The following is a 230,686-nucleotide window of genomic DNA, read 5'->3' on the forward strand; positions in this document are numbered from 1 at the left end:
GCCGTGGTTTGCTCGAAGAAAGTTTGAATTTTATGGATAAGGAACGTGGTGGTGTAAGTTATTATGTAAACGCTCAGGGAAAAGGTGTGCAAACAAGCAACGCAACCGGTCCTAATGGCGAGAAAGTACACAATGATGGTATCCTGGTTGATGGTGTTACTTCAGATGGTCAAAAAAATACCAATGTTATTTCACAGGCGTATTATTATTGGAATACTTACAACTGGGGTGGTCCTCAATACAGCTATTCAAGATATGAACTGTATATTCAGAAGAACTCTTACATTAAATTAAGAGAGGTATCACTTAGCTACACATTGCCAGAGAAAGCTGCAAAATTTGTTGGTGCAAGAAAAGTTCAACTTTCTGCATTTGGCCGCAACCTGTTCTATCTCTACAGAACATTAAAGGATATGGATGCTGAACAAACAACAGCAGGTTCAAGATGGTTCCAAACATTGAACAATGCCGGTACAAACCCATCAACAAGAAGTTATGGTGTAATGATCAGGGCAAATTTCTAATTCTGATTAACGACTAAAAAAGTAATTATGAAAAAAATAATATTGATGTGTGTAACAGCATTATCGCTGGCAATGACCTCCTGTAAAAAGCAGGACTTTGCAGATAATTATGCTGATCCATCGAAAATCTCAAACACATCTGTTGAGAAACAGTTTGCAGGATTCTTATCTTCCAACAGAGAGTATGTACTGCCTGCTTATTGGAATTATTTTGTAGTACTGCGTACAACGGTTAACAGGTATGCACAGGCAGTTGGCTGGGTTAATTCAACAGGCCAATATATTCCGGGCGCTGCCAGTATAAATGATCGTTGGAATAACTATTATAATTTCCTGGCACAGTACAGAGAATTAGAGAAAGTTTATACTGCAATGAGTACATCCGATCAGCAACTGCGCAGGATTTATATGATCGCAGCAACTATTTATTTGTATGATCATACACAAAAAGTAGTTGACCTGCATGGTGATATTCCATGGTCAGAAGCCGGTAAGTTGAGTGCAAACGGTGGTGACTATTCTGTTTCGTTACCTAAATATGATAAAGCAGAAGACATCTACACTAAAATGCTCGATGATCTGAAAGCATTTGCAGATGAGTTAAACTCTATTACAGTGACTAATGCAATTCAAACGGGTTTCAAAAACCAGGATATTGTAAACAAGGGGAATATGGCAATGTGGAAAAAATATTGCAATTCACTTCGTTTGCGTATGTTGGGAAGAGTATCAGGTGTATCTGCTTTTCAAACAAGAGCAGCTACAGAAACTGCTGCAATATTAGGTGCTCCTGCTACTTATCCAATTGTAGAAACAAATGCTGATAATGTACAGATCAAAGTACATGATCTGAATACTCCGCTTAACTCAAGCGGTTTCAGAACAGGTTTAGAGGATTGGGACGGTAATCTTGCAGGAAAAGTAATGATTGATCACATGAATACCAATGTGGATCCAAGAAGAAGAGCAATGTTTGAACCTGGACCAAGCGCACCAGGCGGCGCATACATAGGTCTTGATCCAATGGCTACTTCAGCAACACAAACCACGTTGGTTGCAGGTGGTACACTTGCCCGTTACAATCGTTCAACTATCAGCCGTAACCAATTTTTTCCGGGCGTATTGGTAAATGCAGCCGAAGTAAGCTTCCTGATTGCAGAAGCGTACCTGAAAGCCGGAAACAATACAGCAGCTAAAACCGCTTATAATGCGGGTATTGCTAAGTCAATTGAAAACTATTACTTATACAGAACTGTAAGTAATGATAACACAGCTGGTGCACTTGCTCCTTTAGTTCCGGCAGAAGTTACTGCTTACCAGGCTATGGCAGGAGTAAACTGGGATTTAGCTGCTACCACTGCTGATAAACTGAAATTGATCGCTACTCAAAAATGGATCGACTTCAGTGTTATTCAGCCTTTGGATAGCTGGGCAGAAGTACGTCGTTTGAACAGTCCTGTTTTCAACTTTGAAGTTGATAATTCTAATGCACAACAACTTCCTCCAACACGGTGGTTGTATGCTACATCAGAACCAACTTACAATGCTGCGAATTACAGCCTGGTAAAACCAAAGGATAATCTCACAACAAAAATTTTCTGGGATATTAACTAAAATGTGATCAGCAGTTTTTGGTTAAAAGAAACAGGGTCTCTTAAGTGAGGCCCTGTTATCATAAAACAAACTGTCTGTTCATTATTGATGAAATAAAGGTTTGTTTCTAGGAATGAGTTCGTTTTATTTCAAAGCCTTTTTAACGAAAATGGATATGAACAAAAAAATGTTGAAGCTGGGATTTGTAGTGTTGCTGGTTTTATCAACAAATGTGCATCAATTAACCGCACAGCATAAAGAATACTATCCGGATCCTGATACGGCTATTCAGCGCAGGTTAGAAGAATGGAAGGATCTGAAGTTTGGATTACTGATGCATTGGGGAACTTACAGCCAATGGGGAATTGTTGAAAGCTGGAGTATTTGTCCCGAAGATCTTGGCTGGGCAACCGGTGCAAGGAAAAAAGGTGTTGCAGATAATTATGTTGACTATGTAAAGGCGTACGAAAAACTGCAAACAACATTTAATCCTGTAAAGTTTAATCCCGAAAAATGGGCGGCAGCTGCTAAAAATGCAGGTATGAAGTACATGGTGTTTACAACAAAACATCATGATGGGTTTACAATGTTCGATTCGAAGTTTACAGATTACAAGATCACGGATAAAGCAACGCCGTTTTCGAGTAATCCAAGAAGTAATATTACAAAAGAAGTGTTCAACGCATTTCGTAAAGAGAATATGTGGATCGGAGCTTATTTTTCAAAGCCCGATTGGCATACCGATTATTATTGGTGGAAACAATTTCCGCAAAGCGATCGTAACCCAAGTTATTCTGTTCAGAAATATCCTGAACAATGGAAAAAATTTATAGACTTTACGCATAACCAGATCAACGAACTGGTAAGCGATTATGGTAAAGTTGATATTCTCTGGCTTGATGGTGGTTGGGTGCGTAAAAAAACAGAGGAAGAAATAAAGACAGAAATGTTTGAAGTGTATGAAGGAAGCAGATGGGCACGCAATCCACAAAGTCAGGATATTAATATGCCTGAGCTTGTAAAAAAAGTTAGGGCAAAGCAGCCTAAACTTATTGTTGTTGACAGAGCAGTACCCGGTGAACAGCAGAATTATCTTACACCTGAGCAACATATTCCTGAAAAAGGGCTGCCATATCCCTGGGAAACATGTATGACCATGGCAAACAGCTGGAGTTATGTTCCAAACGATCAATACAAATCAACAAATGAATTAATTGAAAAACTGGTTGACATTGTAAGTAAAGGTGGAAATTATCTGTTGAACATCGGACCAAGTCCCGAAGGTGAGTTTGATCCTGTTGCATACGACCGCTTAAAAGAAATAGGTGTGTGGATGAAGCTGAATGGTCAGGCAATTTATGGTACACGTAATTACAAATTGTTTGGCGAAGGCGATAACATTCGTTTTACACAAAGTAAGGATGGAAAAACATTGAATATTTTCCTGTTCAACTATCCGCAAGGGAATGTACGTATCAAGAATGTTTCATTCAATGCAAATTCAACTGTAAAATTGATTGGTAGTAATCAAAAATTAAAATGGAAAGCCGGTGGTGAAGGTGTTGATATTTCATTGCCTGCTTCGTTGAAAGCTGTAACAGATCATGTGTGGGTGTTGCAGGTGCAGTTATAAATGATGCAGTACTTAGTGTGCATGTAAAAATATTCCTATGAACTAGTCAATTTTCTCATAATCAGTAGTTTTAGCATACAAAACTATACGGCCGGCCATTCCTGGCTGGCCTCTTTTTTAAAACCGGATGTGGTTAATTGTTTTTTATGAACAAAGAATTCCTCTTTTCGCTGCTGCTTTGTTTTATCTCCGCTACTGCAAGTGCACAAGCAACTGTTCAGAAAATACTATTGCATCAAAACTGGCAATTCAGCCAGCACAACCAAGGCAAATGGTATGCTGCTAAAGTTCCCGGCACAGTGCATACCGATCTGCTGAACAACAAACTTATTCCCGATCCTTACTACAGAGACAATGAAAAAAAACTGCAATGGATCGGCGAAACTAATTGGGAATACAAAACAACATTTACAACAACTGCTTCTGTTTTACAGAAAAGAAATATTGAACTGGTATTTGATGGATTAGATACTTATGCTGATGTGTATTTAAATGGTCAGCTTCTTTTTTCTGCTGATAATATGTTTCGCCAGTGGAAAACTGATGTGAAAAAATTACTCAAACCCAACAATACTTTATTGATCCGTTTTGCATCAGCAAAAAACACAGTTGATTCGATTGCAAAATCGAAGCTGCCATTTGTATTGCCCGACAATGCAAGAACCTATGCCCGCAAAGCACAATATCATTTCGGTTGGGATTGGGGCCCGACATTTATTACCTGTGGTATCTGGAAAAACGTTTACCTCGAAGCATTTAATGAACGAGCTGCAGAAAAACAGTTTACTGCAGTCAATAAAGTTGAACTGGTGCAGGAGCCTGATCAATACGGTAAAACATTTTATTTTAAAATTGATGGCAAGACGGTATATATGAAAGGAGCGAATTATATTCCTTCCGATATGTTTACTTCACGCTTAACAAAAGAAGACTATCGAAAAATTTTAATGCTGGCAAAAGATGCCAACATGAACATGCTGCGTATATGGGGCGGTGGTATTTATGAAGATGATGTGTTTTACGATTTGTGTGATGAGCTGGGGATTTACATCTGGCAGGATTTTATGTTTGCCGGAGCAATGGTTCCCGGCGATGAACAGTTTTTCAATAGTGTAAAAGAAGAAATCAAATATCAGATCAAGCGGCTTCGTCATCATAAATCAATTGTAGTATGGTGTGGCAATAACGAAGTAGATGAAGCATGGCATCAATGGGGCTGGCAAAATCAATTCAATCTGCATGGCAATGATTCGGCAAGAGTTTGGAATGATTATGTGCGGTTGTTTCGAGACAGTATCACGACATGGGTAAATGAGTTTGATGGCACAAGGCCGTATGTAAGCACTTCACCAACGAATGGATGGGGACGTGCAAAAAGTATTACCGAAGGCGATAGTCATTATTGGGGTGTTTGGTGGGGATTGGAGCCGGTGGAAGTATTTGAGCAAAAGACCGGTCGTTTTGTAAGTGAATACGGCATGCAGGCGATGCCCAATTATAGCAGCATTGAAAAGTTTACGTTGCCGCAGGATCGCTTTCTGTTTTCAGATGTCATCAATCATCATCAGAAAGCCGGTAATGGCTTTCTGAAAATACAATCGTACCTGCATCGTTATTTTATCGATTCAACCAAATTGAAACAACTCTCATTACAAGATTATACTTATCTCACACAATGTTTGCAGTACTACAGTTTTAAAAATGCAATTGCTATTCATCGCAGTAAAGAACCTTATAACATGGGTACGTTGTTATGGCAGTTAAACGATTGCTGGCCTGTTGCCAGCTGGAGTATTACCGATTACAGTCGTGAACCCAAAGCTGCATGGTATGCGGTAAAAGAAGCATATCGTGATGATGTGAAACCTGCAAGAGACACTGTGTATCCAAAAAATCTTGCATTGAAGAAACCTTCATTTGTAATAAAACATGAAGGGGAGAATCTTTTCAGTATTGTAAGTAATGTAGATGCGAAATATGTGTACCTCTATAAACAACAATCATTTTTTAATATCGACGATAATTATTTTGATTTGAAAGCAGGTGTAAAGAAATATCTGCATGTGAAGAACAGGTATTTCTCAGCAAATGAAATACCGGTGATTAAAATAAAAACGCTTTATGATGTGTTGGGAAAACGATAATACAAAAATTAGTCAGTTAAATAATATATAGTAATGAAAAAATTATTGATTGTACTTGTACTGCTTGCTTCCGTAAAGCTGAAGGCGCAGCAAAAAACAGATCCGGCAGCTATCAAAGAGAAAATGCAGTGGTTTGCCGATGCAAAGCTTGGCATTTTTATTCATGCAGGCATTTATGCGGTGAATGGTATTGATGAATCGTGGAGCTTCCATAACAAAAAGATCAGCTATGCCGATTATATGAAACAGCTGAAAGGATTCACCTTGAAAAATTATGATCCTGCTGCATGGGCCGATCTCATACAGGAAAGCGGTGCCAGATATTCCGTGATCACCACTAAGCACCACGATGGAGTTGCGATGTATGATACGAAAATGAACAAGCTGAGTAGCGTACAGGCAACTCCAGCAAAAAAGGATATGATCAAACCGTTCTTTGAGGAACTGCGGAAACGCAACATCAAATGCGGCGCTTATTTTTCATTGCTCGACTGGAGTCATCCTGATTATCCGGGTTTCTTAAACGACAGCAGTCGTTATAAAATCGCCAACGATTATGATCGCTGGAATCGCTACCGTTCTTTTTTTCAGGGGCAGATCAAAGAGATCAACGCTATGTTCAAGCCGGATCTGTGGTGGTTTGATGGTGATTGGGAACGCAGTGCGGAAGAATGGGAATCGCAGAAAGTCAGAAGTATGATCCTGGCTGGTAATGCAAATGCGATCATCAACGGACGTTTGCAGGGCTATGGCGATTATGATACACCTGAGCAGAATTTTCCTGTAGTAAGACCGAAATTCAACTGGTGGGAATTATGTATGACCACCAATGATAACTGGGGCTTTCATCATGATAACAACTGGAAAACGCCTTATGAAGTAATCAGCATTTTTGTTGATGCAGTTTCAAATGGTGGTAATCTGTTGCTTGATATGGGACCAATGGAAGATGGAACCATCCCTGCTGAACAGGTGAATGTGTTGAAAGAACTGGGTGCATGGAACAAACGTAACGGTGAAGCGATCTTCAATACCATTGGTGGTATTCCGATGGGACATTTTTATGGTCCAACAACATTATCGAAAGATTCCTCAACGTTGTATTTATTCCTGCACGGAAGTTCGGGTGGTAATATCATGATCAAAGGACTGGATAATAAAATTCAGGACATCACTGTGCTGGGCAGTAATACAAAACTCACACACAAGATCGTTGGCAAAATTTCATGGAGCCATGTGCCCGGTCTTGTATATGTAAATGTTCCGCAAAATGCATTGGACAAGTACATCACTGTTGTAAAAGTAAAACTCGATAAGCCGGTGAAGCTTTATCGTGGACAAGGTGGATTTAATTAAGAATTGAAAATTTAAGATGATGAAAAGAGTAGTGTTTGTTTTTTATTTTATTACGTTGAGTGTTTTAGTAAATGCACAAACAAATTATGCAAAACTTGTTAATCCGTATATTGGTACAGGTGGGCATGGGCATACGTATCCCGGGGCAAGCATGCCGTTTGGTATGATGCAGTTGAGTCCGGATACAAGATTGGAAGGATGGGATGGCTGTGGTGGTTATCATTACAGCGACAGTATTATGTATGGATTTTCGCACACACATTTAAGCGGCACTGGTATTGCAGATTACTGCGATGTGTTGCTGATGCCGTTTACAGGTGAAGTGAAATGGAAGAACAGTGAGTACGCATCAACCTTCTCACACAAAAACGAAAAGGCACATGCAGGTTATTACGAAGTGTTGTTGAAGAAACACAACATCAATGCGGCACTCACTACATCTTTTCGTTCAGGTATGCATCAGTATACATTTGATGCAGCTGCAACAGAAGGAAAAGTGTTACTCGATCTGAAACACAGGGATGAAGTACTGGAATCATCTTTTGAAATAGTCAACGAATATGAAGTAAGAGGTATGCGCCGCAGCAAAAGCTGGGCAACTAATCAGATACTTTACTTCCACATGAAATTTGAAAAACCGATCAAAGAGTTTGGCATTGCGTTGAACGATGTGTTGCAAAATAACATCCGTTCTGCCAGCGGTAAAAACATCAAAGCCTATTTCAGCTTTGATGTAAGCAGCGATAAAGCTGTGCAGGTTAAAGTTGGTATTTCAGGCGTAAGCATGGAAAACGCAAAGCTTAATCTCAATACTGAAATTCCGCATTGGAATTTTGCAACGGTAAAGCAACAGACAGAAGATGAGTGGAACAAAGAGTTGAGTAAGATTGAAGTGAAAGGTGGTACACAAGATCAGCAGGTAGCTTTTTATACTGCCTTGTATCATGCATCGCTTGCACCGAATATTTATACGGATGTAAACGGAGAATATCGGGGTACAGATTTGAATGTGCATAAAGCGGATGGCTTTACGAATTATTCGGTATTCTCTTTATGGGACACACACCGTGCATTACATCCGTTGATGTCCATCATCAATCAAAAAAGAACAGCCGACTGGATCAATACATTTTTAGCGCAATACAAACACGGCGGAATGTTACCTGTGTGGGAGCTGAGTGGCAATGAAACGTTTTGTATGATCGGTTATCATTCGGTGCCGGTTATTGTAGATGCGTATCAAAAGGGAATCAAAGGGTTTGATACGAAGCTGGCATTGGAAGCAATGACGAGCTATGCAGAAAGCAGCCGTTATGGTTTAACGCAATACGGCAGACAGGGTTTTGTAAGCAACGATTACGATCATGAAAGTGCATCGAAGACGGTGGAGTATGCGTATGATGATTGGTGTATATCTGAATTTGCAAAATGGATCGGCAACAAAGAAGTAGCTAAAAAATATGCGGCTCGTGCATTGAACTATCGGAATCTCTTCGATCCTGCAACGTATCATATTCGTGGCAAAGTGCAGAGCTTTTGGTTTTCGCCATTCAATGCAACGGAAGTCAATAACTTTTTCACCGAAGGAAATTCCTGGCATTATTCGTTTTCTGCACAACAGGATATTGATGGTTTGATCAAACTGTATGGTGGCAAAGAAAATTTCGTACGCAAACTCGAGGAACTCTTTACTACAAACCAAACGCTAAGCGGTCGTGATCAGGCTGATGTTACAGGATTGATCGGTCAGTATGCACATGGTAATGAACCAAGTCATCACATGGCTTATCTCTTTAACTACGCAGGTAAGCCTTGGCGCACACAGGAGCTCATTCATAAAATTTGTACTGAGTTTTATCCCAACAATCCTGACGGATTAATCGGTAACGAAGATTGCGGACAGATGAGTGCTTGGTTTGTTTTGAGTGCAATGGGTATCTATCAACCAACACCCGGCAGCGGTGTGTATGCATTGGGTACGCCTTTGTTCGATGAAGTTAAGATTCACTTGGAGAATGGTAAAACGTTTTCCATCACGGCAAAGAACAGAACAGCGAAAAACTTCTATGTAAACAATGTGCAGTTGAACGGCAAACCACATGCAGCTACGTTTATCAGGAATACAGACGTGGAGAATGGTGGTGAATTGATTTTTGAAATGAGTGCAACGGCCAACAAAACACGTGGCAGCAACAAAGCAGATATCCCTTCATCGAACGTAAATGATGAACAGTTTGTAGCTGTTCCGTTCTTTCAAATGAACACGAATAAATTCAAAAACAGTTTGTCGGTTACGTTGAAACATCTTGATCCTAAAGCTGAGATCTATTATGCAATTGTAAATGGTGCTGCAAAGCCCAGGTTTTTCCGTTACGAAAAACCATTTGCTATAACTGAAACTTCAAACATCGAACTTTTTGCAAGTAAGAATGGAAAGCAAAGTGCGAGAATTGCACAGAAGTTTTACAAGGTACCCGGCGACAGAAGCATAACTGTACTGAGTGAAGTTCATCCCATGTACACTGCAGGTGGTAAAGATGCTTTGATCGATGGCATTATTGGTGATGCCAACTGGAAAACCGGCGACTGGCAAAGTTATTTTGCAAAGGATTTTGTTGCAGTAGTTGATCTGCAGAAAGTAAGACCTGTGAAATATGTTGCGGTGAATGTACTACAGGAGGTAAGTCCGTGGATTGTGTTCCCCAGTGAAGTGATATTTGAAGTGAGTAATGATGGTAAGAATTTTACAAGCTTAACAACGGTAGTGAATAAAATTGGTATGGATGTTCCCGGGCCCGTTGTGCAACAGTTGGGTGCAACCGTAAGTACAACCGCACGTTATATTCGTGTACGTGCGAAAACCGGCGGACAGTTACCTGCCTGGCACGAAAGTGCAGGATCGCCTACGCATATTTTTATTGACGAGGTCATCGTAAAATAGGTCTGAGTGCTAAAGTAGTTCTGTTTCATAAAGTATTTTTCTGCTCAACCGTTTGCATTGAATATTGAGTTAAGAAAAAAGTAAGTTTGGTTGTTGTTTTTATTCAATCAGATCAATTTGAAAAGTATGCGTATTATTTCCGGTTTCCTGTTTGTTGTAATGGCGCTTTGCAGCAAGGCACAAAAAGCAGAGAATATTATTATTATTACCACTGATGGTTTAAGATGGCAGGAACTGTACAAAGGCATGGATTCTGCCATTGCAAATAATAAGAAATTCCATAAAGGAGATAGTGCGTATATCTATCAACATTACTGGGCTGCAACGCCGGAAGAAAGAAGAAAGAAACTGATGCCGTTTATTTGGTCAACAGTTTCTGCGAAGGGACAATTGTATGGCAACCGAACGCATAACAACAAAGTGAATAACGCCAATCCTTACTGGTTCAGTTATCCCGGCTATAGTGAGATCATGACAGGTTATGCAGACACGGCGATCAATTCCAATTCATACAAACCCAATCCGCATGTAACCTTGCTTGAGTTTTTACATCAGCAACCTCTATATAAAAACAAAGTAGCTGCTTTTGGAGCTTGGGAAGCGTTCGACCGCATCTTAAATGAAGAGCGTTGTGGTTTTCCTGTTGTATCTGCGTATGACACTGCTGCTGTTCCACCGCTGTCATCAGAGCAAAAAATGGTGAATGCAATGCTGAAAGATTCATATAAACCCTGGCACGAAGATGAATGCCAGGACGTATTTACACATTATGCAGCATTCACACATTTAAAAGCGAAGAAGCCAAAAGTTTTATACATCGCCTATGGTGAAACAGATGAGTGGGCGCATGCTGGTCAGTATCGTTCTTACCTTGATGCGGCGCACCAGGTGGATGCATGGATCAAGCAATTATGGGATTATGTACAAAGCGATCCTGCTTACCGTAATAAAACAGCCATCTTTTTTACAACCGATCATGGGAGAGGAGATGTTGTAAAAGCTGAATGGACAAGTCATGGCAATTCTATTAAAGATGCATCTGAAATTTGGTTTGCTGCAGTAGGGGCAGGCATTCCTGCAAAGGGAGAGTTAAAAGCCACTCAGCAATTTTACCAGCAGCAATTTGCACAAACTATTTCGAAGTTGTTAGGCGTTACTTATACAGCGAAGCATCCGATAGCAAATGCAATAAAAGAAGTACAGCAATAAGTTTCTGCTACTGAAATATCCTCGCAAAATGATTCTCCAGGTGATTCCGCATGCCATTGCGGAATTGCTCCGGTGTTCCGTTCTCGAGTATCCCTACCAATTCTTTGTGCGATACGAATGTTTTGAGTGCTGTTTGTTTTTTCAACAAGCCACTGTTATGTACATAGTCAAACACAGGTAATAACATTTTCTGGAACTTCTTCATTGTTTCATTGCCTGTTATCTCATACAACTTTCCATGAAATGCAATTTCATGTTCTACATTAAATAAATGGTCTTGTGCCGCAGGCGGCTCATTTGCTACAATTTGTTTCAATTCTTTTATGTCAGCCTTTGTAATACGGTGAAAAAGAAAATCAGCCATCCCGATCTCCAGAACCAACCGTATTTCAAATACTTCTTTCAACGTACCAGGGTCGAGTATATGCGGATTCATACTCTTACTGAGGTTGCCGAATATATCAGGGCTTGTAATAACCGAACCTTTCTTTTTCTTCGACTCAATCAGCCCCATCAGTCGTAAACGAAGCAACGCCTCACGAATAACCGTACGGCTTACACCAAGAGCCTCCGCTAATTCAATTTCCTTGGGAATACTGTCGCCAACTTTCAGCTTTTGTTGTTGAAGTAACTCCACCAGGTTGGCTTCTACTTTATCTACCAGACTGCTGGTTTCAATGGTCTTAAAGTGTCCGTTTAAAAGTGCGTTCGCCATATTATGTACTACTTAATTATTCAAAATTAGGAAAAGCTGTCGGTTCTGTCTTAAAATCTGCATTGATTATTAATTACTTAAAAATAGTTTAAAACTTTTTTTGGTCAAGTCACAAAACTGTTTCAATTTTATTATGTCATACATAATACAAAAATAAAACAAAACTTGCTGTATGAAAGTATTTTTAAAGATCGGGTTGATGCTCACCTTTTCGGTTCTCACATTTTTGGCGGGAGCTCAATCCATCAGAGTTTCAGGACAGGTAATATCGAAAGATGATAATGCAGGCCTTTCCGGCGCTTCGGTTGTTGTAAAAGCAAAAAACACCGGAACGCAAACCGATGCTGAAGGCCGTTTCAGCATTGAGGCTGCTATCGGCGATATACTTGTTATTTCTTCTGTGGGTTTTGTGCCGCAGGAAGTAAAAGTGGAAAATGCAAACAGTATCACTATTCAACTGCAGTCGTCTGCTTCTAAAATGGACGAGGTAGTAGTTGTGGGTTATGGCACACAACGTAAATCAAAGATCACAGGTTCGGTGAGTAAGCTCGATCCGAAAGTGTTGCAAACAGGTGTACGTTCAAACCCTGCATCTGCTTTGGCCGGAACTATTCCCGGATTACGTGTGCAACAAACTTCAGGTCGACCTGGTGCCGTGCCAAGCATTGTATTACGTGGTGGTACCAATTACAATGGTTCAGGTTCGCCATTGGTTTTGGTAGATGGTTTAATTCGTGCTGGTTTCTTTGAAGTAAACCAGGAAGACATTGAATCAATGGAAGTATTGAAAGATGCATCGGCCACTGCTATTTACGGTGCACGTGCCAACAATGGTGTAATTCTTATCACTACTAAAAAAGGTAAAGCAGGTACATCAAAAATTACAGTAGGTTCTAAAGTTGGTATTAACCGCTTGAATCTTCCATTTGAGTTTCTGAATGCAAGAGATTATCTCTACTGGTCGAGAACTGCAGTGAAAACTTCAGGTGTATATGATGCCTCACGTTTATCACAATTAACGGCTGCTGGTCCATTCGGCACCGGTAATCGTTTTCTTGATGGGAGCGGTAACGTTATTGATGGTAATGTAAATTCACTTGGCGTGTGGAGCACAATGAAACTTGATAATACAAATCGTCATAAGCTCGGCGATGGTTGGCAAACGATGATCGATCCGATTAATGGAACAGATACGCTCATCTTCAATAACTTTAATTACAAAGACTATGCATTGCGTCCTTACAGTTTAACTCAGGATCACAATGTATCAATGAGTGGCGGCAACGATAAAGGAAAATATTATGCAGGCTTTGGCATGTATGATGAAAAAGGTTTACCCATCAATACATTTTATCGCCGTTACACATTTGTGTTGAACAGCGAATATAAAATACGTTCATGGTTAACTTCTACGTCCAGTTTAAACTTCGCCAATGCAAAATGGCGTGATCCTGTTACCAATTCAGAAGGTAACTATCTGTCACGTTCATTAGGTGCACCTCCAACCATGCGTGGACGTAATGAGAAAGGTGATTTGCTGGTTGGTCGTGATTTTGGTGATGGTAATCCATTGGTGAATGATGATAAATTTATTCGTAATAACAACAGTGATAAGTTTACGATGTCGCAAGGATTTAAAATTGATCTGCTGAAAAATCTATGGCTTAAAACAAGTGCTAACCTGTTTTATGATGAAGGTTATAACGAAAGTTTCAATAAGGATTATCTGCAAAGTCCCGGTAACATTAACCGTACACGTTCATCGGCTGCATCGTTTGGCCGTACGTTAAGTCAAACGTATAATGCAGTGATCGATTACAATAAAAGTTTTGGCGATCATGATCTTGATCTGATGGCAGGTTCAGAATATTATGATACATACGCTTATGGTGTATCGGCTTCAGGTTCACAAGCACCTTCAGACGATTTTCTTGATCTGCAATATGTTCGTCGTGATGCAACAACACAACCTTCTGTTGATTCATATCACGAACGTCAGCGTATTCTTTCATTCTTTGGAAGAGCTACATACGACTACAAATCGAAGTACTTGCTTACTGCAACAGTGCGTAGCGATGGTTATTCAAAACTCATCAACAACCGTTGGGGAACATTCCCCGGTGTGTCTGTTGGCTGGAACCTGCACAAAGAAGATTTCTTCAATGTAAAATGGATCAATGCATTAAAGCTTCGTGCCAGCTATGGACAAAATGGTAATGTAAGTGGCATTAGTGCTTATGGCTTGCAAGGTGGTTATAGTGTGAACCGTTACAATACATCAACAGGATATCTCTTTTCAACTCCACCATTTCCTGATCTGTTATGGGAACGCTCATCAACTTATGAAGTGGGTGCAGAAGGAAACCTGTTAGGTAAAATTGATTTTATGATCGCTTATTACAAGCGCATCACATCAAACAAAATTTCAAGCTTTAATCTTCCAGCTACTTCCGGTATCACCAGTTTAACAACCAATAACGGTAGTATGCAGAACCAGGGTGTGGAAGTTGATGTAAACTATTCAATCATTCGTAAAAAAGATTTGGATGTAAGTTTTGCAGCCAACTTTGCTTACAATGCAAACAAAGTATTGCAACTGCCAAATAATGGTTTAGAAAATAACAGGCAGGGTGGTTTCCAGATTTGGGATCCATCACAAAAGAAAATGATCTGGGTAGGTGGTATACAGCAAGGACAGGATCCGAATGTGGCCTATGCTTACGTAGCAGATGGATTGTTCCGGTCACAAGCTGAATTGGATGCATATGCCAACCGTGTTGATCTGAATGGTGCAAAAATTTTATTAGGTACCGGTAAATATGCTGCACTTACACCTGCACAACGTTCAAGTTATTTCCCGATTGCATTGGGTGATGTACGTTGGAAAGACATTGATCAAAACGATACCATTGATTTTCGTGATCGTGTATACATGGGTCGCACTGTTCCACGTTTCACCGGTGGCTTCACTGCATCTGCACGTTGGAAAGGTTTATCAGTGAGTGCACGTTTCGATTATGCGCTGGGCTTTACTGCATATGATGGTCCACGTGCATGGTTTATGGGTAATGCACAGGGTACATTCAACACCATTACTGATGTGCACGACACATGGTCGCCAACAAATGTGAATGCAAAATTCCCTACTTACTATTGGGCTGATCAGTTGTTCAAGAACAATGTTTTGCGTGAGTCAAGCATGTTCTACAAAAAAGGTGATTACCTCGCATTGCGTGAGATCAACATCAATTATGCACTGCCGGTAAAATGGGCAAGCATGATCAAAAGCCAGGGCGTTAATTTCTCAGTAACCATGCAGAACGTTGCTTATTTAAGTAAAGCAACCTTGTACTCTCCTGAATCAGGAAGTATTGCAAACTCTGCAGCAGGTTTTGGTGGCTATCCGCTTCCACGTATTATCATCTTTGGTGCACAGGTAACATTTTAATTCATGTCAATATTTATACAGATGAAAAAGATTTTAAACGGTTTGTTATTGCTGACGTTGATCGTTTCTGTAAACGCCTGCAAAAAATTAGATCTTGCTCCGGAAGATTATTATGCCAGTGGCAACTTCTGGAAAACAGCTGCACAGGTAGATGGTGCGATGGTTGGTTTACACAATCAGCTACGGGGTTTCCAGTTTACATTTTTCAATATGGGCGAACTTCGTGGTGGTGTATTTAAGGATGCAACCGGTGCAACCGGCACATCATCGCTCAACTCCGCAGCTATTATCCGCCAGGATCTGCGTGAGTCGGCTCCCGGTTTTTCAAGTTGGGCAGGATTATACGGCCCTATCTTCCAGGTAAACCTGTTTATCTATAACGTGGAGAAAGCAGATTTTTTACCGGAAGCCGATAAGAAATATTATCTCGGCCAGGCATATGGTTTAAGAGCATTTTATTATTTTCATTTGTACCGCACTTATGGACGTGTGCCATTGGCTACAGAACCGAAAGTATTAACGAGCACACCAACATCTTCTGAGCAGGCATTTCTTGCCCGTACAAAAACAGAAAAAGAAACATTGGATTTTATTAAAGCTGATGTAGAGAGATCAGTAACCAATTTCAATGCGAATTATACGAGTAAGTTCAGCAAATCATTATGGTCGCTGCTTGCAACACAAATGTTGAAGGCTGAAGTGTATTTGTGGAGTGCGAAAGTAAAGATCGATGGAGCAGCACCAACAACTACAACAGTCGATCTTACAACAGCACGCACAGCAGTTGAAGATGTAATTGCACGCACATCAAAACAAAATGTTTTTGCTGATGTGTTTAAGTACAGCAATAAAGGAAACAATGAGGTGATCTTTGCCATGCGTTACCAGGTAGGTGAAGCAACCAACAACTATGGTCAGTTTATTTATGCGCAAACAGATCCCATGAGCAGTTTTGTTACGGTTGGCGGAGCGCCTCTAACATCAGATCAGGCAGGTGCATCAGCAGCCGATCCATTAAAAGTTGCAGGTGGTGGCACCATCATTCGTTACGAATACAAGTACGATCTGTTTGCAAAATATGATACTGCAACTGATCTGCGTGCAAGAGCAACCTTCTTTGATTTTTATCGTACACCAACATCAACAGCAACAAATAAATTTGTAAACCTGCGTAAGTTCTTAGGAACAATGGATGGCACCAACAGAAGTTTTGCAGATGATGTACCTGTTTATCGTTGGGCTGAAGCAATGTTGATCCTTGCAGAAATAAAAAATAAGCAGGGACAGGATCCTTCTGTTGAGATCAATGCTGTTCGTCAGCGTGGTTATGGTGCAAATCCATATCCTGTGTATGCAAACGGAAGTTTTGAAGCAAATGAAATTGCCATCTTCGAAGAAAGAGGGAAAGAGTTTGTAGCTGAAGGAAAACGTTGGTACGATCTGCGCCGCATGCAGGATGCAACAGGTGATCCGCTTGCATTCAGAACAGACCTTCCATTAATTGGTGTGCTTACAAAAGCAACACAGGAGTATAAGCTGTTGTGGCCAATTGACAGAACAACATTAAATCAGGATCCTACATTGGAACAAAATGCAGGTTATCCGGGAACATAGTATCGTTTAATTTTCATAATCAGCAGTTAGTTTAACCGGGAGTAGTCTTGCTCCCGGTTTTAAAAAATCTTTATTAATTTTTACGAATTAACCGAACGTATGAACAGACAACATTTAGAAGGTTTAATTGCAGCGCCGTTTACACCGATGCACCAGGATGGTTCATTGAATCTCGCTGTCATTCCATCGTATTACGAAATGCTTAAGGGAAACAGTGTAAAAGGAGCATTCATCTGCGGTTCAACAGGTGAAGGGGTTTCGTTATCATTAAACGAAAAGAAAGCAGTGGCCGAAGCATGGGCTGCAGTTGCAAAAAATGATCACGATTTTATTGTGATGCCGTTGCTGGGCGGTACCTGTTTAACCGACTGCAAAGAACTTGCATTGCATGCACAGCAGATCGGTTTAAATGCTATTTCGTTTACAGCACCGTTTTATTTTAAACCGGCATCGGTTGAGATGCTGGCAAAAGCCTGCAGTGAGGTAGCATCGGTAGTACCCGATATGCCGTTTTATTATTATCATATTCCGGTATTAACGGGAGTGAATTTTCCGATGATCGATCTGTTAAAAGCAGTAGACGATCTTATGCCCAACTTCGCCGGCATCAAATACACACATGAAGACTTCATGGATTTTCTTTCGTGTATGAATTTTAAAGATGGCAAGTACGATATGCTGTGGGGCAGAGATGAAAATATGTTGCCTGCGTTGGCATTGGGTACAAAAGCATCGGTAGGCAGCACGTTTAATTATGCAGCGCCGTTGTATTACCAATTGATTGATGCATTTAATAATGGCGATTTAAAAGCAGCCAATGCGTTACAGCAACAATCGATCGATATGATTACCTTGTTAGGAAAGTACGGCGGTATTGCAACAGGTAAAGCTTATATGAAACTGTTGGGTATTGATTGCGGAGAGTTTCGTTTACCGGTGAAGAATATGAACGCTGAACAATTTGAAGCATTTAAAAAAGAAACAGAACAGATCGGTTTCGCAGAATTTTCATCACGCTTACAACCGGCAGTGAATGCATAAACAGTAATGAATCGCTTGCACATATCACTATTATTCTTCCTCATGTTTTTGAACGCATCCATATATGCACAGAAAAAACAGGAGCTGAAACTGCAATGGACTGTTGCAGCCGAGCTGCCTGTTGCCGCAAACGAAACGAAAGCGTTGGGTGTTGCCGGTGCTGTTACAGGTGTACATAAGCATAAATTAATTGTTGCAGGTGGCGCCAATTTTCCCGGCGCAATGCCATGGTTAGGCGGTAAGAAAAAATATTCTGATGAGCTGTATGTATATGTAAAAAGCGGCGCCGGTATTTCCTTGAAGCAAAAAGCGAAGCTGCCTTTTACAATTGCCTATGCCGCATCTTGCACTACTGCAAAAGGAATTGTAGTAGCGGGTGGTGAAAACGAAAACGGCATCAGTAACAAAACAGTTCTTCTGCAACTTACAAATGATGCATCGGTATTTTCTATACAAAACCTGCCCGATCTTCCGTTTGCAATAACCAATGCATCAATTACAACAAACGGACAGAACGTTTATTTAGCCGGTGGTGAAATGGCTAATGGAGTAAGTGATCGATTACTTGTATTAGATCTCAACAATATTGCAGCCGGATGGAAACAATTATCAACAATGCCTAAGCAGACATCACATCCAGTGCTGTTGACAAAAGAACATATTATTTATTTGATTGGCGGACGGAAGCGAAACAGCAATGGTATCAGCGATCTGTACAATACAGTTTATGCATTTGATCTGTTAACCAATCAATGGACTGAAAAGAAATCCTTACCCTATGCTTTATCTGCCGGCACAGGAGCTGTATATAAAAATCAACTGCTGGTGTTTGGTGGCGATAAAGGTGAAACCTTTCATCGAACCGAAGAATTAATTGCAGCGATCAATACCGCAACAGATGAAACAACCAAAAAGAAATTAACGGATGAGAAAACTGTTTTGCAATCGGTTCATCCGGGTTTTAGTAAAGAAATTTTATCGTACGATATAATCAATGATAGCTGGGATGTTATTGGCAATATTCCCTATGCAACTCCTGTTACCACAACAGCGGTTACATGGAATAACTGCTTTTTTATTCCAAGCGGAGAAATAAAAGCCGGTGTACGTTCTCCTTTTATTTTATCAGTTAAAGCAACTACCCGAAAATGAGTAAATCAAAATTATATCCGTGGGTTGTTGTTGGTTTGCTGTGGGTAGTGGCCTTGCTTAATTATATGGACAGGCAAATGCTCAGCACCATGAAGCCATCGATGATGATCGATATTGCTGAGTTGCAAACAGCTGCCAACTTCGGCAGACTGATGGCGATCTTTTTATGGATCTATGGCATCATGAGTCCGTTTGCAGGAATGATCGCTGACAGAGTAAACCGCAAATGGCTTATTGTTGGAAGTTTGTTTGTATGGAGTGCAGTTACATTAGCAATGGGTTACGCCGAAAACTTTAAACAACTGTATTGGCTTCGTGCAGTCATGGGCGTTAGTGAAGCGCTGTACATTCCGGCTGGTTTATCACTCATTGCCGATTATCACAGCGATAAAACAAGATCACTCGCTATTGGTATTCACATGACGGGTTTGTATATGGGTCAGGCATTGGGTGGCTTTGGTGCTACCATTGCATCAGCTTTCTCGTGGAAAACAGCCTTTCATTCTTTTGGTTTGATCGGTATCTGTTATTCAGTTGTGTTGATCCTTTTCTTACGGGAGAAAAAAATAAATACAGTTGAATCAGTAATCAGTTCAACAACAAAACCATCTGTTACAAAAGGATTGGCTTTATTGCTAAGCAATATTTCTTTCTGGATCATCTTATTATACTTTGCTGTGCCAAGCTTACCTGGCTGGGCAGTGAAGAATTGGTTGCCGACATTGTTTGCAAATAATCTCCATGTTGATATGTCGCAGGCCGGTCCTTTATCAACTATCACCATTGCGGCATCTTCTTTCATTGGTGTCATCTTCGGTGGTTTGTTATCAGATCGCTGGGTGCAAAAAAATATCCGTGGAAGAATTTACACGAGTGCAATTGGTTTGGCATTAACCATCCCATCCTTATTATTTATTGGTTTGGGTGATACGGTCTTTCATGTAGTGGCAGCCGCCTTTTGTTTTGGCTTTGGTTTTGGCATGTTCGATGCCAACAATATGCCCATCCTTTGCCAGTTTGTTTCATCGAAATACAGAGCAACGGCTTATGGCATCATGAATATGACAGGCGTTTTTGCAGGAGCATTCATTACTGATTGGTTAGGCAAATCAACCGATGCAGGCAATCTGGAAAAAGATTTTGCCATGCTCGGAGGCATTGTTGCATTTGCATTGATCATACAGTTATGGTTTCTGCGTCCAAAAGCAACAACAGTAGAATAAATATTAATCAGCTTTATAAAAAATAAAAATGAAACGAATTTGTTTGAGTGTGCTTGTGTTTTTTGTAACAACAATGATTGCTGTTGCGCAAACAACGCCGGTTACTGTTTTTGAATCGGGTAAAGAAGGACACAAGAGTTATCGTATTCCCGCAATCGTTACGTTAAAAAACGGAACCTTGCTTGCTTTTGCAGAAGGTCGTGTAAATAATGCAGGCGATTTTGGCGACATCAATATTGTATTGAAACGCAGTTCTGATAATGGCAAGACATGGAGTGTCATACAAACTGTTGTAAACTATGATAACCTACAGGCAGGTAACCCTGCGCCTGTTGTTGACTTAGCTGATCCTACGTATCCGCAGGGAAGAGTGTTTTTGTTTTATAACACCGGTAACAATCATGAAGGCGAAGTGCGTAAAGGAAAAGGTCTGCGTGAAGTATGGTATAAAACATCAACTGATGGAGGTGTAACATGGAGCGAAGCGGTAAACATAACAAAGCAAACACATAGACCTTTACAGCCAACTGCAAATACTGATTACAATTTCAAAGAAGACTGGCGGAGTTATGCCAACACACCTGGTCATGCGATGCAGTTCAATACAGGTGTGTACAAAGGACGGATTTTTATTGCAGCCAATCACTCGGCAGGTGAACCATTGAAACAAGCGGAGGATTACAAAGCACATGGCTTTTATACAGATGATCATGGTAAAACATTCCAATTAAGTGAAACAGTTGAGCGTGTTGGCGGTAACGAGGCAATGGCGACAGAAATTTCAGGCAGCCGTTTAATGATGAACATCCGTAACCAAAAAGGTGATGTGCGTGCAAGATTGATCGCTATCAGTAATGATGGTGGTACAAAGTGGGACAGTGTTTATTTTGACAACAACTTACCCGATCCTGTTTGCCAGGGAAGTATTTTAACGGTTGGTAAAAAGAAGGGCAAATATATTGTTGCCTTCTGCAATGCAGCCGATATAAAGAGCCGGGATAATCTTACACTCCGCATCAGTTACAATGATGGCTTTACATGGAAGAAAAGTATCCTCATTGATTCAACCGGTAAAAGAGACAATGCTGCTTACTCCGATATCGTAAGTATTTCTAAAAAGAAGATCGGTGTCCTCTACGAAAAAGATAATTATGCAAAGATCATTTTCACTGTTGTAAAGTGGAACTGATACTGTATTCGAAATAAGAAATCAACATGGCTTACACAACAAATGATTTAATTGCACTTCGTGATTTTTATGCAAACCAATTACTGAACGATACCGTTCCGTTTTGGTTTCCCCGTTCGTTCGATACAGAACATGGTGGGTTTTTATTGATGCGTGATGCAGATGGTTCGCTCATCGATGATGATAAGGCTGTTTGGATACAGGGAAGGGCTACATGGTTGTTATCAACCTTATACAATACTGTTGAACAAAAACAGGAATGGCTTGATGGTGCAAAGCTCGGCTATGAATTTCTCAACAAATATTGTTTTGATACAGACGGTCAGATGTTCTTTCATGTAACACGTGATGGTCAGCCCATTCGTAAACGTCGTTATTTTTTTTCCGAAACATTTTATGTAATTGCCGCTGCAGCTTATGCAAAAGCAAGCGGTGATGAGGAAGCTGCTGCTAACGCAAGAAGAGTATTCGGTGAATGCATTGCATATGCAAGTGGCGAAAAGAAACTGGAGCCAAAGTTCACCGGCACAAGACCGGCAAAAGGAATTGGTGTACCGATGATCATGATGAACACAGCACAACAGTTAAGAGAACTGATTGGTGATGATCGTTGTGATGAATGGATCAGCAAATGGATATATGAAATTGAAACCTACTTTGTAAAAGACGATATTAAATGTGTGATGGAGCAGGTGGCGCCCGTTGGCAGCATCATTGATCATATAGATGGACGCACACTCAATCCCGGTCATGCAATTGAAGGCGCCTGGTTTATTCTGCACGAAGCAAAGCATCGCAACAATGATCCGCATCTGATTGCACTTGGTTGCAAAATGCTCGATTATATGTGGGAGCGTGGTTGGGATAAAGAGCATGGGGGCATTTTGTATTTCCGTGATGTGTATAACAAGCCTGTACAGGAATACTGGCAGGATATGAAATTCTGGTGGCCGCATAACGAAGTGATCATTGCCACATTATTAGCGTATACCATGACGGGCAGTGAAAAATATGCGCAGAGGCATAAGCTGGTGCATGAGTATGCGTACAGTCATTTTCACGATAAAGAAAACGGAGAATGGTTTGGTTACCTGCATCGTGATGGCAGCATTGCACAAACAGCCAAAGGCAATTTGTTCAAAGGTCCTTTTCATTTACCTCGGCAGGAGTGGTATTGCATGCAGTTGTTAAACGAACATTCGCAATCTATTTCGAATCTTGCGCATACGGTTGAGCACTCATCAAACAGTTTTAATTTATAGTTTCAGTCCAGCAATTTTTTAATTGTTCTCATCAATGAAAAGATTGTCATTCAGTTTACTTTTATTTCCCTATGTTGCCATTGGCCAGGTGTCAGTGGCAACATTTTTTTAGCCAATATGGTTTTATAAAGCGATAAACCGGTTGCTAATGGAAATGATAGTGACGGCATTCATGCAGAATAAACAGGTGTTAGTGAAATTGAAACAAAAGCCTGACTATATTTATTATAGCTGGCAACCGTTCAGCAAGGGGAATCTTGCGAACGAAGAACAATTGCCGGCATCAACTTTTAAAATACCAGTCAAGTGAAGAAGATCAACATTGCATGCCTGCTTTTATTGATGCAGCAATTTCTGTTTGCACAACGTAATGATGTAACAATTCGTTTTGATACACCTGCTGCTCATTTCACCGAAAGTTTACCACTGGGTAATGGCCGTTTGGGCGCCATGATGTTTGGCAATACAAAAAAGGAACGGATTGCTCTCAACGAAATTTCTTTGTGGAGTGGTGGCCCGCAGGATGCCGATATTGAAAATGCCTACCAGTTTTTAAAACCAATCCAGGATTATTTACTGGCAGGCGATAACAAGGCCGCACAGGATCTATTACAAAAGAATTTTATTGCAAAAGGAAAAGGATCGGGACATGGCAGAGGAGCGAACGATAAGTATGGCGCTTATCAAACAATGGGCGACTTGTTCATCATTTGGAAAGACAGTAATGCTGCAGTAACAAACTATAACCGTGTGCTTGATCTGGAGAAGGCAATAGCCACAACAACATTCACACGCAATGCTGCAACGTTTACTGAAGAAGTATTTACCGATTTTGTAAATGATATTACATGGGTGCGTTTATCAACAACAAAGAAGGGCAGCATCAATGTGGTACTTGCGTTGTACAGAAAAGAGAACGCACAAATCAAAACCAAAAAGAATACGATTGCGATGATGGGACAATTACCATCGGGTGCTGATAAAGGAATGCAGTTCGTGACCGTAGCACAACCTTCGGTTAAAGACGGCACTATAAAGCAGGAAGGAAATGAACTGGTAATTGAAAATGCAACGGAATGCTGGATCAGAATTTCATCAGCAACAAATTACAATTACGCAATAGGTAATCTTTCAACAGAAGATGTTTTTGAAAAAGCATTTGCATACATCGAAAAAGCAAAGCAAACTTCTTTTACTGCAGCACAACAGAAAAGTACAGCTGCGTACCAGCAACTCTTTAATCGTTGTCGTTGGACAATGCCCGACAGCAAAGCCGCAACTGCGTTAACCACCAACCAACGTTTGATCAACTATCATAAAGGTGAAGAAGATCTACAACTACCGGTGTTGTATTTCAATTTTGGAAGATATTTGTTGATCGGTTCTTCACGTCCGGGTTTGTTGCCAGCCAACCTTCAAGGTTTGTGGGCGGTGGAATACCAAACACCATGGAACGGCGATTATCATCTCAACATCAATATCCAAATGAATTACTGGCCGGCAGAACTAACCAATCTTGGAGTACTTGCTGAGCCGATGCATCGTTTTACTTCATCGTTGGTTCCGAACGGAACAAAAACGGCAAAAGCATATTACAATGCAAATGGCTGGGTGGCACATGTTATCAGTAATCCCTGGTTCTTTACATCGCCGGGCGAAGGTGCCAGTTGGGGATCAACATTAACAGGTGGTGCGTGGTTGTGTGAACATATCTGGGAACACTATCGCTTTACAAAAGATACGGCCTTCTTAAAAAAATATTACCCCGTATTAAAAGGTGCTGCACAGTTTTTACAATCCATCTTAATAAAAGAACCAACGCATGGATGGCTGGTAACAGCGCCATCAAATTCACCGGAGCATGCGTATAAAATGCCGAACGGTTTTATCGGCAACACCTGCATGGGGCCAACGATGGATATGCAGATCTGCAGAGAATTATTCAACGCCTGCATCGATGCATCGGCAGTGTTAAAAACAGATGCGCAATGGCGAAATGAATTAACATCAACAGTAAAACAGTTAGCACCCAACCAAATTGGTGCAAAAGGTGATTTGAATGAATGGGTAAACGATTGGGAAGATGCGGAGCCGCATCATCGTCACGTATCGCACTTATACGGGTTACATCCTTATGATGAAATTTCAATCAGCAAAACGCCTGCATTGGCAGAAGCAGTGAAGCAAACATTGTTGCAACGTGGCGATGCAGGAACCGGTTGGAGTATGGCGTGGAAAATAAATTTCTGGGCACGACTGCACGATGGTGAACATGCATTGCAATTGTTTAAGCAATTGGTAAAGCCAGTTGCAGGTGGTGATGAAATTAAGATGAGCGGCGGCGGCGGTACTTATTCCAATTTGTTTTGCGGACATCCGCCTTTCCAGATTGATGGCAACTTTGGTGCAACAGCAGGACTTGCAGAAATGTTGTTGCAAAGCAATGAAGAGGAAGCTGAATTGTTACCTGCTTTGCCTGCGGCATGGCACACCGGCAGCATTAAAGGCCTTTGTGCACGTGGAGGATTTGACATCAGTATGGAATGGAAAAACGGCGCACTTGTTTCTTGCACCGTTCTTTCAAAAACAGGGAAAGATTATACGCTTTTGTATAAAGGGAAAACAATCCGTTTAAAAACAACGAAAGGAAAAACCTACAGGTTTATGTTGAACGATTTTAAATAAAAAGTTATTGATTATGTCCTTAAAATTTGCAAAGTTCCTGTTGTTACTTGCTTGTCCGTTACCCATGTTTGCGCAACAGGTAGCTATTATTCCGCAGCCGGTTGAATTAAAACTGAACGAAGGAAATTTTATCATCGATAAAAATACTTCTGTACAGTTCAATGCTTCACAAGCTGCATTAAAACCGGCAGTTGATTTTTTTATCAACGCTGTAAAAGATGTTTCGGGCATTGCGTTGCAGCAGAATAAACCGGCAGCAAAAAAAGTAGAATTCATTCTTGCTGCACAAACTGCATTCAAGCCAGAAGCATACAGCTTAACTGTTACGCCTTCGCTTATTCAGATAAAAGCAAGCAGCTATGCCGGAATATTTTACGGCATTCAATCGTTGCTGCAAACATTACCACAGGTGCGCACTAATGCGGCATTGCAGGTTCCTTGTATGCAGATCAATGATGAACCACGTTTTAAATGGAGAGGTATGCATTTGGATGTGAGTCGTCATTTCTTTTCAGCTGATGTGGTGAAACAATACATCAACCTGCTGGCGATGTATAAGATGAATACATTTCACTGGCATTTGGTGGATGACCAGGGCTGGCGAATTGAAATCAAAAAATATCCAAAGCTTACTTCAACAGGTGCATGGCGTGTAGATCAGAATGATAAAGTATGGGGCAGCCGTCCGCAGGCACAACCCGGCGAAGAAGCAACTTACGGTGGCTACTACACGCAGGAGCAGGTAAAAGAAATTATTGCATACGCAAAAGCAAGAAACGTAACAGTAGTGCCTGAAATAGAAATGCCCGGGCATGTGGCATCGGCCATTGCAGCTTATCCGCAACTGAGTTGTACACAACAACCGCAGCTGCCGTTAACAGGTGGTAACTACAACAATATGTCGTCGAATTATTGTGCAGGTAACGAAGAAGTGTTTTCGTTTTTGCAGGATGTGTTAACGGAAGTGATCGCTTTGTTCCCTTCAACATACATTCACATCGGTGGCGACGAAGTGGATAAAGGCCCATGGAAAAAATGTGAGCGTTGCCAGGCACGCATGAAAAAAGAAGGATTGAAGAACGAAGAAGAACTGCAGAGTTATTTTATTAAACGCATGGAGAAATTCATTGTCAGCAAAAAACGAAAAATGATTGGCTGGGATGAAATACTGGAAGGTGGATTAGCACCTGAAGCAACGGTAATGAGCTGGCGTGGTGAAGCAGGTGGTATTGAAGCGGCAAAGATGCATCATGATGTGGTGATGACACCGGGTTCGCCTTGTTACTTCGATCATTACCAGGCTGGTCCGGAAGGTGAGCCGTTGGCCATCGGTGGTTTTAACACCGTAAAGAAAGTGTACGATTATGAACCGATACCAAAAGAGTTGAGTGCAGAACAACACAAATATGTGTTGGGTGCGCAGGGCAATGTGTGGACAGAATATATTTCTACTGCCGAACATCTTGAATACATGGTGTTGCCACGTATGCTGGCATTGGCAGAAACAGTATGGTCGCCTGCAGCAACAAAAAACTGGAATGATTTCAGCAGACGTTTGCAGTTTCATTTCAATGCCTTTGATGCAAAAGGTTTACATTATTCGCCGGGCAACTTTACAGTTGATATAAAACCAGCTGCAAAAAATGGCAAACTGGAAGTAGCGTTATTCTCAGAAGTGCCAACCGCTTCGATTCTTTATACAACTGACGGCACCGTAACAACCATTTCAAGTGCAGTGTATACAAAGCCAATTGCAGTAGAAAGCACACAAACCATTCGTGCAGTAACCATGCAGAACGGAAAGATCATGAACCTCCAACCAGTTGAACAACGTTTTGTGATGCACAAAGCAGTTGGCGCAAATGTGCAATATGTTCATCAGCCTTCACGGTCGTACATGGCCGATGGCATCAATTCCTTAACCGATGGTGTAAGAGGAAAATCGGCAGTGAACAAATTCTGGCATGGCTTCAATAAAAATAATCTTGTTGCAACGGTTGATCTTGGTACAGAAAAAAATATCAGCCGTATTTCACTTGGTTGTTTGCAGCATTACCGTGACTGGATCTTTTTACCAACAGCTGTAAAGTTTGAAGTGTCGGTTGATGGTAAAACATTCACCGAAGTGGCAACCGTGCAGAATGATGTACCGGTGAATACACTTGCACTCACCATCAAAGATTTCACAGCAAAGTTTCCAGCAACCAATGCCCGTTATGTGCGTGTAACAGCATACACATTGGAAGCATGTCCGAAAGGTCATCCAGGTGAAGGAAAACCTGCATGGACCTTTGCTGATGAACTGGAAGTAGAGTAGTAAGACTATTTGCAAACAAATGGTCACGTGTAAAGCAATGATATAGCGGTTGTCAGTAATTGCATATTTTTGGTGCAATTACTGATACGTGAAGAGACTGTTGAAGCTTAATTTTTACTGCATTCTGTTACTTGCTTGTGTGCTTACCATGGCAGAGGTATCTGCACTTCCGCCCATTACCCGTTTAGGTATTGAGAAAGGGCTTTCGAACAATTCTGTGCGTGTTGTTTACCAGGATAAGAAAGGATTTATCTGGCTGGGCACATATGATGGGTTGAACCGTTATGATGGAAACGAGTTTAAAGTTTTCAGAAATAAACTGAACGACAGCGCATCGCTTCCACACAACTATATTTATTCAATACATGAAGATTCCGATAATAATTTGTGGGTTGGCACAGGGCAGGGTGTGGTAAAATACAATCACACTTATTCCAACTTTTCTGCATTATACGGTTATCCTTACCAGGCAACACAACCAGTAAAGGTGACCATCAATGCAACAGCAATTAAGTCGCATAATAATGGTTCGTTGCTGGTTGCAACAAACGGTTGGGGATTGCTGGTAAAACAAAAGAATGATCAATATGCAAGGGAAGTTCCGTTGCTGATCGGTAATCAAAAACACGATGGATATAATGTAAGAGATATTGTTGTTGATAAGAACAATGTGTGGTTGTTTGTTTCAGGAAGAGGACTTTGTCTGTATGATGCAAAACTTGGTAATGTAACATTGGTAAATGCTGATGTGAAGCAGGCTAACTGTATGTTACAAAACATAGCAGGCCAGATCTGGGTTGGTGGAGAAACGGGCTTGCATTTATACGATCCTGTTACAAATAAGTATGTCAAAAATTATACTGCCAGGGGCGGCGAGCTGAGTGGCCAGGATATCATCAGCATTTGCTTCGATAAACAAGACCAGCTTTGGATTGGAACCGATGGCGGTGCCATCAGTATTCTCAATACTGCAACAGGTGTTTTTTCATACATTACTTCAGGAGTGGAAAAAGACCAGGTTTCAAGCGAAGCAATTTATTCCATTATACGTGATAAGGAAAACCGTATGTGGATCGGAACCATCAAAGGAGGATGTAATGTGTTTGATGAGCAGAAGAATAATTTTGTAACGATAGCAAGCGACCCGCACAAGTCAAATACGCTTTCGGTCAATTTTATTTATTCGTTTTTTGAAGATAAGACCGGAGATATTTTTATTGGTACAGAAGGCGGAGGACTAAGCATCTGGAACCGTTCGACCAATACATTTAAAAATTACCGTCACCAGTCAGCGAATGCACCTTCTATCAGCCACAATATTGTTTCGAGTATTCTGCAGGATCATACAGGAGCATTGTGGATGGCAACTTATGGTGGAGGTATTAATCGTTTTAACAAAGCCACCGGCAGTTTCGAGCGGTTTCGTTGTATCAATGATATAACAGGTGAGGAAAACCGTAATGCATGGTTAATGTATGAGGACAAAGCAAAAACACTTTGGGCTACCACTTTCATTGATGGTCCTTTGTATTTTTTTGATCGTACTGTAAACCGGTTTTTAGTATTCGATCATCAAGTGAATGATCTTGTATCAATATTAGAAGATAGTAAAGGGCAAATGTGGGGAGGAAGCACCGTTTCGTTTATTCGTATCGATCGGAAAAATAAGCAACATAAATTTTATGACCTGGGCAAACCGGTTCGGGCAATTTTTGAAGACAGTAAAAAGAATTTATGGATCGGTCTTGAAGGTGGCGGTTTGGTTTTGTTTGATGCAGCGAAGGGTGTCATCAAAAAACGCTATTCATCGGCCGATGGGTTATGCAACAATGCTGTGCTGAATATTGAAGAAGATGCAAAAGGTTTTCTTTGGCTCAGTACGTTTAACGGTCTTTCAAGGTTCGATCCGGTTACAAGCAGGTTTAAAAATTTTTATGAAAGCGATGGATTGCAAAGCAGCCAGTTTTCTTACAATGCTTCTTACAAGTTGCGTTCAGGCGAAATGCTCTTTGGTGGTATAAACGGTTTCAATGTATTTGTTCCCGAAAAAATCAACAGTCGCACTTTTATGCCTCCGCTTCAGATCACGAATATTCTTATCAATAATAAAACAGCTTCAGAAGTAAGTACATATATAAAGGAGAAAAACTCAGGCATCTCAGAATTACGCATACCATTTAAAGAAGCAGTTCTTTTGTTTGAGTTTACAGCGTTGGAATATTCGTCGCCTGAAAAAATTTCGTATGCATATTATCTCGAAGGTTGGGATAAGGGTTGGAACTATTCAGGAAATATCCGCAACATCAACTATAATAACATCAGTGAAGGAACTTATAAGCTGCATATAAAAAATACAAATGCTAACGGCGATTGGAATACGGAAGAAGCAGTGTTGGCTATCACCATTCTGCCACCTTGGTACCGGAGCATTCTTGCGTACATAATCTATGCATTGATTGCCGGTTCAATCGTGTATTTATCGTATCGTTACAGGATCCAGCAGACAGATCTTAAGTATAAAGTAAAACTTGCACAGGTAAATGCAGAGAAAGAAAAGGAGGTGAATGAAAAACGCCAATCTTTCTTTACAAATATCACCCATGAGTTTCGAACACCGTTAACGCTCATCATCAATCCTGTAAAAGATCTGTTGAAGCGAGACGATAACAAAGAAGAAAAAGATGAATTGAATGCAGTATATCGTAATGCCCGCCGATTATTAAGTCTGGTTGATCAGTTGTTGTTGTTTAGAAAAACGGAGAGTGAAACAGGCAAGCTGCAGGTAACGGCAATTAACTTTTATGATCTCACACACGATGCCTACCTGTACTTTAAACAGCAGGCGAAAGCAAGACAAATTGATTATACGTTTGAATGCGAAAACAAATCATTGGAGTTGTTTGCAGATAAAGCAAAACTGGAAATTGTATTTTATAATCTCTTGTCCAATGCTTTTAAATACACACCTGACAAAGGCAAGATCGTTTTCAGTATAAAAGAAGAGAATAATTCTGTCCTGATCAAGATTTCAGATAGCGGCCAGGGTATACCTGCGAATATTGGTAACAGGATATTCGATAAGTTTTACCAGGTAAGTGAAGACAATGTGCGTGCCAAACCCGGTTTTGGCATTGGCTTATACCTTGTAAAGAAGTTAGTGGAAGATCATCATGGTTCTATTCATTACAACAGTAAAGAAGGAGAGGGGACGAGCTTTGTTGTTGGGTTGAAAAAAGGAAAAGTACACTTTGGCAAAGTTGCTATTCAGGAATTTACTTCCTTACAGGAAAACCTGCTGCTGGAAGAGATCAGTGCAGGTATGGAACCAATGATTGCTGTAAAGAAGCCAGGTACAGATGGGTTAGAGTCGATTGTAAGTGAAAAACTTTCGATACTGATAACCGATGATAATGAGCAGTTACGTAGTTACCTGGTGCAAGTCTTTCAGGGAGCTTTTATTGTTTATGAAGCCAAAACTGCAGAAGAAGGGCTGAAGATGGCTAAGCAGGTGTTGCCGGATGTGATCATCAGCGATATGGTGATGGGCGAAATGTCGGGCATCGATTTTTGTAAGATCGTAAAAGAAACCCCGGCGTTGAATCATATACCTTTTATATTAATAACCGGAAGCTTCTCGCCTGAAACGAAGCTGAAAGCAATTGAAGCCGGGGCCGATGACTATATTACCAAGCCTTTTGAAAAGGACATGTTGGTGGCAAGGGTGCAAAGCCTCATCAAAAAACAGGAAAATCTTCAGAAATACTTTTATAACGAGATCACCCATCAGCAAAACACACTCAATATTTCCGGTGAGTATAAGGAGTTCCTGGAAGCCTGTATTGCTGCCGTTGAGAAAAATCTCGACCGGGATGAGTTCAATATCCAGGCGCTGGCCACAGAGATGGGTATGAGCCACAGCAAACTCTACAAAAAGATCAAGACCATTTCAGGCCAAAGTGCCAACGCCTTTATCAGGTTCATCAGGTTGCGGAAAGCTGCGGAGCTATTCATCAACTCCGATTACAATGTGAATGAAACGGCATTTTATGTGGGCATCAAAGACATTAAATACTTCCGTGAACAGTTCGCCAAAACCTTCGGCATGAAGCCATCCGAGTACATCGAAAAGTATCGGAAGAACCTCGGCAAAAATTACAAACTCAACGAAAAGGTGAAAAAGGACTAATCTCAACGTCATTATTTCCGCTATACGCTATTAGCTGTTTTTCTTTCAATCTTATCCTCGCTTCCTGCCTTTTACCCCCGCTTTTAGGGGCGAAATCCGAGTTTACCCCCTTTTTGTACCACAGAATCCCCCGTTTACCCCCTCTTTCACAAGTAATTTTAGTCCAGCTATTTCAATAATTCGATTGCTAATTAAATAACTGCTGTATGCGATTGTTCAACCTGAGATTCCTTAGCCACTTTAGGAACAGACAAAAGCGATGCTCCATCGCTGTGCCAAGCAACCCTCATTTTCTTTTTCATAAGCCCTTAAACCCTTCGATTATGACTATGTTACCAAAACGGGCGACATTGCTATGTTCATTCCTATTTATAATAGGTATGGGAACATTTGCCCAAACTGCTGAGAAAAAAGACAGTCTTCCCCAAAAGCCGCCGGTACAACTGATTTATACCAGCGCCAAGCCTCACTTAACTGCAACTTCCACAGAAGCATTGTATTCAAAAGACATTTTAAAATCGCCGGTTACCAGCGTTAAGAGTACACTCACCGGTCGCATGGCTGGTTTGTATTCGTTCCAGGCTTCCGGTCAGCCGGGGGCAGACGGCGCTTCGGTTTCACTTCGTGGCCTTGATCCATTGGTGATCATTGATGGAGTGGTGGCCAATCTGTCCATCTTCAACCTGGATGATGTTGAAAGTGTAACGCTGCAAAAAGATGCCCTTAGCTCAGCTATGATGGGTGTTCGTGGAAGTAACGGTGCATTACTCATTACTACGAGAAAAGGAAAGCCGCAAACACAAAGCATTTCTTTTACGGTACAAACAAGTTTTCAAAAACCATTGGGTGCACCAAAAACATTGAATGCTTATGATTACGCATCCTTATATAATGAAGCATTGACAAATGATGGTTTGCCTTTGCGTTATACGCAGGCCGATCTGGATGCATTTAAAAATGGTACCGATCCATACGGTCATCCAAATGTTAACTGGAGAGATGAGGTAATAAAGTCCAGTTCACGTTTCGATCGCTATTCATTAAATGCATCGGGTGGTAATGGCTTTGCCCGTTACTATGTTTCATTAGAGCATGTTAATCAAACCGGATTTTTTGTAACATCCGATCAGAATAAATACAATACCAACAATAATTTTAAAACCTATGTTATCCGCAGCAATGTTGATATCAATGTAAACAAATCGCTGAGTGGTGGTATTTATTTGTTGGGACGTATACTGAGTGGTACAGAACCAGGTAGTACAACCGGTTCAATATTGGGTGCGTTGGTAAATACGCCTAACAATTCATATCCTGTTTATAACCCGAATGGTTCTTTTGGTGGTACAAATCTGTTCCAGAATAATATTATGGCTCAAACCATTGGTTCAGGTTACCGCTTAAATTATAAGCGTGATATGCTGGCCAACTTCTACCTCAAACAAAAACTCGATGCTGTTACACCGGGTTTATGGGTACAGGTAAAAACAGCCTTCAATGCAAATTTGTCTGAAGATATTAACCGTAGCAAATCATTTGCGGTTTATCAACTGATCACTACCACAACTCCTGCAACCTACAATCTGTATGGTGTAAATGGTGCACAGGCAAATGGCAACGGTATCGTTTACCAGGGACGCAGTAATTATGCAGAACTTTCAGTTGGCTACGATAGAGTTTTTGGCGAAAAGCATGGTGTGAATGCATTGGTACTTGCTAATAACGATAACAGTGTTAATGGTGGCGATCTGCCTTACACCATCAGTGGCATATCCGGCCGTTTTGCTTACAACTTCAAAGAGAAGTATGTGGTTGAAGCTGCGTTTGGTTATAATGGTTCAAACCGTTATCCGCCACAAGGTGATTTTAAGCGTGCCTTTTTTCCTGCTGTTGGTTTAGCATGGAATATGGATCGTGAAGAATTTCTTGCTTCTTCTAACTTTATAAGCCGTTTAAAACTTTATGGCTCGTTGGGTAAAACAGGTTGGGATGATCCCGGTTATTTTACTTACTACCAACGTTTCTTTGATGCAAGCAGCGTGTTCTTTGGAACATCTGCAGGTTCACAAACAGCAATCACTGAACAGCCTTTGGCAAATCCGAATATTGATTTTGAAAAAGCGAATAAATTCAATGCAGGTGTTGATGCTGCTTTCTTAAATGATCGCTTAACATTCTCGGTTGAATATTTTAATAATAAGTATTACGATCTGTTACAGATCCGTGGCCGCAGCACTACTATTCTTGGCAACGATTATCCGAGAGAAAACATTGGTACCAACCGTTATACTGGCGCTGAGTTTAAATTAGGCTGGCAGGAAAAAACATCCGGCGGGCTGCAATACTTTGCTTTGTTGAACACAAGTTTACTGCGTACCAAAGTGATCTTTGCAGATGAAGTTTATCGTCCATATTACTGGATGAAACGTACAGGTTCAGCAGTTGGTCAAACATTTGGTTATTTAGCTGATGGATTTTTTCAAACACAACAAGAGATCAATGGCAGTGCAACTACTGTTGGGTATACTCCTCAACCTGGTGATATTAAATACATCGATCTGAACAGAGATGGTGTGATCGATCAGTTTGATGTTACGCAGATCGGTAGAAAGTTTGCACCACTGTTGTTTTTTGGTTTGTCTTTAGGTGCAGAGTACAAAGGTTTCGATTTCAGTGCACTTATTCAGGGTGTAACCAATCGTGATGTATATGTTGGTGGTTCAAGCATCTGGGCATTTCAGAACAATGGTTTTGGACAGGCATACGAAAACAATCTTGATCGTTGGACACCTGCAACTGCTGCAACAGCAACATACCCTCGTTTAAATATTGGCAGCAACGGTAACAATCATGCACAATCTTCTTTCTGGTTACGCAATGGCGATTATGTTCGCTTAAAACAAATTGAACTTGGTTATAGTGTTCCTGAGGTTTGGTTAAAACGAATCAAGCTCGACAATATCCGTCTTTTTGCAAGAGGATACAATCTCTTTACATTAAAATCAAAAGAGTTGGATGACCGTGATCCTGAAGTGATCAGTGCATTCAGTTATCCCATGCAACGCCTGTTCAACTTTGGCATAAACATTAAACTGTAATACTCTGCTATATGAAAAAAAGAAATTTATTTTTAAAAGGCGCTCTTTGCAGTCTGCTGCTGGTAATGCTTTTTACCAACAGTTGCAAAAAAATTGAAACAGTACCAAAAGATTGGTTTGGTTCTGATCTTGTATTTGATACATTGGATCGTCTTGGTACAGTTGCCGCATTCAATCTGAATGATCTTTACAATTATATTCCCGGTGGCTTTGCCCGCATCGGTGGTGATTTTTTAGATGCAGCAAGTGGTGATGCAATACCAAGCCGAAACAATACAGTGGTGGAGTATTATACCAACCGCCGTGTGAGTGTGGTGAGTAACCCCGACCCATATTGGGCAAACAGCTACGCCGGTATTCGAAGAACAAATATTTTCATGAAGAACATCAACAATGTACCCATTGTTGAAACCGATGCAACAACAATTGCCAACGCAAAACTTACACGCCAGTATTGGAGAGCAGAAGCACGTTTCATTCGTGTACTCATGTATTTTGAATTACTGAAACGTTATGGAGGTGTACCGCTTATCGGTGATAAAGTGTTTACACTTGATGATAATCTGCAGATACCACGTAATACGTTTGAGCAGTGCGTAAATTATATTGTAACTGAATGCGATGCTGTAAAAGACAGTTTGCGCAGAGAAAACATGCCTGATGGCGATTGGGGAAGAGTGCAGCGGGGTGCAGCCATTGCCTTGAAATGTCGTGTGTTACTGTATGCTGCCAGCCCATTATTCAATGGTGGTGGGTTAGAAACTGATCCTGTGAAAAAAGTACTAAGCGGTTATCTTAACTACGATGCAACCCGTTGGAATGCTGTGATCGCTGCCGCTGAAGAATTACGTAGCATTGGTTTTTATAAATTGAACGATGCAGGTACGCCAAACTTTTTTGCTGCAACGTTTACTACAAAACGAAATGCTGAAATTATTCTTGCAAAACAAAGTTCTAACAACACAAGTTTAGAAAATACACAGGCACCTGTTGGTTTTGCAGGTACAGCAACAAGCCAGGGGCTTACAAGTCCAACACAAAATTTTGTAGATGCATTTCCTATGCTGAATGGATTACAACCATTTAATGCCGATGGAACAATCAATGTTGCTTCAGGCTATAGTGCAAGCAATCCATACGCAAACCGTGACCCACGTTTAGACGTAACAGTGTTTCGTAATGGATATGCCTGGTTAGGAAGAACAGTAGAAACATTTGAAGGAGGCAGAGACAAGCCTAACACATCTGTTACTGCCGTGCAAACAAAAACAGGTTACTACCTGCGTAAGTTTCTTGGAAATTTTCCAACAGGTTCAACTTACTCCAATCAAAGTCACAACTTCCCGATTTTTCGTTATGCTGAAACATTGTTGAATTATGCTGAGGCGTTGAATGAAGTAGGACGTGTTGAAGATGCGGTAACGCAGATCGGTCTCATCAGAAGAAGAGCCGGTATAACAGCCGGTGCTAATTCAAGATATGGTATCAGGGTTGGCATTACGCAAGATGAAATGCGCCAGGTCATTCGCAATGAGCGCCGGATTGAATTAGCATTTGAAGAACATCGTTTCTGGGATATACGCAGATGGAAAACAGGAGCTGTTGATCTTGCCGCACCGGTATATGGTATGAAGATCACAAGAAACGGTTCAACACTCACTTACGAGAAAGTGCAGTTAGGTGTGTTGCAGTTTGATCCAAAACTGTATCACATGCCCATCCCTTATGATGAAATGATCAAGAATACAACGCTTATTCAAAACCAGGGATGGTAATCATTCAAACTAACAGCTTAAACTAAGTACAATGAAAAAATTAATTTATATACTCTTTATTCAACTCCTTGCAATGGCACAATTGCAGGCGCAGAACAGAGTTATTACAGGTGTTGTTACAGATTCTGCCGGCCCTGTAGCAGGAGCAAGTGTTGTTGAAAAAAATCTTACGAGCAACGGGACTGTTACCGGCGCTAACGGACGATTTACAATTACACTGAAAGGGAAAAGCAACACACTTATTATAACGGGTGTAGGTTATTTAGAAATGCAGGTGCCTGTAGCCGATCGTTCTGATGTAAGCGTTACACTTTCTCCTGATGCAGGCGGACTCGAAGATGTCGTGATCGTTGGTTATGCAAAACAAAAGAAAGTAACATCAACCGGTTCGGTTAGTAGTGTTGCAGGTAAAGAACTTAGAGATAATCCATCTGCAAGTTTGCAGAATACATTAGCAGGCCGTTTGCCTGGTTTCTTCTCGGTGCAACCTTCCGGTCGTCCCGGTGCAGATGGTGCACAGTTTTTTATTCGTGGACAAAGTTCCTATAACAACGGATCAAATTCACCTTTGATCATTGTAGATGATATTGAATTCAGCTATGATCAGTTTGCACGAATTGATCCAAATGAAATTGAATCATTAAGTATTTTAAAAGATGCATCTACAACCGCTGTGTATGGTGTAAAAGGTGCAAATGGTGTTGTGATCATTACAACAAGAAGAGGTAAGATAGGTGCGCCAAAAATTTCTGCACGTTTGGAAACAAGTATGCAGCAGCCTACACGTATTCCGAAATATCTGAATGCTTACGAAACGGCTTCGTTATATAACCAGGCGCAGATGAATGATAACAAAGTGAATCCGGTTGTTGGATTTACGCCACGTTTTTCGCAAGCCGATCTTGATCATTATAAAAACGGGACAGATCCTTACGGTCATCCTTCGGTTGACTGGTACAGTACTTTGTTCAAGCAGTTCAGCAAACAATACAGGGCTAATTTCGATATCAGCGGTGGTACAGAACGTGTAAAATACTTTGTGTCACTTGGTGGTTTGTTCCAGGATGGTATGGTAAAGAATTTCAGCAAGTCGCAGGATGTGAATGGTAACTACTATCATATGCGTTACAACTATCGTAGTAACCTCGATATTAAAGTGACGAATACAACAGATCTGCGTTTAGATCTTTACGGTAATATCGGAGAGATCAATACACCAAACGTTGGTAGTGCATTTGGTTATAACGATGTGTTTTATGAATACAGCAGCTTTTATTCTTTGGCTCCGTTTGCATATCCGGTATATAACCCTGACGGAACATACGGCTATAGTACATGGCAGGTGAACGGTGGTTATAATAACGCTGCCTATAATACGAACAATGTTGTAGGTCGTTTAACGATGTATGGTTACAATCGTAACTATGAAAATAATATCAACTTAATTACAACTGCAACGCAAAAGCTAAACTTCATTACAAAGGGGCTTTCCTTAAAAGCTACAATAGCTTACGCAAGCAGTTATGGTTACTCAAGAAGTATGACAAGGGATCAGTTTCCTTCCTTTATTCCTGCTTATGATTCTGCTACTTCTTCTTACAAATACTCGCCAAGAGATCCGAACGTATACCGAGTACGTCGTTTCTTTAGTGGATATGGTGCAGGTTCAACCATCCGTACATTAACTGTGCAGGGTATTTTGAATTATGACAGAACCTTTGGTAAACATCATCTGTATGGTCTTGCTCTTGTTAGCCAGGGTACTGATCTTCGTTTCAGTTCAAACGCTGTTTACAATTTTATACCAAACAATTATCGTGGCTTTACCGGCCGTGTTGGATATAACTATAAAGAGAAATACCTCGTTGAGTTTAATACAGCTTATAACGGCTCAGATCGTTTTGCAAAAGAAAATCGTTTTGGTTTGTTCCCTGCTGCATCTGTTGGCTGGAATATTTCAAAAGAAGATTTCCTGAAGAATGCAATGCGTAATGTAAACAACCTGAAGATCCGTGCATCTTATGGTTTGGTGGGTAACGACAAGCTTGGTAGTGGATTTAACTATTACTATTTGCCAACATGGAGTAATTCAGGTTCAATCAACTTCGGTACTGTAAGTAACAACTTTAACGGCATCCGTGAAGGAACATTGGGCAACGACCAGGTAACGTGGGAGAAAGAAAAGAAAATGGACATTGGTTTAGACTTCGGTTTGTTTGGAAATAAATTCTTCGGCACCATTGAGTATTTCAAAAACCAACGTTATGATATCTTAACAACAAGAGGAACCGTATCTGCGGTAATTGGTCAGGGATTGCCACCGGTTAATCTTGGTATTGTTGATAACGCAGGTTATGAAATTGAATTGAATTACAATGGTAAGATCGGTCGTGATTTTCAGTATCGTTTAAAAGGAACATACTCTGTTGCAAAAAATAAAATCATTTTCCAGGACGAACCTAAATTCGCCAACGCTTACCAGGCATATACAGGTCACAGTATTGGTATGCAGCGTGTGTATCGCTGGATCGGATATTATCAGGATAGTGCAGATGTCGCCAACAGTCCTAAGACCGCACAGCAGGCTTATCCAGGCGATCTGAAATATGCTGATCTGAACAAGGATGGTAAGATCGATGGTTTCGATCAGGAAGTAACAGGTTATTCAAACGTGCCTAATACGACCTACGGTTTCCAGATCGGGTTCAGCTACAAAGGGTTTTCAGTGAACACGTTCTTCCAGGGCGCAATGAACTTTAATGTAAGAGCGGTAGCAGAAGCCATTCGTCCATTCTCATCTAACCTGCAGGAAATTCATAAATATTCATGGACACCGGAGTTAGGTAACAATGCACGTTTCCCAAGATTAACATTAGGTGCAGGTGTGAGTGATGCACTTGGTTTTCCATCAACTTTCTATTTTATATCCGGAAATTACCTGCGTTTAAAAACAACAGAGATCGCTTATACCATTCCTCAAAAATTCACAAAGCGTTTGAAAGTGGATAATATCCGTGTTTACTCAAATGCTTACAACCTTTTTACATGGACAAAGCTTGACAAGTTGTATGAATTCGATCCGGAGATCAGTACCAATACTGATCGTACGATCTATCCACCACAACGTACCGTGAACTTTGGTTTAAGCATTACTTTTTAATTCATTCCGAAATCATTAAGATATGAAGAAGATACTTTTTTTACTCGTTCTGCTTTCAGGCTTACAGGCTTGTAAAAAGCAAAATGCGTTTCTCGATGGGCAAGCGATCTCACTCAGTGAAGAACTTGTATTTACTGACAGTGCAAGAACGATGGCTTTTTTAACGGGCATCTATTCTGATATTGCTTTCAGTTTTAACAAAGGACGTTGGGATTCGCATGGTAATACTGAACAGGCAACAGATGATGCTGAGTACACACTGTCAGGTGTTGCACAGATCGCTGTTATTTTATACAACGGTTCTATTTCACCAACAACCTATAATACAAGAGGTATTGTGGGTGATTTCTGGAATACTCCGTATACCAATATCAGGCGGGTAAATTTGTTGCTTTCAAAACTTCCTTCAACCCCGCTTTCTGCTTCGTTGCAATCAAGGGTGAAAGGAGAAATATTGTTTTTACGTGCATGGTATTACACGCAATTGATGATCGCTTACGGAGGTGTTCCTGTCGTGGGCGATAAAGTGTATGCGAAAGATGACCTCATTAATTTACCAAGAGAAACTTTTGCAAATACAGTAAAATATATTTCAGAAGAATTAGATAAAGCGGCTGCGTTATTATCCGCTGTTTATCCTGATGATATTGACTATGGCCGTGTAACAAAAGGTGCATGTCTTGCATTGAAATCAAGAGCATTGTTATATGCAGCAAGTCCATTGTTTAATGGAGGATGTATTATTCCCGGTCATCCTGCTGAAGCAATTGTAAGTTATCCTGCTGCAAGCACAACCTACTGGCAGGCTGCTGCTGATGCTGCACAGGCAGTGATCAACATGGGTACTTACTCATTAGTGGTTGATAATGCTACAAAGCCCGGCTATGGTTTTTATAGTGTGTTTTTACAACGTGTAAATCCGGAATACATTTTTGGATACTATCGCCCTGCAAACAGAGATTTCGAAGGCTTTTACAACCCCCGTACAAGAGGCGGCAGCACAAACCGTTCATTACCTACACAGGACCTGGTTGATTGTTTCCCAATGAAGAATGGTTTACAACCGTTGAATCCTGATGGAACAGTAAATGCTGCATCAGGCTATAGCGCAACCAATCCTTATGTAAACCGTGATCCCCGGTTTAACAACTCTATTATCTTTAATGGGTCAAGTTATTTCAATGCATCAGGTGGTTTGTCACCCGTGTATACTTTTGTAAATGGTTCAGGAACTATTCCTACGCCCGTTGCAACACAGGATGCATTTGATGTTGGTACAACTACAGGTTATTTCAGTCGCAAAATGTGCGACTCTATGATCAGTGCAAACAGCAGTGCCAATACAAACAGGGCATGGCCATTGATCCGTTATGCCGAAATTTTATTGAACTATGCTGAAGCGATCAATGAGACCGGTCAAACAAACCTTGCATATCCTAAACTGATTGAATTAAGACAGCGTGCAGGCATTGACCCGGGTCCCGGTAATTTATATGGCTTGAAGGATGCCATGACAAAAGAAGAAATGCGTGAAGTGATCCGTAATGAAAGAAGAATTGAATTGGCTTTTGAAGATCACCGTTGGCATGATATACGTCGTTGGAAAATTGCCATGGTGACCAATAACAAATTTAACAACGTGATGAAGATTACAAAAAATTCAAACGGCACTTATACGTTCGAGAGAAGATCATCTATCCGTCGTCATAACTTCCGTCCTGAAATGTATTTGATGCCATTGCCTGATGCAGAGATCAACAAGATGCCGGCCATGTTACAAAACCCCGGTTGGTAAAAATAAACTCGTGTTCATGTTGAGGAAAAATTGTGTTTTGGTTTTATGGTCGCTTATGCTGTTACATTTTTCAGTAACGGCACAAACATCATTTAATACTGCAGTAACTGTTACTGAAGTTGGTAAAGGATGGGCGGGCAATTCCATTAACACAGTCGTGTTTCGCAAGAACTCGTTAGCATCTTACAAGCAAACACAGTTTATCAGTTATTACGATGCCGATGGATTTGTGGTACTGGGTAAACGAACCATTGGTGACAATAATTGGCAGTTAAAACGTACTGTATACAAAGGCAATATTAAAGATGCACATAACAGCATCAGTATCGCCATCGATGGAGATGGTTATGTGCACATGGCATGGGATCATCATGGTAATGCATTGCGTTATGTAAAGAGTAAAGAGCCATTGTCGCTCGAATTAACAGAGAAAATGCCAATGACTGGCAAGGACGAAAACAAAGTAAGTTATCCTGAGTTTTATAAAATGCCGAATGGTAATCTCTTGTTCTTTTACAGGGATGGAGCTTCTGGTAATGGGAACATAGTATTGAATAAATACGATGTGCAACAAAAACAGTGGAGCCGTTTGCAAACCAATTTGATTGATGGTGAAAACAAACGCAATGCGTATTGGCAGGCTTGTGTTGATGTAAAAGGCGCCATTCATCTTTCATGGGTTTGGCGTGAGAGCCCCGATGTAGCTAGTAATCATGATATGAGTTATGCTGTATCAAAAGATGGCGGTGCTACATGGAAGAGATCAACCGGTGAAAAATATACTTTGCCGATTACGTTGGCAACAGCAGAAAAAGTATTGACCATTCCGCAGAAAAGCGAATTAATCAATCAAACATCAATGAGCGCTGATGCAAACGGTAATCCCATCATCGCTGGTTATTGGAACGACAAGAATGGTATTCCGCAATATCATATTATTTATAGAACAAAGAAGAAGTGGGCAGTAAAAGATCTTGCATTCAGAACAACTGATTTCAGTTTAAGTGGAGCAGGTACAAAGAAAATTCCGATATCACGACCACAAATCATTTGTATTGAAGCAGGTAAGATAAAAAGTGCAGCCCTTATTTTCCGTGATGAAGAGCGTGGCAACAAAGTGTCGATTGCTTATGGCGAACTCAATATCAAATCAACATGGAAACTTGCTGATCTCTTACAAACAAGTACAGGTTCATGGGAGCCTTCTTATGATACAGAGTTGTGGAAGGAACAAAAGCAGTTGCATTTGTTTGTGCAGAATGTACAGCAAGGCGATGGTGAAGGCGTATTAACCGTAGAGTCGCAACCGGTGCGTGTTGTAGAGTGGATGCCGCTTGCTACAAAAAAACAAGCCGAAGTAATTGCGAAGAAGAACGAGTTGTTACAAGTAATACAAACTGTGAACAATTACTGGCAAAAGGCAAACCCTGTTCATGGGCTTGCTTTCTGGGATAATGCAGCTTACCATACCGGTAATATGGAAGCGTATGCTCTCACAAAGAATGAAGCTTATAAGAATTATTCTGAAGCATGGGCCATCAAAAATGAGTGGAAAGGAGCGAAGAGTAATAACAAGGCCGAGTGGAAATTCAACTATGGTGAGAAAGATGATTATGTGTTGTTTGGTGATTGGCAGATATGTTTTCAAACTTATATCGATCTCTACAATCTGCAACCCGAAGAAATAAAAGTAGCCCGTGCAAAAGAAGTGATGAGTTACCAGGTGAGCACTGAAGAAAATAAATACTGGTGGTGGGCCGATGGTTTATACATGGTGATGCCGGTAATGACGAAGATGTATAAACTCACAGGGGATAAGATTTATCTCGATAAACTCTACGAGTATTATACCTACGCCAACAGCATTATGTATGATGCGGAGGAGAAGATCTACTACCGAGATGCGAAGTATGTATATCCCAAGCATAAAAGCGCCAATGGTAAAAAAGATTTCTGGGCAAGAGGTAATGGTTGGGTGTTTGCAGGTTTGGCAAAAGTGTTGCAAGACTTGCCAAAAGATGATGCACACCGCAACGAGTACGTAGAAAAATTTAAAGGCATGGCTGCTGCATTAAAAAAACAGCAGCAGTCAGAAGGCTATTGGACAAGAAGCATACTCGATACTGCACATGCACCCGGTTATGAAACAAGCGGAACTGCATTTTTTACTTACGCTTATCTGTGGGGAATGAACAACGGTTATTTGAACAAAGCAGAATACGAATCAACAGCATTAAAAGGGTGGAGCTATTTAAAAAATATCGCCATGCAGCCCGATGGTAAAATTGGTTATGTGCAACCAATTGGCGAAAGGGCTATTCCCGGACAAGTGGTTGATAAGAATTCTACTGCCAACTTCGGCGTAGGTGCATTCTTATTGGCAGCTTGTGAGATGGTTCGTTTCGCCGAAGCAAAAAAATAATTAAACGAGCAATTTCATATCAGCAGTTAATCAATAACCGGCTGTTTCTACAACCGGTTTCTTAAAACAGTAAATCAAAAAGTATTAAATCGATAATATGTACAGCAGAGTAGTTAGTCTATGCATAGCAGCAGTGCTGCTTTTTATCAGCAATGTTTTTTCACAAAGCACAACAAACGATTGGGAAAATCCACAGTTGCTTGATGTAAACAAAGAAATACCGCATGCACCCTTTATGTTGTTCGAATCACAACAGGATGTTATTGCAGATGATTATAGTAAGTCACAGTATCATCAATCGCTCAACGGCACCTGGAAATTTACTTATGTAGATAAACATGCAAACCGCATCAAAGATTTTTATCGCACCGATCTTAACAGCAGTGACTGGAAAGATATTGCAGTTCCTTCCAATTGGGAGTTGCAAGGTTTCGGAATTCCGATTTATACAAATATTGTATACCCATACCCAAAGAATCCTCCTTTTATCGGCGAGAATAATCCTGTAGGTACTTACCGGAAAGAGTTTACGGTTCCTGAAAACTGGAGTGGTAACGAAGTGTTTTTGCATTTTGGTTCAATCACCGGCTGTGCATTTGTGTATGTGAACGGACAAAAAGTGGGCATGACCAAAGCGTCGAAGACTGCTGCTGAATTTAACATCACAAAATATTTACAAAAAGGAAAGAACCTGTTGGCGGTACAGGTGTTCCGCTGGCATGATGGAAGTTACCTGGAAGATCAGGACTTTTGGCGTTTAAGCGGAATAGAACGTGATGTGTTTTTGTTCGCCATGCCAAAAGGAACTGTTTGGGATTTTTATCTGAAAGCAGATCTCGATACGCAATATAAAAATGGTTTGTTTAGTGCCGATGTTGATCTTCGCCAGTTTGCCGGCAACAAAATCAGTACGGGTGTATTGACTGTTGCATTGATTGATAAGCAAGGGAAGAAAGTGTTTTCGCAAAGTAAAAATTATGTGTTGGGTACAGACAGTGTGAAAACTGTTTCATTTTCCGGCAACATAAAAAATGTATTGAAGTGGACCGGTGAAACACCCAATTTGTACGATTGTATTATTACAAATGCAAACGGAACAGGTGTTGCGTTTGCAACCTATACTGGCGCTAAAGTTGGTTTCAGAAAAGTAGAGATAAAGAATGCGCAACTGCTCGTAAATGGTATGGCTATTGAAGTGCATGGTGTAAACCGTCATGAACATGATGATGTTACAGGGCATGCAACTTCAAAAGAACTGATGCTGAAAGACATCCGGTTGATGAAACAGTTTAATGTAAATGCTGTTCGTTTATCGCATTATCCCAACGATCCGCTGTGGTATAAACTATGCGATGAATATGGCTTGTACCTGGTGGATGAAGCGAATATAGAAACGCATGGAATGGGAGCCGAGTTCCAGGGATGGATTGATAAATCGAAGCATCCTGCTTACTTACCCGAATGGGCAGCAGCACATTTAGATCGTATGGAGCGCATGGTGGAACGGGATAAAAATCATGCTTCCATCATCATCTGGAGTTTAGGTAACGAATGTGGTAATGGTCAGGTTTTTCATGATGGTTATAAATGGATCAAAGAAAGAGATAAAACACGTCCTGTGCAATTTGAGCAGGCTGGCGAAGATTGGAATACAGATATTGTTTGTCCGATGTATCCGAGGATAAGTGATATGAAACGTTATGCGGAAAGCAAAACAAAAACACGTCCGTACATCATGTGTGAATATTCGCATGCGATGGGCAACAGTAACGGTAATTTCCAGGAATATTTCGATATCATCCGCAACAGTCCGCATATGCAGGGAGGTTTCATCTGGGATTGGGTTGATCAGGGTTATAAACAAAGAGATAAAAACGGAAATGTATTTTGGGCTTATGGTGGTGATCTTGGCAGTTATAATTTGCACAACGATGAAAACTTTTGTTCAAATGGTTTGATTGCTGCTAACCGTACTCCACACCCGGGTTTATTCGAAGTAAAGAAAGTGTACCAGGATATTCTATTCTCAACAAAAGATATCGGTACAGGTGTTATTAACATAAGTAACCGTTTCAATTTTACAAATCTCAAAGAATATGATTTTGCCTGGACGTTAACAAAAAACGGAACGGTGGTTTATACGGGTTCATTTAATGTTGATGCTGCCCCTCACACAAATAAGGAAGTAAAGCTTGCGTTGCCTGCAGATAAATTAGTGGAGGCAGGTGAATATTTTATAAGTGTATACGCAAATATTTCTGCAAGAAGTACAACTGAAATGTTGCCGGTGGCACATGAAATAGCACGGGAGCAATTCAAATTGAGCGGCGATTACTTTACAAATCGTAAACCTGTGACAGGAAATTTGCAGGTAAAGAATGAAAACGGGAAGTTGAGTTTTTCAGCAGGTAATGTAACAGGTGAAATTGATTTGAAAACTGGTGTGGTAAGAAATTACCGTATAAAAGATGGTATGCAGTTAAGTCGTTTTCCTGAACCCTATTTCTGGCGTGCACCAACCGATAATGATTTTGGCAGCGGCATGCCTGCAAATCTCGGTATCTGGCGCTCGGCACATCAAACAAAAAAAGTGAAGAGTGTAATTGCAGATGAGCAAACAAAAGAGGGTGTGGCAATAAAAGTAGAATACGAATTAACAGGTATAGCAGTTCCTTATACCATTGAGTATTTTATACAGAACGATGGCAGTATTAAACTAACGGCAAGTATGGATATGAGCGGAAGAGACCTGCCTGAGTTGCCACGTTTTGGTATGCGTATGCAATTGCCGCCTATGTTCGACAGTTTACAATACTATGGTCGTGGACCATGGGAGAATTACAGCGATCGTAAAACATCTTCGTTCGTCGGATTATATAATGGTAATGTAAAGGATCAGTTTACATCTAACTATATCCGTCCGCAGGAGAATGGGTACAAAACAGATGTACGTTGGATGTCGCTCACCAATAATAACGGACGAGGTTTGTTGATCGAAGGTGTGCAGCCTATTTGTTTCAGTGCGTTGCCTTATGCAACAGAAAGTATGGATCCCGGTATGACGAAGAAACAACAGCACCCAAGTGATTTGCGTCCGGATAATAATGTATATCTGCAAATAGATTACAAACAACGTGGTGTTGGTGGTGATGATAGTTGGGGTGCATTGCCTCATCCTGAATATCGTTTAACAGAAAAGAAGTACAGTTATAGTTATATCATTCGTTTATTGAATTAAAGTTCATGATCGTACAGAATATTAAATTCCTTTTTTTGTTATTGCTCATTGGGGCATGCAACAGACATACAGCAGTAAAAACGAAACAAACAACTGTTACGCCAGATGGTTATACATTAGTGTGGGCAGATGAGTTTAACAGTAGTGGCAAACCCGATTCAGCGAACTGGAATTATGAATATGGGTTTGTGCGCAATGAAGAGTTACAATGGTATCAACCAGAGAATGCAAGTGTTGGAAATGGTTTGTTGCTGATCGAAGCAAGGAAAGAAGAAAAACCAAATCCCGGTTACAAAGAAAACAGCAGAAGCTGGCGTACAAACAGGCCAACCATTCAGTACACTTCTTCCTGTTTACTAACAAGAGGAAAGCAAAGCTGGTTGTATGGTCGTTTTGAATTGCGTGCAAAGATCGGCATCAGTAAGGGTATGTGGCCCGCATGGTGGACATTGGGAATTGATAAAGGTTGGCCGGGCAATGGCGAGATCGATATTATGGAATATTACCGGGGGATGTTGCTGGCGAATATTGCTTGCTTAGGCAGTGATCGTAAAGCGCAATGGTTCAGCAATACATTTAAAACAGATTCATTAGGCGGAGAGGCTTGGGCAAGTAAATTTCATGTTTGGCGAATGGATTGGACAGAAGAGTTTATTGCATTGTATTGCGATGAGCAGTTGTTGAATAAAGTAACTTTAGATAAGTTAATGAATAAGGATGGCAGCGGCTTTAATCCCTTCAAACAAAAGCATTACATGTTGCTGAATCTCGCCATGGGTGGAATGAATGGCGGAGATATTACAGGAACAACCTTCCCGCAGAAATTTGAAATAGATTACGTTCGGGTTTACCAGAAGAAATAATCAAGTATGAATGTGACTTACAGTACGAGAATAGTAGCGATGTTTTGCGCAGTTGTTTTATATGCAGGCGTCGCCTCTGCACAATACAACGCTTACCTGTTCACTTATTTTACCGGTAATGCAAAAGCTGATGAACAGATCAAGTTCGCCATCAGTAAAGATGGCTATAATTTTCGTGCATTGAACGGTAATAAGCCGGTTATTCAATCTTCGACAATCAGTGAAACTGGTGGTGTGCGTGATCCGCATATTCTTCGTGGTGCCGATGGTAAAACATTTTACATGGTGGTAACCGATATGGTTTCTGCGAATGGATGGAACTCCAACAGAGCAATGGTGTTGCTCAAGTCAACTGATCTGATCAACTGGTCGTCGAGCGTCATCAATATGCAAAAACGTTTTGCTGGCAACGATAGTTTGTTGCGTGTATGGGCACCACAAACCATTTATGATCCAAAGGCGAAGAAGTATATGATCTATTGGTCGATGAAGCATGGCAAAGGTGCTGATATCATTTACTATGCCTATGCAAATGCTTCGTTCACCGATCTGGAAACAGAACCCAAGCAATTGTTCTTCAGCCCAACAAATGGTTCATGCATTGATGGTGATATTATTTTTAAAGATGGTAAATATCATCTCTTCTTTAAAACAGAAGGCGAAGGTGCAGGAATAAAAATAGCAGTATCAGATAAGTTAACAGAAGGGTATGTGTTGCAGGATAAATATGTGCAGCAAACAAAAGATCCGGTTGAAGGTGCAGGTGTATTTAAACTGAACAATGGCGAAGGATATATTTTGATGTATGATGTGTACACAAAAGGGAAGTATCAATTCACAAAAACCAAAGATCTGAAAACATTTACGGTGATTGACCAGGAAGTAACCATGAACTTTCATCCACGGCATGGAACTGTAATGCCAATTACATCTGCAGAAGCAGAACGTTTGATGAAGAAGTGGGGAGCAGCAGAAGATGTGCTTGGAAATGCTGCATCAAAACAAATCAAGAAGATCAACACAAGAGTTGATACAGTTAACAAAACAGTTTATCTCTCCGTAAAAACGGGTACAAATCTCAAAGCATTTGATCCTGCGTTCAGGTTATTGCCTGCAACAACTGTTTCGCCTGTAACGCCACAGGATTTTTCGAAAGGCGCTGTAAAGTATGTGGTGAGCATTAAAGGACAGCAACCGCAAACATGGAAAGTAGTTGCGCAGGAAAATCACAACCCTGTACTCGAAGGTTACTTTGCCGATCCGGATGTGTTGTATTCGCAGAAAACAAAAAAGTATTATATCTATCCAACAAGTGATGGGTTTGATGGATGGTCAGGAACTTATTTCAAAGCTTTTTCATCAACTGATCTGGTAAGCTGGAAAGATGAAGGCGTGATCCTTGATCTTCTTAAAGATGTAAGCTGGGCCAAACGTAATGCATGGGCGCCTTGTATTATTGAAAAGAAATTAAACGGGCAGTACAAATACTTTTATTATTTCACTGCGGCACAAAAAATTGGTGTTGCTGTTGCCGATGATCCTGCAGGTCCATTTAAAGATATGGGCAAAGCATTGATCGATAAAAAACCTGAAGGCGTTAGAGGCGGACAGGAAATTGATCCCGAAGTGTTCACTGATCCAAAAACAGGTAAGAGCTATTTGTATTGGGGTAACGGCTATATGGCTGTTGCAGAATTAAATGAAGATATGATTTCGCTGAAACCAGAAACCTTGGCGACGATCAAAGTTGACAGAACATTTCGTGAAGGAACAACTGTTTTCTTCCGCAACGGTTTGTATTATTTTATGTGGAGCGAAGATGACACGAGAAGTGAAAACTATCGTGTGCGTTACGGCACTTCCACATCGCCGTTAGGACCAATTACTATCCCTGCAGATAATTTAGTAATTGCAAAAGATCCTTCAACCGGTATCTATGGTACGGGACATAACTCTATTCTGCAAATTCCAGGTAAAGACGAGTGGTATATTGTATATCATCGTTTCAATTATCCAAAAGGAATTACCATGGGCAGTGCTGCCGGTTTTAACCGTGAAGTTTGTATTGATAAAATGGAGTTTAATCCGGATGGCAGTATTAAGTTGGTGAAGCCTACACATGCGGGTGTGAAACCCATTCAGTAACTTCAGGCAATTAAAACACGATTGAAATGTTTAAGTTTTTTTTCAGTGCCATAGTTTTGTTGTCTCTCGTTTTTGATTGTATTTCACAAACTGCAACATTAAAAACATTCCCACTTGCTGACGTACGCTTGTTGAATAGTCCTTTTAAGCAGGCGCAGGAAACAGATAAAAAATATATACTGTCACTTAATGTGGATCGTTTGCTGGCTCCCTTTTTAAAAGAAGCAGGTATTGAAACAAAAGCCATCAGTTACCCCAACTGGGAAAACAGCGGACTCGATGGACATATTGGTGGACATTATCTGTCTGCATTGGCAAACATGTATGCAGCAACAGGTGATGCAGAAATATTGAGAAGACTTACCTACATGATCGATCAGCTGGAGAAATGCCAGCAAAAAGATGCAGATGGTTATGTGGGCGGTATTCCCGGTGGAAAAAAAATGTGGAATGATGTAGCTGCAGGAAAGATCAACGCCGGAAGTTTTTCGTTGAATGAGAAGTGGGTACCTCTTTACAATATTCATAAGTTGTATGCCGGATTGATTGATGCTTACAATATTGCCGGTAATCAAAAAGCAAAGACAGTTCTGATAAAACTCTCCGATTGGTTTTATAACATCACAGCTAAACTCAGCAACGAACAGTTGCAAACAATTCTCCGTAGCGAACATGGCGGCATGAACGAAGCCTTTGCTGATGTGGCTGCTATCACAGGCGATAAAAAATACTTAGAACTGGCCAAATGCTTATCTCATCAAATAATATTGAATCCGTTGCTGCAACAGAAAGATGCACTCAATGGATTACATGCAAATACACAAATACCCAAAGTTATCGGCTTTATGCGCATTGCAGAAATAACCGGCGACAGCAGTTGGGCCAATGCAGCCAACTTTTTCTGGAATACAGTTGTAACCCGCAGAACAATTTCTATTGGTGGTAACAGTGTGCGGGAACATTTTCATCCTGCTAACGATTTCTCTTCCATGATCGAAACAAAAGAAGGCCCTGAAACCTGCAACAGTTACAATATGCTCAAGTTATCGAAGCAATTGTTTCTTGCACATCCTTCTTCACAATACACGGATTATTATGAAAGAACGATGTATAATCATATTCTTTCTTCGCAACATCCCAATGGTGGCTTTGTTTATTTCACACCCATTCGTCCACGCCATTACCGTGTGTATTCACAACCGCAAATGGGCATGTGGTGTTGCGTTGGTACAGGTATGGAAAATCATGGTAAGTATGGCGAGTTGATCTATGCACACAATGAAAAAGATCTTTATGTCAACTTTTTTATTCCTTCCATTCTCAACTGGAAAGAAAAAGGATTGCGTGTTGAACAGTTAACAGCTTTCCCAAACAGTGAAGAAACACAATTGAAGATCATCATTAATAAGCCGCAACAGTTTGCAATCGTATTGCGTTACCCATCATGGTTAAAAGACGGAAAGCTGAAAGCATACGTAAATAAAAAAGAAGTGCTGTTGAAGAAGAATGCAGATTCTTATGTATCGATTTCACGCACATGGAAAACAGGTGATGTGTTATCCATTCAATTACCTATGGAAATAAAAGCAGAGTTTTTACCAGACAGTTCTTCGTGGGTAAGTTTTGTTCGTGGACCAATAGTGTTGGCAGCTGCAACAGATACCACCGGTACAACAGGATTGAAAGCTGATGATAGTCGCATGGGGCATATCGCTAACGGACCTTCATATTCAATTGAAGATGCACCAATGATTATTACGGGTAGCAAAAAAAATATAACATCTCTAAAGTCGGTAACGGGTAAGGCATTTACCTATACAGCTTCCGATCTTATTTATCCGGCAAAATATAAAAGTCTGCAGCTGGTTCCTTTTTATACATTACATGATACACGTTACATGTTGTATTGGCGCTATGCAACTCCTGCACAACTGGAATCGATAAAAGAAGAGATAAGAAAAAAAGAAGAAGTGCAATTGGTATTGGAGAAAATAACTGTCGACCAGGTCGCCCCCGGTGAGCAGCAACCGGAATCTGATCATAACTTTAAAGGTGAGCAAACAGAATCGGGTGTGCATAAAGACCGTCATTGGCGTACTGCAAAAAAATGGTTCAGCTACGAGTTAAAAAATACAGATGCTGCTGCACGCATACTTCGTATTACTTATTTCGGGCAAGACAGGAATCGCTTGTTTGATATTTATGTAAATAATGTGTTGTTGCAAACAGTTGAGCTGAATGGTTCAAAAGGCGATCAGTTTTTTGATGTGGATTATGAATTGCCTGCAGAAGTGGCAAAAGAGAAATTGATCGCAGTGAAATTTGTTGCAAAAGAAAAGTCAACGGCAGGCGGTATTTATTATGTGCGGTTGGTGAAATAGAAATTAGATCTACCGGGTAGTTCATTACTGTGTTCACTCATCAATAAAATAGCGACGTGCTTGCGTATTATATTGCAGCAAATTCTTTTTGTATCAGCAGGGTAAAATAGAATTAAACATATTCTTCCATACTATAAACAGAATTATTAATGAGCCGGATATTGATTGTAATTATTTGTTGCTTTTTGTCAACGTCGTTAAATGCGCAGACTTATGCAAGCGAAAGGCAATGGTGGCTGCAGCAAATGGATAAAATGGCGAGACCTGTTCTTTCAAATCTTGCTGAAGGAACATTGAAAGACAAAATGCCGGTGGAGTTGGCGAAGTCGGTTGACAATGCAGCTAACCGCAGCGCTGTATCTTATCTTGAAGCGTTTGGAAGAACATTAAGCGGCATCGCTCCATGGCTTAATTCAGAAGCAGGATCAGCTGATGAGATTGCGTTGCGTAAGCAATACCGTCTATGGACTTTAAAAGCAATTAAAAATGCAGTAAATCCCCAATCAAAAGATTATTTGAAATGGGATGGTGGACAACCGTTGGTAGATGCATCTTTTGTTGCATTGGGTTTGGTTCGCTGTCCGTGGCTTTGGCAAAATCTTGATAGTGCAACAAAGCAACAGGTAGTTACAGTTTTCAAAAAAACAAGAGCTACAGTTCCTGTTTATTCGAACTGGCTGTTGTTTACCGGGATGATCGAAGCTTTTTTTTGTAAGTACGGAATGGAGTATGATCCGGTACGTATTGAATTCGCAGTTCGTGAGTTTGCCAATCATTGGTATACCGGTGATGGGTTATTTTCTGATGGAATGAGTTTTCATATGGATTACTATAACAGCATTGTTATCCACCCTTATCTCGCCGCAATTGTTGAAACGATCAATAACAGCAATAAAAAATACCAATGGTATGCACCACAACTGTTGCGCATTAATAAGCGTTACGCTGAAATACAGGAAAGAAGTATCAATGCTGATGGAAGTTATCCTGTGATCGGTCGTTCAATTGTTTATCGTGGTGGAGTATTTCATCACCTGGCTGATATTGCGCTGCGAAAGCAATTGCCTGAATCATTAACGCCTGCACAGATCCGGTCTGCATTAGCTGCAGTCGTTAAAAAAACAATGGATGCCCCCGGCACTTATACAAAAGAAGGATGGTTGAGTATTGGTTTGTACGGATCACAACCGTCACTTGCAGACGTATACATTACCACCGGCAGTCTTTATATCTGTTCGAATATTTTTCTTCCATTGGGATTGCCTGAAACAGATGAGTTTTGGTCTGCAGCACCTCAGCCATGGACCTCAGTAAAAGTTTGGAGTGGTCAGGATGTAAAAGCTGATCATGCAATGGATGCACATTGATTTTTTATCAGCGACTTTTTTAAAGACTTGGTGATTGTCTGTATATGGAAATCGTTTTTTGCTTTCAACATCTCACACCATATTACTGATGTAAAAAGCCACCCGAAGGCGGCTTTTAAAGCTGTGGAGAGTATCGGGGTCGAACCGACGACCTCTTGCATGCCATGCAAGCGCTCTAGCCAACTGAGCTAACCCCCCAACGGGCAGCAAATATAGCAGTTTTTGTAAAAGAAAATCATTCGCCGTTTTGCGCTTATCTTGCGCTAACGATTGTATTTTTCTAAAACTTTAGCTGTATGGATATTCAGTTCAATAAGAATGATGATGTAATGAAATTATCGCTTACCGAAATGCGGAAACGTCTGCAAAAGATCTATGAAGGTGGCGGTAAAAAATCAATAGAAAAACAACGGGAAAGGAACAAGCTAACTGCACGTGAACGCATCGGATATCTCCGTGATGCAGATAAACCATTTATTGAGATCGGCGCTTTTGCGGGCTATGAAATGTATGCGGAGCAAGGTGGTTGTCCGGCTGGAGGCACCGTTGCAGGTATTGGTTATGTGAGCGGAAGGCAATGTGTGATCGTAGCGAATGATCAAACGGTAAAAGCCGGTGCATGGTTTCCCATCAGCGGTAAAAAGAATTTAAGGTTGCAGGAAATAGCAATGGAGAATCGATTGCCGGTGATTTATCTGGTTGATAGCGCCGGCGTGTTTCTTCCCATGCAGGATGAAATTTTTCCCGACAAAGAACATTTCGGTCGCATCTTTCGCAACAATGCAAGAATGAGTGCAATGGGTATCACACAAATTGCTGCGGTAATGGGGGCATGTGTTGCCGGCGGTGCTTACTTGCCTATCATGAGCGATGAAACATTAATGGTGGAAGGGAATGGCTCTATCTTTTTGGCCGGGCCATATCTGGTGAAAGCAGCCATTGGTGAAGATATTGATGCTGAAACATTAGGAGGCGCCACTACGCATACAGAAATATCAGGCATTGCTGATTACAAATTCAAGACTGAGCAGGAATGTTTAGATGAAGTAAAGAAATTGATGAGTAAGCTCGGTGAAAAAAGAAAAGCCGGTTTCGATCGGGTTGCTGAAAAGCTTCCGAAAAAGAAAGTTGAAGAATTATATGGTTTGTTTCCTGCAGATGGAAAGCCTTATGATATGCTTGAGATCATTGAGCGTATTGTTGACGACAGCGACTTTGATCAGTTTAAACAGGATTACGGTAAAACAATTGTTTGCGGTTATGCACGTATTGATGGTTGGGCAGTTGGTATTGTCGCTAATCAGAGAACCATTGTAAAGAACAGGAAAAATGAAATGCAGTTAGGCGGCGTGATCTATAACGATAGTGCTGATAAAGCTGCCCGTTTTATTCTCAACTGTAATCAAAAGAAAATACCATTGGTGTTTTTGCAGGACGTAACCGGTTTTATGGTCGGCAGCAGAAGCGAACATAGTGGCATTATTAAAGATGGTGCGAAGATGGTGAATGCAGTTGCCAACAGTGTTGTGCCAAAGATCACCATCGTTATAGGCAATTCGTATGGTGCTGGTAACTATGCGATGTGCGGCAAGGCTTATGACCCACGTTTTATCTATGCATGGCCCACTGCAAAAATTGCGGTGATGGGTGGCGACCAGGCAGCCAAAACATTATTACAAATACAGGTGGCTGCTATGAAAGCCAAAGGCAAAGAAGTGAGTGCAGAGGAAGAAAAGAAATTACTGGATGAAATAAAAGGCAGGTACGAAACACAAACAACACCTTACTATGCAGCTGCACGATTATGGGTAGACGAAATTATTGATCCAATTGAAACCAGGAACGTGATTAGTGAGGGAATTCATGCAGCCAATCACAACCCGGATCTGGATGATTTAAAAGTGGGTGTGTTTCAAGTATAGAAGTACAATTTCAATTACCCGGTTGTCTTATGCGTAACATCTATAGTGTCTTTTTTCTTAATGTACTTTGTTTTACAGTGAGTTGCTTTAGCCCGCCACCTGACAGAGCGATGCTGAGCGATACTTATCTGAACAAGCAATTAAAGGATTACAAGTCGGTATTGCTGGTTTTTACCGGTACTGCTGTTGATAGAACAATTCTGGAGAATCTAGGTGTTGAACTGACCAAGAAATTAAAAAAGAAAAATATTGTTGTAACAACTGAATACTTCGGTGATGAAAACAGTAAAACAACCAGCCACCTTTTACGTGTGATCAATAAAATGCAAGCAGATGCAGTAATTGTATTTACTCCGTTAAACGGAGCAAAAATTAAAGAGTATTATGGAGGGGTTCAGGGTTTAGAAACCAGACAGGCTAAAACAAGTCAGCGGTATGACATACGCCTATACGATGAAAGTGAAAAACCGGTGTGGGGAGCAAGACTAAATATTCATATCACAATTGACAGTAAAAGGCCGTATTCGAAAATTGCGGATAGGATTGTGTTGCATATGTACGAGAACGCCATCCTGAAAAAGTAAAAAATAAAAAGCTCCATCAATCGATGGAGCTTTTACTATTATGAAACAGCCGTTGCTTACGCCTTCGCTGTTTTCAATTCTTTCGCCGTCAACAATGCATATCCACCAAAGAACATGGTGCAGAATACAGCTGTTGCGTAGAGGCTACCTGTGTAAAACGGAATACCATCAGTTAATGTAAGCATCAATCCTTCCATTGTTTTTGGATGATGATAACCACCACCGCCGATCCACACCAGGAAATTACTTACGAAGAAATAAACTGTTGGACCGGCCAAAGCGCCTAAGCCGATCTGCCATGCTTTCTTTTGGTTGATGAAGAAACCAATCACAGTTAAGCCTGCAAATAAAATATAATTAGTGAGCTGACCGCCATAAAAACCCTGTATCGATGTGAGCCCTGCGTTATATAAAACCTGGTAAAAGGCATCGCTGATGAACATGCTGAGGATAGGTAATGCGAAGGCATATTTCTTATCCTTGATCACCGAACCTGCAAACAGCGCAATAGCAATTTGTGGTGCAAAGCCCAACGGACGGTTCGGTAAAATGCGATAAAGGGCAGCCACAACTATGAGTGCTAATAATGTAAAAACGAATGTTTTATTCAACTTCATAATAACCAATATTGAACAGCAAAAGTAACTAAAAACAACTCCCGACCGTTCATTTTTTCTTTGGCTTTTTCCCGACATGTGGATAAGCCATAAACTGTTATTTTAGCTTTATGGCAAAACACCTTGAAACAGGCAGGCAGGGAGAGGAGTTGGCAGTTGAATGGCTGCTGGTACAGGGTTTTGTGGTTATGCACCGAAACTGGAAGCATTCTTATTTTGAGTTAGATGTAGTTGCTTCAAAAGACAATATTCTTCACTTTATTGAAGTAAAGACAAGAACAACTGATACATATGGTCATCCGGAAGAAGGAGTAACAGCCAAAAAACTGGAACGGTTAATGAATGCCGGAGAAGAATTTCTCTATCAACATCCGGAATGGAAAAGGATACAGTATGACATTCTGAGCATCCGCCTGCACAGATATAAAGCACCGGAGTATTTCTTTTTGGAAGACATAAGCTGATCAAGGTACAAGAGTCAAGTAAAACAAAAAGGCACAAGGTTTCAAACTTGAACCTTGTGCCTTGAATCTTGAGCCTTGTATCTTCTTAATACTTTGGATTAACGCCGGTGTAATTGTAAGGCGTAATAGCACTTAATTCTTTCTTCACCTCAGCACTCACTTTTAATCCTTTAATAAACGCCTGCATTGATTTTTGAGTAATAGTAGCATTTCCTCTTGTCAATTCTTTCAATGCTTCGTATGGGTTTGGATAGTTTTCCCGACGAAGAATTGTTTGAATGGCTTCGGCAACTACTGCCCAGTTATTTTCTAGATCCTGTTTGATCTTGTCTTCATTCAACAGCAGTTTATTCAACCCTTTGTCAATTGATTTTAAGGAAAGGATGGAATGTGCAAACGGAACACCGAGGTTGCGTAATACAGTTGAATCGGTGAGATCACGCTGTAATCTTGAAACGGGAAGTTTAGCTGATAAATGCTCGAACAAGGCATTGGCGATACCAAGATTACCTTCTGCATTTTCGAAATCGATCGGGTTTACTTTATGCGGCATGGCGCTGCTGCCAACTTCACCTTTTTTGATCTTTTGTTTGAAGTAATCCATTGACACGTATGTCCAGATATCACGACAGAGATCAATAAGAATGGTGTTGATGCGTTTAATGCTGTCCATTTGTGCAGCAAGATTATCGTAATGCTCAATCTGCGTCGTGTATTGCTGGCGTTGCAGGCCAAGTTTTGTTTCAACAAACTCATTACCGAATTTCACCCAATCTTTCTTCGGAAAAGCAACAAAATGCGCATTGAAGTTTCCGGTTGCACCGCCAAACTTTGCCGATGTTGGTAATGCAGATAATTGCTGCAATTGATTTTCGAGCCGCTCAACAAACACCATGATCTCTTTACCAAGTTTGGTAGGCGATGCAGCCTGTCCATGCGTGCGTGCAAGCAACGGAATATTTTTCCAGTCTTTTGCGAAACCTTTCAGCTTTAGAATTAATGTTGAAATGGAGGGAAGTAATTCGTTTTCCAATGCTTCTTTCCATGATAACGGAATCGAAGTATTGTTGATGTCCTGAGAAGTAAGGCCAAAATGGATCCACTCTTTCAAATCGTTTAAGTTGAGTGCTTCCAGTTCACGCTTCAGAAAATATTCAACAGCCTTTACATCGTGATTGGTAATGCTTTCAAGATTTTTGATCTCCTGCGCCTGTGCCACGGTGAAATTCGTCACCACATCTTTTAAAGCCTGTTTCTGTTTTGGCGTGAGTTTAAAGAATTTCTTTTCAGAGAGAAACAGGAAGTATTCAATTTCCACCAGCACACGGTAACGGATAAGTGCAAATTCGGAGAAATAAGCATCGAGTTGCTGCAATTGATTACGATAACGTCCGTCGACCGGGGAAATGGCTGTGAGATTTTGAAGTTCCATGAAATTGTTTACAGTTTGTAGTTAATTAGTTGGCTGAAGTATTGCTGCGTATGGCTGTTGCAGTACAAGATTGTCCTTCGACAAGCTCAGGATAAACTGCGACCAGAGTTCAATAGCAGCAAACAGCCTGCCCACCAAAAAATCCTTTTCTTTGCAGCGCAAAAGTAAATGAATTGAAGAAGATAAAAGTTGGAGCAGTCAGTTATTTAAACACAAAACCCATGATGTATGGTATGCAGAACGATGCGTTTCTGCAGGACCATGAGCTGGTGCCCGATTATCCGTCGAAAGTGGCCGCTATGCTGAAATCAGGTGAGGTGGATGTGGCGCTGGTGCCGGTGGCCTTGCTGCACGAATTGCCCGAATATCATATTGTAAGTGATTACTGTATAGCCTCTGACTTTGAAGTGGCTTCCGTTTGTTTGTTCAGCGAAGTGCCGGTGCATGAGCTAACTACTGTTTATCTCGATTACCAAAGTCGTACTTCAGTTGCATTGGCAAAATTACTGATGAAAGAGTTTTGGGGTATTTCGCCACAATTGATCGATGCAAAGGATGAAAGTTATCGTACAAAAATTGAAGGCACAACAGGTGCTGTTGTAATTGGCGACAGGGCCTTGGAGCAACGGCGCCTTTCTACCTATATCTACGATCTTGCTGCTGAATGGCAGGCCATGACACATTTGCCGTTTGTGTTTGCGGTGTGGGTGAGTTTAAAACCAATGAGTAAAGAATGGATGGATCGTTTTAATGAAGCCAATGCAGTTGGTTTCACAATCATCGATGAAATTGCGGAGCAACAGAAATACCCCGTGTACGATCTGCGTAAATATTACACACATAATATCAGCTATTTACTGGATGATGAAAAACGGAAGGGGATGAAAAAATTCCTCGAATTTTTAAATGCGTAAAGTTTTATTTTTAACTATGCCTGTTAACCGGATGCATTACATTCTCCGCTGTTGTTTCGTATTCCTGTTCATTTGCTTAACAGGGTTTCTTCATGCACAGGAGTTACGTTATCAGCTTAAAAATTACACACCATCAGACGGATTACCCAGCTCTGAAACTTACCAGGTGTTGCGTGATGCATCAAATTATATGTGGTTTGCCACGGATCATGGGGTAACCAGGTATAATGGTTATGAATTTGAGACATTCAATCTGCCTGATAATTCGATCATGGGCTTGTATGAAGATTGGAAGAAAAGAGTATGGGTATTCACTTTCTCTGGACGACTATTTTATTATGAAAACGGGAAGTTTGAAAATTATAAGTGGAATGATAAATTAGTTACTGCAATCAAACCTGGAGTGATACAGGCGATGTATGTAGATAGTAATGAAGTGGTGCATGTCTCTTCATCAGGGCCTTATTATGTTAAAATCAGAGAAAATGGAACATTAAAAAGGGAGATCGAACTCAGCCCTGTAGCAAAATTCGAAGCGATTGAATCTCAGAATTCTGATTTTTTTGTAAGAGTGATTGCTTATCCCGAAAAACTTCAAAGTCTGGATTACATTAAAAGTGAAGCTAAAAGTGAGTTCAATATTACTTCAAAAGGGAGAAAAATAGTTCTTAAAATTCCTCGTCTAATTCAGCATGAACGATGTCGTTTAAAACGTCTCTCTGATGGCCGGTTGATTTTATATACAAAGGATAGTTACACAATTATTAGATCTGCTAACGATTATGATTATGTAAAAACTACATACACTGTTGATGATATCGAAGAAATTGATGGCAACATCTTTCAGGCAACTGAACACGGGTTATATATTATAAACAAGCAAGGCTTAGTGGCTGAGAAATATCTTGAAGGGATACATATTACTTCGATTGAACGGGATTATGAAGGAGGTGTTTGGGTTACTACACTAAGTAATGGAGTTTTTTATCTTAACCATTTTCGTATAAGGCACCTTGCTTATGAAGGTGTTATTATAAATAAAAGAATCAATATATTATATCGATTAAGCGATGCGTCTATCCTTGCTGGAGTTCATGGGAATGAAGTGATAAGATTTAAGCCAAGTTCTTTTTTTAAAAGTACCAGGCTTGAATTAAAAGATGTTGTTGCTTTTCACGAAATGAGTTCCTCATTGGTATTAGTAGGAGGTCCGGTTGGCTGGTATAATTCAAAATTGTGGACGATAACCAAGCCAGATGCAAAAGACTCTGTTACTTATTTGCAAATTCCCAATAACTCAAATTTTGCAATTAAAGATAGTGTTTTGTATAGCGGACTTGCAACATCTGTTTATGAGTATAAGATTGGAGATTTTAAAGAGCCTCTTAATTTTTACTCACTGAAAGAGGTATTCAGGGCTGCTAAAATTTTCTTAGAAAATGACGGCGGCGTACTTGTTGGCAATCAGTTTGGTCTTTGGCGTTATCGGTCAGGATATGTCACAGCTTATGATTCAACAAAAAAAATCCTTAGTTCACGTATCACAGATATTGCATACTATCAAAACAAATTTCTATGCCTTTCAACAAGAGGGAATGGCGTATTACTTAAGGTGAATGACAGTATTTACCAGGTAACGCATTCAGATGGGTTGGTAAGTGATAACATCCGGAAGATCTATGTTGACCAAAATAATATTTGGCTGGCATCAAACAACGGCGTTTCTATTGTGACAATAAGTTCTTTACAACCGTTTCGCTATGCGGTTAGAAATATTACTGTACAAGATGGGCTTCTTTCAAATGAAATAAATTCTATAATTAAGGATGGTAAAAATGTAGTAATAGCATCCAATAATGGCATCTCATTTCTTAATCTGGGGGCTGTTATGTCAAAGGAAGTCTCCGGGCTACCGTTATACGTTAAAAGTGTTAAGGTGAATAATGCATTGGTAGCAGTTGGTGAATTAACAAAACTTGGTTATCGGAAGCGAAATCTTAACATTAGTTACGAAGCTTTGAACTATGGTGCAGCCGGTAAAAATAATTATCGTTACAGGCTATTAGGCTACGATACGAACTGGATCTATACAAATAACCGTGAGATACAATTCAATCCATTGCCTTACGGAAGCTATAAGTTAGAGATACAGGTAAAACGGGAGTATGATGGCTGGAACAGCTCAGTCAGTTTTATTCAACTATCGGTGCTGTGTAAGCCTCCGTTTTGGGCTACTACCTGGTTTTGGGTAGCTGCTTTTTCTTTATTGATGTTTCTTGTAATCCTTCTGTTCAGGAAAAGGATCAATGATATCCGGCTACGTCAAAAACAACAGGAAGATCTGAAACAAAAGATCAACGATACGGAGCAAATGGCGTTGAAAGCTCAAATGAATCCGCATTTTATTTTCAACAGTCTTAATTCAATTCAGCAGTATGTAATAGACAGTGATGTAAAAGGTGCTAATGAGTTTATATCTGGTTTTTCGAAATTAATTCGCCAAACGCTTGAATTTTCATCAAAAGAGATTATTACCCTTGAAGAGGAGATCAGTTATCTGTCCACTTATCTTGATCTAGAAAAAGCAAGAATGGAAAGCGGGTTTACTTATAACGTAAACGTACAAACGCAGCAGCCCGCATCTCAGCTTGAATTGCCACCTTTGCTGTTACAGCCATATGTGGAGAATGCTTTGAGGCATGGTGTTCGCTATCTGAAACATATTGATGGCGTAATTTCACTCACGTTTATCGAGTATCCGGGATTGCTTGAATGTATTATTGAAGATAACGGTATTGGAAGGGAGAAGGCTATGGAGTTGAAGGCAGTAAACCCCATCGAATACCAGTCTCGTGGCATGTCGTTAACTGCTGAACGTATAGCACTCTTAAATGAGGGGCAGCAAAGGAAAATTGAAGTTGTAATTGAAGACCTGAAAGATCAGAAGGGGAATGCCTCGGGCACGAGGATAAGGGTGCTGTTTCCTGCTTAGTAAAGTTTAAGAGATATTTATACAGAGCTGTGACATTTAAGGGCGGGATAATTAACTAGATTTGCGGTTGGCATTTGTTTTGCCTGTGGAATCTATGGCTTTCCTGCATCAAACAAATAATTAATTTCTTATGGTGAAAGTATTAACGGTTGATGATGAGCCAAAAAATTTGCGGATCATTAAAGAGTTACTGAGATTGTATTGCCCAAATGCTGCTCATATTGGCGAAGCAAATAATATTGAAACGGCCAGTCAACTGATCAACGAATTGCAACCCGATCTTGTTTTGCTTGATATTGAAATGCCTCATGGAAATGCATTCGATCTGCTTGATAAGATAATGCCTGTAAGTTTTGAAATTGTATTTGTTACTGCATTTGATTCGTATACACTGAAAGCATTCAAATATTCTGCACTCGATTATATTCTCAAACCTGTGAATATTGATGAACTGAAAGCTGTTATTACGAAAGCTGAACAAAGGGTTCATCAAAAAAATATTAATCAGCAGTTGAGCTATTTGCTGCAGAATATGAAACAACCATCGGCTGCTTTACAGAAAATTGCGGTTCCGACATTTAAAGATCAATTGGAATTTATTGAAACCGATTCTATTCTCTACTGTGAAGCGAGTGGCGCTTATACCTTCATTTTTACAGAAGGGGGACAAAAGCTGGTATCGGCTAAAAGCCTGAAAGAATATGAAGAAATGCTGCCGGAAAGTGTTTTCTTCCGATTGCATCATTCGCATCTTATTAATCTAAATAAAGTAAAGAAATACCACAAAGGAAGAGGTGGGGAAGTGGAAATGGATAATGGCGTTTTCCTGGAAGTGGCAACCCGCCGAAAAGACGAATTCCTGAAGCGGATCGGCTTCTAAACAGTCATATATGCACAGTTATTTACCTATTTACACGAGTGTAAAGTAGCAGGCCTTTGTTTCAGGCAGTTCATGAAATTAGGCTTAGCTTCGCCTTACCTATCGTTTCAAGGCCGTTGTTTAACCTCCTGTGAAAAACTCCTATTTCTTATCTTATAAGTGTAACAATTCCGCTTTTCTTAATTACTCCGCATGCATTTTTTGCATTGATCATATACGAATAAACTCCCGTGATCTGTGCTGTTGCTTTATAGTTTCCATTCCAGCAATTGTCAGGGTCTTTTGTATAAAATACCCGTTCTCCCCACCTGTTATAAATGCTGAATTCAAACTCAGTAACCGGCCCCCAGTTTTTAATGCCGAAGCAATCATTTATACCATCATTGTTTGGTGTAAAAGCATTTGGCATTAGATAGTTGCCTGAATTATCAGCCGTTACTAAAACTGTGATGCTATCTGTATTGCTGCATCCATTTATATCTTTTCCCGTAACAATATATTGGGTTGTTGTTAATGGTGATGCAATTGGATTCCGAATTAATGCATTGTTCAGCGTACCGGATGGCATCCATACATGTTGGTCAGCTCCCGTAACATTCAGTTGACTGCTTGCATTACTGCAATCAACATCATTTGATTTTGATGTTGTGAGTACCGGTAATGGATTTACAACAACTGTTGAAGTTAATGTTTCAGAAATATTACAGAGTGTATCTGAAATTGTAACATCATAGTCGGTTGTGTTCAAAGGATAAGCAAATGGGTTTGCAAGATTTGTATTAGAGAGAGAAGATGTTGGGCTCCAGTTATAAATATCTCCACCAGCGGCAACCAATTGTACACTATCGCCAATGCAAATTGATGTTGATGGGCTGATGCTGAAAGTATTTGGTTGCCTTACATCCACACGAACGGAATCTGTGCTGCTGCAATTATCGGCATTCGTTACAGTAACCTTATAAACTGTGTTGCTTGTTGCTGTTGCAAAAGGGTTCGCAATGGAAGGGTTACTTAATGTATTTACAGGCGACCAACCGTAAGAAGTACCTCCGCCAGCGACCAATTGTATGTTACTACCGGCGCAGACCAATGTGTCATTGGAAAGAGTTATTGTTGGTTTTGGATTTACGGTAACAGTAATACTGTCTTTAGCTATGCAACCAAAGCTGTTTGTTCCTGTAACAATATACTTTGTGGTTGCAGAAGGAGAAGCAAGAGGATTTGAAATGGATGTGTTTGAAAGTCCGCTGATGGGTGTCCATTGGTAATTTAAAGCGCCGGATGTATTTATTTGGATGGATGATCCTGTGCAAATAGCGGAATCGGAACTGGTGTTGATAACCGGAGTATCAACAGTGATCTTTACACTGTCTCTAGAAATGATGATAGGAGCGAAAGAAATGTCATCTAAAGCAAAATCGTTACCGGTGACCTGTGTATTCTTATTAATGATTGATATAGTCGCTGACGTGGCATTTCCGGAATTCCAGGTTGTATAAAATTGTGTCCAAGTACAAGTAGGCAAACTTGCAGTAATAAGTGTTCCTATAGCATTGTTATTAATTGAAAATTGCAATTGTGCCGGGTTTGGAGGCCACAAAGCCTGAATCCACGTAGAAAAAGAGTAATTGGTATTTGGAAGAACAGTTACAGTCTGTGTCCATATCTTAATGTCAGGAGCAGGTGATCCGTTTACGAGCATCATATTGCCATTTCCAGTAGTATGGTCGCCACAGTTACTTAGAGAAGAATTCCATCCTTGTGGACTCGCACCTACAAAGTATTGTCCCTCAGTAATGTTTGCTGCAGCGTAATTATATGCAGATGTGAAGCCGGTATTACCGTTGCTGAAATTGCCATTGACTATGAGATTATTGCCTTTCTTTTCAGAAGTCAGATAATAAGTAATGTTAACGGGAGCTGAAGAAACAGGGTTTTGCACAGACGGATTATCAAGGTATGTCGAAGGAGACCAGCAATAAGTTAAGGCAGGAGCAGATCGTAATTGTTTTGTTGCACCAAAACATATTGTAGTATCAGCAGTTAGTATTGTCTGGGTGTCGTTTTGAATACTTATACTATATGTTTTGCGTACTGTGTCAATACAGCTTTGGTATTTCTGAATCATCAATACCTGGTAATTTCCGGGTGCAGTATAGGTGTGTGAAACAGTTGATGAACCTGAAACTGAATTGCCGTCGCCAAAATTCCACCAAATGCTATCGTAATTTGTAGATGTAGTAGCGAAGGTTAATTGATATGGGACACAGGAATTTTGTGTAAAAGAAAAGTCTTTCTTTTGTGCGCATGGAAGAACAGCACATGTATCGGCTGTAAAAGTGCAGGAAGGGTTTGTCGCATTTATTGACGCAGTACCACCTAAAGTGCCATTCCAACTAGTATTTCCTTGTTTATTAAAGAGGTTGTCGAACGTGTAATATGCAAGTAAATTGGTTTGTGTTGAAGGGTTTGGCAAGGATGTATTCATAAAACTCTTGATTTGAACCTGTGTCCTTGCTACATTCCATATTCTTACTTCATTGATATATCCAATCAGGTTAGTGTTATGTATTAATGCGTCGTAAAGTCCTATTCTTGTTTGATGATTGTTTTGAAACATATTTCCAGTTGCAGCTACGCTGCTCATTAAATAACCATTCCGGTAAAATTTCAGTGAACTGCCATCATACACCATAGCAGCATGATACACTTTATTTAATTCAATTTCACAAATTGGAGGTGTTGTAAAGTAGCCGTTAGTAGTTGTTATTTCTGCATTATTGGGTCGCAATAGATAATTAACGTCAACGGGATCAACATGTTTGGAAACCAGATCGCCGGCCCAGTTATACCCGTTTGAATAAGGTGCTGTTCTGCTAAAAAGGGCTTCGACTGTTATCGTGTTTCCAGGCACATCAAGATCACCAACATTTACATAAGATTGATAAGAAGGAAGACTGAGCCAGTTGTTACATGGATATTGACAGGTGCCAGCAATTGCAGCAGCTTCAGCATCGTTTAATACTCTGTTATAAATTCTAACATCATCCATTTTGCCTCTGTACCAATCGCCAAATGAGTCTCCTTTTTTCCCGAATGTAATTTTTGAACTTCCATCTTTTAGAATAAATTTTGTTTGAGACATGTCAGATGATTCGAGTTTGCCATTTATATATAATTTCCAAACTCCATTTTTATAGGTTGAAATAATGTTATACCAACATGGATTGGGCGTGAGAATTGTACTGCTATTAAGAATGTGATTGTAAGCATAGCCACTCATGGCCTTATTGTTAAAGAGATAGACTCCGTAATTCCATAACGACAATGTGAAATCTGGGTGTGCTGGTGCTTTTACCACCAATGCTTCGGCTGGCCAGGTATTTCCCTGTTCAGGTAGAACCCAAACAGAAATCGAAAAAGAATCCTGAGCTGCAAAATTGTAAAGATTAGAGAATGGTAATTGAATGTAAGAGTTGATGCCATTGAAATAATAGGCGCTGTTTGCATTGCCATTTCTATCAGTTGTAATTGTGGTATTATTTAATGTGCCATTTATATTGTTTCCGCTTACGTCGTTTGCGTTTCCTGAAAATGGATAATGAGCAATAAGGCCTTGTGTGAGATTTACCTGAGAGAAAACCGTATTTGAAAACAACAGAAAAATGATCAGGTACAGTTTCATTGTAAAATAAATTATGCACATTTATTGCAAGAGTGTACTTCTTACAAAAATGATTGAAAGTTCATTTTAGCACTCTAAAATAGTAATTAATTAACGTAAAAGCATTGCTGTTGACATAAGTTCTGGCTGCAACACAGTTATTGTATTTATTACACAGTTATTAATCCTTTAGTTGCGGAAGTGTTTTAATATTTATATTTAATGTGATCTTTAATGATGGTTTCTACAGATCAATAAAATAAAATTGCTGCTACTTTAATCACATTTAAAACATTTATTTATGAAAAGAATTGTTTATTCTCTTTCTGGTTTTTGCTTGTTATTGATTCTTATTTCAGGTTGCAAAGGTGATACAGGGCCCGCCGGACCGGCCGGGCCGACTGGAGCAACCGGCGCAACAGGCGCAACTGGAGCAACCGGCGCAACAGGCGCAACTGGAGCAACCGGATCTGCAAATGTTATTTATTCAAACTGGACTAACGTTACTTTTTCTAATACAGGGCCTTTTTGGGAAGGTATATTGAATGCTCCCGGAATTACACAAACCGTGATGGACAGGGGCGTAGTAAATGTTTATCTTAAAAATCCAGATGGTTTAGTTTTTCAATTAAACTATGTAACATCGGGTGGTAACTATATTCATTACTTTTTAACACCCGGCGTAATTACGATTCGCTCAAATTATAACGCTACTTATCCATATCGTTACATTATTATTCCCGGAGCAGTATCTGGTGGTCGTTTTACCAGTGGTCCTGCAGTGGGTTATTCTATTGATCAAATCAAAGGAATGACTTACGAACAAATATCAAATCTGTTTAGTATCCCAAGCGAAGGCGCAAGCGATAAAAAATAGGATTGGCTAGTTGCGCAAATAAAAAAGCGATGGGCATATTTGCTCATCGCTTTTTTATTATCCATAATCATCATATTATTTAAATGCGTAGAGCATGCCCGCTTCCGAAATAATTGTTCCGTCTACTGTGGTAATTGGAGATACTAAAATTTTAAAATTGTTCTCTTTTAGAGTTTTTACTAATGAATCCGGGCCCTTGTGGTGCCATTCTATTAATAACGCAGAAATTGTAGTTAAATGACCGCATTCATTTAATCGGTCAATGATATTGTATTCTTCTCCTTCGCAATCTATTTTTAAAATAAGCCCCTTGTTATCTAAGTCCTCAATTTTAATGATTTCCGTAAGAATATCTTTTATGTCTTTCAAATCAATTTGAATTGTCTGATTTTTTTTAATCTCCTTAGCATGATGAATGCGGATGAAATCTTCATTTACGCTTGCTTGCATAGAACCGTCTTCAAATAGAGGTACAGTTACTTTTGTGTTTTTATTACTTACTCCATAATTAAAGAGGGTTATTTTTTTACTAATACGAGGATTTAGCTCCAGGTTTTTTTTTGCATCTGCAACAGTTGTTTCAAAAGGCTCGTAAGCGTAAACTTTTGTAACGTTTTCTTTAGATGCAAAGAACAAACTTGCCACTCCTGTATTCATCCCAATATCCAGCACAATGTTTTCGGAGCTTATTGTGTGATATTCATACATTTTTCTGCATACTATTTCATAAAAATTCCCAGCATTTGATTCATTATTTATAAAAATTGACATGCCGCCTGCGGTGAAGATGATTCCTTTTTCTGTCTCTTTGATTTCATCAATAGGGGTATTGTTTAATATTTCTACAATATAATGTAGCCCTCTTTTGTAATATTTGTTAATCACTTTAATTGGTAATCTGCAATTTGTTCTGCCAAAGACAAGGATATCGTCTCTTCTTACAATATCAGTACACCAGCGTAGTGGCACATTGTTGTTCGCAAGATTGAATGCTAAACTAAAGTTTTTATATCTCAGGAGATAATAAAAAAGAAAAACTAATTTATTGCAGATTCTAGCTATTCTCATTTGTATTGTAAAAATTTCAAGGATTGGTAGTTGTTGATATTTGTTAATCTTTTGATCACTTATGGTTTTCTGTCTCTATGCTTCTTTTTATTTTGATGCGTTAATGAGATTCGGGTGCATTTTTAGGTAGTGCTTAAAACAACCAACGGAACTTAATTGAAAAAATTAATTCGCTGCCACTTTTAATTCAAACGTGTATATCCGTGGACTTGTTTTGTGAAATGAGGTTTGCAGAATTTTATTCCAAAAATCTTCTTTCAATTTATGAAAGCCAACAAATAGTTTGATAATAATTCTTTTGAAAGGGTTCATGTGTTTTGTTCCATCAGGATCAATAAACTCAATATTTGAAAAGCCCGCAGATTTTAAGACATAGTAACAGGATCCTGCAGTAAAAAGAACCGAATGTGTAAAATCTTCATATCGCCAATAGGTTCCAGTGTATGACTGGGCATTAGGTACCATCAATAAAAAGACGCCGCTATCTTTTAAGAGGTATTTTTTTATGTGAATTAGTGTATCAATTATATCTTCTTTATCGATATGCTCAAGGACATGACTCATAACAATCCGATCGAATTTCATAGTGCTTTTAGAAGCATATTCCCTAATGTCATTAATTTTTTCTACAGAAAGGTCCTTCTTTTTACACTCATTTATCGACTCTTCATTAATGTCGATTCCATAGAGGTTATTGAATCCGCTTTTTTTTAAATGATCTAACATTTGTCCCAAACCACAACCAATATCAAGAATGTCAAGATTCTTATCTGAGTCATTAAAAAAGGGGCTAAGATACCGTGGAAGGGAATAGTTTGCATATGAACTACTATCGACATTTCGATTGGAAAAATAGGATTTTATTTTTATGTCTTTATTGGTAGATATGTCCATAATTGATGCTGAATTGCTTTTCGTAAAAATAATTTATTAAACATTGATGTTATGAAATAAATTAGCGTATAAACGGCGAATGTAGGATAATATCTTTTTAAAGAATAGTTTTCCCGAGGTATCCATTTTTTTGAAAGTAGGCAATAACTAGGAGGTTTGTGCATTAGCAGCAACTGACGGCCTGCAAAGTCTTTGCCAGCAAGGTTTTTTCTGATAAAACGACAACCTGGCACTTGCTGCCAATTTGTAAAACAGAGTGGCTATCATTTATGTGCAAAATAATATCTCTTCGGGAATAAATTGTTGGCCTATTTTGATATCTGTATATTTTATATAGATAATGGGGTAATTTGCCGAGCATTTTTAGCAACGAAAGGAAACTATTTATCAAAACCGCTGCAAGCGAATCAATTAGAACGATGAAAAAAATTATCAGCCGTCTTTTGTCAAAGGCCGGATACCAGGTGATCAATAAATCCAAGATTAGCTTTAAGGCAGGTGATTTTCAGTATGAGTTGGTAACACCTTATGCTAGTTATGCACCATGGCTCAGTGATATTGAATTCCAGGCAATTTATAAACGAATAAAGGAAAACACACTTGGTGATTTGTACAGATGCTATGAATTGTGGGAACTCACTGAAAAGGTGATTTCAATCGATGCTTCTGTCAGCATTTTGGAAGTTGGGGTGTGGAAAGGTGGCACTGCAGGTGTGATCGCAAAAAAACTTTCACTTCTGAAAGCGAAAGCACCGTTTTACTTGGCGGATACATTCGCCGGAATTGTAAAGGCTTCTGAAAAAGATCAATTTTATAATGGTGGAGAGCATGCTGATACCAGTATTGAAGTTGTGCAAACTCTAATGAATGCGGTTGGTTATCCGCATTACAAAATATTAACAGGAATATTTCCGAACGATACCGCTTTTCAAATTGATCCGGCTGAAATGTTTGGACTTTGCCATATAGATGTGGATGTATATGAGTCCGCAAAAGATATCGTTGATTGGATATGGGATCGTCTAATTATTGGGGGGATGGTTGTTTTTGATGACTATGGTTTTCATACTACCATGGGGGTTACCGAATATGTCAATGAACAAAAAAGCATGTCCGATCGAATTATTATTCATAACCTTAATGGTCATGCTGTGATTGTGAAGATTAAATAATTGGATAGTTGCTTTATTTTGTCGAAAGATTAGCGACGATTTTCTCAAACTGCCCCTGGTAAACAAAGTCATACGCATCTTTCCCTTCAGGAATCACATTCGGGCATTCGAAGCAGACTTCCAACACTCGTTTTACTTTCAAAGCTTCTGCTAATGCAAACGGAAACGACTGATTGCCGATAAAGAATTTGCATCCGGCAATTACCTGAGCCAGTTCAAGGAAATTCTTTACGGGTTTATATTTCAACGTCGGGATCGAATGTCTTAAATCTTCATACTCTTCTTTCAAGCCGACAAATGTGAGATTCGGGTAATTGTTGAGGAATTGATAACTGATACCCGGTGCCCTGTATCGGAAACTGCGGGCTATTACAATCTCATTAGCAAACGATCTATCCGGCTCAACAGTCAGCCAGGGTTTTCCAAGGTCGGCTGTTATTCCATACATATGAAAATACCAGCGACAGATATGATTGGTGTTGTAATCAAAAGGAAAGTTTCTGAATTCATCGAGGTCATAGTCGATCTTTTGATCAGCAAGCACATCGCATGCGGCAAACTCAGGCTGTGAAAGCAAAAGCGGAGCGATCATCTCCACACTTTTTTCTGTAAGTATTTTGCCTTCATTCGCATGCTTCATGCTTTTCCTGTACAACGATTTCTGGTTGATCTGTAAATGAAGATGGATCTTTTTATCGCCTGCCAAAGCTTTCATTGCAGGGATGGCATAAATAATATCTCCCACTAATCCAAAATGTTTGAAGTGCACAGCATCAGGATCAGTTGTGGGATACAAATCGGGCTGACTCACGTTCGAAAGCGCTTTGGTAAATAGTTTTCGTTTTGCCTCCTGTTTAAATACCGCAATGTAGAGCCGCTCTAAAATATTCATATGCTGTTTTCTGTGCCCCTCAAAAGTAGCTATTTTACGGCATTGTAATCAGCAGTCCTCCATGTGATTAAAGGGAAATGTATTACCTTGCCAACCTGCGATTTGGCTCATAATAAGGCTTTTGCAGATAACACAATCAAGAAACGACCGACTTCTATGCTCAGGAAAATAGGCTTATTATTTTACTACCTGTTTCGCTATCCTGTTTTCAAATTGATGCTGGGCAAGATCGGTTCTTCATCCCGTTTAATTTCGCCAACAATTACAGGTCATAATCGCATTTTTATTGGTTCAAATGTTTACATCAACGATAAAGCATGGCTGGCTTGCGAACCTTTAACAGGTGATGCCAATGCCGCACTTACAATTGGCGATGGAACTTACATTGGACGGTTCAGCCATGTTTATGCTACATCGAAAATTGAAATAGGAAAGAAAGTGCTGATGGCCGATAAAGTTTATCTCAGCGATAATCTGCACGGCTATCAGAACATTGAATTGCCTGTCATCGATCAACCCATTCAGCAAACAAATCCTGTGATCATTAAAGATGGCGCATGGCTTGGTGAAAATGTTTGTGTGATCGGGGCGAGTGTTGGGAAGAACAGCGTGATCGGTTCTAATTCAGTTGTCACAAAAGATATTCCTGATTATTGTGTGGCTGTCGGAAGCCCGGCCGTTATTATCAAGCGATATAATTTTGATACAAAGCAGTGGTGCAAAACGGATAAAGAAGGACAATTTATTTAAATGAGTAAACGTAAAGTCTTAATAACAGGTGGAGCAGGTTTTATTGGATCTAACCTTGCGTTGCATTTATTGCAGCATGGGTATGATGTAAGGGTGCTGGATAACCTCTCCGAACAGATACATGGTATTGATGCTGAAAGAACATCTCCTTTATACCGGTCAATAAAAGATAAAGTTCATTTCATAAAAGGGACAGTTACTTCAGTTTATGATTGGCAGAATGCAATAGCAGATAATGAAGTGATCGTTCACCTTGCCGCTGAAACCGGTACAGGTCAGTCGATGTACCAGGTAAGCAAATATGTGGATGTAAACATTGGCGGCACAGCCATTATGCTCGATATACTTGCCAATACTAAAACCAATGTGAAGAAAGTAGTGATTGCTTCTTCACGTGCTATTTACGGGGAAGGGAAATACATTTCAAAAGAATTGGGTGTTGTTTATCCCGGACACCGTACGGCAGCTTTCATGGATGCAGGTAATTTTGACGTTACATATCCGGGTGCAACAAGCCCTTTGCAATTAACAGCTACCGATGAAGAGTCGAAAATCCATCCTTCATCGGTTTATGGTATCACAAAGCAAAACCAGGAGCAAATGGTGATGACTGTTTGTTCGTCAATTGGTATTGCAGCCGTTGCTTTCCGTTATCAGAATGTATACGGTCCCGGCCAATCATTAAGTAATCCATACACAGGCATACTTTCCATTTTTTCTACGCTTATCAAGAATAGCAAACCCATCAATATTTTTGAAGATGGGAAGGAGAGCCGTGATTTTGTGTTTATTGATGATGTGGTGAAAGCAACGTTTCTTGGCATTGAAAAAGAACAAGCAAATGGCGAGGTGTTCAATGTAGGGACAGGAGTTGCTACAACAGTTGATGAAGTAGCTTCTTTACTAGTTGAATATTATAACAGCGAGGTTCCGGTACAGGTAAGCGGTAATTATCGTTTGGGTGATATCCGTCATAATTATGCCGACATCAGCAAGATTGAACGCATGCTTGGTTTTACGCCTTCTGTTGATTTTAAAACCGGGTTGAAAAAATTTACCGAATGGGTGAATGGTCAACAGGTGCAAAGCAGCAAGTATGAGGAATCAATCAGTGAAATGAAATCAAAGGGATTAATGAAATGAGCATGGCAAAGATTGGATTGGTTACTGTATTATTTAAAAGCGATGATGTGCTCGATGGCTTTTTTAAAAGTGTTTCAAAGCAAACGCATAAAGACTACATCCTGTACCTAGTTGATAATTCTGTAAACGAACGATCAAATAAAGTCATTGCAGATTGTCTCACTAAATATCCGGTTACTGCTTACAACCATATCAAGAACGCAGATAATGTTGGTGTTGCAAAAGGAAATAATATTGGAATAAAGCAAGCACTGGAAGATGGTTGTTCGCATGTGCTTATTCTCAATAACGATATTGAAATAGAACAGGAAACAGCTTTCAGCTCACAATTGTTACTGTCTGAAAAAGGTGAGCAAATCATTGTTCCTAAAATTTATTACCCCGATAGAACGATCTGGATGGCTGGTGGTGAAATGGTGAAATGGCGGGCATTGGGTACTCATTATGGGTATAACAAACCCGACTCGGAGGAGTACAATGTACCGAAGTATATTACTTATGCGCCTACTTGCTACATGTTAGTTAATGCATCGGTGTTTGAAAAAGTGGGTATGATGGATGAAAAGTATTTTGCTTATTATGATGATACTGATTTTGTGTATCGTTCATGTGAAGCAGGGTGTCAGCTTTATTACGATCCGTCGGTAACCATCATTCACAAAGTGTCTCATTCATCAGGTGGTGATTCTTCATTCTATATTTATTATTCAAACCGCAATAAGCTTTACTTTATCCGCAAGAATTTTTCAGGGTTCTTAAAATACTTCGCAATTGGGTATACGTTCTTTACCCGTATTTTTTACTGGCTTCGGTTTAATAAAGACCAAAAGAAGAAATTGGTGCAGGCATTGAAAGAGGGGATGGTTTATCCTGTCTGATAAGAGAAGATTTTATGTATTTCGTCAGACGAGGCGAGTAACTACCTGTTCAGCAATATGCTGCCAGTTGTAATACTTATAATATTCAGCAGGTGTTTCAGTTTTCTGTAGTGCATGTTTCAGGATAGCATTAGCAAATCCATTCCAATCATTATCTGCAACGATGATTAACTTTTCTCCGGTTACAGAACGCTCAATGCCGGTAGCTCCGGTTTCTGATGAGATCACCGTTGTGCCACATGCAATAGCTTCGATCATTTTTGTTTTCACACCGCCGCCACTTTGCACTGGATTGAGAAACAGGTCTGCGGCCTTAAAATAGAAATCAATATCATCAACAAATCCGGCATAATGAACATGCACATGATTCCATGCTTTCAAGTCATTTAATTCGGCGGGTAGTCTTTTGCCGGTGATAATGATATTGTATTGAAGATTGGATTTAAGCAGGATAGGATTGATCTGCTCAAGAATTACATGTAATGCATCGAGATTGGGTTTGTAATCGAGCAGGCCATTGAAAAGAAACAATGCATGTTGAGGATCGAAATGATGCCTGTCAGCCAATGCATTTTTACAGTGCAGCTTATCTGCAGGCATTTGTTTTTGTGTAATGCCATAAGGAACAACAACACATTTATCTGCTTGCAGCTTCATGTTGTTGATCATCCATTGCCTGTCGTCTTCTGTAATACAAAATACTTTATCAGCCTGGCGCAACACAAAACTTTCATAGAATTTCAACACCTGCCACCAGCTTTTTCCAAGCGTGCGGAAGCGTTCGTATTCGATATTATGTGTGTGAACGATGAGTTTGATCTTGCAGGTTGCTTTCAATAACCATCCAAGCCAACCGAGATAAGGATGTTCAATAATAACAGTATCGATCTGCTCTTTCTTTATCAGCTTTTGCAAGCGAAAAAACGAACCAATATCCGCATAACGGAAACGGCTCGTCTTTAGAATCGGATGAAACGTATATGTGTCTGCAAGTACTGCATCATTATCTGCAGTGCCTGCTACATGTAAAACGCATTGTTCACCCAAATAATGATTGAAATGAGCAATGAGTTTTTGTCCGCCGGAGAAATAGGGAAGATAAGGATAGGGGACAATATTCAATACCTTCTTCATCTTATGCCTGCTTACTTGTTTTCCAGGCCATGAACAAACCACCAAGTACGATCAGGTAAACAAGAATAGATGATACAAGATTCAATGTATCTCCCAGCTCGTATGATTTCGGCTCGAAACGGAATTCAATTTTATGTTTGCCTGCAGGCACAGCAAGTCCACGCAATGCATAGTTTGTTTTAACGATCTCTGCTTTTTTACCATCAATGAATGCATTCCATCCAGCCGTGTAATAGATTTCGCTGAATACAGCAAACTGGTTGGTTGCAGCATTTGATTCGTAATTGATGATGTCGTTTTTGTTTTCGATCAATTGAATGCTTGCAGTTGAATCAGCAACAGGTTCATTTGCGATCAACGATTTAAATTTGGTTTGCACCACAGCGGTATCACGCAAATTTGTGCTGTCCAAGGCTTTCATCTCTTCCTTTCCATTCGTCACATACTTAATTCCTTTCACAAACCATACAGGTCCAAATGCACCGGGATTCTGTTGTGCAATTGGTTGACCATTCTGCGGGTTCTGCACAATAAAATATTTTGTATTGAGCATGTTCAATACCTGCATATTATTCTTACCGATCTGATTTTCGATCAGATCCTGGTAGATCTGCAACTTAGCCGGATGATAACCGCCAATAGAATTATGATGATAAGCTGTTACAGATTCGTTAGTGAAATCAACAGTTGTATTTAATACACGGTAATAACCTTTATCCTGTTTGATCATCTTATCAGCATCTGTCATTGCAAACGCATTATCAAAGTCAGATGGATCAACAAAGTTACCATCATTCAAATAACGTTTACCAACCGATAACAGATCGAAGCTGCTAAGCAGCAGCAGTATGACCATTACAGGTAATGGCTTCAATTTTTTATTTGCGGCGAGCCATAGCATAACCAAAGCAAGTGCTAATAAAATAACTGTACGTGCAAGGTCGCCTGCAAACAAACCTTTACGGTCGGTTTGAATAGCTGTTACAAAACCTTTTCCGAACTGTTCGGCCTGTTGCTGCAATTCAGCTGTTGGTTGCTGTCCTTGTTGAGTTGCCTGTTGTAACATAGCACCCACCATGTTTTCTTTAAGACGTACATCATTTGGCGACATATAATCAAACGAGAAATACAGAATACCAAGAATAGCTACAATGGCCGCAGTGGCAGTAGCTGTTTGTTTGAATGCTTTCTTGATCTTTTCTGTACTGTTATCTCCAAACAACAGATTGTTTACTGCAACAACTGCAAGTATCACAAAACAAAGTTGTGGCATCACAAGACCCATAGAAGGCGCACGGAATTTTTTGTATAAGGGAAGATAGTCGAACAGGAAGTAGTTAATCGCCTCTACATTCTTACCCCAGGCAAGTATAATCCCAAACAAACCTGCAGCAAACAAACTCCATTTGAGCCATCCTTTCTCGAAGAACATAGCAAACAGGAACAGCAACATAATAACGGCTCCAAAATAAACCGGCCCTGATGTTGGTTGCTGTTGCCCCCAATAAGAAATGCCATTTGCAAATTGTAGTGCCTGATCTTCAGCGTAACCGACTTTCTGCATTTCATCAGCAAACTGTGACGTTTTGTATTCATTGCCACCATTACTGCCGCCATAAATACCCGGTACTAACAAGGTGAATGTTTCTGCTATGCCGACACTGTACATAAATGCATAATCCTTATCTAAGCCACCACTTGTGGTGTTCTTATCTTTTGTTTCCTTTAATTCGCTCACACCACCACGCATACTTTCTTTAGCATACTCCCATGTGGTGAGTGTTCCAATTGCATTTGTGCCCAATGTGATTATGCCAATGATCGCCGCAATAACTGTGGCTTTTAATGCTGATGCAATTTCTTTTTTCTTAAAACTGTCGATAAAATAACCAACAGTGATAGCGCCTAAAATAAGTAGTGTATAATAAACGATTTGCAGGTGATTTGTTCCAAGCTGCAATGCAAGACCTGTTGCCAATGCTGCACTTCCCAGCCACCATTTTTTCTGAAACAGCAGTAACAAACCCGCAACTACCAGCGGCGCATAACCGATGGCCAGCATTTTTGTATCATGACCGGCGCCAATAATAACGGGATCATAAGTTGAATAAGCATAAGCCAATGCGCCCATGATGCCGATCCATGGATTTATCTTCAGCACCAATGCCAATAAATAAAAACAGAGGCATGCAAGAAAAAAGAAGTTGATGGGTTTCGGTAAGCCGAGTGTTAAGATATAACTCACATAGTGAAAGGAAACATTGTGTGTGCCTTCCAATGCGATCTGGTAAGTAGGCATACCACCAAACATACTGTTCGTCCATTTTGGGAAATGACCCAGTTGTTCTTTTTTTTCAAACGACTGTTGCGCCATTCCTTTCCAGCCAATATTATCATGTGCATTCAACACCTGGCCTTCTAATGCAGGTTTGCAATATGCAATTGCAACAACAACGAAAATAACTACTGCAATGGCGTGGGGAATCAGCTTTTTGAAATCAAAGTTCATAAAGAAAAATTTTCAGTTTCAGTGAGGCAAAATAATGGTATTTTGGGGGATTGACAGCATTTTTAACGGTATGAACGGATTTTTGTTTTTCAGCAAGGTGGCTTTTATTCTGAATGTATTATTCTTTGTTGCTATAGGGTTTCGATATGTGAATGTGGATCTGCCGCAGTCGGCTGCTTCCATACTTGTAATTGGCGGATTATTCCTGAGTTTGATCGTGAACCTTTTCATCAACAGTTGGTTTATAGCTCTGTTGGTTAGAAAGAGAATTGAACTGAAGATCAACAGCATTTTCTTTTTGAATCTTGTAGTGCTCATTATTCAACTATTCATCTTTTTTGTATGATCAAACAGATACTTTCTGATAAATCAACCAAACTGTTTCTCATCTTGTCTGGTTTTTTTATCGCCAATGCGATGATCGCTGAATTTATCGGTGTCAAAATTTTTTCACTGGAAGATACCATTGGCATTAAACGTTTGGAACTGCCATTGTTCGGGAGCAATTTCAGTTTTCATCTTACCGCAGGTGTATTGTTATGGCCGGTTGTCTTCATCATGACCGATATTATCAACGAGTATTACGGATCGAAAGGGGTGAAATTTCTTTCCTATCTCACTGTCACTTTAATAGCTTATTCATTCTTAATGTTTTCGGGTGCTATTGGTTTAAAACCATCCGAATATTTTACAATTGGAAATGATATAGATAATGCCAACAATGCATTCAAGGGGATTTTTGGCCAGGGATTATGGATTATAATCGGTTCCATGGTTGCATTCTTAATTGGCCAGGTGTTAGACGTACTGGTGTTTCACCGTATTAAAAAGGCTACGGGTGAAAAACGGATTTGGCTGCGTGCAACAGGCTCAACGTTGATCTCTCAATTGGTTGATAGTTTTGTGGTATTATTTATCGCATTCTATATTGGCCGGAGAATACAGGAAGGGCAGGGAGATGCATGGAGTTTAAAGCAGATACTTGTTACAGGAACCGGTAACTACATCTATAAATTTATTGTGGCAATTGCACTTACGCCGGTCATCTACCTGATTCATGGTGTGATTGAAAGATATCTCGGTCACGACAAAGCAGCTGAAATGAAAAAAGCTGCAATGTTGGATTAAGAAAAGACGATGGACCACGGACGACAGAAAGAAAACTCGCCATTCACTACTCACCACTGACCACTCATTCTTTTTTAATGCTTTTCCTTCAACATCCGTGCAACTAATTTGTCAATGGGAAGTGTAACTGTTTCCTCATTGAAATGATCCCAATCAATTAATCGTATTACTTCCGATTCACCTTTTGGATCAGCTACCTGGTGCGGTTCAAAATCAAAAGGAGTTGTTTTGAAGGGAAGTAAGATCGGTTCCAATGGTTTCACATAATAATAAATGGAAAGTATCTGGTGTGCTGTATTGAATGCACTTTCCTGATAAAAATCGGTGGTGTATAAATGGTCGCCTATCTCTGAATCGATAAACAGTTCTTCTTTTATTTCACGTTTTAAGCAATCTCTGGTGCCTTCGCCAATTTCCAAACCACCCCCGGGGAATTTTGTGATGTAAGCTCCACGAATAAATTCATCGCTCACCAATACTTTCTTGTCGTCAGTAATAATAACGCCGTAAACACGAACAGTAAGTGTCATAATTATTCAGCTATTTAAAATAGTTTCTTTCTAAGAAAATAGATGCCGAGCAAGAGTGATAAACCAAGCGATATCAGAATGGGGAAATAAAATGCAAAAGCAGAATGCGCTCCTGGTATCGGCACGTTCATGCCGTAAATACTTGCGACCAATGTTGGCAACTGCAACATTACCGTCACAGAAGTCAATCGCTTCATTACCTGGTTCTGGTTGTTGCTGATGATGCTGGCAAATGCATCCATGGTTGAGCTGAGGATGTTGGTATAAATATTCGCCATCTCCAATGCCTGGCTGGTATCAACGATGAGATCCTGCAGGAATTCATCTTCTTCATCATTCAATGCAAGGAAATTGGTGCGTTGCAATTTCATCAAAAGCATTTCATTACTACGCAATGCAGTAACAAAATATACCAGACTTTTCTGGATACGCATCAGATCGAGTAACTCTTCATTCCTGTTGGCATCATATAATTTTTGCTCTAAAAGGTTTCGACGGTGATTGATCTCTTTCAAAAACTCCATGTAAGCCTGCACCACTTTTTCAAAGATCTTCAACACCATCATATTCCGTTTATCGGGATGACGGTTTTGAAACGTATTCAGGAATTTTTTGATCGCACCATTGTCGAACGAATTCACCGTTACGATCTGGTTATGCGTAAGAATAATACAAATAGGGATGGTGATGTAAAAGGCATCACTGTCGTTAAATGAATTGTTTTCTGCAGGGGTTTTGATAACGATGAGCTTTACATTATCCTCCAGCTCATAACGTGAACGTTCATCAATATCCAGCGAGTCCGTTAAAAAATCAAGCGGAACATCCAGGGCATCTGCAATCTCTGTAAACTCTTCCTGTTTCAGCGGGGGTACAATATTTACCCATGCGCCTGATTCAGGCTTTTCGATGGCAAGCGTTTTGCCGTTTTCGTTTTTAAAGAATTGCAACATAGCGGCGCAAAGGTAAGTGGCCGTTGTTAATCTGCGGTTGAAAATTCGATGGCTTCGTTTTTCCTGTTGCGGATGGTTTTATAGTGATGTGTATTATGAAACAGGTTAAAATAAAGCAACTCACGAATGGTGATAAGTCCAAGTACAGGATGCGGCACCTGATATTCATCCATGGAGTCATCTTCCCAATAATATCTTATCTGGTCGAGAAATTTTGTGCAGATATGTTCAAACCGGAAAATGAGTTTTTCTTTGGCACCTTTCTCTTCTTTTACATTCGGGATGTAACGTTTATCCTGCTCATAACCTTCGTCCAGTTTTTGATAATAGACTTGTAGCAGTTCTTCATAAGAACGTGATGCGTGATCGGGCTTGCCGTATTTCCATTTTAAAAAAAACTTGGGTGCAAACAAACCGAGCCAGCCTTTATGAAGACTTAAGGAGAGATGTTCAAGATTTTCCGCAACAGACCATTGCTCTGATTTATAAAAAAACAGAGACTCATCCATTTGCCGGCACTGTTTGACGATATCGTCAATGGTGTTCTCAGCATGGCTGATGATCTGAAATTTGTTTAAATGATACCTTTTGGCAATCATCGGGTGTTGGGGGTTAGGGTTTAGGATTTTGGATTAAAGTTCGATCGTACCCGAGAAGACAAATGTGGCAGGACCACAGAGCCATATGTTTTCAAAGGACGTATCGGATTTTTTTTCAAACTTCACTTTCAACTCTCCGCCCGGCGTCAGGATCTTTTTTTCCTGTTGCCCGATGGTGCTGTTGCTTGCAGCAATTGCTGCGGCTGTAACACCTGTACCACAACTCAGGGTTTCGGCTTCTACACCCCGTTCATAAGTACGTACACTGAGAGCATCGTCATGAAGCTGAACAAAATTAACATTGATACCCACTTCAGAAAAAGGGGGTGAGTAGCGAATACGTTTCCCTTCGTCGAAAACTGCGGTTTTTGCTATATCCTTTTCCCAACGGATATAATGCGGTGATCCGGTATTTAAAATGGTATGGTCAGCAAATTTTTCAACTTTATCCACGTCCTTCATCTTCAGTTCCACCCAGCCGTTTTCTTTTACCAAAGCTTCGTGAAACCCGTCTGTAGCAAGGAATGCAGCGGTTTTGTCGATCACGCCAAGGTCCTTTGCAAAGGCCACTAAACACCTTCCACCGTTGCCACACATACTGCCTTCATTTCCATCGGCATTGAAGTAAACCATCTCAAAATCATAGCCTTCTTTCAGCTGCAACATCATCAAACCATCGGCACCGATGCCGAATCTTCTATCACATAAATTGGCTATTTCTACGCTGGTTAATTGCGTAAAATTACCCGTACGATTATCAAGAATAACGAAATCGTTGCCTGTGCCCTGGTATTTATAGAAAGGAATGGTCATTTGTTGTTTCTTAAAGGGATGCAATATCTATTGCTAAATTACTACAAACTGCGATGACTGCCTTCCTGAGCTGTATTGCTCAGAAAACCGCATTGTTTCGGTTATTGACGAATATGGGTTGAGTGTAGTTGCTTTTGAGATTGGCTAGATCTTGCTGATAATTTCGATCGACTTCTTAATCAAATTCTCTACCGCCGCACCGCCATCTTTGCTGAATTCTTTTTTCACCCTGTTGGCCACAATGGCGCTGATGGATAAGCATTGATGCCCCATCATTTTGCCCAAGCCATAAATGGCAGAGGTTTCCATTTCAAAATTGGTAATGCTGTGCTGGCCAAACCTGAACTGAGTTAACCGGTCAATTAATGCGGGATTGGAGAGCCCCAGCCGTAATACACGACCTTGTGGGCCATAAAACCCCGGGCAAGTAACTGTAATGCCATGATGATAACCTTCCACAAAATGCTTAAGCAGTTGAGAGCCTGCTCCTGTAATGTATGGATATGATAAACTGTCTTGCGATTGGGTGTGGGTGATGAATGCCTGCAGCAATTGTTTCTCTTCTTCATTATTATCATGACGATAGAAATGCAACAGATTATCGATACCCAAACCATGCGTTGATACCACGAATCCATCAACAGGTATGTTTGCCTGTAACGCACCCGAAGTGCCCAGCCTGATGAGATGAAGCGAAGTTAAATTGGGTTTGATGGTTCTTGTTTCGAAATCAATATTCACCAATGCATCCAGTTCGTTTACCACAATATCAATATTATCGGGACCAATGCCGGTTGATACAACCGAGATGCGCTTTTTCCCGATATAACCTGTGTGTGTAATGAATTCACGGTGTTGCAGCGTGTGTTCAACTTTGTCAAAATGTTTCGATACCTCTTTTACACGATCGGGGTCACCAACGGTGATAATGGTGTTTGCTAATTCATCTGGTCTTACATTCAGGTGGTAAACTGCGCCTCTGTTATTAATGATCAGCTCACTTTCTGCAATTCTTTGCATAGTTCTTTGGGAGTATTTACCCGAATATACTACATTTGCACCTCACAAATTGGTCCTGTGGCCGAGTGGCTAGGCAGAGCTCTGCAAAAGCTCGTACAGCGGTTCGAATCCGCTCGGGACCTCAAAAAAAATGAAAAGCGTTGGAAACCATCCTGCGCTTTTTCTGTTTGTAAACTATGCGTTATTCTAACTATATCGGAATTTTTGCGGGCTTGCTTATGATCGTTGCTGCCGTGTTCCCTTGGATCTCTATTACTTCAATTGATGCTGTAGTTACTGGCTTTGGTTCTGAAAAAGTAACAAGATTTGGAATGCCGGTTTTAATGAACCTGTTCATGATAGGGTTAACAACCATCTTTTTTCTTGTGCCGAAATTATGGGCTAAACGTGCAAACCCATTTGCGGCGGCTATCAACTTTTCGTGGGCTTTGCGTAACCTGTTATTGCTTTCTACTTGCCGCAACGGCGAATGTCCGAAAACTACGATCTGGCTCTATGTTTATTTCGCCGCTTCGTTGATTTTGTTGGTGATGTCGGTGTTGCCAGATATGAAAGTGATTGAAAAAGGAAAGGAATAAGGAATTAGATATTTGGAATTAGGATATCCCAATTACCAATTCCTAATTACTAATTCCAAAAGAGATTACGCTGCTGTAACAACCAACGGCTCCGTTCCAATTTCATCTTCTGTATTTAATTCTACACGATGCAGAATATCTTTCAATGTTGCCAGGCGTTGAATCATATAAGGTACCGTATCCAGTCCGCTTACAAATTTTAAAATGTAGGTGTAGATACCAATCATATCACCGGCCTGTAACGTTTTTCCATTTACAGATGATACAGTTAAGAGTGAAACGGTAATGATCGCCATGACCAATAATTCCATCACACCAAAATTCCATGCTTCCTGATCGCTGATCTTGATCTGCCATTTACGGAGTTTGTTATAATGCTCGTTGATGCGCAATGGATTTCTTGTAGCCAATACATTGATCTGTTGTTCCAGTTCATCGTTCTTGAATTTATTCAATCGGCGCATTCGCTTCCCATAGATATAACTCGTGATGGTAACCGGGATCAACATCAACAGGCAAAGCAATACCACCTGCGTATCATAAAAGAACAACAGTATCATCGAACCAACTATATTGTAAGCTGCTTCAATGATGTAGTTGAGATCGAACTCAAGAAAATCAATAAACTCTCTTGATAATGTTGAATGGGCACTAAGCTTCGACAGATCTTTTTGCTTGTGCTTGCTCATGAGTTTTACCACAAGCGAAGTATAGATCTCAGAATAAGTGCGTGAATCGTAACGGTGGCGGATAGTGCCTGTAATCACCCATAATAAATGTGCACCTGCCAGGTAAAACAAACCGTTGTAAGAACCTTTGATGAGATCGTTGACGGCTTCACCCAAAAAGTATGGTCGCATCAATAAGCCCAGCATCTCCACCGCAAAGAGGGCGTAAGTGATCAGCAGCTTATACTTATACTGTTTTACAATTGTTTGGATAACCCATTTACCAGGCATACTTGTTCCTTCCTTTTAAAAATCCTCAAAATAGACTGTGCAGAATTGCCGGAGTTTATCGAAAGAGAAGATTTCTTTTTCCCGGCATTTGGATTAGTAGAAAGGCAAAGTTAGGTTGATGGGTTGTCAGTGGGGCCTGTTAATTTGCTCCCTCTGTGTGACAGAATTGCCTTTGCGACCGGAAACGGTCTTGCGGCAATCGGGTGTACCACACTGGCATTCAAATGTTTCAGCCGAATCATCGAGCAGATCGGCGTAGTCCATTGTGAGCTCCTGTCCGGGTAAAATGGGGTTGAGGGCAACCAAGTTGAGCCCTTTGTAAGCAGTGTTCGGTCGGCAGGAATGGTTTTGCGGTGCCCATTCAGATGGGTTATTGTCCCACAAAACATACACTTCGGTACTTAATGGCACAGCGTAATGTTTAAAGAGCAGCTTCTCTTCCGGCAGCCAGTTCTCTTCCACAAAGCGTTTGGTAACGATCCGCTGCGGACGTTCCTCACCTTTAAAGATCACTTCACCCTCAGCAATGGGGCAGGTGGCGTAAATACCAAAGCCGGCAATGGAATTGCCTTTCATGATGTACTTCTTCTGCCGACGTTTATGCCGTGCAATACCTTCTTCAATGATGTGCTGCAGAAAACCGGCCTGACCAATACCATCAGCTTTAATGATGTAATCGGCGCTGCCTTCATAACCATCAGTATAAAAAACGGAGCAGGTAAAGTTTACTTCTAGGAAGAATATTTTACCAGCATCATTCATGCGAAAATCCATACGTGCATAACCAACACCGCCAAAACTTCTGAAAATGCGTTGAGCTGCTTCCGTTAGTTGTTGCCTGATATTTGTATCTGTTACGGGTATATTACTTTCAGGATGAAGCTCAGATGTCTTGAGTGCGTACGTTTTAAACGTTCTTCCTTCCGGAAAAATAAATTCAATGGGTTGAAAGACTTTGCACTTCTTTTCATCTTTTGCATCAGCGGCAACAAGTACGGTGAACTCTCTGCCTGCAATGTATTCTTCAATGAGCAGTTGCGGATAGTGTTGCAATACTGCAAATGCTTTTTCACGAAGCTCATCAAGGTTATGACAAACAGAATGTTCATCAATGCCTAAGCTGTCGCCTGCTTTTGCAGGTTTTACAAACAACGGAAAGTTGAGATGATTTACCTGTTGCTCCAATTGTTCAAAGGTATCGATCAAAGCATAATTGGCTGTTGCCACACCTTCGGTATAAGCCACATACTTCATTAATTCTTTTGGCGGATCGTAGAGCAATGTGTTTGGCCCGGTGAATGGAAGATTGAGTAATTCCAATGTATAGATCACATCAATGGAAGGCACTTCCCATTCGAGATAACCTTCACAGAGATTCACAAAACAATCATAACCCTTCTTGCTTAATTCAAGTAACTGTTTATAGGTAGTGAGTTTGTTGAGCAATACATGATCGAACTGTACATGAGGTAACAGGTGCGATAAGTTCCTTGCAGGATCGTAATATTGATAATCAACAGCAGAAGTAGAATAATCGGGTTGCAGTACACATATCTTCATATCAACTTGCTGTTAACGCACAGCCACTGCCTTTTTTTGTTTTTTGTGATGACGCTGCATGGCGTCCTGTAAAATATGCAGAATTAAACCGGAGTAAGATTGATTACTTAAACGAACAATAGCACCAATGGAAGTATAATTTTCATCTTCACTCAATCCGCATTGTGCATTTACTTCCAGCACATAAAGTTTACCGGTGGCCTTATCCATACGTATATCGATACGGCCGTAACCCGTTCCTCCAACTGCACAATAAGCTTTCCAGCTCAGGTCCATGATTTTTTTCTGTAAACCGATAGGAGGCAGGTTGTATTGATAAAAATCTTCAAACTCGCCGATGGGTTTTTCCTGTTCATAGGTTTCCCATAAACGATCGAAGGATAAAAACTTTTCTGTATCGGGTAAATCTTTATGAAAAATGCGTTCAACCGGTGGATACACTCTTCTGCTTCTTGGTGATTGATGTGAACCCGAAAGAAACACGGTGTACTCAGGTCCGTTAATAAACTCTTCTGCTACTAATCCGCCAAATGAAAAATCCCAGCCACGGTAACCATCAAACAGTTCTTTCACCAATGCTTTCAACTCTTCATCATTATGCACCACGTTCTTTACTCCAAGACCCATACTGCCACCGCTAACGGCAGGCTTAACGATCAAAGGTGTGCCAACATAATTGCAGATGCCGCCAATTTTTTGTTTAGCATGATGAATGGCAACCCACTTTGCATGTGCAATACCTGCTTTATCAAACAACTCCTTCATAATAATTTTAGAAGTAGTGTTATCATAAAAAGGGGCATCAGCTCCGGTATAAATCAGTTGCTTTTCTTTTAAATAATGAATGACGGACACGCCCGGTGTGCCATTCACTTCATCACCATCACATAAATTCAGAACAATGGGTGTTTGAAAAGATGTGGTAGCAGCGATGTCATCAATAACAGATTTGAAATTTTCCTGTGTAACAGGTTGCCATTTCCAATTGAGATTTAATTCAGCAAACACCTTTGTATACTCATCAATACTTTGCGAAAAATCGTAATAGTAATCGAGGTTGGCATCGTTGGTTTGCAGATGCGGAGCCAGTACCCAAATGAAGAGCGGATGTTCAGTTAAAGGAAGTGAAGAAAATGGGTTTGAAAGCATAAGTAAATGTATAGATTAATCGTTTATTTCATTCACTTTGCCTTCAATAAATGCTGTTAAACGATAATGTTTCAAGAGATCTTTTGATAATTCTTTTGCTCCTTTTATGATGCCAATACAATTCACTTCGCCGCAATGACATGCAAACGGTTCGGCCATGAACCATTCTGTTGATGGATAAAAGAAGGTGAACTCATCGCCGGGTGCAATGGGTCGTAATGCTTCCAGTTGCATTGTACTTGTATTGAAGAATGCATTGGGATTACAACTGTGGTTAATGTATTGCAGAAACTCCGGTTGAAGAATAATGTGTTCTTCTTCATTTACCTGAACGGTATAACGGGATGGAACTTCATGTACTTCACTTGCACCAAACTTGCTGATGACATCGCCTGTCTGGAATGTTTTTGTTGCCAGTAAGAGCTTGTGATTCGTGTCGGCATGCAGGTGAACATCTGCAAATCCGTAATGACCGGTTACAATGCTGGCGGGGAGGGTTGTTGTACTCATGGGAGCGTTTTAAGTGTTAAGCGAGTCGACTGGTTACTTTAAAACAAAGTATTGTCGGTATTAATGCTTTGAAATTAATTAATTGATTGAATAAACCATGGATGGTTTAATGAATGTTGAATGAATGTGAATAAAGAAATGGATTTATTGTAAAACCATAGATGCATTACGAACAAGCTATGAAGCGTGCGATACATCAGCTCCGCTCAGTACATGCATGCTGCAACGCTTTTTAATGATGCTATGAAATACAGAACCATAAAACGAGCGTGGCAAGGAACGACCATAGTTGTACCAATGCAGGTAACAAAATCGTTTTCATTTTTGGTCTGACCTTCGGTGCCGACCAAAAATGAAAAACCCGTTTCAAAACTGAAACGGGTTTGTATTATCGATGTAATAAAATCTTACATGTGTTGTTCGATCTTCTTCACGAAATTACCTTTTGGCTGTGCGCCTACTAATTTGTCAACTACCTGACCGTTCTTCACGAAGAGGATAGCAGGAATAGAAGTAATACCGTAGTTCATACTAACCTGTGGGTTTTCGTCAACGTTTACTTTACCCACTTTTACTTTACCATCGTATTCTTTACTCAATTCTTCAATAACCGGCCCGATTGCACGACATGGTCCGCACCATTCTGCCCAGAAATCGATTACGCTGAGTTTATCTGAACTGATCACTTCACTCTGGAAGTTTGCATCTGTAAATTGGAGTGCCATAATTTATATCCTTTTAATTTTTTTTGAATGAAGGGACAAATTTAAGCCCATTCCTGTTAATCTGATGTTATGTCATTATCCACAGCTGTTCACAAATAAAAAACGACAGGATGTACTACAAGAATGACAGTTAAAGAGCCGTTAACGGTTGATCTTTATTCTTCAGCAGGAGGATTTTGGTGGAACGATCAGAGAAAACTAACAATGTATAGGTTAAACAAACCTCCGGGGTTTCTGAAACCCCAGAGGTTTTTGTTATAAAGTCAAACTTGCCAGCTTAATTGTTTTTGCTTTATTATCTGCCCATGCAAAGAACAATTTATCACCTGCCTTGGTCATTTGCGGAAAACCGCTTGATCTTGAATCGGAAGATTCAGCAACAACAATAGGCTGTCCTTTTGAACCATCAGCATTTACTTTAATTGCTTTAATGGTCGATCCTTCCATCCAACTCAGCATGGCTGTTTCTTTATCGATCATCACTACATCAACCCGGCCAATTGCTTTGCCTTCATCAACCTGAATGGGTGGTTTAAATGTAACCCCGCCATCTTCAGAAAAAATGATCTTCACCTGTGCTTTATTTTCTTTCATTGAAAACCATGCAATGGCTAAATTATTTCCAATAGCATCGGCTCTTGGTCCGTTCACCGGGCAGCCGGCAATCTTCCATTCATCAGGGAAGATGGTTTTGGGTTGAGTCCATTCGCCATTTACAAAACGTACGATGGACATATCCCTGATCTCTTCATCTGAACGATCTCTGTAAACAATGATTGGTCCATTATCAGTAATGGCAATGGTTGTTTGGCAGCAATCGCATATTCTTCCGTCGAGTTCCCATTCTTTTGTCTTGGTTCCTTTTTTATCGAGGAAAGCGCCTCTCAAGGTCATTTCACCATGATGCCCTTCATGTTTACTGTGATCGCCTTCCATGGCTGTTTTTCTTCCATCGAGCCATGCTGCAATAAACTGATCGTTATAAGGAGTGATGGAAACAAAACCATGTTCGGCTTTTTTGCCATCATCATGTAAGGTGGTTGGCGTTCCCCATGTTTTACCTGCATCGGCAGATGCAACCAACTTAATATCGTACGTGAATTTTGCTGTATCACTTTTTTCTAAAAAATGCGCAAGCATATTTCCGTTGGCATCTGAAGTAATAACCGGATAATCGGCCCAGTTTACAAACCAGTTTTTTCCGGTGCTGATAGTAACAGGAGCTGTCCATTGATCATTTGCAAGTGTCGAAAAATGCAGCGATGATCCTTTTCCTTTTTTCTGTACCCATGAAAGATGAACGATGCCTTTTGCATCAGTAAATAGATAAGGTTCTGCAGATGAATCAGCGGCAGGAGAGGAGAGCGATACAACTTCTCCCGTTGTTTTTGTTTCAGTTGTTTTATCTGCACATGATGCAAATACAATAATCAGTGAAAGGACGTTGATCAGTTTGGTCATGTTATTTTGCTGCATTAAGAATTAAATCAATATTGTTTTTGTTATCCCATTTTCTGTAACCCATTTCTGAGAAAACAAGTTTTTTGTCTGGGTTGAAAATATATGTTGTTGGTAAGGCTATAATATTTAATTGCTCCAGGTTCTCTACTCTTACGTAATGAAAATCGTACGACTGCTTTTTCTTAAATGCTTCAATGGCTTCTACTTCTTCATTTGATGCAAACAGGAATACAATATCCTCGTCTTTCAAACTGGTCTTTGCTTTTTGAATGGAAGGCATTTCCTGGATGCAGGGGCCGCACCAGGTTGCCCAAAAGTTTATAAAGATGGTTTTGCCTTCGTATTGATGAAGTTCAATTGGTGTGCCATCAAGTTCGGTCAATTTAATTTTATCAAACTCGGATTCACCTTTTGTTACAACAGTCGGTTTGTCTTTGTTGTTATTTGATTCTTTTTCTTTACAACTCACCAGCAATAACAAAAAGGCAACTGCTATTTTATAAATCGATTTCATTTCTTGTATTGGTTTAAACGACTCGCTTTAATGGCGGCACAATATTACTTACATTTTTTTAGTGGTTGTGACCTGACATTGGATCGGCCCCTTTTTTAAAGACGTATTCACTGTGCAATAAATAGGCGCCGCTGATGACTACAACATCACCAGCTGTTAACCCCGATTTTATTTCAATTCGATCATCACTTTCCAATCCAACCTGCACCATTTTACTTTTGAAAGATTGTCCGCTGGTTCTGATCCACACAGTAGCGCCTTTACCATCCCTGATCACCGCATCTATTGGTAGAGTAAGCGATTGACGTTGTCTGCTTTTTAATACTACATAAGCCGACATGCCGGGCTTTAACTCATTGCCGGTATTCGGAATAGACACACGTATAAGATTGATTCTTGTATCAGGATTAATTTCCGGGTTCACAAATTCAATACGTCCCTTAATTTCTTTACCATCTATATCCGGCAGTTGAACAGTGGCTGTACTGTTGAGATCTATTGCTGCAAGTTGAGAAGTGTACACCTGTGCTTCAGCCCAAAGTGTAGAGAGATCGGCCATTTTAACTATTGTTCCGCCTTCCATTGCATAATCGCCTTCACGAATATCCATGCTGGTGATATAGCCCGATGCTGTACTGTAAAATGTTGTTGTAGGTGAAGCCTTTTTCGTTCTCGCCAGTTCATTGATCTGTGATTCACTCACTCCCCACAGCAGTAATTTGTTTTTAGCACTTTGCAATAACTGTTCAAAGTCGATAGCTGTTTCTGTTGCAAATGTTTTTTTCTGTTCCAGTGCCAGCAGGTATTCCTGTTTGGCATTGTTGAGGTCTTCACTGTAGATGGCATACAACGCTGCACCCTTGCTTACATAGTCCCCGATATTTTTAAAATATAATTTCTCTACACGTCCCATCACCCTTGAACTCACCGATGATGTTTTCATCTGATCGAAATTAAGACTGGCTGTTAATACCAACTGATCACCGATTGTTCCGTTACGGATAGTATCTGTTTGAATATTCCCCAATTGGATCTGCTGATCACTCAATTGTATTTCATCTTTCTTATCGCCATTGCTTTTCTTAACGGGTGTAAGATCCATTTTGCAGATGGGACATTTACCGGGCTTTTGCTCCACCACCTGTGGATCCATGGAGCAGGTGTAGTATACATCGCTCTCAGTTTTAGTAATAGCTTTGTTCTTGCACGAAATAAGAACAGAGGCTGAAATGAGAAGTATAAAAAGATGTCGCATAATTATTGTTTTACTTTAATGAAGCTTTCGCTATCCATTAAATATTGTGCATTCACGGCAACAGAATCCGTAGCTGTTAATCCGCTGATGATTTGAATATGTTCGTCGTGCAAAATGCCCGTATTCACTTTGTGTGCTTTAAAGCCACCATCCACTTTATGAAACACCACTTTATCTAACCCAAGCGATAACACAGCTTCTTTTGGCAGCCAATAAGCATCTTTTGAATTGCCGTTGATCACCGCTCTTACCTGGCTGCCGATCGGAATTTTTAAGCTGCTGTTATTGAAGTATACTCTCGCTGTTAATGTTTTACTTTCTTTCCGGTAGAAGGGTTCAATAAAATCAATACTTGCCCGGAAGTCTTTGTTGGGTGCTGTCTCAGGAATAATGTGTACGCTGTTCCCTTTCTTTACAAGACCCTGGTTGTCGCCAAAAATATTCAACAGTGCCCATGCCTGATTTGGATTATAGACGATGAATACCGATTGACCTTTGTTGATATACATGCCTTCTTTCAATGAAAGTTCTTCTGTTAATTGAGAGATGTCTTTCATTTTTTCTGATGACGTATTCATAGAAGCACCGGCCGATTCATGAACGTGTCCGCTGTATTTGCTGTAAACGGAAATAGTAAATGATGTTTGTTTTGTTTGAACCACTCGTTGTAATTGCTCGCTACTCATACCAAGTAGCAATAATTTTTGTTTTGCCGATTCAATGAAGGTTTTGTTTTCCGGATCATTTTTTAACAAGAATAATAAATTCTGTTGGGCCGTCAATATCTCCGGACTGTAAATATCCATGATACGTTGACCTTTGCTGATCTTCTGGTAACGATAACGTACATACAGTTTTTCAATGCGTCCGCTTACTCTTGCTGAAATAGTTCCAACTGCTCTTGTGTCGTAAGCAATTGTTCCCAACGCTTCTATTTTTATATGCTCCTCTTTCTTTTCTATGGTTGTAACCGGAATAGATGACACCACAAACTCATTGGTTGGTTTAAGTAATGCTTCCAATCCAATTTCAGTTGATGCACTGCCACCCGTTTCTTTTTTCACGAAATCCATTCCGCAAATGGGGCAGGAGCCGGGTTTGTCTTTGATAATCTCAGGATGCATGGGACAGGTATATTCTGCGGCTTCATTTTCATGATGATGATCTTGCTTCATGACAGGTTGTTCCATCTTCACCAATTCCATACCGCACTTTGGACAAGTGCCTAGCTTATCGCTGAACACTGAATCCTGCGGCATGGGGCAGGTGTACATCGCTGCTGCTTTTTCATTGTTATGATCTGTATGTTTGTCTTCATTTTTACACGAAGACATAAGCAGCAGTGCAAAAGCCATGACTAAAAACACAGCCTTGCGTCTTGCTCTTTGCCTGTTGATCTTTGCTGATTGCCAATTGCTCATTTGTAAATTCATTTTCGTTCAATTAAACGTTCAATCGTTACCTGCAGTTTCAAAGCCTGGTTGAGCAGCTTGGTATATTCCAGTTGTGTCATGTACAAGGTTTCCCATGCATCATACAGCATAAACAGCTCTTCCGTATTTTGCTCATAACCCAATTGCATGGTTTTGTAATTATTTTTTAAAGCAGGGATAATGTTTTCATCATACAGCTTCAATTGTTTTCGTTTCAATTCAAGTTCATTTCGCATGCCGTAGGCCATGCCGCTGTATTCATTCAGCATCATTTCTTTTTGTGATTGCAATGCACTTGCTTTCCATTTTAAACTCTCCACATTTGCCCTGCTCATTTTCGACGACCATTTTGTAAGCGGCAGTTTCATCATGCCCATCAATGAAAACTGCATAGGTAAGCCGCCAAAGCCAAACATATGTTCATAGCGAATGCCGAACTGCGGTTTGAGGCTTTTCTTTTCTGCTTCCTGTTTCAGCCAGTTAAGTGTAATGTCTTTGTCAATTGCCTTGAGATCACTCCGATTGTTGTAGAGCAGTGTACTGTCGAATACCAATGATGAATAATCATTCAGTTGATATGCAGTGTCAATATCAAAATTGATCATTGAGTTGCGGCCCATCAATGCATTTATGCGTATACGTTTTTCTTTGATGTCGCTTTCAAACATTAACCGCATATTCTGCACATTGCCTAATGCAGCTTTGGCTTTGTAGTAAGCACTGATCTTCTCCAATCCATTCTTATAACGTATCTCCGCATTTTTGATCATGAACTCCAGCAGCTTTTCGTTTTGATCAAGAATGGCCAGCTTCTTTTTTATAATGATCCATTCGTAGTAAAACTGTTTGGCATCGTTGATCAGTTCATTGAGAGAAGCATTCTTTTTTTCTTTTTCTACAGACGACATCGCTTCCATGTATTTCGCATCTGCCGTTTGCTTTTGTTTGTTGGGAAACATTTGTTGCCCACCGATCATGTACTGACCCATGCCTTCATTAAAACCACCCATACCATCATCCATCTTTTTCCAGAGGCTCGGGTTGTAGGGTGTCATCCATAATCCACTGCTGAACTCAGGCGGCATCCAGCTTTTTGCACCTTTTGCAGCTTCATCCATTGAACGGATCTCGTTGTTGTACATTTTTACAACTGGATGCGATACGGTGATGCTGTCAATGATGGCATTGAGTTTCATTGTTTGTGCGTTGCTGTAAAGTGCAACAAGTACAAACATTGCTGTGAGTAGTTTATTCTTTAACATCGATCAATTCAATTTTACCGTTACGTTTTAATTCACGTTCTTTTATCATTTCAAAAATCACCGGGGTGATCAGTAATACATATATGGTGGATGAAATGGTGCCGCCAATTAATGGAATGGTGATGGGCCGCATAATATCACTGCCAACACCTGTTGCCCAAAGGATCGGGATCAAACCAAACAACCCAACAGATACCGTCATCAATTTTGGACGTAAACGTTTTGCAGAACCTTCAATTACATATTCACGAATGATATTGTTGGTGAGCGTTGCTTTACTGTTACCATGTTTGGCTACCATGTTCTGCATGGCTTCGTTGAGATAAATGGTCATCAGCATAGCGGTTTCAATGGCCATTCCAAACAGTGCAATAAAACCAACGGCAACGGCAACTGATAAATTGATACCATAGAAATAAACCATAAAAACTCCGCCAATCAATGCAAACGGAACGGTGATCATGGTGACTGCCGCTTCCTTAAATGAATGATAAGTGAAGTACAACACCATGAAGATGATGATGAGTACAATGGGTAGAATTGTTTTTAAGGTTTGATTGGCACGAATTTGATTTTCCCACTGACCACTCCATTCTAAGAAATAACCTTTGGGTAATTTGGTGATCATCTGGTTCAAGCGTTCCTGCGCTTCTTTCACAGTACTTCCTAAATCTCTTTCACGCACATTGAACAACACCGTGCCTCTCAACATTGCATTTTCAGAATTGATCATCGGCGGCCCGTCGCTCAACTTGATATCTGCCACAGCTTCTAAAGGAATAGGGCCGAAGTCCATTGTTTGCACCTGTAAGCGTTTTAATGCAGTGAGATTGTTACGGAAATCCTGCCCGTATCTTGCATTCACTGAAAAACGTTGACGGCCTTCAACAGTTGTTGTAAGCTTCATACCGCCCAATGCACTTTCAATTACAAGATTTACATCATCGACACTTAAGCCATAGCGACCAATCTCTTCACGCTTTACTTCAATGTCGATGTATTTACCTCCGGTGATCGGTTCAACATAGAGATCTTTTACACCATCAATTCCTTCCAGTTGTTTTTTGATGGTTTGCGCAAATGCATAAATACTGTCGAGATTTTGTCCGTATACTTTTAATCCTACATCGGTGCGTATACCTGTAGACAGCATATTGATACGATTGATGATGGGCTGTGTCCAACCATTTGTAACACCGGGTATTTGCATCTTTGCATTCAGTTCATTGATGATGGCATCTTTCGTCATGTTATCACGCCATTCACTTTTTGGTTTTAAGAGAATGATGGTTTCAATCATGCTGATAGGAGAGTTGTCCGTTGCAGTATTTGCACGACCGGCTTTGCCTAATACATGTTCCACTTCAGGTACAGTGCGAATCAATTTGTCCTGCACCTGCAACAATCGCTTTGCTTCTGAGTTGGAAACATCGGGCAATGTTACCGGCATGAATAGTAATGAGCCCTCATCTAAAGGCGGCATGAATTCAGAACCCAATCTTGTCATCATGATAATGCCAACAGCCAATGCAATGAGATTGACAGCAATGGTTGTTTTACGCCATTTTAAACAGAATTTTAAAACGGGTGTATAGATTTTTTCTAATGTTCTGGTAATTGGATTGGCGCTTTCGGGTTTTAATCTGCCTTTCAAGAAAAAAGAGATCAGCACAGGCATTAATGTAATAGCGAGTACAGCATCGATCAGCAGGATAAATGTTTTAGTCCATGCTAATGGATGAAAGAGTTTGCCTTCCATACCGGTTAATAAAAACACAGGAAGAAATGATGTCACCACAATAATGGTTGAATAAAAAACACCCGGCCCAACCTGTTTCGACGAACGTTCGATGATCTCCATCTTTTCAGCCGCCGTTAATGGATCTTTTTCCCGTTTAAACCACTTTGCCATATTTACGCTTTATCGGTTGATGAAAGTTTTTCTGTTTGTGCTTCGCTGATATGCCTGTATGCATTTTCCACCATCACAATGCCGTCATCCACCACCACGCCAATGGCCAATGCAATACCTGTGAGCGACATGATATTCGATGAGATGCCAAACATTTCAAGGAAAATAAAACCTGCTGCAACTGAAATAGGTAATTGTATAAGGATGATGAGAGCACTTCTCCAATGAAAAAGAAACAGCAGTACAACTATTGATACAGCGATGATCTCTTCGATCAATGTTCCTTTTACTGATTCAACTGCTTCCTGAATCAATGTACTCCTGTCGTAAGAAGTTTTGAAACTTACACCTTCGGGTAATCCCTTTTCCACTTCTTTCATTTTTTCTTTGATGGCTGCAATTACTTTGTTGGCGTTTTCATTGTAGCGCATTACCACAATGCCACCAACCACTTCGCCTTTTCCATCCATATCAAAAATGCCGAGACGCAAATCACCACCCATCTGTACTGAGCCAATATCTTTTACACGAACAGGAATGCCATTGTAATTGGCTAATGCAATGTTTTCTACATCTGTTTTGTTTTTCATATAACCGAGACCACGAATGATGTAAGCCATGTCGGCCATTTCAAATTTTCGTCCGCCCACATCATTGTTGTTGCTCTTCACTTTGTTCATGACATCCATCAGGGAGATGTTGTAGAACTGCAGTTTCACCGGATCGATTACGAGTTGATATTGTTTTTCAAATCCACCAAACGATGCTACCTCAGCAACGCCGGGTACAGTTTGTAAAGCGAATTTGATATACCAATCCTGTAATGCACGTTGTTCACCCAGATCCATCTTTGGTGCATCCAGATGATACCAGTAAATATGACCAACACCTGTGCCATCAGGACCCAGCGAAGGCGTTACACCTTGCGGCAATAAACGTTGAGCAAAATTCAAACGTTCCAACACTCTTGTTCTCGCCCAATAGATATCAACGTTGTCTTCAAAAATCACATACACAAAACTCATCCCGAACATGGAAGAGCCACGGATGTTTTTGATTTTTGGAATTCCCTGCAGATTACTTACTAATGGATACGTTACCTGGTCTTCGATCACCTGCGGGCTACGACCCATCCATTCCGTAAAAACGATCACCTGGTTTTCGCTCAAATCAGGAATAGCATCGATCGGGTTTTTGTTAATGGAGTAAATGCCGTAAGCAAACAGGCCTGCTGCCACCAGCAATACAACAAGCCTGTTTCGCAAGGCCAGCTCAATTAATTTTCGAACCATATTTCTTATTTTTTGTATCCGGCTGAAGTAATGCTATTCAACATTTGTTGCGTCGCACTCTTCAACATTCTGTTCTTTTTTGAACTGATCAATGCTTATGATCTTTCTTCTTCAGATCCATTCCGCATTTGCTGCATTTACCGGGCTTGTTACTTTTAACATCAGCATGCATAGGACATACATAAGTTTTTGCCACTTCTGTTTTTGTTTTCTCTTTTGATTTCACCAGGTCCATTCCGCATTTGCTGCACTTGCCGGGTTTGTCACTTGTAACTTCAGGATGCATGGGGCAGCTGTAAGTTTTCATGACCTCGGTTTTCATTTGTTCTTTTTTCGACATGTTCAGGTCCATACCGCATTTACTGCATTTGCCGGGCTTGTCGCTTGTAACATCTGCATGCATGGGACAGCTGTACGTTTTTGTTACATCTTTCTTCATCTGTTCTTTTTTAGAAAGCTCCAGTTTCATGCCGCAAACCGGACAGTTGCCTGGTTTTTTTGCAGCAACAGAATCATGCATTGGGCAGGTGTATAATGTAGGGTGAGGCCCTTTATCTTTCTTGCCTGCTTTTTCCTGGGCAACTATGTTTACAGAAACGATGGTAAATACTGCCATCAACAGTAATTGAAACGTTTTCATGTTGTTGTTTTTTAAAGTGAAGAATAGAAGCGGTATATATGCAAATACCAATAGCCCGGCAACATGATTGCCCGGCTTATACAAACGAAAAGAATTAAATACGGAATGTGCAGTTGCGGATATAAGCAGCTAATTGCGGACTTCGTGGAGGTGCGTTGCTTAGAGGGAATTGTTCTGTTACAGAAGGAATGACAACGAGGTTGTAAACAGGATGCGATACAGGTATAGCTGTTGCTAATGAAAGTGTAAGTTCAAATGCGGCTGCAGTTTTCTGATCTTTTTCAATTTTTAATTGCTTTTGTTCATCTTTACAGCAGCCGTTCTTGCCCTTACCATCTTTTTCCATCCCGCAATTGTTGCAGGTGTTCTTCTCATCATTGTGGCCAATACTCCAGTCCACCAGTTTATCCATGCAATAATGCATTTGCAACGTGGCTCCGCTGGAGGTGCTGATGTAGAGAAAAGATAATATGGCTACTACGAGCTTTTTCATCTGAAATGCTAAATTACCAACATTTCTTGCGAATCGGTATGAAAATGTACTGACAATAGTCAGTTGGCTTGAATTTTAGAGTTTACTTGTATTAATTTTTACACTGATTATGCATGCACGACAGTTACATTCAATTCGGGTTTATCCAGCAGGAATGCGGCCATCTCATCATTCATTTCAAAGCCTTTCTCTACCGTGTACATGCCCACTTTCCAGTTATCCTTTGGCTCGTATAAATTGAATTTCAGATTGCTCTTGCCGGGATTTTTCTTTACGTTCTTCTCCATAAAGCTTACCATCTCTTCGGTGAGGAAACGTGGTTCAATATCAACAATGAGTTGTTTGGTCATGGTACGTTTTACTGTTTCAAGCAACAGCACCTGGTTGATCTTGAATTCAAAGTCATCGTCTTTGTTCCAGCGTGTTTTAAATACACCTGTCACAAACACAACTGCACCGGGAGTGAAATGATCTTTGAACTTGACGAAGTCTTCACCAAATAAGGCGAACTCTGTATTGCCGGTGTAATCTTCAATCATACAAATGCCAAACTGCTTTCCTGTTTTGGTTACACGTTGGTTATGTGAAGTAACGAGGCCAGCTAAACGAAATGTCTGGAATGGATTTGCATGTAACAGAATGGCTTCTTTAAATTCATTAAAATCACTAAGCGGTGTGATCTTGTAATGTTGCATTTCAAATTTGAAATGATCTAATGGATGTCCGCTGATAAAAATGCCCGTGATCTCTTTTTCATGATCCAGTTTTTCTGTTAATGTCCACTCTTCACAGTTTACAATTTTTGGTGTAGGAATTTCCATCATCATACTTTCACCAAACAAGGTGTTGGTATTGCTTTGCACATTCGCCTGGAAACGGTTGCCGAAGTTGATGATACGTTCCAATGTGTTTACTGTATCACCCGGCATCACATGAAAGTATTGTGCACGATGATATTCTTTGAAGCAATCGAATGCGCCGCCGTACACCAGACTCTCCAGTGATTTTTTATTAACCGTACGTTGGTTGACACGCTTGATAAAATCAAACACATCTTTATATGGTCCTTTCTTTTCACGTTCTTCAATAATACTGTCAATGGCTGCTTCGCCTACGCCTTTTAATCCACCTAATCCAAAACGGATCTCACCGGCTTTGTTCACTGCAAAACCATTTTGTGATTCATTGATATCAGGGCCAAGTACTTTAATGCCCATGCGTTTACACTCTTCCATAAAGAAGGTGATCTTTTCAATGGCACCGGCGTTGTTCAACACCGCACTCATGTATTCGCCGGGATAGTGTGCTTTTAAATAAGCTGTTTGATAAGCTACAAACGCATAACAGGTAGAATGCGATTTATTGAAAGCGTATTGTGCAAACGCTTCCCAATCGGTCCATATTTTTTCCAGTTTATCTGCTGGATGCCCTTTTGCAGTAGCACCATCAATAAACTGTTTTTTCATTTTATCCAGTACTGCTTTTTGCTTTTTACCCATTGCTTTACGCAGTACGTCGGCATCACCTTTACTAAAGCCACCTAATTTTTGTGCAAGCAACATCACCTGTTCCTGGTAGACAGTAATACCATAAGTTTCATTAAGGTATTCTTCCATTTCAGCAAGATCATAGCTGATCGCTTCCTTTCCATGTTTACGATCAATAAAGTTGGGGATGTAGGCAATAGGGCCGGGACGATACAAGGCATTCATCGCAATCAAATCACCAAACTGATCGGGCTTTAACTCACGCAGGTACTTTTGCATACCCACACTTTCAAACTGGAACGTACCAATGGTAGAGCCATGTTGATACAGTTCAAATGTTTTCGTATCATCCAATGGAATATTGTCGATTTCTATTTCTACTCCATGATTTTGTTTGATGAGCTGCAAGGCATTTTTCAAAATGCTCAATGTTTTCAAACCAAGAAAGTCCATCTTGATAACACCTGCATCTTCAATTACACTTCCTTCAATTTGTGTTAACCAGAGTTCAGATTCTTTCGAAGTACAAACAGGGATTAAATCTGTGAGATCTCTTGGTGCAATGATGATACCTGCTGCGTGAATACCTGTGTTTCGAACAGACCCTTCTAAAATTTCTGCTTCATGCAAAATTCTCGAAGGCAAATCATCGCCGGCATAAACCTGCCTGATCTTTTTCACCATTTCCAACTCATCAGGACCAAAGGCTTCCTTCTCTGCTAAACTTTTTTCGCCGGTGAACGGTGCATGTAACACTCTCTTCAACGAAACACCTGGACGTTCGGGAACCAGCTTCGATAAAGCACGGCTCTCAGCCAATGGCAGATCCATTACACGGGCAACATCGGCAATACTACTCTTCGCTGCCATGGTGCCATAAGTGATGATCTGCGCCACCTGCGCTTTACCATATTTATCAACGACGTAATCAATTACTTTTTGTCTTCCTTCGTCATCAAAGTCCGTATCAATATCCGGCATTGATTTACGATCAGGATTCAAGAAACGCTCAAACAGTAGATTGTATTTAATAGGGTCGATGTTCGTGATGCCGATACAATAAGCCACCACACTTCCTGCAGCTGAACCACGACCAGGCCCAACAAACACACCCATATCACGACCGGCTTTAATGAAATCACTAACGATCAAAAAGTAACCGGCAAAGCCCATTGTTTTAATGGTGAACAATTCAAAGTCTATACGTTCTCTTGTGGTTTCTTCTATTTCATGATAACGTTCTTTTGCACCGATATAAGTAAGATGTTTCAGAAACTCCCATTGATTCAGGTTGGCATCATCATGCACCTGGAATTCTTTTGGAATAGGGAAGGCCGGAAGCAGAATATCTTTCTTCAGATTAAGTACTTCGATCTTATCAACGATCTCATTGGTATTGTCGATGGCTTCGGGCACATCTTCAAATACCTTTTTCATTTCTGCAGTAGTCTTGAAATAAAATTGATCATTGGGAAACGCAAAGCGTTTGTTCTTCACATTCACATCATCATCAGAAAATTCACGCAGGGCAGGAGTGCTTTGTTTTTCGCCGGTGTTGATACACAACAAAATATCATGCGCATTGAAATCGGTTTGATCCACATAATGCGAATCGTTACTTGCAATAACTTTTACATCATACTTCTTTGCAAACTTCAACAGCACCGCATTCACTTTATCCTGCTCGGTCATGCCGTGGCGCTGTATTTCTACATAATAATCTTTCTGGAAAATATTCAGCCACCACTTGAATTCGTTCTCTGCATCTTCTTCACTTTTATTCAGGATCATTTGTGGCACCATGGCACCAAGACAACAGGTGGTTGCAATTAATCCTTCGTGGTATTTATGAATGAGTTCTTTATCAATACGTGGATACTTGCTGTACATGCCTTCTATAAAACCAAGCGATGTAAGTTTTACAAGATTTTTATAGCCCTGTTCATTCTTAGCCAGCAATACCTGGTGATAACGATGATCCCGCTGTTCTTTGCTGAAGGTTTTTATATGCCTGTTTTCGGTTAAATAAAATTCGCAACCAACAACGGGTTTTACTTTCAAAGAACCATCTTCATTTTTATGCTTGTAAGCTTCGGCCACAAACTGGAAGGCTCCAAACATATTACCATGATCGGTGATGGCCAACGCCGGCATACCATCAGTAATGGCTTTATTGTATAATGAACCGATGGAAGCGGCTCCATCGAGCAGAGAATATTGCGTGTGAACGTGTAAATGGGAAAATTTAGTCATAGTCAGGCGTCAAATTTCGTTGTTCTCAATCGAAAAAAAGCGAATAAGAAATCCACAAAATGAACGTTTTAGATAAAACAACGGGTGAAAATTTGTCAGCAATCCCTCAATAGCTATCTTTAACGGATAGACGATTTGGCTCGTTTCTTGATGAAAAGGGGCTGCGTCGCTACTTTTGCGCCGTTGGATAAATTCAATACCATGATTAGACATTTGCTTACATATCTGTCTGCCATATTACTGCTCACCAGTTGCAGTACGGTAAAGAATGCGTTTCAGCCGAAACAGTCTTCAACCGCATCCGCAACAGTTGAAGAAAAAAATGAAGTGCGACCTGAATACAAACGTGTACGCACAAGTTCTTCTACATCAACTCCGCAATCAAGTATTTTTCAAACAAAGGATGTTGCTTCTTACAGCTCATCACTCGAATTATTTTCGCTCTCACAGTTCAAATATGCCATCCGTTTAGATGTGCCGGTTGAAACAATCCAGAACAAATCATTATACGAGTTGATCGATAACTGGTGGGGTACGCCTTACCGTTTAGGCGGCACTACACAGAAAGGGATCGACTGTTCTGCTTTTGTACAAACATTGATGATGGGTGTTTTTGCTATGCAGTTACCACGCACGGCCCGTGAACAGAAAGAGATGGCTTCGTGGATACCAATGGATGATCTGAAGGAAGGTGATCTGATATTCTTCAATACACGTGGTGGTGTGTCGCATGTAGGCGTGTACCTGCATAACAATAAGTTTGTGCATGCATCCACATCGGGTGGGGTTATGATCAGCGATCTGAATGAAACCTACTGGAGCCGGAAGTTGCTGGGAGCAGGGCGGGTATTACAAAATAGTTCACCCAAACCATAAACATTATCTTTGTAACGAACCTGGCTTCAACTTGACTTGAAGCCTTTTTTATTTGAACAAATAGATATTCCATATTTAAATACAGGTTGATGAAATTTCACAGACTGTTGGAAATATGGCATACCTCGCCCAGATTTAATATATGTTGACGAAACGCATTATTCCCTGTTTAGATATTAAAGATGGCCGCACGGTAAAGGGCACCAACTTTGTTGACCTGCGTGATGCCGGCGATCCTGTTGAACTGGGTGCCTTGTACGCCCAACAGGGTGCAGATGAACTGGTGTTTCTTGATATCACCGCTACAGTTGAGAAACGCAAAACCTTAAGCGAATTGGTAAAGCGTATTGCACGTCATGTGAACATCCCATTTACAGTTGGCGGTGGCATCAGCACTGTGGAAGATATGAGCGTACTGCTCAATTCCGGTGCTGATAAAGTGAGTGTAAATACAGCGGCTTTTAAAAATCCTCAACTCATCAATGATATTGCATTGGCTGCAGGCAGTCAATGTTGTGTACTGGCAATCGATACCAAGAAAGAGGAAGACGGCGAATGGTATGTGTACCTGAATGGTGGCAGAACCAAAACCGAGATGAAATGTATTGATTGGGCCAGGCAGGGTGTTGATCTGGGTGCAGGTGAAATTCTGCTCACCAGTATGAACAACGATGGCACCAAGCAGGGTTTTGCATTGGATATTACTAAGAAACTGTCGGTTGAGTTACCAATTCCGGTAATTGCCAGCGGTGGTGCCGGAACAATGCAGCATTTTGCAGATGTTTTTGAACTGGCTTACGCTGATGCAGGATTAGCTGCAAGTATTTTTCATTTTAAAGAAATTGAAATTGCTGACCTGAAAACATACTTGAAGGAGAGAAATGTTGCGGTAAGGATTTAGCTTTGCGGAGCAAGACAATAGAGATACAGATAACACGGGTAAATGCGGATTAAACGGATTTGATTTAGATCAGTAATATCTTTTCAATCGGCGCTATTAGTGTTTCAATCAAATAAATAATAAAAATCAACACGTTGAAACCAGATTTTTCGAAATACCACGATGGACTGTTACCGGCCATCATCCAGGATTATAAAACCAGTAAAGTATTGATGCTTGGTTTTATGAATAACGAAGCATTTATTAAAACCGAAGAAAGCGGCAAGGTGACATTTTATAGCCGCAGTAAGCAACGACTTTGGACAAAGGGCGAAGAAAGCGGCAACTTTTTAACCGTAAAACAGGTGTTGCTCGATTGCGACCAGGATACCTTGTTGATCAAAGCTGAGCCGGCTGGTCCAACCTGCCATACGGGTGCCGATACCTGCTGGAGCGAAAAAAATCACAGCGACGACTTTTTATCGTATTTAGAAGAGATCATCGAATTGCGCCGGAAAAGTACGGACGGTAAAAGCTATGTAAAAAGCTTATTCGATAAAGGCATCAATAAAATTGCACAGAAGGTGGGGGAAGAAGCAACCGAAATTATTATTGAAGCAAAAGATAATAATGAGGAGCTTTTCTTAAACGAAGGAGCAGATCTGCTCTTCCATTTTATCGTTTTATTAAGGGCGAAAAATGTTTCTTTGCAGGATGTGATCTACGTTTTAAAACAGCGTCATTCTCATTCAGATTAATACTATGAAATCTATTTTAACGATATGTTTGTCGCTTGTGTTTGCGCTGCAACTGCAGGCACAGCAATCCTTTCAGATCAAGGGAGCCATCAGAGGTGCCAAAGAAAATGCAAAGGTGAGTTTGCGTATGGATGGTCAGGATACCGAAGCACTTGCTGAATCAACAGTTAAGAACGGCAAGTTTGAACTGAAAGGCAACATCACCGAAACAGCACTCTATGTGTTGAGTGTTGAAGGTGGTAAACAGAACCTTGGAATTTTCCTTGATCCGTCTGTTGTAACCATAAATGCCCATGTTGATTCTTTACAAAAAGCTGTGGTAAATGGATCAAAAACGAATTATGATTTTGTACGTTTCCGTCAGCAGTTCGACCCTTATTTTATGAAGCTTGATGGTTATGGTAAGCAATTGCAAAACCCGGCCATGCAAAGCAAACAGGATTCTATTTACAATCTTGTGCGTAATCTTGTAACCGAGATCAACAGCACAGCTGATGCTTATATTCAGAAAAATAATCAATCGCCTGTAACACCTTTGTTGTTGTATGTGATCTATAGTGTGTTTCAGCAGCCTGATGTGTTAGACTCTAACTATGCAAAGCTTTCTGAAGTGGCGCAAAAGAGTTTTTATGGTCGCATGGTGGGTGGCATTGTAAAAGAAAATAAGATCGGTGCTATTGGTACCGAAGCCATTGACTTTACACAAGCTGATACATCGGGTAATCCAATATCACTTCAATCGTTTCGTGGCAAATATGTATTGGTTGATTTTTGGGCGAGTTGGTGTGGCCCTTGCCGCATGGAGAATCCAAATCTTGTTGCTGCATACAACAAATTCAAGGCAAAAAATTTTACGGTGTTAGGGGTTTCACTTGACCGTGACCGCAGCAAGTGGCTGGAAGCAATTGCACAGGATGGCCTTGCATGGACACATGTAAGCGATCTGAAATTCTGGAGTAACGAAGCAGCACGTATTTATAAGATCACGTCTATACCACAAAACCTGTTGATCGGCCCCGATGGAATGATCATTGGTAAAAATCTACGTGGAGAAGAACTTCAGGTACGATTAGAAGAATTGTTCAAATAAAGTAAGCATGAAAAAATTGTTGACAGTTGTGCTTGTATTTGCTTTTGTAAATGCAACAGCACAAGAAAAAAAATTTACTGTAACAGGTACTTTGCCGCCTGCAACGAAGAAGTACAATGTATTGCTGAGCTGGAATAACGGCAACGGAGCCGAAGAAGCAAAAGTGGAAAACGGAAAGTTCACCATCAGTGGTGAGATTGACGAACCTGTAATGGCCACATTGATGTTGCAGGAAGCAAATCCACCGGCAGGTAAAGGATTTGACATGACGGAATACCGCCGCAGCAACCTTACTCTTTTTCTTGATGAAGGAACCATCACCATTGTTTCAAAAACATGGTTGAGCGAAGCCGAAGTAAAAGGCTCAGCTATTGTAAATGATTATTACAAATACCAACAGCAAACAAAAGGGTTAAAAGAACTGGAAGATAAGATTGGTGATGTTTATTATGAATATAACAAAGCGAAGAACAGCACAGCTGCCAATCAGTTGATGGAAATGTTCAAGGTTCACCAGGAACTGATCCACGCAGAACAGTTGAAGTTTGTAAAAAACAATCCGTCTTCACCTGTTTCTTTGTACATGGCGGAGCAGGCTCTGGGTTTTGATATGGATGCAGCGAAAGGAGAGCCATTATATTTATTGCTGAATGAAAACCTGCGTAGTTCGGGGAAAGGGAAGCGTTTACAGGAAATGATCAATGTTGGAAAGAAATCGATGGTTGGCGTAGTAGCTGCCGATTTTACACAACCAACTGCTGATGGAAAGAACATTTCACTCTCATCGTTTCGTGGTAAATATTTATTGGTTGATTTCTGGGCAAGCTGGTGTGGTCCCTGTCGGGCGGAAAGTCCAAACCTCGTGAAGGCATACGAAAAGTATAAGCCAAAGAACTTTGAAATTTTTGGCGTTTCACTCGATCAAAGTAAAGACAAATGGTTAAAAGCAGTTAAAGATGATAAGTATACCTGGCCGCAAGTGGGTGATATGAAAGGATGGGAAAATGCAGCCTCACAGCAGTTTGGCATTTTAGGTATTCCGTTTAATATGCTGCTTGATCCAAACGGTGTGGTGATAGCAAGAAATTTAAGAGGCGAAGCGTTGGAGAAGAAGCTGGAAGAAATATTGAAGTAAAGAGACAAGACGCAAGAAAGAAACTCAAGAAACAAGTTACAAGTATAAGAAAAGCCGGTGTTCAAAATGAACACCGGCTTTTCTCTTGTGCCTTGAACCTTGAATCTTGTTCCTTGGTTCTTGTGCCTTACAATTTTATTTTTTTGCTTCCACAGTTGATTTCGGATCAAAGTATGCTTTACTGTAATTGGCTCCCCATAGGTCATAACGTTTAAACTGAACAAGCAAACGTTTTTCAAAATCGGCAGCATTACGTTTTTCTTTTGCTGTCCATAATACTTCACTCAATGCAGCCATGCGGGGGAAGATCATGTATTCAATTTTACTGCTGTTGTTCATGTATTCGGTCCATACATTGGCTTGCGCACCACGTACATATTTCGCCTGCGACTCAGGTAATTCTTTTGGAATTGGCTCATACGTATATACTTTTTGTACAGTTGTAAAACCTCCAATGGTTACTGAATCTTCATTTGCAGTTTGTTTATGATCGAAATACATGTGACTGCCCGGTGTCATGATAACATAATGATTTTCTTTTGCAGCAGCAATACCGCCCGCTTCACCACGCCAGCTCATCACCTGTGCATTTGGTGCAAGTCCGCCTTCCAGAATTTCATCCCAACCAATAATTGTTTTACCCTTGGCGTTGAGGTATTTTTCAATACGCTGAATAAAATAACTCTGCAGTTCGTGTTCATCCTTCAGCTTCAGTTCTTTCATGCGCTTCTGGCAATTAGGGCATTGTTTCCAATGTGTTTTCGGACACTCATCGCCACCAATATGCACATATTTCGAAGGGAAAAGTGAGATCGTTTCATCCAATACATTTTCAAGGAACTTGAATGTTTCATCTTTACCTGCACAAAACACATCATCAAACACGCCCCATGTTTCCTGCACAAATTTCACACGGCCCTTTTGTGCCTCCTGTACTGTTTTCAACGAAACCATATTTAACGGAATTTCTGTTGTCCTGTTGGGGAAACAACTTAATGACGGGTAAGCAGCAATCGCTGCACTGCCATGCCCCGGCATTTCAATTTCCGGAATAACTTCTACAAAACGGCTTTTTGCATAAGCCACCACTTCTTTAATTTCTTCCTGTGTATAATAGCCGTCATGAGGTTTATTGTCGTTGCCTTTTCCGGGGTAACGACCAATGATGGTACCATTGCGTTTGCTGCCAATATTCGTAAGCTCAGGGTATTTCTTGATCTCAATACGCCATCCCTGGTCTTCCGTTAAATGCCAATGGAAAACATTGATCTTATGCAAAGCGAGATAGTCGATATATTTTTTTACAAATGATACCGGAGCAAAATGACGACCCACATCGAGATGCATACCACGGTAATCGAAACGGGCTTTATCAAATATCTTCACAAAAGGAATTGCAGCAGTTCCGTTTTGTTGAACAGGCAATAATTGAATGAGTGATTGTACTGCATGAAAAGCAGATTCATCAAAATTTGCTTCGATGCGGACACCGCTCTTACTTACGTTTAAACGATAAGCTAATGCACCACCTGTAGGCATGCGTGTTGAAGAAAAAACAATATCAGCCTTGCTGCCTTTTGCCTGCACAGCTTCGATGTTGTAATACTTTTTTAAGTATTCTGTTAGATAGTTGGTAACTGCATTTGCGCCATCACCATCAGGGAAATTGCTGCTCCAGGTAATCTTTTGTTTTAACGTGTACGTTCCTTTTTCAGGTTGTTTCATTTCGTATGGCTGCGGAATAATACTAATTTCCTGCGCCGAAACAATAAGCGAACAACTGACAAACATGATCGATAAAAACCTTTTCATCTGCTGGTTTGATTTTGTTTAGGGGTTATAAATAATGACTGAATTTATTTTAAAACAGGTAACACAATGTTTGATCCGTTCTTTGCATCGTGCCATATTTTGATGGTACTTTTGATGTAATCTTTTGCATTTGCTTCGTAAATATTTACAAACTGCTGCGGGTTACGATCTACTAACGGGAACCAACTGCTTTGAATCTGAATCATAATGCGATGCCCTTTTTTGAATGTGTGTGCCACATCAGGTAATTCAAATTTCACCTTCTCAACTTTGTTTGGAGTAAAAGCAGCTGGTGTTTCAAAACTGTTACGAAAGCGTCCACGCATTACTTCGCCACGCACCAACATCTGATAATCGCCCATTGGATAACTTCCGCCACCTAAGCGACCTGCTGCTGATGCAGAACCCGGATAACTGAAATCACTAGGGAATACATCGATCAGCTTCACCACAAAATCTGCATCAGTTGTTGAAATACTGGTAAGCAAATCAGCAATCACTGTTCCTGCAAGTGTAACATCTTCCGTTAAGATTTCTGTTTGAAAAGAAAGTACATCTGTACGGCGATTGGCAAAACGCTGATCATCGGTCATGTAAGCAATGGTTCTGCTGAAATGCACATCTTCTGTGTAGGGAACAGGCTTGGCAGGATCACTCACATACTCGGAAGAACTATTGGATGAAGTTGGTTTGTTCCAGCTCAAGCCGCCATTTGGTTGTAAGAACATCGGTGTCATTTTTACATTGGCAGCAGGCCATTGTGTAAACTTGCGCCATTGATTTTCGCCGGTGAAGAAAATCGTTGCTTCAGCAAGTTGATCAATATTCGCTTTGCCTTCAAGATGATGCATGAAGAAAGGCAATTCAATTTCATTTTGATAATAAGTAGAAGTGTTGCTCTCGAATTTTACATTACCTAAACTGGTGCCATCGCCTCTGCTCCACTGCCCATGATACCATGGACCCATCACAATACGGTTGTTATTCTTTGCCTTCTTTTCAATGGCTTCATACGTGCGCCATGCGCCAAAGCAATCTTCTGCATCAAACAAGCCACCTACAACAAGTGTTGCTGTATGGGTCGGTACATTGTTGACGAAGTTGCGGATGTTACGTGCTTTCCACCAATCATCATAATTGGGGTGTTTATACATCTCATGCCAGAAAGCAATACTGTCGCCAATAAGTGTTGCAAGATTTTTTGTAGAGCCGGCTTCTAAATAGAATTTATAAGCGTCTCTTGTTGGGAATTGAAAACCCGGCGAACCAACTGTTGTTGGTTTTGGACGAGGCTTGCCGAAAGATGAATAAAATGAAAATCCATCCATTTGAAAGAAGGCGCCGTTGTGATGAAAATCATCACCCATAAACCAATCGGTAACAGGAGCCTGCGGACTAACTGCCACAAGCGATGGATGATTACTCAATGCAGCAATGGTAGAATAGAAACCCGGATAGGAAATTCCAAATATGCCCACCTTCTTATTGTTGTTCGGAATATTTTTTGTCAACCAATCAATAGCATCATACGTGTCACTTGCTTCATCAAACTCAGTTCCTTTTTTGTTGGGGTTAAAGGGACGTACATCCATAAACTCACCTTCACTCATCCAACGGCCACGAACATCCTGGATAACGATGATGTAATTGCGGCGCATATAATAACGCCATTGATTATCCCAGAAAGCACGGAAGTTATTTTCACCATAAGGTGCACAGGAATACGGTGTGCGATTCATTAAAATGGGATGCGCTTCACTGTTATTCTTTGGTGTGTAAACAGCGGTGAATAGTTTAATGCCATCCCGCATGGGAATCATGATCTCTTTCTTTGTATAGTTATCACGTATCCACGCAGAATCCTGGAGGTTGAGTGTTTGCGAGCTGAGCGATAAAAAACAGAAGAGCGATAGTAGTGTGAATGCAAGTTTTCTCATGCTAACGATTTAGGCACGAAAGTTATTGAATTTGGCTGAGACCAGTCCACCGGTTATATATTCGGTACAATCGGTTGCACAGCCTGCAACTGCTATTAAAAACGCTGTTCGGCAATCACATTCCACTTGCCGGGAGTGAGTTTAAGAAGAGAAATGCTATTCACTTCAAACTGCTCATCAAATGGCTGCCGTTTGAAATGATCCCATGCTTTGTTAAAATCGCCGGGCTTAATATCCCTGTTGGCAATGGTTACATGAGGGTGAAAAGGACGGTCATCCGGCTTGATCTCATCGTGGAATGGTTGAATAAAATGATCTTCCACAGCTTTTCTCAGACTACCTAACTGATGATTTTCTTCAACGGCTGCAAAAATTACCCTGTTGCTGAAATGGGAGAATTGCTGAAGATGGATATTGAAAGGTGGGATTTTTGTTTGAAAAGAATGAATGGTGTTAATCATTAGTTGCTCCTTTTCATTCAGCAACCAGAATGGTGGGATGAGTGTGACGTGTGCAGACGATTTTAGTGCTACGGTGCAACCAAAACGATCTCGCATCCATAATTTGTATGCCTGTATCTTTTTGTCGATCTCAGGTGAACAAAGTACAGCGATGTAAAACATACTGTGAGATGGTTGCTGATTGTTCATTTATTTTACTGGTAAGCTTGCATTTTGCAAATGAAATTAATACCTTCTGCTATTATTCATCTAAAATTATTCCCATGTCGGCAGCAGCTAAATCTGTTTTTTATTTTGGTCTGTATCTTTATGTGGTTGGTCTGACATTGGTGCTAGCACCCGATTCTTTGCTTTCACTTACGCAGATGCCTGCAACTAAAGAAGTATGGATAAGAGTGGTGGGCTTGATTGTAATTGCTATAGCTTTTTATTATCAACAAAGTGGCAGTAAAAATATTGTCAGCTTTTTCCCTCTAACTGTAGCGGCACGTATTTTTATATTTTGCGGGTTCGTTGCATTTGTGTTATTAAAATTAGCTTCGCCAATGTTAATTGGTTTTGGCATTGTTGATTTACTTGGTGCAATCTGGACCTGGCAGGCACTAAAAAAGTAGCAGATGTATTTTGGGGATTGTTAGCAGCTGGAGTTAAAACAATTTCGGTATTTCATTGATAAACGTCACTACGCTCATCCATAACATCACAGCTACAACCATCCATCCGCTCCAAAGTAACCATGCAGGATGTTGGTAATATGGTAATTTTCGTTTCATCATCACCCATAACATCAATCCCAATGAAAACGGAAGTATAAAACCATTGAGAGTTCCTACTACAATCAAAATAAAAACAGGCTTGCCCCAAAATAAAAAGATGCCTGTTGAGATAAGGATAAACAGAACGGTGGCGAGGCGTTGCTGACGATTAAAAACAGGATGTAATGTTTTTAAGAATGTAATCGAAGTGAAAGCAGAACCAACAACAGAAGTGATGGCTGCACACCATAACACAATGCCAAATATTTTATAACCCAACGTGCCTGCTGCTGCCTGGAACACGGATGCTGCAGGATTTGCTTCATTCAACTGAAAGCCCTGATTTAAGATGCCATACACTGCAAGGAATAATAAAATACGCATGGCGGCTGTCAATACAATACCATTCACCGCACTCCGTTTCACCTGTTGCATACTAAGTGTTGCTGATTTATCTTCCAGTAAACGGTGTGCACCTGCAAAAGTAATATAGCCACCAACGGTTCCGCCAACTAATGTAACAATGGAAGTGAAGTTGATTGTAGAAGGTATAACTGTGCGATGAACAACAGTTGCAAGAGGAGGTTCTGCATAAAATACAACATACAACATAAGACCAAGCATAACAATGCCGAGGATCTTTACAAAGAGATCCATCGACTTTGCAATATCTTTCGATAGAAAGATCACAATGCCGATCAATGCGCTGATGATGCTCCCGGTTTCAACACTCACCGGAAATAAAATATTCAAACCCAAACCTGCTCCTGAAATATTACCGATGTTGAAGGCGAGTCCGCCAATGCATATCAGTACTGTAAGTACGTGTCCGCTGTTGGGAACAACTTCATTTGCCAGTTCTGAACCACGTTTGTTATTGGCTGTGAGTATTTGCCAGATGTTGAGTTGAGCAATAATATCAATGATCACCGACACAAGAATTACAAATCCCATGCTTGCCATCAGCTGCTGTGTAAACACAGTGGTTTGTGTAAGAAAGCCGGGCCCGATTGCTGATGTTGCCATAAGAAAAGCAGCGCCTGCACCTTTGCCACCCAATAGTTTCCAGTTAGTTTGCTTTGATGTCAATGTGGTTTTGTTTTAATGCCGATGAAATGGTTTTTGCAAATACAACGGCATTGCTGCCGTCGCCATGTATGCAAATAGTATCTGCTTTTAAGGCAATGATCTTTTCTGTTACAGTTGTTACTGTTTGTGTGTTGATCAGTTGTAGTATTTGTTGGAGCGATGTCTGTTCATCGGTAATTAATGCATTGGGTTGGGAGCGGGGAGTTAAGCTGCCATCATCCCGGTAAGTACGGTCAGCAAATACTTCATGTGCAGTTTGTAAACCAAATCTATTTGCTTCGGTCAATGAAATACTGCCACTTAAACCAAACATGATCAACGAAGGGGCAAAATCGTAAACAGCTTTTGCAATAGCTGCTGCAATTGTTTTGTCTTTTGCAGATTGATTGTACAAAGCTCCATGAGGTTTTACATGATGCAAAACTGCTCCTTGTTCTTTTGCGAGTTGAGCGATGGTAAAAAGTTGTGCTGTTACAATGTCATAAATTTCTTCGGCTGTTTTTTGCATTTCTGTTCGACCAAAATTTTCTTTATCGTGCCACGATGGATGTGCACCAATGGCAACGTTATGTTGCAGGCATAATTCAATGGTGCGCTTCATCGTATCCATATCTCCTGCATGATAACCACAGGCAATATTGGCACTGCTGATGAGCGGTATAATCTGTTCATCAGTTAGTAATCCTTCACCTAAATCACAATTAAGATCAATTGATTTCATGTTGCACATTGGCCGGTACGGTCGAAGACCGTCAGACCATATTTAAGACGATGATTTATTCTTTATTTGATAACAGATTGTAACACTTCTTTCACCCGCTTCAAATCATCCACACGTTTCATGTACAACTGTTCTGCTTCCTGTAAACTTACTATTTGAAATTGAATTTTATCACCCGGTTTCTTTTGCGCCAGTAAAGAAAGATCAACGGAACAAACCTGTGCAATGCGTGGGTAACCGCCAACAGTTTGTGCATCGGCCATAAGAATGATCATTTCTCCTGACGGCGTTAATTGAATGCTTCCTTGGGTTACAGGTGAAGAGATGATCTCACAAGCCCTGCCGGGCTTCAAGATCTTTTCATTTAATCTGTAACCCATACGGCTGCTTTGCGGACCGATGGTAAAAGAAGTTTGTGAAAATAGTTGTGCTGATGTATCGTCAAGATAATTCCATTCAACTCCCGGTAAAACACGAATGCGGTTGCTTGTAGTTGTTGGCAGTTCATGATTGATCTCAACTAAAGCACCAGCCTTTAAAACTTTCAACAGTCGTTGCTGTAAAATAGTTAGTTCATTGTGTTGCATCAACACATCCTCTTTCCGTAATGCTCTGCCTTGATAGCCACCGGCTTTTACCAACAGATCAGTTGAGTAGCTATTCAGAAATTGTTCTGCTTCAAACCCTCCAGCCACGGCCATGTATAAACGAAAGCCGGGTAATTGTTGTTTACATTCAACGCTTGTACCTGCCGGAATAAATAGTGGTTGATTGATCGGCAATAACGTTTCCTGTAATTGCGGTTGCAAACCACCGCCTGTAAACGCAAGGAGCGTGTCCCGTATAAAACGAAAACGATGCGGCGATTGGGTGATCTCTAAAACAGCAGCCGTTGTTTCATTACCAATAAGTGTATTGGCAAGTTGTGCTGCATGCACATCCATTGCGCCGCCTTTACTCACACCAAACTGAAGATAATTTGAACGGCCTGTATCCTGCAGCGTGGTTAAGAAACCGCATTGTTCAATATGTAGAATTTGCTTTTTCTCGTCAGACGCCTTCGTCGGACGATTGATGACGTTTTGCGTATCCCGTCCGACGAAAGAGTCTGACGTATCGTACTTTTCAAATTCATCTTTTGTAATTGATTTAAATTTTACTTCATCACCTGCTTTTAATAAGAATGGATTTGAACGGTTACGATCAAATAACAGCAGGGGAGTACGACCGATAATATTCCAGCCGCCCGGTGTCGCAAATGGATAAATGCCTGTCTGATTGCCTGCAACAGCTACAGAGCCCGGTTCTACTTTTAATCGGGGTTGAATTTTACGTTGTGTAAAAATGCGCTCATCAACAGTGCCCATATAAGGAAATCCCGGCGTAAAGCCGATCATGAATACTTTGTATGTTTTGCCTGAATGAATAGTAATTAGCTCTTCAACTGATAAATTCAAGCTTTCAGCACTTGCAGTAAGATCAGGTGCAAGGTGATGATCATAGCAAACAGGTAATTCAACTAATGTTCCTGTCGGAGTAATTTGTTCTGCGAAATCTGGTTCTAATAACTGTTGTAATGTTTGCAGAACAGTTTCTGTAACTGTTTCATTCTTTTTCTCAACTTCAACCGGATTGTAATAAACGGAAAGAGAAGTATAGGCAGGTACTGTTTCCACAAAACCCGGGAACGGGTTTGCTTCAATTACAGCTTTAGCCTTCATTACATGTGCATGTACTTCTTCATGAATCACATCTCCAAATGAAATGAGCAGCGATGATTCATTGACTGGTATAAACCTGAAGTGTTGCATCAAATATGAAAATACGAACTAAATAAAAACGCCCCTGATAAAAGGAGCGTTTCAGTTTATTTGATTTGTTGAAGATTTTAGTCAACAACAGTAAGCTTGATAAGATTGGTTGGCAGATGAAGATGAACAGGCGTACTACCAGTATTCACTACAATATCACCAGGGTTTACAAATCCTCTTTCTTTCAGAATGTTGATCTGGTCGTTGATGATATCATCTACACTGATCTCTTCTGAATAGTAAAATGCACGAACACCCCAGCTAAGACTCAACTGATTGACCAATGTGCGTTCTTTTGTAAAGATGAACAATGGCGCTTTCGGACGGAAGCTGCTCAACATAAAACCAGTGTAGCCACTTTGTGTCATACCAATTAAAGCCTTTGCATTAACGTCTTTTGCAATTTCGCAGGCATTATAACAGATCGCATCACTCAGGAAAGAAGGAGAGTGCGGTTGCGGTTTCAAATCTTCTTCACGATCGTAACGGTAGTAAGAACTGCTTTCAACTTCTTCAATAATTTTCACCATTGTCTCAACTACTAAAGAAGGATGATTACCTGTTGCAGTTTCACCGCTCAACATTACCGCATCTGCGCCTTCAAGTACAGCATTGGCAACGTCGGTGATCTCACTACGATTTGGTTTTACACGGTCGATCATACTTTCCATCATCTGTGTAGCAACGATCACCGGTTTTGCACGGTGAATACATTTGCGGATGATGTCTTTCTGGATCAATGGAACCTGTTCAACCGGAAGTTCAACACCAAGATCGCCACGAGCGATCATGATACCATCACTTTCGATAATGATGTCACGGATATTTGCAACAGCTTCAGGCTTTTCAATTTTTGCAATGATCTTGCTCTTGCTTTTGCGCTCATCGAGTTTATTACGCAGGATGATGATATCTTTTACATTACGTACAAATGAAAGTGCTACCCAATCCAATTCCTGGTCAATGATGAATTCAAGATCAGCAAGGTCTTTATCTGTTAATGCCGGTAAAGAAATTTTTGTATCGGGTAAGTTGATCCCTTTTTTTGAAGATAACTTTCCACCCAATGTAACCTGCACCTGCACATCTTTTTCACGGGTAATGCCCACCACTCTCACTTCAAGTTTACCATCGTCAATTAAGATGATGTTGCCTGGTTTTACGTCTTTATGTAAGTCGGGGTAAGAAACGTAAATACGCTCTTTTGTGCCAATAAGTTTTTCGTTCGTGAAAGTGAGGATATCGCCTTCGGCCACTTCAATACCACCGTTCTCCATTTCACCTACACGGAGTTTGGGGCCTTGCAGATCACCAAGGATGGCAATATTGTAAGGCTCATTCTTATTGATGTTGCGGATGTGCTCAATGATCTGTGCTTTGTCTTCATGCGCACCATGCGAAAAATTAAGACGGAAAACATTTACACCCGATCTTACCAGCTCCAATAGTTTATCGTATGTATCACATGCAGGTCCAACTGTAGCAACAATTTTTGTGCGATGGCTGCTCATGTGTCGTTTACCTGCTTCTTTATCCATTTCTGTATGTAAATATTTTGCAACGTTCTTCGACATAGTCTGAAAGTTTGTATGGTTTATTTAATCGTTATGCATTTGGCTAAACAGCCTTTTCCAATCGTAAAGAATGAGATCCGCTTTTAACTCGCAAGAATCTTCACGATCTTCATCCACTCATCACTGATGCGCTGTTTTGCTTTTACAGCTTTATCAAGTGGTGTATAGTGAAGTTTATTATTCATAATACCGATCATCGTATTGTGCTTCCCTTCAATTAATGAATCAACCGCTGCATAACCAAGACGACTTGCAATTAAACGGTCGAGACAGGTTGGAGAACCTCCACGTTGAATATGGCCAAGTATACAAACCCTTGTATCAAGATGAGGCAGACGTTTTTTAATAATAGCTGCAACTTCGTTGCCGCCACCGGTTTCATCGCCTTCGGCCACCACAATCATGTTCACCAGTTTTTTACGCCGCTCTTTCTCTTCAAGCGAGTCAACAACCAGTTCAAGATCGGTTTTTGTTTCGGGGATGAGAATGTGCTCAGCACCTGTGGCAATACCACTGTGCAACGCAATATAACCTGCATCACGACCCATCACTTCAATAATAAAAAGACGGTCATGCGCATCGGCTGTATCACGTATCTTATCAATTGCTTCAATCGCAGTGTTTACCGCTGTATCAAAACCAATGGTAAAATCACTGCCGGCAATATCTTTATCAATTGTACCGGGTAAACCGATGCAAGGAATGTCGAATTCGTTTGAGAATTTTTGTGCACCACGAAAACTACCATCACCACCAATGATCACTAAACCATCGATGCCATGTTTCTTTAAATTTTCGTAAGCTCTCTTTCGGCCTTCGGGCTCAAAAAAATCTTTACTTCTTGCTGTCTTGAGAATGGTGCCGCCACGTTGAATAATATTTGCAACACTGCGGCTGTGCATGGGCACAATATCGTCATCGATCATACCCTGGTATCCACGCATGATACCAAACACTTCCATATTATGATAGAGACCGGTACGTACAACTGCACGGATGGCTGCGTTCATGCCCGGAGCATCGCCACCTGAAGTTAAAACGCCAATCTTTGTAACTTTTTTGCTCATTATAAATCAAATTAGTAGAATGCAGGTATTGATCAATGGTTGTATCGGTTTACAGATGGTTCCGATTTTTGAAGAGCCAAAAATAAGGAAATGCAATGATAACGCTTGTTCGCTGCTTGTTTTCAAACGTTTGCAGCACAATTCATTAATGTACAAAGTCAAAAGCAGTAAGGGTTTGCGGGATTTTTTGTGGAAACAGGTTTTTTTCAAAATAGCTGTTCTTTAAAAGCATTTCATATATTCAATCAACGAATGCCCAAATTCCGAACTTCTTTTATAGCACCCGAAAAGACTTTCATGGGCATTAAACCGGCTAATGAAACAACTAATCCATAAAGCATGAAAGTGTTTGTAACAGGAGCCAACGGACTTTTAGGTCAGCATCTTATTCGTCAATTGGTCGACGAAGGAAAGTTTGTGATCCACGCCACCGGAAAAGGGCCGAGCCGTTTATCTTACGGTGAAAAAAACGGGGTTATCTATCACCAACTCGATATTACTGATCATAAAAGAACACAGGCACTTGTTGAAAAAGTTTCGCCACATATTTTAATTCATGCGGCTGCTCTTACGCAGCCCAACGATTGCCATGCTGATAAAACTGCCTGCTGGAAAGTAAATGTTGCTGCCACGAGGACATTGTTACGGGCAGCCAAAAAAACACGTTCCTATTTTATTTACGTGAGTACAGATTTTGTGTTTGATGGAAAAGATGGCCCTTATGATGAAGGAGCATCGCCTAATCCCATTAATGATTATGGACAAAGTAAATTGCTGGCTGAAGAAATGGTGGAGATGAGTGGTTTGCATTGGGCCATTGTAAGAACAGTATTGTTGTATGGTGGTAAAATCCCGGGTGGCCGACCAAATTTTATTCAATGGGTGAAAGATAACCTCAGTGCCGGGAAAAAGATAAAAGTGGTGGATGATCAGTTTCGTACACCCACTTATGTAGAAGATTTAGCGAAAGGAATTATTTTGGTGTTGATGAAACATGCAAAAGGTGTGTTTCATATTTCAGGTCGGGAGATGTGTACGCCTTATCAATTAGCCGTAACAGTGGCTGATATTTTACAACTGGATTCCGGATCCATTGAACGGGTTACAGCAGAAACGTTTCAGGAACCTGCGAAGCGTCCGCCTAAAACCGGTTTCATTATTACCAAGGCGGTAAAAGAACTTGGATATGTGCCGGTGAAACTGGAAGATGGATTGCGAAGGGTGTTTGGTGTTTGATGGAATGATTTTGGTTACGTATCTCCCACAAAAATATTGTATGAACCAGCTGAAGGAATATGCCGATAAGCAGTTGCAAACTGCAATCCAGCTGCTGGAAACGTTTACACCGGGTGCTGATGAAGAGATTATTCATCAGTTACGGGTAAGCCTGAAAAAAATAAAGGCATTACGTCTTTTTATTTCCACACTTCATCCTGCAAAAGCAAAACAGATTCGTAAAAAAGTACAACTCATTTTTCGTGCAGCCGGTTCCATTCGTGAAGCACAACTGCAGTTACAGTGGCTGAAGAAAAAACGATATCTGCATTTGATAGAGGCTGCTTCGCTTGCGAAGCGAATTACTGAGGACGAAGAATTGTTTCTGCAGCAAAAAGAATCATTTCTAACATTGCTTACATCGATTCGTGAAGATGTGCTGAAGCAAATTCATAAAGTAAAATCGACTGCTGTAACACACTATGCTGTAAAATTGAAAGCAGCGTTACATGAGCAGGTGAAGCATGTTGTAAAAAATGATTGGCATGAATTGCGAAAGCTGAGTAAGCAATTGTTATATGCTTATCAGTGGATTAGTGAGCACGATAAGTTAAAAGTAATGACGGTGCTTTCATATCACAGCATTGATCAATTGCAGGAGGAGATCGGCATATGGCATGATCTGGTAGATATGCAACAATGGTTACTTGACGAACAATTTTTCCTCAGCAGTGATGTATCTGTAAAGCAACAGGATAAGAAAGCATCTGAACAATTAGATAAGAGTCTTTTATTGCAGGAACAGGCAGTGTTGCGGCAATTGCTGGTCATAAAAAAGCCGGCCAACCAAAAGTAATTGACCGGCTTATGCGTAAATTTTCAATTATTTTTTCAAAGGGAGAAACACTTCCGCCATCATACACCTTGCACTACCGCCGCCGTTTGTTTCAATGGTAGTAAGATCAGAATGAATGATGGGGTTATAGCTTTCCAATTCCTGTATTTGGCGATCTGTTAATGCATTGTAGGCTTGGTTGCTCATCACTAAATAACGTTGACCTGTTTTGTTTTCAACCTGCAACATATTGCCGGCAAATCGATTCATTTGTTTGTAAGAAATTTCGATAATCTTTTTGCCGCTGTCGTTAAGTGTGTCGAAAACATTGTCACGCTCTGCTGCATCACGAATACTGTCTAAACAGATCACTACATATTGATCGGCCACACACATCATCACATTTGTGTGATAAATTTCGCCGCCCTTTTCATCCACACTGTAAAAACTGCAAGGCGTATAGTTCATCTTGCTGCACCATTCTTCAAATACAGTTTTATCTGTGCGTGGTGAAAGACAGGCGTATGCAATTTTTTTATCTCTGTCTAATACCATGCTGCCGGTACCTTCTAAAAAATGATCTTCTTTTTCTTTTGAAGTAAAATCTATTTGTTTCTTCACTTCAAACTTTGCAGCGATGGTATCGAGTACATGTTGTTTGCGTTCGGCCCTTCTGTTAACAGCATACATTGGGTAGAGCACAATGCTGCCATCCTGGTGAAAGCTGATCCAATTGTTGGGGAAGATGCTGTCGGGTGTATGTGGTTGCGGCGTGTCCTGTACTACTGTAACATCAACACCGGCAGCAGTCAATTTTTGTACAAAGCCATCAAACTCTGCTTCCGCTTTCTGTTGGGCATTCTCATTGCTGCCTTCCTGCTGAAATGCATTGTTCACTGCTGTTTCAGCATTGAAATCAAAGGCTACGGGTTTTATCATTAATAAATGCGATGTTGTTTGCATTAAGAACAATTTGAAAATTAGTTAATTTGAAAATTAGAAAATGAATAATCGTATGCTTCGTTACTCATCATTCATCACTCATAATTTGTCTCTAAGTAGAGGCATACTCATACAATGGCTGCCGCCTCTTGCTCTTGACAGTTCGGCACTTGGTAATAAGATCAATGTATTCTCTACAGTTTCAGGGTCTACACCATTTTCGAATTGCTCAAATGCTTCTTTAGTAGTGAGCACATTGAAGCCTGCTTCTTTAAAAGCATCTGCAGTTTTATCGTTACGGTCATAACCAATCACCACACCTTCTTTCAAGGCAACTACATTGCAACTGTCTGTCCATTGTTCACGCTCATCATGTGGAAACAGGTTGCCACCACTGTAAATAATTTTCACATCTTCTGGCTTGGCTCCAAAATCTTCAACACTTATTTGTCTCAGTAATGATTCAATGCCTGGAAGTTTTTTATGAATGCTGTAATCTTTTGTTTTAATGTACTGCTCGTTCGTTGGTTTTTGGAATTGAAGAATTTCTACCTGCTCCATTTCCAGTTGACGGGGATTATGTGACAGTTTGTTTACATAACTGTGCCGGCTGATATGTTCTGCCCGTAGAATCCGTTCAGAAAAACGACCATACAATACCCAGACATTCCGTTTTACCTGTGTAAAGATGGTATCGATGTGCATCTGCGCACGGTTCTTTGGAATTTTTACCACTGAAATTTTTTCAATACCCAGCTCAGGCTTGCTGAACAACGTATGCACCATTTCATTTACTGCACTGCTGCTGGTACGTATGCTGCAACCGATCACAAAATGTTTGGGATGGATCATCATCACATCACCACCTTCAATGGTAATGATGCGGTGTTTGCGTTCTTCTTCTTCATACAAAAAGAAGTCGCTCTCTTCAATGATCTCCATTATTTTTTGCGGTTCATCTTTAAAGAAATAATAGAGCGATAAAAATTTGGTGAGCAGCGATTCCCTTCTTCTTGCAACAGTAGCCATGCGACTCAACAGAATATGATCTTTCACCATGATGCCAATGTCACGTGTAAAGATGAAGTTGGGAATAGGAGGGAAGATGTATTGGTCTTCCTGCGTGCCCATTGCTTCGGCAGGTAAAATACCGGTGATAAAAATTTTTGCAAGTAATGCTGCGTCATTAATATTTTCCAATACCTGCTGTATGGCATAACTCGATTCTTCGTACGAGCAAATCGCAGAGATCAAACGCAGTTTTACTTTTTCATCCTTAATGATCTCTGCAAGCAGTTGTTGTGTGTCGAGTACTTTATCGCTGTTGAAATATTCGTCTTTGCCGGGAATGTAGCACCATGATTTTTTTTCTTCATCAGCAGTTTGCTGGTATTGATTGATGTAGTGAGCTTTTTCCTTGTCGAGAAAATACAGTAAGAGTTTTACATAGTGATTGTATTCTTTCTGCATTTTATTGAGGTGTACAATGTCATCGTACAGGTTATCGGCAAAGGTACCGGGGATGATCTTGCCAATGCCGCCGTCAGGACTGTGAATAACTAATTTTCGTAATCGTCCTAGTTCGTTTTCAACGTAGTAATTATGTTGAGCCATAATAGAAGTATTTAAATGATAAGTGTTTGTGATTGAATATAGAGAAAACAGGAAACCTTTCAGCTTGTTGTTTATGCTGTCTTAGCAGAAAATGCATAAGCAGCAAAAGCAACTTCATTGCTAAACAAGGTAGATAGAAACGAATTAGTAATCGGGCAAACTGCCTTCACCTGCAGCGATCAGGTTGAGGAAATATGGCAGCAAATTATTTGTAGTGATATGTTTCTGTAAAAACATACTGCAAGATAAGGAAAATGAGTGATGAGTAATGAATGATGAGTGGCAACCCGATAGTTGCAGTCGGTGATTGTCTGGCCGCAATCTGTATTCTTCTTTTGTTGCCACGCAATTGTATGTCTTACAAAGGGGAGGGTATTTATCCCCTCCGGGGACGGGGTAGAATATTTTACACAGAAAGCTGTTTAAAGGGGTGGGTTTTGAGTGTCGGTAATACAAGTTTATGCACGATATTCAATCCCGATCAATTCAAAAAACTCCTGCTCATTCATTTCTTTTACCTCACCCGGTTTCAAATCGCCGAGTTTTAAATTGCCAACGGAAATACGGATCAGACGAAGGCAGCGGCGGTGAATGGCCAAACACATTTTTCGTACCTGGTGAAATTTCCCTTCTGTCAACGTCATCAGCATCCAGGTATGTGGATATTGCTGCCGCACATCATCCATGTGCAGATAATGATCCTTTACGTTTTCAACAATTTCAATGGAAGTAGGTACAGCTATATAATCTTCCCCTGTTGTAACAGGAATGGAAACACCTGATCTTAATTGTTCTAGTAGTTCCGGTGTAACAATATTTTTTACCATGATGAGGTAAGAACGTTCATGTTTTTTCTTGGGATCAAATAGCAGGCGTGTCACTTTTTTATTCGTGGTAAGCAGCAGTAATCCTTCTGAATGATTATCCAATCTGCCAATTGCATGTGTGCCTTCCGGAAAATCAAAATCAAGATCGCCCAGCAACCGCACTTCATGCGAACTGACGAATTGCGAAACCATATCGTATGGTTTGTTGATGATGAAATAACGGTGTGCTGAAGCTGACATATAAATTGGCTGCAAGATTACAGCTTTTGTTGTTAGACCTATGAGGTTTGCCGGGCTGGGTTCTTTACTGCAAACCTCATAGGTCTATTCCCCAACTCGTCAACACTTTAAACCGCACAAACATATCCTCGCTATACCAATTCTCTTTTCGTGTTTTCTGAATCACATCGGTATGCCTAGGCATTTTGTAAGCAAACTGCTTCATTTGCTCTTTGCTGTCCCAAATGGAAAAGGTCGCTTGTCGTAACCACGGTGATTCACCGATGCCCACCGAAAACCGAAATCCATCGGCTTTGCGCATATCGTTCGACACCGCTTCCACATGTTCCCAAAAACGGGAGCGTTTGCTTGGGCGGATAGTGGCACGGGTAAGCACGGCAATCCGGCCCTCATAATCCGATTTGGCGGGCAATGCACCAAACGCCTGTTTTCCATCCCAGCTTCCGTGTGCTTCGATTGGCTGCAGCAGCACCGTCCATGTTTCGCAGCCAAAGAATTTCCACCAGCCACGGATAAAACTGCCGTAGGCTTTTTGTTGCAATTCCTGCTGATCGTTGATCTTGGTTAATTTCTCGTCATTCATCACCACTAACAAACCCCATTGCTGCCAGTCGGGTGTTTTGCTGAAAGTGCCGCCTTTGCCGCATCCGAGTGTTTTTGAAAAATGGACATTCTTTCGAAACATGAACGGCAGTCGATGAATGGCCATGGCCAGCAAAGCGAAATAGATAAACCGTTTTTTATAGCGAATGATGGTTAAAACTGCATACATATGTTCAATAACCGTTGTGCTGCAAAATAGTTCTTTCTGGTTTGGGTTGAAATTGTGGCGTGTAGGCTTCGATCCGAAGAATACACTGCTGCAGAAAGCGATACAGTACAAGCGAGCGTGGCAACGAAGATGCTATAAAAACCCGCCGCTGACACCCAAAATTTGACCCAATACCTCCAGTTAAGACAAAGCGACCATACCGCAAACAAAAGCTTTCACTTGTTGAAAACCTACGGAAAACTGTTGATAAGAAGCAAAAAGGGTAAAATTTTATTACAATCTTAATCTCCTATATTTGTCGCCTTCCTAAATTGAAAAATAGTGCGTTTAAAGAGCTTAGAAATCAAGGGTTTTAAAAGTTTTGCCGATAAAACTGTGGTTAGTTTTGATGAGGGTGTAACCGGCATCATTGGCCCCAATGGCTGCGGCAAGAGTAATATTATTGATAGTATCCGCTGGGTAATTGGCGAGCAAAAGATCAGTCATCTCCGTAGTGAAAACCTCGAGAGCCTGGTGTTCAATGGTTCCAAAACAAGAAGCGCTTCGGGTTTAGCCGAGGTGAGTCTTACGTTTGAGAACACCCGTAACCTGTTACCCACCGAATTCAGTACCGTAACCGTTACCCGTAAATTTTATAAAAGTGGTGAGAGTGAATACCGCCTCAACGATGTGCAATGTCGTTTGAAGGATATTCAAAACCTGTTCCTCGATACCGGAGTTAGTACCGATAGCTATGCCATCATTGAATTAGGCATGGTGGATGATATCATCAAGGATAAAGAAAACAGCCGTCGCCGTATGCTGGAGCAGGCTGCCGGTATTACCATCTACAAAACAAGAAAGAAAGAAGCGAAGAATAAACTGGATGCAACCGAACAGGATCTGGCACGTATTGAAGATCTGTTGTTCGAGATCAACAACCAGTTAAAAACATTAGAGAACCAGGCCAAGAAAGCGGAAAAGTATTACGAGATCAAAAAAGATTATCGTGAAGTGAGTATTGAATTGGCGAAAGCGGCATTGGAAGGATTCAATCTTACATGGAAAGATTTAAATGAACAGCACGATGCTGAAGTAAATAAAAAAGTGGAACTGGAAGCAAAGATCGCAACTGAAGAAGCGGCGATTGAGCAGGAGAAAGTTGGGTTCATTGAAAAAGAAAAAGAATTGCAAATAATGCAGCATGCGTTTAACGATATGCTACAGACTTTGCGTTCGAAAGAAAACGAAAAGAATCTTGCGCAGCAGCGTTTGCACTACCTGAAAGAAAAAGAAACAAGTCTCAACGACTTTTTGCAAAAAGCAGGTGGGCAGTTAAAAGGAATTGAAGAAAGCATTGAGTTTACGCAATTGCAAATAACAGAAGAAGATGCGAAGCTGAATGATCTCGGTTCACAATTGGATAGTTTACGCAGTGCCGTTGAAAGTACCCGTAAAGTGTTTGATGAAAAGCGTAGTGGTATCGATGAGATACGCAAAGAAAACCAAGCGATTCAACGCAGCCAGTTTGAAGCAGAGAAGAATGTGGCTGTTGGTGAAACATCAGTTCAAAACTTGCAGCGTACCATCTTCCAGTTAAAAGAAGAGCAAACGAACCGCAAGCAGCAATTACATCAACTCGAAGAAGAAAAGCAGCAAAAAGAATATGAGCTGAATAACTGTCGTGAAGAATTGCAACAGTTACAGGAGCAACATGCATTTACCAAAGATCAGATCCTGCAAACACAGGAAGCACTTGAAGGGTTGCGTAATCAACTGGCTGATGAAAACAGAAAACTCGATTCAAAAAAGAATGAGCATGATCTGTTGAAGAGTTTGGTTGATTCAATGGAAGGATATCCAGACAGTGTGAAGTTTTTACACAACAATCCTGAGTGGAATGTTGAATCGCCGTTGTTGAGTGATGTGATCTATTGTAAAGAAGAATACAGAACAGCCGTAGAAAATCTGCTGGAACAATACCTCAACTATTATGTAGTGGGGAATATGAGTGATGCATTGAAAGCCGTTCACTTATTACATGCCAACCAAAAAGGAAAGGCCAACTTCTTTATGCTTGATCAGTTCAATGGTCAGGCGGTATTGAATGATGTTCCTGCAGGAACAATCCCTGCATTGAGTGTTGTTGAAGTGGAAACAAAATATCAATCGCTCATCAATTATCTGTTAGGTCAGGTAGTGATTGCAGAAGATGAAAATAACTTGCCAACTGATTTTGATGGTGTGGTTCTTGAGAAGAGCGGAAAGTTCTTCAAAGGTAAATATGCATTGAGCGGTGGTAGTGTTGGTTTGTTTGAAGGAAAGAAACTCGGACGTGCAAAAAACCTTGAACGTTTACATGAAGAGATTTTAGCACAGGAAACAGTGGTGTTGGATCTGAAGCATGCCATTCAAATGCGTCACAATGAAGTGATCGGGTTTAATGAGCAGTTGAAGGAAAATGCTATCAAACAAACGGAAGCAACCATCAATCAATTGGTGAACCAGGTATATGGTATTGACAACCGCATGGAAAATCTGCGTGGCATGGAGGCCAATGCAGTGAAGCGTTTGGAAGACCTGGAAATTCAACAGGAAGAAGTGTTGGAAAATCAACAGGTGTACCGTGATGAACTGGAGAAATACAATTCACAGTTGGATGAACTCTCAAGCAAATTAGAAGCCATTGAACAGGAGTTTACAGTTGCAGAGCAACAATACAACGAAGCCAATCAGTCGTACAACGATTATAATTTGAATGTTACCCGTCAGCAAAGTCGAGTAACAGCGTTGAAACAGGAATTTGAATTCAAACAGAATCAATTCCAGGATTTGCAATTGCAGATCACAACCAATTCAGCAGCGTTGGAAGAAGCGGCTAACCAGATCAACGAAAGCGAAGTGATGTTGCTGGAAGCACAGGATGGCTTGGTAACCTTGTTACAGAACAAAGAAACGGAAGAGCGCAAACTCAACGAAGCAGATCAGTACTATTACAATCTGCGGAATGTGTTGGGTGAAAAAGAAAGCGAACTGCGTCACAAACAAAAAGAGAAAGAGCAGGTTGATCATTTGCTCAATGAAATAAAAGATAAACTCACTGAACTGAAGTTACAGTTAAGCGGAACCAAAGAACGTTTGCTGGTTGAGTTCAAAGTAAATCTTGAAGAAGTAATTGAAGAAGAACGCACAGGCGAAGAACCATTGGAAGAATTGCAAGCCAAGGTTGATCGTATGAAAAAGCGTTTGGAAAATCTGGGTGAAGTAAACCCGACAGCGATCGAGGCGTTTGAAGAAATGCGCAAGCGTTACGAGTTTATTCTTGAACAGAAGAATGATCTTGTTACTGCAAAAGAATCGTTGTTGCAAACCATCCAGGAAGTGGAAGCAACGGCCAACCAACGTTTCCTCGAAACCTTTAACCAGGTACGGGAGAATTTCCAGAAAGTATTTAAGGCCTTGTTTACTGAAGAAGATACGGCTGATATGGTGTTGGAAAATCCGGAGAACCTTGCTGATACCGGTATTGATATCATCGCTAAACCAAAAGGTAAACGCCCAAGCAGTATCTCACAGTTGAGTGGTGGCGAGAAAACATTAACAGCAACAGCGATGTTGTTTGCGATCTATCTTATTAAGCCTGCTCCGTTCTGTATCTTGGATGAGGTGGATGCACCGTTGGATGATGCCAACGTAGGTAAGTTCACCAACATGATCCGCCAGTTCAGTAACAACTCACAGTTCATCATTGTAACGCACAACAAACAAACAATGGGAGCGGTGGATGTGATCTACGGTGTAACCATGCAGGAAGCCGGTGTAAGTAAACTGGTGCCGGTGGATTTCAGGAATTTGAATTAAATATTTTCACCAGGAATAAGCAAGAGCCGAAACAATTGTTTCGGCTCTTTGCATTTACACATTCATGGTTCAGTATTGGGTTTAATTATACAACAACAGCTTGTCAACAATTTCATTCAATTGTTCTGTGTGTTCAAATACATAGCTTTCTCCGGCTTCTTTCAACAGCTTCAAATTTTTCTTCGACACATTATCCATTTCAGGAGATGCTGTTTTTAAATCGGGTTCAATGCGGTAATAATCTTTTTTATCAGCATCATCAAGTGTATCCCACATGCGAATGAGATGGTAATGCACCGTTTCACTGTTGCCGCTCATCATGATGTCGATCAGTACCGGCAACCATTTAATTAAACCTGCATTGCGCAATTGTTCAAATTCATATTTCTTTTTACTGCTGCCCGTACCAATGCTGATGAGCAACATATCTTTCGCAGCAGGTTTGTCAGGCTTTGGTAATTGATATTTCCCATACAATACACGATCTTCATTAAAGTTCAAACCTCTTGCTTCGCTATACGCACACAATGCAGGATTATTTACAAACACTCCGCCATCAATTAAATATTGCGGCGCATCACTTAAGCTGTAGATCATGGCCGGTTCGAAATAAGTAGGAGCGGCACTTGTTGCTCTTGCCACATTTCGAATTTTAAAATCACGTACTTCACCACCAATGCGTCTTGAGTTGGCACTGTTAAAAAAAGCCGCCCTTCGTTCATAAAAATTATAAGCTGTGATCACACATGGCTTGATCATCTGGCTCAACGTCGTATCTCCAAGATAATCCTGCAACAAATGTTCAAGATTGTCTGCAGGAAAACTTTCGTTCCAGAAACTGAAATTTTTAAACTGCTGCCAGAAATTTTTATTGAAGATCTTATTTCCATGCTGCATGTAAAGTTGCACAGCATCGGTAGCAGAAAATTTTGCTCTGCCCGGATCTTTGTCATCAGGCATCAGGTAAATACTGGTAAGAATACCACCAGTGCTTGTGCCGGCGATCATATCAAAGTACTCGCCGATCTTTGCATTCTTGTCACCGGTAACAGCTCGTATGCGTGTTTCAAGATATTCAACGATAGTGCCGGGAATAATACCCCTGATACCACCTCCGTCAATGCTGAGGATTCTTACTTTAGAAATACTGCGGTTGCTCATGGTTAGGTTTGTTTACAGAAAAATACAAACAACAGATTAGAAATAAAATACCTCTTTACGGGGTGTTTGTTCTACGTTCTTTTACGGCTAATTAAGCGTCGTCTTTGTTTATTTGGTTTATTCGTTCGATATTCGGTTTCTAAATCAACTGCATGCAACGTATCTGCTTGTTCCCGGGAACATTTGATCCTATCACTGTCGGTCACCTCGATATTATTTACCGTTCACTTGATCTGTTTGATAAAGTATATATCGGTATTGGCCGTAATGCAGCCAAAGTACCCATGTTCAGTGAAGATCAACGGATCAGCTGGATCAATGAAATTTTCAAAGGTGAGCCAAGAGTAAAAGCAGTTTTTTATGAAGGTCTTACAGTTGATTGCTGCAAAAAAGTAAAAGCAAAGTTTATCCTCCGTGGTATCCGTTACGTAAACGATTTTGAATATGAGAAAGCGATCGCTGATATGAACCGCAGTCTTGATCATGATATTGAAACGATCTTTCTTACCTGTCTGCCACAATACACATCTGTTGCATCTACACTTGTTCGTGATGTAATTCGTAATGGCGGAGATGCGTCACCCTTTTTACCCGATGTTGTGAACACAACGGTATCTAATCAAAAATAGTTCTGATGATGGATGCGATCTGGTTTAATAAAGAATTGTCAATTGCAGAGCTGACAGCATTGTGTGATCAAACAATTGCCGAAGTACTCGACTTGAAATTTATAGAAACAGGTAGCAATTACATCAAAGCAACAATGCCTGTTGATCATCGTACACATCAACCTTATGGTTTGTTACATGGCGGAGCAAGTTGTGTGTTGGCTGAAACGTTAGGAAGTATTGCAAGCGCCCATGTAATTGATCCGGAAAAATTTATTTGTGTTGGCATTGAGATCAACGCCAATCATATCCGTTCTGTACGCAGCGGATTGGTAACAGGCATCACCACGCCCATTCACATTGGTGCCAGTACACATGTGTGGGATATTAAAATTTATGACGAACGTGAAAAACTCGTTTGTGTCAGCAGGTTAACCGTTGCTATTCTCAAGAAACCATAATTTTATTTCGAAGTTTTACTTTTATTTCATCTTCTGTTTTTTCTGCTGCCTGTTTGTGTTGTAACTTACTGTACTTTCTTCAGTAAAACATAACCGATATGAACTGGCATCATCTTCCGGCCGACGAAGTGATCGAACTTACAGGCTCATCAACCAATGGACTTGACTCAGATAGTGCGGCATTGAAACTGGCCGAGTATGGCCCTAATGAGTTACAGGAGAAGAAAAAGAAACCAGCCTGGGTGTTGTTTCTGCAGCAGTTCAAAGATTTCATGATATTGGTGTTGATGGCAGCAGCCATCATTGCAGGTATTGCAGGGGATCTTACCGATACCATTATCATTATGGTGATCGTAATTCTGAATGCTGTTGTTGGCTTCATCCAGGAATACCGTGCAGAGAAAGCAATGGAAGCATTGAAAAAAATTGCAGCGTTGCAGGCACAGGTGTTGCGCAATGGAAAACCACTTGCTCTTCCTTCTGCAGAATTAGTGCCGGGTGATCTCGTGTTACTTGAAGCAGGAAATGTAGTGCCTGCTGATCTGCGTTTTATTGAAACTTTCAGTTTAAAAATAGATGAATCGGCATTAACAGGTGAATCAGTACCTGCAGAAAAGACGGAAAAGAAAATGGATGAGATCGATCTCTCGATCGGCGATCGGTTGAATATGGGTTTTAAAAGTACGTTGGTCACCAATGGTCGTGCAAAAGGTATTGTAATAGCTACAGGCATGCAGACGGAGATCGGGTTAATTGCACGCATGTTACAGCAAGATGAAGCAGCAACACCTCTGCAAAAACGTATGGCCGATTTTGGTCGTAAGCTTTCTTACATCATCTTGTTTATATGTCTTCTTTTATTTGTGATCGGTTTGTTGCGTGGTGAAAAGCCATTAAACATGTTGCTTATTTCTATTTCATTAGCTGTTGCCGCAATCCCTGAAGCATTACCGGCGCTCATCACCATTGCATTAGCAAGAGGAGCAAAACGATTGGTAAAGAAGAATGCACTGATAAGAAAATTACCGGCAGTTGAAACGCTTGGCTCCGTTACTTACATCTGCTCCGATAAAACAGGAACACTTACGCAAAACAAAATGAAAGTGGTGCAGGTAAATGCTGATGAGAATAATCAGTTTGTGATGGAAGAAATGCCTTTGTTGAATGTTTCTATGGCATTGAATCATGATGTAAAAGAATCTGACAACAAAACATTACTGGGCGATCCCACAGAACTTGCATTGGTTGAATATTTTAATGAACAACATCCTGATAAATCATTTGCTGCCATGCAAAGCGTATTGCCACGTATTGCAGAACTGCCATTTGATTCAGACAGGAAGTGCATGACAACGGTGCATAAGTATAAAGAACAATTCCTCGTTATATCAAAAGGAGCTGTTGAATCTGTTACTGCTGCATTGAAGGAAGGACATGATAAAACTTCTATTTTAAAACAGGCTGATGAGTGGGCATCGAATGGCATACGGGTTATTGCATTTGGTTACAAATGCGTTGATGCATTACCGGAACCATTCAGTTACGAATCGGTAGAAACAGAATTGATATTTGCCGGATTAGCAGGTATGATCGATCCGCCAAGAGAAGAAGCGAAACTGGCAATTGAAGAGTGTAAAGCTGCAGGTATTCGTGTGGTGATGATCACCGGTGATCATCCTGCAACAGCATCGGCTATTGCAAAACAGATCGGCATCTTAACAAAGAATGATCTTGTGATGACAGGGAAAGAATTGAAAGCAATTTCTCCTGAAGATTTTGATGAACAGGTAGAAAAGATAAGAGTGTATGCACGTGTATCGCCTGAGCAAAAATTACATATCGTAAAAGCATTGCAGCAAAAGAATCATTTTGTTTCGATGACGGGTGATGGTGTAAATGATGCGCCTTCGCTGAAGTCATCAAACATTGGTGTGGCCATGGGTATCAATGGTACTGATGTAAGTAAAGAAGCCGCACACATGATCTTGCTCGACGATAATTTTGCGACGATTGTAAAAGCGGTAAAAGAGGGCAGAAGGATCTATGATAACATCCGCAAGTTTGTAAAGTATATCATGACCTGTAATGGTGCAGAGATCTGGACATTGTTTCTTGCTCCGTTAATAGGATTGCCTATTCCTTTATTGCCTATTCATATTCTCTGGATCAACTTAGTAACGGATGGTTTGCCGGGTCTTGCATTGGCAGGTGAAAAAGAAGAGCGTGATATTATGAGTCGTCCGCCACGCAGTACAAAAGAAAGTTTATTTGCAGATGGTATCGGTTATCATATTGTATGGGTAGGATTGCTGATGGCAGGCGTTACGTTGGGTATACAGGCATGGAGTATTAATCACAGTGGTGCACATTGGCAAACGATGGTGTTTACGGTGTTGTCATTAACACAATTAGGACATGTGTTGGCGATAAGAAGTGACCGGCAATATTTATTCAGCCAGGGTATTTTCAGTAACCTGGAATTACTTGGTGCAGTGTTGCTTACTTTCATTTTACAACTGGGTGTGATCTATTTGCCTTTTGCAAATGAAATTTTCAAAACACAACCGTTAACATTGCAGGAATTGATCATTTGCATAGCAGCATCGGCCATTGTATTTCATGCTGTAGAATTTGAAAAATTCATCAAGCAGAAATTAAACAACAGAAAAAAGAATAAGGTAGGGGCATAAAAATAACCGGTAACAACGGTATCCTTTTTTATAAATTATCGTTACCGGTATAGAAGACAATCGTTTGAATAGGGGATAAATTACAGCACAATCACGCTGTTGCTGCCGCCAAAGGCGTTCGGTTGTTGTTCATCGGCTTCGGGTTCATTCACCCATTCTGTAGCGTTTACTAAGTATTTGAATTCGTGCTTGGTTTCTTTCGGAAGATTAACCTCGGCACTAAAAGTTCCGTCTTTCTTTTTGCTCATGATCACAGCATTTTGCCAATCGCTGTTCAAGCCAAGAATTTCGATGGTTTCAGCATTTTCAACTTTAAAAGAGAATTTCACTTTGCAGTAATCCTTTGTCTTGAAGTAAGTTTTTTGTACCATTTTTCTTTGTTTAAAGTTTTAAGTGTTCTGTCAAACATCGGGCATTTTTCAGTTAAGCAGTTGCTGAGATGATGACATGGAAATAAATATTCCCGCTCTTTATACCCGAATCGGAAAAAAGTAACCCTCTGAAAGCCTTATGCAGCTTCATTCTTATTAACAACTAACAGCTGTTATGTTAATAAACTCAACGTAGTAGTTTGTTTTTGGCTGTTTCTTCCCTGATCATTTCGGGATAGCCCATTTTCCTGGCTAATGCAGTTACAGCCATGGCAATACGTTTGGCTTTTGTAGGTTCTGTTTTAGCACTATCGATCCATTTGCTGAAATAACGCTGGTGCGATCCGGTGAGGCTGTTGAAGTGTTGCAAGGCGGCAGGTTCATCAGTCAGGCATTCCATAAGATCAGTATTGAATTGAAAAGCACTGTTATCGGCTGCAATTTTTACATTCACCGTTGCACCTTGTCGTTTGGCAATTGCTTTGCGTACATCGGCATTCAACGCCATAATAAACTTGCCGCCGCCAACAGGGTATAGCGGCATTTGCTTAAATGCATAATCATCCAGTTTGCCTTTTACTTTAAATTCTTTCTTATGTCCCGGTTTTAATTGTTCCGGAATACTGTCAGGAATTGCAATAAAGGTCCAGCCGGTTTTTTCACCCATCGTTTTATATTTCTGTATAACAGCTGTGAACTGAATCATGGAAACGAACTTAAACAGAAAATCACAATCAATGAAGTAATGCACATTATTTTCTGCTGGCATGGTTATTGTTTTTCATGTGCAGAACTTCGTACGAATCATTCAACTCCCATCTTCCCCCGGTATGTATGCCTGACAGGCTTCTTTCCCTGAAAGAATCAATGTATGTGTATAGTTGCTGAAACTATAGCGCTGCATCTATTGCTCTTATGTAATCAAGTATTATCAAACTTATAAATTCAACACAATGAAAAAGATTTTTTTCACATTTACCTCAACAGCATTTTTAATGATCGCTTCTATTGTAACTGTTAAAGCGCAGGTTGATCCTGTTACACCTGTTACTCCGCCAACACCACCAGCTGCTACATCTGACATCGTTGGTGTTGCTACAGGATCTGTAGAGCATACAACTCTGGTTGAAGCTATTAACACAGCCAACGTACTGAAAGTATTTCAACTCAATGGTCCTTTCACCGTGTTTGCTCCAACAAACGCAGCGTTTGATAAAATCCCTGAAGCGGATCGTAAGAAACTCATGAAGAATAAAGCAGAGCTTGCGAAAACATTAAAGTATCATATGGTAGGTGGCACCTGGAATTCAACAACACTGATGAATGCAATTAAACATGGTAACGGATTTGTTGAACTTCCTACATTAAGCGGTGGTAAATTAAAAGCAACTGTAGAAGATGGTAAAGTGAAGTTAACTGATGAAATGGGCAACGCTATGTTTGTAACCAATGCCGATATTATGGCTACAAACGGTATTGTTCATGTAGTTGACGGTGTAGCGCATCCAATGCAACCCGTAACAGCGGCGAAACAGTAATGGTTCCTTATAGCTCAAAAGCCCTGCCTTTTTTGGCGGGGCTTTCTTTTTTGCTGAACTAATAAATCCGTTACTTTTAATGCATGACTCTGCTAGTTACAAATATTAAACAGTTGGTGGGTGTGCATGAAGAAAATGTGTTGTTGCGTGGAAAAGAGCTGGCTGTGTTACCCGTTATTGAAGATGCTTACCTGCTCATCAGTGATGGGTTGATTGCTGCTTATGGCGAAATGAAAAATCTTGGTGCATGGGCCGATAGTATAGAACACCGCATGGATGCAAGCGGACAACTGGTACTGCCAACCTGGTGCGACAGTCATACACATTTGGTGTTTGCAGCAAGCAGGGAAGAAGAATTTGTTGACAAGCTGAAAGGAATGAGTTACGAAGCTATTGCCGCAAAAGGTGGTGGTATCTTAAACTCTGCAAATAAACTGTCGAAACTTTCTGAACTTGAATTGCTGCGGCTAGCATGGGGAAGGTTGGAAGAATTGATCACGCTGGGCACTGGTGCCGTTGAAATAAAAAGCGGTTATGGCTTATCGGTAGAAGCAGAGTTAAAAATGTTGCGGGTTATTCAACAGTTGAAAGAAACATCTCCTATTCCTGTAAAAGCAACGTTTCTTGGCGCTCATACTTATCCGCTAGAATACCGAGATAACCATCAGGGCTATATTGATCTTATTATTAACGAAATGTTACCGGTGATTGCAGACGAAGGTCTTGCTGATTTTGTAGATGTGTTTTGTGAAAATGGTTTTTTCTCAGTTGATGAAATGGAACAGATCTGCAAAGCTTCTATGCAATATGGATTGCAACCCAAACTGCATATCAATCAACTCAACAGTATTGGTGGTTTACAAAAAGCAATTGAGCTCAATGCTGTTTCTGTTGATCATTTGGAAACCATGACTGATGCTGATGTGCAAAGTCTTGCCCATTCAAATACCATTGGCACCTTGTTGCCAACTGCTGCTTTTTTCCTCCGCATGCCCTTTCAACCTGCCAGGCAAATGATCGATGCAGGTGCGGCTGTTGCACTGGCCAGTGATTATAATCCGGGTTCATCGCCCAGTGGCAACATGAACCTGGTGGTGGCAATGAGTTGTATTGGTATGAAGATGTTGCCGGAAGAAGCGATTAATGCAGCCACGATCAACGGTGCGTTTGCCATGGATCTGCAGCATGAAGTGGGCAGCATTACCGTTGGCAAAAAAGCCAACCTCATCTTTACCCGTTCCATTCCTTCACTTGCTTATTTGCCTTATGCTTTTGGCAGTAATCTTATTGACAAAGTGATGATCGGGGGAGAATTTTTCGCCTGACGGAATATGTGCTGAAATAAGTTATCTTTCATTACCAATCAAATCAGCCATATGCAGTCATTTCGTTTTTACAACAAGGAAGATGTACTCACATTAACCAAGATCCGTCGTTTCGAAACCAAGCTGGGAGAAAGGGTGCAGTTGCCACACAGCAGGGAGCAGTTCGAAAAAATATTGAAAGAATCAACAGCCAGGTTTGCGTTGTTCGGTATACCGGAAGATATTGGTGTAAAAGCAAATGAAGGAGTGGGAGGTGCCGATACTGCATGGTTTCCTTTTCTCACCGCTTTCCTCAACATTCAAAGCAATGATTTTTTACAAGGTGATGAGATTCTGTTGCTGGGTCATTTCGACTTTTCACATGTTGAATCGGTGATCGAAGAAAATGCGCATGGTCACGAAGAAAAACTGGATGCCTACCGGCATGCTGTGCATTCAATCGATGAAGAAGTGGAATCGTTGGCAAAGCTGATCACAACTTATGGAAAGATCCCGATAGTTATTGGAGGTGGTCATAACAATGCCTATCCACTTATTAAAGGCACAGCAAAAGGACTACACAAAGCAGGTAAGCTTCAACTTGCACAGATCAATTGTATTAATCTTGATGCACATACCGATTATCGTCCGGTTGAAGGCCGGCATAGCGGCAATGCTTTTCGTTATGCAGAAGAAGATGGCTACCTGCAGAAGTATTGTGTAATTGGTGTGCATGAAAATTATATTCCGCAAAATGTGTGGATCGATATAGTGAACAATCCTTTTTTCGATCTCATTACTTACGAAGATATTTTTATTCATGAGAAACGTAATTTCATTCAGGCAGTAGCACATGCTACGGGCTTTACAGAAGATACGTATACGGGTTTAGAACTTGATCTTGATTCTATTGAACATACACTCAGCAGTGCATTTACACCAAGCGGTATTGGTAAGCTGCATGCAAGACAATACATCAATTTTGCAGCAACCGATGCAAAAGCCGCCTACCTGCATATATGTGAAGGTGCCAGCTTCTTAAGCGATGGACGTAAAAGCGAAGGCACAGGAAAACTCATCAGTTACCTGGTGAGCGATTTTGTAAAAGCAGGTCTTGCGCCTTAAAGCACAGGTGCATTGATTTTTATATCGGTATTGGCAATTGCCGATTTCAGTTGCTGCTGTAATGCAGCTATTTCTTTTAGTTTTGCCTGTTGAAGATAAGCCAGGTGTAAACCCGTCATGGCCCAGATGTTATTGTTGTTGTTCTTCAGATCGCTGAGCAAAACTTCCTCTGCTTTTTTCCAATCTTTCTGTTGCAGGTAAGCATTACCTAAATAATGTTTTGGATTGAGTAACCAATCTCTTGGTTCATTATACACCATTTGTTCTTCTGTTGCAACTGCTTTGCTGAAGTGTTCAAGGGCAGCTTTATTATCCTTCTGTGCAAGTGCAATTGTACCGGCAAGCAAATTAGCAGCAACATTAGCACCATCAATGGAAGGAGAGAAAGGTGCAAATGGCAATGAAAGTGTACTGTCTTTTAAGAGATCGTTTAAATAACCGTATTCTTTCTTTGCATCAGGTAGTTTTTGCTGATGTGCATAGGCCATTCCTTTTCCAAAATGATACAGCACATTTGAATAAACCTGTTTTGTCGGTGGCTGTTTCATTGCCAGTAGTGCATCCCAACGGGCATAACGTACATCAACCAAAATATTTGTATAATAAATGTATTGAATGTAATTGCCAAGCGCTCCTTCCATCAGTAAATAATCAGCAGGTATGCTGGCAGCAGTTTGTTTGGCACTTTCAATAGCATACTTGCTATTGCCACTCATGATGGCATGATTAGTTTGCATATGCAGGTTGTGGATCACATATAAAAAATCGGCACCTGCTGCAGGAGCAAATAATTGCAAAACATTTTTATAACTCTTTACTGCATCTTCATTCACTGCAGCTCCTTTACTGTAGTTGCCAGTGCGTAAATAAATATGCGAAGGCATATGTACCATGTGCGATAAAGCAGGCGTGAGACTTCCTAACCTGTCGGCACTTGCTGTAGCAAGGGATGCATACGGCGAAGGTTCCATCACATGTATATAGTAATGATTGGCGCCGGGATGGAGCGGAGCAACAGCTAGTAATTTTTCAAGTACTGTACGTATTCGTGGTGTCCACTCTTTTGGTTTGCCATTGCTGAACCAAAGATCCCAGGGATGCTGGAGCATCAATGCATCAGCATACAAAGCAGCAACATCTGCCGATGACGAAAACTGTTCATACAACTTTTGCATTTTGTCTGCATACAGTTGATTAAGATGCTCTCTTGTTTGTGTACTATCAGCTGAATAGCGAACGGCTTGTGCATTAATCAATCCTTTTTCAACAGCTGTGCCATTAACTGAAAGTTCAAGCGCTTTATTAACTGCAGTTAATGCATCTGGTGAGGCGGCATAACCAAGATCGTTGATGTTAGGTCCGTAGGCCAATGCTTTCGCCCACTGGATCATGGCGGAAGTAGCATCAAATTTTTCTGCTTTTTTAAACGATGCCATGGCTTCAATAATATGAAAGCCATAGTACATATTAATACCCTGGTTGAAATAGAATTGTGCGCTATCGTTTGTGGTAGTGATCTTCCACTTGTAAGAACCTGCGCCGGGAATTGGTGGAATATCCACTTCCTCCAGCGCATCTTTTAATGCTTCCCAATCGGGGCTGCAACGAATGCTGTTCTCCAGTTTGTATTTTTTTAGTTTTGCAATTTGCCGGGTTGTTTGGTAACGATCAGTAAACTGCACAGCAAGTAAAGCAGTAACAAAAGCAGGTAATGCAAGGAGCAGCAGCCGAAATTTCATACATCAAAGTTTTGGAAACTAAAAGCTACAATAATTGAAGGAAAGTTACAAACAGCCGCTATATTTTTTGTTGAAAGCCGGTTGTGGTTTTCAATTCTTCCATTACATTAAAAATGATGGGACAACGTTCATAATGCATCATTACGGAAAATAGCCGTTGCGTAAATTGGGGCAGGTGTAAAGCAGGGAACTCTCTGCAACCTGCAAACCTGTCTTCATAAATCGTGCAGGCATTGTTGGCAAGAAAATGACAGGGCATTTTATTCATGATCATCAGTTCATAACTTCCTTTTTCTACATATCGTTCATCAAACACTTCACGTGTAATTTGTAAACGTGCCGCAGCTCTGTCGGCTTCTTCTGCTGTAATATTCACCATTAAACTTTTGCAACAGTTGCCGCAACTTGTACAGTCGATCTTCGGTTCAATAAGTTGGTTGAGCCGTTGCACTTCTTCATCAACTTCCTCACTGTTGCGTTCTTTTAAGAAATTAACAAACTGCAGGTTTTCTTCCTGTTTCTCATTTGCAACTTCAGCAATAAAGGGGAGTGATGTGTGAATGGTCAATGAAATGATTTGCGGTAAAGGTAAGCGGTTTCGTTTTGAAGCATGATTGATACGCAAATCTGCGCTTTAATAAAAAAAGACCGGAAGTCTCCGGCTTTTTAAATAATCTTCATAAATAGGATCAATGATCAACTTTCATTTCAACTCTTCTGTTAATTACTCTTCCTTTTGCTGTTTTATTAGCTGCTTGTTATTCACTTCATCAATATTACCAATCGGCATTCCATCCATTGGTAACAATAATTCCTGAAGATGATCCATTAGCTGCTACCCAGGAAATATTCGGCGGTGCTCCCGGAGATGCAAGGGAAGTATAAGCAATCCTGTATCCATCTGGTGACCAGGAAGTTTTGGTGAAGGGGGATGCGCCAGTTGCAATAGTGGTGATTTCGGTGCCCCAGAAATTCATCGTGCCAATCTGGGTACTATAAGAATTAATGCCTGTTGTTTTGACTATTGCACATGCAAGCTTTCTCCCGTCTGGCGACCAACTGGGATGAAAGTAGTTAAGTGTGTCGAAGAGATTGGAGGTGACAGGAAATGTGGGCAAATTATTATTTTGGATAGAAATATAGTATAAGTCGTAATCAAGATCATAGGCTGCCCAATCACTTGAGATCGCAATCTTTAAACCATCTGGCGACCAACTTGGCTGGCTATCCCAACCCGGTGCTTCAAAAATTAAAGGAGTTGCTCCCGAAGCAACATCAAGCATCCAAATGTTCATGCTGCCGTTATGGAATGAGGCAAATGCGATTTTTGATCCATCGGGCGACCAGGTTGGGTTTTCGCAAAATCTTGAGAGAAATGTTTTTTGCACAACATTTGAGCCATCTGCCTGCATAATATAAAGTTCGCTATATCCCGACCGGTCGCTTACAAATGCAATGAGTTTTCCATCAGGTGACCAAACAGGATGATCATCAGTTGCTGCATTGTTGGTAAGCCGGATGATATTGGATCCATCTGCATTACACTTATAAATTTCCGGGTTACCATCCCGTTTACTGACGAATACAACCTTGCAATCGGTACAGGGCGGAAGTGGATTAACTACTTCAACTTGTATTGTATCTGTTGAATTAAGTGCAGCCGAATCGGTGACAGTTAATTCCAACAGATAAACACCCAGCTCAAGATTACTGAACAGAGATTTTGAAGCGTTTGCATTTTGAATATTGTATAATGGAGGGCCCGAAATTTTTCTCCACAAATAAGTACGGATATTATTGTCGGGGTCAGTTGAAGCTGATCCGTCAAGTGTAACAGAATTTAGTGGTAATACGATCGTTTGATCTTGCCCCGCCCTGGCTATTGGCGGCCTGTTGGTTGTTGTAGTGCCGGTTGCAGTATCTATTACTTTAATGTTGATTGTATCGTTCGACCATAAGCTTCCATTGTCTGTTACTTTTAATTCAAATTGATGCAAGCCAGCTGCAAGCTTTTTAACCTTACAAATTGAATCTGTTGCCTGCATAATAACAGGTGTTCCCGGGCCGGAGATTTTTGTCCATAGCCATGAGATAATATATCCATCAGGATCAACGGAGTTTCGACCATTCAATATGGTTGAATCATTGGGCAGGTATATGGTTTTATCGGGCCCGGCATTTGACACAGGCGGAAGATTGTTTTGATTTTGTAAACAGTTTTCGCAGGATAATTCTTTTTCACATGACATCAAATGCAGGCAAGATACAAGTAAGAATATTCGTATTTGAAACAGGCATTTCATTCCTTCAAATAAAATGGTTTAAAAAAACAGGGGCGGAATTAGCAGGTTAATTTAGGTGCCGGAAGATATGAGAAGCCAATATTCTATAACAAAATACACAACTGTTATCATAAAATCAATAACGAGGCTAAGGTAATATTTGAGCAAAGCCAAAGGTCTCCTGTTCTAAAAACGGGCTTCTCTTTACATTTATTTTTAATGGGTTAATATTAACAAACAAGCGGATGATTACATCATCCGCTTGTTTGTATTATTTGAAAAAAGGAATAAGATCAATAATCAACTTTCATTTCAACTCTTCTGTTCAATGCTCTTCCTTTTGCTGTTTTATTGTCGGCTATTGGTTTGGTATCGCCGTAGCCTTTGTAAGTGATGCGTTCAGGAGCAATGCCTTTGCTAATAAAGTAATCAGCAACAGCTTTTGCTCTGCGTTCGCTCCACATCATATTTCGTTCAGGAGTGCCTGCATTGTCTGCATGTGCTTCAATGTTCAGTTTTAAAGATGGGTTATCCTGTAAAACTTTCACCACTTCATTCAAAGAGATAAATGATTTTTTCAGCAGCACATCACTTGCAAACTGAAAGAGAATATTCTTGGCAGCAAATTCTATTTTCTGTTTGATCTCTTGTTTTATTTCAGGGCAACCACCGTTGGCAGTAATGCCGGCTTCATTGGGGCATTTATCTTCTTCATCATTCACACCATCATTATCCGTATCAGGAATTAAACATCCGTCATAACGGGCAAGACCAGCCAAGTCTTTACACTTATCATCTTTGTCAGCCACGCCATCATTGTCACTGTCGGGGCATCCGTTCAATGTGCCTTTATCGTTCGGGCATTGATCATCTTTATCAGTTATTCCATCGCCATCAGTATCAGGACAGCCATTGAGTGTTCCTTTCACATCAGGACATTTATCATTTGCATCTGCAAATCCATCGCCATCTCCGTCTGGCGGTAATACAGGTTCAACCGGAATCACAACAGGAACTTCTACCACTTTTTTCTTTCGGTCAAACGGGTTGTCTTGTGCAAAACTGAAACTGTAATGCAGGTAATCGTTATTAATGCCATCCGTTAATTTCTTTCGCCATTGTGCCTGCATGAAGAAATAAGAACCTGCTTTAAAACGGAATTGCAAGCCAACGCCTAATGGTGCATAAACAGCGATCTTTCCGGGGAAGTAGCCAACACCTAACCCTGCTGTTAAAAATGGATTTACAGGAGCCTTGTCTTTAAAAGCTCTTATATGCAGCAACGCATTTAGTTGTGTACTGAACTTTGCCTGGCCAATTGAATCATCTTTTACAAAGTTGGCAGGGAAGTTGGAGAAAGTTCCTGTGATCGTGCCTGAAGCATCTATCTTTTGTGAGAGTCCACGCCAGTAACTGAAACCAACGCCAAATGATTTGTTGCCTGGTTTATACCAGTCGCCTTGGTTGAAAGCTTTGCCGGCGGTTGAATCGCTGATGAGTTGAGGAAAACGGTAATCAGAAAAACTGATGTTGTACGAAATCAGTTCGGGTTTTTTCAGTTGCTGATTCTGGGCATGTACACTGATGATGCACATCAGTGCAAGAGCGGTTAGTAAGCAGTTTGGTTTCATAGAAATTAATTGAGCGCTAAATTAACGTTCCAAACCGTAATTTATGCATAAATACTGTTTTCTTTTTGTGCGTAAATCATCGCTTTTTTTATAGGTTTTATCGAATGTATTGACTAAATTTATTTAGCTCTTTGACGATATCTTATTTATTCACAATTAAAACTGTTTCCCATGGTTTCAACAGACACAACACAGCTTAACAGGGAATGCAGCTCCTGGAGGGAGCATCTGCGTTCCTACCGTAATGAAATGAGTCAACTGAGAGATCAGCTTCAACTCATGGCAAGCGGAGAAAAAGACAAGGAAGTCCTTACCGAAGTGGAACACTATCACAACCAGTTTTACATTCAGCAGATCAACATCCACGATCTGAAACAAGCGATCAAAAATCACGATCGACGATTACAAGTAGAAAAAGACCCGGCAAGCGGTCATCCTTCCGAACAGGCATTGCAGGAACATGAAGAACTGCACGGCCAATACGAAATACTGGAACATACGTTAAATGAACTGAGAAGCGATTTCAGAAATTTCGTTGCTAAGGCATAAGCTTACTGCCTTTACTACATCTATCAAAGACATTCACAGCCACCCATTCAAATTCTATCTGTTCCCTGTACGGTTACGCTTGTACTTACATGCCCATGTAAGCAGGTGATTGTTTACATTTTAAAAAATGAATGTTATGGCAGACTTTGATACCTCACACGTAAAAAACATTGTCTTGCTGGGCCACGCCGGCTCCGGTAAGACAACATTAGCGGAATGCATGTTATACGAAGCAGGCATTATTAACCGCAGAGGCACAGTAGCAGAACGTAATACTGTTGCCGATTATCATGAACTTGAACAGGAAAGAGGCAACTCCGTTTTTTCAAAACTCTTACACAGCAAATGGCGTGGTTATAAGATCAATATTATTGATACGCCGGGTTATGATGATTTTGTTGGGGAAGTCATCAGCGCATTGCGTGTAGCCGATACAGGTGTAATGCTGTTGAACGCAACACGTGGAGTGGAAGTTGGTACAGATATTATCTGGGATTACACAGAGCAATTTAAAACACCCATGATCTTTGCGGTGAATAAACTAGATGATGAAACGGCGGATTTCGATAAAACGGTTGCTGAAGCCAAAGCTCATTTCGGAAGCAATATTACAGTGGTACAATATCCCCGACAACAAGGCGCAGGTTTTCACGAGATCATTGATGTGCTGCGCATGACGATGTACAAATTCAAAGATGCAGGAGGCAAGCCGGAAAAATTACCTATTCCTGATGATGAAAAAGAGAGAGCTGATAATTTACACAAAGAATTGATTGAAGCAGTTGCAGGTAATGATGAAACGTTGATGGAGAAATATTTCGACAAAGGTGAGTTGAGTGAAGATGAGATCAAAGCAGGAATGAAAAATGCAATGATCCATCATGATCTCTTTCCATTATTCTGTTTATCTGCAGAACGCAATATGGGCAGTGGCAGGCTGATGGGCTTTATTGATAATGTATGCCCAAGTGCCAATGAAATGCCTCCGCAAAAAACAAAATCAGGATCAACGTTATCCTGCGACGAAAATGGCCCCGGCTGCATTTTCGTTTACAAAACAGTAAGTGAGCCACATGTTGGCGAACTTTCTTTCTTTAAAGTTTACAGTGGTACCATTAAATCAGGAATGGAACTGGTGAATGAAACAACCGGTGTGGCTGAAAAAATGAACCAGCTCTTTGTGGTAGAAGGAAATAAACGCACACAGGTGAATGAACTCACTGCAGGCGATATTGGAGCAACCTTAAAACTCCGGAACACGCATGTTAATAATACACTGCACGAAAAAGGAAAAGATATTGAGTTACTTCCCATTGAGTTCCCAGCTTCAAACCTTACAATGGCCATTGAAAGCATAAAGAAAGGCGAAGAAGAAAAACTGGCAACAGCTTTACACGATCTCCGTCATGAGGATCCAACGTTTAAAGTGGAAGTATCGCAAGAGTTAAGACAAACATTAATCCATTGTCAGGGCGATATGCATTTAGCAGTAGCCAAATGGAAAATTGAACATCAGCATAAGCTGGAAGTGAAATTCACAAGACCACGCATTCCTTACCGTGAAACTATACGCCGCAGTGCAGATAGTATGTATCGCCATAAAAAGCAAAGTGGTGGTAATGGTCAGTTTGGTGAAGTGCATTTGCGTATTGAACCTTGGTATGAAGGAATGCCCGAGCCTTCTGATCTGAATGTTCGTGGAAGGGAAGTACATGAATTGCCATGGGGCGGCAAACTGGTTTATTACAATTGTATTGTTGGTGGTGCTATTGATGTTCGGTTTCTGCCATCGATCTTAAAAGGTGTGATGGAAAAAATGACCGAAGGTCCGCTCACCGGTTCTTATGTGCGTGATGTGCGTGTTTGTGTGTTTGATGGTAAGATGCATCCTGTTGACAGTAACGATATCTCGTTTAAGATCGCAGGTTTGCAGGCATTCCGTCAGGCATTTCAACAGGCCGATCCGCAGATACTTGAACCAATGTACCATGTAGAAGTGCTTTGTCCTGAAGATCTCACCGGTGCTGTTATTGGTGATCTGCAAACACGCCGTGCAATGGTGGAGGGGATGGATACAGAAAGTCATTTTACAAAAGTGATCGCTAAAGTTCCATTGGCAGAAATGCAGGATTACAGCAGCAACCTGCGTTCATTCACGCAGGGCCGTGCAAAATTCCGTATGCATTTCTTAGAATATGAACCACTGCCATTTGAAGTACAACGCAAACTTGCTGACGATTACAGTAAAGTAGCGAAGGAAGAAATGATGGCTTAACAGGTTTCATTTAAAAACAAAAAGTGCAGTCAATTGAATGGCTGCACTTTTTTTTATCAGGTAAATGAATTTCTGTTAAGCATCTTTTTTACCACGTCCAATACGCATGATAATAAAGATAATGAGTGCAATAATTGCAACTACAATAAAAATTCCAAACCCCATGCCCGCTTTGAAAATACCTTCCACCAATTGGCATGAACTCAACATGGAAGTCATTGCAATAAGCAATATGCTTACGTATTTTGTTATGTTCATAAAAGAAACTATTAAAAGGTTTTTGTGAGTGTTCAATTCTAATTGCAGGCAGGCTGTTTCATGAAATTTGATGATTAAAAAACTTTGCCGTCGTCTTGTTTGTTAATAATAGTTGGAGCACTTGAATCACCTTCAATAACTTCATCAGGTAATGGATTGATCGGCTCATCTACTGATGGTGGCTCTGGCTTGTGCTCCTCGGTAGTGCTGCCTTTTTTTTCATTTTCTCCAATTACTTCACCCGGAATCTTTTTTTTATCATCACCAATACCGGGTACTTCTGTTTCGGGTGTTTTTTCTTTTAAATCAGGATCGTTAGGCAAAGGCTTCTTACCATTAAAATCCTGATTCGTTTTTTGTTTCAGCGCATTTGCGGTGTCTTGTGTGTTTTCGCTTACTGTTTGACGTTTTTCCATGACAATCGTGTTTAGCTGTTAATAATAGAGTGTCTTACAAATATGCATTTGATTAGCTGCAAATTCATTACATGATTTAATGAGATTGTTACAACTTTCACATATTCATCCACTCATCATGGTGAGTGTTTTCTTTTCGGGTGATGCTTACACTTTCAGGGAACGTGATTAAAATGAAAAAGCGACACTTACAGGTGCCGCTTTCCATGTATATATCGAAGTGTAACCTATTTTAGTTTCAACACAGGTTGTAAAATATAATTACCACTGCCATCTTTACTGATTGAAAGAGCTGCATCAAAATCAACCAGCAATGAATCTAGACCGGCTGCGAGATTGCGGTTGACTTTTATTTTCAATCCACTTTGCTGGCTGCTTGGTGTGCTTAACGGATAAATAACACTATCGATCATAATTGTGTTTTGCGTACCTAACACTAAACGTAATTCTTTAAGCGTGCCTGTTGGTACTGTTCCTGCTGCAAGAAATGTATCCACTCCATTTTGCAATTTCAACAGATCATAAATACCGGCCATTGTTTCAAGTTTTATCCAGCCGGTGGAATCGCCATTGAAATTTACATTCACTTCTTTAATGTCAACATTCACCTGTTGCGCATCATACGGTGCATCCGTAAGATTGATTTTTAATTCAGTACTGTTCTTATTTTTCTTACAGGCTGTAAATAGTAATACCGAAGAGATTAGTACTAACGAACAAAAGATCATTGTTTTTTTCATGAGTAATAGATTTTAAACATATACTTCAAAAAACCATGCCAAAGCGAATTAAGCGTTTATGTAAAACTACTTTTGTGCAAAAGTTATTTACGTAGTGAAAAAATATTTGCATACATAACTATTCGGTTTCCAGATAATTCTGCGAACATTTGTAAGGTTTTTTCTTTTGTTTTGATGAGGTTGCAGAACGATTGTCATTCTGTTTTTTACTTATCTTCCTTGCATGAATCAACCGACTGCTTCCTCTTCCATCTGGAAAGTGATTGCTGCTTCCTCGATGGGTACCTTAATTGAATGGTACGACTTTTACATTTTTGGTATGCTTGCCAAAACAATTTCAGTTCAATTCTTTCCCGAAGGCAATGATGTGGCTGCTTTGCTCAGCACACTGGCCATTTTTGCTGCAGGTTTTATTGTGCGTCCCTTTGGTGCATTATTATTTGGTCGCCTGGGTGATCTGATCGGCCGCAAGTATACCTTTCTGTTAACACTTGTGCTCATGGGCAGCGCTACTTTTTTAATCGGGCTGGTTCCCGGTTATAAATCAATTGGTGTATTAGCGCCCATTCTTGTTTTATTACTTCGATTGATACAAGGCCTGGCATTAGGTGGCGAATATGGCGGTGCTGCTACTTACGTGGCCGAACATGCGCCGGCAAATAAACGTGGACTTTATACAAGCTGGATACAAACCACTGCAACATTGGGTTTGTTTGTTGCATTGGGCGTTATTCTTCTTGTGAAATCAAGTATGAGTAATGAAGCGTTTGATGCAGAGTGGGGTGGATGGCGCTATCCTTTTTGGTTGTCGATTCTGTTAGTGGGCGTCTCTATTTATATACGCATGAAGATGAAGGAATCACCTTTGTTTGCGAAACTGAAACATGAAGGAAAGACATCCGTCAATCCTTTGAAAGAAAGTTTCAGCCACAAAGCAAATTTTAAAATGGTATTACTGGCATTGTTTGGTGCAGTAATGGGGCAGGGCGTTATCTGGTACACCGGTCAGTTTTATGCGCAGAATTTTTTAGAAACAAGAGTAATGATCGAATTTGGACAAAGCAGAACCATTTTGCTTTGGGCCATCCTGTTTGCAACACCCTTCTTTGTTTTCTTTGGATGGTTGAGTGATAAGATCGGTCGTAAATGGATCATGCTTATTGGTATGCTGTTGGGAGTATTGTTCTACAGACCTATTTACAGTAGCTTTTTATCCAGTGTTGATCCGGATAAAATTGAGATAGTTGACGTAAAAGAAACTGCAACTCCTAAAGTTGTAGCTGAGCCATCAGCCACTGGTTCGCTCCGCACAACAACCACTTCTTATGCATCAACAAATGGGTGGGCTTATACAGTTGTATCGAAAGAAACCATCAAGCAAGATGGTTCAGTTACTACGGCGCAGATGCAATATAAAGACCGTGTGTTGCCAACTCCCGTCTTCTGGAAGTTTGTATGGCTGGTATTTATCCAGATATTTTTTGTAACAATGGTGTATGGCCCTGTTGCAGCATTTCTTGTTGAGTTGTTTCCAACAAAGATCCGTTACACGTCTATGTCGTTGCCTTATCATATAGGTAATGGTGTATTTGGTGGGTTGGTGCCGTTCATAGGGTTACTGTTGACCACTTCTTTTCCTGCTGATCCGTTGGTAGGGTTGTGGTATCCAATCATCGTAGCGGCATTATGTTTTGTAATTGGTGCTTTATATCTGAATAATAAAATTGATCCAAACGTAAACGATTAAACTATGAACAAATTAAAACGATATGCAGGTCTTGTGTGGATAATAGCAGGCCCATTGATTTTTATTTTACTGTTGATGGCTGCGTGGTATAATATTGATACTGCGGGAAAGAAAGATATCAACAATCCTGTTCCGTGGGTGATCATCATCGGAATTTTTTTACCAATCGTTATTGGCCTGGTGATCTTTGGTTGGTATGCACTCAAAGGGGAGTATGATCATCTGCCCGAAGATTCAACTGAGATAGAATAAAGCAGAAGTTTAAATTCTGTTATAAATAAAGAAGCACAGAACGTTGAGCATTTGGTCAACGTTCTGTGCTTCTCTTGTTTTAGTATAAATATTATTCAATTCTGAATGATATTTTACATACGCAGCCAAAGGTGGTTACCTGACCATCTTTTACATGTGCTTTAATATCCTGCACATATACAGAGTCAATATTCCGCACTGTCTTAGATGCTTCGGCTACGGCCTGACGAATAGCATCATCAATTCCTTTGTCTGACGAAGCAATCACTTCAATTATTTTTACAATTGGCATAACTGTAAGTTTTTTTGATGTTTGTAAAAATGGTTTGCTCCAATAAGATAGACAAACTAAGCCGTAAATTCAAATGCAGTTTTACGCCTTCCTGAGGTAATCAATTCGACAGCGACGGTTGAGATTACAGCGGCTTTTGTGGTATACATTTTATTTGTTGTTATCTGATTTAGAAGATATAAGTGCAACTACTTAAATGGCAAAAAAATTAGTTTGATTCATCTTCTTTAACAAGCATTTGAAATTCTTATAGTGCAATTTTGCAGTTGAATTTATAAGCTGCTGTTTAATTAGTACAGTTTCTAATAACAAGACCCAACCATTTTTTTGGAGATGAATAAGTGAAAATGCTTATTTCATTAAAAATAATACGAGTGTGACATCTCTTTTTGTAAAACCGTACGTAAGTGCTGTAACCCATCACAAACCGTACCTTATATGAATACTATGCTCATTGCCCAGTTACCCAGGTTTGAAGAGTTGCGTCTTTCCGATCTGCATTTATATGAATTGCTCGATACACCGGGAGAAACAGAATTTGATGAACTGCGTGAGCTTGCTGCACAAATCTGTAATTGTCCCATATCGTTAATTACCTTGATTGATAAAGACCGGCAATGGTTTAAATCAAAACAAGGGATCGCTGAATCTGAAACAAGCAGAGATGTGTCTTTTTGCTCACACGCCATTCTTAATAACGAGATCATGATTATTGATGATGCTGCATCAGATGAGCGTTTTTTTGATAATCCTTTGGTTACGGGTGATATGAATGTTCGGTTTTATGCAGGAGCACCTATTATTTCACCAACTGGCCAAAATCTCGGGACTATTTGTGTAATCGATACGAGGCCCCGCCAGCTTACAACAGCACAGGAAAGGGCAATGGAAATATTATCGAACCAAATAACCAAATTATTAGAGCTTCGATTAAAATCAAAAGTTTTAGAGCAGCGTGCGGGAGAATTGATCAGGATAAAGGATGAGGCCACCATTGACCTTATCAAGGGACAAGATGAAGAAAAATTGTTGTTGGCAAAAGAACTGCATGAAAATATTGCACAGGAGTTGGCAGCCAGCAGATTGTATTTGAATATGGCAGTTGTTAACGAAGGAGGGAGATTGGATTTCATAAATGAAGCTAACCAATCAATCGGCAATGCTTTAGCTGAGATTAAAAACCTTTCTTACAACATTATTCCGTCAACTGTTGATTCGGTTTCTGTTCAGGTAATGATGGAAAACTTTCTGCACACTCATCGTTCAGCGCATTCTTTCAATACTGAGATAAAGATAACGGGTAAGTCAGAGCTGATTGGTTTTGGTCAGGCAATCAATTGTACAAAAATTGCAGAATCGTGGTTACAGTTTATTGAGTCGAAGCGGGATGCAGGCAATGTGAGTATTCAAATATCTGTTGAAGATGATATTACTCTTTGCATAGAGGATGATGCGTCTGATCATCAGATAAAAGCCAGGGAACAAAAATTGATCAGCAGCATAGTGTATTATCGGGTGATTGATATGAATGGATCTGTGAAATTTATTGAAACTGAACGTGGCACGAACCTGCTTTGCGTAAACTTTCCTTTAGTAAAAAAATAAACTGAAGATGAAGGTTTAATCTTTAAACTCCTGTGAGATCATTAAGCCGGACCTGCCTCCATCAACAATGCCAATACCCACCCGTCCAAATGATTTATTGAGTATAGCTGCACGATGACTGGGAGAGTTCATTAATCCCCGATGTGCTTTTGCAAGTGTGGAAGCATAAGCAAGATTTTCGCCGGCTTTTCGATAGGTTACTCCAGCCTTCTTCATCCGGTAAAACGGATCTTTTCCTTCCGGTGTCATATGTGAGAAATAACCTCTTTTCAACATATCTGATGAGTGAGCCCTTGCCACATTCCGTAATTGCTCATCAGCAACAAGCGGTTTCAATCCTTTTTTCTTTCGCTCAGCATTTACAAGCTGCAACATCTGTTGTTCAAGGTCTGGCCTGATGCTGTAATAATCTGTGGCATAAACTTCCGGTTCTGATTTCCCGTTAGACAGGGCAACATCAAATGTTTTTTCAAGTATCGGACTGATTTGTTTCTCTGCAATTTCACTATAAGGCGAAAGCATAGCGGCCACTTCACTTTTCTCTGCTTCAGCACTAATGCTGTCGATCACTGAAAAAGTAAGAAGCCTTGCAGTAACAGCGCTCAATATTATTCCCAGCACAAGGCCGGGAATAATCCCACTCATCCTGTCGAGAAGATGAATGCTGCTTTCGTTGTTGGTTGCATTCATCAGGAGGCGTTGGAGCACCGAGAGGATGATATATACAACGATAAAGCCCGCAATTAAACTTAACGGCAGATACCAATCTTTTAGTGATGGTAATTTTTGTACAACTTCATCAACCGTGTTGCTGTAAAGAAGAATGCCCGCAACAACAGCTGCCGACCATTTAAACAGTTCCAATATAAAACGTAATGCACCGAACCGGTAACCAATAAAGGCTGCCAGCAAAGTCAACAGTACGAGAAAAATATCGACAGTGTTCATATGTAAGTGACTATATCAAAAAAGCGGAGATCAAACATCAGATGAAAGATCTCCGCTATTATTCAACGTTCAGGCTGTTTAATAATTGCCTTGTTTTTTATCAATTGACCGGCCAATAGCCCAGCCACCACCGGCACCAAGTACACCACCCACCAACACGCCGGCAACACGATTCTTTTTACTTACAACACCACCAATGACTGCACCACTTGCGCCGCCAATAACTGCTCCTTTTGTAGCGTTGGTCCATTTTTTCTTAGCTGGTCTTGTGTTTGTAACAACAGCAGGCGAAGTGTTAGCTGCAGTTTGTCTGCGCTCTACGTAGCGAACGGTAGTCGTTTCCTTCATTTTTTTCATTTCCTGTTGTTCTTTCCATTCCTGGAAAGCAGCAAACTCTGCAGAATCAACGGCTGATAAAACATTTGTTTGATCAGTTGTTGCTGTTTTTGTTTTGCACGATACTGTTACTACTGCAACAATTGCTGCTACCGATAAAATTGTAAATATCTGTTTCATAATTTCTGGCTTTTCGGTGAAAAAATATTGTTTCGTTCTATGCTCCTATACTTAGAAAAACTGTGCCAGAAAAAAGCAGAATTGTTAATGAAAATTAATAGTTAGGAACAGATGCTTGAAGTTCAGCTTGTTTCCTGCGATTTCTTTTAACAAACAGAAGCGGAATCATGCAGTGTGAGCATCGAATATATTAAGCAAGGAAGATCATCTGTTAATAATTTGCAAACGAAAGCAGATTAGATATGAAATGTAACCGATAACCTGCAGCCTTTGCCCGGAGAAGATTCAAGTTTCATATCCCCATTATAAACCAGTAGCCGACTTTGAATATTTCTGAAGCCTAATCCTGTTTTTATTTTAATGCTGTCAAAACCTTTGCCGTCATCCGTTAGCTGTATATGCACCAGTTCGTTCTCGGAATGTAAACTGATGTCGATATGATTTGCCTCTGCGTATTTCAGAATATTATTCAGTTGCTCCTGCACCACACGATAGATCATTAATTTTTGTTCATCATTCAGTTTTGTTTCATCAAGTTCTGATGCAGTAAGGCTGAACCCGATTTTTTTTACACGTGTAATATCGGCAATAAGTTTATCGAGCGATTGTTCTAACGTCATGAGTGAAAAAACAGGAGGTTTCATGGCGGCAGAAAGAAAACGGATTTCCTGTTGCACTTCATTCACCATTTTTTTTGCTTCATTGATCATTGTGATGTTTCTGTCAATTTTTACATTTGTATTTCCCAGGTAAAGATTAATTACAGTAAGTATCTGAGAGATATTGTCGTGCAGTTCCTGCGCCCAGCGGTTGCGTTCGTTCTCCTGTGCTTTGATGATGGTGCTGGCAAGCCGTTGCTTGTGTTTTAGTTGTTGGTTATAATATTCTGCCTGCAAATTTCGAAGTTGAGTAATATCCTGAATTTCGCCAATCAACCGATGCGTCTTATTTGTTTCGGGGTCACGTATCAGAAATAAACTGCTTAATACGGAGTAATAAATTCCATCAGTGCCAAGCAGCCTGTACTCTGTTGTCCACACATTCTGCCCGGTTTCGTTAGCCATTTCATATTCTGATCTAACCCTCGCATGATCTGCTATGTGAATTCGTTCCATAAACGTCTGGAAAAAATTTTCAATCTTGTGTGTGCCGCTGGGCATAAAGAAGCTCATCTTTTCATTGATAGTGGCCGTTTTTGTTTCTGTGTCGTAATCGATCATTCCTCCACGTGCTGCCACGTTTAACGCTTCAAATTTTTGCTCTAAAGTAGTTTTGCTTTTATTGGAATTACGTAAACGATTATAGAGACTGTGGCTGATCACAAAAAGAAGTATACTGGAAAGTAAAACGAAAGCGATCCCTTTTTGATTCTGGAGATTCACTAATAACGTAGAATTATTATGGGCAAGTTTTTCAACCAGGGCATCGCTCCAGAATATCCAAATGGTGCTGAGAGTAAGATAGATGCCTGTTATAAAAACAGCAGGGCTGCATCTCGATACATCTGCCTGCAGCTTCATGAGGTTAGGATGTGAGTACATGATTTTAATTTGATCGTAAATGTAATAGCGCTCCTTTCGGCTTTTTATGAGTAAGATTATTACTCTCTCTGACCAAGATCATCTTTTGTTTATTTTCTTCGAGCGCAGGACATGAACATTTAATGCCTGCCTTTGTTATAATTGATTTTTCTTTACTCAATTGTTAACCTTTAAATTGATTGTATGAAAAATGTATCTGCGATTATTCTTTTAACACTGGTCTTTGTTTCCTGCAGCCCTAAACTTTCGCCCGACCATAACTGGGATCAAAAGCGTTGGACATTGTATGAATTGAAAACAGTGCCCGTTCAATTAAGTGGTACAGAGAAAGATGCCAATCTTATGTTTGTACCTTCACAAAAACAAGTGAGCGGCACGGGAGGTTGTAATCGAATTGCAGGTAGCTATGAACTGAAAAAAGACGGAGGTATCAAATTTTCAAATATTACTTCTACAAAAATGATGTGTTCTGATCAGGCATTTGAAGATCGTTTTCTTGAAGTGCTGAATGAGGTTGATGGATATGCAGTTGAAAATAATATCATGTTGCTGAAGAAAGGGAAAGAAGTGGTGATGCGTTTACGTTAAAATGGAAACTGAGTTTGCTTATAATAAAACATCCCGCAATTGCGGGATGTTTTTGTATCTGCAGGTGATTAATCTAAACCACCTCTGCGTGTTGCTTTTGTTTGCGCCGGCCATTTGCCCGGTTCACCCGTGCGTTGATTAACAGGTAATACGATGCGTTCACGTGAAGTTTTGTTTTCATCTTCACAAGCCATGTAAATGAGAATAGCAGTTAAGATTGCATTGTTTTGTACATCATCAAACACGATCTTATCATACGTGTCACGGTTAGTATGCCAGGTGTAATTGCCATAGCTCCAGCTGTTAGAGCTTAATGAAAATGCAGGAACACCTGCTGCTACAAACGATGCATAGTCAGATCCGCCACCACCGGGAGCTCCCGGGAATCTTGTTTCTAGTTCCGCTTTGTATTTGTTTGGTACACGTGCCAACCAACGGCCAATATAATCGTATGCATGCAGGAAACCCTGACCAGAAATATTTACAACACGTCCTGTTCCATTATCCTGGTTAAACAGCGCCTGTATGTTTGCAATAATTTCCGGATGATCTTCTACAAATGCACGTGATCCATTCAAACCCTGTTCTTCGCTTCCCCAATGACCAACAAGAATGGTGCGTTTAGGATTTGGATAAACCAATTTCAAAATACGCATTGCTTCCATCATCACCAATGTACCTGTGCCGTTATCTGTTGCACCCGTACCGCCATCCCATGAATCGAAGTGGGCAGACAGCATTACATATTCATTTGGTTTGGTTGATCCTTTTATTTCTGCAACAGTATTATATGTTGGCACAACACCAAGTTCTTTTGAATCGGCACGCACACTGATCTTTGGTGTAATGCCGGCTTCAGCCAAGCGATAGAGTAAGCCATAATCTTCCAATGCAAGATCAACAGTTGGAACTTTCTTTGTGTTTGATCCAAAGATCTTGTTTACACCAAAACCTCTCGACCAGTTACTCATCACCACACCAACTGCACCTGCATTTTCCAAAGCAACAGGTAATGTTCGAGCCGTGTAACCAGTTTTGCTGATGCGTTTGCTCCATGCTTCTGTTAATTCAGTGCGTTCCTTTTTCATTTTCTCAATTGATTCTTTGGTTCCAAACTCATCCCAGTTGTAATCAGGACGACCGGTTGGTTGATTCATTGAGATCATCACGAATTTTCCTTTCACAGTTGGCAACCATTTTTGAAAGGCAGCAGAATCTGCTAAGTCAGGAACAATCACCACGTCAGCAGTAACTGTTTTGCCACCTGTGCCGGGGCTCCACGCAAGCTGCATGCCTTCCAATGTTTTTATACGGGGATGAACCATGTCAACATGTGTAACGCCTCGTTGCCATCCACGCCATTCACCCCATTTTTCATTACGTGCAGTTACACCCCAACTTGTATATTTTGCAACGGCCCAATCATGTGCCTGTTGCATTTGTGGTGTGCCTACAAGACGTGGCCCAATGCCATCCATTAATTCCTGTCCGAGTTTTTTCAGTTGAGAATTTTCTGTGGCTTCTTTAATGATGCGGCTTACCATTACAGAATCTTTGTGCTGCGCAAAAGTTGAAGTGCTTAGTAACAGTAAAGCAATTACGAATCGAATCATGTTGATAGAGTTGTAGTTTATTTACGAATGACTCGAAAATAGGGAATCATCCCTGTCTCAAGAGGTTCAAATGGCAAAATGTGATAAATGGAAAACGGTTTGAATGGTTATTCTGCAATAATGATCTTTTGCTGGATGATTTCTGTACCGGCAGTGATGCGGAGAATGTACAGACCCGGTTGCCATGCCATTTTCCTGTTAAGTTTAATATGGCTGGTACCTTTTGCGAGTCTTTGTTGCTGCCGGTCAACAATTTTTCCTGAAGTGTGAATCAGTTGAATAGTGGCCAGTTCATTGTTCGGCAATGTTACATACAGGTTCATATCACTGCCACTTACAGGGTTGGGGTTTACTTTTACATGCAGTGCATTGGTATTGCCGGTTTTTATCGTAACAACTTCACTGTAATAAGTGCGTCCGTCTTTATCTGTTATTTTTAAACGGTAAAAGTATAGATCATCCTGCTGCGCATTTTTATCAGTATAGCGATAGTCTGCTGTGCCGTTATCTTTCATTGTTACAATACTGTAAAAACCTGATCGTTCAGTTCTTCTCTCAACAGTAACGGTAGCAACCTGATCATAATTGAGTAATTGCCATGATAGCAGCGGAAGTGTATTTTGTAACTGAACGTTCAATGATTTAACCGAAGAATACAATACGCTGCAGTTATCATACGAAGTAATAACAATTGAATCTCTTCCGTTTTCACCGCATCCACTTAAGAGCTCCTGTGTAACAATATAAGTGCCGGGGCCACTTACGGTAATGGAGGTTCCTGTTGTAGCACCAACAATATTACCATTACTTGTGCTCCAGTAATAAGTTGATGTTGATAACGGATTTGCTACCGTTATGACAGACGTAGTATGAGTTGGACATTGTCTTGGAAAGTCGACGTCAGTTTCCAGGTCTGCTACTGAACGGAAATGAAAAGGACTTGTGAAATCTTTCAAAGCAGAAGAAAAAGAAGTAGATGATCTTGATTTCACCAACACTTTTCCAAATGCAAGATTACATATAGAACCACTTGTAAACGTCATTGGGTCGAGCCCGAGTTTCGAAAGGTTTACCGAAAACTCCATAAACTGAATGGGTGCATATTTGGACCCTAACACACTGGCAGTTGTAAAATTTCCAAAAGGTCCTGACCAGGTTGAGTCGGTATTTTGCAAGCCTTGATAAAACGTACCTCCATTATTGGGAACAATGCCAGCATAACCGTGTGTTGAACTTGCAGCCTCTCCATCAAACGTACCTGTCCAGTCAAACGCTCCGGGAGATACAGTGGTAATAGATGTTTTTTCCGTCCAGATTCTGGCTTCAATAAAATTAAGACCTGCGTTTCCATACTCTGCAGTAAAAATGATGTCACCCAGTTGAGTGATATTGCCGGCTCCATCAAATTTCCACGTAGTATGGCCAAAGTCTGGTCCATAATTTTGAAACAAACCGGTTGCTTTGTTATAGGCAATATCTGTTTGATATAATTCAAAGTCGAAATAGCGATCACCATTTGTGCCCAGGATGCCTACAGCGCCAAAAAACCACAATGAATCGGTTGGGTTGGTACCATCTCTACGCACATGCAGAAAAACTTCAGAAATATCATTCTTCGATAAAACAGGAGTAGTAGTGCCAGCCCATGCCTGCGGACTTTGGCCATTCTTCAGTCCGCCAATAAAAGCAGTTGAATCATTATCCCGATGATCCCTAACGAAGGCTGCATCATAATAAATACGGTTGCTGATAGTACTCAAAACCGGATAGCGCATGCTTCTTGCAAACGACATCGGTTTTGTTAAAGGGTTAGTGGAATAACCGCTCAGGATACCTGCGGCACCTGTTGTGTCGATAACATGAATACCTGCACCTGCTGTCCCATCATGAAACCAGTCATCATTGCCTGCTAAAATTGATAAATTGAAAAAGTTTGCCCTTAGGTCTGCATCAACGCCAAAATTTGCACGGATCATTGGGCTGGTGATCTGTGCAGAAAGAAATAGTGGAAAAAGAAGAATAATATGCAATGCATGCTTCTTCAACGGGTATAAGATTTGGGTACACGTAAAGTTACGTTTCTGTTGAAGCTCTGTATACTTGGTGATACTACTTATTCCGCCTTTTTTTCCGTACTAATGGTTTTTGTTTAGAGAGCTTACACGTAGCCTGCAGAAGGGGTAAAGATTGTACGACAGATCACTTGTTTTGTATCGACAAGATGATGCGAACAGCATGTTCCCTTGAATTTTCGATAAAGAGGCGGGAAGTGTTCATGCCACCGCAAATAACACCTGCGAGATAAATATCAGGCACATTTGTTTCATGTGTTTCTTCGTTGTAATCGGGCTTTCGAACGTCATCATTTGATAGGGCAATCCCCATTTTTTCTAAAAAACTTAAGTTGGGTTGATAACCGGTTGCAGCAATCACCCAATCGTTTTCAATTGTTTTAATTCCTTCAGGTGTTTGAATGATCACTTCATGTTCTTTTATTTCCATGATCGATGATTCATAATAAGCTTTGATAGAACCTTCTTCAATGCGGTTCACTACATCAGGACGCACCCAATACTTCACACGTTCGCCCACTTCTTTTTCCCGGATCACCATTGTAACATCAGCACCTTTGCGCCATGTTTCCAATGCGGCATCAACAGCAGAATTGTTTGCACCAACAACAATTACTTTTTGAAATGCATAGAAGTGAGGGTCTTTGTAATAGTGTGTTACTTTCGGCAAGTGTTCACCTTTTACATTTAGCAAGTAGGGGATGTCATAAAATCCGGATGCAATGATGATATGATCAGCGGTGTAGGTTTGCTTTGTTGTTTGAATTGAAAACCCTTTTGTCGTTTTTTCAACGGTGTTTACCTCTTCAAATAGATTAATATTGAGTTTGTAGGCAACAGTAACTCTTCTGTAATACTCCAACGCTTCAGCTCTTGTTGGTTTTGCATTCACCGAAACAAAAGGCACTTCACCAATTTCCAAACGTTCTGATGTGGAGAAGAAGGTCATGTTGGAGGGATAGTTGTACAACGAATTCACCAAACAACCTTTCTCTAAAATGAGATAGGGAATGCCAGCTTTCTTTGCTTCAATTCCACAGGCCAAACCAATGGGTCCACCGCCGATGATGATGATGGGATAATGTGTTGTTTGCATGAAGGGCAAAGATAGGAAGGGGTTGGGTTGCTTTGATTGCTTACTCCGCAATCTTCGCTTCTCTTCTGCTGCCGCTATATAATTCATATTCCAGCAAACGGCAATCAATGGTACTGTTATAAAATTCAATTCGGCGCTTGGCTTTTAATCCGATCTTTTTTGCAAGCTCCATATTGCCGGTAAATACATAACCGAAATACCCGCCGCATTTCTGTTTCATAAAATCACCAATGCGTGCATAAGTTGCTTCCAGTTCCTGGATATCACCCAAACGTTCACCATATTCGGGATTTACCATCATAATGCCTTTTGCATCAGCAGGAACGACTGTGTCCGCAAAATCACACACCGCAAATTCAATCAGCTTTTGTACACCCGCAGCAACTGCATTCTTCTTTGCATTCTCAATTGCTTTCGGACTATAGTCTGTTGCAATAATTTTTAAATCCGGCACATCAATGATCTGTTCTTCCAGTAATGCATCTTCTTTTATGTACACATTGTCATCATAACCCTGCACATGCATAAATGCATAGTTGGTGCGGTACAATCCCGGTCTTCTATTCGTTGCGATCAATGCAGCTTCTATAGCCAACGTTCCCGAACCACACATCGGATTTATAAAAGGCGATACACGATCCCACACACTTGCATAAATGGTTGCTGATGCCAAGCCTTCGAGCATAGGTGCAAGTCCGGGAATTTTCCGGTAACCATGTCGTGCCAATGAATCACCCGATGTATCAACAAACACTTCAGCATTTTCATTCTTCCAGAACAGATGAATAACAGTGCCCGTCAATTCTGCGCCTGTTGATGGACGAGTACCTCTGATGTCACGAAGACGATCAACAATGGCATCTTTCACCCGCAGGTTGGCAAACATGCTGTTGTTGATGGTTGGATTGTTGACATTACTCGTCACCGAAAAATAGCCGGGATCAGGCAATATGTTTTCCCATGCATAATCTTTAAGGTTCTTATACACATCGTCGCCATCATTTGCAGTGAATTGTTTTAAACTGTACAACACCTGGCTTGCACAACGCAGATTCAGATTGAGTTTAATACAATCGTTGATGGAGCCCGTCAACTTTACACCGGTTACAAATGCTTCATCAACTGCAAAGCCTAGTTCCTTTACTTCGTTTTCAAGATAAGGTGCAATGCGTTTGTGGCAGGTGATGATGATGGAGGAGGGAGTGGTAAACAGGTTCATGCGTGTAGTTTGAGGAACAAGAAAGAAAAGGTACAAGGTACAAGGCGCAAGGTACAAGGGGTGTCAGCTTCAGTGCTTGTGCCTTGCTTTCTTCTTGAACCTTGTGCCTTGTTGCCCTATTTGGCAACTGCAATTTTCACTTTCTTCCCTTTGATCTTTTGATCTTTAATTAAGTGAAGTGTGTGGTTGGCTTTTATTTTTTTCACGGCAACAAAAGCAAAAAAGTCTTTCACTTCAATCAAGCCAATATCTTCTTTTTTCAATTCGCCTTTTTGACTTAAGAAACCAACGATATCCACTTTGTTTACTTTGTCTTTTTTACCTGCAGCAATAAACAACGTGCTCCATTTTGGTTTCTCAGGTATCTCTGCTGTTTCAGGTAATACAATTTGTTCTGCATCAGCAGGAATATAAGCCGGCAGTTTTTCATCAGGACCCAGAATCACAATGGCAGTACCACTTGCATCCATGCGTGCTGTACGTCCGTTACGATGTGTGAATGCATCTTCGGTATGTGGTAAATGATAATGAACAATGTAACGGATGTTGGCAATATCCAAACCACGTGCAGCAAGATCAGTTGTAACAAGAATGTTCGATGTGCCGTTTCTGAATTTACACAAGGCCGCATCACGTTCCTGTTGTTCCATGGCACCGTGGTAAAACACATTCAGAATGTCACGTTCTTTCAACAATTCGCTGGTGCGCTCCACTGATTCACGATGGTTGCAGAAAATGATGGTGGAGCGGTTGCCCAACATACACACCAGTCGAAACAATGTTTCGAGTTTATCTTTTTCAGGACTGTTCAATGTTTTAATCGCAAGACCTGTATCAGAGTCCTCGTTGCCGGTAAGAAAATCAAGTTTCTGTGGTTCATTCAAACCAACAAATGAAGGAATGTCTTCCAGGTTGGTGGCAGAAGTGAGCACTCTCTTTTTAACAGAAGGAAGTGAACCGATGATGAACGACATTTCTTCCTGAAAACCTAATTCCAGTGATTTATCAAATTCATCGAGTACCAATGTTTCAATACTTGCAACGGTAATATTTCCACGACGTATATGATCGGCCAAACGGCCGGGTGTACCAATAAGCAATGCAGGTGCCTGCTTTAAATTGTTTTCTTCGATCTCCCGTTTATGACCACCATAGCAACAGGTTACTTTCAGATTGAGCTGCATGCTTTTGAATACATGCTCGATCTGGATCGCCAGTTCACGTGATGGCACAATAATGAGTGCTTTTGTTTGATTGTCTGCCGCCTGTAACTGTTCCACCAGGGGTAACAGAAAGGCCAGTGTTTTGCCACTGCCTGTTGCAGATAATAAAATGATGTCTTTCTCTGATGCCTGTGCTTCCATAGAAGCCACCTGCATTTCATTCAACGCTTTGATTTTTACGTTTGTCAGGACCTCTTCCAGCCAAACCGGTTTCTTTTGCATAGCGGCGAAGGTAATCAATTGTGGGGAGGTGGGTAGAAAGTGCAAGGAAGGGTTGCCAACCTTGCAACACGCTGCTGCTTTTATCGAACAGTTTGCCAAAGGTTGGCAACCCTGTAGCATCGTGCTGTCATTGCCGCATCTTCTTCGTGTTTTCTTCGGGATTCCTTCGGAGTTTGTTCGGATAACTCCGAAGGAAACACGGCAAAGGTCCGAAGAAGGTGCGAAGCGGGTATTAAAAATGAGTGCTTGCTTTAGTCGAGTTGGGCATAAACAAAACGCTGTTTGCTGGAACCGGAATGTACTAAGCACGGCGAGTCCCTTGCAGGAGACTTGCCTAAAAAAGAAAGGCTTGGTGTGGAATTAAAACGCAGTTATTGACTGTATGCAGACGCTTATAAAACGTTTGTATACGGTTATTTTATTTTGTGGATTGTACTAACAACAATACAAAATGTTGAACATTAAATAATTGATTTTCAGCAACGAAATTTTTAATCCACAGCATTCTATATCACATATATTTGTGTTGTACGCTACTTTATGAAACAGTCATTATCGTCAATCATTTTTATTTTTTTCTGTGAGCTTTCTTTTGGACAGTATAAGGTTGACACTACCTTGAAGGCGGAGTATTGGCGCATGTTTGAAAGACTGCCTGAAAAAGTCAAAAAAGACAAGGACACAGAATTTAAAAGCGGTATGGGAATACTTATTGGCATTAAAGCTGACACGCTGAACAAAAAAGACCTTGAACCAGTTGACACCTCTTTGAAGATTTTTAGTATCAATCAGGAGACCGGAGAACAAGAACCACTGGCGACTAACCCAAGTGAGGCAGAAACAATCAACGTCGAACATCCGCAATGGCTTAGTTGTGGTTGCAGATTCAAAGGTGACACTTTAGAAATTTATTCTGGTATTTCTTTATTCTCAGGTTTTGCAGTTATTACAAAGTTGACTGGCGACAGAGCAATAGCACTCTACACCGAACATGAAAGCGAAGGCAAGGTTTTTCGGACAAAACTGACAAACAAAAAGGTGAGTGAGTTTACCATTCCTGCAACTATCAACAGTTTAACCATTGATAGAAGACCCAGCAAAGGATTGAAAGAGATTTATGGGAAAATGGCTGTCACGACAAATGGTTATTATACTTATGTAAACGCTTGGGGCTTTAAGCATGACTACATTTACAAGCGTATGCAATTACAGTTTTACTTTCATTGTGACACGAAAAGCAGTGTACAACAGGCAGTTTTGCAATAGGCTGGCAGACGGAAAAACAATCAACAACAAATCGCTAATCAGCAGCGGTCATCGGCTGGACTTTACAAATTGAACTTTAGTTCTTATTTTCATCATAATTAATTCTATCAGCTTTTGCATCGGCAGACCAACCACGGAAGCCCAGCCCATCGCAAAGCTGATAGACGTTGTGTGCTATACAGTGCGACATGAATTACATTGACACGATAAGAGCCGAAATCAAACAGTATTTCAACCCAGACAATGCTATCGACAATAGCAATGAGACAATATTTTCTCCTAATAATAAATATAGAGTTGACAAAAAATCTTTTAAGCAAGAAAAGCCTGATTGCAATTGGGAATGTACCAAAGTAGAAATCTATCAAAATGAAAACTCGACTCACCTATTCTCATTCTTTGTTAATGAAGGAACTTTTTTTCATTCATGGGTCACAAAAAACAACATTGAATACTTACTTTGTGCAGAGGACTTGTGTGGTGGACAAACTGTTATTGACTTGACAAATAAAGTGATGTCATCCTACACAACAAATGATGACGGACTTATTTGGACAAAACATTTGTTATCCCCGAACGAAGACCTTTTAGCCGTTTTTGGTTGTGGTTGGGGTTCTGCTTTTTTTGTAACAGTTTATCATTTTGACAAGCCAATGGACTTACCGCTTAAAATCGCTTACGAACCAACTTGGACGGGATACGATATTATTGAATGGATAGATAACAAGACATTGAGAGTGGAAAAATCAGAAGGCCAAATTGAAACACTTCAACTATAAAGTACAGCCCCTTTTAGGGCAAGCGTCTCGCTTGTGCTCTTTAAGAATCTTAAGCTGAAATGAATTTGTATTATGACGGCACAAGCGAGACGCTTGAGCCAATTAAAGACATTGCGTACTACGGAGCAAACGCAAACAATCAACTTCAGATTAAATTTTGAACTTCAACTACCGGCAGATATAACCACGAATAAGGTAGTTGATGTTCAGGTTGGCTTGTCACTTGTATTTCTTACCAAACCGATGCCGGCAAAAAAGAAAATGGCACCCACAATGCCAAATGCAGCAATGAGTTTAATGTTTGCTGTGCCTGTTCCTCCATTAATAAAACTAATGGCTGCATATACAATGCCACCAACACCCAGTAGTGATAAAATAATCCCCAATACCCGCTTTTCCATACTTGTTTTTTTACAAGGTAGCGCTATCAACCTGATAGTTGCCTTCTGAATGCCGTAATGTGAGAATGATACAATAAAAACGAAGAATTGTATAAAACAATGCGTCAATGAAGGACATCAAGGCGTTTCGTCGAAGCATAACAACAGCGTATCCAAACTTTTTCATTTACTTATTTCTCTTCATCTTCGCATCCATTTTTTATTCAAATTTATTCAGCCATGCGTATAAACGATTTTCTCAATAAACTCCGTACACAACCCAACAGTATTTTGTTTACTGATACAATGGAAGTAATTGAAACGAATTATGATTTCACGCCGGTGCGTTTTACCAACGGCAATGCTGTAAACGAAGCCGGCACTAATTCAGGTTCATGCAAATTATTTGCGTTTGCAAAATTGAACGGGTTAAGTACCGAAGAAACACTAGCTTGCTTTGGCGATTACTATCGTGTAGATGTATTGCAACACCCCGATGCAACCAATCATGCCAACATCCGCAATTTTATGATCACCGGTTGGGAAGGCATCAGCTTTGATGGTGAAGCATTAAAGGCAATAAAAAGTTAAAGAAATTTCTTATCAGATGTAACTTAACAGTAAGAAGTAAGTATGACTGAAAAAATCCTTTCACTTATTCGCCAGGACTTTAACAATGAGCAAAGACAGTTAGTCGTAAATGAGCTTTCTTCAATCGGGTTAAAGCATGTTATGGCTGAATCAACAGAAAACCTGGAATCAACTCATGTTGCAATTTTAAAATTGGCCAAAGGCAACGTAGATGCTGTTGTTCGCTACACAAAAAGTGCGAAAGCAGATTTCAGAGATGTAATCATGTGGGCGGCTGATGATGATTAGTAATGCCTGTTTTTCTCAAACTTACAATCGTTATCTTTGCCTCTCAATTTAATTTGCCACATGAAAGAAGTATATGTTATTTCCGCCGTTCGCACACCCATGGGAAGTTTCGGCGGCAGTTTAAAAAGCTTAACCGCTACACAGTTAGGAGCTATTGCTATTAAGGGTGCATTGCAAAAAGCAGGCGTGGACGCAGGTAAGGTGCAGGATGTCTTAATGGGCTGTGTGATCCAGGCCAATCTCGGTCAGGCACCGGCAAGACAAGCAGCAAAATTTGCCGGCTTACCCAACGAAGTAAATTGTACAACTGTAAATAAAGTATGCGCCAGTGGTATGAAGGCCATTGCGCAAGCTGCACAAAGTATTATGCTGGGCGATGCGGATATTGTGATTGCCGGTGGCATGGAAAGTATGAGCAATGTGCCGTTTTATGTGGACAGTATGCGTTGGGGAAACAAGTATGGCAATACAAGTTTTATCGATGGCCTGGCAAAAGATGGTTTGACAGATGTGTACGATGGTAAGGCGATGGGCAACGCTGCCGAGTTGTGTGCAAAAGAATGCGGTATCAGCAGAGAAGACCAGGATGCATTTGCCATTGAAAGTTACAAGCGTTCACAGTCGGCTTGGGAAAAAGGGTTGTTTGATAACGAAGTTGTTCCTCTTGAAATTCCGCAACGCAAAGGCGATCCCATTGTGTTTGCAAAAGATGAAGAACCTTACAATGTAAAGTTTGATAAAATACCAACACTAAATCCGGCTTTTCAAAAAGATGGAACAGTTACCGCAGCCAACGCAAGTACTATGAACGATGGTGCAGCTGCATTGCTGTTGATGAGTAAAGAAAAAGCAGATGAGTTGGGATTGAAACCAATTGCAAAAATCAAATCATATGCTGATGCGGAGCAGGCACCTGAATGGTTTACTACCACACCATCATTAGCAGTGCCGAAAGCAGTTGCTAAAGCAGGTTTGCAAATGAGTGATATTGCTTATTGGGAATTGAATGAAGCATTTGCTGTTGTTGGTATTGAAAACAGCAAGCGTATGCAACTCGATCCAGCAAAAGTAAATGTGCATGGCGGCGCAGTTTCGTTGGGTCATCCGTTAGGTGCAAGCGGTGCACGTATTATTGTTACGTTGATCAATGTGCTCAAAGCGAATAATGCAAAATATGGTGCTGCAGGAATCTGTAATGGAGGAGGAGGTGCCAGTGCAATGGTGATTGAAAACACAACCATCTAAATCTCCCCGAAAATTGACTTAACATTCAAAGACCTAACTTGTTTAATACTAAGATGAAATAGAAACCTCTCCAAATCGGAGAGGTTTCTGGTTATAATACAGATATTATTAGGTTTTTTTAATTCGACACTACTTTCACAATCCTGTATATAACTCTTGCACTTTCATGTTTTCTCATGTTCCCGAGAATATCAAGATTGTCTGGAAATACAGTTGCAGGATCCCAGGGTGTAAGCAATGCATCCTGTAAGGTCTTGAACAGGTCATATGAAATGGTATTGAATTTCATATCGCCGCCTGTTGGAGAAAGTACGGTTGCATTACCCCAGCCAATTTGCTGTGTTTGTTTTTTATCCATAGCCGATTGCAGAAAAGGTTTCCAGAGGTTTTTTTCAGCGTTAATAAAAGCCCCTGCGTTTTCAGAGAGGTGATAATTCATTACCACATAATTAAAATCTTTTGCAGGGTTTACTCCTTTTGCTTCGGCCCAGTCTTGATTGTGAAAAAAGATCTGGCTGGTTACAGTTGTAAACGAATTGGTTTCCATTTGTGCATAAGGAATTTTGGGAAACAGCTTTGCAGGATCGAACGTATCGCCGCTCCATGCAGAATCAATATTTGAAAATCCATTAATGAATAAAAAATTAGACGAGTTCGGCAAGTCGTATCCACCAACTTTTTCAAACAATCCCCAGAAGTTCATCTTCTTTGCATCAACAGCTTTTTGTGCCACTTTGCTCCAGTAAGTTGTTTCCCTTTTAATGAACTCTTCAACTTTATCAGCAGGTACATGACGGTACTGGTAAACCGATACCTGCGCATACAGTTGCTGTGAAGGAATAAAAAATACAAACAGTAGTAAACTGAGTATGATGTTTTTGTATATGGAAGAAATCTGTTTCATTGTATTGATTTTTTAATAGCAAGTAATTTGTTTCGCATAATGCGCCTCTTTATTTTGAACTTAGATCTGCTCTGTAGATTAATAACTCACTCCAAACGTTATCCAGATAATTTCTTTGAACATCCAGCCAGCTATCCCAGGAGTCAGAGCCATTGATAGTTTCATAACGTTCCTTCATTGGCTTGCGGAAATTTGGTGCTCTTTCTTTGAGACCCTGTTTGTAACGTGTAACTACAGCAAATTGCAATGAGCCCGATGAGCTTGAAGAATAACCGGCCATTGATTCGCCACCTGCCTGCCAGGCTTTTCTAAGACCTCTAATGCCTTCATATACTTTGCCTGCCCAACCTATTTTTGGAAAGTAGTGCGTAATATTAATTTTATCGGAGTAGTCACCAATAGCAACTGTGCTCAATGAATCAATATAGGCATAGTAAGCGCTGGAACCTCTGTCGGTTAAATGTATGGCCACACTTCTGTTCCAGTCATTATTATGTTCGGTTCCCAGATTGCCTCTGCCATCAATTGCTTCCCAGCTGGTTGGTCCCTCCGTAATGTGATAGCCACCCGCATCAGGTCCTGTTGAAATTTCAAAAACACGCCAGCGCCATTCGCCGCTGTGATATTTTTGAGCATGCGTAGTTAATGCTTTCTCAAATTCCAGCACCTTGTCAACTTTGGGAAACACACGATTGACATTTACGATATTTTTTGGCTGACTAATCCCGATAAAAGGAATAAGCAGGCAAATAAGAAAAATCTTTCTCATTGTTATTTATTTAAAATGTGATTGGAAAAACTACAGCGAAAGCTGTTTGTTTTGTTGATAAAAAGTAATCGTTGATTTTTATAATAATTTATTAATGGCGGAGGAAGCATTAATTATTTTGAGCCCAGATCTGCACGCAGGCTAAGCATTTCACTCCAGCGGCTTTCAATTGCTTTTGCATAATCGGCCAGGTAATAATTCCATGCACCTGCACCATGCACTTCATCAAAGCGTTCTGCCATTGGTTTGCGGAAACCCGGACTTAATTCTTTTAATCCTTGTTTTAAACGATTAACCGTTACAATTTGCGGCGGACCTGATAGACTCACATTATACACAGCCACGCTTTCATTACTGGCCACCCATGCTTTTTTTAATTTACGTACAAGGTCATTGGCTTCCCTGATCATACCCGGTTTAACGAACATATGAGTAATAATGATTTTATCGCTGTAGTCAGTAATGGCTACATTACTCAGTTCTGTACTATAAACGGAGTAGCCGGTGGTGCCACGTTCGCTTGTATGTGGTGAAACATTTTTTGCCCAGTCGAGTGTGTGTTCGGCACTCAGGTCGCCACGTTTATCAAACTGCTCCCAGCTAAGTGGGCCTTCCGTTATATGATAGCCGCCTGCATCGGGTCCTGTCTCAATATAAAACACACGCCACTTCCAATCGCCTGTGTGATACTTCTGTGCATGCGATGCTAATGCTTTTTCAAACTCAAGTAATCTGTCTGTTTTGGGAAATGCTCTGAATGTACTAACCACGTTGTTCTGGCTCATTCCAATTATAGGAACAAGCAGGCAGAGAAGAAAAATCTTTCTCATGTTTTGTTGTTTTAGAATGTGAATAAAGAGAGGGTAGTGTTGAGATAGGGTGGGAAGAAATATTAAGTTATAGCAATTCCCGGCCAAATCAAAGGAGAAAGATTTGCATTATTTCGTACGAGCACAGTTGATAGCTCTCCACTAACGGTAAAGGGCAAGGGAAGATGGAAGTTTTGGTCTTAATCTTTGCGTGCAACACACATCCAATCCCACGGGTGCGGTTCGTCGAGCCATTTGGGTGGATTGTTGAATTCGGTTTTCCAGGTGTAGTTGATCTTTTCAACCCGGTCAACTGTAAAGCCATCAAGTTTCAGCAAAAGTTCCAGTTCTTCTTTCAGGTAATGTTTGGTGGGTACATTATCAATATCAGTAACACCTTGCTTAATATTTTTTGCAAGAGCATATGCCTTTTCAACCGATTCAATTTTTTCTTTATGATCATCATCCACATTCCAGCGGTTGGCAATGATGTTGGTGTAGAGTTTAGATTCGAGAGATGGTACAACAAGGATCAATGTGCCACCCTGGTTCAAACAAATATTGAGCGATTGAAAAAAGTTGATACGTTTTTTTAAATTATCGGTGAGGATGGCGTTAATGCAAACTGCCACATCGCAAGGAGTAACGGTCAACGTGTAAGCACTCATATCCATTCGTTGGTATTCCACGTTGGGATAGTCTTTGCATTTCTCTTTTGCAATGTCGAGATTAATGGCAGAGATGTCTGTTGCTACCACATATTTGAATGCGGTAGCAAGTAAAGGGATCCATTTGCCGATGGCGCAACCAATATCTGTAACGGTCTTCTCTTTTGATGCAACTTCTTCAATAGCTCCAACGATCTTTCCGCTGGCATCGTTCTTCAGCACATCAAAAATTTCTTCGCTGTAGTTTGGTGCAATACGTTCCCAGTAATTTCTGTCCATGTTTATAAATAAGTCTTTGGCTAAAGATAATTTTTTGTTGTTGATTGAAATGTATTCCAGTAACTTAACTTCTCAACAAAAAGCTATGAGTTTAATCACAATACGATATGCAAGCGCTGATGATGCAGAACTGATCGCCGATATGAGCCGCACTTCTTTTTACGAAGCCTTTGCCAAAGACAATACAAAAGAAGACATGGATATTTTTATGAGTGAGCAGTTCAGCAAAGAAGATTTGATGAAAGAAGTAGAACTGAGCGAAGGGATTTTTATGCTGGCGTATATCGATGATGAGCCGGTTGGTTACGCAAGGTTGCGTGTTAAGAATAATCTTGCACACGAGCAGGCCATTGAAGTTGCACGCATTTATGCATTGGATAAAGCCATTGGCAAAGGAGTAGGGAAGGCGTTAATGCAGGAATGCATCAACAAAGCAAATGAACTGCAGATGAAATCGATCTGGCTGGGAGTATGGGAAAAAAATGAACGGGCCATTGCCTTTTACCAACGCTGGGGCTTTGAACGTTTCGGTGAACACCAGTTCCTGTTGGGGACAGACCTGCAAACAGATTGGCTGCTGAAAAAGACTTTATAAGGCAGCGTATTTCTACGTGGGTTTGTAGTACAACCTATCAAAACCCCTGTAAATACAATCATTTCAGCAAAAAAGCGTTATCTTACAACACCTCTTAAACTATTAAAAACCATTTTCTATGAAACGCTTTGAAAAAACAATCCCGTTTTACACACGTAAAGATGTTCCGTTTGCTTTGTTCATTGTATTCTTTTCGTTGGCGCTTATTTTGAGTATCGTAATCACAGCTTATAAATAAGATATTATTCTTTCTAAGGAACCTTTACCAACTGCATACAAGTAAAAGCCCCCGGTTAACGGGGGCTTTCTGTTATCCTTTTTTCAGAACGATCTTTTGTCCTTCATCTTTTTTAATGGCTTCAAAACTGTTGGCCACTTCATTAAACTTATCGGGTGGTACAATGTGTTTGTGCAGCTGCAGTTCAGTAGTAACGCTGAGTTTTGTTTTAGTTTCATTCAGCTGAATGCTGTTCTGGTATTTAATAAAATCGTTCCTGATCTCTTTTACCGGGGGCACAGTTTCTGTTAAGAAGCCTTCAGGCAGTTTGTACGTTATATGATCTGTTTTGATATAAGGATAATCAAACAGGTATTCATGTTTTCTTGTTTCGGCAGGTTTAATGTTTTCGTCATTCAATTTGTACTGACGGAGAGGATAGAAGTGTTTGCTGCCTGCTTTGAAATCATAGAACTGGTTGTATGCTAATTTTATTTCAACCAAATGACCGTCGGCCGAATCAGAAAGAATTTTTACTTCGAGGTCATCGGGTGCCTTGTAACCAAATGCATTGACCAAAGCTCTTTTTGTATCTTCTTTTGTTTGTCCGTTTACATAAGCATCTACATATTGCCAGAATTCACCCGATACAAATAACTTGCTGGTAAGTATTGCAGAGCCGTCTTCAAATAAATCTGCATCGGTAGCAGATATCCATTTGTTGAATATGCTTTTACTGCTTGGTGTTTTAGTCAGTACTCCGCCATTTTCGGTAAGCAACAAGGCATTTCTGTTTTCTGTAAAGTTGCCAAGCATACCAGGCAGAGTTTGTTTGCTTGTACATTCAAGCCAAACAGAATCATTCTTCAATGGAACACAAAGTATAACATGGTTAAAGTTGTTAGAGGCGAAAGTTGGATCAACCGGGTATTCATTGGTGCCGGCATTAATTAATGCAGCATGTGCTTTTATACCTACAGCATTCAGGATGTTTTTCATGTAATGCGTTAAACCTTTGCAATCACCATATTTTTTCTGCTCGGCAAAGGATACCGGGAAAGGTTTAAAGCCACCAATACCAAACTGGATGCTTACATAGCGGAATTCTTTTTGCAGATAGCTGTAAAGGATGGAAATTTTCTCCTGTTCCGTTTGTGCATCTTTGATCAATGATTTGAAAAACTCAACACGTTCAGGTTTGAATGGATTAGTTTCTTCATAAAAAGGGTAGGTCCATTTGCCAAATTCTTTCCAGCTTTCTAATGAGCCGGGAAAGCCATCATAACTGAATTGTGTGGGAGATACATCGATCCATGGCAATGATACACGTGGCCCATATGAACCGGTTTCTTTTGTGGGAACGGGTTTGTTACTTAACTCCCATGTGTACACTGTTTTCTTAGCATCAGTTGTAACAACAGGTTCGCCATTGAAGTTATAAGCTTTGTATTTGACAGGGATAGCAGACCTTACAACAAACCTGCTTTTCTTAAACGATTCTGTTGTGCTTCCAAAATACCAGGACGGGATATCAATGAAGCCGGAACAGTTTAGTTCGTATTCGGTTTCAATGGTGCAAGGCGTGCCGGGCACGGGAAAATCAAGTTCATATAATTTGTCGTCGGATGCCAGTGTAATGCCATCATATGCACCTTCCAGTTTAAAGTCTTTTTTCTTAAAGCGTGATACTTCAATACCAAGTTCGTTGTACACTTTCACCGTTATTTCCTCCAGCTTGCGGAGTTTGTCTACACCAATCCGTACAACTGAATGGTGAAGGCCGGCCTTTGTTAATACTGTTGCAATCGTGTGTGTACGGATGATCATCTTAGACGGCGATTCAATGTCGATCACGTTTTCTTCCAAATGATAAACTGCATCAGCATCTTTCTTTAAGCTGTCGGGCAATGTCAATGAGGAATAGTTCAGGATGGTTTGCGACCATCCATTTACACATACTAAAACAAAGACGAGCAGAGCATTTAGTTTTCTCATGGCTTAGGTATTGTTTTTCTTTTGAATACAATTTGTTCATTCAATATTTCAAACAGTTTAGCATAAAATATTTTGAATTCGGGATATTCATCTGCATAAAAAGTCGGACGTTTTATTTCAAGCGTATAACGCATAGAAATACTGTTTTCATTCCTACTTACAAAACGTTGAAGCGAAATACTGGTATCGGGCATTATCATACGGGTGTTATTTGGCAGTTCTTCCAGTTCAAAGCCTTGCGGGAAACGGAGGGTGGTGAACATATTGTAATACTGGATGTATCCAAATTCAATATCGGTGAAACGTTTGTCGGAAATGAATTCATTCTTCTCCAACTCCATTAGAAAATTGGGAGAGTAAAACATATAATCGCCACTGCTGTTTAAAGTGCCGCTGAATTGTATAACATTTTCAAGTGGCAAACTGTCGATTTTTTGGTTTTTGTATTTCAGTGAATCGAATTTGAAATCGGGATGGGGTGTGGTAAAATAATCCGATAGGTATTTTTTCTCACCCTGCCGTAACGATTTTAAACGTTCGTCTTTGGCATATTCAAATGCAAAAACATTTGCGGTGCCTGCAATTTTTCCGTCATTTGTAATGTCGACCCAAACTGAAGTAGAAAGTTTAAACCGATTTGTTGTGTCGCCAAGTTTTATAAACTGTCCAATTGCTTTGTCAACCAACAAGCCTTCTGTAAACTGAACATCCCAGGGAACCTGTGTAACGGGATTGGTGAAATTGGTAACGTCAATAATATGCGGATTTCCATTTGTTTCGGTGCATACATATACATTGTTAAACTGGTGTAGGAAAGGATAACTGCTGTTCACTTTTCCATTACTTCTGGTACTGACCAAAACCGGGTACGCTTTAAATCCTGCTTCTCTCAAAAGGCTGAGGAGTAGAAGATTCATGTCGGCACTATTGCCATAGTGTTTGTCTAATGCATTTTTTATTCCTTCCTGTACCCATATTGATGTTTTGCCATTCCAGGTTACTTCCCGTTTCACATAGTCTACAATTGTATTCAGGCGATTAATTGGGTTGCTGAGATTTTTTAATTCGTCGGGAAGATTTGTGGTTTTGTAAATATTCTTATTTAGTTGTAGGCCAAAGGATTCGTTTTCTAATATAAGGTATATCAGTTTGCCCCAATTGGTTTCCTGTGATTGTCTTTTAAAGAAACGATGCTGAAAGTCGATACGTTGTAGATAATCTTTTAAGCTGCTCATGAACGGTTCTCTTTCAAGGCCGGGAACATCTTTCATTACAAAGCGCCGTATGTTAGTCTCAGTTGTTTCTTCCACAGGGAGAGTGTGCCGAATATGATAATCAAAAGCAAAGGTTGTGGGTATTTCTACATTGTACTCGCTGTAACGAACCGGATAGGGCCGCTGAAATGCCCAATCTTCAATTCCAAAATAATTACACCTGGTATGCTCGTATCGATATTCAATTATGCTTCCTACTTTTACGTTGGGCATTGAAAATACCATCATCGCAGTATTCTCGTCTATATTTTGAACAAATATTGATTTTTTTTCGAGTTTGGTTTCTTCCAGTTCGCCGTTTGAGTTAAGGTTATAAGTGTATCCTTCAATTGCACGTATGTACTCCTGCTTGTCTTTGCTATAAAATCCAATACGTACGTTGGCGAGTTCCAGCGCTTTTTCATTCAGTATTTTGATACGAATGCGTGGTGTTGTTTCGTTCAGGAAAGTACTACCTGTTGCGTAATAACGCACTTCTGCCATATCAATTAGGTACTCAGCAATGGCCTCTTTATCGTAACTGCATTCTTTTGTAGCAAACTCTTCTTTGTCAATTTTACCGAAAGGTGTAATTTCTTGAGCCGAGGTTTCGTTGTGAAAATTAAGTAAAAGCAACAACGAAATCATACGTGTCATCTTCATAAAAGAAGTGTAATTATGCAGCGCTTGCAACCAGCTGAAATACTGAGCCCAAATAAAAAAAATGTACAAAATGAATTTGGTCATGGTTTGGGCTTAGGTGTTGTTTTTCTTTTGAATACAATTTGCTCGTTCAGCATCTCAAACAGTTTGGCATAGAATGTTTTGAAGTCGAGGTATTCATCTGCATAATAAGTAGGACGTTTTATTTCAAGCGTATAGCGCATAGAAATACTATTCTCATTCTTGCTTACAAAGCGCTGGAGAGAAATACTGGTATCGGGCAAGATCATGCGGATGTTCTTTGGCAGTTCTTCCAATTCAAAACCTTGCGGGAAACGTAGGGTGGTGAACATATTGTAATATTGTATGTATCCAAATTCAATATCAGTAAAGCGTTTGTCTGAAATGAATTCGTTTTTCTCAAGCTCCATTAAAAAATTAGGAGAGTAAAAAAGATAATCTCCACTTCCTGAAAGAGTGCCTTGAAACTGCACAAGGTTTTCCAGGGGCAGGCTGTCATTCTTTTCATTCTTATACGTAAGTGAATCGAATTTAAATTCAGGATGTGGTTTGGTGAAGTATTCTTCCAGGTAATTTTTTTCTCCTTTGCGTAAGGTAGCAAGCCGTTCATTTTTTGCATACTCATAGGCAACAATATTGGCGCTTCCGTTTACTTTTCCATCGGGTGTAATTTCTCCAAGAATAGAAGCCACTAACCTGAAACGATGTTTCACATCACCTAATGGTATAAACTGTGCGAGTTCCTGGTCAACAAGAAAGCCTTCTGTAAACTGCACATCCCATGGTATTAAAAACGGAGGGTTGCTGTAATTGGTGGCATCAATTACATAAGGAGTTTGGTTGATCTCTGCATACACATACACATCATTGAACTGGTAAAGGAACGGATAGGTTGCATTTACTTTTCCATTGTTTCTTGTGCTGACTAAAACAGGATAGGATTTTAATCCTGCATCACGAAGTAAACTGACCAGCAGCAGATTCATATCAGCACTATTGCCGCTGTGTTTATCAACAGCATTCTTAATGCCTTCATCGGTCCATATGGATGATTTGCCATTCCATGTTACTTCTTTCTTTACGTAATTAAGAATGGTGATGAGTTTTTGATACGGATCTGTAATTGATTTCAGTTCGCCAGGCAGTGCTGTGTTTTTATAAACGTTTTTCTTGATCTGTACTCCAAAACTTTCCGACTCGAGTACTTGTTCAGTTAGTTTGGCCCAGGTGGTCATTCTCGGCTGGCCGTTAATTGATCTTAACTGAAAATCGATGCGTTGCAAATAATCTTTCGAACTACTCATGAAAGGTTCCCTGTCAAGACTGGGAATATTGGTCATGATGAATCGCTTGGTGGCATTGATACCTTCTGTTGTTTCTTTTACAGGCAATGATCGTTTGATCATGTAAGTAAACTCAAGCTCTTTAGGGATTTCAACATTGTATTCACTGTAACGAACGGGATAAGGACGTTGAAATACCCAGTCTTCAATTTCAATATAGTTGCGTTTACTGTCTTCGTAACGGTATTCAATGATGCTGCCCACTTTTACATTCGGCATAGTGAATACCATCATCTCAGATTCGCTTCCGAGTTTTTGCTCCATCACCGATTTCTTTTCAAGCTTGGTTACTTCCACTTCACCACTTGCATTTAAGTTAAACGTTTGTCCCTCGATGTTGCGGATGCGTTGACGATTGCCAACACTATAATAAGGAAGACGCACATTTGCAAGTTCAATTGCTTTTTCATTAAGGATCTTAATGCGGATGCGTGTGGTGGTTTCGTTTACAAAATCAGATGATGTAAAGTAGTAGCGTACTTCTGCAACATCGAGCAAATACTCAGCAGTTGCTTCTTTATCGTAACTGCATTCTTTTGTTTTAAATTCTTCTTTGTCAATTTTTCCGAATGATGGAAGTTTTTGGGCTGAGGTTTGCGTGTGGAGGGTTATTAACAGCAGCAATACAATGATGCTTTTCATGTAGATTGTTTTAGGATATACAATTATAAAAAACAATTGCTATTAAACTCTGTATCCGCATAAAAAAATTCCCTCTTATTTCTAATGAATAAGAGGGAATACTTAGCTTGAAAAATGAGCGATCAATACTGCTCTAGTCCACTGAAGAAAAAGCTTCCTTCAATTTTTGCATTATCATCACTGTCACTTCCATGCACTGCATTTTCACCAACTGATGCGGCATATAATTTTCTGATGGTTCCTTCATCTGCTTTTGCAGGATCTGTTGCGCCAATAAGTGTGCGGAAATCAGAAACAGCATTGTCTTTTTCAAGAATAGCTGCGATGATGACACCACTGCTCATAAACTCAACTAACTCTCCGTAGAATGGACGCTCTTTGTGAACAGCATAAAAAGCACCTGCTGTTTCAGCAGTAAGTTTTGTTTGCTTAAGCGCTACGATGCGGAAACCTGCTTTAATAATTTTGTCTAAAATAGCACCGGCATGACCGTTCTTCATTGCATCGGGCTTGATCATTGTAAACGTACGATTGCTCATTGTATTCTTGTTTTTTGCGCCGCAAAGATAAGGGAGAAGGGGCAAGGCACAAGACTGAGGAAGAAAGGCACAAGAAGAAAATCCAAGAAACAAAATCCAAAACCCAAGAAACAAAACCCAATTTCCAAGGTAGTTAAATGCAAAAAGTAGAGATGGTAAAATTTAAACTGCTTCAAACCCGTAACCTTTAACCCATAACTCTTAACCCATAACTTAGCCATTTCCCCTACATTTGCAACCGCCGTTATGCAAGCAATCAACGAATTATACCCTTTACTGCTCACGCCTGCAAAGGTGGTTATTACAACTCATCAGAAACCTGATCCCGATGCGATGGGCTCTTCGCTGGGTTTATATCATTTACTGGTTCAGCTTGGTCACCAGGTGCAGGTGATCTCCCCAACTAACTGGGCTGCGTTCCTCGACTGGATGCCCGGCTCTGAGAAAGTGCTTAATTACGAAATAACCATTGATAAGAGTAATACAATAATAAATGAGGCAGATTGGATCTTTTGCCTCGATTTCAATGCTTTGAACCGTTTGAAACGGATGGGTACAGTGGTGGGCGAGGCGAAAGGCCAACGGGTACTCATCGACCATCATCGTGAACCGCAGACCGAAGTATTTGCTTACGGGGTAAGTGATGTAACCAAGAGTTCAACCTGTGAGATGATGTACGATTTTATCGTAAAAAGTGGTCATGCCGATAAGCTGAACATGGATATGATGCAGTGCCTTTACGCCGGTTTAATTGGCGATACAGGCAGCTTCCGTTTTGCATCGGCCAGCGCTTCGGTATTTGAAATTGTGGCCGATTTTAAGCGACGAGGGCTTGAGCATACTGTGATCCATGAAAATATTTATGATAATTTTCTGGAGAACAGGTTCCGTTTCATCGGGCATGTACTCAGTAACAGGTTAGAGATTGATTACCAGTTAAACACGGCCCTCATCTGGGTTACAAAACAGGACCTGCTCCGTTACCAGATAAAAACCGGCGACACTGAAGGGCTCGTAAATTACCCGCTTGGCATCCAGGGCATAAAATTGGCCTGTATTGTGATAGACAGGGACGAAAAAAGAAAATGGAGCTTCCGCAGCAAAGGTGACTTTGATTGTAATACTTTTGCCCGCACCCATTTTAACGGTGGAGGGCATTTCAATGCGGCCGGTGGCGAAACCGACGATAGCCTTGATACAACCCTCAAACATTTTAAAGAAGTGATTCATAATTATAAATCGCAGTTAGAAACGTTTTAAAAACAAACAATGAAGACAATTCAATCAATTTTTGTAGCCCTGCTGGCAGTAACTGTGCTGGCGAGTTGCGGTGGCGGTTCTTTTAAAAAGACAAAAGGCGGCTTGCTGTATAAAATCATTCCCGGAAGCAAAGGGAAAAAAGTATCTGCCGGTAAATTCTTCGAATTACAGTTTGGTGAAACCCGTTACAAGGGTAGTGACAAGGATACATTGCTTTCTGATCCTGCAAATGTTGGCAGCCAGATCGTTCCTTTTGATTCTGCCACATTACCTCCTGACTATTATGCCATCTTCGCTGCAATGTCAAAAGGTGATAGCGTGATCATCCGTCAGTCAACTGATAGTATCATTAAACAAAGCCAGGGCCAGGGATTACCTCCTTTTATTAAGAAAGGTGCCTTCATTGTAAGTACATTTAAAGTCCTTGATGTATTGGATACAAAAGAAGATGCGGACAAAGCAAATCTTGCGATCATGGAAAGAGCAAGAACAAGAGATTCGATCCGTGCAATTGAGCAAATCAAAAAAGATGACAAGGTTATCGCAGATCATCTTGCTAAAAACAACATCACTGCAACCAAAACTGCAAAGGGTGTATATGTGACTATCTCAAACCCGGGTGCTGCTGTAAAAGCTGCAGACGGACAGCAGGTTTCTGTTAAATACACAGGCATGAGTTTAGAGGGCACTAAGTTCGATTCAAATGTTGATTCAACGTTTGGTCACCTCGATCCTTATACATTTGTATTGGGTAGTGTGCCTCCCGGCAGTATTGCAGGTTTTGAAGATGCCATCAAACAAATTGGGAAAGGTGGTAAGCTGAAAGCTTATATCCCTTCTGCATTGGCTTATGGCGCTCAAGGTTCACCTCCCAGAATTAAAGCAAACGAAAGCCTGGTATTTGAAATTGAGTTGATCGATGTGACAACTCCTAAGCCAGCGGCTCCGCCAACAGCTCCGGGTGGTAATCCAAACGGACAGCAATAAGAAAATAATTGACCGATAAGAAAAAAGGAAACAGCTTGACTGTTTCCTTTTTTTATGTCCTGAATTTATCCGTTTGAAATTTAGTTTGAAACGCTGCCTTGGTCGGTGTCTTCACCGATCATTTATTAGATCAATAGCCCAAGGTTATGCTTTCGTGTACGCTTCAAAAAGTTTGATGGTTTCCATTGCTTCTTTTACATCATGTACACGAAGTATACTCGCTCCTTTTGTAAGCGCAAGCGTATTTAATACCGTTGTTCCATTCAATGCTTCTTCGGGTGTAACCTGTAATGTTTTCCAGATGGTTGATTTGCGGCTGAGACCTGCAAGTATGGGCACATGAAAGATCTGTAAAGCCTCCATGGTTTTCAGCAATTGAAAATTGTGTGTAATGGTTTTGCCGAAACCAAAACCCGGATCGAGAATCAGATCAACAATGCCTGCTGCTTTGCATGCCGTTGTTTTCTGTATAAAATAATCAACCACTTCTCTCGTGATGTTTTCATACGAGGGGTTTTGCTGCATCGTGTTGGGTGTGCCTTGCATATGCATGGCAATGAATGGAACTTTCAGTGATGCAACAGTTGAAAGCATAGAAGCATCCAGTTCACCTGCACTGATGTCGTTTACGATATCAATGCCTGTTGTAACAGTTTCTTTTGCCACTTTTGCATGGTAGGTATCAATAGAAAGAAAGACAGATGGGAATTCTTTTTTAATAGCTTCAATTGCCGGTAACACACGTTTCAATTCTTCATCAGCAGTTAGGCGATCGCTGCCGGGCCGGGTGCTTTGTCCGCCAATATCAAGTATAGTAGCGCCTTCACTGATCATTTGCTCTGCCTTCGTTAGTACTTCACTTTGCTCGATACGGCTGCCGCTGTAAAACGAATCGGGTGTAATGTTGAGAATACCCATTGCCACCGGTTTATCCAGCACCAATAATCTTCCTTTGCAGTTGAGTGTGTACATTGTATTTTTGGGAACTTAGCTGATATTTCGTCAACGTCAGATAACGATAAGTTCAGCACGAATTAACGAAACAATTTTCAACCGTTCATGAATACGATCGAGCAATATACGCAGGCAGTCAATCAGTGCAGGGATATCTTTAAGAAAAAGACGAGTGATTATGGCACTTCATGGCGGGTTTACCGAACAATCTCTATTGTTGATCAGATCTATATCAAAGCAAAACGTATCCGCACCATACAGGAAAAACAGGAACAGAAGATCGGTGATACCATTGCTTCTGAATTTAAAGGTATCCTGAACTATGCAGTGATGGGTTTGATACAACTTGAATTGCCGCAAAGTGAAAATGATGAGTTGTCCGTTGAAAAAGTAATGGAGTTGTACAACGATAAGATCACAAAGGCACAATTGCTCATGCTCGATAAGAATCATGATTATGGTGAAGCTTGGCGGGAGATGAGCCAGGAAAGTTTTGTTGATCTGATGCTAGCCAAACTGCAACGCATCCGCCAGATATTACAGAACGACGGTAAGACATTGGTGAGTGAGGGAATTGATGCCAATTATTATGATATTATCAACTATGCAGTCTTTGGTTTGATTTTGATTGAAGAAGGAACGCATAAGGGGTGATGTCGGATTTCTGATGGAGGATGTATGATTTGGGATTTTAGATTTCAGATTGACGATTGCAGATTTGGTTTTGCTTATTGCCAATTGACTATTGCCTATTCACAATTCACCATTGACCATTCACCACAACAATTCACAACATGAATAAATCGCTTACACTTTCCCGTTGGTTCGTTGGTATCCTCTTTATCTTTTCCGGTTTGGTAAAAGCAAATGATCCGTTGGGGTTAAGCTATAAGATGCAGGAGTTTTTTGAAGCCTGGGGAGTGCAGGGCTTTCATGATTATACCTTAACACTTTCGGTGTTGATGAATGCGTTTGAGATCATTGCAGGTGTGGCAGTGATCATTGGCTGGCGAATGAAAATGTTTAGTTGGCTGTTGTTGCTGCTCATCATCTTTTTTACGTTCCTCACCGGTTATGCATGGCTGGCAAAAAATGCAGACGGCACAGCTAAGTTTGCGTCCTGCGGTTGCTTTGGTGATTGTTTGCCGTTAACACCACAGCAATCTTTTCTGAAAGATCTGTTGCTTCTTGTGTTGATCGGATTTATTTTCAAATACCGTCACTCAATAAAACCACTATTTAAAAAAGAACTGATCAATGCATTTCTCATTTTTGATGCAGCAGTGCTTGCTTTTGTATTTCAATGGTACACGTTAAAGTATTTGCCGGTTGTTGATTGTCTGCCGTTCAAAAAGGGAAATAATATTGTTGAGTTGCGAAAGCTCCCGGCTGATGCAGTGCCTGATAAATACGAATATGAATTTGTGTATGAGAAAGATGGTAAGCAACAATCCTTCTCAATGAAAAGTTTGCCCGACAGTACCTGGAAGTTTGTCGATCGCAAGCAAACGTTGGTGGCAAAAGGAAAGAACAATGAACCAAAGATTAAAGACTTTGATTTAAAAACGCCTGATGGCGCAGATATCTCTTCTGAAATACTGGAGCAGAAAGGGACGTATTATTTATTATTCCTTCAGAATTTCAATAAGCTCAGTACAAGTGATGCATGGGTGAAACAAATGAGCAAGCTGGGAAAAAGTCAAAAGCTGATCATTGTTACAAGCGTGCCCGACATTGCAAAAGATTTTCTTGCATCAGATATTATTCTCAGCCAGATGCAGTTGATCACCTGCGATGTAACGGCTATTAAAACGGCTGCACGTGCAGTGCCAACTTTGTATAAAATGAATGGTCCCGTAGTAGAAGGAAAATGGAGCGCTGCAAATTTTGATCAGGTAAAATAAACCCGCCACTAATTTGGGAACTTATTTTCTTCGAAAACTTTTTTATGGCTTGCTCGTATTAATGGGCGTGGTTACAGTTGTGTTCTGGATGTTCCAGGGTTTTGGTGACCCCGCACGGTTGGTGATGGGTCAAACAGGCGACAGCGCAACCATCGCCAATATCAAAAAGGAATTGTACCTCGATCAACCAAAATGGAAACAGTTTGCTTTGTATGTGAACGATGTGTCACCCATTGCTGTTCATAGTAAAGAAGAGATTGAAAAGAAACAGTTGAAAGGGGTGTTCATTGGCGGCGAAAAGAAGTTGGCTGTTAAATGGCCTTACTTGCGAAGAAGTTATCAAACAAAAAAACAGGTTGGTGAAATACTAATGGAAGCTTTACCCGGCACCATCATGCTGGCCCTGGCAGCAATGATACTCGCAACAGTGCTAGGAGTATTTTTGGGAGTGATTGCTGCTGTAAGGAAAGATACCTGGATGGATACTTCTGCTGTGTTCAGCAGTATCATCGGCATTTCTGCACCATCATTCTTCATGGGTATTTTAATTGCTTATTTTTTTGGTTTTGTGCTGAGCAAATACACAGGCCTGAACATGACCGGTAGCTGGTTTGATATTGATGTGCAAACAGGCGAACATTATTACACCTTGCAAAATCTCATCTTGCCTGCATTAACTTTAGGTATTCGTCCATTAGCGATCATAACACAACTTACACGTAGCTCCATGCTTGATGTGTTGAACCAGGATTATGTGCGAACAGCGTATGCAAAAGGATTAAGCCGACGAACAGTTATCTGGAAACATGCGTTGCGTAATGCATTGAATCCTGTCATTACTGCTGTTACGGGTTGGTTCGCCGAACTGTTGGCAGGTGCTTTCTTTGTTGAATACATTTTCGGCTGGAAAGGTGTCGGCAAAGTAACGGTTGATGCACTGGAGAAATTAGATTACCCCGTTGTAATGGGCAGTGTGCTCTTAAGTGCTTTTATTTTTGTGTTGATCAACATTCTTGCCGATCTGTTGTATGGTATGGTTGATCCGAGGGTGAGAGTGGGGTAGAAGTACAAAGTGGAAAGTGCGAAGTTGGAAGTACGAAGTACATACAGTCCGACGCCCTCGTCTGACGGATTCAATTAAACAAATAAACCAAATCAATATGCGACTGCTTATTTTTTTACTGTTCGGGTTCGTATTATTTTCCTGCAAGGAAAAGCAAACTGTTCCAACCGTTGCTGATTACTATAATTATGGTGACAGTGGTGTGCAATCAGCCGGAATAAAAATGATCCCCATTAAAACACCTGTTGGTGAGTTTAAAGTTTGGACGAAGCGGTTTGGTAATAATCCCCGCATCAAAATATTATTACTGCACGGTGGTCCTGCAATGACACATGAATACATGGAGTGCTTTGAAAGTTTTTTTCCAAAAGAAGGATTTGAGTTTTATGAGTATGATCAATTGGGTTCTTACTACAGTGATCAACCTAAAGACAGCAGCTTGTGGACCACAGAACGTTTTGTTGAAGAGGTGGAACAGGTGCGACAGGCAATTGGAGCTGACAGCAGTAACTTCTATGTACTTGGTAATTCATGGGGCGGTATACTTGCCATGGAATATGCACTCAAGTATCAGCAACACCTGAAGGGATTGCTGGTTGCAAACATGATGGCCAGTGCGCCGGAGTACGGCAAGTATGCACAGGAAGTATTAGCCAAGCAGATGGATTCATCTGTGCTTGCAGAAATCAGAGCTATTGAAGCAAAAAAAGATTTCTCTAATCCACGATACATGGAATTGTTGTTGCCGCATTTTTATAAACAACATTTGTGCAGATTGGAAGAATGGCCCGATGGGTTTAACCGAACCATGAAACATGTGAATGGTGAAATTTATACGTTGATGCAGGGACCAAGTGAGTTTGGTGTAGGTGGTCGTTTAGTAAACTGGGATATTAAAGCAAGATTAAAAGAAATAAAAGTGCCAACGCTCATGATTGGTGCAAAACATGATACGATGGATCCTGCTGCTATGGAAGAACAAAGTAAACTGGTGCAGAAAGGTCGTTATCTCTATTGCCCTAATGGAAGTCATTTAGCTATGTGGGATGATCAGCGGGTGTTTATGACCGGTGTGATCGATTTTATTAAAGATGTAGACGAGGGGAAATTTTAATCGCTTCTAAAAAAAACAAGAGCTGCCTGAAAAGGCGGCTCTTTTAACGATTAACAGCTGACCGAAATATTGCACAGCCAGTATTTTTAAGATGGACTTACATCCATTTTACGAGAAAGAGGTTAAACTCATCTCTTAATTCATTGATCACTTTTTCAAAGCTTTCAAATTCGTCTTTAATTTTTTTGTGTTCTGCCACCTGTTGCGATTCGACACGACCTACATGTTCTTTCAGATCAAGCATTGCTTTGTGGGCATGTTCATTAATGTTGTGGCGTAATTCATCGATGCTGTTTCGCTGAATGATAAATTGATTTTGAAAATGCTCAACGCCTTTCATTGTATCAATCCCTGTGTTCTTTTGCGCAACTTCGGCTAAACGGTTCTCGAGAATATCAAGTTCATTATCATAAAAATCAACTGCCTTTAACCAATCCTGGTGTTCGGCTACAAGATGTGGGACTGCTGTATAGCTCATGGTATTCAGTTTTATATTTTGTTTCTGAAGCATGTTAACATGCCAAAGTTTCCTGAATACGATCAGTTAAAATATGATGAAAGTCAGCGAAAAGAATGAGAGTTTTCAGGATTGGTTTGAATACCTGAGGCGTGGACCGACCTGGCTTTAAGTTACTTAATGATCACTTCTTTTACCGCATGTTCATTAAACAGTTCATTAATGCGGTTACGTATTTTTTCTTTTTGAAAAAGGAGTTCCTGCTTTAGCGGAGCTACACTTGTGGTAATAATGAGTTGCTGGTTAATAAGTTTAATGTCGTCGGTATATTTCCCAATCGTGTTGCCCATGAGTTCGGCCCACACATCTTTTATCTCCAATGCACGCACTCTTTGCTTGAGTTTACTCTGTTTGAGAAACTGTTCCATTGCTTCCTGTATACTCATTTCAGCCATGCAGCGAAGGTAATTTAAATTGCTGAGTAGTTAGTGGTTAAGGGTGAGTGGAGAATGAGTAATTGGTAATTAGGAATTCGGAAAAGACAAAAGAATAAGACACAAGACCTGTGCCGGGCCCATCAACTTAGAACTTCAGAACTCAGAACTTTCTTGTTCTACGAAAGTTCAATCAACTGCACCTTTTTGCCCAAGGCTTCAAAAGCAGCAATGATCCTGTCGGGGTGGGGGTCTGTTAAGAATACCTGTCCGCCGAATTGTGTGCATACATAATCCAATAAATTGTGCATCCGGATAGCATCCAGTTTTTCAAACACATCATCCAATAAAAGAAGTGGAGCAAAACCCTTCTGTTCTTTCAATACTTCAGCTTCTGCAAGTTTTAAACTGAAGAGTAAACTTTTACGCTGCCCCTGCGAAGCTGTTTGTTTAAAACCTTCATCATTCAATGAAAACAAGAGATCATCTTTATGAATACCGGTAGTGCTGCGTTGCAGCAGATAATCTTTCTCTCTCGATTGTTGTAATAAACTTTCAAAGGATTGTTCAAGCAATTTACTTTCATAACTCACTTTTACAGGTTCTGTTTTTCCGGCAATGGTTTGGTAAAACTGTAAAACCTGTTCATTGAAAGCGGGTAGAAAATCTTTTCGTTTTGTGTAAATATAATTTCCGGCATTGAGCAATTGTTCATCCAAAACATCAAGCAACGCATCATTTCTTGTTTGCGATTGGGCACAGCTCTTTAAAAAACTATTTCGCTGCTGAATCACTTTGTTGTAAATGATGAGTTGCTGCAAATAAGTTGCGTCTAACTGTGAAAGCATTGAATCTAAAAATAATCGACGTTCTTCGCTGCCACCAATGATCAGTTCCACATCATCAGGAGCAATCACCACACAGGGATATTTGCCGATATGCTGCGAGAATTTTTCGTAAGGCACAGCATTGCAGGAAATCTCTTTCTTTCCTGTTTCACGCAATACAATATTGATCACAGTCTCCTCTGTTCCTTCATTCATCTGGCCCTCAATCCTGAAACCCTGCAATCCATGTTGCACATTGGCATTGTCGGTCCCTGAAAAATAGCTTTTGGTAAAACACAGGTAATGGATAGCGTCGAGAAGATTTGTTTTGCCGATCCCGTTTGCTCCGGTAACAGCCACGATCATTTCACCAAACGAAAAACGCTGATGGGTATAGTTTTTGAACTGTGTAATGTTGATCGATCTCAGGAACATGGGCTGCAAGATAAGAAGAGGACAGATGTAATGAAGTTTTTTGCAATTGGCTGTTTCATCACAAAAACTTCACCTTCGCTTGCCTTTTTTGTTAGTAACTTGTACAACACCTTTTTTTAAACATAAAACTTACAATGATGGAAGAGAACAAAAGCACCCAGGCAACAGAAAGCGAAAAACAAAGCTGGAAAGACAAGGCTGAAGACACTTTGCAGGATCTGAAAGCGAAAGCATCGGTTTATGCGGAGAAAGCTGAAGATAAACTTGAAGAATTGAAGGACAAAGCCGAAGACAAATTTGAAGAGTTCAAGGATAAGGCCGAAGATGTGGTAGATGATCTGAAAGAAAAAGCATCCGGTCTTTGGGACAAAGTGAAAGATAAGTTTGATGGCGATGATGAACCGGCGAAAAAAAATCCAGGTAATTAAGCTTCCACAGGCTGCAAGAGATTGCAGCCTTTTTTCTTTCTTTGTTTTATGGGCGATCATTTTTTACAATACGACCTGCAGGCAATTGAAGTAAGCTTGTGGGAACTGCTTCTGGAATCAGTAAAATCTTTCAAGGCTCCTTTTCATACAGGTTCAGTGGCTACTGTTTATGAGCAAAGACCGGAAGTACGCACTGTTGTGTTGCGACATGCAGATGCTGAGCAGAAGAAATTGTTTTTTCATACGGATACACGTTCACCCAAAGTGCGACAGTTGCAAATAAATCAGCAATTGAGTTGGCTGTTTTATGATAAGGATATTCGAATGCAACTTCGCTTAGCTGCTGTAGCTGTTATTCATACAAATGATGAAGTGGCGAATGAGGCATGGGAGCAGGCGAGGCTTGCCAGCAGGTTAACTTATACAACATCATCAGCATCGGGTACAATTCTTACTGCACCTGAATTAATTAATCTCAGTCAAACAGATGTAGAGCCCGAATTAATAACAACTGCACGCAATAATTTTTGTGTTGTGGAAACTACCGTTCAGGAAATGGATTGGGTATTGCTGCACCACACAGGTAACCGCAGGGCTTTGTTTAACTATAACACACAACAATTTCAATGGATACAGGTTTAAACTACACTGCAAATGAATTGATCAGCATGTTGCAGCTGGAGCCGCACCCCGAAGGAGGCTTTTACAGTCGAACTTATGCCAGCGATGAACAAATTTCCGCCGCAGTTTTGCCCGCAAGGTTTGGTGCCAATCGCTCGATCTCCACAGCTATTTATTTTTTGCTGGAGGGGAAAGATTATTCAGCGTTCCATCGTATCAAGAGCGATGAGCTTTGGCATTTTTATGCAGGTGGCGGCTTGCATATTTATGTTATTCATCCCGATGGAAGGGGAGAAGTATTGTTACTGGGGAATGGTCTTGCCAATGGTTATCGTTTTCAGCATGTAGTAAAAGCAGGTTGCTGGTTTGCATCGAAGCCAGCAACTGAGAACAGTTTTTCATTAGTGGGTTGCACGGTAGCTCCCGGTTTTGATTTTGATGATTTTGAAATGGCAAAAGAAGTTGAATTGTTGAACTTATTTCCTCAACACAGACAATGGATTAAACAGTTGTGCAGATAAGGCTTTCTAAAAGTGTTTTCCCTCTTTTTATTTCTCAGAAAGACAACCGTACCCTGAGTATAATCGTTAGTATATCAAACAAACATTTTTATGAGAAAGCAATTTCAACAAACCGCCTTTTTGCTGGGCATAACGATTGCCTTAGCCTCCTGCTCAAAGTATTCAAATGAAATGACAGAAAATCAGAGCCGTCTTTCTGAAAAGCAAAATGAATTTTCAGCAACAATGCCTGCCTCTCAAAGCAGCGATGACGTTATCGTTTTTACCCAGGTTGTTCAACTTGAAGGCAGCCAGGAAGTGCCTGCAGTAGATACCGATACAAAGGGTATTGCCATTTTACGTGTATCAAAAAGTAAGAAACTTTATTCGAAAATTATTATCCAGAAACTTGCAGATGGTGATGCGCTTCGTTTTGCACATGTACACATGGGTGCCAGAGGTGCAAATGGTCCGGTTCGTATTGGTTTGGCTGATAATGCGTCGCAGTTTGGAATTAACAGAACCATACAGCTTACCGACGCTCAATTTACGTTACTTACTGAAGGTGCATGCTATGTTAATGCGCATTCCAATTTTTCTCCCGGTGGTATTGTGCGTGGACAGATACGATAAATAGCAGAATGTATTTTTTTGAAAGCTTTTATTATTTCCTTACAGGGAATGATAAAAGCTTTTTCATTTCAGGTGTATTAAAGAAATACTACTTCGCCGGTGTGTAAATTATAATAAGCACCAGCAATTATTATTTCGCCTTGGTCAGCCATTTCTTTTAAAAGGGGACTTTGCTTCCTTATTGTTTCAATTGTGTTTAAAACGTTTTGCTTTGCCACATATTCAACAAAGGCCGGATCTTTTGCTGTTTTCTTTCCGGTGAAATCGGCGCACCGCTCTACTGCCGGTTTTATTTTTGATAACATCGCTGTTATATTCCCCATTTGTACATTATCAATCGCTGCTTTAATTGCACCGCATGATTCATGGCCCAGTACCAATATGAGTTTGGCACCTGCTACTTTGCAACCAAACTCCATACTGCCCAGCAGATCTTCATTCACAAAATTACCGGCAACTCTGCCTACAAACAGATCGCCGATGCCTTTATCAAATACATCTTCTACCGGTACACGGCTATCTAAACAAGAAAGAATAACTGCTTTTGGATATTGCCCTTGCGAAGCATCACGCACCATCGCCGAATGATCACGTGCTGTAAGATCTTGATGTGCGTAACGGTAATTGCCATCCTTCAAACTCTTTAATACCTGTTCAGGTGTTAACGCCTTTTGTTCGTCGGCCGAAAGTACTTTTTCAACTAATGGTTTGGGTATTTCTGCTTCCGTTTTCTTTGTTGCAGTTGATTGATTGCAGGAAGTTGAACATAGAAGCAAACCTGTTGCAAAAACAATAGTAAAAATTATACGAAGCATTGAACAAGCAATTAAATGTTGGGTAATAGCTGAAGTTAATTCTTTTTTTGGATGGAAGTAAACGCTGACTTCAGTTGCATTACTGCTATTTGAGATTGATCCTTATAAAATATTCTTCAACTGAAGATATTGCAACAGCATGATCGTTTTCGCATCTTTTATTTCACCTGTTTCAATCATGCGGATAGCTTTTTCAAAAGGAAGTTCCAGTACTTCAATGTTTTCCTGTTCGTGTTCAACACCACCGCCTTCAGCAATTTTCATTTGCGGTTCGTAGGCCGCAATAAACAGGTAGAGAATTTCTGTAACTGATCCGGGTGACATATATGCCTCGTACACTTTTTTGATCTCTGTTACTTGGTAACCGGTTTCTTCTTCCGTTTCACGACGTATGCAATCTTCGGGATTGTCTTTGTCTAACAAACCAGCGCACACTTCAATCAGCATGCCTGTTTCATTGCCGTTGATATAAGTAGGCAAACGGAATTGTTGTGTAAGTATGACTGTTTTTTGCTGCAGGTTGTACAATAAAATTGCAGCACCATTACCACGGTCGTAAGCTTCCCGTTGCTGTACCTGTGTGCTGCCATCTTTCTTCCGATACTCATAGGTTACTTTCTTTAAAGTATACCAGTTATTTGAAAGAATTTCGGTTTTCAGAATATTGATATTGCTGTTCATAGTTTGATGAAGTAAGGTTGTGACCGTTGTTATTGCATTGCTACATTATTTACTTCTATCCAGTAGCCATCAAGGTCCTGAAAAAATATTTGTTTGATGCCATCAGCACGTATGTTCACCGTATTTGGTTTGCCCGGCCAATCGCTATAAGGAATTTTTAATCGTTTGAGGTTTTCAAGGAATGCATCAAAGTTTCCGCTGGTTAAACCAACATGAATGGCCTTATTGGTAACTATCGGTTCTTTAATAACAGAAATGAGATGTAATTCTCTGTCATCACTCAAAGCAAACCAACGGATGCCTTCAATCGCTGAACGATTGGTGATTTCCTTTAAGCGCAATACTTCTTTATAAAAAGCTGCTGAGCGGTTTACATCTTTCACTGATAATGCGAGGTGATTAAATGCAAATTTGAAGTAACTGGTATCCTGTGCTTTTAATTGTAAAAACGAGCACAAAAGCAGAATGAGAAAATAATATTTCATGTATTGATAATTTGCAAACGGCGAAAGGTCTACTGAAGATAACGTTTTACAAGCGAAAGATGTCGAGCTTCTATTTTCTTTTTCCAAGCAACATAAACTCTTCAAAGCGATTTGTGATATTGTTCATCATTGACCCGATCAGGAAAACAGTAAACAGTAATATAATTGACAGAACGCCTGCTCTTAAAAGATCTGTACTAAAATCGTGAATAACAAAGTCATATAAATCGTATAAAACAATGCACGTCAGAATATAAAACAAAAGTACAAGGATATAGTTAGGGCGAACAGTTATATCTATTTTGGTGGCTGTATTGTCTGGGGTAAGTTGTCCTTCAAGAAGAACAAACGTTTTAGGTATGCCTCTTGTAAATGCTCCAAGAGTTTGTTTATTCTTAAGTGTAAAGCTGTTATCTTCCTGAATCTTGCCGGTAAGATTTATTGCAACATCATACCAGCTCGACTTTCTTAATGATTTAATTCTCTGCCGCACATCTTCAATGCCTGTATGTGTTTCGTATTTGTGTTTGCGTTGAAAAAGAAAGTTCATTTACGAGAGTAATTTAACTTCAAACTTATTTTCATCACCCGTTCTTCATCTTATAGATCACCAGAAATCCAAGTACGATCAACACAAGTATTAAAAAAGTTGTAACAATAATCAATGATTGATTTGGTACAGGTTTGTGTTTGCGTTTCCTGCGCTGTTGTTGTAATTGAAGGGAGAGTTGTTTATTGAGATCAGCCAACGCATGTTGCATCTTTTTTTCATCGGCCATACGTAAACCTTCTTCCGCATCACTCATCATATCAGACGAAGAAAGTCGTTGCTCAACTGCATTCCGTTCTTCGGGTGTAAGATTTCCGTGCAGGTATTGGAGTAATTCCTGTTCAGTGAGATCGTCACGCTGGTTCAATATGTCGAGCAGGTTATCGGCCATTGTTCTGTTGTTTCAGCAAAATCATTTTCAAGTTACGTTTTCCATTCTGAATATAGCTTTTCACCTGCATTAAGCTGTAGCCGGTGCTGGTGGCAATATCGGTGTAGCTTTGTTTCTGCAGGTAAAATAATTCAATACAGGTTCGTTGCTCCGGTATCAGTTCAGTTACGGCAATGGTTAGCCGCTCCAGTAATTCATCTTTTTGCAAATGCTCGGTGTGGTTCACGTCTTCAGCAGGGGTGGCCATCATCTGTTCACTTAATTCTTTAGGCAATTTACCTTTATCCCGCAGCTGCATCAGGCAATGGTTCTTGGCAACCATATAGATCCAGCTCTTGAAATAATCAACTTTGTATTTACCCAGTTCTTTAATGGCTTTTTCGAAAACCTGTTGCACAGCATCCTTGGCTTCCTCCTCATTCTTCAGATATTTCATACAAACACCAAACAACAACACGGTATAACGTTGCAGCAACTGGCCAAGCCATTTATTATCGCCATCGTGGTAAAAGCGGTTGAGTAATTCCTGGTCGGGTATGGTGGAGTAGGTTGTATTCACAAACAGGTTTGTGAGGTCAAGTTAGTTATTTCTGTTGAAGAGATGCAAGGGCACACAAAATTCCATATATTCATAGAAACGAATTTTGTAAATGAATAACGCCCTTTGTATTGTTCCGGTTGCGCCTGTCCGTAAGGAGCCTCAGCAAGAATCAGAGATCACTTCCCAATTATTATTTGGTGAGGCGGTGGAGTTGCTGGCATCGCATGGCGATTGGGTGGAACTGGTATGTCTGTATGATGGTTACACGGGTTATTGTTTGCGCAACCAGCTTACAGAAGTAAGTGAGACCATTGCCTTGCAGGACCAGGTTGCGTTAGTGAATACATGGAGCGGTGTAATGTTGGTGAACGAGTTGCCTATGCATGTGCCGTTTGGCAGTGCAATTCCCGGTTTGCAAAACGGCGAAGCTATCTGGGGCGATCATCGGATTAAAAGCAGCAGCAAACTTGTAATGGAAGGTGCTTATGTATTTGAGGAAGAAAGCATCAGGCAGGTAGCGTTTGTTTATTTGAATTCAGCTTATCTCTGGGGTGGACGTTCAGTGTTTGGAATAGACTGCAGTGGCTTTGTACAGGGACTCATGCGTTTCTTCGGAAAGAAATTACCACGCAACTCAGCCAACCAGGCAATGGTGGGAGAGGATCTTGGATTTTTACAGGAATCCCGTTGTGGTGATCTTGCTTATTTTGATGACGAAGAAGGAAAGATCATTCATGTTGGGTTGTTGTTGAACGATCATGAAATTATACATGCAGCAGGTAAAGTACGTATCGATAATATTGATGGTGCGGGCATTCTTCATAGTGAAACGGGGGAGCGAACACATCGGTTAAGGATGATCAAGCGGATTTAGTGTACAAGGCAGAAGGCACAAGAAAAACCAAGATACAAGGCAGAAGAAAATCCAAAACCCAAAAAACAAGAGCGAACTCTCAACTTAGAACTTAAGAACTCAGAACTATTTGTATTAAAAACTCTTGATCCAGTTCACAACTGCTTTCTCCCATCCAATCATTTTAAAAGCAGTATAGAATAATAAAATAGCAAATACTTTTTTTACTGTTTCCTGCGGCAAACTCAAACTCCATTTGCTGCCGAAATAACTTCCAACAACAAAACCCAGCGCAAGCAATCCCACCACTTTAAAATCAACATGTCCGGCCTTGTAATAATTGATCATGCCTAATAGTGCAACTGGTAATACCAATAAACCCAGTGAAGTGCCTTGTGCTGTGTGTTGACTAAAACCAAGAAAGTAAACCAATGCCGGCACCACAATCAAGCCGCCACCAACACCTACCATGCCACCGAGTATTCCGGCTGCCAACCCAATGATGAGGACGGCAATAATAATTGTTGTATCCATTTTTTTTGTTTGCATGTGTTAGAGTTTGTCTCGGTATTTCTCTTTGTAAAACTCGATCGCTTCCTCAATAATTTTAAATGCTTCAGCTTTGTTTTGAAAATTATCGATCTCCACTACTTTATTCTCCAGCACCTTGTACTCTTCAAAATAATGTTTCAGTTCATGAAAGAAATGTTCAGGCAATTCATCAATATCCTTAATGTGTTTTACAGTTGGGTCGTTACTGGCAACGGCAATGATTTTATCATCACGTTCACCTTGGTCGATCATTTGCATGTTGCCAATCACCGTTGCTTCAACAAGGCACAACGGTTGAATGGACTGTGAACAGATGACCAATATATCCAGCGGATCACCATCCTGTCCGAGTGTTTGCGGAATAAAGCCGTAGTTAACTGGGTAGATAAACGAAGAGAAGATCACCCTGTCAAGACGTAGCAAACCTGTATCTTTATCAATTTCATATTTACTTCGACTGCCTTGTGAAATTTCAATGAGTGCGTTTACACGTTCAGGAGCTTTTGGGCCATAATGAGCGCCATGCCAGGGATGGAGGACTGTGATCATATAAATGAATAATAAGTGATGAGTAATGTGTTGCTGCGCCGAAGTTAATAAGTTTTAATGGAGCTGCTGAAAAGAAAAACAGCGGCGAGGAGTCACCACTGTTATTAACCAAATGCTTACTGGCTTGATCAGCCGGCAGCTCTACAGCATTAAACGATTTATTATTGAATACCCTTTAGTATTTCCTGTCCTTTTTTGACAAGTACCGGTACGGGTTTTTCTTCACCATTAATGGCTGCAATTAATCCAATGATCCATAGTACAAATAATCCAAGCAAAACAAAGTAGAGCAGGATGGATATGATCCAGCCGAGGATAGGTATTAAAAAGAAGATCCACTGTGCTATTGCTATGGCAAATCCGCTCAGCATCAGGAACAGCGATTGGCGTAGATGAAAAGCGCCCAGTTGGCTCTTATTACTGCCATGCATTACATACGCAATGATCCAGCCGATAATTGTTAAGTAACTGATGATGGCGATTGATTTCCCATCCATGGTTGCAGTGTTTGTGTTTGCATTTTGTTGTTGCATGATGCGGTGGTTTATTTTGTTTTGGATTGATTTTTATTTTCTGCCAAATATTGTATACATGCCGCTGCCGGGGAAATCAGCATCCAGTAAGTTCAGTAACCTTGCACCCTTAATACACGAAAAAAATACATGATACTTTTTTGGCTTGCCCTCAATATCTGTACAGCTTATCTGCCAGTTGTTGAGTAATTGCAATTGTCCTGTTGATTTTACCTGTGCAGCGTTCATGTTGCCTACCATTCCATTTACAACTAACAGCTTCCAATTATAGCTGCCGTTGCTGGAAAATTCAAATGTTTGTCTTGACTGGTTGATGTGCATGCCTGCATAATTACCTGTGTACACATGATAGAGTTGTTGCATACCGGTGAAATCACTTGTCCATGTACCGGTGAAATCAGAAGGGGCTACCGCAAACTTATTGTAGTTTGTCATTTTTACCAGTGGACTCAAGAGTTCGGTTTCACTATCCCATTGTATGCGTTCAGGATCAAATCCGAATTGCTGCATGAACGTATTTTTATCAGGTGTAATAAATTCAAGCCAGCCTGTTTGTCCCTGCCGGAACAGAACTATAAACACCGTATTACCTGTGGCATTTTCAGTAGCCATGCCCATGCCGAGATAAGGACGGTTGTATGTATTGATGTAAGCTGTTCTGTAATTGCTAAGATTACTGCAACGTGGTGCAGTTAAAATATTCCATGCATTGTTGGTGTGCGGTTCGGGGTCAGCAGGAATAATGGTTCCTTCTTTTGGATAATGCAGCAGCACTTTGATGTTGCCTTTAGTAACTTCCACCCAATCTTCCTGTACAGTGCTTGTCCATCCATCATCAAAGTTGGTTGTGGTGAATGAATAGCCGGGGTTAACAAAATTGGTTGGTGGAGCAATAGTAGTTTGCTGTTGGTCAGGTATCGTTTGCTGTGTGGTAACCTGTTGCTCTGTAGTAGTTTGCTGTTGTGTAGTTGTTTGTTGCTCAGTTGTAGTTTGTTGTTGAGTTGTTGTTTGCTGTTGAGGGTTTGGCGCAGAAAGCGTAGAGGGAGCGGCACTCAGTTCGCCAAAGTACACATCTATTTCTGTTTTCTTTGGTTCATAATAAACGACTAAATAGCGGTTATCTTTTTGAAGCCATGCATATTTATCATCCGTTTCAACCGGAGAAACAGTAAAGCCCAAATTATAAAGGTGTGCTACAAGGGAATCGGCTGAGTAGCCTGATGCAACAGGCAACATTAATACCTCAACTTTTGAAACAGTAGTGCCCGCTTTTTTTGTTTCAAGTTCAAATAACGTTTTCGCTGAAATTTCAGTGAGGAAGCGGCTGTCTTGCTTTGTGCCCGCAGGTAAATTCAATCCTGTGAGTGCTGATTGAGTAACCTGAACTACCTTTTTTTGTGCGTTTGTATTGATCCCAAACAGCACGATGAAAAATGTAAGAGCAAACGGCTTATAAACTGAACACAGCTTCATACGATTGATTTGAAATGTTGAGCAAATGATTTTAATGCGTTAAAGATTTAATAATTAACGGGAATAACGCATCCATTAAAAAAGGGATTTTACAGTTTGGTGATCTTCAAATTGCCGAAATAATATTTCTGATTATCGCCATCACTTCTTAGATGTGAAAGTTGCAGCCAGTTGAATAAAGTGCCCGGCGGTACGGCCTTGGATATGTCGGCAATTTTATTCTTATCAATAAAGTATTCCAGTGATTCTCCTTTTTTCTTAAGTGTGATTGTCACTTTATTAATTTCTTTATCATTTGAAAAACCTGTGGCATCGTAATAAGGTTTTGTGTTAACCGGATAAGTGCTTCCGAATTTACATTCAAGGGAAGTTTCCCCGGGTCTGCCGGAGAAACCAGCTCTGATTCGAAGGTTAATGCAAGGACCATTCTCCACGTAGTTTTTTGCTGTGCCTAAATAGAGCACAAATGCTTTAGCTCCCCAGGGAATATCTCTTGGTACTGCTAAATCAAACGAAAGTTCAAAATCCTGTGGCAACGGCTTTTTAAGATTTAGTGGTATCACTTTGTTCTGTCCTTTTATCTCCAACCACTTTCCGTCTTTGCCCGGTAGAGTAGTTACAGATGCATAATTTGCATCAAGGTTCAGTTCAGATTTCCAGCCAATTGGTTTTTGACCTGCTGCGTTTTGCGAAAAATCATCAAAGAAAATAACAGAAGCATCGGCAGCATTCTTTTTTGAAATGGTGGATGCTTCTGTTGTACTGTTTTTTATTTCTTCAGTTGGCGACTTTAAGGGTTTATAAGCAATACCTTTTATTTTTTCGGGATAAAAGAAATAGTTGTAGATATAATCGTAATTAATATTATCGAGCATCGATTGGTGCAGGTGTGCGCCGGCCTCATTGCCATTGGCTACACCTTCTGCTTCCCATGCAATAAGGATCCACTGAGGTTGATCAGATTTTGTTAAAGCAAGTTTGGCCGGATCAAGTTTGTAGATAAAATCATTTCCTGAATGGTTTGCGTTTTCAAAACTTTCAGCACTACTTGTATTTTCCAGGTGCAAACCGGGCACTTTACTTTGTTTTGCCGGTTCGCTTAAACGGGATTTATTTCTTTCTTTTAATTTTGCAAGTTCTGCTTTTCTCTTTATCAATAGTGCGTTTACTGAAGCAGCATTATCTCCTCTTCTAATATCTTCTTTCGCATCCCTTTCAATTGCTTTTTCAAGTTCAGCGAGGTATTCGCCATTCGTTACTTTAACAAAGGGCTTCACATTGTCTTTACAAAGCAGTACCACATATTGCAAAGTTGTTGCTATTCCTTTTGGCTGATACCAACTGATATATTTTTTAAAAGTTGGATGTGAACTGAAACCCCTCATGTTTGCTACCCGTTGTTCATCTTCCCCCAATCCATTTTCGCCGGGTATATAAAAATAATAGGTATCAGGTGAAGTAATGATTTGTGAGTAATCGCCTATTTTGCCATTTACGGCAATATCCATCCACCAATGGGTATTGGTTTCAGGAGTCCATTTATTTTCTGCATTTTTTTTCAACTCAATATATGTTTTGGTGTTTGCACCATACATCTGGGGAAGTGCTTTTACATTCTCGTTGTATAAGTTAAGTTTTGGGTTTACTAATTTTAATGCCTGACCTATTGCACCCTTTGGTGTATAGCTTTGTTGTATCCATCCAATAATCATCCGGCTGATCGCCATTTGCTTTACTGAATAAACCCGGTTGTCTTGTGTGTATGGTTTCTCCGGTTCGTTCGGGTTAAATATTTTTATCCAACCCAGGTATGCGTTTTCGTAAGCATCTTTCTGATTCTGCGCTGCGGTTATTAACGTTGCTAAAATAAATACTGCCATTAATGAGTAACACTTCATAATTATTCTTTTACAATTTTGATGTTGCTGATGTATACCCCCGTTTCTTTATCATTATTGGTAATATTGTTGAGTGTTAATGATGCAAAACTTCTTCCGTTAGGTATACCGCATAGCTGACAGGGCCCGCCATACTTCATCTTAAAATCGGCAGGTTGAATAATTAAATTACCATTGCTAAAAACGGATACTTTGCCATCTTTTACCAATAGCGTGATATGCACTTTATTTTTTTTGCTGCTGAAATCTCTCAGCGGTTTTTCTGCAGTAATTCCTTCTTCAAAATTTTCACGGTTAATGGCGGGGGAAGAATTGATATTTACTTTTAGTAGACCACGAAAATTGTTATTCTCCAGATCTGCGTCATTGCCTGATGCAACTGTTATTTTCATCACGGTCCCATTATTGAAAAGCCGCTCTTCCTGGTTTTGATTGGTCTGGTTTAGCTTTTCAGTATTCAAAATCAATTCCATGCTGCCTCCGCTTCTTCCGGAAAAGTCTTTATCCGTAGCAACATCAAATTCTAATTTGAAATTTTGTGGTACTGATGACTTTAAATATGTGCTGCTGATTTTTCTTCCAAAACCCAATTTCAACCAGTTGCCCTCAAGGCCTTCAGGTTTTGTAATAGCAAAAGGACTGGTGCCTGTTTTAAAGTAATACCAGTTTGGCGGTGCAGTACCAACTGAACCACCACTAAAATCTTCAAAGAAAAAAGTACCTGAAGGCGTTTGTTTTTTGTTGACTACTTCAACAGCTCCGCTTCTGTATTTGTTACGGTATGTTGCAAGCCTTGCTTTTAATTGTTCCTCATTGGCCGGTTTGTACGAAATACCTTTTACTTTTTCCGGCGCAAAAAAGTAATTGTAGATATAACTGTAATTTATATTTTCCAGCATAGCAGTACTCATTTCGTAAAGTTGAGTACCGTCGTTAGCTCCATTAAACGGCCACCATGCTGTTATCCATTGCGGTTGATCTGTTTTGCATTTTACAGAAACTTCTGCCGGTATTTTATAAACACTTTTATATTGTTTACGGCTTAGCTCAATTTCTCTTACTTCAAAGGGATCAACGTTATCGCTGTTAAATGCCAGCAAAAGTGTTTGCTGATTTGCGTCAAATGTTGCAGGTTGCGATAACTTGTTTTTATAAGCCAACCGCCATTTATTGATTCTGCTGAGGCAAATTTGAAATTGCTTTTCTTTTTGTGCCCATACATCTTCCCGGTTTTTTATTGCTCCGGCATGTGAGCCTGAAAAAGTATTATTTACTCTTTCTCTTTCTTTTTGCTTTTCTTTTTCTAAAGATTCTTCTGCTTTATCCAAAAATTCACCGATTGTAACTTCCACAAAAGGTGATTTGTTTCCCGGCGAAAGAATCACACAGTTTTGACCGTTTGTGATACGTGTTATAAACTGCTTTACATTAGGATGATTCTTAAACTCATAACCTTTTCTCCTTTGGGCGGTCTGTTCAGTCATGTATCCATCAGGCTCCCAGGTAAAATAATAAGCATCGTAATGATTTAAAAAATCAATTGGTACTACTGAAGGAAGCGTATTGACCTGTAAAGCAAACGTTGTGTTTTCTTCTGAAATAGGTTTAAACTGTCCTTTCTCATCCGTCCACATTTTATCATGACTTACGTTCCATACATCAAATGATACACCATACCAATTTTTATTGAGTTGACGTACATAGGTTCCCAGTCCTGCTACCGGGGTATAACTTTTTTTTACCCAGCTTACAATACTGTCATCAATCTGTATTCTTCTTTTTTGAACAGGATCATTGGTTGGTTTTACAAACCTGTCGAACCGGGTGTTACTCCACCAGCCAATTACGCTGTCTTGTATGCGTTGTTCTTTTGATGGCTGTGCGTGAACTGAGAACCAAACCGAAAATAGAAGTGATAAAATGAAATGCTTTTTCATATTTTTTACCTCGACTTTTGCACGATTATTTAAAAAGATTGATGATTGTACTTCCTGCTTTTGTGATCATTTGCATACCGTTGCTGATCACCGTCTCTAACATGGATGGCTTTACGGGTTGTTCGGGTGGCAGTTCTTCAAAAATCAATTCGCCTACTCCAACAATAAATTTGGTTTCGGTTTTCTCTATCCAGTCATCTTTTGCTTCGTCATAGATATAAGTTTTTCCTTCAAACGTTAATTCGCCCCGCCCAACAATCAGCTTCGGTTCTTCAAATTCAAGTGTTCCTTGTCCAACAATAAATGAGCAATCTGTTTTAAGTTTCTTATTTAGTAATTGTCTGTAAATATTCGCTTCTGCTAAAGCTTTTTTATCAAATGCAGATAGTGAACCGGGTTTTTTGGGTAGTAATTTTTTATCTAATGGTTCCAGTTCAAAAGGCGGAATCTTTGTGATTGGTACCAGTTCATCATCAGCATAACTGCCGGCATAATTATTTCCTGATTGACTTATATTACCATCAGCTGTTTTAAAATAGGGGTTGCCATATAATCCCGGCTCTGTGATGTTCGATTTACCAATGCCGAACGAGAGTGACACATTTGGAATGGTTCCGCCTTTGTACTCGATTCCCGAATTATTTTTACTTAGAGCAGCAGCTTCTGCACTTAACTTTAAAAGATTTGTATTGACTGGAAATTCTACAACAGCAGGACAATTGAAATAGGGAATATCTAAATCTTTTAGAGCTGCAGGGTAGATAGTGCTTTCAGGGCGGCAATGAGGCTGTTCAATTCTAAGGTCACGCATAGCTGCCGAGTGCAGATCAAGAAAACCATTGATCCAATTGGTAAGCTCAACTGTTACGGTGTTTTTTGCATTGCCGGTAATGTACCAGCGCCAGGTGCACCATGCATTAAGCCAAATGCGGAATTCTTCAAGCCTTTTCTCCCAATGTTCTTTTATTTTTGGATTAACCGCCTGCATAAATTTTTCAGCCTTCTCTTCGTATTCACCACATTTGGGATTAGCGCTAACGCTGTTCCTGATTTTCAGTTGCTCTTCAATATATTTTCTGAGTTTAAGATCTTCCTGCATATTTGCAGCCATCATTCTTTTTTGTTCGTTCGATAAAATTGCCATGATGTACAGGGCAGGTTTACTCATCATGTTAATCCCTTTCAGATTTTCTTTCGTCATTGTTTTTACAAATTCATCTTCGCCTTTGCTTTGGAGATCGTTGATTTCTTTTGATGCTTTTTGTTCAATCTCCTTCACTTTACTGTAGAGTTTTTTATACATTTTATCGTACGATTCTTTTTTTCCTTTGTTTTTTTCATAGGCAGCAACTGTGTTATCAAAAGAAGGCATCTGGCTCCATTCTTTTGTGAAGTATTCGTAAACGGTTATTTCGCCAATGAGTTTTTTATAGTCAATTGTTTCAACAGGGTTTTTTGTATTCCTGTTCTTTGCAGTTCTTTCAGAAATACTATTTGGAATTTCTTCAAATGACTTTTCATATTCTTTTGCGGCAGCAACGGGATCACCTTCTGCTTCTTTTAGTACCCCGGCACAAAGTCTTGCTTCAGCATGTGCAGGATTACGCCTCAATGCAAACTGAATGTATTTTTTTGCACTGTCTTTTTCACCAAGATAGAACCATGCATAGCCCATATTATTATGCAATGTGCTGTTGCCGGGTTGTTGTAATAATAATTTTCGGAGATAGGGGATGGCTTTATCTGCATAGCCACATTGTGTAAGCATGGCTGCCATATTGTTTTGATAGATCAGGTTGCTACCATCTGCCAGTACTGCTTTCATTGAAAGTCCGATTGCTGCCTCGTTATGCCCCTGCAGGAAAGCAATAATCGAAGCTGCCATCAGCGCTGCTGCTTTTTTTTCTTTTGCAACAACTTTGTTGATGATCGCTTTTTCGGAAGCCGGTGCATTTAGCATCAGTTTGCTAAAAAGGGTGGTTGTAGTTGAGATAACTTCTGCCTGTGAAAATGATTTGTTATTGATGCTGTTTATCCGTGCTGCATCTTTTGCCGGTAACAGTAATTTATTATTGCTGAATTCCGGATAATCAGCTGTTTTCGCATTTACTTCGTTAAGTGTTGGCATTACCTCCTTCATCATCTTCCTCATTTCTGCTTTTTCCTCGAGACTCATTCCCTGCATGGCCTCTTCCATCATCTTATCCATTTCGGATTGAGCTGGTTTTTTTTGCGGAGTTGGTTTGGGTTTGGTTTGTGTAAATGCTATAGTTGTAATAAGAAAGAAGCCAATAAATAGACAAAGCTTTTCCATAACAGATTTTATAGTACTTAAAATTTATTGTTTAATGGAAGAAGTGAGCGGTGTAAATGATGCATCAGCCCTGCACACCAATTTTCTGTCCCAATAATTTAGAAACCCGTTGGCATTATTAAATACGATTGTTTTGCTGCCAAGTGTGGGGTGGAGATTATTATTTTGGTCACGAAATTCTAACGTAAGTGTTACACCCTCAATTTTCCATGCATCTGTTATCAAATTTGGAAGGTAGTGTATAGTAAGAAGTAGCCCTTCTTTTTGAAACGAAGTAAGAAGCCGGTTATCTTCCGAATGCTGCCAGGATGGTTTTTGTAATCCAACTTCATAATTGCTGTTTATTTTCATTTCGTTTCTCATATTTCCACCTGGTTGTACCATAGTTGAACCTACGCTAAATGCATCCAGCAGCACAGTTACTTCTGACAAGTATTCTTTATTATCACTACCGGTTCGAATGTTTACTCTGGCCGCTGTTAACTTGTAGATGCTGTTGTTTGTTGAAGTTTGTGGAGTAGGAGCTGGCAAAGCGGTTTTTGTTTGCGTGGTTGCAGTTGTTTTCTTTAGTGTATCTTTTTTTATTGTGGTTCTTATTGGTGCTGTTATTTGTGCATTACTTTGTGTAACAGAAATGAGCAATAACAGCAGCATGATAGAAATCTTAGTCATATAAGTTGAAGTTTTGTTGTTGAAGAGAATATTTCAGTTAATAGTTTTATCTGATGTTGGTTGCAGCAGAAACAGCTGCTTTATTCATTACCCAACGGCCACCACCACTTGCAGTAGCACCCGGCCCCCAGGTACCATTGAGTTGCGAGCCGCTTAAAGTTGCTGCAACCGAAAAACCTGTGTTTGCGCCATTGTATCTGTAAAAACCGCTTAATTGATTGTTTGAAAAAGTATACGTACCTGTGGCAATACTTTTTCCTGAACCATCTAACACCTGCATCGTTCCATCTGCATTCAATTGAAAGGAATAATAATTTGGTCCATTGTTAGCCCCTGAGCCAAATGTTCCTTTCCATACCCCGGGAATGGATGTGGCAGTTGTTGTATTACTGATGGTTCCCGCATTAGCCGGGATGGTTGTCGTGGTTTTATAGGTTGTGTTGCTTGGCGTTGTTGTTGGTTTGGGTGCGGGTGCAGGAGCAGGTGCAGGTGTAGTATTTGCAGATTGTACAGGGAAAAATTCGATTTTCATCAACACTGTGTAAATGCCATGATCTCTTAGGTTACCAACGGCCGTTTCATCATATTGAACAGGTATCACTCCTTTGCCGAAGCCCATATCACTATTACTGATAAAGGCAAGGTTTGGAGAATTAAGTACAACAAATTTGGGAGAGAAATCGCCATATTTTTCCATGCCTATAGGACGGGTTCCCGGTTTTCCTAAATCACCTTGTTCGCCACCAGCTTTTAGTTTGGGCATACCGAGCTGAGCAGCACCAAAAATAATTGAAGTAGGGTTCATCGTTAGTATGCCCAAGCCAAGTGCCACTGGTGCAATTTTTTGATTAATACTGTATGCCATACTTTGAATAGTAGAACTAAAACCAGCCTGGTTATCTGCAATGGGGTCCTGTTCCCATCCGGTAGGTATAATCGTTAAGATGTCGCCATTTGCTATGTCATATTCGCCCAATAATAAGTTACCTCTGTAATTATCACCGGCTTTAATACCGCCTTTGTTGTTACCAAACAGATCTACCCATGAGCCAACACTTATGCGGTTCGAAAACTCACCTGTTGCATCACCATAAACCGGCGTGCGTTTTTCATAATTCAATTTTGTATTTCCATTTTTATCGCCTAGTAAAAATGAAAAATTGAAATAGACTTCATCTCCTTTTCCATCGGAATGTAAAATGTCATCCCACGTTTCTCTGATGCAGTCAAAGCCTGCAAAGGAAATACGGATACGACCTGCTTGTGCAAGTAGAAATTGTACAGTAAGTACGAATGAAATCATCAAAAATATCTTTTTCATGTTGTTGTTTTTGTGGCATAAAAATGATAACTCTTCTCTGGCTCTGCTATCCCTTAAAAAATGGATATTTCAATAACGGAAGAAAATCATGTAAAAAAGGGATGTCTTTAAAAGCAGACGATGGTTTAATTTGTAAAATGAGATTTAAGAATTATTTTACTGTATGCGAACAGTCATCCTTTATATTTTATATATCAGCTTTTGCAGCATAACGAATGCACAAGTATTAATGAATAAGGACAGTTTATTAAAACTCTTACCAACTGTAAAAGAGGACAGTGCGGGAGTGGAGTTTTATATTAACCTGGGTCAGCAATATGAAGCGAGTGAACCAGAGCTGGCCAAACATTATTATAAAACAGCAGGAACCTTCAGTGAAAAAATTGATTACCCTGCAGGCATACTTCGATACATATTCAATTACACTTTTGTATTGAATATGCAGGGGAGATTTGACTCAGGGTTGGCATTGAATTTAAAATCTGTTGCCATTGCCAGAAAACTGAATGACCCTATCATGCTTGGCAAGGCTTTGTTTAATACAGGTAGTTCTTACCGCATGCTGGCACAGTATGAAAATGCCATTCCGTTATATGAAGAAGGAAGGAAAATATTTGCCTCCAACGGGGATAGTTTATTAATGGCAAGGAGTTATGATATCATTCAAATGCTGTATTACAATCTTGAAAATTATGATAAGGGAGTGTTCTATGGTGAAACAGCAGTGAAATGGTTACGAACAATTGATGATCCCGTATGGCTGGGTACCACGTTGAATAATTTAGGGATGAATTATGCAAAGAAAGGCGCATATGCAAAAGCAAAAGATTGCTGGATGGAAGCACTGGCTATTGGAAAAAAAATCGGGAATATAGAAATGGAAGCTTCGCAAATGCTCAATCTTGGTGATTTGTATATGGATGAAGGCGATTATGCGGTAATTGGACAATACTATAACAAGGCGCTCGAGCTTTATACAACACTCGACGGAGCGGAAGGGATTGCCATTGCTTTGCGAGGGCTTGCTATCTATGAATTTTATAAGAAAGATTTTCAGGCTGCAAAAATATATGCAGACAGATCACTTGCTGTGATCAATCAAAATAATCTGTTGTTTGAAAAAAGAAAAACGTTCGAAACGTTATCACGTATTCATATTGCGTTACATGATTTGATCACCGGGCAAAAATATATGCAGCAAGCAACTGTACTTGCAGACAGCATCATTAACGACCGGATCAGGAAAAGCACCGTTGAGTTTGAAACCAAATATGAAACGGCAAAAAAAGACGGACAAATAAAGTTGCAGCAATCGGAGCTTAAACAAAAAAGCACGCTCAACTATATTTTAATCGGCAGTGCTGCAGCATTGTTAATTATTTCTTTGCTCAGTTACCGCAACTATCGGCATAAACAAAATCTGCAGCAACAACGCATCAATGAACTGGAAACAGAAAAACAATTAGCAGCAACGGAAGCAGTACTTAAAGGTGAAGAACAGGAACGTACAAGGCTTGCCAAAGATCTGCACGATGGGTTAGGAGGTATGTTAAGTGGCATTAAACATTCATTCAATAATATGAAAGGGAATTTGGTTATGACACCCGAAAATGCCCAGGCATTTGAACGCAGCATGGATATGCTGGACAGTTCGATTAAAGAAATGCGGCGAGTGGCACATAATATGATGCCTGAAACATTGGTGAAATATGGTTTGGATACAGCATTGAAAGATTTTTGTAAAGACATGAGTCTTGCAGGTTCTGTAAAAGTCATTTACCAATCGGTTAGCATTGAAAATGCGGTTATTGATCAAACAACATCCATCACCATCTACCGTATTGTACAGGAGCTGGTAAATAATGTAATGAAACATGCAGCAGCAAAGCAGGTAGTTGTACAACTAAATAAACTTAATGGACAACTCACTATTACGGTAGAAGATGATGGTAAGGGATTTGATACAGCAATTCTCCGGCAAAGCAGTGGAATGGGCTGGTCGAATATTTTAAATCGTGTTGAGTTTATGAAAGGAATAATGGATGTGCAATCCGAGCCGGGGAAAGGGACGTCTGTTCACATTGAATTAAAAGCGTAATGGGTATCACTACAGGGAAAATAAAAGTGTTTATTGTTGACGATCATTATATGGTTGTGGAAGGAATTCGTTCATTGTTGCAAAATGAACCAGGTATCGATTGGTTGGGTCATGCATCCAATGCAGAATCATGTCTTGCCTTTTTAAAGAATCAATTGCCTGATGTTATTCTGATGGATATTAATATGCCCGGCAAAAACGGTATTGAACTTTGTAAAGATGTAAAGTTGAAATACAGTAGTGTATTTGTGTTAGGCTTAAGTACGTTTAATCAGCAAAGTCTTATTCAGAATATGATGAACAGCGGCGCATCAGGCTATGTATTAAAGAATGCTTCTCAACGTGAGCTGCTGGATGCAATTGAAGCAATTGCTCAAGGCAAAGAATATTTAAGTGATGAAGCCGCAGCTATTCTCAAAACCGATGAATCTGCACCGGTTGTAACCCGTCGTGAAAAAGAAGTATTGGAATTACTTGCTGATGGGCTTACCAATATTGAAATTGCCGGTAAACTGTTTGTAAGTGCTGCAACAGTTGATACACATCGTAAAAGTCTTATTGCAAAACTTGGCGCAAAAAATACGCCTGAGTTAATTAAGCTGGCATTTGTACATAAGCTAATTGGTAACTGAATAAAGGTTTAGTTATGAAATTACTGATAATGCTTTTCTTCTTCTTATTTGTTTTCAGTGATATCTCTGCACAGGATACAATCAAGAAACTTCAAACACCAATCCGCTTTACAAACCGGTTGATTGTTGCAAAAAAAGTGAGTACGCAGGATGCAATCACTTATGAAATAGATATGCGGCTTGATTCACTTGCAAACAAAAGCAAAGGAGATGTATTACTAATAAGCACAGTGAAAGCTGAAATCGGAAATGTTTTGTATTCATACTGGAAAAGCGGAAAGCTTTTGGGATCAACTGTTTCTCAAGCTTATTTTATACAAACCGGTTTGCAAACCATGACACAAATGGATATTCAAAACGGTCGGCTTCTCGTAACAGTAGGAATTGCCCTTGTAAAACCGGCAGAGTTTCAGCTTCTACAATTTGAACAAACGGTAAAAAACAAAAAGCTGCTGGTAGATTAATTGGAATGCTTATTCAAAATCTTTATAGATCAGGTATTTCTTACGTATTGCTTTAAACTTGGTAATTGCGGGTTCCCAACTCTTGCGTATTTCTTCTTCTGTCTTGCCATCTTTTATCTGTTGCATCAACGTGCCGTTGCCGGCAAGTTTATTAAAGAAATAATCGGTTGGTTTGCCGCTGGCTGGTGCAATGAAAAATTCATCTTTATTCGGGAAAAGGTTATATGCCTCCAGCAACCATTTCAATTGCACTTTACTACCGGCTGTGACAAATACTTTATCAGCAGGCCCGCTTAAATCCCAACCATAACATAGTTTATCTTTAAATTTCGGATCTTTTGCGCCATCCCTGCTGCGTGGTGTAAATGGCTTTAATGTTTTTGGTAAGGAAGGATGTCCGAATATCTGGAACGGAATATTGGTGCCACGTCCTTCACTTAAAACAGTGCCTTCAAAAAAACAAGTAGAGGGGTATAGCCAGATCGATTGACTGCTTGGTAAATTAGGCGAAGGTTTTACCGGCAACTCGTACTTTGTTATGTGATTATAATTATTGCAGGGAATGATCGTCAATTCAAATTTTCCGTGGCGGCCGGCTAATTCATATAATCGTGGTTCCAGCCATTCTTCATCATAGATCATTTGGGCATATTCGCCAATCGTCATGCCATATACAATGGGTACGGGTTGCATACCAACAAAAGATTTATAAGCAGGTTCAAGCACGGGACCATCAACATAATGACCATTAGGATTTGGACGATCAAGCACGATCAAATGTTTGCCCCATTCAAGTGCCGCTTCCATATAATATTCCAATGAAGAGATGTAAGTATAAAACCGTACACCCACATCCTGGATATCAAACAACATTACATCAACACCAGCCAGATCTTCTTTTGAAGGCTTACGTTTTGTTCCGTAAAGTGATATAACCTGAATGCCTGTTTTCTCATCTTTATAATTCCCGATTTTTTCTCCTGCATCTGCTGTACCACGAAAGCCATGTTCCGGTCCAAAGATGACTCTGATATTCACACCAAGTTTTCTCAACGAATCAACCAGATGACTTTTCCCAATGGTTGAAGTTTGGTTGGCAAATACAGCCACCGTTTTTCCTTCAAGCAGATCAATATAATTATCCAGGTTTTCAGCGCCTGTTTGAAACAACCTGTTTTTGATGGAGCCACGATTGTAACCGGAGCGGGCGTGTTTTTGCTGCGCCTCTGCGTAGAACGTCACAAATAGAACCAGTAAAAGGAGTAATTGTTTCATTCCAAATGGTTTGTAGCTCAAAGTTGCACAATTAGTAACGGGAAAAAAAATTTATTGGCAGGGCTGGCATTTGCCAGTAATTTTGCCGGAAACTTAAAAATTTATGCAGCAGGCAAAAAAAGGTGATACCGTACGTGTGCATTACACCGGTAAATTGACAACAGGTGAGCAGTTCGATTCAAGCACAGGCCGTGAGCCACTTGAGTTTGAGGTGGGTGCCGGAATGATGATCAAGGGTTTTGATGATGCCGTGGTTGGTATGGCCATTGGAGATAAAAAAACAATCAATATTCAGCCCAACGAGGCATATGGCGAACGTAATGAGCAAATGATCATTGAGTTCCCACGTTCTAACTTCCCCGACGATATGGCTCCTGAAATCGGGATGCAGTTGATGATGAACAACAGTGCAGGTCAGCAGTTCCCTGTTACCATCACTGAAGTGCAGGAAGAAATTGTAGTGTTAGATGCGAATCATATGTTGGCTGGTAAAGAACTCGTGTTCGATATTGAAATGGTGGAGATTGATGCGAAAGGATTGATCATTGTTCCGTAATAATTAGCCGATAGTAATTAGTCGATAGTAAAAAGTCCACAGCTGAATTTTGCTCAACTGTGGACTTTTTGTATTTACAACTATCGGCTATCTACTATCTATTTTCTATTCATCCACCAACCCAACCACAATCCAACCAATCCCCACGAAACAATGGCGTCCATAAAGTAAGCGCTAATGTCGTGCTTGGGATACCAGATATGACCAGTGTATGGGCCATTTGTAAAAGCAATAATGCCAACGATGAGGCTTGCAATAAAATAGGTGCCGAAGCTGCCATTCGTGATCTTTGCAAATATCCAGCAGAGCCCTATAACTATGATGATGTTTGCAAGAAGCCCCCTGGCCATGTTCATACCCATATTCATATTCCAGGTTTTGTAATAACTGATCTGGGCCCACGGTTTACCGTCAACTTCTTTCATGAATTTTTCCATCTCTTCTGATGAATTTTCATTTTGAAGACGTGGCATAAAATAAGTGCCTTCTTCCAGCCCTGAGTTGTTTAAGAACTGGAGAATTGTGTCTTGCTTGGACGTGTAAGCCTGTCCTTTGTCATGAAGATTAGCAACTGCGAAAGAAATGGTTTGCCACGCAAAAAGCAAAATACCGCCAACAAGGCCGCCGATAAGGATCTTCTTCATGTTATTGATTTTGGTGAATCAGTAAAGTAGAGATTCTGTTCAGCATTCACAAATTCTGAATGCACATTTATTCAACGTTGCTGTTGTACTTGTGTTGAAACAAAAAGAAAAGAGCAATTGCCATCAGGCTTGTTGAAAAAGTTGTCAACCACGATGCTTCCAGTCCAAATGCTCCACCGGTTAACAGAATAGAACCTTTCAGATTTTGATCAAGCAAAGACGGTAAAGAAAGACCACTCACTTCAAAACCAAGCACGGGTCCCTGGAAAAAATTCCAACTGAAATGAAAGAAAATAGCAAACCAGAGATTGCGGGTGTAGATATAGTTTACACCAAGCAGCATGCCTGCAATAAAAATATTGATAAACGCAATGAGATTAAAATTGGGATTGAGTGAATGAAACACTGCAAACAAAACTGCAGATGTAAACAATGCTGCTTCTTTTGGTATCGACTGCATTAAGTTATTCAGCACATAGCCTCGAAACACTAGCTCTTCAGCAAAACTTACCAATATCATCATCACAATTGCAAGTGCAAAGCCCGTTGGATCAACATCAGCCGGAAACCATTGTAATAATTTCATCAACCACAGCACTGTTGCCATTGCAGAAAGTAAAAGAATGCCGGTGAGAAATCCTGCTGCCCGTTCTTTACCAAAACCTTTCCAGGTAAATCCAAGACTTTTAACTGTTTGTCGATCGAATACATTTCTGAAAAAAGCAACAGTTGAAAAAGCAATAATAAAACTGAGAACGATTGTGCCGTAAAACAGCGTTTCCGGAGTAACACTCAGCCCTGCCAGTACGATCAATACACCTGTTAAGGCACTTCCAAAGAAGATGAGCAGCAGATAACCGATGAGGAAAAGCAGTACACGTAGCCAGCCTTTTTGGATAATGGGAGATGATTGCATAGAGTTGGTTTTGGTATGAGCGCCGAAACGCTGTTATTTTACAAGTTCAAAAATAAGCGTATGGCAACAGAAAACAAATATGGAACGGCAGAAAGGTTGATGCGGTATGTACAAATAGATACACAAAGCGATCCGGAAAGTAGCAACTCACCTACAACCGAAAAGCAGAAAGACCTGTCGAAAATATTGGTGGAAGAATTACTTGCGATGGGTATTGCCGATGCGTATGTGGATGCTTACGGTTATGTATATGCCACAATTCCATCAACTACTGAGAAGGATGTTCCTGTTGTTTGCTTTTGCAGCCATGTTGATACAGCGCCCGATTGCAGCGGCACAAATGTAAAACCCATCCTTCATAAAAATTATGATGGAACCGATATTGTGTTGCCCGATGATGAGACGCAGATCATCAGTCCATCAAAGTATGCTTATCTCAAACAACATATCGGAAAAGATATTATTACTGCAAGTGGAAACACCTTGCTTGGTGCAGATGATAAAGCAGGTGTTGCAATCATTATGAGCTTGGCTAATTACCTCGTGCAACATCCCGAAATAAAACATGGAACAATCAAACTATTGTTTACACCCGATGAAGAAGTTGGAAAGGGAACAGATAAACTTGATCTGCAAAAATTAGGAGCAACTGTTGCTTATACCTTAGATGGCGGTGAGTTGGGTACATTGGAAGATGAAACATTTAGTGCTGATGGCGTAAAGATCATTGTACATGGTGTTATTGCACATCCCGGTTATGCAAAAGGAATATTGGTGAATGCATTAAAGATCGCAGGAGAAATTTTAACAGCTCTTCCCAAAACAGAATGGAGCCCGGAAACAACAGAGAAGCGGCAAGGCTTTGTTCATCCTGTAAGTGTAAATGGTATTGCAGAAAAAGCAACTATTGATTTTATTGTGCGTGACTTTACAATTGAAGGCTTGCTGCAACACGAAGCAAGATTAAAATCAATTGCGGAAGAAGTGTTGAAACAATATCCCAGCTGCAGCATGGAGTTTATTGTTAAAGAACAATACCGAAACATGAAAGAAATTCTTGATCAACACCCGGCTATTGTTGCAAATGCAATAGAAGCTTATGAACGCTGCGGTTTAACAGTGGTAAAAGAACCCATCCGTGGTGGTACTGACGGCAGTCGTTTAAGTTATATGGGTTTGCCTTGTCCAAATTTGTTTACAGGCATGCAGGCCATTCACAGCAAACACGAATGGATAGGAGTGGACGACATGGAGCAAAGTGCCAATATGCTTGTTGAATTGGTGAAAGTTTGGGAAGAAAAAAGTTAATTACATTTTTACAAAATTACTTTCGGGCTTTTCTTCGGGCCAAATGCGGATGCCCCAATAAATAGGGTATGCAATTGTGCTCACAAAAATGAAAAGCAACACCCAAATGATCCGTTCTTCATTCTTAACACGTTTGTTATTGATAGCGTGAATGATGAAATAGATCATGAGGCCAAGTTGAACAAAAGCGAGTATGATGATGGAAGCGATAAATCCCATCATGTTGCCAAAGAAAAATTCCGGGGGAACGTCGCCGTGTTCATGTTCCATGCGGATTATTTCAGGGAAAATATTGGCAAGGAAGTAAATAAGAAAGATGGCAGCTGCCACCAAAGGTAAAAATGAAAGAATACCAATGAATACTTTTTGAGAACGTGGCATGATGGTTTGTTTTCTTAAAATTAAACATTCGGTTGCATAGTTTCTTCCCTTTTATAAATGGAATGTGCTACTTTGTATCAAATTTTTACAACTATGGATTTACTTGTCAGTTACTGGTGGGTCTTACTCATCCTCTTTATCATCTTCAGTGGGCTGGTTACTGTTAACCAGGGAACGATTGCCGTTATCACCATGTTTGGAAAATACCAGCGTATTCTCCGCCCGGGATTAGGGTTTAAAATTCCTATACTGGAACAGATCTATAAACGCATCAGTATTCAAAACCGAAGTGTGGAGTTAGAGTTTCAGGCGGTAACGATTGACCAGGCAAACGTCTATTTTAAAAGCATGCTGTTGTATTCTGTTCAGAATCATGATGAGGAAACTATTAAGCGTGTTGCATTTAAATTCATCAGCGATAAAGATCTCATGCAGGCATTGATCAGAACAGTGGAAGGTTCTATCCGTGCATTTGTGGCCACCAAGCGCCAGGCAGAAATTTTAACTGCCCGCAGGGAGATTGTAGATTATGTAAAAGAACAGATCGATCATTCACTGGAAGAGTGGGGTTATCACCTGCAGGATCTGCAGATCAACGATATTACGTTCGATCAACAGATCATGGAAAGTATGAGCCGTGTGGTAGCAAGTAATAACTTAAAAGCTGCTGCAGAAAACGAAGGACAAGCGTTGCTCATCACCAAAACAAAAGGTGCAGAAGCAGAAGGTAATGCTATTAAGATTGCAGCTGAAGCAGAACGTGAGGCAGCCCGTTTGCGTGGACAAGGTGTGGCTCTCTTCCGCCAGGAAGTTGCAAAAGGTATGACAGAAGCTGCGGAACAAATGAAGCAGGCAAATCTTGATACCAATGTGATCCTCTTCAGTATGTGGACCGAAGCTGTAAAGAATTTTGCAGAATATGGAAAAGGAAATATCATATTCCTGGATGGTAGTGCAAGCGGCATGGAAAATACCATGAAGCAGATACAGGCGTTGATGGTGAAACAGGCAGGGGTATAAAAAAATATCTAATACAAACGAAAGAAGGGTTGACTAAATCAACCCTTCTTTCGTTTTAATACAGGTTACTGGTATTGAATATAAACAGGAACAGGTGTCAAACGCAGAATTTCATTGGGCTGCATCACCGGATTCCCATTTACTGCATCATTTTTATAAAACACTTTAAACCCGGCAAATTGAACTGGTTGCTTGAAAATAAAATGGTGATAGGTACTTTTCTTTAGCGCTACGTTGCCAAAGCCATCCATGTTAATAACGATCTGCACCTCAGGGCGGGTTGTAATTTGTGTGTAATTCGTAAGCATTGGTGCAGTGAAACGATGCACAACAAGTATTTTCGACGGCAGTTTGTTTTTCTTTACAAGGGTTTGCAGCCATTCAGAAGCGTAGTTAATATCATCTGCATCAAAACTTCCTATTGAGGAACCGGGAGGGCGTCCGGTTTTCATGGAATATTCAGCATCAATTCCAAGATGCACATTAGGTAACTGAAGATATTTTTCCAGTCTTGGTAATTCCTGTTGCAACGTGCTTAAACCCGGTTGTATATCGAGAAACACCAGCCCTTTGACTGAATCGCCTAACGCAATTGCTTTGCTGATTTCTTTTTCGGGCATACGGGCCCGGTAGTATCCATCGCCTGCATTGCTTTGTGCAGTTACAGCAATATAATGAATGGCAGCTATTACAGGCATTGACGTATCTGCCTGTTCCCATTCTTCGACCTGTAATTTTAATTTCTCCAACATTATTCCGGTAGAAAATTCTCCCAGTATACCCATGTGTTTACTGTAAAAATTTCCATAAAAAGCCACTACACGATTAAAAGGCAATACAGCACCTTCGGCGGGTATTGCTGATGCAACGGGCCATCTACCTGTTTTGTCTGAATTTGCCAGTTGGAGTAATTTCTTACGATATAGAATTGTATCAAATGTTGATGGCGGCAAAGCTTTGTGTTGAATACTTCTTTGCTGTGCAGTTACAGGTGTTGAATCACTTTGCGTGCAGTTATTAAACGACAACAAAAGTAAGATATAAAAAAGACCCCTTCTGTATGTTCTGAGATGCGCATAAATAACATCAGTTCCCACCGGTTAGATTTTAATGGAATGTATGAATTGTTGGAAGGGTAAAACAAGAACAGTGGAGCTGTAGTAAAGTGATTCACATCAGCATTTCAATGATGCAATGCAAAACATGTTCAGAAAAGGCATTTGTTGCCTGTCAGTATTGTAGCTGATGCCAGTCAAAGGTTTAAGCTGAAGTCAGGAGTAATTTACAGGTATGAAAACTGTAATCACGGAATTGGTTTTTTTGCTTTGCTTTTTTTGCATTCCATCGGATCTGCTTCCTTTTGAACGGCAACAGCTTTTTTTAAGAACCCGTCAAATCCCCGTTCTAACATACCATAACATTTATCAGCAACCTGCCAGGGAAGATCCGCTTTTTATCAGTGCGGCTCATTTTGATCAACAGATGAAAATATTTCACGACAAAGGTTACCATTCAATTCTGCCTGATCAACTTGCAGCTTATTATCAAACAGGAGCCGAATTACCCGGCTTGCCTTTTATGATTACGTTTGATGATGCACATGTTGAACAGTACACACTTGCTTTGCCTGTATTAGAGAAATATCAGTTTAAGGCTGTTTTTTTTGTGATGACTGTTTGTATAGATAAGAAGGGATTTCTTTCAGCAAAGCAGATCGCTTCGCTTTCATCAGTTGGCCATGTTATTGGTGTGCACACATGGGATCACCCCAATATGGCGAAGCAACAGCAACTCAATTGGAAATTGGAAATCGACAAACCCAAAAAGCGCCTTGAGGAAATCATCGGAAAACCCATAAACTGTTTTGCTTTTCCTTATGGTGCATGGACCATGCAGGTGTTGCAGGGGTTAAAACAACGTGGATTTACAACTGCTTTTCAATTACAGGGTAAGCAAAGTGCTGAACAGCCTTTGTTAACAATACGTAGAATAATGGTAAATGGGGCGAGTAAGCCCGAGCTACTGATAAAACATATAACAACAGTTTTTCAATAAAATATATGTAAGTCAAAAAGCCGGTTCTAAGCCGGCTTTTCAATTGTTGCTTTATTTTGCTGGTGGCGGTGGTGGGTTAATTTTTGCAGTTGGTACTACGTTTTTAACCGGCTTAGTTGATTTAAGGAATGCAAATACTTTACTTATTTCTTCATCGGTTAAATTTTTATAAGCTTCCCATGGCATTGGAGGTAAAATAGGTCTTGTGTTTTCCATGCCTTTGTATTTTCCCTCACGCAATACTTTTTTGAATTGTTCTTCCGTCCACATGCCAATACCTGTAGAATCGCTGCTGATGTTGGCTGTGTAGGATTGTCCCCATGGGCCGATCATTGATGTAAAGTCAGGTGCAAACAGAACCCAGCCGGCTTTTACGGTTGCTTCGTCGTAAGGAGGTAGAGGAGAACCTGCCTGGTGACCTCCAAACCGAAGTTCAGGAATTACTTCAGGCCCTTTCGGTCCTAAACGTTTTGGCGAATGACAGATCTCGCAATCGAGCGAGGCAACCAAACGTTCACCCTCTTTAATTTTATCTTCAGCAGTTGGAGCAGACGCTGTTGTTTCTTTTGTTTCTGTTGCCTGGTTATTACAGGCATTAATGAGCAGGATGCATAGCAGTGCCGAAATGGTAATCTTGAATGAATAACGCATAATTGGTTGTTTTGGGTTTATGGTGATGGCTGCTTAAAGCAGACGTTAAAACAATTCGCCGAAAAAGGGTAAAGTCATTCTGTTGAGAATAAACTGCGGATAAGTCGGGTATAAGTGATTTCAAAACTAAAGTAGTATCTTCTTTCATTAATTCATAGCTTTCTTTAAATGATTTTTTGCACAAGTGATAACTTGATAATATGAGCAAATTACTTTCTTCATGTAAGCTTCCTTTTTCAGACCAATTAAATAATAAAGCAGAATGAGCTTCGAATAGCTTATATTGATTTGTGGTATTGATCTTTTTTGTGCGATTTAGCTATGCTTGCTTTTTAATTACTTCAATCAACTGTAATTATTTTCAAAAAGATACACATCAGGTGAATTCTGTTGATACTGTTGTTACGCCAACTCCGGAGAAAGTTACAGATGACGCTCAAACGAATTTTGTTGATTCCTTTTCAAGCAACAATGTGCAGAATGATTTTGTTGATACTGGAAATGAAGTGTCACCCGGGCAACTCCTGGCATATGCAAAAACCTTAATTGGTACGCCTCACAAATATGCATCTGTTGATCCTGCAGAAGGGCTGGATTGCTCTGGTTTTATTACACATGTATTCAATCATTTTTCGATCAATGTTCCCCGTTCGTCAATTGATTTCACGAATTATGGCACGACTGTTAATCTTGCAGATGCAGAAACGGGTGACTTAATTCTGTTTACCGGAACAGATACTTTATCTGAAGTAGTTGGACACATGGGTATTATTACAGAAATAGTGGATGGCGAATTGCAATTCATTCATTCAACTTCAGGCAAAGCATATGCTGTCACCATCAGTAAATTAAATCCGCATTACAAAAAGAGGTTCGTTAAAGTGATCCGTATTTCATATGCTCTTACCGGTAAACTTGAAGGCTTAGAGATTTTTTGAAATGCTGAAAAAGAACGTACTTCCTTTTCCCTTTTGCGATTCAAGCCAAATCTCGCCGCCATGGCGTTCAGCAATTTTTTTACATATGGCTAATCCTATTCCTGTTCCTTTGTGAGTTGAATTTGAATGTAAACGCTGAAAGATCACAAAGATTTTTTCAAAAAATTGTTCGTCTATACCCAATCCATTGTCCCTAACGGAAAATATCCAGTGGGTTGCAGTTTTGGTTGCAGCTATATGTATTTGCGGAGCTGCCTCAGTTCTGTATTTCATAGCATTGCTGATTAGATTTTGAAACAGTTGCGACATTTGTATGCTGTTTGCTCTGACTACAGGCAGGTTGTTAAAAAAGATTCCTGCAGTTGGTTCATTCAGATCTTCAATAAATAACTTTTTGATCTCACTGATTACATCTGCTGTATTCACTTCATGGTATTCTATTGCAGTTATACTTGTTCTGGAATAATTAAGCAAATCGTTGATAAGGGTCTTCATTCGCTTAGTACCATCAACGGCAAAATGGATATAAGTTTGTGCTTTTTCATCTAACTGTCCTTCGTACTTCTTTTGGAGTAAGCCCATGTAAGAAGATACCATTCTCAGCGGCTCCTGCAGATCGTGTGATGCAGCGTAGGTAAACTGTTCCAATTGTTTATTGGTGTCATTCAGTTCTTTGTTCTTAACTATTAATTCTTTTTCGATCATAATCAGATTGTTGATCGTTTTTACAGCATACACAGCAATGGTGCTTAGTAATAAAAGAATCAACAGGATATTAACCAGCAAAAGATAACCTTTTATATCTCTTGCCGTTTCGCCAAGTGCATTTGAAAAAGCACTTTCTTTTTCGGAGAGTTGCGAAGAAAGAAAGTTGATCTCTTTTGTAAATACTGTTTTTTGTTCTGCTGACAAAGTGCCGGCTTCAATTTGTGCATGAACATTGTTTCCGATCGTATCAAATTGATTGATCAAAGGTTCGGCTGAGGCCCATATATCGATGGCTTTTTTCATAAACGGTGCGTTATGAAAATTTTTAAAGAGCCAGATCATATCGGGGATGTCATCCGGATGATTTTTGCCGGTAATAAAACCCTGCCTTGCAATTTCATCAGCCTGTTGAGAGAGTAGAGCGTTTCTTGCTATGTTGTCACCTTTCGGTACAGTAATTGATTTATTAAATGCATGCCAATACCCAATATTCTCCGATTCTACATAGGTAACGAGGTATAAGGACGCATCTTTTTGTCCTTTTGAATATTCAGACTCACCATTGATATAAGCTCTTGCAGCTGAGAGTACTTTTATTGTATAAAAATTAGTCACGATCAGCAAGAGCGAAACGAAAAAGATAAAGAGCAGTAGTAATGATTTTTGTTTTTTCATGGTTGCTTTTGGCCAACCCTAAGATAAGTGTAATACTTGCATTGTGCAAGAGCGCCAGCTGTTTTTACTGGAACACTTACTACTTATAAAGCTGTAGCGGAAATCACTTAACGCATTAAGAAATTTGCGAAGTTGAAACCACTGCTGCAGGTTCTGTAGCGGCAATAATTTCTTTAATGATCAATACAAGTTGTTTTTGCAGATCATCGGTGTTTTTATAGATTACCCGGTGGTCACTTGCGCCTGAAAGAGTAGTGGAGTGTTCTGCTTCTTTATGACGGAGATAAACAACGGGTTTATTTTTTGCTTTTGCGTAACCGGCTTCAATACCAATGCCGATACCTTTGTGCGATGTTTCAGCGATCAACAGATCACACTGTTCTAATTCAGCAAGTGCCGAACGCATCATTTCTTCTTCCTGTGATTCTTCAAATTTGTAATGATCAACAAAAACAAATGACTCTATCTGGTGTTCTTCAAGAACACTCATAATTGCAGTGATGGCGGTGTTAAGACTCCTGCGTCGTTGGTAGCTGATGGAGATATAGGCTTTCATACATCTGCAAAATACGGATTGTGGGTGATGATTTTGGTTTCTGAACGATCTGGTCATGCAAAAAAGTTAGTCACATAGCTGGGGAAAACCTGAAACAAGAGTTTGTTAGCCTGAAACTTTCTGAAAGCAACGGATTCTCAGCTGAATTAAACGGTTTTCCATCATAAAATAGTAAGCATTGCAACCATTTTCTGCTTTTACAAGAAGTGGAAATCAATTTCAATGTTCTGCATTACTCTGGCTGATTTGGCTTGATAGATGTGGCTTTTTTGAATAAAGCATGCTTTGCTGAACTTTCTGCAAATAAGATTGTTTGAGTGCGGGTGTTTCAAATGGATAGAGGGTAAACGGAAGCCTTTGTTTTTGTTTAACTTACATATTCTTTTTTGTTTCCGGCCGAATTGCATTAATCGATAAACAGCTATAATGAAATTACGCTTGCTCTTATTTTTATTCACTGCTTGTGTTATAAAAGCACAGGTAAGCACAGCTCAACAATTTTCCATCAGTGGGTTGGTTAAAGACGAAAAAGGGAAAGCTATCGCACTTGCAACTGTGAGTGTTTACAAAACAGTTGATTCGGTTCTTCTTACTGCAACTGCAACAGATGATAAAGGCAGGTTCAGTGTTAACTTAAATGCAGGTGTTTATTATTTAGCTGTAACATTTCTTTCGTTCCAGGAAAAGAAAATAAGCAATGTTACGGTTGATAAAAATATAAATCTTGGAACAATTGTATTACAGGAAACGGTAAAACAAATGTCAGAGATCGTCGTTACATCTGATAAGAAGATGATGGAGTTGAAACTGGATAAACGTATCTATAATGTAAGCCAGGATGTAAGTAATATTGGTGCAAATGCATCAGAGATATTAGCGAATATTCCTTCAGTCACTGTTGATCCGGATGGTAATGTAAGTTTAAGAGGCAGCGAAGGTGTACGTATCCTGATCGATGGAAAACCATCTGCACTAACTGGTTTACGCAGCACGGATGCATTGCGTAATCTGCAAGGCGCCATGATTGAACGGATAGAGGTGATCACCAATCCATCTTCACGTTATGATGCGGCCGGTGAAACAGGCATTATCAATATTATTCTGAAGAAAAATAAAACAAGAGGCTTCAACGGAAATTTTACCGGAACCGTTGGCTATCCATCTAATTTCAGCGGAGCATACAGCATCAACTATCGTACACAAAAGATGAATTTATTCTCCAGCTTTGGAAGTAACTACAGGCAAAATCCGGGCAATGGTTCTTCCACGCAAAAGTTTAGCAGTGCAGATACAAGTTTTATGTACAATCAAACGCAAAACAGAACAAGGCGTGATTTCTCCCTTAATTTCATGGCTGGGATCGACTATTATATTTCATCAAATGCAACTTTCACGGGTTCGTTTTTAATTGATGGAGGCAGAGAAAATAATCTCAATAAATTGCTGTATGAAGATTTTAACAGTATTGGGTCGTTAACCGGCAGCAGCGAACGGATAGATGATGAAACAGCTACGGAGCGTGATACAGAGTTGTCTTTAAATCTTACAAAGAAATTTCCCGGAGAAAAGGAGCGTGAATGGACAACCGATTTCAAATGGACGAATAGTGGCGAGAAAGAAAGTTCTGATTATAGCCAAACATTTTCTGATGGCACCAAGCCTTTGTCTCAACGTTCTGGCAACCCTGCATACGAAGACAATCTTCTGCTTCAAACAGATTACATTCATGGATTTGGTAAAGATGGAAAATTTGAAACCGGTTTAAAAGGAACCATCCGCAGAATCACGAATGAATTTTTAGTGGAAGAACAGGATGTAACTGGTAATTGGATAACACTGCCTGCATTTGATAACAATATGGAGTTTACGGAGCAAGTATATGCTGTATATGGTTTGCTCGGCAATAAAATAAAAGATTTTTCTTACCAGTTTGGTTTACGTGGCGAGTTAACCATCATGCGTACAGGATTAATAAAAACAAATGAGATCAATGACCGTCGGTATGCGAATCTTTTTCCTTCAGCAAGTATATCTTATGCGATTGATGAAAAAAATACATTGCAGTTGAGTTATAGTTATCGTATAAACCGTCCCAATTTTCGTAACCTTACACCGTTTGCTGATTTTTCTGATGATCGTGTTTACTTTGTTGGTAATCCAAACCTCAATCCTGAATTTACACATTCAATGGAAGCAGGGCATTTGCTGGAGTGGAGTAGTGGCTCGTTGCTTTCGGGCGTTTATTACCGTTACAAAACGGGAGTGGTGGAACGAATCAGAACCATTGATACGGTTACAGGCATCAGCAATATTATTCCTGTTAACCTGGCTACACAAAAAGAACTGGGTATTGAAATGACATTTGCTGTTACTGCAGCCTCATGGTGGAAGATCAACAGTACCGTTAATTTCTTTCGAGCAGTTGCGAATGGAAAGTATGAAAATACTGAGTTGAACAGCGAAACAGTTTCGTGGACAAACCGCACCACTTCACGTATGACATTTTTTAAAGACCTCGATTTTCAAGCTTCTGTCAATTATCAATCGCCACGAATTACCACGCAGGGTAAAACGTTGGCTATTTATTCTATTGATCTTGGCTTAGTGAAAGATGTTTTTAAAGGCAAGGGTACACTTACATTCAATGTGCGTGACCTGATGAACAGCCGCAGAAGAAGAACCGTTGTTGATATTCCCGGATATTATTCAAACTCTGATTTTTTATGGCGGCCACGGCAAATGACATTGACACTTAACTTCCGCATCAATCAACAAAAAATCCAACGTGATGATGACGATGATAACAATAATATTGATGGATAAATAAATTACACGTCCTTCTCTTCAAACGACAGTTCAATTTTAGAGATATGAACTTCAACTTTACGATACTGAACACCTGCAGTATCAAGCATGCGCCTTGATGCTAATGAAGTATCGCTGCCATTATATTTATCTGACAGATAAATTACTTCTGTAATACCTGATTGAATAATTGCCTTCGCACATTCATTACAAGGAAACAAGGCGGTATAGATTCTGCAACCGTGCAGATCCATACCAATGTTATTAAGAATGGCATTCAGCTCTGCATGACATACATAAGGATATTTTGTTTCCAGGAAATCGCCTTGCTTATCCCATGGGAATTCATTGTCGTCGCAACCGGCAGGTAAACCATTATAACCAGCTCCAACAATTTTGTTTTTGTTGTTGACAATACATGCACCTACCTGTGTCGCCGGATCTTTACTTCGCTTGGCAGAAAGAAGGGCAACGCCCATAAAATACTCATCCCAGGATATATAGTTCGTTCGTTTGCTCATTTTAATTAAGTGCAATGTTTAGTTTGTTTAAGGCCGTGAAGTTAACGTGAAACGTTGTGTTTAAACAAACCCCAAGCATCATGATTTACAGTTAAGGAAATATTGGAATAAAAAAATCGAATAACGCAAAGGGAAACAACTACTTACACACTATTCGTATTTTTACCAAGTAGTTTGTCTATTTACCTCGCCACGAATTTTACTAGTTTTACATCGAATTAGTAAGTGTTTATATCTATCCAATCCCAATGAAAATGAATATTTCCTCAGAGTTTTCTCTTATTCAGTTTCATAAGTATTTACGGGATTCGATTAAAATGAACAAACCGAAAGGTTGCTGATTACGTAAGAAAAAATCGTATATCAACTAGTTGTTCATCGTATCAACACGTAAGAATTCAGTAATTCTAATCTGTACTTATGAAACATTTTTTACCCGTACTTTTCTTCTTTGCAATTAACAGCTCCGTTGTTAACGCACAATTATCAAATGGTGGTACACTTGCCAATTTTACGATCGATGCCGATACAAAAGTCGGCTATGCAAAATTTGGTACCACAACACTCCTTGCCTACAATAATGACGATTGGTTTTTACCAGCTTCATACCCGGGAACCGGGAAAGGTGTAATTGACACAACCGGTGCATCAGCTTTTAGAACAAGATTGATGGCAGGTGATAATATTTCTTTCAGTCGTAGAATGAATGTGGTGAATAATACTGTTGTGAATGGCAGAATATGGGTTGATGGTTTGTATGTAAGAGATTATTCAGGTAGCATAGTTGGTTCTACTTACACTTACGACAGCACAACCTTTGGTAATGCCGCAAAAAATGCAGACAACCCTAATACCGGCTGGAATGTAAGTACTCAATCAATCCCACCTAAAAATGATTTGATCGACGGGTTTGCACATTTACGCAGAGATGGGAGTTCCCCAAGTGATTCTTTATGGATGAATTTTGGCATCTCTACGCTGGGTGTGTTAGGTTCTCGTTATTATGATATTGAACTTTTCAAAAAATCATGTGTGTATAACAGCACGACCGGTTTATTCAGTACAAGTGGAACTGAAGGTGGTCACTCAGAATGGAAATTTAATGCCAGTGGTCAAATTATACAAACTGGCGATTTGATCATTTCTGCCACATTCAGCCCTGGTGCTGCCCCAATACTCGATATCAGGATCTGGGTTTCTTCAGCAACGTATAGTACAGTAAATCCTGCTTTCTTTAATTTCAATTCGAATTTCGATATGCCATCCGGCGGCAGTTATGGTTATGCACAAATTGTTTCAAACGCAAACACAACAGCCTTTGGTGCAGGTACATCTAATTACAGTGCTTTAGGTCTTACAGATACTACTTATGCTACACCATGGGGTACCACCACCTTTAATTCGACAAATACACAAAGAATTTGGTCTTCAAATTTTGATCAATTGCAGTTTGTTGAAACAGGAATTAATTTAACACGTATTGGTTTAGATCCTTCATTGTATACAGCTTTAGGTATGGGACAATGTTCGCCTTTGTTTAATTCTGTTTTCTTTAAATCACGTTCATCTGCATCATTTACAGCAAATCTGCAGGACTTTATGGGTCCCTACGATTTTGGAGCATTGCCTGCAGCCTCAACTGTTGCTGCGTCTTCTAATTTTCCTGCATTGTGTCCTAACAACCCGGTAAGTACACTCTTTGTTAATAACCCGGTTAGTTCCTCTATTTATGAATGGAGTACACCAAATGGCAGTATTTCAACTAACCCTGCAAGTGGCACAGCAATCGACATTAGCGGTCCCGGTATTTATTATGTTGCCCAACGTTTATTCAGTGGATGCGAAGTTTATGCAGTTGACACTATCCAGGTAGTATACACATCGGGTAGTTGTTCAATTCTGCCTGATACGAAAATAGAGATCAACGGAAACGCTCGTGGCAATAAAGCTATTGTTAGCTGGAAAGTGGAGGATGAAATGCTTTCTTCAGCGAGCAGGTTTGTTGTTGAACGAAGCATCAATAATTCAAATTATGTAACTGTGACGGAAATTAATGCCGACATGAACAAAACAGTTTACTCAATTGAAGACGTTCTTTCAGCACAGGCTACCGGTTACAATTACAGAATAAGGATCATGAAGAAAGATCATTCAGTTGCTTACTCTTCTTCTATTTTAGTTAAGACTAAACAGACTGATTCTGAACTGAGCTTTTATCCAAACCCAGCGCAACATGAATTGAATTTGTACACAGGTGCAGCAGTAAAGAATGCGCAGGCAGTTATTTACGATATGTCGGGTGCAGTACTACAACAAAAGAATTTTTCAGGTAACAATCTTAATATGAACGTAAGCACGCTTAAACCAGGTGCTTATTATTTAAAAGTGCAGCAAAAGGATGGTGGGGTTGCTAAGATGCACAAGTTTGTGAAACTCTAATCTGTTTCTGTTGATTGATAGTTTGATTTGGTTAAATAAAAAATGGTCTTGTTTCAACAAGACCATTTTTTTTTGTTTTATGAGATTTTTATTGTCTCACCGGTGCTGGTTTCGGCATTTCTTTCCGGGGTAATTTCTCAGCTCGTTGAGCTGTATTGTAAACAAAAGTTGCAACGATGGTGGCCATTTGTTTCAGATCATCTGGTACTAAGTGATCGTAGCTGTCCATAGTTGTGTGATGTGTACGTGTATCATACTCGATCTCATCCTGGATGAATTGAAAACCGGGAATACCTAATTCATTAAATGAAATATGATCAGTACCGCCGGTGTTTTGCAACGTGAGGGTAGAAGCACCTACACTATGAAATGGTTCCAGCCATTTTGCAAAAATCGGTTGCACGGCGCTGTTACCTTCGAGGTACACACCTCTAATCTTACCTGTTCCGTTATCAATATTGTAATAGGCAGAAATTTTTCCCTGCTCCGGTTTTACATCTTTTGTTACACGATCACCCACATTGTTTTTGATCCATCCACGTGAACCAAGTAAACCTTGTTCTTCGCCACTCCAAAGCGCAATACGAATTGTGCGTTTTGGTTGAAGATTCAATGTTTTGAAAATGCGCATCACTTCCAGCATAACTGCACAGCCGCTTGCATTGTCTGTTGCACCGGTTGAACCTTGCCAGCTGTCGAGATGTGCACCCAGCATCACTACTTCATCTTTCAATTTCGGATCAGTACCTTTTATTTCACCAATTACATTATAACCTTTCACATCGCTGCCTGTAAACTCCGATTGTACATCGAGATCTAATGAAACAGTTGTGCCCATATTCACCAATCGGTTGATGGTCTTGATATCTTCAAACGAAACAGCTATTTCAAGAACAGAAGGTTTGCCATTGGTGAAATCAACACGATTACCTGCAGGGCCTTGTACGAAAATTGTTCCGTCGTGCGATGCAGGACTGCTTGTTAAGTATGCTGCAGCTCCTTCTTCGGTGATCATCTGTTTGATAAGCGTATTCAAACGTTGTGCTGCTCCAAACCTTGCAAAGTTTTGCTGATTGCCACCGGGACCCTGCGGTTGCGGATTAGGTTTAAAATCAGCCATTTTTTTTAACTCATCGTCTGTATAACGATTTGCATCAGGTTTAAAACTGTGTTTGTATTCATCAACACGATTCACCAATACAACTTTACCCGCCAGTTTTCCTTTGTATTGAGCCAACTCGGTTGAGTCTTTCACATTGATCACTACTACATCTGCTTTCACCAAGCCTTTTGTGCTTTGTGTCCATGTTTTTGGAAAGGCCATGATCGGTTTGTAATAGGGAGCTGTCATAGCAATATAACTTTTCTTCAATTGCCAGCCTTGGCCAAAATCGCCCCATGCTTCTAACCCTGCTTTATCGGCACCCCATTTTTTCAACTGTGTTACTGCATAATTTGCTGCACGGAAATAACCGGGGGAATTGGTGAGACGTGGACCGCTAACATCAGTAAGATGAAAAGCAATATCCATGATCTGCGAATTGGCAGTGCCTTCTTTAATAATCTTGTTAATGATGTCAAGATCAGTTTTTTCATCCTGTGCCTTTACTGTTAACGCTGAGGTTACCAGCAAAAAGAGCAAGAGTTTTCTCATATTATTTTGTTTGAAGTGAAGAGATGCCGCTATGGCGGTTTATTAGTGGAAAATACAGATAGCCTGCGAGAAAACAGACAGAATCTTAGTAACGGCGTAATACAGGTGTATGCGGCTGCGCTTTTACTGAATCACTCTTTATACGGAATAGTGGCAGGTGATTGATTATACAGGATCAGGATTTGAAAAAGCTGAATAGTTGTAACAAGGGTTGGGTCTTCGCTGAGCGTAAACTCATCTGATTGAGAAAAGGGAGTTGCTTTCCTGTTTAAATGGAAGAGATATGCTTTGTTTGAATCAAAGAACGGTTCCAGCAGATTGAATTCTTTAACAGCACCGGATAAAGAACCGTTTGTGATCTTTGCATTAATGAATGGTTTCTTTTTATTGTCTGTACCAACAATATTGTTTCTGTTTGGCAGCATTGCTTCACCACCATTATATACACTCATAAATGATACAATGCCGTTCACAGCATTTAGTTTTCTTAAGATCGTAGCAAAACGTGGGTCTTCCGGAGCATCTTGTTGCTTTACATGAAAGCTGCCCATGATGCCAATCACTTTTTTCTGCTTAATACCGTAGCGTTCTTTTGCGTAAAGAAAATTTTGATACATCACGGAATCACGCAGGTCATTTCGTTTGCTGGTTGCGATATAAAGCCGTTGATGAATATTGTCAAGCAGGTGTTTTACATTTTCATAGTTATTGCCAAGCCATTTTTTATAGTTGATGTTGTTCTTGTTGAAAAAGGAATAGGCTTCATCAAATTTACTGATGAGGATTTTTGCTGTATCATTCACCGGGTCCATCTCCATGAATAACTTTTTATGATCTTCAGGTATTGAAGTAAGTGCTTCCCGTTTCAGAAACAGAAGAGCATCACGATAAGCAAAATCAAGATCAACGGTTATGATCTGCAGTTTATCTTTTTCTGGTAGTGATTGATTAAAGCTATACAACTGTTGAAAGAACTGAAACAATTGTTTATTAAAGTAGAATGTATTCGGGTGAAAATGAAAGAAGCTGTCCAAAAGCCGTTCATTGCCTGTAGTGAGATAACGGTTGAGATAGATCTGGTCGAGAAAACCCAACTCCAGTAAAATGAACCGCAGGCCTGTTTTTTTCTGCAGATAACGGATCATGTCAAATTGCAGTTCGGTATTATATTGCGCACCATGACCTTCACCGATAAGGAACAGTTGATTTTTCAGCAAACTCTTGTCAAATAGTTTTTCAGGATCGGCAAAGCGGTTGTTCCATACAATGGCATTTTTCTTCAGATACTCCTGCTGCGGTAATGCTGTTTGGGTAAAAGATACCGTAATGAAAAAATTGACAATGAGAAAAATGGTTAAATGCTTTTGCATCAGCTAAAGTTAGCAATTGTATTTTTTTATAATTCTACAAAATCTAAATCTTTAGCAAATGTTTCTTTTGTTTTACTAACGGAGTAAATGCCAATGGCAAGAATGATAACGCCTGTGACCCATGCGCCTGTTACATAGTTATTAAACACAACATTGCTTCGTAAGAACTGAAATAATAATAACATCAGCGGCAGAAAACCACGCACCAGATTTGGAACTGATACTGCTACGGTAGACCGTAAGTTGGTGCCAAACTGTTCGGCACTCATCGTAATATATAAAACGGAAATACCGGAACCAAAGCCAAGCCCCATGCAGATGAGGTACATGTTAAATGCACTGCCGCCTCCTCTTAAAACAAAGAACAACAGAATAAAGAAAGCAGTAATACCATAAAAGATGTACAATGTTTTCTTCCGGCTTTTTAAATAGTTGCTTAAAAGTCCGGCACCCATATCGCCAAACACCAAG

General features: G+C 40.3%; 189 protein-coding genes and 2 tRNA genes (2 of these 191 running past the window's edge). 90 read left to right on the forward strand and 101 right to left on the reverse strand.

Annotated features, from left to right (window positions below; all coding sequences use genetic code 11):
- The 7 genes from H4075_RS08680 to H4075_RS08710 form a co-directional block, all read left to right on the forward strand.
- A protein-coding gene (locus H4075_RS08680) for a SusC/RagA family TonB-linked outer membrane protein (protein WP_220494914.1) crosses the window boundary here: on the forward strand, positions 1–524 show its 3' end. 2,806 nt of this gene lie to the left of the window's left edge; the window shows 524 of its 3,330 coding nt (coding positions 2,807–3,330); its start codon lies off the left edge, out of view; the stop codon is at positions 522–524.
- A gap of 27 nt (positions 525–551) precedes the next feature.
- On the forward strand, positions 552–2,138 hold the full coding sequence (locus H4075_RS08685; protein ID WP_182805974.1) for a SusD/RagB family nutrient-binding outer membrane lipoprotein: 1,587 nt from the start codon (positions 552–554) through the stop codon (positions 2,136–2,138).
- A 154-nt stretch (positions 2,139–2,292) separates the two neighbouring features.
- Positions 2,293–3,750, forward strand: coding sequence for an alpha-L-fucosidase (locus tag H4075_RS08690; protein ID WP_255460411.1), 1,458 nt, complete (start codon positions 2,293–2,295; stop codon positions 3,748–3,750).
- A 146-nt stretch (positions 3,751–3,896) separates the two neighbouring features.
- Entirely contained in the window at positions 3,897–5,894 is a 1,998-nt protein-coding gene (locus tag H4075_RS08695; protein ID WP_182805976.1) for a glycoside hydrolase family 2 protein, read from the forward strand.
- Positions 5,895–5,927: 33 nt separating this feature from the next.
- Positions 5,928–7,250: an alpha-L-fucosidase gene (locus H4075_RS08700; RefSeq protein ID WP_182805978.1), complete on the forward strand. Its 1,323-nt coding sequence runs from the start codon at positions 5,928–5,930 to the stop codon at positions 7,248–7,250.
- 16 nt (positions 7,251–7,266) lie between these two features.
- On the forward strand, positions 7,267–10,191 hold the full coding sequence (locus H4075_RS08705; protein WP_182805980.1) for a GH92 family glycosyl hydrolase: 2,925 nt from the start codon (positions 7,267–7,269) through the stop codon (positions 10,189–10,191).
- A gap of 126 nt (positions 10,192–10,317) precedes the next feature.
- Positions 10,318–11,400: a sulfatase-like hydrolase/transferase gene (locus H4075_RS08710; RefSeq protein ID WP_182805981.1), complete on the forward strand. Its 1,083-nt coding sequence runs from the start codon at positions 10,318–10,320 to the stop codon at positions 11,398–11,400.
- A gap of 7 nt (positions 11,401–11,407) precedes the next feature.
- Here the strand turns inward: H4075_RS08710 and H4075_RS08715 are convergent, their stop codons facing one another.
- Positions 11,408–12,115 (reverse strand): FadR/GntR family transcriptional regulator, encoded by a 708-nt coding sequence (locus H4075_RS08715; RefSeq protein ID WP_182805983.1) that lies wholly within the window; start codon positions 12,113–12,115, stop codon positions 11,408–11,410.
- Between the two features lie 172 nt (positions 12,116–12,287).
- Between H4075_RS08715 and H4075_RS08720 the strand changes: the two genes are divergently transcribed.
- The 20 genes from H4075_RS08720 to H4075_RS08820 all read left to right on the forward strand — a co-directional run bounded on the left by H4075_RS08720 (position 12,288) and on the right by H4075_RS08820 (position 54,476).
- Positions 12,288–15,563, forward strand: a complete 3,276-nt coding sequence (locus tag H4075_RS08720) for a SusC/RagA family TonB-linked outer membrane protein (RefSeq protein WP_182805985.1) — start codon at positions 12,288–12,290, stop codon at positions 15,561–15,563.
- A 21-nt stretch (positions 15,564–15,584) separates the two neighbouring features.
- Positions 15,585–17,177, forward strand: a complete 1,593-nt coding sequence (locus H4075_RS08725; protein ID WP_182805987.1) for a RagB/SusD family nutrient uptake outer membrane protein — start codon at positions 15,585–15,587, stop codon at positions 17,175–17,177.
- 99 nt (positions 17,178–17,276) lie between these two features.
- Complete coding sequence (locus H4075_RS08730; protein WP_182805988.1) at positions 17,277–18,218, forward strand: dihydrodipicolinate synthase family protein; 942 nt, start codon at positions 17,277–17,279, stop codon at positions 18,216–18,218.
- A gap of 42 nt (positions 18,219–18,260) precedes the next feature.
- Positions 18,261–19,370, forward strand: coding sequence for a Kelch repeat-containing protein (locus tag H4075_RS08735; RefSeq protein WP_182805990.1), 1,110 nt, complete (start codon positions 18,261–18,263; stop codon positions 19,368–19,370).
- Positions 19,367–20,593, forward strand: a complete 1,227-nt coding sequence (locus tag H4075_RS08740; protein WP_182805992.1) for an MFS transporter — start codon at positions 19,367–19,369, stop codon at positions 20,591–20,593. Before H4075_RS08735 ends, H4075_RS08740 begins: the two co-directional genes overlap by 4 nt.
- Positions 20,594–20,621: 28 nt before the next feature.
- Entirely contained in the window at positions 20,622–21,782 is a 1,161-nt protein-coding gene (locus H4075_RS08745; protein ID WP_182805993.1) for a sialidase family protein, read from the forward strand.
- 26 nt (positions 21,783–21,808) lie between these two features.
- Positions 21,809–23,044 (forward strand): AGE family epimerase/isomerase, encoded by a 1,236-nt coding sequence (locus H4075_RS08750; RefSeq protein WP_182805995.1) that lies wholly within the window; start codon positions 21,809–21,811, stop codon positions 23,042–23,044.
- Positions 23,045–23,350: 306 nt separating this feature from the next.
- Entirely contained in the window at positions 23,351–25,729 is a 2,379-nt protein-coding gene (locus H4075_RS08755; protein WP_220494916.1) for a glycosyl hydrolase family 95 catalytic domain-containing protein, read from the forward strand.
- Between the two features lie 13 nt (positions 25,730–25,742).
- Entirely contained in the window at positions 25,743–28,046 is a 2,304-nt protein-coding gene (locus H4075_RS08760; RefSeq protein ID WP_182805997.1) for a glycoside hydrolase family 20 protein, read from the forward strand.
- 88 nt (positions 28,047–28,134) lie between these two features.
- Positions 28,135–32,232: a hybrid sensor histidine kinase/response regulator transcription factor gene (locus H4075_RS08765; protein WP_182805999.1), complete on the forward strand. Its 4,098-nt coding sequence runs from the start codon at positions 28,135–28,137 to the stop codon at positions 32,230–32,232.
- A gap of 380 nt (positions 32,233–32,612) precedes the next feature.
- A complete protein-coding gene (locus tag H4075_RS08770; protein WP_182806000.1) occupies positions 32,613–35,330 on the forward strand; it encodes a SusC/RagA family TonB-linked outer membrane protein in 2,718 nt (905 codons plus the stop codon).
- 11 nt (positions 35,331–35,341) lie between these two features.
- Positions 35,342–37,105 (forward strand): RagB/SusD family nutrient uptake outer membrane protein, encoded by a 1,764-nt coding sequence (locus H4075_RS08775; RefSeq protein ID WP_182806002.1) that lies wholly within the window; start codon positions 35,342–35,344, stop codon positions 37,103–37,105.
- A gap of 31 nt (positions 37,106–37,136) precedes the next feature.
- Positions 37,137–40,265, forward strand: a complete 3,129-nt coding sequence (locus tag H4075_RS08780) for a SusC/RagA family TonB-linked outer membrane protein (RefSeq protein WP_182806004.1) — start codon at positions 37,137–37,139, stop codon at positions 40,263–40,265.
- A 22-nt stretch (positions 40,266–40,287) separates the two neighbouring features.
- Entirely contained in the window at positions 40,288–42,060 is a 1,773-nt protein-coding gene (locus H4075_RS08785; protein WP_182806006.1) for a RagB/SusD family nutrient uptake outer membrane protein, read from the forward strand.
- Between the two features lie 16 nt (positions 42,061–42,076).
- Positions 42,077–44,482, forward strand: a complete 2,406-nt coding sequence (locus tag H4075_RS21605) for a BNR-4 repeat-containing protein (protein WP_220494918.1) — start codon at positions 42,077–42,079, stop codon at positions 44,480–44,482.
- Between the two features lie 97 nt (positions 44,483–44,579).
- Positions 44,580–47,720, forward strand: a complete 3,141-nt coding sequence (locus H4075_RS08800; RefSeq protein WP_182806007.1) for a glycoside hydrolase family 2 TIM barrel-domain containing protein — start codon at positions 44,580–44,582, stop codon at positions 47,718–47,720.
- 5 nt (positions 47,721–47,725) lie between these two features.
- Entirely contained in the window at positions 47,726–48,583 is an 858-nt protein-coding gene (locus tag H4075_RS08805) for a glycoside hydrolase family 16 protein (protein ID WP_182806009.1), read from the forward strand.
- Positions 48,584–48,589: 6 nt separating this feature from the next.
- Positions 48,590–50,728 (forward strand): family 43 glycosylhydrolase, encoded by a 2,139-nt coding sequence (locus H4075_RS08810; RefSeq protein ID WP_182806011.1) that lies wholly within the window; start codon positions 48,590–48,592, stop codon positions 50,726–50,728.
- Between the two features lie 26 nt (positions 50,729–50,754).
- Positions 50,755–53,109, forward strand: a complete 2,355-nt coding sequence (locus H4075_RS08815; RefSeq protein ID WP_182806013.1) for a glycoside hydrolase family 127 protein — start codon at positions 50,755–50,757, stop codon at positions 53,107–53,109.
- 149 nt (positions 53,110–53,258) lie between these two features.
- Positions 53,259–54,476: a DUF2264 domain-containing protein gene (locus H4075_RS08820; RefSeq protein WP_182806015.1), complete on the forward strand. Its 1,218-nt coding sequence runs from the start codon at positions 53,259–53,261 to the stop codon at positions 54,474–54,476.
- 124 nt (positions 54,477–54,600) lie between these two features.
- On the opposite strand, the gene H4075_RS08825 is transcribed toward H4075_RS08820, so the two are convergent.
- Positions 54,601–54,674: transfer RNA gene (locus H4075_RS08825), tRNA-Ala, on the reverse strand.
- A gap of 98 nt (positions 54,675–54,772) precedes the next feature.
- Here H4075_RS08825 and H4075_RS08830 point away from each other — a divergent pair.
- On the forward strand, positions 54,773–56,398 hold the full coding sequence (locus tag H4075_RS08830) for an acyl-CoA carboxylase subunit beta (RefSeq protein WP_182806016.1): 1,626 nt from the start codon (positions 54,773–54,775) through the stop codon (positions 56,396–56,398).
- A gap of 29 nt (positions 56,399–56,427) precedes the next feature.
- Entirely contained in the window at positions 56,428–56,982 is a 555-nt protein-coding gene (locus H4075_RS08835; protein ID WP_182806018.1) for a hypothetical protein, read from the forward strand.
- 56 nt (positions 56,983–57,038) lie between these two features.
- Here the strand turns inward: H4075_RS08835 and H4075_RS08840 are convergent, their stop codons facing one another.
- The gene (locus H4075_RS08840) at positions 57,039–57,599 is read right to left on the reverse strand and encodes a DUF6580 family putative transport protein (protein ID WP_182806020.1); all 561 of its coding nucleotides are present in this window, start codon (positions 57,597–57,599) and stop codon (positions 57,039–57,041) included.
- A 110-nt stretch (positions 57,600–57,709) separates the two neighbouring features.
- On the opposite strand from H4075_RS08840, the gene H4075_RS08845 reads away from it, so the two are divergent.
- On the forward strand, positions 57,710–58,063 hold the full coding sequence (locus H4075_RS08845) for a YraN family protein (protein ID WP_182806022.1): 354 nt from the start codon (positions 57,710–57,712) through the stop codon (positions 58,061–58,063).
- Between the two features lie 85 nt (positions 58,064–58,148).
- On the opposite strand, the gene purB is transcribed toward H4075_RS08845, so the two are convergent.
- Positions 58,149–59,495, reverse strand: a complete 1,347-nt coding sequence (gene purB, locus H4075_RS08850; RefSeq protein ID WP_182806023.1) for an adenylosuccinate lyase — start codon at positions 59,493–59,495, stop codon at positions 58,149–58,151.
- Between the two features lie 173 nt (positions 59,496–59,668).
- Between purB and H4075_RS08855 the strand changes: the two genes are divergently transcribed.
- The 3 genes from H4075_RS08855 (at position 59,669) to H4075_RS08865 (ending at position 64,281) form a co-directional block, all read left to right on the forward strand.
- The gene (locus H4075_RS08855; RefSeq protein ID WP_255460412.1) at positions 59,669–60,409 is read left to right on the forward strand and encodes a menaquinone biosynthetic enzyme MqnA/MqnD family protein; all 741 of its coding nucleotides are present in this window, start codon (positions 59,669–59,671) and stop codon (positions 60,407–60,409) included.
- On the forward strand, positions 60,402–63,401 hold the full coding sequence (locus tag H4075_RS08860; protein WP_182806025.1) for a sensor histidine kinase: 3,000 nt from the start codon (positions 60,402–60,404) through the stop codon (positions 63,399–63,401). The genes H4075_RS08855 and H4075_RS08860 overlap by 8 nt, the downstream gene beginning before the upstream one ends.
- Positions 63,402–63,531: 130 nt before the next feature.
- On the forward strand, positions 63,532–64,281 hold the full coding sequence (locus H4075_RS08865) for a LytR/AlgR family response regulator transcription factor (RefSeq protein WP_182806027.1): 750 nt from the start codon (positions 63,532–63,534) through the stop codon (positions 64,279–64,281).
- Between the two features lie 148 nt (positions 64,282–64,429).
- Here the strand turns inward: H4075_RS08865 and H4075_RS08870 are convergent, their stop codons facing one another.
- Positions 64,430–67,966 (reverse strand): LamG-like jellyroll fold domain-containing protein, encoded by a 3,537-nt coding sequence (locus H4075_RS08870; protein ID WP_182806029.1) that lies wholly within the window; start codon positions 67,964–67,966, stop codon positions 64,430–64,432.
- A gap of 280 nt (positions 67,967–68,246) precedes the next feature.
- On the opposite strand from H4075_RS08870, the gene H4075_RS08875 reads away from it, so the two are divergent.
- A complete protein-coding gene (locus H4075_RS08875) occupies positions 68,247–68,822 on the forward strand; it encodes a collagen-like protein (RefSeq protein ID WP_182806030.1) in 576 nt (191 codons plus the stop codon).
- A 75-nt stretch (positions 68,823–68,897) separates the two neighbouring features.
- Here H4075_RS08875 and H4075_RS08880 read toward each other — a convergent pair whose 3' ends face one another.
- Positions 68,898–69,791 carry an FkbM family methyltransferase gene (locus tag H4075_RS08880; RefSeq protein ID WP_182806032.1) on the reverse strand — a complete coding sequence of 298 codons (894 nt, stop codon included), beginning with the start codon at positions 69,789–69,791 and terminating at the stop codon, positions 68,898–68,900.
- A gap of 264 nt (positions 69,792–70,055) precedes the next feature.
- Positions 70,056–70,784 carry a class I SAM-dependent methyltransferase gene (locus tag H4075_RS08885; protein WP_182806034.1) on the reverse strand — a complete coding sequence of 243 codons (729 nt, stop codon included), beginning with the start codon at positions 70,782–70,784 and terminating at the stop codon, positions 70,056–70,058.
- A gap of 419 nt (positions 70,785–71,203) precedes the next feature.
- On the opposite strand from H4075_RS08885, the gene H4075_RS08890 reads away from it, so the two are divergent.
- The gene (locus H4075_RS08890; protein WP_182806036.1) at positions 71,204–71,956 is read left to right on the forward strand and encodes a TylF/MycF/NovP-related O-methyltransferase; all 753 of its coding nucleotides are present in this window, start codon (positions 71,204–71,206) and stop codon (positions 71,954–71,956) included.
- A 13-nt stretch (positions 71,957–71,969) separates the two neighbouring features.
- Here the strand turns inward: H4075_RS08890 and H4075_RS08895 are convergent, their stop codons facing one another.
- Complete coding sequence (locus H4075_RS08895) at positions 71,970–72,848, reverse strand: hypothetical protein (protein ID WP_182806038.1); 879 nt, start codon at positions 72,846–72,848, stop codon at positions 71,970–71,972.
- Positions 72,849–73,004: 156 nt separating this feature from the next.
- On the opposite strand from H4075_RS08895, the gene H4075_RS21755 reads away from it, so the two are divergent.
- The 3 genes from H4075_RS21755 to H4075_RS08910 are packed head-to-tail and all read left to right on the forward strand — an operon-like array spanning position 73,005 to position 75,619.
- Positions 73,005–73,598 (forward strand): acyltransferase, encoded by a 594-nt coding sequence (locus H4075_RS21755; protein ID WP_182806039.1) that lies wholly within the window; start codon positions 73,005–73,007, stop codon positions 73,596–73,598.
- Positions 73,599–74,741 carry an NAD-dependent epimerase/dehydratase family protein gene (locus H4075_RS08905; protein WP_182806041.1) on the forward strand — a complete coding sequence of 381 codons (1,143 nt, stop codon included), beginning with the start codon at positions 73,599–73,601 and terminating at the stop codon, positions 74,739–74,741. It abuts the gene before it with no gap.
- Positions 74,742–74,743: 2 nt separating this feature from the next.
- Positions 74,744–75,619: a glycosyltransferase family 2 protein gene (locus H4075_RS08910; protein WP_182806042.1), complete on the forward strand. Its 876-nt coding sequence runs from the start codon at positions 74,744–74,746 to the stop codon at positions 75,617–75,619.
- 24 nt (positions 75,620–75,643) lie between these two features.
- On the opposite strand, the gene H4075_RS08915 is transcribed toward H4075_RS08910, so the two are convergent.
- Together H4075_RS08915 and H4075_RS08920 are read right to left on the reverse strand one after the other, a co-directional pair.
- On the reverse strand, positions 75,644–76,753 hold the full coding sequence (locus H4075_RS08915; RefSeq protein ID WP_182806044.1) for a glycosyltransferase family 4 protein: 1,110 nt from the start codon (positions 76,751–76,753) through the stop codon (positions 75,644–75,646).
- 1 nt (position 76,754) lies between these two features.
- Complete coding sequence (locus H4075_RS08920) at positions 76,755–79,262, reverse strand: YfhO family protein (protein WP_182806046.1); 2,508 nt, start codon at positions 79,260–79,262, stop codon at positions 76,755–76,757.
- Between the two features lie 70 nt (positions 79,263–79,332).
- Here H4075_RS08920 and H4075_RS08925 point away from each other — a divergent pair, with 70 nt between their 5' ends.
- Complete coding sequence (locus tag H4075_RS08925) at positions 79,333–79,608, forward strand: hypothetical protein (RefSeq protein WP_182806048.1); 276 nt, start codon at positions 79,333–79,335, stop codon at positions 79,606–79,608.
- Positions 79,605–80,390 (forward strand): queuosine precursor transporter, encoded by a 786-nt coding sequence (locus H4075_RS08930; RefSeq protein ID WP_182806049.1) that lies wholly within the window; start codon positions 79,605–79,607, stop codon positions 80,388–80,390. Before H4075_RS08925 ends, H4075_RS08930 begins: the two co-directional genes overlap by 4 nt.
- A gap of 74 nt (positions 80,391–80,464) precedes the next feature.
- Here H4075_RS08930 and H4075_RS08935 read toward each other — a convergent pair whose 3' ends face one another.
- The 5 genes from H4075_RS08935 to H4075_RS08955 all read right to left on the reverse strand — a co-directional run bounded on the left by H4075_RS08935 (position 80,465) and on the right by H4075_RS08955 (position 84,305).
- Complete coding sequence (locus H4075_RS08935; RefSeq protein ID WP_182806051.1) at positions 80,465–80,920, reverse strand: NUDIX hydrolase; 456 nt, start codon at positions 80,918–80,920, stop codon at positions 80,465–80,467.
- A 14-nt stretch (positions 80,921–80,934) separates the two neighbouring features.
- Positions 80,935–81,873, reverse strand: coding sequence for a magnesium transporter CorA family protein (locus tag H4075_RS08940; protein ID WP_182806053.1), 939 nt, complete (start codon positions 81,871–81,873; stop codon positions 80,935–80,937).
- Between the two features lie 26 nt (positions 81,874–81,899).
- On the reverse strand, positions 81,900–82,382 hold the full coding sequence (locus H4075_RS08945) for a DinB family protein (RefSeq protein ID WP_182806054.1): 483 nt from the start codon (positions 82,380–82,382) through the stop codon (positions 81,900–81,902).
- 123 nt (positions 82,383–82,505) lie between these two features.
- Positions 82,506–83,285 (reverse strand): diaminopimelate epimerase, encoded by a 780-nt coding sequence (gene dapF, locus H4075_RS08950; protein WP_182806056.1) that lies wholly within the window; start codon positions 83,283–83,285, stop codon positions 82,506–82,508.
- Between the two features lie 144 nt (positions 83,286–83,429).
- Entirely contained in the window at positions 83,430–84,305 is an 876-nt protein-coding gene (locus tag H4075_RS08955; protein WP_182806058.1) for a nucleoside phosphorylase, read from the reverse strand.
- Between the two features lie 51 nt (positions 84,306–84,356).
- Here H4075_RS08955 and H4075_RS08960 point away from each other — a divergent pair.
- Both H4075_RS08960 and H4075_RS08965 read left to right on the forward strand, forming a co-directional pair.
- Positions 84,357–84,427 (forward strand) — tRNA-Cys (locus H4075_RS08960).
- Between the two features lie 54 nt (positions 84,428–84,481).
- Entirely contained in the window at positions 84,482–84,883 is a 402-nt protein-coding gene (locus H4075_RS08965; protein ID WP_182806060.1) for a hypothetical protein, read from the forward strand.
- 65 nt (positions 84,884–84,948) lie between these two features.
- Here H4075_RS08965 and H4075_RS08970 read toward each other — a convergent pair whose 3' ends face one another.
- From H4075_RS08970 to dnaE, 15 genes are all read right to left on the reverse strand, one after another.
- A complete protein-coding gene (locus tag H4075_RS08970; RefSeq protein ID WP_182806062.1) occupies positions 84,949–85,842 on the reverse strand; it encodes an ABC transporter six-transmembrane domain-containing protein in 894 nt (297 codons plus the stop codon).
- Positions 85,843–85,968: 126 nt separating this feature from the next.
- Entirely contained in the window at positions 85,969–87,402 is a 1,434-nt protein-coding gene (locus tag H4075_RS08975; protein ID WP_182806063.1) for an SET domain-containing protein-lysine N-methyltransferase, read from the reverse strand.
- Positions 87,403–87,414: 12 nt separating this feature from the next.
- Complete coding sequence (locus H4075_RS08980; RefSeq protein WP_182806065.1) at positions 87,415–88,551, reverse strand: D-alanine--D-alanine ligase family protein; 1,137 nt, start codon at positions 88,549–88,551, stop codon at positions 87,415–87,417.
- Positions 88,552–88,566: 15 nt separating this feature from the next.
- Positions 88,567–89,061, reverse strand: coding sequence for an SET domain-containing protein-lysine N-methyltransferase (locus H4075_RS08985; protein WP_182806067.1), 495 nt, complete (start codon positions 89,059–89,061; stop codon positions 88,567–88,569).
- A 407-nt stretch (positions 89,062–89,468) separates the two neighbouring features.
- The gene (gene trxA, locus H4075_RS08990; protein WP_182806069.1) at positions 89,469–89,786 is read right to left on the reverse strand and encodes a thioredoxin; all 318 of its coding nucleotides are present in this window, start codon (positions 89,784–89,786) and stop codon (positions 89,469–89,471) included.
- Between the two features lie 255 nt (positions 89,787–90,041).
- Positions 90,042–91,247 carry a sialidase family protein gene (locus H4075_RS08995; protein WP_182806071.1) on the reverse strand — a complete coding sequence of 402 codons (1,206 nt, stop codon included), beginning with the start codon at positions 91,245–91,247 and terminating at the stop codon, positions 90,042–90,044.
- 1 nt (position 91,248) lies between these two features.
- Positions 91,249–91,761, reverse strand: coding sequence for a TlpA family protein disulfide reductase (locus tag H4075_RS09000; RefSeq protein ID WP_182806072.1), 513 nt, complete (start codon positions 91,759–91,761; stop codon positions 91,249–91,251).
- Positions 91,762–91,819: 58 nt separating this feature from the next.
- A complete protein-coding gene (locus tag H4075_RS09005; protein WP_182806074.1) occupies positions 91,820–93,016 on the reverse strand; it encodes an efflux RND transporter periplasmic adaptor subunit in 1,197 nt (398 codons plus the stop codon).
- A gap of 2 nt (positions 93,017–93,018) precedes the next feature.
- Positions 93,019–94,449, reverse strand: coding sequence for an efflux RND transporter periplasmic adaptor subunit (locus tag H4075_RS09010; RefSeq protein WP_327059413.1), 1,431 nt, complete (start codon positions 94,447–94,449; stop codon positions 93,019–93,021).
- On the reverse strand, positions 94,446–95,711 hold the full coding sequence (locus H4075_RS09015; RefSeq protein WP_182806076.1) for a TolC family protein: 1,266 nt from the start codon (positions 95,709–95,711) through the stop codon (positions 94,446–94,448). The genes H4075_RS09010 and H4075_RS09015 overlap by 4 nt, the downstream gene beginning before the upstream one ends.
- Positions 95,698–97,623 (reverse strand): efflux RND transporter permease subunit, encoded by a 1,926-nt coding sequence (locus H4075_RS09020; protein ID WP_182806078.1) that lies wholly within the window; start codon positions 97,621–97,623, stop codon positions 95,698–95,700. Before H4075_RS09020 ends, H4075_RS09015 begins: the two co-directional genes overlap by 14 nt.
- A gap of 2 nt (positions 97,624–97,625) precedes the next feature.
- Positions 97,626–98,915 carry an efflux RND transporter permease subunit gene (locus H4075_RS09025; RefSeq protein ID WP_182806080.1) on the reverse strand — a complete coding sequence of 430 codons (1,290 nt, stop codon included), beginning with the start codon at positions 98,913–98,915 and terminating at the stop codon, positions 97,626–97,628.
- 88 nt (positions 98,916–99,003) lie between these two features.
- On the reverse strand, positions 99,004–99,555 hold the full coding sequence (locus H4075_RS21675) for a heavy metal-binding domain-containing protein (protein WP_182806081.1): 552 nt from the start codon (positions 99,553–99,555) through the stop codon (positions 99,004–99,006).
- A 94-nt stretch (positions 99,556–99,649) separates the two neighbouring features.
- Positions 99,650–100,048, reverse strand: a complete 399-nt coding sequence (locus H4075_RS09035; RefSeq protein WP_182806083.1) for an HYC_CC_PP family protein — start codon at positions 100,046–100,048, stop codon at positions 99,650–99,652.
- Between the two features lie 107 nt (positions 100,049–100,155).
- The gene (gene dnaE, locus H4075_RS09040) at positions 100,156–103,788 is read right to left on the reverse strand and encodes a DNA polymerase III subunit alpha (RefSeq protein WP_182806085.1); all 3,633 of its coding nucleotides are present in this window, start codon (positions 103,786–103,788) and stop codon (positions 100,156–100,158) included.
- Positions 103,789–103,989: 201 nt separating this feature from the next.
- On the opposite strand from dnaE, the gene H4075_RS09045 reads away from it, so the two are divergent.
- The 5 genes from H4075_RS09045 to H4075_RS09065 all read left to right on the forward strand — a co-directional run bounded on the left by H4075_RS09045 (position 103,990) and on the right by H4075_RS09065 (position 108,527).
- Positions 103,990–104,664, forward strand: coding sequence for a C40 family peptidase (locus tag H4075_RS09045; protein ID WP_182806086.1), 675 nt, complete (start codon positions 103,990–103,992; stop codon positions 104,662–104,664).
- A 142-nt stretch (positions 104,665–104,806) separates the two neighbouring features.
- On the forward strand, positions 104,807–105,565 hold the full coding sequence (gene hisF, locus H4075_RS09050) for an imidazole glycerol phosphate synthase subunit HisF (RefSeq protein ID WP_182806088.1): 759 nt from the start codon (positions 104,807–104,809) through the stop codon (positions 105,563–105,565).
- A 134-nt stretch (positions 105,566–105,699) separates the two neighbouring features.
- Positions 105,700–106,302 (forward strand): bifunctional phosphoribosyl-AMP cyclohydrolase/phosphoribosyl-ATP diphosphatase HisIE, encoded by a 603-nt coding sequence (gene hisIE / locus H4075_RS09055; protein ID WP_182806090.1) that lies wholly within the window; start codon positions 105,700–105,702, stop codon positions 106,300–106,302.
- Positions 106,303–106,306: 4 nt separating this feature from the next.
- Positions 106,307–107,392, forward strand: coding sequence for a TlpA disulfide reductase family protein (locus tag H4075_RS09060; protein WP_182806092.1), 1,086 nt, complete (start codon positions 106,307–106,309; stop codon positions 107,390–107,392).
- A 7-nt stretch (positions 107,393–107,399) separates the two neighbouring features.
- Positions 107,400–108,527 carry a TlpA disulfide reductase family protein gene (locus H4075_RS09065; RefSeq protein ID WP_182806094.1) on the forward strand — a complete coding sequence of 376 codons (1,128 nt, stop codon included), beginning with the start codon at positions 107,400–107,402 and terminating at the stop codon, positions 108,525–108,527.
- Between the two features lie 135 nt (positions 108,528–108,662).
- On the opposite strand, the gene H4075_RS09070 is transcribed toward H4075_RS09065, so the two are convergent.
- From H4075_RS09070 to H4075_RS09080, 3 genes are all read right to left on the reverse strand, one after another.
- The gene (locus tag H4075_RS09070) at positions 108,663–110,339 is read right to left on the reverse strand and encodes a beta-N-acetylhexosaminidase (RefSeq protein WP_182806095.1); all 1,677 of its coding nucleotides are present in this window, start codon (positions 110,337–110,339) and stop codon (positions 108,663–108,665) included.
- Between the two features lie 44 nt (positions 110,340–110,383).
- Positions 110,384–112,276 carry a CocE/NonD family hydrolase gene (locus tag H4075_RS09075; protein WP_182806097.1) on the reverse strand — a complete coding sequence of 631 codons (1,893 nt, stop codon included), beginning with the start codon at positions 112,274–112,276 and terminating at the stop codon, positions 110,384–110,386.
- Positions 112,277–112,371: 95 nt separating this feature from the next.
- The gene (locus tag H4075_RS09080) at positions 112,372–112,899 is read right to left on the reverse strand and encodes a 2'-5' RNA ligase family protein (RefSeq protein ID WP_182806099.1); all 528 of its coding nucleotides are present in this window, start codon (positions 112,897–112,899) and stop codon (positions 112,372–112,374) included.
- A gap of 101 nt (positions 112,900–113,000) precedes the next feature.
- Between H4075_RS09080 and H4075_RS09085 the strand changes: the two genes are divergently transcribed.
- The gene (locus tag H4075_RS09085) at positions 113,001–113,351 is read left to right on the forward strand and encodes a hypothetical protein (protein WP_182806100.1); all 351 of its coding nucleotides are present in this window, start codon (positions 113,001–113,003) and stop codon (positions 113,349–113,351) included.
- A gap of 33 nt (positions 113,352–113,384) precedes the next feature.
- Here H4075_RS09085 and H4075_RS09090 read toward each other — a convergent pair whose 3' ends face one another.
- From H4075_RS09090 to pfkA, 5 genes are all read right to left on the reverse strand, one after another.
- Positions 113,385–114,581, reverse strand: coding sequence for an NRAMP family divalent metal transporter (locus H4075_RS09090; RefSeq protein ID WP_255460416.1), 1,197 nt, complete (start codon positions 114,579–114,581; stop codon positions 113,385–113,387).
- The gene (locus H4075_RS09095; protein WP_182806102.1) at positions 114,562–115,302 is read right to left on the reverse strand and encodes a 5-oxoprolinase subunit PxpA; all 741 of its coding nucleotides are present in this window, start codon (positions 115,300–115,302) and stop codon (positions 114,562–114,564) included. The genes H4075_RS09090 and H4075_RS09095 overlap by 20 nt, the downstream gene beginning before the upstream one ends.
- Before the next feature lie 62 nt (positions 115,303–115,364).
- Positions 115,365–117,113, reverse strand: a complete 1,749-nt coding sequence (gene pxpB, locus H4075_RS09100) for a 5-oxoprolinase subunit PxpB (protein WP_182806104.1) — start codon at positions 117,111–117,113, stop codon at positions 115,365–115,367.
- A gap of 77 nt (positions 117,114–117,190) precedes the next feature.
- The gene (gene pyk / locus H4075_RS09105; RefSeq protein WP_182806106.1) at positions 117,191–118,687 is read right to left on the reverse strand and encodes a pyruvate kinase; all 1,497 of its coding nucleotides are present in this window, start codon (positions 118,685–118,687) and stop codon (positions 117,191–117,193) included.
- 83 nt (positions 118,688–118,770) lie between these two features.
- On the reverse strand, positions 118,771–119,754 hold the full coding sequence (pfkA, locus tag H4075_RS09110; RefSeq protein ID WP_182806108.1) for a 6-phosphofructokinase: 984 nt from the start codon (positions 119,752–119,754) through the stop codon (positions 118,771–118,773).
- 339 nt (positions 119,755–120,093) lie between these two features.
- Here pfkA and H4075_RS09115 point away from each other — a divergent pair, with 339 nt between their 5' ends.
- Positions 120,094–120,990, forward strand: a complete 897-nt coding sequence (locus H4075_RS09115) for an SDR family oxidoreductase (RefSeq protein WP_182806110.1) — start codon at positions 120,094–120,096, stop codon at positions 120,988–120,990.
- A 40-nt stretch (positions 120,991–121,030) separates the two neighbouring features.
- Positions 121,031–121,825: a CHAD domain-containing protein gene (locus tag H4075_RS09120; RefSeq protein ID WP_182806112.1), complete on the forward strand. Its 795-nt coding sequence runs from the start codon at positions 121,031–121,033 to the stop codon at positions 121,823–121,825.
- Between the two features lie 27 nt (positions 121,826–121,852).
- Here H4075_RS09120 and ctlX read toward each other — a convergent pair whose 3' ends face one another.
- The 4 genes from ctlX to H4075_RS09140 all read right to left on the reverse strand — a co-directional run bounded on the left by ctlX (position 121,853) and on the right by H4075_RS09140 (position 126,199).
- Complete coding sequence (ctlX, locus tag H4075_RS09125) at positions 121,853–122,767, reverse strand: citrulline utilization hydrolase CtlX (RefSeq protein ID WP_182806114.1); 915 nt, start codon at positions 122,765–122,767, stop codon at positions 121,853–121,855.
- Positions 122,768–122,845: 78 nt separating this feature from the next.
- Positions 122,846–124,360: an arginine deiminase family protein gene (locus H4075_RS09130; protein ID WP_182806116.1), complete on the reverse strand. Its 1,515-nt coding sequence runs from the start codon at positions 124,358–124,360 to the stop codon at positions 122,846–122,848.
- Between the two features lie 458 nt (positions 124,361–124,818).
- Positions 124,819–125,427: a pseudouridine synthase gene (locus H4075_RS09135; RefSeq protein WP_182806118.1), complete on the reverse strand. Its 609-nt coding sequence runs from the start codon at positions 125,425–125,427 to the stop codon at positions 124,819–124,821.
- Positions 125,428–125,503: 76 nt separating this feature from the next.
- Positions 125,504–126,199 carry a spheroidene monooxygenase gene (locus tag H4075_RS09140; protein ID WP_182806120.1) on the reverse strand — a complete coding sequence of 232 codons (696 nt, stop codon included), beginning with the start codon at positions 126,197–126,199 and terminating at the stop codon, positions 125,504–125,506.
- 321 nt (positions 126,200–126,520) lie between these two features.
- Between H4075_RS09140 and smc the strand changes: the two genes are divergently transcribed.
- The gene (gene smc, locus H4075_RS09145) at positions 126,521–130,039 is read left to right on the forward strand and encodes a chromosome segregation protein SMC (protein WP_182806122.1); all 3,519 of its coding nucleotides are present in this window, start codon (positions 126,521–126,523) and stop codon (positions 130,037–130,039) included.
- An 81-nt stretch (positions 130,040–130,120) separates the two neighbouring features.
- Here smc and H4075_RS09150 read toward each other — a convergent pair whose 3' ends face one another.
- Complete coding sequence (locus H4075_RS09150) at positions 130,121–131,200, reverse strand: patatin-like phospholipase family protein (protein WP_255460417.1); 1,080 nt, start codon at positions 131,198–131,200, stop codon at positions 130,121–130,123.
- 152 nt (positions 131,201–131,352) lie between these two features.
- Here H4075_RS09150 and coaD point away from each other — a divergent pair, with 152 nt between their 5' ends.
- The 3 genes from coaD (at position 131,353) to H4075_RS09165 (ending at position 134,959) form a co-directional block, all read left to right on the forward strand.
- Positions 131,353–131,829, forward strand: a complete 477-nt coding sequence (coaD, locus tag H4075_RS09155) for a pantetheine-phosphate adenylyltransferase (protein ID WP_182806124.1) — start codon at positions 131,353–131,355, stop codon at positions 131,827–131,829.
- A gap of 5 nt (positions 131,830–131,834) precedes the next feature.
- Positions 131,835–132,269, forward strand: a complete 435-nt coding sequence (locus H4075_RS09160; RefSeq protein ID WP_255460418.1) for a hotdog fold thioesterase — start codon at positions 131,835–131,837, stop codon at positions 132,267–132,269.
- 98 nt (positions 132,270–132,367) lie between these two features.
- Positions 132,368–134,959: a calcium-translocating P-type ATPase, PMCA-type gene (locus H4075_RS09165; protein ID WP_182806126.1), complete on the forward strand. Its 2,592-nt coding sequence runs from the start codon at positions 132,368–132,370 to the stop codon at positions 134,957–134,959.
- An 80-nt stretch (positions 134,960–135,039) separates the two neighbouring features.
- Here the strand turns inward: H4075_RS09165 and H4075_RS09170 are convergent, their stop codons facing one another.
- Positions 135,040–135,330, reverse strand: coding sequence for an isoamylase early set domain-containing protein (locus H4075_RS09170; protein ID WP_182806128.1), 291 nt, complete (start codon positions 135,328–135,330; stop codon positions 135,040–135,042).
- 187 nt (positions 135,331–135,517) lie between these two features.
- A complete protein-coding gene (locus tag H4075_RS09175; RefSeq protein ID WP_255460419.1) occupies positions 135,518–136,099 on the reverse strand; it encodes a YdeI/OmpD-associated family protein in 582 nt (193 codons plus the stop codon).
- A gap of 184 nt (positions 136,100–136,283) precedes the next feature.
- Here H4075_RS09175 and H4075_RS09180 point away from each other — a divergent pair, with 184 nt between their 5' ends.
- The 3 genes from H4075_RS09180 (at position 136,284) to H4075_RS09190 (ending at position 139,297) form a co-directional block, all read left to right on the forward strand.
- Positions 136,284–136,868: a fasciclin domain-containing protein gene (locus H4075_RS09180; RefSeq protein ID WP_182806129.1), complete on the forward strand. Its 585-nt coding sequence runs from the start codon at positions 136,284–136,286 to the stop codon at positions 136,866–136,868.
- A gap of 83 nt (positions 136,869–136,951) precedes the next feature.
- On the forward strand, positions 136,952–138,193 hold the full coding sequence (gene hutI, locus H4075_RS09185) for an imidazolonepropionase (protein WP_182806131.1): 1,242 nt from the start codon (positions 136,952–136,954) through the stop codon (positions 138,191–138,193).
- 51 nt (positions 138,194–138,244) lie between these two features.
- Positions 138,245–139,297 carry a formimidoylglutamase gene (locus tag H4075_RS09190; RefSeq protein ID WP_182806133.1) on the forward strand — a complete coding sequence of 351 codons (1,053 nt, stop codon included), beginning with the start codon at positions 138,245–138,247 and terminating at the stop codon, positions 139,295–139,297.
- Here the strand turns inward: H4075_RS09190 and H4075_RS09195 are convergent.
- From H4075_RS09195 to H4075_RS09210, 4 genes are all read right to left on the reverse strand, one after another.
- Complete coding sequence (locus tag H4075_RS09195; protein ID WP_182806135.1) at positions 139,294–141,036, reverse strand: tetratricopeptide repeat protein; 1,743 nt, start codon at positions 141,034–141,036, stop codon at positions 139,294–139,296. The genes H4075_RS09190 and H4075_RS09195 overlap by 4 nt on opposite strands.
- Before the next feature lie 58 nt (positions 141,037–141,094).
- On the reverse strand, positions 141,095–141,661 hold the full coding sequence (locus tag H4075_RS09200) for a YkgJ family cysteine cluster protein (protein ID WP_182806137.1): 567 nt from the start codon (positions 141,659–141,661) through the stop codon (positions 141,095–141,097).
- 151 nt (positions 141,662–141,812) lie between these two features.
- Positions 141,813–143,222 carry a PKD domain-containing protein gene (locus H4075_RS09205; protein ID WP_182806139.1) on the reverse strand — a complete coding sequence of 470 codons (1,410 nt, stop codon included), beginning with the start codon at positions 143,220–143,222 and terminating at the stop codon, positions 141,813–141,815.
- A gap of 389 nt (positions 143,223–143,611) precedes the next feature.
- A complete protein-coding gene (locus H4075_RS09210) occupies positions 143,612–144,949 on the reverse strand; it encodes an OmpA family protein (RefSeq protein ID WP_182806140.1) in 1,338 nt (445 codons plus the stop codon).
- 171 nt (positions 144,950–145,120) lie between these two features.
- Here H4075_RS09210 and H4075_RS09215 point away from each other — a divergent pair, with 171 nt between their 5' ends.
- Both H4075_RS09215 and H4075_RS09220 read left to right on the forward strand, forming a co-directional pair.
- On the forward strand, positions 145,121–145,498 hold the full coding sequence (locus H4075_RS09215; protein ID WP_182806142.1) for a hypothetical protein: 378 nt from the start codon (positions 145,121–145,123) through the stop codon (positions 145,496–145,498).
- Positions 145,499–145,634: 136 nt separating this feature from the next.
- Positions 145,635–147,773 (forward strand): elongation factor G, encoded by a 2,139-nt coding sequence (locus H4075_RS09220; protein ID WP_182806144.1) that lies wholly within the window; start codon positions 145,635–145,637, stop codon positions 147,771–147,773.
- A 75-nt stretch (positions 147,774–147,848) separates the two neighbouring features.
- On the opposite strand, the gene H4075_RS09225 is transcribed toward H4075_RS09220, so the two are convergent.
- The 3 genes from H4075_RS09225 to H4075_RS09235 form a co-directional block, all read right to left on the reverse strand.
- On the reverse strand, positions 147,849–147,983 hold the full coding sequence (locus H4075_RS09225; protein ID WP_220494920.1) for a phosphatidate cytidylyltransferase: 135 nt from the start codon (positions 147,981–147,983) through the stop codon (positions 147,849–147,851).
- A 122-nt stretch (positions 147,984–148,105) separates the two neighbouring features.
- Positions 148,106–148,447: a hypothetical protein gene (locus H4075_RS09230; RefSeq protein WP_182806148.1), complete on the reverse strand. Its 342-nt coding sequence runs from the start codon at positions 148,445–148,447 to the stop codon at positions 148,106–148,108.
- A gap of 227 nt (positions 148,448–148,674) precedes the next feature.
- Positions 148,675–149,187: a DUF4382 domain-containing protein gene (locus tag H4075_RS09235; protein ID WP_182806150.1), complete on the reverse strand. Its 513-nt coding sequence runs from the start codon at positions 149,185–149,187 to the stop codon at positions 148,675–148,677.
- Positions 149,188–149,410: 223 nt separating this feature from the next.
- On the opposite strand from H4075_RS09235, the gene H4075_RS09240 reads away from it, so the two are divergent.
- Positions 149,411–150,934 (forward strand): MFS transporter, encoded by a 1,524-nt coding sequence (locus tag H4075_RS09240; RefSeq protein ID WP_182806152.1) that lies wholly within the window; start codon positions 149,411–149,413, stop codon positions 150,932–150,934.
- Positions 150,935–150,937: 3 nt separating this feature from the next.
- Positions 150,938–151,186 (forward strand): DUF6814 family protein, encoded by a 249-nt coding sequence (locus H4075_RS09245; protein ID WP_182806153.1) that lies wholly within the window; start codon positions 150,938–150,940, stop codon positions 151,184–151,186.
- Between the two features lie 91 nt (positions 151,187–151,277).
- Here H4075_RS09245 and H4075_RS09250 read toward each other — a convergent pair whose 3' ends face one another.
- Positions 151,278–151,478 (reverse strand): dodecin family protein, encoded by a 201-nt coding sequence (locus tag H4075_RS09250; RefSeq protein WP_182806155.1) that lies wholly within the window; start codon positions 151,476–151,478, stop codon positions 151,278–151,280.
- Positions 151,479–151,916: 438 nt separating this feature from the next.
- On the opposite strand from H4075_RS09250, the gene H4075_RS09255 reads away from it, so the two are divergent.
- The gene (locus H4075_RS09255; protein ID WP_182806157.1) at positions 151,917–153,083 is read left to right on the forward strand and encodes a GAF domain-containing protein; all 1,167 of its coding nucleotides are present in this window, start codon (positions 151,917–151,919) and stop codon (positions 153,081–153,083) included.
- A gap of 15 nt (positions 153,084–153,098) precedes the next feature.
- On the opposite strand, the gene H4075_RS09260 is transcribed toward H4075_RS09255, so the two are convergent.
- From H4075_RS09260 to H4075_RS09270, 3 genes are all read right to left on the reverse strand, one after another.
- Complete coding sequence (locus H4075_RS09260; RefSeq protein ID WP_182806159.1) at positions 153,099–154,031, reverse strand: CvpA family protein; 933 nt, start codon at positions 154,029–154,031, stop codon at positions 153,099–153,101.
- Positions 154,032–154,109: 78 nt separating this feature from the next.
- Positions 154,110–154,547, reverse strand: a complete 438-nt coding sequence (locus H4075_RS09265) for a glycine zipper domain-containing protein (protein WP_182806161.1) — start codon at positions 154,545–154,547, stop codon at positions 154,110–154,112.
- Between the two features lie 236 nt (positions 154,548–154,783).
- Positions 154,784–156,088 carry a PAS domain-containing sensor histidine kinase gene (locus tag H4075_RS09270; RefSeq protein WP_182806163.1) on the reverse strand — a complete coding sequence of 435 codons (1,305 nt, stop codon included), beginning with the start codon at positions 156,086–156,088 and terminating at the stop codon, positions 154,784–154,786.
- A 183-nt stretch (positions 156,089–156,271) separates the two neighbouring features.
- Here H4075_RS09270 and H4075_RS09275 point away from each other — a divergent pair, with 183 nt between their 5' ends.
- Entirely contained in the window at positions 156,272–156,676 is a 405-nt protein-coding gene (locus tag H4075_RS09275; RefSeq protein WP_182806165.1) for an META domain-containing protein, read from the forward strand.
- A 68-nt stretch (positions 156,677–156,744) separates the two neighbouring features.
- On the opposite strand, the gene H4075_RS09280 is transcribed toward H4075_RS09275, so the two are convergent.
- The 5 genes from H4075_RS09280 to H4075_RS09300 all read right to left on the reverse strand — a co-directional run bounded on the left by H4075_RS09280 (position 156,745) and on the right by H4075_RS09300 (position 164,121).
- Complete coding sequence (locus H4075_RS09280; RefSeq protein WP_182806166.1) at positions 156,745–158,289, reverse strand: M20/M25/M40 family metallo-hydrolase; 1,545 nt, start codon at positions 158,287–158,289, stop codon at positions 156,745–156,747.
- A gap of 107 nt (positions 158,290–158,396) precedes the next feature.
- Positions 158,397–160,334, reverse strand: a complete 1,938-nt coding sequence (locus tag H4075_RS09285; RefSeq protein ID WP_182806168.1) for a T9SS type A sorting domain-containing protein — start codon at positions 160,332–160,334, stop codon at positions 158,397–158,399.
- A 154-nt stretch (positions 160,335–160,488) separates the two neighbouring features.
- Positions 160,489–161,457 carry a YpdA family putative bacillithiol disulfide reductase gene (locus tag H4075_RS09290; RefSeq protein WP_182806170.1) on the reverse strand — a complete coding sequence of 323 codons (969 nt, stop codon included), beginning with the start codon at positions 161,455–161,457 and terminating at the stop codon, positions 160,489–160,491.
- Positions 161,458–161,497: 40 nt separating this feature from the next.
- Positions 161,498–162,676: a THUMP domain-containing class I SAM-dependent RNA methyltransferase gene (locus tag H4075_RS09295; RefSeq protein ID WP_182806172.1), complete on the reverse strand. Its 1,179-nt coding sequence runs from the start codon at positions 162,674–162,676 to the stop codon at positions 161,498–161,500.
- 116 nt (positions 162,677–162,792) lie between these two features.
- Complete coding sequence (locus H4075_RS09300; protein ID WP_182806173.1) at positions 162,793–164,121, reverse strand: DEAD/DEAH box helicase; 1,329 nt, start codon at positions 164,119–164,121, stop codon at positions 162,793–162,795.
- 540 nt (positions 164,122–164,661) lie between these two features.
- Here H4075_RS09300 and H4075_RS09305 point away from each other — a divergent pair.
- Together H4075_RS09305 and H4075_RS09310 are read left to right on the forward strand one after the other, a co-directional pair.
- Positions 164,662–165,387: a hypothetical protein gene (locus H4075_RS09305; protein WP_182806175.1), complete on the forward strand. Its 726-nt coding sequence runs from the start codon at positions 164,662–164,664 to the stop codon at positions 165,385–165,387.
- Between the two features lie 188 nt (positions 165,388–165,575).
- On the forward strand, positions 165,576–166,166 hold the full coding sequence (locus tag H4075_RS09310) for a hypothetical protein (protein ID WP_182806176.1): 591 nt from the start codon (positions 165,576–165,578) through the stop codon (positions 166,164–166,166).
- A 206-nt stretch (positions 166,167–166,372) separates the two neighbouring features.
- Here the strand turns inward: H4075_RS09310 and H4075_RS09315 are convergent, their stop codons facing one another.
- The gene (locus H4075_RS09315; protein WP_182806177.1) at positions 166,373–166,567 is read right to left on the reverse strand and encodes a hypothetical protein; all 195 of its coding nucleotides are present in this window, start codon (positions 166,565–166,567) and stop codon (positions 166,373–166,375) included.
- A 219-nt stretch (positions 166,568–166,786) separates the two neighbouring features.
- Between H4075_RS09315 and H4075_RS09320 the strand changes: the two genes are divergently transcribed.
- From H4075_RS09320 to H4075_RS09330, 3 genes are read left to right on the forward strand one after another with little or no spacing between them, the layout of a single operon-like run.
- Positions 166,787–167,137 (forward strand): HopJ type III effector protein, encoded by a 351-nt coding sequence (locus tag H4075_RS09320; RefSeq protein ID WP_182806179.1) that lies wholly within the window; start codon positions 166,787–166,789, stop codon positions 167,135–167,137.
- 42 nt (positions 167,138–167,179) lie between these two features.
- Positions 167,180–167,425: a hypothetical protein gene (locus H4075_RS09325; RefSeq protein WP_182806180.1), complete on the forward strand. Its 246-nt coding sequence runs from the start codon at positions 167,180–167,182 to the stop codon at positions 167,423–167,425.
- Positions 167,426–167,485: 60 nt separating this feature from the next.
- Positions 167,486–168,670, forward strand: a complete 1,185-nt coding sequence (locus tag H4075_RS09330; RefSeq protein WP_182806181.1) for an acetyl-CoA C-acyltransferase — start codon at positions 167,486–167,488, stop codon at positions 168,668–168,670.
- A 118-nt stretch (positions 168,671–168,788) separates the two neighbouring features.
- Here H4075_RS09330 and H4075_RS09335 read toward each other — a convergent pair whose 3' ends face one another.
- The 4 genes from H4075_RS09335 to H4075_RS09350 form a co-directional block, all read right to left on the reverse strand.
- Complete coding sequence (locus H4075_RS09335) at positions 168,789–169,574, reverse strand: hypothetical protein (protein ID WP_182806183.1); 786 nt, start codon at positions 169,572–169,574, stop codon at positions 168,789–168,791.
- Between the two features lie 49 nt (positions 169,575–169,623).
- Positions 169,624–170,343, reverse strand: coding sequence for a hypothetical protein (locus H4075_RS09340; protein WP_182806185.1), 720 nt, complete (start codon positions 170,341–170,343; stop codon positions 169,624–169,626).
- A 113-nt stretch (positions 170,344–170,456) separates the two neighbouring features.
- Positions 170,457–171,173: a hypothetical protein gene (locus tag H4075_RS09345; protein ID WP_182806187.1), complete on the reverse strand. Its 717-nt coding sequence runs from the start codon at positions 171,171–171,173 to the stop codon at positions 170,457–170,459.
- A 179-nt stretch (positions 171,174–171,352) separates the two neighbouring features.
- A complete protein-coding gene (locus H4075_RS09350) occupies positions 171,353–172,099 on the reverse strand; it encodes a methyltransferase domain-containing protein (protein WP_182806189.1) in 747 nt (248 codons plus the stop codon).
- 85 nt (positions 172,100–172,184) lie between these two features.
- Here H4075_RS09350 and H4075_RS09355 point away from each other — a divergent pair, with 85 nt between their 5' ends.
- The gene (locus H4075_RS09355) at positions 172,185–172,694 is read left to right on the forward strand and encodes a GNAT family N-acetyltransferase (RefSeq protein ID WP_182806190.1); all 510 of its coding nucleotides are present in this window, start codon (positions 172,185–172,187) and stop codon (positions 172,692–172,694) included.
- A 310-nt stretch (positions 172,695–173,004) separates the two neighbouring features.
- Here the strand turns inward: H4075_RS09355 and H4075_RS09360 are convergent, their stop codons facing one another.
- From H4075_RS09360 to H4075_RS09375, 4 genes are all read right to left on the reverse strand, one after another.
- Positions 173,005–174,906 (reverse strand): DUF3857 domain-containing protein, encoded by a 1,902-nt coding sequence (locus H4075_RS09360; protein WP_182806192.1) that lies wholly within the window; start codon positions 174,904–174,906, stop codon positions 173,005–173,007.
- Positions 174,903–176,822: a DUF3857 domain-containing protein gene (locus tag H4075_RS09365; RefSeq protein ID WP_182806194.1), complete on the reverse strand. Its 1,920-nt coding sequence runs from the start codon at positions 176,820–176,822 to the stop codon at positions 174,903–174,905. The genes H4075_RS09360 and H4075_RS09365 overlap by 4 nt, the downstream gene beginning before the upstream one ends.
- 80 nt (positions 176,823–176,902) lie before the next feature.
- Positions 176,903–178,828 carry a DUF3857 domain-containing protein gene (locus H4075_RS09370; RefSeq protein ID WP_182806196.1) on the reverse strand — a complete coding sequence of 642 codons (1,926 nt, stop codon included), beginning with the start codon at positions 178,826–178,828 and terminating at the stop codon, positions 176,903–176,905.
- 122 nt (positions 178,829–178,950) lie between these two features.
- A complete protein-coding gene (locus H4075_RS09375; RefSeq protein WP_182806198.1) occupies positions 178,951–179,367 on the reverse strand; it encodes a nucleoside-diphosphate kinase in 417 nt (138 codons plus the stop codon).
- Between the two features lie 246 nt (positions 179,368–179,613).
- Between H4075_RS09375 and H4075_RS09380 the strand changes: the two genes are divergently transcribed.
- Together H4075_RS09380 and H4075_RS09385 are read left to right on the forward strand one after the other, a co-directional pair.
- A complete protein-coding gene (locus tag H4075_RS09380; protein WP_182806200.1) occupies positions 179,614–180,627 on the forward strand; it encodes a DHH family phosphoesterase in 1,014 nt (337 codons plus the stop codon).
- A 9-nt stretch (positions 180,628–180,636) separates the two neighbouring features.
- Positions 180,637–181,614, forward strand: coding sequence for an FKBP-type peptidyl-prolyl cis-trans isomerase (locus H4075_RS09385; protein WP_182806202.1), 978 nt, complete (start codon positions 180,637–180,639; stop codon positions 181,612–181,614).
- A 144-nt stretch (positions 181,615–181,758) separates the two neighbouring features.
- Here H4075_RS09385 and folP read toward each other — a convergent pair whose 3' ends face one another.
- Positions 181,759–182,586, reverse strand: coding sequence for a dihydropteroate synthase (gene folP, locus H4075_RS09390; RefSeq protein ID WP_182806203.1), 828 nt, complete (start codon positions 182,584–182,586; stop codon positions 181,759–181,761).
- A gap of 87 nt (positions 182,587–182,673) precedes the next feature.
- On the opposite strand from folP, the gene H4075_RS09395 reads away from it, so the two are divergent.
- From H4075_RS09395 to H4075_RS09410, 4 genes are all read left to right on the forward strand, one after another.
- Positions 182,674–183,222, forward strand: a complete 549-nt coding sequence (locus tag H4075_RS09395; protein ID WP_182806205.1) for a DUF1599 domain-containing protein — start codon at positions 182,674–182,676, stop codon at positions 183,220–183,222.
- A 140-nt stretch (positions 183,223–183,362) separates the two neighbouring features.
- Positions 183,363–184,472, forward strand: a complete 1,110-nt coding sequence (locus tag H4075_RS09400) for a BT_3928 family protein (RefSeq protein ID WP_182806206.1) — start codon at positions 183,363–183,365, stop codon at positions 184,470–184,472.
- A gap of 13 nt (positions 184,473–184,485) precedes the next feature.
- Positions 184,486–185,535: an ABC transporter permease gene (locus H4075_RS09405; RefSeq protein ID WP_182806208.1), complete on the forward strand. Its 1,050-nt coding sequence runs from the start codon at positions 184,486–184,488 to the stop codon at positions 185,533–185,535.
- Positions 185,536–185,632: 97 nt separating this feature from the next.
- On the forward strand, positions 185,633–186,649 hold the full coding sequence (locus tag H4075_RS09410) for a proline iminopeptidase-family hydrolase (protein ID WP_182806210.1): 1,017 nt from the start codon (positions 185,633–185,635) through the stop codon (positions 186,647–186,649).
- 97 nt (positions 186,650–186,746) lie between these two features.
- Here H4075_RS09410 and H4075_RS09415 read toward each other — a convergent pair whose 3' ends face one another.
- The 3 genes from H4075_RS09415 to recF form a co-directional block, all read right to left on the reverse strand.
- Positions 186,747–187,160: a hypothetical protein gene (locus H4075_RS09415; RefSeq protein ID WP_182806212.1), complete on the reverse strand. Its 414-nt coding sequence runs from the start codon at positions 187,158–187,160 to the stop codon at positions 186,747–186,749.
- A 119-nt stretch (positions 187,161–187,279) separates the two neighbouring features.
- Complete coding sequence (locus H4075_RS09420) at positions 187,280–187,561, reverse strand: DUF721 domain-containing protein (protein WP_182806214.1); 282 nt, start codon at positions 187,559–187,561, stop codon at positions 187,280–187,282.
- A gap of 158 nt (positions 187,562–187,719) precedes the next feature.
- On the reverse strand, positions 187,720–188,802 hold the full coding sequence (gene recF, locus H4075_RS09425; protein ID WP_182806216.1) for a DNA replication/repair protein RecF: 1,083 nt from the start codon (positions 188,800–188,802) through the stop codon (positions 187,720–187,722).
- 134 nt (positions 188,803–188,936) lie between these two features.
- Here recF and H4075_RS09430 point away from each other — a divergent pair, with 134 nt between their 5' ends.
- The 4 genes from H4075_RS09430 to H4075_RS09445 all read left to right on the forward strand — a co-directional run bounded on the left by H4075_RS09430 (position 188,937) and on the right by H4075_RS09445 (position 190,984).
- Positions 188,937–189,230 carry a YtxH domain-containing protein gene (locus H4075_RS09430; protein WP_182806217.1) on the forward strand — a complete coding sequence of 98 codons (294 nt, stop codon included), beginning with the start codon at positions 188,937–188,939 and terminating at the stop codon, positions 189,228–189,230.
- A gap of 48 nt (positions 189,231–189,278) precedes the next feature.
- Entirely contained in the window at positions 189,279–189,872 is a 594-nt protein-coding gene (locus H4075_RS09435; protein ID WP_182806219.1) for a pyridoxamine 5'-phosphate oxidase family protein, read from the forward strand.
- On the forward strand, positions 189,857–190,372 hold the full coding sequence (locus tag H4075_RS09440; protein ID WP_220494922.1) for a cupin domain-containing protein: 516 nt from the start codon (positions 189,857–189,859) through the stop codon (positions 190,370–190,372). The genes H4075_RS09435 and H4075_RS09440 overlap by 16 nt, the downstream gene beginning before the upstream one ends.
- A 90-nt stretch (positions 190,373–190,462) precedes the next feature.
- On the forward strand, positions 190,463–190,984 hold the full coding sequence (locus H4075_RS09445) for a CHRD domain-containing protein (protein ID WP_182806221.1): 522 nt from the start codon (positions 190,463–190,465) through the stop codon (positions 190,982–190,984).
- Between the two features lie 77 nt (positions 190,985–191,061).
- Here the strand turns inward: H4075_RS09445 and H4075_RS09450 are convergent, their stop codons facing one another.
- From H4075_RS09450 to H4075_RS09475, 6 genes are all read right to left on the reverse strand, one after another.
- On the reverse strand, positions 191,062–191,799 hold the full coding sequence (locus tag H4075_RS09450) for a carbonic anhydrase family protein (protein ID WP_182806223.1): 738 nt from the start codon (positions 191,797–191,799) through the stop codon (positions 191,062–191,064).
- 102 nt (positions 191,800–191,901) lie between these two features.
- Entirely contained in the window at positions 191,902–192,480 is a 579-nt protein-coding gene (gene nudK, locus H4075_RS09455; protein WP_182806225.1) for a GDP-mannose pyrophosphatase NudK, read from the reverse strand.
- 29 nt (positions 192,481–192,509) lie between these two features.
- Positions 192,510–192,965, reverse strand: a complete 456-nt coding sequence (locus tag H4075_RS09460; RefSeq protein WP_182806227.1) for a VOC family protein — start codon at positions 192,963–192,965, stop codon at positions 192,510–192,512.
- A 70-nt stretch (positions 192,966–193,035) separates the two neighbouring features.
- Entirely contained in the window at positions 193,036–193,515 is a 480-nt protein-coding gene (locus tag H4075_RS09465; protein WP_182806229.1) for a hypothetical protein, read from the reverse strand.
- A gap of 34 nt (positions 193,516–193,549) precedes the next feature.
- Positions 193,550–193,906, reverse strand: a complete 357-nt coding sequence (locus tag H4075_RS09470) for a hypothetical protein (protein WP_182806231.1) — start codon at positions 193,904–193,906, stop codon at positions 193,550–193,552.
- Complete coding sequence (locus H4075_RS09475) at positions 193,896–194,465, reverse strand: RNA polymerase sigma factor (RefSeq protein WP_182806232.1); 570 nt, start codon at positions 194,463–194,465, stop codon at positions 193,896–193,898. Before H4075_RS09475 ends, H4075_RS09470 begins: the two co-directional genes overlap by 11 nt.
- Positions 194,466–194,556: 91 nt before the next feature.
- Here H4075_RS09475 and H4075_RS09480 point away from each other — a divergent pair, with 91 nt between their 5' ends.
- A complete protein-coding gene (locus H4075_RS09480; protein ID WP_182806234.1) occupies positions 194,557–195,321 on the forward strand; it encodes a C40 family peptidase in 765 nt (254 codons plus the stop codon).
- Between the two features lie 114 nt (positions 195,322–195,435).
- On the opposite strand, the gene H4075_RS09485 is transcribed toward H4075_RS09480, so the two are convergent.
- The 9 genes from H4075_RS09485 to H4075_RS09525 all read right to left on the reverse strand — a co-directional run bounded on the left by H4075_RS09485 (position 195,436) and on the right by H4075_RS09525 (position 206,549).
- Positions 195,436–195,849 carry a sulfite exporter TauE/SafE family protein gene (locus H4075_RS09485; protein WP_220494923.1) on the reverse strand — a complete coding sequence of 138 codons (414 nt, stop codon included), beginning with the start codon at positions 195,847–195,849 and terminating at the stop codon, positions 195,436–195,438.
- 3 nt (positions 195,850–195,852) lie between these two features.
- The gene (locus H4075_RS09490; RefSeq protein WP_182806236.1) at positions 195,853–196,401 is read right to left on the reverse strand and encodes an inorganic diphosphatase; all 549 of its coding nucleotides are present in this window, start codon (positions 196,399–196,401) and stop codon (positions 195,853–195,855) included.
- A gap of 161 nt (positions 196,402–196,562) precedes the next feature.
- Entirely contained in the window at positions 196,563–196,934 is a 372-nt protein-coding gene (locus tag H4075_RS09495) for a DUF4870 domain-containing protein (protein WP_182806238.1), read from the reverse strand.
- A gap of 33 nt (positions 196,935–196,967) precedes the next feature.
- Positions 196,968–198,407 carry a hypothetical protein gene (locus tag H4075_RS09500; RefSeq protein ID WP_182806239.1) on the reverse strand — a complete coding sequence of 480 codons (1,440 nt, stop codon included), beginning with the start codon at positions 198,405–198,407 and terminating at the stop codon, positions 196,968–196,970.
- Between the two features lie 89 nt (positions 198,408–198,496).
- On the reverse strand, positions 198,497–200,305 hold the full coding sequence (locus H4075_RS09505) for a hypothetical protein (protein WP_182806241.1): 1,809 nt from the start codon (positions 200,303–200,305) through the stop codon (positions 198,497–198,499).
- A 2-nt stretch (positions 200,306–200,307) separates the two neighbouring features.
- Positions 200,308–202,242: a hypothetical protein gene (locus tag H4075_RS09510; protein ID WP_182806243.1), complete on the reverse strand. Its 1,935-nt coding sequence runs from the start codon at positions 202,240–202,242 to the stop codon at positions 200,308–200,310.
- Positions 202,243–202,267: 25 nt separating this feature from the next.
- A complete protein-coding gene (locus H4075_RS09515; RefSeq protein WP_182806244.1) occupies positions 202,268–204,556 on the reverse strand; it encodes a tetratricopeptide repeat protein in 2,289 nt (762 codons plus the stop codon).
- Between the two features lie 24 nt (positions 204,557–204,580).
- A complete protein-coding gene (locus tag H4075_RS09520) occupies positions 204,581–205,228 on the reverse strand; it encodes a hypothetical protein (protein WP_182806246.1) in 648 nt (215 codons plus the stop codon).
- A 46-nt stretch (positions 205,229–205,274) separates the two neighbouring features.
- Positions 205,275–206,549: a hypothetical protein gene (locus tag H4075_RS09525; RefSeq protein WP_182806248.1), complete on the reverse strand. Its 1,275-nt coding sequence runs from the start codon at positions 206,547–206,549 to the stop codon at positions 205,275–205,277.
- A 163-nt stretch (positions 206,550–206,712) separates the two neighbouring features.
- On the opposite strand from H4075_RS09525, the gene H4075_RS09530 reads away from it, so the two are divergent.
- Genes H4075_RS09530 through H4075_RS09540 form a run of 3 tightly spaced genes read left to right on the forward strand, consistent with a single transcriptional unit; the run spans position 206,713 to position 209,743 of the window.
- Positions 206,713–208,647: a tetratricopeptide repeat-containing sensor histidine kinase gene (locus H4075_RS09530; RefSeq protein ID WP_182806249.1), complete on the forward strand. Its 1,935-nt coding sequence runs from the start codon at positions 206,713–206,715 to the stop codon at positions 208,645–208,647.
- Positions 208,647–209,279 (forward strand): response regulator transcription factor, encoded by a 633-nt coding sequence (locus H4075_RS09535; protein WP_182806251.1) that lies wholly within the window; start codon positions 208,647–208,649, stop codon positions 209,277–209,279. The genes H4075_RS09530 and H4075_RS09535 overlap by 1 nt, the downstream gene beginning before the upstream one ends.
- Positions 209,280–209,293: 14 nt before the next feature.
- Positions 209,294–209,743, forward strand: coding sequence for a hypothetical protein (locus tag H4075_RS09540; protein ID WP_182806253.1), 450 nt, complete (start codon positions 209,294–209,296; stop codon positions 209,741–209,743).
- Positions 209,744–209,752: 9 nt separating this feature from the next.
- Here the strand turns inward: H4075_RS09540 and H4075_RS09545 are convergent, their stop codons facing one another.
- A complete protein-coding gene (locus tag H4075_RS09545; RefSeq protein WP_182806255.1) occupies positions 209,753–211,018 on the reverse strand; it encodes an exo-beta-N-acetylmuramidase NamZ family protein in 1,266 nt (421 codons plus the stop codon).
- Positions 211,019–211,121: 103 nt separating this feature from the next.
- On the opposite strand from H4075_RS09545, the gene H4075_RS09550 reads away from it, so the two are divergent.
- On the forward strand, positions 211,122–211,574 hold the full coding sequence (locus H4075_RS09550) for an FKBP-type peptidyl-prolyl cis-trans isomerase (protein WP_182806257.1): 453 nt from the start codon (positions 211,122–211,124) through the stop codon (positions 211,572–211,574).
- Positions 211,575–211,672: 98 nt separating this feature from the next.
- On the opposite strand, the gene H4075_RS09555 is transcribed toward H4075_RS09550, so the two are convergent.
- Together H4075_RS09555 and H4075_RS09560 are read right to left on the reverse strand one after the other, a co-directional pair.
- Positions 211,673–212,218 (reverse strand): hypothetical protein, encoded by a 546-nt coding sequence (locus H4075_RS09555; RefSeq protein WP_182806258.1) that lies wholly within the window; start codon positions 212,216–212,218, stop codon positions 211,673–211,675.
- A 67-nt stretch (positions 212,219–212,285) separates the two neighbouring features.
- On the reverse strand, positions 212,286–213,134 hold the full coding sequence (locus H4075_RS09560) for a CPBP family intramembrane glutamic endopeptidase (protein WP_182806260.1): 849 nt from the start codon (positions 213,132–213,134) through the stop codon (positions 212,286–212,288).
- Positions 213,135–213,194: 60 nt separating this feature from the next.
- Between H4075_RS09560 and pepT the strand changes: the two genes are divergently transcribed.
- The gene (gene pepT, locus H4075_RS09565; protein WP_182806262.1) at positions 213,195–214,442 is read left to right on the forward strand and encodes a peptidase T; all 1,248 of its coding nucleotides are present in this window, start codon (positions 213,195–213,197) and stop codon (positions 214,440–214,442) included.
- Here pepT and H4075_RS09570 read toward each other — a convergent pair whose 3' ends face one another.
- Positions 214,443–214,823, reverse strand: coding sequence for a hypothetical protein (locus H4075_RS09570; RefSeq protein WP_182806264.1), 381 nt, complete (start codon positions 214,821–214,823; stop codon positions 214,443–214,445). It lies immediately after the preceding gene.
- Positions 214,824–214,916: 93 nt separating this feature from the next.
- On the opposite strand from H4075_RS09570, the gene H4075_RS09575 reads away from it, so the two are divergent.
- Positions 214,917–215,843 (forward strand): SPFH domain-containing protein, encoded by a 927-nt coding sequence (locus H4075_RS09575; RefSeq protein ID WP_182806266.1) that lies wholly within the window; start codon positions 214,917–214,919, stop codon positions 215,841–215,843.
- Between the two features lie 65 nt (positions 215,844–215,908).
- Here the strand turns inward: H4075_RS09575 and H4075_RS09580 are convergent, their stop codons facing one another.
- Positions 215,909–216,940, reverse strand: coding sequence for a hypothetical protein (locus tag H4075_RS09580; protein ID WP_220494925.1), 1,032 nt, complete (start codon positions 216,938–216,940; stop codon positions 215,909–215,911).
- Between the two features lie 385 nt (positions 216,941–217,325).
- Here H4075_RS09580 and H4075_RS09585 point away from each other — a divergent pair, with 385 nt between their 5' ends.
- Positions 217,326–217,898, forward strand: a complete 573-nt coding sequence (locus tag H4075_RS09585; RefSeq protein WP_182806268.1) for a polysaccharide deacetylase family protein — start codon at positions 217,326–217,328, stop codon at positions 217,896–217,898.
- A gap of 51 nt (positions 217,899–217,949) precedes the next feature.
- Here H4075_RS09585 and H4075_RS09590 read toward each other — a convergent pair whose 3' ends face one another.
- Positions 217,950–218,549 (reverse strand): c-type cytochrome, encoded by a 600-nt coding sequence (locus tag H4075_RS09590; RefSeq protein WP_182806269.1) that lies wholly within the window; start codon positions 218,547–218,549, stop codon positions 217,950–217,952.
- Positions 218,550–218,929: 380 nt separating this feature from the next.
- Here H4075_RS09590 and H4075_RS09595 point away from each other — a divergent pair, with 380 nt between their 5' ends.
- On the forward strand, positions 218,930–219,487 hold the full coding sequence (locus H4075_RS09595) for a C40 family peptidase (RefSeq protein WP_182806270.1): 558 nt from the start codon (positions 218,930–218,932) through the stop codon (positions 219,485–219,487).
- On the opposite strand, the gene H4075_RS09600 is transcribed toward H4075_RS09595, so the two are convergent.
- Positions 219,473–220,870, reverse strand: coding sequence for a sensor histidine kinase (locus tag H4075_RS09600; protein WP_182806272.1), 1,398 nt, complete (start codon positions 220,868–220,870; stop codon positions 219,473–219,475). The genes H4075_RS09595 and H4075_RS09600 overlap by 15 nt on opposite strands.
- A gap of 115 nt (positions 220,871–220,985) precedes the next feature.
- Positions 220,986–221,426, reverse strand: coding sequence for a nucleoside 2-deoxyribosyltransferase (locus tag H4075_RS09605; protein ID WP_182806274.1), 441 nt, complete (start codon positions 221,424–221,426; stop codon positions 220,986–220,988).
- A gap of 426 nt (positions 221,427–221,852) precedes the next feature.
- On the opposite strand from H4075_RS09605, the gene H4075_RS09610 reads away from it, so the two are divergent.
- The gene (locus tag H4075_RS09610) at positions 221,853–224,249 is read left to right on the forward strand and encodes a TonB-dependent receptor (RefSeq protein ID WP_182806276.1); all 2,397 of its coding nucleotides are present in this window, start codon (positions 221,853–221,855) and stop codon (positions 224,247–224,249) included.
- Positions 224,250–224,254: 5 nt separating this feature from the next.
- Here H4075_RS09610 and H4075_RS09615 read toward each other — a convergent pair whose 3' ends face one another.
- Positions 224,255–224,752, reverse strand: coding sequence for a deoxycytidylate deaminase (locus H4075_RS09615; protein WP_182806278.1), 498 nt, complete (start codon positions 224,750–224,752; stop codon positions 224,255–224,257).
- A gap of 420 nt (positions 224,753–225,172) precedes the next feature.
- Between H4075_RS09615 and H4075_RS09620 the strand changes: the two genes are divergently transcribed.
- Positions 225,173–227,191, forward strand: a complete 2,019-nt coding sequence (locus H4075_RS09620) for a T9SS type A sorting domain-containing protein (protein WP_182806279.1) — start codon at positions 225,173–225,175, stop codon at positions 227,189–227,191.
- A gap of 88 nt (positions 227,192–227,279) precedes the next feature.
- On the opposite strand, the gene H4075_RS09625 is transcribed toward H4075_RS09620, so the two are convergent.
- The 3 genes from H4075_RS09625 to H4075_RS09635 form a co-directional block, all read right to left on the reverse strand.
- Complete coding sequence (locus H4075_RS09625) at positions 227,280–228,845, reverse strand: M20/M25/M40 family metallo-hydrolase (protein ID WP_182806281.1); 1,566 nt, start codon at positions 228,843–228,845, stop codon at positions 227,280–227,282.
- Positions 228,846–228,976: 131 nt separating this feature from the next.
- Complete coding sequence (locus H4075_RS09630; protein ID WP_182806282.1) at positions 228,977–230,215, reverse strand: TraB/GumN family protein; 1,239 nt, start codon at positions 230,213–230,215, stop codon at positions 228,977–228,979.
- Positions 230,216–230,241: 26 nt separating this feature from the next.
- Positions 230,242–230,686, reverse strand: partial view of an MFS transporter gene (locus H4075_RS09635; RefSeq protein ID WP_182806284.1) — the end only. Its footprint extends 791 nt past the window's final position; 445 of the gene's 1,236 nt are visible here — the last part of the coding sequence; the start codon falls outside the window, past its right edge; the stop codon is at positions 230,242–230,244.

Source organism: Lacibacter sediminis, assembly GCF_014168535.1.
GTDB lineage: Bacteria > Bacteroidota > Bacteroidia > Chitinophagales > Chitinophagaceae > Lacibacter > Lacibacter sediminis.

Excerpts from the sequence above, each read along its gene's own strand:
- H4075_RS09165 (WP_182806126.1), top strand. The coding sequence starts at position 132,368 with ATGAACTGGCATCATCTTCCGGCCGACGAAGTGATCGAACTTACAGGC.
- H4075_RS08840 (WP_182806020.1), bottom strand. The coding sequence starts at position 57,599 with ATGAAGTTGAATAAAACATTCGTTTTTACATTATTAGCACTCATAGTT.
- H4075_RS09505 (WP_182806241.1), bottom strand. The coding sequence starts at position 200,305 with ATGAAGTGTTACTCATTAATGGCAGTATTTATTTTAGCAACGTTAATA.
- H4075_RS09130 (WP_182806116.1), bottom strand. The coding sequence starts at position 124,360 with ATGGCTCAACATAATTACTACGTTGAAAACGAACTAGGACGATTACGA.
- H4075_RS09225 (WP_220494920.1), bottom strand. The coding sequence starts at position 147,983 with ATGTTGAGTTCATGCCAATTGGTGGAAGGTATTTTCAAAGCGGGCATG.
- H4075_RS09575 (WP_182806266.1), top strand. The coding sequence starts at position 214,917 with ATGGATTTACTTGTCAGTTACTGGTGGGTCTTACTCATCCTCTTTATC.
- H4075_RS09480 (WP_182806234.1), top strand. The coding sequence starts at position 194,557 with ATGAATAACGCCCTTTGTATTGTTCCGGTTGCGCCTGTCCGTAAGGAG.
- H4075_RS08780 (WP_182806004.1), top strand. The coding sequence starts at position 37,137 with ATGAAAAAATTAATTTATATACTCTTTATTCAACTCCTTGCAATGGCA.
- H4075_RS08805 (WP_182806009.1), top strand. The coding sequence starts at position 47,726 with ATGATCGTACAGAATATTAAATTCCTTTTTTTGTTATTGCTCATTGGG.
- H4075_RS08860 (WP_182806025.1), top strand. The coding sequence starts at position 60,402 with ATGCGTAAAGTTTTATTTTTAACTATGCCTGTTAACCGGATGCATTAC.
- H4075_RS08905 (WP_182806041.1), top strand. The coding sequence starts at position 73,599 with ATGAGTAAACGTAAAGTCTTAATAACAGGTGGAGCAGGTTTTATTGGA.
- H4075_RS08750 (WP_182805995.1), top strand. The coding sequence starts at position 21,809 with ATGGCTTACACAACAAATGATTTAATTGCACTTCGTGATTTTTATGCA.
- H4075_RS08920 (WP_182806046.1), bottom strand. The coding sequence starts at position 79,262 with ATGAACTTTGATTTCAAAAAGCTGATTCCCCACGCCATTGCAGTAGTT.
- H4075_RS09520 (WP_182806246.1), bottom strand. The coding sequence starts at position 205,228 with ATGACTAAGATTTCTATCATGCTGCTGTTATTGCTCATTTCTGTTACA.
- H4075_RS09275 (WP_182806165.1), top strand. The coding sequence starts at position 156,272 with ATGAAAAATGTATCTGCGATTATTCTTTTAACACTGGTCTTTGTTTCC.
- H4075_RS21755 (WP_182806039.1), top strand. The coding sequence starts at position 73,005 with ATGCTCAGGAAAATAGGCTTATTATTTTACTACCTGTTTCGCTATCCT.
- H4075_RS08970 (WP_182806062.1), bottom strand. The coding sequence starts at position 85,842 with ATGCCTGGTAAATGGGTTATCCAAACAATTGTAAAACAGTATAAGTAT.
- H4075_RS08985 (WP_182806067.1), bottom strand. The coding sequence starts at position 89,061 with ATGAGTACAACAACCCTCCCCGCCAGCATTGTAACCGGTCATTACGGA.
- H4075_RS09625 (WP_182806281.1), bottom strand. The coding sequence starts at position 228,845 with ATGAGAAAACTCTTGCTCTTTTTGCTGGTAACCTCAGCGTTAACAGTA.
- H4075_RS09545 (WP_182806255.1), bottom strand. The coding sequence starts at position 211,018 with ATGAAACAATTACTCCTTTTACTGGTTCTATTTGTGACGTTCTACGCA.
- H4075_RS09080 (WP_182806099.1), bottom strand. The coding sequence starts at position 112,899 with ATGTTTTACATCGCTGTACTTTGTTCACCTGAGATCGACAAAAAGATA.
- H4075_RS09170 (WP_182806128.1), bottom strand. The coding sequence starts at position 135,330 with ATGGTACAAAAAACTTACTTCAAGACAAAGGATTACTGCAAAGTGAAA.
- H4075_RS08895 (WP_182806038.1), bottom strand. The coding sequence starts at position 72,848 with ATGAATATTTTAGAGCGGCTCTACATTGCGGTATTTAAACAGGAGGCA.
- H4075_RS09290 (WP_182806170.1), bottom strand. The coding sequence starts at position 161,457 with ATGCAAACAACACATTATCCCATCATCATCATCGGCGGTGGACCCATT.
- H4075_RS09245 (WP_182806153.1), top strand. The coding sequence starts at position 150,938 with ATGAACAAATTAAAACGATATGCAGGTCTTGTGTGGATAATAGCAGGC.
- H4075_RS09015 (WP_182806076.1), bottom strand. The coding sequence starts at position 95,711 with ATGTTAAAGAATAAACTACTCACAGCAATGTTTGTACTTGTTGCACTT.
- H4075_RS08685 (WP_182805974.1), top strand. The coding sequence starts at position 552 with ATGAAAAAAATAATATTGATGTGTGTAACAGCATTATCGCTGGCAATG.
- H4075_RS08980 (WP_182806065.1), bottom strand. The coding sequence starts at position 88,551 with ATGCTTTCAAACCCATTTTCTTCACTTCCTTTAACTGAACATCCGCTC.
- H4075_RS08690 (WP_255460411.1), top strand. The coding sequence starts at position 2,293 with ATGAACAAAAAAATGTTGAAGCTGGGATTTGTAGTGTTGCTGGTTTTA.
- H4075_RS09120 (WP_182806112.1), top strand. The coding sequence starts at position 121,031 with ATGAACCAGCTGAAGGAATATGCCGATAAGCAGTTGCAAACTGCAATC.
- H4075_RS08830 (WP_182806016.1), top strand. The coding sequence starts at position 54,773 with ATGGATATTCAGTTCAATAAGAATGATGATGTAATGAAATTATCGCTT.
- H4075_RS09400 (WP_182806206.1), top strand. The coding sequence starts at position 183,363 with ATGAATAAATCGCTTACACTTTCCCGTTGGTTCGTTGGTATCCTCTTT.
- H4075_RS08820 (WP_182806015.1), top strand. The coding sequence starts at position 53,259 with ATGAGCCGGATATTGATTGTAATTATTTGTTGCTTTTTGTCAACGTCG.
- H4075_RS08700 (WP_182805978.1), top strand. The coding sequence starts at position 5,928 with ATGAAAAAATTATTGATTGTACTTGTACTGCTTGCTTCCGTAAAGCTG.
- trxA (WP_182806069.1), bottom strand. The coding sequence starts at position 89,786 with ATGGCACTCCAATTTACAGATGCAAACTTCCAGAGTGAAGTGATCAGT.
- H4075_RS08865 (WP_182806027.1), top strand. The coding sequence starts at position 63,532 with ATGGTGAAAGTATTAACGGTTGATGATGAGCCAAAAAATTTGCGGATC.
- H4075_RS09395 (WP_182806205.1), top strand. The coding sequence starts at position 182,674 with ATGAATACGATCGAGCAATATACGCAGGCAGTCAATCAGTGCAGGGAT.
- H4075_RS08870 (WP_182806029.1), bottom strand. The coding sequence starts at position 67,966 with ATGAAACTGTACCTGATCATTTTTCTGTTGTTTTCAAATACGGTTTTC.
- H4075_RS09340 (WP_182806185.1), bottom strand. The coding sequence starts at position 170,343 with ATGAGAAAGATTTTTCTTATTTGCCTGCTTATTCCTTTTATCGGGATT.
- H4075_RS08810 (WP_182806011.1), top strand. The coding sequence starts at position 48,590 with ATGAATGTGACTTACAGTACGAGAATAGTAGCGATGTTTTGCGCAGTT.
- H4075_RS21605 (WP_220494918.1), top strand. The coding sequence starts at position 42,077 with ATGTTGAGGAAAAATTGTGTTTTGGTTTTATGGTCGCTTATGCTGTTA.
- H4075_RS09510 (WP_182806243.1), bottom strand. The coding sequence starts at position 202,242 with ATGAAAAAGCATTTCATTTTATCACTTCTATTTTCGGTTTGGTTCTCA.
- H4075_RS09070 (WP_182806095.1), bottom strand. The coding sequence starts at position 110,339 with ATGAAAAGGTTTTTATCGATCATGTTTGTCAGTTGTTCGCTTATTGTT.
- H4075_RS08725 (WP_182805987.1), top strand. The coding sequence starts at position 15,585 with ATGAAAAAGATTTTAAACGGTTTGTTATTGCTGACGTTGATCGTTTCT.
- H4075_RS09325 (WP_182806180.1), top strand. The coding sequence starts at position 167,180 with ATGACTGAAAAAATCCTTTCACTTATTCGCCAGGACTTTAACAATGAG.
- H4075_RS09175 (WP_255460419.1), bottom strand. The coding sequence starts at position 136,099 with ATGCCAGCAGAAAATAATGTGCATTACTTCATTGATTGTGATTTTCTG.
- H4075_RS09270 (WP_182806163.1), bottom strand. The coding sequence starts at position 156,088 with ATGTACTCACATCCTAACCTCATGAAGCTGCAGGCAGATGTATCGAGA.
- hutI (WP_182806131.1), top strand. The coding sequence starts at position 136,952 with ATGACTCTGCTAGTTACAAATATTAAACAGTTGGTGGGTGTGCATGAA.
- H4075_RS09365 (WP_182806194.1), bottom strand. The coding sequence starts at position 176,822 with ATGAAGATGACACGTATGATTTCGTTGTTGCTTTTACTTAATTTTCAC.
- H4075_RS08800 (WP_182806007.1), top strand. The coding sequence starts at position 44,580 with ATGTACAGCAGAGTAGTTAGTCTATGCATAGCAGCAGTGCTGCTTTTT.
- H4075_RS08720 (WP_182805985.1), top strand. The coding sequence starts at position 12,288 with ATGAAAGTATTTTTAAAGATCGGGTTGATGCTCACCTTTTCGGTTCTC.
- H4075_RS09190 (WP_182806133.1), top strand. The coding sequence starts at position 138,245 with ATGCAGTCATTTCGTTTTTACAACAAGGAAGATGTACTCACATTAACC.
- H4075_RS08955 (WP_182806058.1), bottom strand. The coding sequence starts at position 84,305 with ATGCAAAGAATTGCAGAAAGTGAGCTGATCATTAATAACAGAGGCGCA.
- H4075_RS08995 (WP_182806071.1), bottom strand. The coding sequence starts at position 91,247 with ATGACCAAACTGATCAACGTCCTTTCACTGATTATTGTATTTGCATCA.
- nudK (WP_182806225.1), bottom strand. The coding sequence starts at position 192,480 with ATGAACAGCAATATCAATATTCTGAAAACCGAAATTCTTTCAAATAAC.
- H4075_RS09555 (WP_182806258.1), bottom strand. The coding sequence starts at position 212,218 with ATGAAGAAGATCCTTATCGGCGGCCTTGTTGGCGGTATTTTGCTTTTT.
- H4075_RS08915 (WP_182806044.1), bottom strand. The coding sequence starts at position 76,753 with ATGAAGAAGGTATTGAATATTGTCCCCTATCCTTATCTTCCCTATTTC.
- H4075_RS09550 (WP_182806257.1), top strand. The coding sequence starts at position 211,122 with ATGCAGCAGGCAAAAAAAGGTGATACCGTACGTGTGCATTACACCGGT.
- H4075_RS08730 (WP_182805988.1), top strand. The coding sequence starts at position 17,277 with ATGAACAGACAACATTTAGAAGGTTTAATTGCAGCGCCGTTTACACCG.
- H4075_RS09415 (WP_182806212.1), bottom strand. The coding sequence starts at position 187,160 with ATGCTTCAGAAACAAAATATAAAACTGAATACCATGAGCTATACAGCA.
- H4075_RS08770 (WP_182806000.1), top strand. The coding sequence starts at position 32,613 with ATGGGAACATTTGCCCAAACTGCTGAGAAAAAAGACAGTCTTCCCCAA.
- H4075_RS09530 (WP_182806249.1), top strand. The coding sequence starts at position 206,713 with ATGCGAACAGTCATCCTTTATATTTTATATATCAGCTTTTGCAGCATA.
- H4075_RS09065 (WP_182806094.1), top strand. The coding sequence starts at position 107,400 with ATGAAAAAATTGTTGACAGTTGTGCTTGTATTTGCTTTTGTAAATGCA.
- H4075_RS09300 (WP_182806173.1), bottom strand. The coding sequence starts at position 164,121 with ATGCAAAAGAAACCGGTTTGGCTGGAAGAGGTCCTGACAAACGTAAAA.
- H4075_RS09355 (WP_182806190.1), top strand. The coding sequence starts at position 172,185 with ATGAGTTTAATCACAATACGATATGCAAGCGCTGATGATGCAGAACTG.
- folP (WP_182806203.1), bottom strand. The coding sequence starts at position 182,586 with ATGTACACACTCAACTGCAAAGGAAGATTATTGGTGCTGGATAAACCG.
- H4075_RS09260 (WP_182806159.1), bottom strand. The coding sequence starts at position 154,031 with ATGAACACTGTCGATATTTTTCTCGTACTGTTGACTTTGCTGGCAGCC.
- H4075_RS08735 (WP_182805990.1), top strand. The coding sequence starts at position 18,261 with ATGTTTTTGAACGCATCCATATATGCACAGAAAAAACAGGAGCTGAAA.
- H4075_RS08875 (WP_182806030.1), top strand. The coding sequence starts at position 68,247 with ATGAAAAGAATTGTTTATTCTCTTTCTGGTTTTTGCTTGTTATTGATT.
- H4075_RS09005 (WP_182806074.1), bottom strand. The coding sequence starts at position 93,016 with ATGCGACATCTTTTTATACTTCTCATTTCAGCCTCTGTTCTTATTTCG.
- H4075_RS09615 (WP_182806278.1), bottom strand. The coding sequence starts at position 224,752 with ATGAGCAAACGAACGAACTATATATCCTGGGATGAGTATTTTATGGGC.
- H4075_RS09085 (WP_182806100.1), top strand. The coding sequence starts at position 113,001 with ATGTCGGCAGCAGCTAAATCTGTTTTTTATTTTGGTCTGTATCTTTAT.
- H4075_RS08785 (WP_182806006.1), top strand. The coding sequence starts at position 40,288 with ATGAAGAAGATACTTTTTTTACTCGTTCTGCTTTCAGGCTTACAGGCT.
- H4075_RS09540 (WP_182806253.1), top strand. The coding sequence starts at position 209,294 with ATGAAATTACTGATAATGCTTTTCTTCTTCTTATTTGTTTTCAGTGAT.
- H4075_RS09010 (WP_327059413.1), bottom strand. The coding sequence starts at position 94,449 with ATGAATTTACAAATGAGCAATTGGCAATCAGCAAAGATCAACAGGCAA.
- H4075_RS09160 (WP_255460418.1), top strand. The coding sequence starts at position 131,835 with ATGATGGATGCGATCTGGTTTAATAAAGAATTGTCAATTGCAGAGCTG.
- H4075_RS09465 (WP_182806229.1), bottom strand. The coding sequence starts at position 193,515 with ATGAACTTTCTTTTTCAACGCAAACACAAATACGAAACACATACAGGC.
- H4075_RS09515 (WP_182806244.1), bottom strand. The coding sequence starts at position 204,556 with ATGGAAAAGCTTTGTCTATTTATTGGCTTCTTTCTTATTACAACTATA.
- H4075_RS08760 (WP_182805997.1), top strand. The coding sequence starts at position 25,743 with ATGTCCTTAAAATTTGCAAAGTTCCTGTTGTTACTTGCTTGTCCGTTA.
- H4075_RS09490 (WP_182806236.1), bottom strand. The coding sequence starts at position 196,401 with ATGATCACAGTCCTCCATCCCTGGCATGGCGCTCATTATGGCCCAAAA.
- H4075_RS09500 (WP_182806239.1), bottom strand. The coding sequence starts at position 198,407 with ATGAAGCTGTGTTCAGTTTATAAGCCGTTTGCTCTTACATTTTTCATC.
- H4075_RS09095 (WP_182806102.1), bottom strand. The coding sequence starts at position 115,302 with ATGAAATCAATTGATCTTAATTGTGATTTAGGTGAAGGATTACTAACT.
- H4075_RS09330 (WP_182806181.1), top strand. The coding sequence starts at position 167,486 with ATGAAAGAAGTATATGTTATTTCCGCCGTTCGCACACCCATGGGAAGT.
- H4075_RS08845 (WP_182806022.1), top strand. The coding sequence starts at position 57,710 with ATGGCAAAACACCTTGAAACAGGCAGGCAGGGAGAGGAGTTGGCAGTT.
- H4075_RS09255 (WP_182806157.1), top strand. The coding sequence starts at position 151,917 with ATGAATACTATGCTCATTGCCCAGTTACCCAGGTTTGAAGAGTTGCGT.
- dnaE (WP_182806085.1), bottom strand. The coding sequence starts at position 103,788 with ATGACTAAATTTTCCCATTTACACGTTCACACGCAATATTCTCTGCTC.
- H4075_RS09385 (WP_182806202.1), top strand. The coding sequence starts at position 180,637 with ATGAAGACAATTCAATCAATTTTTGTAGCCCTGCTGGCAGTAACTGTG.
- H4075_RS09585 (WP_182806268.1), top strand. The coding sequence starts at position 217,326 with ATGAAAATATTTCACGACAAAGGTTACCATTCAATTCTGCCTGATCAA.
- H4075_RS08715 (WP_182805983.1), bottom strand. The coding sequence starts at position 12,115 with ATGGCGAACGCACTTTTAAACGGACACTTTAAGACCATTGAAACCAGC.
- H4075_RS09370 (WP_182806196.1), bottom strand. The coding sequence starts at position 178,828 with ATGAAAAGCATCATTGTATTGCTGCTGTTAATAACCCTCCACACGCAA.
- H4075_RS08695 (WP_182805976.1), top strand. The coding sequence starts at position 3,897 with ATGAACAAAGAATTCCTCTTTTCGCTGCTGCTTTGTTTTATCTCCGCT.
- H4075_RS08710 (WP_182805981.1), top strand. The coding sequence starts at position 10,318 with ATGCGTATTATTTCCGGTTTCCTGTTTGTTGTAATGGCGCTTTGCAGC.
- H4075_RS09000 (WP_182806072.1), bottom strand. The coding sequence starts at position 91,761 with ATGAAATCGATTTATAAAATAGCAGTTGCCTTTTTGTTATTGCTGGTG.
- H4075_RS09115 (WP_182806110.1), top strand. The coding sequence starts at position 120,094 with ATGAAAGTGTTTGTAACAGGAGCCAACGGACTTTTAGGTCAGCATCTT.
- H4075_RS09230 (WP_182806148.1), bottom strand. The coding sequence starts at position 148,447 with ATGGAAAAACGTCAAACAGTAAGCGAAAACACACAAGACACCGCAAAT.
- pfkA (WP_182806108.1), bottom strand. The coding sequence starts at position 119,754 with ATGAGCAAAAAAGTTACAAAGATTGGCGTTTTAACTTCAGGTGGCGAT.
- H4075_RS09280 (WP_182806166.1), bottom strand. The coding sequence starts at position 158,289 with ATGATTCGATTCGTAATTGCTTTACTGTTACTAAGCACTTCAACTTTT.
- H4075_RS09470 (WP_182806231.1), bottom strand. The coding sequence starts at position 193,906 with ATGGCCGATAACCTGCTCGACATATTGAACCAGCGTGACGATCTCACT.
- H4075_RS08910 (WP_182806042.1), top strand. The coding sequence starts at position 74,744 with ATGGCAAAGATTGGATTGGTTACTGTATTATTTAAAAGCGATGATGTG.
- H4075_RS09420 (WP_182806214.1), bottom strand. The coding sequence starts at position 187,561 with ATGGCTGAAATGAGTATACAGGAAGCAATGGAACAGTTTCTCAAACAG.
- coaD (WP_182806124.1), top strand. The coding sequence starts at position 131,353 with ATGCAACGTATCTGCTTGTTCCCGGGAACATTTGATCCTATCACTGTC.
- H4075_RS08745 (WP_182805993.1), top strand. The coding sequence starts at position 20,622 with ATGAAACGAATTTGTTTGAGTGTGCTTGTGTTTTTTGTAACAACAATG.
- H4075_RS09295 (WP_182806172.1), bottom strand. The coding sequence starts at position 162,676 with ATGAACCTGTTTACCACTCCCTCCTCCATCATCATCACCTGCCACAAA.
- H4075_RS09630 (WP_182806282.1), bottom strand. The coding sequence starts at position 230,215 with ATGCAAAAGCATTTAACCATTTTTCTCATTGTCAATTTTTTCATTACG.
- H4075_RS09570 (WP_182806264.1), bottom strand. The coding sequence starts at position 214,823 with ATGCCACGTTCTCAAAAAGTATTCATTGGTATTCTTTCATTTTTACCT.
- recF (WP_182806216.1), bottom strand. The coding sequence starts at position 188,802 with ATGTTCCTGAGATCGATCAACATTACACAGTTCAAAAACTATACCCAT.
- H4075_RS09495 (WP_182806238.1), bottom strand. The coding sequence starts at position 196,934 with ATGCAACAACAAAATGCAAACACAAACACTGCAACCATGGATGGGAAA.
- H4075_RS09215 (WP_182806142.1), top strand. The coding sequence starts at position 145,121 with ATGGTTTCAACAGACACAACACAGCTTAACAGGGAATGCAGCTCCTGG.
- pepT (WP_182806262.1), top strand. The coding sequence starts at position 213,195 with ATGGCAACAGAAAACAAATATGGAACGGCAGAAAGGTTGATGCGGTAT.
- H4075_RS09320 (WP_182806179.1), top strand. The coding sequence starts at position 166,787 with ATGCGTATAAACGATTTTCTCAATAAACTCCGTACACAACCCAACAGT.
- H4075_RS08975 (WP_182806063.1), bottom strand. The coding sequence starts at position 87,402 with ATGAAGATATGTGTACTGCAACCCGATTATTCTACTTCTGCTGTTGAT.
- H4075_RS09265 (WP_182806161.1), bottom strand. The coding sequence starts at position 154,547 with ATGAAACAGATATTTACAATTTTATCGGTAGCAGCAATTGTTGCAGTA.
- H4075_RS09610 (WP_182806276.1), top strand. The coding sequence starts at position 221,853 with ATGAAATTACGCTTGCTCTTATTTTTATTCACTGCTTGTGTTATAAAA.
- H4075_RS09410 (WP_182806210.1), top strand. The coding sequence starts at position 185,633 with ATGCGACTGCTTATTTTTTTACTGTTCGGGTTCGTATTATTTTCCTGC.
- H4075_RS09360 (WP_182806192.1), bottom strand. The coding sequence starts at position 174,906 with ATGAGAAAACTAAATGCTCTGCTCGTCTTTGTTTTAGTATGTGTAAAT.
- H4075_RS09250 (WP_182806155.1), bottom strand. The coding sequence starts at position 151,478 with ATGCCAATTGTAAAAATAATTGAAGTGATTGCTTCGTCAGACAAAGGA.
- H4075_RS09525 (WP_182806248.1), bottom strand. The coding sequence starts at position 206,549 with ATGAAAAAGATATTTTTGATGATTTCATTCGTACTTACTGTACAATTT.
- pyk (WP_182806106.1), bottom strand. The coding sequence starts at position 118,687 with ATGTCGAAGAACGTTGCAAAATATTTACATACAGAAATGGATAAAGAA.
- dapF (WP_182806056.1), bottom strand. The coding sequence starts at position 83,285 with ATGACCATTCCTTTCTATAAATACCAGGGCACAGGCAACGATTTCGTT.
- H4075_RS09150 (WP_255460417.1), bottom strand. The coding sequence starts at position 131,200 with ATGAGCAACCGCAGTATTTCTAAAGTAAGAATCCTCAGCATTGACGGA.
- H4075_RS09380 (WP_182806200.1), top strand. The coding sequence starts at position 179,614 with ATGCAAGCAATCAACGAATTATACCCTTTACTGCTCACGCCTGCAAAG.
- H4075_RS08885 (WP_182806034.1), bottom strand. The coding sequence starts at position 70,784 with ATGGACATATCTACCAATAAAGACATAAAAATAAAATCCTATTTTTCC.
- H4075_RS08815 (WP_182806013.1), top strand. The coding sequence starts at position 50,755 with ATGTTTAAGTTTTTTTTCAGTGCCATAGTTTTGTTGTCTCTCGTTTTT.
- H4075_RS09535 (WP_182806251.1), top strand. The coding sequence starts at position 208,647 with ATGGGTATCACTACAGGGAAAATAAAAGTGTTTATTGTTGACGATCAT.
- H4075_RS09035 (WP_182806083.1), bottom strand. The coding sequence starts at position 100,048 with ATGAAAAAGCTCGTAGTAGCCATATTATCTTTTCTCTACATCAGCACC.
- H4075_RS09440 (WP_220494922.1), top strand. The coding sequence starts at position 189,857 with ATGGATACAGGTTTAAACTACACTGCAAATGAATTGATCAGCATGTTG.
- H4075_RS08935 (WP_182806051.1), bottom strand. The coding sequence starts at position 80,920 with ATGACACTTACTGTTCGTGTTTACGGCGTTATTATTACTGACGACAAG.
- H4075_RS09430 (WP_182806217.1), top strand. The coding sequence starts at position 188,937 with ATGATGGAAGAGAACAAAAGCACCCAGGCAACAGAAAGCGAAAAACAA.
- H4075_RS09240 (WP_182806152.1), top strand. The coding sequence starts at position 149,411 with ATGAATCAACCGACTGCTTCCTCTTCCATCTGGAAAGTGATTGCTGCT.
- H4075_RS08965 (WP_182806060.1), top strand. The coding sequence starts at position 84,482 with ATGCGTTATTCTAACTATATCGGAATTTTTGCGGGCTTGCTTATGATC.
- ctlX (WP_182806114.1), bottom strand. The coding sequence starts at position 122,767 with ATGCAAACAACATCGCATTTATTAATGATAAAACCCGTAGCCTTTGAT.
- H4075_RS09310 (WP_182806176.1), top strand. The coding sequence starts at position 165,576 with ATGAATTACATTGACACGATAAGAGCCGAAATCAAACAGTATTTCAAC.
- H4075_RS09590 (WP_182806269.1), bottom strand. The coding sequence starts at position 218,549 with ATGCGTTATTCATTCAAGATTACCATTTCGGCACTGCTATGCATCCTG.
- H4075_RS09020 (WP_182806078.1), bottom strand. The coding sequence starts at position 97,623 with ATGGCAAAGTGGTTTAAACGGGAAAAAGATCCATTAACGGCGGCTGAA.
- H4075_RS09435 (WP_182806219.1), top strand. The coding sequence starts at position 189,279 with ATGGGCGATCATTTTTTACAATACGACCTGCAGGCAATTGAAGTAAGC.
- H4075_RS08890 (WP_182806036.1), top strand. The coding sequence starts at position 71,204 with ATGAAAAAAATTATCAGCCGTCTTTTGTCAAAGGCCGGATACCAGGTG.
- H4075_RS08930 (WP_182806049.1), top strand. The coding sequence starts at position 79,605 with ATGATCAAACAGATACTTTCTGATAAATCAACCAAACTGTTTCTCATC.
- H4075_RS09315 (WP_182806177.1), bottom strand. The coding sequence starts at position 166,567 with ATGGAAAAGCGGGTATTGGGGATTATTTTATCACTACTGGGTGTTGGT.
- H4075_RS09600 (WP_182806272.1), bottom strand. The coding sequence starts at position 220,870 with ATGAAAAAACAAAAATCATTACTACTGCTCTTTATCTTTTTCGTTTCG.
- H4075_RS08740 (WP_182805992.1), top strand. The coding sequence starts at position 19,367 with ATGAGTAAATCAAAATTATATCCGTGGGTTGTTGTTGGTTTGCTGTGG.
- hisF (WP_182806088.1), top strand. The coding sequence starts at position 104,807 with ATGTTGACGAAACGCATTATTCCCTGTTTAGATATTAAAGATGGCCGC.
- H4075_RS09605 (WP_182806274.1), bottom strand. The coding sequence starts at position 221,426 with ATGAAAGCCTATATCTCCATCAGCTACCAACGACGCAGGAGTCTTAAC.
- H4075_RS09195 (WP_182806135.1), bottom strand. The coding sequence starts at position 141,036 with ATGAAATTTCGGCTGCTGCTCCTTGCATTACCTGCTTTTGTTACTGCT.
- H4075_RS08835 (WP_182806018.1), top strand. The coding sequence starts at position 56,428 with ATGCGTAACATCTATAGTGTCTTTTTTCTTAATGTACTTTGTTTTACA.
- H4075_RS09375 (WP_182806198.1), bottom strand. The coding sequence starts at position 179,367 with ATGAGCAATCGTACGTTTACAATGATCAAGCCCGATGCAATGAAGAAC.
- H4075_RS09075 (WP_182806097.1), bottom strand. The coding sequence starts at position 112,276 with ATGAGAAAACTTGCATTCACACTACTATCGCTCTTCTGTTTTTTATCG.
- H4075_RS09220 (WP_182806144.1), top strand. The coding sequence starts at position 145,635 with ATGGCAGACTTTGATACCTCACACGTAAAAAACATTGTCTTGCTGGGC.
- H4075_RS09060 (WP_182806092.1), top strand. The coding sequence starts at position 106,307 with ATGAAATCTATTTTAACGATATGTTTGTCGCTTGTGTTTGCGCTGCAA.
- H4075_RS09305 (WP_182806175.1), top strand. The coding sequence starts at position 164,662 with ATGAAACAGTCATTATCGTCAATCATTTTTATTTTTTTCTGTGAGCTT.
- H4075_RS09620 (WP_182806279.1), top strand. The coding sequence starts at position 225,173 with ATGAAACATTTTTTACCCGTACTTTTCTTCTTTGCAATTAACAGCTCC.
- H4075_RS09560 (WP_182806260.1), bottom strand. The coding sequence starts at position 213,134 with ATGCAATCATCTCCCATTATCCAAAAAGGCTGGCTACGTGTACTGCTT.
- H4075_RS09450 (WP_182806223.1), bottom strand. The coding sequence starts at position 191,799 with ATGCTTCGTATAATTTTTACTATTGTTTTTGCAACAGGTTTGCTTCTA.
- pxpB (WP_182806104.1), bottom strand. The coding sequence starts at position 117,113 with ATGCAACACTTCAGGTTTATACCAGTCAATGAATCATCGCTGCTCATT.
- purB (WP_182806023.1), bottom strand. The coding sequence starts at position 59,495 with ATGGAACTTCAAAATCTCACAGCCATTTCCCCGGTCGACGGACGTTAT.
- H4075_RS09140 (WP_182806120.1), bottom strand. The coding sequence starts at position 126,199 with ATGTATGCAGTTTTAACCATCATTCGCTATAAAAAACGGTTTATCTAT.
- H4075_RS09460 (WP_182806227.1), bottom strand. The coding sequence starts at position 192,965 with ATGAAATATTATTTTCTCATTCTGCTTTTGTGCTCGTTTTTACAATTA.
- H4075_RS09135 (WP_182806118.1), bottom strand. The coding sequence starts at position 125,427 with ATGTCAGCTTCAGCACACCGTTATTTCATCATCAACAAACCATACGAT.
- H4075_RS08940 (WP_182806053.1), bottom strand. The coding sequence starts at position 81,873 with ATGTTGCAATTCTTTAAAAACGAAAACGGCAAAACGCTTGCCATCGAA.
- H4075_RS09045 (WP_182806086.1), top strand. The coding sequence starts at position 103,990 with ATGATTAGACATTTGCTTACATATCTGTCTGCCATATTACTGCTCACC.
- H4075_RS08705 (WP_182805980.1), top strand. The coding sequence starts at position 7,267 with ATGATGAAAAGAGTAGTGTTTGTTTTTTATTTTATTACGTTGAGTGTT.
- H4075_RS09485 (WP_220494923.1), bottom strand. The coding sequence starts at position 195,849 with ATGCAAACAAAAAAAATGGATACAACAATTATTATTGCCGTCCTCATC.
- H4075_RS09345 (WP_182806187.1), bottom strand. The coding sequence starts at position 171,173 with ATGAGAAAGATTTTTCTTCTCTGCCTGCTTGTTCCTATAATTGGAATG.
- H4075_RS21675 (WP_182806081.1), bottom strand. The coding sequence starts at position 99,555 with ATGAAAACGTTTCAATTACTGTTGATGGCAGTATTTACCATCGTTTCT.
- H4075_RS09210 (WP_182806140.1), bottom strand. The coding sequence starts at position 144,949 with ATGAAACCAAACTGCTTACTAACCGCTCTTGCACTGATGTGCATCATC.
- H4075_RS09445 (WP_182806221.1), top strand. The coding sequence starts at position 190,463 with ATGAGAAAGCAATTTCAACAAACCGCCTTTTTGCTGGGCATAACGATT.
- H4075_RS09335 (WP_182806183.1), bottom strand. The coding sequence starts at position 169,574 with ATGAAACAGATTTCTTCCATATACAAAAACATCATACTCAGTTTACTA.
- H4075_RS08925 (WP_182806048.1), top strand. The coding sequence starts at position 79,333 with ATGAACGGATTTTTGTTTTTCAGCAAGGTGGCTTTTATTCTGAATGTA.
- H4075_RS09235 (WP_182806150.1), bottom strand. The coding sequence starts at position 149,187 with ATGAAAAAAACAATGATCTTTTGTTCGTTAGTACTAATCTCTTCGGTA.
- H4075_RS08945 (WP_182806054.1), bottom strand. The coding sequence starts at position 82,382 with ATGGATGAGTCTCTGTTTTTTTATAAATCAGAGCAATGGTCTGTTGCG.
- H4075_RS09025 (WP_182806080.1), bottom strand. The coding sequence starts at position 98,915 with ATGGTTCGAAAATTAATTGAGCTGGCCTTGCGAAACAGGCTTGTTGTA.
- H4075_RS09180 (WP_182806129.1), top strand. The coding sequence starts at position 136,284 with ATGAAAAAGATTTTTTTCACATTTACCTCAACAGCATTTTTAATGATC.
- H4075_RS08775 (WP_182806002.1), top strand. The coding sequence starts at position 35,342 with ATGAAAAAAAGAAATTTATTTTTAAAAGGCGCTCTTTGCAGTCTGCTG.
- H4075_RS09350 (WP_182806189.1), bottom strand. The coding sequence starts at position 172,099 with ATGGACAGAAATTACTGGGAACGTATTGCACCAAACTACAGCGAAGAA.